The organism is Cellulomonas timonensis (assembly GCF_900046455.1).
Lineage (GTDB): Bacteria > Actinomycetota > Actinomycetes > Actinomycetales > Cellulomonadaceae > Cellulomonas_A > Cellulomonas_A timonensis.
In genome coordinates this window covers 907,319-1,097,545 of the sequence record NZ_FCOT01000012.1, presented here as the reverse complement: position 1 = coordinate 1,097,545, position 190,227 = coordinate 907,319, and the positions used below count along the sequence as shown (strand labels likewise).

174 protein-coding genes, 4 tRNA genes, 3 pseudogenes and 3 riboswitches (1 of these 184 running past the window's edge) are annotated in these 190,227 nt (G+C 72.4%); of the genes and pseudogenes, 106 read left to right on the top strand and 75 right to left on the bottom strand.

Features of this window, described 5'->3' with window-relative positions:
- The first annotated feature begins 119 nt into the window (after window positions 1-119).
- The 6 genes from serS (at window position 120) to BN3788_RS13525 (ending at window position 6,865) form a co-directional block, all read left to right on the top strand.
- Complete coding sequence (gene serS, locus BN3788_RS13550; RefSeq protein ID WP_066587284.1) at window positions 120-1,397, top strand: serine--tRNA ligase; 1,278 nt, start codon at window positions 120-122, stop codon at window positions 1,395-1,397.
- On the top strand, window positions 1,394-2,215 hold the full coding sequence (locus tag BN3788_RS13545) for an HAD family hydrolase (protein WP_066586896.1): 822 nt from the start codon (window positions 1,394-1,396) through the stop codon (window positions 2,213-2,215). The genes serS and BN3788_RS13545 overlap by 4 nt, the downstream gene beginning before the upstream one ends.
- A 248-nt stretch (window positions 2,216-2,463) precedes the next feature.
- Window positions 2,464-3,834: an ABC transporter substrate-binding protein gene (locus tag BN3788_RS13540; protein ID WP_066586893.1), complete on the top strand. Its 1,371-nt coding sequence runs from the start codon at window positions 2,464-2,466 to the stop codon at window positions 3,832-3,834.
- A 121-nt stretch (window positions 3,835-3,955) separates the two neighbouring features.
- Window positions 3,956-4,945 (top strand): carbohydrate ABC transporter permease, encoded by a 990-nt coding sequence (locus BN3788_RS13535; protein WP_066586891.1) that lies wholly within the window; start codon window positions 3,956-3,958, stop codon window positions 4,943-4,945.
- Window positions 4,942-5,886, top strand: coding sequence for a carbohydrate ABC transporter permease (locus BN3788_RS13530; protein ID WP_066586889.1), 945 nt, complete (start codon window positions 4,942-4,944; stop codon window positions 5,884-5,886). The genes BN3788_RS13535 and BN3788_RS13530 overlap by 4 nt, the downstream gene beginning before the upstream one ends.
- 52 nt (window positions 5,887-5,938) lie before the next feature.
- Window positions 5,939-6,865, top strand: coding sequence for an EamA family transporter (locus BN3788_RS13525; RefSeq protein WP_234346640.1), 927 nt, complete (start codon window positions 5,939-5,941; stop codon window positions 6,863-6,865).
- Window positions 6,866-6,868: 3 nt separating this feature from the next.
- Here the strand turns inward: BN3788_RS13525 and BN3788_RS13520 are convergent, their stop codons facing one another.
- Window positions 6,869-7,612, bottom strand: coding sequence for a proteasome activator (locus BN3788_RS13520; RefSeq protein ID WP_315969764.1), 744 nt, complete (start codon window positions 7,610-7,612; stop codon window positions 6,869-6,871).
- Window positions 7,613-7,688: 76 nt separating this feature from the next.
- Here BN3788_RS13520 and BN3788_RS13515 point away from each other — a divergent pair, with 76 nt between their 5' ends.
- Window positions 7,689-8,918 (top strand): AGE family epimerase/isomerase, encoded by a 1,230-nt coding sequence (locus BN3788_RS13515; RefSeq protein ID WP_066586887.1) that lies wholly within the window; start codon window positions 7,689-7,691, stop codon window positions 8,916-8,918.
- Here the strand turns inward: BN3788_RS13515 and BN3788_RS13510 are convergent.
- Window positions 8,872-9,903, bottom strand: coding sequence for an NAD(P)H-quinone oxidoreductase (locus BN3788_RS13510; protein ID WP_066586884.1), 1,032 nt, complete (start codon window positions 9,901-9,903; stop codon window positions 8,872-8,874). The two genes, BN3788_RS13515 and BN3788_RS13510, sit on opposite strands and share 47 nt — an antisense overlap.
- 182 nt (window positions 9,904-10,085) lie before the next feature.
- Between BN3788_RS13510 and BN3788_RS13505 the strand changes: the two genes are divergently transcribed.
- From BN3788_RS13505 to BN3788_RS13460, 10 genes are all read left to right on the top strand, one after another.
- Window positions 10,086-14,537 carry a sensor histidine kinase gene (locus BN3788_RS13505; protein WP_066586883.1) on the top strand — a complete coding sequence of 1,484 codons (4,452 nt, stop codon included), beginning with the start codon at window positions 10,086-10,088 and terminating at the stop codon, window positions 14,535-14,537.
- Window positions 14,538-14,583: 46 nt separating this feature from the next.
- A complete protein-coding gene (locus BN3788_RS13500; RefSeq protein ID WP_066586880.1) occupies window positions 14,584-15,033 on the top strand; it encodes a roadblock/LC7 domain-containing protein in 450 nt (149 codons plus the stop codon).
- A 7-nt stretch (window positions 15,034-15,040) separates the two neighbouring features.
- The gene (locus BN3788_RS13495; protein WP_066587278.1) at window positions 15,041-15,418 is read left to right on the top strand and encodes a DUF742 domain-containing protein; all 378 of its coding nucleotides are present in this window, start codon (window positions 15,041-15,043) and stop codon (window positions 15,416-15,418) included.
- The gene (locus BN3788_RS13490) at window positions 15,399-16,007 is read left to right on the top strand and encodes a GTP-binding protein (protein WP_066586878.1); all 609 of its coding nucleotides are present in this window, start codon (window positions 15,399-15,401) and stop codon (window positions 16,005-16,007) included. Before BN3788_RS13495 ends, BN3788_RS13490 begins: the two co-directional genes overlap by 20 nt.
- Window positions 16,008-16,102: 95 nt before the next feature.
- Window positions 16,103-16,579, top strand: coding sequence for a PIN domain-containing protein (locus tag BN3788_RS13485; protein WP_066586875.1), 477 nt, complete (start codon window positions 16,103-16,105; stop codon window positions 16,577-16,579).
- Window positions 16,580-16,602: 23 nt separating this feature from the next.
- A tRNA-Ser gene (locus tag BN3788_RS13480) sits at window positions 16,603-16,692 on the top strand.
- A gap of 39 nt (window positions 16,693-16,731) precedes the next feature.
- The gene (locus BN3788_RS13475; RefSeq protein ID WP_066586872.1) at window positions 16,732-17,325 is read left to right on the top strand and encodes a GNAT family N-acetyltransferase; all 594 of its coding nucleotides are present in this window, start codon (window positions 16,732-16,734) and stop codon (window positions 17,323-17,325) included.
- A gap of 48 nt (window positions 17,326-17,373) precedes the next feature.
- Window positions 17,374-18,654: a threonine/serine exporter family protein gene (locus BN3788_RS13470; RefSeq protein ID WP_082812926.1), complete on the top strand. Its 1,281-nt coding sequence runs from the start codon at window positions 17,374-17,376 to the stop codon at window positions 18,652-18,654.
- Between the two features lie 52 nt (window positions 18,655-18,706).
- Window positions 18,707-18,795, top strand: a tRNA-Ser gene (locus BN3788_RS13465).
- Window positions 18,796-19,002: 207 nt separating this feature from the next.
- A complete protein-coding gene (locus BN3788_RS13460) occupies window positions 19,003-19,368 on the top strand; it encodes a winged helix-turn-helix transcriptional regulator (RefSeq protein ID WP_066586866.1) in 366 nt (121 codons plus the stop codon).
- Window positions 19,369-19,434: 66 nt separating this feature from the next.
- On the opposite strand, the gene BN3788_RS13455 is transcribed toward BN3788_RS13460, so the two are convergent.
- On the bottom strand, window positions 19,435-20,079 hold the full coding sequence (locus tag BN3788_RS13455; RefSeq protein ID WP_066586863.1) for an NAD(P)-dependent oxidoreductase: 645 nt from the start codon (window positions 20,077-20,079) through the stop codon (window positions 19,435-19,437).
- Between the two features lie 194 nt (window positions 20,080-20,273).
- Between BN3788_RS13455 and BN3788_RS13450 the strand changes: the two genes are divergently transcribed.
- Window positions 20,274-22,430 (top strand): copper-translocating P-type ATPase, encoded by a 2,157-nt coding sequence (locus BN3788_RS13450; RefSeq protein ID WP_066586861.1) that lies wholly within the window; start codon window positions 20,274-20,276, stop codon window positions 22,428-22,430.
- Here the strand turns inward: BN3788_RS13450 and BN3788_RS13445 are convergent.
- From BN3788_RS13445 to BN3788_RS13430, 4 genes are read right to left on the bottom strand one after another with little or no spacing between them, the layout of a single operon-like run.
- The gene (locus tag BN3788_RS13445; RefSeq protein WP_066586860.1) at window positions 22,372-22,947 is read right to left on the bottom strand and encodes a DUF305 domain-containing protein; all 576 of its coding nucleotides are present in this window, start codon (window positions 22,945-22,947) and stop codon (window positions 22,372-22,374) included. The genes BN3788_RS13450 and BN3788_RS13445 overlap by 59 nt on opposite strands.
- A 57-nt stretch (window positions 22,948-23,004) precedes the next feature.
- Window positions 23,005-23,631 carry a peroxiredoxin family protein gene (locus tag BN3788_RS13440; RefSeq protein ID WP_066586859.1) on the bottom strand — a complete coding sequence of 209 codons (627 nt, stop codon included), beginning with the start codon at window positions 23,629-23,631 and terminating at the stop codon, window positions 23,005-23,007.
- Complete coding sequence (locus BN3788_RS13435; protein WP_066586858.1) at window positions 23,628-24,584, bottom strand: cytochrome c biogenesis CcdA family protein; 957 nt, start codon at window positions 24,582-24,584, stop codon at window positions 23,628-23,630. The genes BN3788_RS13440 and BN3788_RS13435 overlap by 4 nt, the downstream gene beginning before the upstream one ends.
- Window positions 24,584-24,862 (bottom strand): glutaredoxin, encoded by a 279-nt coding sequence (locus BN3788_RS13430; RefSeq protein ID WP_066586856.1) that lies wholly within the window; start codon window positions 24,860-24,862, stop codon window positions 24,584-24,586. The genes BN3788_RS13435 and BN3788_RS13430 overlap by 1 nt, the downstream gene beginning before the upstream one ends.
- A gap of 143 nt (window positions 24,863-25,005) precedes the next feature.
- Between BN3788_RS13430 and BN3788_RS13425 the strand changes: the two genes are divergently transcribed.
- Together BN3788_RS13425 and BN3788_RS13420 are read left to right on the top strand one after the other, a co-directional pair.
- On the top strand, window positions 25,006-25,752 hold the full coding sequence (locus BN3788_RS13425) for a response regulator (protein ID WP_066586854.1): 747 nt from the start codon (window positions 25,006-25,008) through the stop codon (window positions 25,750-25,752).
- 59 nt (window positions 25,753-25,811) lie between these two features.
- A pseudogene (locus tag BN3788_RS13420) lies at window positions 25,812-26,917 on the top strand (HAMP domain-containing sensor histidine kinase).
- 15 nt (window positions 26,918-26,932) lie between these two features.
- Here the strand turns inward: BN3788_RS13420 and BN3788_RS13415 are convergent.
- Window positions 26,933-27,202 (bottom strand): GlsB/YeaQ/YmgE family stress response membrane protein, encoded by a 270-nt coding sequence (locus BN3788_RS13415; RefSeq protein WP_066586851.1) that lies wholly within the window; start codon window positions 27,200-27,202, stop codon window positions 26,933-26,935.
- A gap of 182 nt (window positions 27,203-27,384) precedes the next feature.
- On the opposite strand from BN3788_RS13415, the gene BN3788_RS13410 reads away from it, so the two are divergent.
- Window positions 27,385-27,457: transfer RNA gene (locus BN3788_RS13410), tRNA-Arg, on the top strand.
- 340 nt (window positions 27,458-27,797) lie between these two features.
- Here the strand turns inward: BN3788_RS13410 and BN3788_RS13405 are convergent.
- Entirely contained in the window at window positions 27,798-29,144 is a 1,347-nt protein-coding gene (locus BN3788_RS13405) for an FAD-binding oxidoreductase (protein ID WP_066586849.1), read from the bottom strand.
- A 65-nt stretch (window positions 29,145-29,209) separates the two neighbouring features.
- Complete coding sequence (locus tag BN3788_RS13400; RefSeq protein ID WP_066586846.1) at window positions 29,210-30,466, bottom strand: ROK family protein; 1,257 nt, start codon at window positions 30,464-30,466, stop codon at window positions 29,210-29,212.
- A gap of 135 nt (window positions 30,467-30,601) precedes the next feature.
- Between BN3788_RS13400 and ggh the strand changes: the two genes are divergently transcribed.
- From ggh to BN3788_RS13280, 24 genes are all read left to right on the top strand, one after another.
- Window positions 30,602-31,939: a glucosylglycerate hydrolase gene (ggh, locus tag BN3788_RS13395; protein ID WP_066586844.1), complete on the top strand. Its 1,338-nt coding sequence runs from the start codon at window positions 30,602-30,604 to the stop codon at window positions 31,937-31,939.
- Window positions 31,936-34,155 carry a xanthine dehydrogenase family protein molybdopterin-binding subunit gene (locus BN3788_RS13390; protein ID WP_159066900.1) on the top strand — a complete coding sequence of 740 codons (2,220 nt, stop codon included), beginning with the start codon at window positions 31,936-31,938 and terminating at the stop codon, window positions 34,153-34,155. Before ggh ends, BN3788_RS13390 begins: the two co-directional genes overlap by 4 nt.
- Window positions 34,155-34,646: a (2Fe-2S)-binding protein gene (locus tag BN3788_RS13385; RefSeq protein WP_066586840.1), complete on the top strand. Its 492-nt coding sequence runs from the start codon at window positions 34,155-34,157 to the stop codon at window positions 34,644-34,646. The genes BN3788_RS13390 and BN3788_RS13385 overlap by 1 nt, the downstream gene beginning before the upstream one ends.
- Window positions 34,643-35,587: an FAD binding domain-containing protein gene (locus tag BN3788_RS13380; protein WP_066586838.1), complete on the top strand. Its 945-nt coding sequence runs from the start codon at window positions 34,643-34,645 to the stop codon at window positions 35,585-35,587. Before BN3788_RS13385 ends, BN3788_RS13380 begins: the two co-directional genes overlap by 4 nt.
- 112 nt (window positions 35,588-35,699) lie before the next feature.
- Window positions 35,700-36,644 (top strand): LLM class flavin-dependent oxidoreductase, encoded by a 945-nt coding sequence (locus tag BN3788_RS13375; protein ID WP_066586836.1) that lies wholly within the window; start codon window positions 35,700-35,702, stop codon window positions 36,642-36,644.
- The gene (locus BN3788_RS13370) at window positions 36,641-37,753 is read left to right on the top strand and encodes an NAD/NADP octopine/nopaline dehydrogenase family protein (RefSeq protein ID WP_066586833.1); all 1,113 of its coding nucleotides are present in this window, start codon (window positions 36,641-36,643) and stop codon (window positions 37,751-37,753) included. The genes BN3788_RS13375 and BN3788_RS13370 overlap by 4 nt, the downstream gene beginning before the upstream one ends.
- A 2-nt stretch (window positions 37,754-37,755) precedes the next feature.
- A complete protein-coding gene (locus BN3788_RS13365; protein ID WP_147525130.1) occupies window positions 37,756-39,090 on the top strand; it encodes an amidohydrolase family protein in 1,335 nt (444 codons plus the stop codon).
- Complete coding sequence (locus BN3788_RS13360) at window positions 39,087-40,397, top strand: ABC transporter substrate-binding protein (RefSeq protein ID WP_066586828.1); 1,311 nt, start codon at window positions 39,087-39,089, stop codon at window positions 40,395-40,397. The genes BN3788_RS13365 and BN3788_RS13360 overlap by 4 nt, the downstream gene beginning before the upstream one ends.
- A gap of 60 nt (window positions 40,398-40,457) precedes the next feature.
- Window positions 40,458-41,411, top strand: a complete 954-nt coding sequence (locus BN3788_RS13355; RefSeq protein WP_066586825.1) for a carbohydrate ABC transporter permease — start codon at window positions 40,458-40,460, stop codon at window positions 41,409-41,411.
- Window positions 41,408-42,235 carry a carbohydrate ABC transporter permease gene (locus BN3788_RS13350; protein WP_066586823.1) on the top strand — a complete coding sequence of 276 codons (828 nt, stop codon included), beginning with the start codon at window positions 41,408-41,410 and terminating at the stop codon, window positions 42,233-42,235. Before BN3788_RS13355 ends, BN3788_RS13350 begins: the two co-directional genes overlap by 4 nt.
- Entirely contained in the window at window positions 42,236-43,459 is a 1,224-nt protein-coding gene (locus BN3788_RS13345) for an amidohydrolase family protein (RefSeq protein ID WP_066586820.1), read from the top strand. It begins immediately after the preceding gene.
- On the top strand, window positions 43,456-44,655 hold the full coding sequence (locus BN3788_RS13340; RefSeq protein WP_066586808.1) for an MFS transporter: 1,200 nt from the start codon (window positions 43,456-43,458) through the stop codon (window positions 44,653-44,655). Before BN3788_RS13345 ends, BN3788_RS13340 begins: the two co-directional genes overlap by 4 nt.
- Window positions 44,656-44,663: 8 nt before the next feature.
- The gene (locus tag BN3788_RS19340; protein ID WP_066586807.1) at window positions 44,664-45,662 is read left to right on the top strand and encodes a glycerate kinase; all 999 of its coding nucleotides are present in this window, start codon (window positions 44,664-44,666) and stop codon (window positions 45,660-45,662) included.
- Complete coding sequence (locus BN3788_RS13330) at window positions 45,659-46,852, top strand: enolase C-terminal domain-like protein (protein ID WP_066586805.1); 1,194 nt, start codon at window positions 45,659-45,661, stop codon at window positions 46,850-46,852. The genes BN3788_RS19340 and BN3788_RS13330 overlap by 4 nt, the downstream gene beginning before the upstream one ends.
- Window positions 46,853-46,877: 25 nt before the next feature.
- Entirely contained in the window at window positions 46,878-47,846 is a 969-nt protein-coding gene (locus BN3788_RS13325) for a 2-hydroxyacid dehydrogenase (RefSeq protein ID WP_066586802.1), read from the top strand.
- Window positions 47,847-47,926: 80 nt separating this feature from the next.
- Window positions 47,927-48,937 (top strand): glucose-6-phosphate dehydrogenase (coenzyme-F420), encoded by a 1,011-nt coding sequence (gene fgd, locus BN3788_RS13320; RefSeq protein ID WP_066586799.1) that lies wholly within the window; start codon window positions 47,927-47,929, stop codon window positions 48,935-48,937.
- Complete coding sequence (locus BN3788_RS13315; protein WP_066586794.1) at window positions 48,934-49,554, top strand: nucleotidyltransferase family protein; 621 nt, start codon at window positions 48,934-48,936, stop codon at window positions 49,552-49,554. The genes fgd and BN3788_RS13315 overlap by 4 nt, the downstream gene beginning before the upstream one ends.
- Entirely contained in the window at window positions 49,539-50,690 is a 1,152-nt protein-coding gene (locus BN3788_RS13310; RefSeq protein ID WP_066586791.1) for an XdhC family protein, read from the top strand. The genes BN3788_RS13315 and BN3788_RS13310 overlap by 16 nt, the downstream gene beginning before the upstream one ends.
- 387 nt (window positions 50,691-51,077) lie before the next feature.
- Window positions 51,078-53,471, top strand: coding sequence for a glycoside hydrolase family 3 N-terminal domain-containing protein (locus BN3788_RS13305; RefSeq protein WP_066586788.1), 2,394 nt, complete (start codon window positions 51,078-51,080; stop codon window positions 53,469-53,471).
- A 102-nt stretch (window positions 53,472-53,573) separates the two neighbouring features.
- The gene (locus BN3788_RS13300) at window positions 53,574-53,981 is read left to right on the top strand and encodes a hypothetical protein (RefSeq protein ID WP_066586785.1); all 408 of its coding nucleotides are present in this window, start codon (window positions 53,574-53,576) and stop codon (window positions 53,979-53,981) included.
- 228 nt (window positions 53,982-54,209) lie between these two features.
- On the top strand, window positions 54,210-57,173 hold the full coding sequence (locus BN3788_RS13295) for a glycoside hydrolase family 3 C-terminal domain-containing protein (RefSeq protein ID WP_066586783.1): 2,964 nt from the start codon (window positions 54,210-54,212) through the stop codon (window positions 57,171-57,173).
- Window positions 57,174-57,361: 188 nt separating this feature from the next.
- Window positions 57,362-59,761: a glycoside hydrolase family 3 C-terminal domain-containing protein gene (locus BN3788_RS13290; protein WP_066586781.1), complete on the top strand. Its 2,400-nt coding sequence runs from the start codon at window positions 57,362-57,364 to the stop codon at window positions 59,759-59,761.
- A gap of 28 nt (window positions 59,762-59,789) precedes the next feature.
- Complete coding sequence (locus BN3788_RS13285; RefSeq protein WP_066586779.1) at window positions 59,790-60,410, top strand: hypothetical protein; 621 nt, start codon at window positions 59,790-59,792, stop codon at window positions 60,408-60,410.
- Entirely contained in the window at window positions 60,407-61,426 is a 1,020-nt protein-coding gene (locus BN3788_RS13280) for a glycosyltransferase family 2 protein (RefSeq protein WP_066586777.1), read from the top strand. The genes BN3788_RS13285 and BN3788_RS13280 overlap by 4 nt, the downstream gene beginning before the upstream one ends.
- 42 nt (window positions 61,427-61,468) lie before the next feature.
- Here BN3788_RS13280 and BN3788_RS13275 read toward each other — a convergent pair whose 3' ends face one another.
- Entirely contained in the window at window positions 61,469-62,194 is a 726-nt protein-coding gene (locus BN3788_RS13275; protein WP_066586774.1) for a LytR/AlgR family response regulator transcription factor, read from the bottom strand.
- A 329-nt stretch (window positions 62,195-62,523) separates the two neighbouring features.
- On the opposite strand from BN3788_RS13275, the gene BN3788_RS13270 reads away from it, so the two are divergent.
- From BN3788_RS13270 to BN3788_RS20250, 3 genes are all read left to right on the top strand, one after another.
- Complete coding sequence (locus BN3788_RS13270; protein WP_066586772.1) at window positions 62,524-64,299, top strand: ABC transporter ATP-binding protein/permease; 1,776 nt, start codon at window positions 62,524-62,526, stop codon at window positions 64,297-64,299.
- Window positions 64,296-66,032 carry a thiol reductant ABC exporter subunit CydC gene (gene cydC / locus BN3788_RS13265; protein WP_066586771.1) on the top strand — a complete coding sequence of 579 codons (1,737 nt, stop codon included), beginning with the start codon at window positions 64,296-64,298 and terminating at the stop codon, window positions 66,030-66,032. Before BN3788_RS13270 ends, cydC begins: the two co-directional genes overlap by 4 nt.
- A gap of 79 nt (window positions 66,033-66,111) precedes the next feature.
- On the top strand, window positions 66,112-66,513 hold the full coding sequence (locus BN3788_RS20250) for a DUF7144 family membrane protein (protein ID WP_082812925.1): 402 nt from the start codon (window positions 66,112-66,114) through the stop codon (window positions 66,511-66,513).
- Window positions 66,514-66,659: 146 nt separating this feature from the next.
- Here the strand turns inward: BN3788_RS20250 and BN3788_RS20245 are convergent.
- Window positions 66,660-67,445: pseudogene (locus BN3788_RS20245) on the bottom strand (alpha/beta fold hydrolase); the annotation flags it as partial.
- 115 nt (window positions 67,446-67,560) lie between these two features.
- Window positions 67,561-68,418 (bottom strand): LysR family substrate-binding domain-containing protein, encoded by an 858-nt coding sequence (locus tag BN3788_RS13255; protein ID WP_066586768.1) that lies wholly within the window; start codon window positions 68,416-68,418, stop codon window positions 67,561-67,563.
- 174 nt (window positions 68,419-68,592) lie between these two features.
- Here BN3788_RS13255 and BN3788_RS13250 point away from each other — a divergent pair, with 174 nt between their 5' ends.
- Window positions 68,593-68,970, top strand: coding sequence for a DUF5997 family protein (locus BN3788_RS13250; protein ID WP_199824792.1), 378 nt, complete (start codon window positions 68,593-68,595; stop codon window positions 68,968-68,970).
- Between the two features lie 33 nt (window positions 68,971-69,003).
- Here BN3788_RS13250 and trmB read toward each other — a convergent pair whose 3' ends face one another.
- The 7 genes from trmB to BN3788_RS13215 all read right to left on the bottom strand — a co-directional run bounded on the left by trmB (window position 69,004) and on the right by BN3788_RS13215 (window position 77,899).
- Complete coding sequence (gene trmB / locus BN3788_RS13245; RefSeq protein WP_066586764.1) at window positions 69,004-69,747, bottom strand: tRNA (guanosine(46)-N7)-methyltransferase TrmB; 744 nt, start codon at window positions 69,745-69,747, stop codon at window positions 69,004-69,006.
- A 46-nt stretch (window positions 69,748-69,793) separates the two neighbouring features.
- Window positions 69,794-70,597, bottom strand: a complete 804-nt coding sequence (locus BN3788_RS13240) for a VOC family protein (protein ID WP_066586762.1) — start codon at window positions 70,595-70,597, stop codon at window positions 69,794-69,796.
- A 196-nt stretch (window positions 70,598-70,793) separates the two neighbouring features.
- A complete protein-coding gene (locus BN3788_RS13235) occupies window positions 70,794-72,239 on the bottom strand; it encodes a UDP-glucose dehydrogenase family protein (protein ID WP_082812880.1) in 1,446 nt (481 codons plus the stop codon).
- 22 nt (window positions 72,240-72,261) lie between these two features.
- Window positions 72,262-73,950 (bottom strand): glycoside hydrolase family 26 protein, encoded by a 1,689-nt coding sequence (locus BN3788_RS13230; RefSeq protein ID WP_199824781.1) that lies wholly within the window; start codon window positions 73,948-73,950, stop codon window positions 72,262-72,264.
- A complete protein-coding gene (locus BN3788_RS13225; protein ID WP_066586760.1) occupies window positions 73,943-75,514 on the bottom strand; it encodes a glycosyltransferase family 2 protein in 1,572 nt (523 codons plus the stop codon). The genes BN3788_RS13230 and BN3788_RS13225 overlap by 8 nt, the downstream gene beginning before the upstream one ends.
- 462 nt (window positions 75,515-75,976) lie before the next feature.
- Window positions 75,977-77,005: an alpha/beta hydrolase gene (locus BN3788_RS13220; protein WP_082812879.1), complete on the bottom strand. Its 1,029-nt coding sequence runs from the start codon at window positions 77,003-77,005 to the stop codon at window positions 75,977-75,979.
- A 195-nt stretch (window positions 77,006-77,200) separates the two neighbouring features.
- The gene (locus BN3788_RS13215) at window positions 77,201-77,899 is read right to left on the bottom strand and encodes an LppM family (lipo)protein (RefSeq protein WP_066586756.1); all 699 of its coding nucleotides are present in this window, start codon (window positions 77,897-77,899) and stop codon (window positions 77,201-77,203) included.
- A gap of 158 nt (window positions 77,900-78,057) precedes the next feature.
- Here BN3788_RS13215 and clpB point away from each other — a divergent pair, with 158 nt between their 5' ends.
- The 4 genes from clpB to BN3788_RS13195 all read left to right on the top strand — a co-directional run bounded on the left by clpB (window position 78,058) and on the right by BN3788_RS13195 (window position 85,241).
- Entirely contained in the window at window positions 78,058-80,676 is a 2,619-nt protein-coding gene (gene clpB / locus BN3788_RS13210) for an ATP-dependent chaperone ClpB (RefSeq protein WP_066586752.1), read from the top strand.
- 67 nt (window positions 80,677-80,743) lie between these two features.
- Window positions 80,744-81,793, top strand: coding sequence for a Gfo/Idh/MocA family protein (locus BN3788_RS13205; protein ID WP_066586750.1), 1,050 nt, complete (start codon window positions 80,744-80,746; stop codon window positions 81,791-81,793).
- Between the two features lie 113 nt (window positions 81,794-81,906).
- Window positions 81,907-82,506, top strand: a complete 600-nt coding sequence (locus BN3788_RS13200) for a TetR/AcrR family transcriptional regulator (protein ID WP_066586747.1) — start codon at window positions 81,907-81,909, stop codon at window positions 82,504-82,506.
- A 221-nt stretch (window positions 82,507-82,727) separates the two neighbouring features.
- The gene (locus BN3788_RS13195; RefSeq protein WP_066586744.1) at window positions 82,728-85,241 is read left to right on the top strand and encodes a beta-glucosidase family protein; all 2,514 of its coding nucleotides are present in this window, start codon (window positions 82,728-82,730) and stop codon (window positions 85,239-85,241) included.
- A gap of 56 nt (window positions 85,242-85,297) precedes the next feature.
- On the opposite strand, the gene BN3788_RS13190 is transcribed toward BN3788_RS13195, so the two are convergent.
- From BN3788_RS13190 to BN3788_RS13180, 3 genes are all read right to left on the bottom strand, one after another.
- Window positions 85,298-85,879, bottom strand: a complete 582-nt coding sequence (locus BN3788_RS13190) for a DUF4190 domain-containing protein (protein ID WP_066586741.1) — start codon at window positions 85,877-85,879, stop codon at window positions 85,298-85,300.
- A gap of 83 nt (window positions 85,880-85,962) precedes the next feature.
- Window positions 85,963-87,114 carry a DUF4190 domain-containing protein gene (locus BN3788_RS18725; RefSeq protein WP_082812878.1) on the bottom strand — a complete coding sequence of 384 codons (1,152 nt, stop codon included), beginning with the start codon at window positions 87,112-87,114 and terminating at the stop codon, window positions 85,963-85,965.
- Window positions 87,115-87,199: 85 nt separating this feature from the next.
- Entirely contained in the window at window positions 87,200-87,997 is a 798-nt protein-coding gene (locus tag BN3788_RS13180; RefSeq protein ID WP_066586736.1) for an exodeoxyribonuclease III, read from the bottom strand.
- A gap of 117 nt (window positions 87,998-88,114) precedes the next feature.
- Here BN3788_RS13180 and BN3788_RS13175 point away from each other — a divergent pair, with 117 nt between their 5' ends.
- From BN3788_RS13175 to BN3788_RS13160, 4 genes are all read left to right on the top strand, one after another.
- The gene (locus BN3788_RS13175) at window positions 88,115-88,930 is read left to right on the top strand and encodes an SDR family NAD(P)-dependent oxidoreductase (RefSeq protein ID WP_066586731.1); all 816 of its coding nucleotides are present in this window, start codon (window positions 88,115-88,117) and stop codon (window positions 88,928-88,930) included.
- Window positions 88,931-88,967: 37 nt separating this feature from the next.
- Window positions 88,968-89,531: an orotate phosphoribosyltransferase gene (gene pyrE, locus BN3788_RS13170; protein ID WP_066587270.1), complete on the top strand. Its 564-nt coding sequence runs from the start codon at window positions 88,968-88,970 to the stop codon at window positions 89,529-89,531.
- A 3-nt stretch (window positions 89,532-89,534) separates the two neighbouring features.
- The gene (locus tag BN3788_RS13165) at window positions 89,535-90,293 is read left to right on the top strand and encodes a type III secretion system chaperone family protein (RefSeq protein ID WP_066586725.1); all 759 of its coding nucleotides are present in this window, start codon (window positions 89,535-89,537) and stop codon (window positions 90,291-90,293) included.
- An 87-nt stretch (window positions 90,294-90,380) separates the two neighbouring features.
- Window positions 90,381-90,956: a LemA family protein gene (locus BN3788_RS13160; protein ID WP_066586722.1), complete on the top strand. Its 576-nt coding sequence runs from the start codon at window positions 90,381-90,383 to the stop codon at window positions 90,954-90,956.
- A gap of 53 nt (window positions 90,957-91,009) precedes the next feature.
- Here BN3788_RS13160 and BN3788_RS13155 read toward each other — a convergent pair whose 3' ends face one another.
- Window positions 91,010-91,786: an HAD-IIA family hydrolase gene (locus tag BN3788_RS13155; RefSeq protein ID WP_066586720.1), complete on the bottom strand. Its 777-nt coding sequence runs from the start codon at window positions 91,784-91,786 to the stop codon at window positions 91,010-91,012.
- A gap of 23 nt (window positions 91,787-91,809) precedes the next feature.
- Complete coding sequence (locus BN3788_RS13150) at window positions 91,810-92,538, bottom strand: DedA family protein (protein ID WP_066587267.1); 729 nt, start codon at window positions 92,536-92,538, stop codon at window positions 91,810-91,812.
- A gap of 212 nt (window positions 92,539-92,750) precedes the next feature.
- Here BN3788_RS13150 and BN3788_RS13145 point away from each other — a divergent pair, with 212 nt between their 5' ends.
- From BN3788_RS13145 to fbaA, 3 genes are all read left to right on the top strand, one after another.
- Window positions 92,751-94,196, top strand: coding sequence for a pectate lyase family protein (locus tag BN3788_RS13145; protein ID WP_066586718.1), 1,446 nt, complete (start codon window positions 92,751-92,753; stop codon window positions 94,194-94,196).
- 55 nt (window positions 94,197-94,251) lie between these two features.
- Window positions 94,252-94,953 carry a TrmH family RNA methyltransferase gene (locus BN3788_RS13140; protein ID WP_066586717.1) on the top strand — a complete coding sequence of 234 codons (702 nt, stop codon included), beginning with the start codon at window positions 94,252-94,254 and terminating at the stop codon, window positions 94,951-94,953.
- 79 nt (window positions 94,954-95,032) lie between these two features.
- Entirely contained in the window at window positions 95,033-96,052 is a 1,020-nt protein-coding gene (fbaA, locus tag BN3788_RS13135) for a class II fructose-bisphosphate aldolase (protein ID WP_066586715.1), read from the top strand.
- A gap of 119 nt (window positions 96,053-96,171) precedes the next feature.
- Here fbaA and BN3788_RS13130 read toward each other — a convergent pair whose 3' ends face one another.
- Complete coding sequence (locus BN3788_RS13130; protein WP_066586708.1) at window positions 96,172-96,627, bottom strand: STAS domain-containing protein; 456 nt, start codon at window positions 96,625-96,627, stop codon at window positions 96,172-96,174.
- 197 nt (window positions 96,628-96,824) lie between these two features.
- Between BN3788_RS13130 and BN3788_RS13125 the strand changes: the two genes are divergently transcribed.
- Window positions 96,825-98,888 (top strand): SpoIIE family protein phosphatase, encoded by a 2,064-nt coding sequence (locus tag BN3788_RS13125; RefSeq protein WP_082812877.1) that lies wholly within the window; start codon window positions 96,825-96,827, stop codon window positions 98,886-98,888.
- A 45-nt stretch (window positions 98,889-98,933) separates the two neighbouring features.
- Here BN3788_RS13125 and BN3788_RS13120 read toward each other — a convergent pair whose 3' ends face one another.
- Complete coding sequence (locus tag BN3788_RS13120) at window positions 98,934-99,302, bottom strand: STAS domain-containing protein (protein ID WP_066586706.1); 369 nt, start codon at window positions 99,300-99,302, stop codon at window positions 98,934-98,936.
- Between the two features lie 125 nt (window positions 99,303-99,427).
- On the opposite strand from BN3788_RS13120, the gene BN3788_RS13115 reads away from it, so the two are divergent.
- The 3 genes from BN3788_RS13115 to BN3788_RS13105 all read left to right on the top strand — a co-directional run bounded on the left by BN3788_RS13115 (window position 99,428) and on the right by BN3788_RS13105 (window position 101,831).
- Window positions 99,428-99,850, top strand: coding sequence for a DUF3151 domain-containing protein (locus tag BN3788_RS13115; RefSeq protein ID WP_066586704.1), 423 nt, complete (start codon window positions 99,428-99,430; stop codon window positions 99,848-99,850).
- A gap of 189 nt (window positions 99,851-100,039) precedes the next feature.
- Complete coding sequence (locus tag BN3788_RS13110; RefSeq protein WP_066586703.1) at window positions 100,040-101,326, top strand: adenylosuccinate synthase; 1,287 nt, start codon at window positions 100,040-100,042, stop codon at window positions 101,324-101,326.
- A 1-nt stretch (window position 101,327) separates the two neighbouring features.
- On the top strand, window positions 101,328-101,831 hold the full coding sequence (locus BN3788_RS13105; protein ID WP_066586700.1) for a DUF6174 domain-containing protein: 504 nt from the start codon (window positions 101,328-101,330) through the stop codon (window positions 101,829-101,831).
- 15 nt (window positions 101,832-101,846) lie between these two features.
- Here the strand turns inward: BN3788_RS13105 and BN3788_RS13100 are convergent, their stop codons facing one another.
- Window positions 101,847-102,266: a hypothetical protein gene (locus BN3788_RS13100; protein ID WP_066586697.1), complete on the bottom strand. Its 420-nt coding sequence runs from the start codon at window positions 102,264-102,266 to the stop codon at window positions 101,847-101,849.
- 190 nt (window positions 102,267-102,456) lie between these two features.
- On the opposite strand from BN3788_RS13100, the gene BN3788_RS13095 reads away from it, so the two are divergent.
- Complete coding sequence (locus BN3788_RS13095) at window positions 102,457-103,269, top strand: hypothetical protein (protein ID WP_066586691.1); 813 nt, start codon at window positions 102,457-102,459, stop codon at window positions 103,267-103,269.
- A gap of 60 nt (window positions 103,270-103,329) precedes the next feature.
- On the opposite strand, the gene BN3788_RS13090 is transcribed toward BN3788_RS13095, so the two are convergent.
- Window positions 103,330-105,027 carry a bifunctional 3'-5' exonuclease/DNA polymerase gene (locus BN3788_RS13090; protein WP_066586690.1) on the bottom strand — a complete coding sequence of 566 codons (1,698 nt, stop codon included), beginning with the start codon at window positions 105,025-105,027 and terminating at the stop codon, window positions 103,330-103,332.
- A gap of 100 nt (window positions 105,028-105,127) precedes the next feature.
- Here BN3788_RS13090 and BN3788_RS18720 point away from each other — a divergent pair, with 100 nt between their 5' ends.
- Window positions 105,128-105,469 (top strand): nucleotidyltransferase family protein, encoded by a 342-nt coding sequence (locus BN3788_RS18720; RefSeq protein ID WP_159066899.1) that lies wholly within the window; start codon window positions 105,128-105,130, stop codon window positions 105,467-105,469.
- Window positions 105,470-105,518: 49 nt separating this feature from the next.
- Here the strand turns inward: BN3788_RS18720 and BN3788_RS13080 are convergent, their stop codons facing one another.
- The gene (locus BN3788_RS13080) at window positions 105,519-106,058 is read right to left on the bottom strand and encodes a DUF6036 family nucleotidyltransferase (protein ID WP_082812875.1); all 540 of its coding nucleotides are present in this window, start codon (window positions 106,056-106,058) and stop codon (window positions 105,519-105,521) included.
- Entirely contained in the window at window positions 106,055-106,564 is a 510-nt protein-coding gene (locus BN3788_RS13075) for a helix-turn-helix domain-containing protein (protein WP_066586686.1), read from the bottom strand. The genes BN3788_RS13080 and BN3788_RS13075 overlap by 4 nt, the downstream gene beginning before the upstream one ends.
- Before the next feature lie 691 nt (window positions 106,565-107,255).
- Here BN3788_RS13075 and BN3788_RS13065 point away from each other — a divergent pair.
- Window positions 107,256-107,534: a type II toxin-antitoxin system TacA family antitoxin gene (locus BN3788_RS13065; RefSeq protein WP_082812874.1), complete on the top strand. Its 279-nt coding sequence runs from the start codon at window positions 107,256-107,258 to the stop codon at window positions 107,532-107,534.
- The gene (locus tag BN3788_RS13060) at window positions 107,531-108,040 is read left to right on the top strand and encodes a GNAT family N-acetyltransferase (protein WP_066586663.1); all 510 of its coding nucleotides are present in this window, start codon (window positions 107,531-107,533) and stop codon (window positions 108,038-108,040) included. The genes BN3788_RS13065 and BN3788_RS13060 overlap by 4 nt, the downstream gene beginning before the upstream one ends.
- 6 nt (window positions 108,041-108,046) lie before the next feature.
- Here the strand turns inward: BN3788_RS13060 and BN3788_RS13055 are convergent, their stop codons facing one another.
- The 4 genes from BN3788_RS13055 to BN3788_RS13040 form a co-directional block, all read right to left on the bottom strand.
- Entirely contained in the window at window positions 108,047-109,888 is a 1,842-nt protein-coding gene (locus BN3788_RS13055; protein ID WP_066586660.1) for a tyrosinase family protein, read from the bottom strand.
- A 132-nt stretch (window positions 109,889-110,020) separates the two neighbouring features.
- On the bottom strand, window positions 110,021-111,064 hold the full coding sequence (locus tag BN3788_RS13050; protein WP_066586657.1) for a hypothetical protein: 1,044 nt from the start codon (window positions 111,062-111,064) through the stop codon (window positions 110,021-110,023).
- 509 nt (window positions 111,065-111,573) lie between these two features.
- Complete coding sequence (locus BN3788_RS13045) at window positions 111,574-111,990, bottom strand: nitroreductase family deazaflavin-dependent oxidoreductase (protein WP_066586653.1); 417 nt, start codon at window positions 111,988-111,990, stop codon at window positions 111,574-111,576.
- A 23-nt stretch (window positions 111,991-112,013) separates the two neighbouring features.
- Window positions 112,014-113,507 carry a helix-turn-helix transcriptional regulator gene (locus BN3788_RS13040; protein ID WP_082812872.1) on the bottom strand — a complete coding sequence of 498 codons (1,494 nt, stop codon included), beginning with the start codon at window positions 113,505-113,507 and terminating at the stop codon, window positions 112,014-112,016.
- Between the two features lie 130 nt (window positions 113,508-113,637).
- Here BN3788_RS13040 and BN3788_RS13035 point away from each other — a divergent pair, with 130 nt between their 5' ends.
- The 3 genes from BN3788_RS13035 (at window position 113,638) to purD (ending at window position 117,608) form a co-directional block, all read left to right on the top strand.
- Window positions 113,638-115,557, top strand: a complete 1,920-nt coding sequence (locus tag BN3788_RS13035; RefSeq protein ID WP_082812871.1) for a phosphoenolpyruvate carboxykinase (GTP) — start codon at window positions 113,638-113,640, stop codon at window positions 115,555-115,557.
- A gap of 36 nt (window positions 115,558-115,593) precedes the next feature.
- Window positions 115,594-116,244 carry a GNAT family N-acetyltransferase gene (locus tag BN3788_RS13030; RefSeq protein WP_066586651.1) on the top strand — a complete coding sequence of 217 codons (651 nt, stop codon included), beginning with the start codon at window positions 115,594-115,596 and terminating at the stop codon, window positions 116,242-116,244.
- Between the two features lie 65 nt (window positions 116,245-116,309).
- Window positions 116,310-117,608, top strand: coding sequence for a phosphoribosylamine--glycine ligase (gene purD, locus BN3788_RS13025; protein ID WP_066586649.1), 1,299 nt, complete (start codon window positions 116,310-116,312; stop codon window positions 117,606-117,608).
- 28 nt (window positions 117,609-117,636) lie between these two features.
- On the opposite strand, the gene BN3788_RS13020 is transcribed toward purD, so the two are convergent.
- Window positions 117,637-117,855, bottom strand: coding sequence for an SCO4848 family membrane protein (locus BN3788_RS13020; protein WP_066586647.1), 219 nt, complete (start codon window positions 117,853-117,855; stop codon window positions 117,637-117,639).
- Between the two features lie 69 nt (window positions 117,856-117,924).
- Here BN3788_RS13020 and BN3788_RS13015 point away from each other — a divergent pair, with 69 nt between their 5' ends.
- The 10 genes from BN3788_RS13015 (at window position 117,925) to BN3788_RS12970 (ending at window position 127,596) form a co-directional block, all read left to right on the top strand.
- Window positions 117,925-118,875 (top strand): phosphoribosylaminoimidazolesuccinocarboxamide synthase, encoded by a 951-nt coding sequence (locus BN3788_RS13015; RefSeq protein WP_066587253.1) that lies wholly within the window; start codon window positions 117,925-117,927, stop codon window positions 118,873-118,875.
- Between the two features lie 135 nt (window positions 118,876-119,010).
- Window positions 119,011-120,048: an iron-siderophore ABC transporter substrate-binding protein gene (locus BN3788_RS13010; protein ID WP_234346637.1), complete on the top strand. Its 1,038-nt coding sequence runs from the start codon at window positions 119,011-119,013 to the stop codon at window positions 120,046-120,048.
- 29 nt (window positions 120,049-120,077) lie between these two features.
- Complete coding sequence (locus BN3788_RS13005; RefSeq protein WP_066586642.1) at window positions 120,078-121,127, top strand: FecCD family ABC transporter permease; 1,050 nt, start codon at window positions 120,078-120,080, stop codon at window positions 121,125-121,127.
- A complete protein-coding gene (locus BN3788_RS13000) occupies window positions 121,124-122,194 on the top strand; it encodes a FecCD family ABC transporter permease (protein ID WP_066586640.1) in 1,071 nt (356 codons plus the stop codon). Before BN3788_RS13005 ends, BN3788_RS13000 begins: the two co-directional genes overlap by 4 nt.
- A complete protein-coding gene (locus BN3788_RS12995; RefSeq protein ID WP_390620088.1) occupies window positions 122,191-123,063 on the top strand; it encodes an ABC transporter ATP-binding protein in 873 nt (290 codons plus the stop codon). Before BN3788_RS13000 ends, BN3788_RS12995 begins: the two co-directional genes overlap by 4 nt.
- 73 nt (window positions 123,064-123,136) lie before the next feature.
- Window positions 123,137-123,667: a toxin-antitoxin system HicB family antitoxin gene (locus tag BN3788_RS12990; RefSeq protein WP_066586637.1), complete on the top strand. Its 531-nt coding sequence runs from the start codon at window positions 123,137-123,139 to the stop codon at window positions 123,665-123,667.
- A 58-nt stretch (window positions 123,668-123,725) separates the two neighbouring features.
- Entirely contained in the window at window positions 123,726-124,568 is an 843-nt protein-coding gene (locus BN3788_RS12985; RefSeq protein ID WP_066586633.1) for a DUF4097 family beta strand repeat-containing protein, read from the top strand.
- A 55-nt stretch (window positions 124,569-124,623) separates the two neighbouring features.
- Window positions 124,624-125,397: an ABC transporter ATP-binding protein gene (locus tag BN3788_RS12980; RefSeq protein ID WP_066586627.1), complete on the top strand. Its 774-nt coding sequence runs from the start codon at window positions 124,624-124,626 to the stop codon at window positions 125,395-125,397.
- Window positions 125,397-126,230, top strand: coding sequence for an ABC transporter permease (locus BN3788_RS12975; RefSeq protein WP_066586626.1), 834 nt, complete (start codon window positions 125,397-125,399; stop codon window positions 126,228-126,230). The genes BN3788_RS12980 and BN3788_RS12975 overlap by 1 nt, the downstream gene beginning before the upstream one ends.
- A gap of 127 nt (window positions 126,231-126,357) precedes the next feature.
- On the top strand, window positions 126,358-127,596 hold the full coding sequence (locus BN3788_RS12970) for an ATP-binding protein (RefSeq protein ID WP_066586623.1): 1,239 nt from the start codon (window positions 126,358-126,360) through the stop codon (window positions 127,594-127,596).
- Here the strand turns inward: BN3788_RS12970 and BN3788_RS12965 are convergent.
- Genes BN3788_RS12965 through BN3788_RS12935 form a run of 7 tightly spaced genes read right to left on the bottom strand, consistent with a single transcriptional unit; the run spans window position 127,593 to window position 136,189 of the window.
- Entirely contained in the window at window positions 127,593-129,299 is a 1,707-nt protein-coding gene (locus BN3788_RS12965; protein WP_082812869.1) for a dipeptide ABC transporter ATP-binding protein, read from the bottom strand. The genes BN3788_RS12970 and BN3788_RS12965 overlap by 4 nt on opposite strands.
- Window positions 129,296-129,859, bottom strand: a complete 564-nt coding sequence (locus tag BN3788_RS12960) for a GbsR/MarR family transcriptional regulator (RefSeq protein WP_108723838.1) — start codon at window positions 129,857-129,859, stop codon at window positions 129,296-129,298. The genes BN3788_RS12965 and BN3788_RS12960 overlap by 4 nt, the downstream gene beginning before the upstream one ends.
- Window positions 129,856-131,289: a serine hydrolase domain-containing protein gene (locus BN3788_RS12955; RefSeq protein WP_066586621.1), complete on the bottom strand. Its 1,434-nt coding sequence runs from the start codon at window positions 131,287-131,289 to the stop codon at window positions 129,856-129,858. Before BN3788_RS12955 ends, BN3788_RS12960 begins: the two co-directional genes overlap by 4 nt.
- A 47-nt stretch (window positions 131,290-131,336) precedes the next feature.
- Complete coding sequence (locus tag BN3788_RS12950; RefSeq protein ID WP_066586615.1) at window positions 131,337-132,254, bottom strand: ABC transporter permease; 918 nt, start codon at window positions 132,252-132,254, stop codon at window positions 131,337-131,339.
- Window positions 132,247-133,179, bottom strand: a complete 933-nt coding sequence (locus BN3788_RS12945) for an ABC transporter permease (RefSeq protein WP_066586613.1) — start codon at window positions 133,177-133,179, stop codon at window positions 132,247-132,249. Before BN3788_RS12945 ends, BN3788_RS12950 begins: the two co-directional genes overlap by 8 nt.
- Window positions 133,176-134,573 (bottom strand): M14 family zinc carboxypeptidase, encoded by a 1,398-nt coding sequence (locus BN3788_RS12940; protein WP_066586608.1) that lies wholly within the window; start codon window positions 134,571-134,573, stop codon window positions 133,176-133,178. Before BN3788_RS12940 ends, BN3788_RS12945 begins: the two co-directional genes overlap by 4 nt.
- A gap of 5 nt (window positions 134,574-134,578) precedes the next feature.
- The gene (locus BN3788_RS12935) at window positions 134,579-136,189 is read right to left on the bottom strand and encodes a peptide ABC transporter substrate-binding protein (RefSeq protein WP_066586603.1); all 1,611 of its coding nucleotides are present in this window, start codon (window positions 136,187-136,189) and stop codon (window positions 134,579-134,581) included.
- A 241-nt stretch (window positions 136,190-136,430) separates the two neighbouring features.
- Between BN3788_RS12935 and BN3788_RS12930 the strand changes: the two genes are divergently transcribed.
- The 5 genes from BN3788_RS12930 (at window position 136,431) to BN3788_RS12910 (ending at window position 141,547) form a co-directional block, all read left to right on the top strand.
- On the top strand, window positions 136,431-137,069 hold the full coding sequence (locus tag BN3788_RS12930) for an FMN-binding negative transcriptional regulator (RefSeq protein WP_066586600.1): 639 nt from the start codon (window positions 136,431-136,433) through the stop codon (window positions 137,067-137,069).
- Window positions 137,066-138,565, top strand: coding sequence for an amidohydrolase (locus BN3788_RS12925; protein WP_066586590.1), 1,500 nt, complete (start codon window positions 137,066-137,068; stop codon window positions 138,563-138,565). The genes BN3788_RS12930 and BN3788_RS12925 overlap by 4 nt, the downstream gene beginning before the upstream one ends.
- Before the next feature lie 84 nt (window positions 138,566-138,649).
- Complete coding sequence (locus tag BN3788_RS12920; protein WP_066586589.1) at window positions 138,650-139,870, top strand: amidohydrolase family protein; 1,221 nt, start codon at window positions 138,650-138,652, stop codon at window positions 139,868-139,870.
- 125 nt (window positions 139,871-139,995) lie between these two features.
- Window positions 139,996-141,072: an alcohol dehydrogenase catalytic domain-containing protein gene (locus BN3788_RS12915; RefSeq protein ID WP_066587244.1), complete on the top strand. Its 1,077-nt coding sequence runs from the start codon at window positions 139,996-139,998 to the stop codon at window positions 141,070-141,072.
- Between the two features lie 25 nt (window positions 141,073-141,097).
- Window positions 141,098-141,547, top strand: coding sequence for an NUDIX hydrolase (locus BN3788_RS12910; protein WP_234346636.1), 450 nt, complete (start codon window positions 141,098-141,100; stop codon window positions 141,545-141,547).
- 55 nt (window positions 141,548-141,602) lie between these two features.
- Here BN3788_RS12910 and BN3788_RS12905 read toward each other — a convergent pair whose 3' ends face one another.
- Window positions 141,603-142,151 carry a DUF6993 domain-containing protein gene (locus tag BN3788_RS12905; RefSeq protein WP_147525129.1) on the bottom strand — a complete coding sequence of 183 codons (549 nt, stop codon included), beginning with the start codon at window positions 142,149-142,151 and terminating at the stop codon, window positions 141,603-141,605.
- 186 nt (window positions 142,152-142,337) lie between these two features.
- Between BN3788_RS12905 and purS the strand changes: the two genes are divergently transcribed.
- Genes purS through BN3788_RS12890 form a run of 3 tightly spaced genes read left to right on the top strand, consistent with a single transcriptional unit; the run spans window position 142,338 to window position 144,369 of the window.
- The gene (purS, locus tag BN3788_RS12900) at window positions 142,338-142,625 is read left to right on the top strand and encodes a phosphoribosylformylglycinamidine synthase subunit PurS (protein WP_066586585.1); all 288 of its coding nucleotides are present in this window, start codon (window positions 142,338-142,340) and stop codon (window positions 142,623-142,625) included.
- Window positions 142,625-143,320, top strand: a complete 696-nt coding sequence (gene purQ / locus BN3788_RS12895; RefSeq protein ID WP_066586581.1) for a phosphoribosylformylglycinamidine synthase subunit PurQ — start codon at window positions 142,625-142,627, stop codon at window positions 143,318-143,320. Before purS ends, purQ begins: the two co-directional genes overlap by 1 nt.
- Window positions 143,320-144,369: a GNAT family N-acetyltransferase gene (locus BN3788_RS12890; RefSeq protein ID WP_082812867.1), complete on the top strand. Its 1,050-nt coding sequence runs from the start codon at window positions 143,320-143,322 to the stop codon at window positions 144,367-144,369. Before purQ ends, BN3788_RS12890 begins: the two co-directional genes overlap by 1 nt.
- 19 nt (window positions 144,370-144,388) lie before the next feature.
- On the opposite strand, the gene BN3788_RS12885 is transcribed toward BN3788_RS12890, so the two are convergent.
- Together BN3788_RS12885 and BN3788_RS12880 are read right to left on the bottom strand one after the other, a co-directional pair.
- Window positions 144,389-146,212, bottom strand: a complete 1,824-nt coding sequence (locus tag BN3788_RS12885; RefSeq protein ID WP_066586576.1) for a glycoside hydrolase family 2 protein — start codon at window positions 146,210-146,212, stop codon at window positions 144,389-144,391.
- Window positions 146,213-146,385: 173 nt separating this feature from the next.
- Entirely contained in the window at window positions 146,386-147,393 is a 1,008-nt protein-coding gene (locus tag BN3788_RS12880) for a LacI family DNA-binding transcriptional regulator (protein WP_066586573.1), read from the bottom strand.
- A gap of 170 nt (window positions 147,394-147,563) precedes the next feature.
- Here BN3788_RS12880 and BN3788_RS12875 point away from each other — a divergent pair, with 170 nt between their 5' ends.
- The 4 genes from BN3788_RS12875 to BN3788_RS12860 all read left to right on the top strand — a co-directional run bounded on the left by BN3788_RS12875 (window position 147,564) and on the right by BN3788_RS12860 (window position 151,996).
- On the top strand, window positions 147,564-148,835 hold the full coding sequence (locus tag BN3788_RS12875) for an ABC transporter substrate-binding protein (RefSeq protein WP_066586571.1): 1,272 nt from the start codon (window positions 147,564-147,566) through the stop codon (window positions 148,833-148,835).
- A gap of 76 nt (window positions 148,836-148,911) precedes the next feature.
- Window positions 148,912-149,835 carry a carbohydrate ABC transporter permease gene (locus BN3788_RS12870; protein ID WP_066586569.1) on the top strand — a complete coding sequence of 308 codons (924 nt, stop codon included), beginning with the start codon at window positions 148,912-148,914 and terminating at the stop codon, window positions 149,833-149,835.
- A gap of 110 nt (window positions 149,836-149,945) precedes the next feature.
- Window positions 149,946-150,740, top strand: coding sequence for a carbohydrate ABC transporter permease (locus BN3788_RS12865; protein WP_066587235.1), 795 nt, complete (start codon window positions 149,946-149,948; stop codon window positions 150,738-150,740).
- Window positions 150,741-150,748: 8 nt separating this feature from the next.
- A complete protein-coding gene (locus BN3788_RS12860) occupies window positions 150,749-151,996 on the top strand; it encodes a family 1 glycosylhydrolase (RefSeq protein ID WP_066586565.1) in 1,248 nt (415 codons plus the stop codon).
- 87 nt (window positions 151,997-152,083) lie between these two features.
- Here the strand turns inward: BN3788_RS12860 and BN3788_RS12855 are convergent, their stop codons facing one another.
- The gene (locus tag BN3788_RS12855) at window positions 152,084-153,163 is read right to left on the bottom strand and encodes an LLM class flavin-dependent oxidoreductase (protein WP_082812864.1); all 1,080 of its coding nucleotides are present in this window, start codon (window positions 153,161-153,163) and stop codon (window positions 152,084-152,086) included.
- A gap of 118 nt (window positions 153,164-153,281) precedes the next feature.
- Window positions 153,282-153,383, top strand: a riboswitch (SAM riboswitch).
- Window positions 153,384-153,689: 306 nt separating this feature from the next.
- Between BN3788_RS12855 and BN3788_RS12850 the strand changes: the two genes are divergently transcribed.
- From BN3788_RS12850 to BN3788_RS12840, 3 genes are read left to right on the top strand one after another with little or no spacing between them, the layout of a single operon-like run.
- A complete protein-coding gene (locus tag BN3788_RS12850; RefSeq protein ID WP_066586563.1) occupies window positions 153,690-154,871 on the top strand; it encodes an LLM class flavin-dependent oxidoreductase in 1,182 nt (393 codons plus the stop codon).
- A 32-nt stretch (window positions 154,872-154,903) separates the two neighbouring features.
- Complete coding sequence (locus BN3788_RS12845; RefSeq protein ID WP_082812863.1) at window positions 154,904-156,295, top strand: NtaA/DmoA family FMN-dependent monooxygenase; 1,392 nt, start codon at window positions 154,904-154,906, stop codon at window positions 156,293-156,295.
- A 46-nt stretch (window positions 156,296-156,341) separates the two neighbouring features.
- Window positions 156,342-157,160: a DUF1684 domain-containing protein gene (locus BN3788_RS12840; protein WP_066586561.1), complete on the top strand. Its 819-nt coding sequence runs from the start codon at window positions 156,342-156,344 to the stop codon at window positions 157,158-157,160.
- 54 nt (window positions 157,161-157,214) lie between these two features.
- Here BN3788_RS12840 and BN3788_RS12835 read toward each other — a convergent pair whose 3' ends face one another.
- Entirely contained in the window at window positions 157,215-157,670 is a 456-nt protein-coding gene (locus BN3788_RS12835; protein ID WP_066586558.1) for a hypothetical protein, read from the bottom strand.
- Window positions 157,670-158,164 carry a helix-turn-helix domain-containing protein gene (locus BN3788_RS12830; protein ID WP_222705425.1) on the bottom strand — a complete coding sequence of 165 codons (495 nt, stop codon included), beginning with the start codon at window positions 158,162-158,164 and terminating at the stop codon, window positions 157,670-157,672. Before BN3788_RS12830 ends, BN3788_RS12835 begins: the two co-directional genes overlap by 1 nt.
- 339 nt (window positions 158,165-158,503) lie before the next feature.
- On the opposite strand from BN3788_RS12830, the gene BN3788_RS12825 reads away from it, so the two are divergent.
- The 3 genes from BN3788_RS12825 to BN3788_RS12815 are packed head-to-tail and all read left to right on the top strand — an operon-like array spanning window position 158,504 to window position 160,387.
- Entirely contained in the window at window positions 158,504-158,884 is a 381-nt protein-coding gene (locus BN3788_RS12825) for a hypothetical protein (protein WP_066586554.1), read from the top strand.
- The gene (locus tag BN3788_RS12820) at window positions 158,881-159,963 is read left to right on the top strand and encodes a PEP/pyruvate-binding domain-containing protein (protein WP_108723837.1); all 1,083 of its coding nucleotides are present in this window, start codon (window positions 158,881-158,883) and stop codon (window positions 159,961-159,963) included. The genes BN3788_RS12825 and BN3788_RS12820 overlap by 4 nt, the downstream gene beginning before the upstream one ends.
- Window positions 159,956-160,387, top strand: coding sequence for a hypothetical protein (locus tag BN3788_RS12815; protein WP_082812862.1), 432 nt, complete (start codon window positions 159,956-159,958; stop codon window positions 160,385-160,387). The genes BN3788_RS12820 and BN3788_RS12815 overlap by 8 nt, the downstream gene beginning before the upstream one ends.
- Window positions 160,388-160,447: 60 nt before the next feature.
- On the opposite strand, the gene BN3788_RS12810 is transcribed toward BN3788_RS12815, so the two are convergent.
- Window positions 160,448-160,521, bottom strand: a tRNA-Met gene (locus tag BN3788_RS12810).
- 203 nt (window positions 160,522-160,724) lie between these two features.
- Between BN3788_RS12810 and BN3788_RS12805 the strand changes: the two genes are divergently transcribed.
- Entirely contained in the window at window positions 160,725-161,315 is a 591-nt protein-coding gene (locus BN3788_RS12805) for an LLM class flavin-dependent oxidoreductase (protein WP_066586552.1), read from the top strand.
- On the opposite strand, the gene BN3788_RS12800 is transcribed toward BN3788_RS12805, so the two are convergent.
- The 3 genes and pseudogenes from BN3788_RS12800 to BN3788_RS12790 all read right to left on the bottom strand — a co-directional run.
- Window positions 161,299-162,561, bottom strand: a complete 1,263-nt coding sequence (locus BN3788_RS12800; RefSeq protein WP_066587223.1) for an O-succinylhomoserine sulfhydrylase — start codon at window positions 162,559-162,561, stop codon at window positions 161,299-161,301. The two genes, BN3788_RS12805 and BN3788_RS12800, sit on opposite strands and share 17 nt — an antisense overlap.
- Window positions 162,558-162,986 (bottom strand): rhodanese-like domain-containing protein, encoded by a 429-nt coding sequence (locus BN3788_RS12795; protein WP_066586550.1) that lies wholly within the window; start codon window positions 162,984-162,986, stop codon window positions 162,558-162,560. Before BN3788_RS12795 ends, BN3788_RS12800 begins: the two co-directional genes overlap by 4 nt.
- A gap of 29 nt (window positions 162,987-163,015) precedes the next feature.
- Window positions 163,016-163,219: pseudogene (locus BN3788_RS12790) on the bottom strand (DUF1737 domain-containing protein); the annotation flags it as partial.
- 4 nt (window positions 163,220-163,223) lie between these two features.
- Window positions 163,224-163,327: riboswitch (SAM riboswitch) on the bottom strand.
- 119 nt (window positions 163,328-163,446) lie between these two features.
- Window positions 163,447-163,561: riboswitch (SAM riboswitch) on the top strand.
- 40 nt (window positions 163,562-163,601) lie between these two features.
- On the opposite strand from BN3788_RS12790, the gene BN3788_RS12785 reads away from it, so the two are divergent.
- A complete protein-coding gene (locus BN3788_RS12785) occupies window positions 163,602-165,011 on the top strand; it encodes an aminotransferase class V-fold PLP-dependent enzyme (RefSeq protein ID WP_082812860.1) in 1,410 nt (469 codons plus the stop codon).
- A 31-nt stretch (window positions 165,012-165,042) separates the two neighbouring features.
- Here the strand turns inward: BN3788_RS12785 and BN3788_RS12780 are convergent, their stop codons facing one another.
- From BN3788_RS12780 to BN3788_RS12765, 4 genes are all read right to left on the bottom strand, one after another.
- Window positions 165,043-165,735 (bottom strand): glycosyltransferase, encoded by a 693-nt coding sequence (locus BN3788_RS12780; RefSeq protein WP_066586545.1) that lies wholly within the window; start codon window positions 165,733-165,735, stop codon window positions 165,043-165,045.
- Window positions 165,732-167,090, bottom strand: a complete 1,359-nt coding sequence (locus tag BN3788_RS12775; protein WP_066586543.1) for a bifunctional PIG-L family deacetylase/class I SAM-dependent methyltransferase — start codon at window positions 167,088-167,090, stop codon at window positions 165,732-165,734. Before BN3788_RS12775 ends, BN3788_RS12780 begins: the two co-directional genes overlap by 4 nt.
- A complete protein-coding gene (locus BN3788_RS12770) occupies window positions 167,084-168,139 on the bottom strand; it encodes an acyl-CoA dehydrogenase family protein (RefSeq protein ID WP_066586541.1) in 1,056 nt (351 codons plus the stop codon). The genes BN3788_RS12775 and BN3788_RS12770 overlap by 7 nt, the downstream gene beginning before the upstream one ends.
- A 170-nt stretch (window positions 168,140-168,309) precedes the next feature.
- A complete protein-coding gene (locus tag BN3788_RS12765) occupies window positions 168,310-168,615 on the bottom strand; it encodes a hypothetical protein (RefSeq protein ID WP_066586537.1) in 306 nt (101 codons plus the stop codon).
- A gap of 115 nt (window positions 168,616-168,730) precedes the next feature.
- On the opposite strand from BN3788_RS12765, the gene BN3788_RS12760 reads away from it, so the two are divergent.
- Complete coding sequence (locus tag BN3788_RS12760; protein ID WP_066586535.1) at window positions 168,731-169,132, top strand: VOC family protein; 402 nt, start codon at window positions 168,731-168,733, stop codon at window positions 169,130-169,132.
- Between the two features lie 16 nt (window positions 169,133-169,148).
- On the opposite strand, the gene BN3788_RS12755 is transcribed toward BN3788_RS12760, so the two are convergent.
- From BN3788_RS12755 to BN3788_RS12745, 3 genes are read right to left on the bottom strand one after another with little or no spacing between them, the layout of a single operon-like run.
- The gene (locus BN3788_RS12755) at window positions 169,149-169,799 is read right to left on the bottom strand and encodes a pentapeptide repeat-containing protein (protein WP_082812859.1); all 651 of its coding nucleotides are present in this window, start codon (window positions 169,797-169,799) and stop codon (window positions 169,149-169,151) included.
- 25 nt (window positions 169,800-169,824) lie between these two features.
- On the bottom strand, window positions 169,825-170,598 hold the full coding sequence (locus tag BN3788_RS12750; RefSeq protein ID WP_066586533.1) for an LLM class F420-dependent oxidoreductase: 774 nt from the start codon (window positions 170,596-170,598) through the stop codon (window positions 169,825-169,827).
- 23 nt (window positions 170,599-170,621) lie between these two features.
- Window positions 170,622-171,413, bottom strand: a complete 792-nt coding sequence (locus tag BN3788_RS12745) for a DUF1206 domain-containing protein (protein ID WP_066586532.1) — start codon at window positions 171,411-171,413, stop codon at window positions 170,622-170,624.
- Between the two features lie 108 nt (window positions 171,414-171,521).
- Between BN3788_RS12745 and BN3788_RS12740 the strand changes: the two genes are divergently transcribed.
- Entirely contained in the window at window positions 171,522-171,887 is a 366-nt protein-coding gene (locus BN3788_RS12740; protein ID WP_066586530.1) for a cupin domain-containing protein, read from the top strand.
- A gap of 11 nt (window positions 171,888-171,898) precedes the next feature.
- On the opposite strand, the gene BN3788_RS12735 is transcribed toward BN3788_RS12740, so the two are convergent.
- From BN3788_RS12735 to BN3788_RS12720, 4 genes are all read right to left on the bottom strand, one after another.
- Complete coding sequence (locus BN3788_RS12735; RefSeq protein WP_066586527.1) at window positions 171,899-172,342, bottom strand: VOC family protein; 444 nt, start codon at window positions 172,340-172,342, stop codon at window positions 171,899-171,901.
- Between the two features lie 136 nt (window positions 172,343-172,478).
- Window positions 172,479-173,384, bottom strand: a complete 906-nt coding sequence (locus BN3788_RS12730) for a MaoC/PaaZ C-terminal domain-containing protein (RefSeq protein WP_082812858.1) — start codon at window positions 173,382-173,384, stop codon at window positions 172,479-172,481.
- Window positions 173,381-174,757, bottom strand: coding sequence for a 3-oxoacyl-ACP reductase (locus BN3788_RS12725; protein ID WP_066586524.1), 1,377 nt, complete (start codon window positions 174,755-174,757; stop codon window positions 173,381-173,383). Before BN3788_RS12725 ends, BN3788_RS12730 begins: the two co-directional genes overlap by 4 nt.
- The gene (locus tag BN3788_RS12720; protein WP_066586522.1) at window positions 174,754-176,112 is read right to left on the bottom strand and encodes an acetyl-CoA C-acetyltransferase; all 1,359 of its coding nucleotides are present in this window, start codon (window positions 176,110-176,112) and stop codon (window positions 174,754-174,756) included. The genes BN3788_RS12725 and BN3788_RS12720 overlap by 4 nt, the downstream gene beginning before the upstream one ends.
- A gap of 186 nt (window positions 176,113-176,298) precedes the next feature.
- Here BN3788_RS12720 and BN3788_RS12715 point away from each other — a divergent pair, with 186 nt between their 5' ends.
- The 3 genes from BN3788_RS12715 to BN3788_RS12705 all read left to right on the top strand — a co-directional run bounded on the left by BN3788_RS12715 (window position 176,299) and on the right by BN3788_RS12705 (window position 179,855).
- The gene (locus BN3788_RS12715) at window positions 176,299-177,234 is read left to right on the top strand and encodes a TetR/AcrR family transcriptional regulator (protein ID WP_315969763.1); all 936 of its coding nucleotides are present in this window, start codon (window positions 176,299-176,301) and stop codon (window positions 177,232-177,234) included.
- Window positions 177,231-179,378, top strand: a complete 2,148-nt coding sequence (locus tag BN3788_RS12710) for an acyl-CoA dehydrogenase family protein (protein ID WP_066586520.1) — start codon at window positions 177,231-177,233, stop codon at window positions 179,376-179,378. The genes BN3788_RS12715 and BN3788_RS12710 overlap by 4 nt, the downstream gene beginning before the upstream one ends.
- 123 nt (window positions 179,379-179,501) lie before the next feature.
- Window positions 179,502-179,855: a UBP-type zinc finger domain-containing protein gene (locus tag BN3788_RS12705; RefSeq protein WP_066586518.1), complete on the top strand. Its 354-nt coding sequence runs from the start codon at window positions 179,502-179,504 to the stop codon at window positions 179,853-179,855.
- Window positions 179,856-179,876: 21 nt separating this feature from the next.
- Here the strand turns inward: BN3788_RS12705 and BN3788_RS12700 are convergent, their stop codons facing one another.
- From BN3788_RS12700 to BN3788_RS12650, 11 genes are all read right to left on the bottom strand, one after another.
- Window positions 179,877-180,641 (bottom strand): phosphotransferase, encoded by a 765-nt coding sequence (locus BN3788_RS12700; RefSeq protein ID WP_199824779.1) that lies wholly within the window; start codon window positions 180,639-180,641, stop codon window positions 179,877-179,879.
- A gap of 51 nt (window positions 180,642-180,692) precedes the next feature.
- Window positions 180,693-181,445: an ABC transporter ATP-binding protein gene (locus BN3788_RS12695; protein WP_108723854.1), complete on the bottom strand. Its 753-nt coding sequence runs from the start codon at window positions 181,443-181,445 to the stop codon at window positions 180,693-180,695.
- 62 nt (window positions 181,446-181,507) lie between these two features.
- Window positions 181,508-182,308 carry an ATP-binding cassette domain-containing protein gene (locus BN3788_RS12690; RefSeq protein WP_066586517.1) on the bottom strand — a complete coding sequence of 267 codons (801 nt, stop codon included), beginning with the start codon at window positions 182,306-182,308 and terminating at the stop codon, window positions 181,508-181,510.
- Window positions 182,305-183,222, bottom strand: a complete 918-nt coding sequence (locus BN3788_RS12685; RefSeq protein WP_082812856.1) for an ABC transporter permease — start codon at window positions 183,220-183,222, stop codon at window positions 182,305-182,307. Before BN3788_RS12685 ends, BN3788_RS12690 begins: the two co-directional genes overlap by 4 nt.
- A complete protein-coding gene (locus BN3788_RS12680; protein WP_066586514.1) occupies window positions 183,219-184,190 on the bottom strand; it encodes an ABC transporter permease in 972 nt (323 codons plus the stop codon). Before BN3788_RS12680 ends, BN3788_RS12685 begins: the two co-directional genes overlap by 4 nt.
- A 7-nt stretch (window positions 184,191-184,197) precedes the next feature.
- Window positions 184,198-185,757, bottom strand: a complete 1,560-nt coding sequence (locus BN3788_RS12675; RefSeq protein WP_234346635.1) for an ABC transporter substrate-binding protein — start codon at window positions 185,755-185,757, stop codon at window positions 184,198-184,200.
- Window positions 185,758-186,132: 375 nt separating this feature from the next.
- Window positions 186,133-187,155, bottom strand: coding sequence for a DUF2804 domain-containing protein (locus BN3788_RS12670; protein WP_199824778.1), 1,023 nt, complete (start codon window positions 187,153-187,155; stop codon window positions 186,133-186,135).
- Between the two features lie 55 nt (window positions 187,156-187,210).
- Window positions 187,211-187,867 (bottom strand): LysE family translocator, encoded by a 657-nt coding sequence (locus BN3788_RS12665; protein ID WP_066586512.1) that lies wholly within the window; start codon window positions 187,865-187,867, stop codon window positions 187,211-187,213.
- A gap of 43 nt (window positions 187,868-187,910) precedes the next feature.
- Window positions 187,911-188,726, bottom strand: coding sequence for a DUF2599 domain-containing protein (locus BN3788_RS19535; protein ID WP_066586509.1), 816 nt, complete (start codon window positions 188,724-188,726; stop codon window positions 187,911-187,913).
- A 167-nt stretch (window positions 188,727-188,893) separates the two neighbouring features.
- Entirely contained in the window at window positions 188,894-189,577 is a 684-nt protein-coding gene (locus BN3788_RS12655) for an ABC transporter ATP-binding protein (protein ID WP_066586506.1), read from the bottom strand.
- On the bottom strand, window positions 189,574-190,227 hold the 3' portion of the coding sequence (locus tag BN3788_RS12650; protein WP_066586503.1) for an ABC transporter permease. 429 nt of this gene lie beyond the right edge of the window; only the last 654 of its 1,083 coding nucleotides appear in the window; its start codon lies off the right edge, out of view; it ends in the stop codon at window positions 189,574-189,576. Before BN3788_RS12650 ends, BN3788_RS12655 begins: the two co-directional genes overlap by 4 nt.

Genomic DNA, 190,227 nt, shown 5'->3' with positions numbered 1-190,227 from the left:
AACTTAGTGCCGCCCGCGTTCGCCCCGCCCGCCCGCAGAGAGCCGCCGCCGGCCGCCGGACCCGCCCACAGCGGTGGCTGGCTGAGCCGGGTGCTGGCAGGGTCGATAGGCTCGTGCTCGTGATCGACCTGCGACTCGTCCGTGAGGACCCCGACCTCGTCCGTGCCAGCCAGCGTGCCCGTGGGGACGACCCCGGACTCGTCGACCAGGTGCTCGACGCCGACGCGCGCCGCCGGTCCGCCCTCACGGACTTCGAGCGGCTGCGCGCCGAGCAGAAGGCCCTCGGCAAGCAGGTCGCGTCCGCGCAGGGCGAGGAGAAGGCGGCGCTGCTCTCACACGCGAAGCAGCTCGCCGAGAAGGTCAAGGCGCTGCAGGCCGACGCGGAGGCCGCCGACACGGCCGCTGGGGAGCTCGCGCGCAGCATCGGGAACATCATCGAGGACGGCGTCCCCGCCGGCGGTGAGGACGACTACGTCGTGCTGCGTCACGAGGGCACGCCCCGGGACTTCGCCGCCGAGGGCTTCACGCCGCGCGACCACCTCGAGCTCGGCGAGATGCTGGCCGCGATCGACACCGAGCGCGGCGCCAAGGTCTCCGGCGCCCGCTTCTACTACCTGACCGGCGTGGGCGCGCGCCTCGAGCTGGCGCTGCTGAACGCCGCCGTCGACCGCGCGCTGGCGCACGGCTTCACACCGGTGATCACGCCGACGCTGGTCAAGCCCGAGGTCATGGCGGGCACCGGGTTCCTCGGCGCCCACGCCGATGAGATCTACCACCTCGAGGCCGACGACCTGTACCTGGTGGGCACCAGCGAGGTCGCGCTGGCCGGGTACCACTCGGGGGAGATCCTCGACCTCGCGGACGGCCCCCTGCGGTACGCCGGATGGTCGGCCTGCTACCGCCGCGAGGCCGGGTCCTACGGCAAGGACACCCGCGGCATCATCCGCGTGCACCAGTTCCACAAGGTCGAGGCGTTCAGCTACACCACCGTCGAGGACGCCGCCGACGAGCACCGCCGCATCCTCGGCTGGGAAGAGGAGATGCTGGCCCTGGCCGGGCTGCCGTACCGGGTGATCGACACGGCCGCCGGGGACCTGGGCATGAGCGCGGCCCGCAAGTTCGACTGCGAGGCGTGGCTGCCCACCCAGGAGCGCTACCTCGAGCTCACGTCGACCTCCAACTGCACCACGTTCCAGGCGCGCCGCCTGGGCATCCGGGAGCGCACCGCCACGGGGGAGACGCGACCTGTCGCCACCCTCAACGGCACGCTCGCCACGACCCGCTGGATCGTCGCGATCCTGGAGAACCACCAGCTGCCCGACGGCTCGGTGCGCGTGCCCGAAGGGCTGCGCCCGTACCTCGGCGGCCTCGAGACCCTGGAGCCGGTGACACGATGACCCAGCCACGCGCCGCAGACGGCATGCTCGTCGCTCTCGACATCGACGGCACGCTGATGTCCTTCGACGGGACGATCTCCCCCGCGGTGCGTCAGGGGGTCGCGGCGCTGGTCGAGGCGGGCGCCCATGTCGTGCTCGCCACCGGGCGCTCGGTGGTGTCCACCGTCCCGGTCGCCCACGACCTGGGGATCGACACCGGGTGGGCGATCACGTCCAACGGCGCCGTGACGGTGCGCCTCGACCCGTCGCTCGAGGGCGGCTATGAGCTCACCGAGACCATCACCTTCGACCCGGAGCCCGCCCTGCGGGTGCTGTCCCTGGAGCTGCCCGACGCGCTGTACGCCGTCGAGGACCTGGGGCGCGGGTTCCTGGTGAGCGCGCCGTTCCCCGACGGGGAGCTGGGCGGCGACCACCAGGTCGTCTCGTTCGACGAGCTGTGCGCCGCGCCCTCCACCCGAGTGGTGATCCGCAGCCCGCAGAGCACACCGGAGGAGTTCCACGCGCTCGTCGAGCGGGTCGGCCTGCACGAGGTGTCCTACGCCGTCGGGTGGACGGCGTGGCTCGACCTGACCCCGGGCGGGGTGTCCAAGGGCAGCGCGCTCGAGGAGCTGCGCCGCGCGCTCGGCGTCGAGCCGTTCGCGACGGTGGCGATGGGCGACGGCTCGAACGACCTGGAGATGCTGCGCTGGGCCGCCCGGGGCGTCGCGATGGGCCATGCGCCCGAGTCGCTGCTGGCCGTGGCCGACGAGGTCACCGGGACCATCGACGACGACGGCGCGGCCGCCGTGCTGCGTGGGGTGCTGTCCGGCGTCCAGTGAGAGATGCCTCCTGACCTGCGCCGAAGCGTTGGGTCGCCCCGCGAGACGTGACGTGATCGTGACCGCGCGGGGGCGCCGTGACCTGTCTGTGACGCCTCTGTCCTGATGTGACTCAATCGTGACCGTGCAAGGTGCCTTCTGGGGTTGCGCCCTGGTTCAGGCAGGGCTTCCATCAACGGAGGGCAAATGCCCGCCGACCAGGACCTTTTGTCTTGGCGGGGAGCGGACCACGACGACGTGGAGGTCAGATGAACAGCATGGGCAGGCGTCGCAGCCAGATCACGGCAGCGAGCGCAGCAGGGCTCCTCATCCTCGTGGGGGCCTGCAGCACGGACACCGATGGGGGGTCCGACGGGGAGAACACCGCAGCGGCGATCGACTGCTCGCAGTTCGAGCAGTACGGGGACCTCGAGGGCAAGACGATCAGCGTGTACACGTCGATCGTCGACCCGGAGGCCGAGGAGCAGCGCGCGTCCTACGCGCCGTTCGAGGAGTGCACCGGCGCGGAGATCGAGTACGAGGGCTCGCGCGAGTTCGAGGCGCAGCTCCCCGTCCGCCTCACCGCCGGGAACCCCCCGGACATCGCGTACATCCCGCAGCCGGGCTTCCTGAAGTCGCTCGTGGAGGACTTCCCGGACGTCGTGGTCCCGGCCGGCGAGTCGGTCGTGTCCAACGCCAACGAGTTCTACACCCCGGAGTGGGTGGACTACGGCACGGTGGACGGCAAGCTCTACGCCACGCCGCTCGGCGCGAACGTGAAGTCCTTCGTCTGGTACTCCCCGTCCGCGTTCGCGGACGCTGGCTACGAGGTGCCGACCACGTGGGACGAGCTGATGGACCTCAGCCAGCAGATCGCCGACGACGGGGCCATCCCGTGGTGCGCCGGCATCGAGTCCGGTGAGGCGACCGGCTGGCCGGCCACCGACTGGGTCGAGGACGTGGTGCTCCGCACCGCCGGCCCCGAGGTCTACGACCAGTGGGTCAACCACGAGATCCCGTTCAACGACCCGCAGATCGTCGCGGCCCTCGGGACGGTGGGGGACATCCTCAAGAACGACACGTTCGTCAACGGCGGCCTGGGCGGCGTGACGTCCATCGCCACGGCGCCGTGGAACGAGTCGGCCAACGGCATCCCGGATGGCACGTGCTGGCTGCACCGCGCGGCCAACTTCTACCAGGCCAACTGGGACGAGAGCCTCGAGGTCGCCGAGGACGGCGACGTCTACGCCTTCTACCTTCCGGGCAAGACCGCCGACGACAAGCCGCTGCTCGGTGGCGGTGAGTTCGTGACCGCGTTCAGCGACCGCCCCGAGGTCGAGGCGTTCCACGCCTACCTCTCCAGCCCGGAGTGGGCCAACGCCAAGGCGTCGGTGACCGGCCAGGGATGGTTCAGCGCCAACAGCGGGCTTGACGCGTCGCTGCTCCAGTCGCCTATCGACCAGCTCTCCTACGAGCTGCTCACCGACCCGAGCTACACCTTCCGGTTCGACGGGTCGGACCAGATGCCGGGCGCCGTGGGCGCGGGGACGTTCTGGACCGAGATGACGGCCTGGGTGGCGAGCGACAAGTCCGACGAGGACGTGCTCGCCGCGATCGAGGCCTCATGGCCCAGTTCCTGACCGACTGACCGACTGACCGGATGGACGTGACGGGCGGCCCGCGAGGCGCCGCCCGTCACGTTCGTCCTTCCCACCGGGGTCGATGGCGCCCCCGGCTGAACGCGGTGGAAGGCGGGGAGCGATGGACTGGCTCATCGATGCGGGGTCCACGGGGCACAAGTTCGCCCTGATGTTCGTGGCGATCGCGCTGTTCGTGGTGGTGATGGGGGCGATCCTGCTGGCGGTGGACCGCCCGAAGCGGGTGCCCGGCTGGGTGGTCGCGGCGGCGTTCCTCGGCCCGACGGTGCTGGGGCTGGGCTTCGGCCTGGTGTACCCCGGCCTGCGGACCATCTGGGGATCACTGCTCGACAGCAAGGGCAATGCGTTCGTCGGGCTGGAGAACTACGTCAGGGTCTTCTCTGAGGACCAATTCCAGACGGTGCTCCGCAACACCCTGATGTGGGTGATCCTCGTCCCGGTGCTGGCCACCCTGATCGGCCTGGTCTACGCGGTGCTGGTGGACCGGACCCGGTTCGAGTACCTGGCGAAGACGTTGATCTTCCTGCCGATGGCGATCTCCATGGTGGGCGCCGGCATCATCTGGAAGTTCGTCTACGAGTTCCGGCCCGACCAGCCCGGCGTCAACCAGATCGGCATCCTCAACCAGCTCCTCGTGTGGCTCGGGCTGCCGCCGCAGCAGTTCCTGCTCGGCGAGCCCGCCAACACGCTCTTCCTCATCGCGGTGATGATCTGGATCCAGACCGGGTTCGCGATGACGGTGCTGTCCGCGGCCATCAAGGCGATCCCCGACGACATCGTCGAGGCCGCCCGGCTCGACGGGCTGCACGGCGCCAAGATGTTCCGCTTCATCACGGTGCCGAGCATCCGCCCGGCCCTGGTCGTGGTGGTCACCACCATCGCGATGGGCACGCTGAAGGTGTTCGACATCGTCCGGACCATGACGGGCGGGAACTTCGGCACGTCCGTCGTCGCGAACGAGTTCTACGTGCAGAGCTTCCGCATCCGCGACCTGGGACTCGGCGCCGCCCTCGCGGTGATCCTCTTCGTCCTGGTGATCCCGCTGGTCATCTACAACGTCCGTCAGCTGCGCATCGCGGAGGAGATCCGATGACTGCCGCGATTCCGTCCACCACCCTCGTCGACTCCGGCGCCAGCACCGCCAAGGCCCGCACAGGCCGGCTCGGCCGCATGGACCAGCGGGCCGGCATGGCCCGCGCCCGGCTCGCCCGGCCCTGGACGTCGCTGCTGGCCATCGTCCTGGCGGTGCTGTGGACCATCCCCACATTCGGGTTGCTGCTCACCTCGTTCCGGCCCCGTCAGGAGATCCGCACGTCGGGCTGGTGGACGTTCCTGCAGAACCCCGCCACCACCCTCGACAACTACACCGAGGTGCTGTTCGGCAGCGGCACCCAGTTCTCCACGTTCTTCGTGAACTCGGTGGTCATCACCATCCCCGCCGTGGTCATCCCCATCTCGCTGGCGCTGCTGGCGGCGTACGCGTTCGCGTGGATCGACTTCAAGGGCCGCAACATCCTGTTCGTCGCGGTCTTCGCGCTGCAGGTGGTGCCCATCCAGGTGACGCTGATCCCGCTGCTCACCCAGTACGTGCAGTGGGGGCTCGCGGGCTCGTTCTGGACGATCTGGCTCTCGCACTCGATCTTCGCGCTGCCGCTGGCGATCTTCCTGCTGCACAACTTCATGAAGGACATCCCGCCGTCGCTGGTCGAGGCCGCGCGCGTGGACGGCGCCGGGCACGTGACGATCTTCTTCCGGGTGCTGCTGCCGCTGCTCACCCCCGCCATCGCGTCCTTCGCCATCTTCCAGTTCCTGTGGGTGTGGAACGACCTGCTGGTGGCCCTCACGTTCGCGGGCGGGTCCCCCGACGTGGCGCCGCTGACGGTCCGGGTCGCGGAGCTGGCGGGCACCCGCGGGGCGCAATGGCACGTGCTGTCGGCCGGGGCGTTCATCGCGATGATCGTGCCGCTGATCGTGTTCCTGCTCCTCCAGCGGTTCTTCGTGCGGGGCCTGCTCGCGGGCTCCGTGAAGGGCTGACCTGTTGCTCGAGGCGGGCAGGGGGATCAGGGCCGTGTGACACCATCGCCGGGTGGTCCAGCGCCCCTCGCCCGTCTCCCGGGGAGTGGTGTCGGCTCAGGGCCTGGGCCGCGTCCCCGCACCAGCCCTCTTCGTCGTCTCGGGCCTGACCCAATACCTGGGCGCGGCCATCGCCGTCGGGCTTTTCACCGTGCTGCCCGCCCCGACCATCGCGTGGCTGCGGGTGGCGGTGGCCGCCGTGGTGCTCGGGCTGTGGCGGCGGCCATGGCGCACCCGATGGACGCGAGCCGAGTTGGGCGCCTCCGCGCTGTTCGGCGTGGTGCTCGCCCTCATGAACGTCACGTTCTACATCGCCATCAGCAGCCTCCCGCTGGGCACCGCCGTGGCGATCGAGTTCATCGGCCCGGTGGCGGTGGCCGCCGTCACCGGGCGTGGCTGGCGTGAGCGGGGCGCCATCGCGGTGGCGGCCGTCGGCGTGGTGCTGCTCGCCGGCGTCAGCCTCGACGGCGGGCCGGACGCCGTCCGGGGGCTCGTCGCGATCGGTGTGGCCGCCGCGTGCTGGGCGGGCTACATCCTGCTGGGCCGTCGGGTGTCGCAGCACGGCGGCGCCGGGGGAGGGGTGACGTCGCTCGCTGTGGCGATGGGGTTCGGCGCGCTGGTGCTGGCGCCGTTCTTCGCCGGTGACGCCGGGCCCGCCCTCACCGACCCGCGGCTCGCGTTGTTGATCGTGGCCATCGCGGTGCTGTCCTCGGTGGTGCCGTACGCGCTCGAGCAGATCGTGCTGCGCCGGGTCACCTCGGCCACGTTCGCGGTGCTGCTGGCGATGCTCCCCGCGACGGCCGCCGTGGTGGGCGCCGTGGTGCTGCGCCAGTGGCCGCACGGCCTCGAGTTGGTGGGCCTCGCATGCGTGAGCGTGGCGATCATGCTCAGCTCCGGCAGCCGCCGGGGCTCCCGCGCCGACGATGTGATCGTGGACTGAGCGTCAGAGGTACTGGCCCGGACGGGTCTCGGGCGACGGCTGCTGACCCTGCTCGGCGCCCTGGGCCTGCGCCTGGGCCATCGGGACGAGCCCGGGCGGCAGGGCCCTGCGCTGGGACTTCGTCGCGACCTGCTGCGCGACCAGGGCCGTCTGGATGCTCTGGAACAGGCCCTCCAGCCACCCCACGAGCTGTGCCTGCGCGATCCGCAGCTCCGCGTCGCTCGGCACCATGCCCTCCTCCCCGAGCGGGAGTGTGAGCCGGCGCAGCTCCGCGAGCAGGTCCCCGGAGAGCCCATCCTCGAGCTCGTGGACCGCGCGGTGGTGCACCTCCGTCAGCCGCACCCGGGCCGCCTCGTCCAGCGGGGCGGTGCGGACCTCCTCCAGGAGCTGCTTGATCATCGAGCCGATCCGGATCACCTTCGTGGGCTGGTCCACGAGCCCAGCGGTGGTGCGCTGCTCCTCGGCGCCGGCGGCCTCGCCCTCGCCCTCGGGGGGCGTGCCCGCCGCGACGGCCGGCACCACCATGGGGCGTCCGTCCGGCCCGACCACGACGACGCGGGCGTCACGGCCCGCGCGGGGCTGTGCGCCCTTCGCCGGGGCGGACGGCGCCTCGGGCGCGGGTGCGTGGTCCTCGCCGCTCGGGGGCGCCTCCTCGGTCGTCTGCGGCTCGTCCTTCGGCTTCCGACGGGACCGTCCTCGCGACGGACGCTGCTCCTCGGCGGGGTCGTCGTGCGTGGTCTTGGCCATCCTCGATTGTCACTCGCCCCCGCGGGGCCCGCATGTGCCCGACGTCGCCCCCGGCAGCGCCGCTAGGGTGACGGCCATGACGTGGCTGACCACTCCTGCCCATGCCCGTTGGCTCGAGCAGGAGACGGACCGCCTGCTCGCCTTCGGGGTCGCCTCGGCTGTCCAGTCGGGCGGATTCGCGCGGCTCGACGAGCGGGGCGCGGCGGTGGACGGGCCGGCGGAGCTGTGGATCACCTGCCGCATGACGCACGTGTACGCGCTCGGCGCCCTGCTGGGACGCCCGGGCTGCGCGCCCCTGGTCGATCACGGGCTGGCGGCGCTGCGCGGGATCTTCCATGACGACGAGCACGGCGGCTGGTTCGCCGAGGTCGGCGCGGACGGCCCCACCGACGACGAGAAGGCGGCCTACCCGCATGCGTTCGTGGTCCTCGCCACGGCGAGCGCCGTGGCCGCCGGCCGCCCGGGCGCCAGCGACCTGCTGGACGAGGCGCTTGCGGTCTCCACGCGGCACTTCTGGGACGACGAGGCCGGCATGGCCGTCGAGAGCTGGGACCGGACGTTCTCGACCCTGGACGACTACCGCGGCGTGAACGCGAACATGCACACCGTCGAGGCGTACCTCGCCGCCGCCGACGTCACTGGCGACCGGAGCTGGCTCGACCGGGCGGTGCGGATCATCGAGCGCGTGGTGCACGGGTTCGCGCGGGACAACGCATGGCGCATCCCCGAGCACTTCGACAGCGCGTGGGCGCCGGAGCTCGAGTACAACGCGGACACCCCGGCGCACCCGTTCCGGCCGTACGGCGCGACCATCGGGCACTGGCTCGAATGGGCGCGGCTGACGCTGCACGCGCGGGCCGCGCTGACCGTGCGCGGCGACGTCGCCCCCGCCTGGATGCTCGACGACGCGGTGGCGCTGTTCGACGCGTCCGTCGCCGAGGGCTGGGACGTGGACGGCGCGCCCGGCTTCGTCTACACGGTGGACTGGGAGGGGCGGCCCGTGGTGCGCGAGCGCATGCACTGGGTCGTCGCCGAGGGCATCGGCGCCGCTGCGACGCTCTTCGCCGCGACGGGCGACCCGCGCTTCGACGACTGGTACGCGACGTGGTGGGACTACGCCGAGCAGCACCTGCTGGACCGTGTGGGCGGCTCCTGGTGGCATGAGCTGGGAGCGGACAACGCGGTGTCCCGCACGGTGTGGGAGGGCAAGGCGGACCTGTACCACGCGGTGCAGGCCACGCTGATCCCGCGGCTGCCCCTCACCCCCGTGCTGGCCCCGGCGCTGGCGGAGGGGCTGCTGGACTGACCAGCAGCACCTTCCCGAACACCTCGCCCGAGTCGAGCAGCTCATGCGCGGCGGGCGCCTCGTCGAGCGGCAGGCGGGCGTGGACCACGGGGCGCAGCCGGCCGTCCGCCAGCATCGGCCACACGTGCTCCCGCACAGCCGCGACGATCGCCGCCTTCTCGTGTGCGGGACGTGCGCGCAGGGTCGTGCCGGCGACGCTCGCACGGCGGGTCATGAGCAGCCCGAGGTCCAGCTCGCCACGACGTCCGCGCTGCGTGCCGATCACGACGAGGCGTCCGCCGGTGGCGAGCATCTGGAGGTTCGAGCCCAGGGCGCCGGCGCCCAGCACGTCGAGCACCACGTCCACGCCGCGGCCGTCCGTCGCGTCGAGCACCGTCTGCACCACGTCGTCGGCGCGGTGGTCGATGGCGACGTCCGCGCCCAGCTCCGCGCAGCGGGCCGCCCGTTGGGCCCCTCCGGCGGTGGCGAGCACCCGCGCCCCCAGGGCCTTCGCGAGCTGCACCGCCACCGACCCGACCCCGCCCGAGCCGCCCTGCACCAGCACCGTGGACCCGGGGCGGACCCCGCCCACGTCGACGAGGTTGGACCAGGCGGTGCACACGGCCTCCGGGAGGCCAGCAGCGTCCACGAGGTCCGTGTGGGGCGGGGCAGGCAGCACCTGGCCTGCGGCGACGCAGGCGCGCGTGGCGTACCCACCGCCGTCCAGGAGTGCGACGACCTCGTCGCCCACCGCCCAGCCGCCGCTGTCGGGCCCTGGCACGTCCGAGCCGGTCGCCGCGATCCGCCCGGACACCTCCAGACCCGGCCAGGAGGGCGCTCCCGGCGGCGGCGGATAGTGCCCCGCACGCTGCAACAGGTCGGCCCGATTGACCCCTGAGGCGGCCACATCGATCAGAACCTCACCCGGCCCGGGGACCGGATCTGGCAGTTCTGAGACTTCGAGGACATAAGGTCCGCCTGGTGAACGGATGACGATGGCGTGCACAACTGTGAGGTTAGGTCCGAAAGGGGCGTACCGCTCAGGGTGAGGTCGTGGCAAACTCCTCGGCGGGCTAATGGTCCGGTGTCCAGGAGCCGATGAGAAGCGAACGGTGACCGCCAGGCTGGCGCCAGAGAGCCGGTCACCGCCGGTGCGACGCCCTTCACGGGTGAAGGAAAGAGGTCGACATGCTGCGCAGACTTGGCATCCGCGCCAAGGTCCTGGCGGTCCTCGCCGTGCCCATGATCGTGCTTCTCGCTGCCGGTGCGTACATCTCGTACGACGCGCTGCGGACCGCGCGCTCGGCCGGCGCCGCTGCGACAGTCGTCGAGGTCCTCGAGGCCTACGCCCCGCTCGGTGTGGCGTTGCAGCAGGAGCGAGCGCTGTCGGTGCAGCCCTCGCGAGACACCGCTGCGCTCGAGGAGGCGCGCGGGGTGACCAACGCCGCGCTGTCGGCCGTGAAGCCGCTGACCGCGAAGGTCGACTTCTCGCAGTTCCCCGCCGACGTCGTCGCCTCCTTCCAGGAGGCGCAGACCGCGCACAACATCAACGTCGTCGCGGTGCGCGACCTGGTCGACTCCGACGCGAACACCTCGACGGTGACCCGCGCCTACAACGCGATCATCCAGGGCCAGATCACCCTGGTCAGCCAGATCGCGGACGCGCTCGAGAACCGGCAGCTCGGCCGCTACGTCGCGTCGTACCACGCGCTGACAGTGACCGCCGAGGACCTGGTCAACGAGCTCGCCCTCGGCACCGGCATCATCGCGTCGCAGGGCTCGTCCCCCGCCTCGCTGCGGTCCTACCAGACGCAGACCGCCTCGACGGAGATCTCCCGTGACGCGGCGCGCATCAAGCTCGCGTCGCTGGGCCAGCGTGCCCTGCGCCTGCCTGTGGACGACCCCACGTCGTCGTTCACCCGCAAGCGCGCACTGATCGCCGAGGCGACGCCGGGCAGCAACCTGCCCACGATCGAAGACCTCAACTTCGACATCAACAAGCAGCTGACGACGATCTCCGACGTCAGCCAGAAGGTGCTCGGGTCGGCCAAGGTCGTCGCCGCGAACGCCTCGGCCGATGCCCGGAACACCGCGCTCGTCACGATCCTCGGCGCCGTCCTCGCCGCCATCGCCTCGTTCGCCTTCGCGATCGTCGTCTCGCGCGGCATCGTCAACCCGCTGCGACGCCTGACCGTCGCCGCGCAGGACGTCCGCGACCAGCTCCCGCGACTCGTCGAGCAGGTCACCGTCCCCGGTGAGGGCCCCGGGCTGGAGCTCGTGCAGATCCCGGTGGACTCCTCCGACGAGGTCGGCCAGCTCGCCGCGGCGTTCAACTCCGTGAACGCCACCACGCTGCAGGTCGCCCAGGAGCAGGCCGCCCTGCGTGGGTCCATCGCGGAGATGTTCGTCAACGTCGCCCGCCGCGACCAGGTGCTCCTCAACCGCCAGCTCTCGTTCATTGACTCGCTGGAGCGGGCCGAGGAAGACCCGAACACGCTGGCCAACCTGTTCCGCCTCGACCACCTCGCCACCCGAATGCGTCGAAACGCCGAGTCGCTGCTCGTGCTCGCCGGCATCGACTCGGGCCGTCGCGTGCGTGACTCGATGCCGCTCTCGGATGTCATCCGCACCGCCTCGTCCGAGATCGAGCAGTACGACCGCATCGAGCTCGACCTGCCCATCGACCCGCTGATGCACGGCTTCAACGCCCTGGGCGCGGCGCACCTCCTGGCCGAGCTGTTCGAGAACGCGACGATCTTCTCCGAGCCCGAGACCCCGGTCGAGGTCAAGACCGGCGTCATCGGCGAGTTCGTCGTCGTGCAGGTCCTCGACCACGGACTCGGCATGTCCGACCAGGAGCTCGAGGCCGCGAACATCAAGATTCGGTCCACCGCCGCGAGCGACGCACTGGGCGCCCAGCGCCTGGGACTCTTCGTGGTCGGCCGCATCGCGCACCGCCTCGGCGCCGAGGTCCGGCTCGCCAAGAGCCAGCGCGGCACCGGGACCGTCACCACGGTCCGCTTCCCGGTCACGCTGTTCGCCACGACCGAGAGCCCGACGTTCGGCTCGTCGCAGCAGGCCCCGCCCACCCTGACGGCGTCCTCGGACCCGGTGCAGGAGCGCCCCCGCCCCGTCCAGGAGGAGGCCCCGGTCGTGGAGGCCGTGGACCTCGCCGCCCTCACCGACGGCGCGACCTCCCTCGGCCTGCCGCGCCGCCGCCTGCGTGACGACGACTCGGGTGAGATCCCGCTGGGCAGCCCCCTGCCGGGCGGACTGCCCAAGCGGTCGGCGAAGACGTTCGACGAGGACAACATCGTCCTCCCGGCGCCCACCGAGGCACGGCTGTCGCCTGAGCTGTCCGCGGAGTCGACCGGGTGGAGCCCGGCCATCGCCGCGGCGCCATCGGCCGGCCTCCCCAGCCGCTCCCGTGCGACGACCCCCGCCTGGCAGGCTCCTGAGGAGGAGCCGGCCGTCGAGGAGAAGCCGACGCCGTCGGCGCCGTCCGAGCGCGCGGGCCTCTTCACCGGCTTCCGTGGGCGCACCGACATGCCCGCCGCCGGCATGCCGCGACTGTCCCCGCGTGCCGCCGCCGAGGCGCTCGCCTCGCCGACGACCCCCACGCCGGAGATCGAGCCCGCTGCTCCGCCCGCCCTGGTGCAGCGGCGCAGCACCGCCGACTTCGAGGTCCCCGGGCTGATGCCCGACCAGCCCGAGGGCGACGAGACGCAGATCTGGACGCCGTCCTGGGCGTCCGCGACGGATGCCCCGGCGAACGAGCCGGCCGCCGCGCAGCACGTCGAGGCTCCCCAGGTCGAGGCGCCCCGGTTCGAGGCGTTCGACGTGCCGCAGCTTGAGGAGCCGCAGTTCGACGCGCCGCAGGTCCACGTGCCGCAGTCCGACGCGCCGCAGGCCGACGAGCAGTGGTCGGCGCCGACCTGGGACGAGCCCGTGGCGACGCCGACATGGGACCAGGCCACGCCGACCTGGGACGAGGTCGCCCCGAGCCCCGCGCCGCAGAGCGTCGAGCCGATCGCCGAGGCCCCTCGGACGTCCTACCCCGACTTCACCGCCTACAGCGGCTACACGGGATGGGCCAACCCGATCGACGAGGCCCGCCCGGCCCCGCAGTTCACCTCGCCGTACGCCTCGTCCTACGAGCCCGTGTCGCTCGGCTCGGGACTCGACGAGTCGCGCGCGTGGAACGCCGGCGAGCAGGTCGACGAGCAGCCCGCCGCCGAGCCGGCGCCCGCGTGGGAGCCGACGCCCGCCTGGGAGCCGGTCGCCGACGCCGCGCCGCAGGCGCAGCAGACCTGGCAGGACGCGCCGCAGGCGCAGCAGCCATGGCAGGACGCGCCGCAGGCGCAGCCGTGGCAGGAGGACGCGCCCGCCGAGTCGCTGTGGAGCGCGCCCGAGCAGCCCGCTGAGCCGTCCTGGCAGCAGCAGGCGCCGCAGTGGGACGACGTCCCGGCGCCCGCCGCTGACGTGCCGTGGCAGCCGACCGTCATCGAGAACGGCGCACCCGCCTGGGATCGCCGTGGGACGCCGCAGCCTGAGCCGGTCGTCGAGGGCGCCTGGGAGCAGCCCGTCCCCGGCCTGGTCGAGGACGAGCCGGTCGTCTACCGCGAGCGCGACACCTACGCGCAGACGGAGATGTTCACCCCCGTCGAGGCCGAGCTCGTCGCCGAGGCGCACGCGGTCGAGCCCGTGGTCCAGCACGAGCCCACAGTTCCGACGTGGGCCCCGGCCATGCCGATGTCGTCCGGGCCCGCGCAGGCTTTCAGCGACCTGGTGCAGGGCGAGCATGACGAGCAGGACTCCAAGGGCCGTCGCCGCTGGAGCTTGTTCGGCCGCCGCAAGGCCGACGGCTCGCCGGAGTCGCAGCCCACGTCGTCGGTGCCGTCGTACCAGCCGGACCCCCCGGCCGCGCCTGTGCCCGCTCCAGCCCCGATCGCCCCCCGGCAGTCGGCGTGGTCCATGGACCAGAGCGCACAGCCTGCGCCCACGGATCCCGGTCTGATGCGCAGGACGTCCGTGCAGCCGCCCGCCCCCGAGCCGCAGGGCTGGGCCCCGCCGCCCACGCTCCCGGAGGAGCGGCCCGCAGCGGCGCAGCCCCCGCAGCAGGTGTCGTCGTTCTTCCGCCCGCAGGGTCCGGCCGCGACCGCCCCCGCGTCGTGGACGCCGCCCGAGTGGTCGGGCCGGGCGCCCGCAGCACCCGCCGCCGCTCCGACGGACGCGCCACGCTCGGCGCCCCCGTCAGCGGCGCCACGGATCGGCGCGCTGGACGACGAGGTCGCCGCGATGCTGGCGCTGCGGTCCGACATCCAGGAGCAGGCGCTCTCCGAGCTCAGCCAGCTCTCCGCCTACCGCCCCAGCGCGGTCAACGGCTCGACCGGCTCCCCGTCGCTCACGAAGCGGGTTCCGGTCGCGATTCCCGAGTCACCGCCCCTGGTGACCCAGGAGGCCACCGGGGCCACCGGCCGGGATGCCGAGGAGCTGCGCACGCGGCTGTCGAGCTTCCAGTCCGGGACGTCGAGGGGACGTCGAGCGGCGGAAGCGCCGATCGACTCACCGAACCGTCACGAATCCGATCCGCTGGTCGATCAGGATCAGCACAGCAACCCGCCGTCCCCGACATGGTGACGTTTCAGTACGCAGTCAACCCCGGCTGCCACCGCAAGGAGGAAGTGTGACAGCGCTCAGCACCGAGGCAGCCAACTTCGGCTGGCTCCTGGACAACTTCGTCCGGACCGTGCCCGGGACCCGGCATACGCTGGTCGTTTCCGCCGACGGTCTCCTCATGGCCATGTCGGAGCAGCTCGACCGCACCAGCGGCGACCAGCTCTCCGCAATCGTCTCCGGCATGTCGAGCCTGACCCGTGGAGCCTCGCGGCAGCTGCGCGCAGGGGAGGTCCGGCAGGCCATCGTCGAGATGGACAACCTGTTCCTCTTCCTGATGAGCGTCTCCAACGGGTCGGTCCTCGCGGTCGTCGCCGAGGCGAGCTGCGACGTCGGCCTCATCGGCTACGAGATGGCGATGCTCGTCTCGCGCACCGAGGCGACGCTGACCCCGCAGCTCATCAGCGAGATGCGCGGCCAGCTGCCGATCGATGGCGCCACTCGGGCGCCGGTGGCGTGATCTGACGATGAGCGACCACGTGGAGTACGAGGCCCGAACGGTCCGGCCTTATGCCGTGACCGGGGGCCGCGTGCGCTCGGCGCGATCCGACCTGCCCCTCGAGGCGCTGGTCGAGGTCATGCCGGGCGCCGTCTCGAGCCAAGGGCTGCCCCCCGAGAAGCGGGCGATCCTTCAGCACGCAGCGCACACCTACATCTCCGTCGCCGAGCTCTCGGCCCTGCTGCACCTGCCGCTCGGCGTGGTGCGGATCCTGGTGGCCGACCTGGCCGACGCGAAGTACATCCGTGTGCACACGTCCACGCCGGTGGAGGTCAACACCGGCCAGTCCCCTGCCCTTTCACTGAGCGTGCTGGAGAGTGTTCTCAATGGCATTTCCGCCCTCTGACGCCGCTGTGGCCACGACGGCCGCTCCGGGCAACGTCGCCCCCACAGTCGTCAAGATCGTCGTCGCGGGCGGCTTCGCCGTCGGCAAGACGACCTTCATCGGGTCCATCTCCGACATTGAGCCGCTGAACACCGAGGCGGCCATGACGGAGCACTCAGTCGGCGTCGACGACGCCGGCGGGGTCTCGGACCGCAAGACCACCACCACGGTGGCGATGGACTTCGGTCGCATCGCGCTGCCGGGGTCGTTGTGGCTCTACCTGTTCGGCACGCCGGGCCAGGACCGCTTCCTCTTCATGTGGGACGACCTGGTGCGCGGTGCGATCGGCGCGGTCGTCCTGGTGGACACCGACCGGCTCGACCAGTGCTTCCCGGCCGTCGACTACTTCGAGAGCCGCGGCATCCCGTTCGTCGTGGGGGTCAACTGCTTCGACGGCGTCGCCAAGCACCAGCTCGACGACGTCCGCGAGGCGCTCGCCATCCCGGCGCACGTCCCCGTCCTCTACACCGACGCCCGTTCGCGGGCGGCCACGAAGCACGCGCTCATCGCCCTCGTGCAGCTCGCGATGGAGCGGCTGCGCGGCGCCTGACGCTCCGCTCGACCTCCGGCCGGCCCACCCGCGTGGTGGCCGGCCGGAGGTGTGTCCTGCCCCTGACCTCCGGGTTCGCTGGCTAGGGTGACGCCGTGCGGGTCTACGTCGATGGATCGGCGCTCACCCGGTACCTCGATGACGTGCGCGGGTCGGCGCAGTTCCGCGCATGGGCGCAGCCGATCGAGCCGGATCTGCTCGTCAGCGTGGTCTCCCGCGCGGAGCTGCGGATCGCCACCTTGCACACGACCTCTGCGCAGCGGGTGCGCGCCCGCGACGACCTCGACCGCATCGAGGTGCTGCGCCTCAGCGACCAGGCCCTCGGCTGGGCCACGAACGTGACGGGCGTGCTCAGCCCGTTCGCGGCCGTCCACCTGGGCATGGCCATGACCCACCGCGACGTGGGCGCCGTCGCGACCTACCACGGACGGCTCGCCCGGCTCGCGGCGCTGCATGGGCTCCAGGTGGTCTCCCCGGGGCTGCCCGACGGCTGGTGGGAGCAGCACGCGCCGCCCACCCAGCCGAGGGTTCCCGTCCCGGCAGGCGGCCCTGAGCCGACCCGCCCCGGCTGACGTGCCAGAATGTCCGCGCACCAGGAGGGCTGGCTGAGCGGCCGAAAGCGACGGTCTTGAAAACCGTTAGTGCGGTGACCCCGTACTCAAGGGTTCGAATCCCTTGCCCTCCGCTCTTACCGGGACACCGTTGGCTCAGCCATGCTGGGCGCGTGCCCCGCACGACGACAGACGCCGTCCCGCATGGCCTGCTCAGCGGCCTGGAGCAGCCCGTCCTCGAGGTCGGGGCCTGCACGCTTCGACCGTGGCGCGCCTCCGACCAGGCCAGCGTGGTTACTGCGTTCGACGCCCCGGACATCCGGCGCTGGCACGCCCGCTCGATGACTGCCGAAGAGGCCGCCGCATGGATCGCGCACTGGCCCGATCGGTGGCGTGCCGAGACCAGCGCCGGCTGGGCGCTGGCCGTCAACGATGAGCCGGTCGGGCAGATCAGCCTCCGCCACCTGAATCACGCGGACGGCGTCTCCGACGTCTCCTACTGGGTCATGCCCTCCTCCCGGGGCAGAGGTGTCGCCACGGCGGCGTTGGGCGCGCTGGCGGTGTGGGCGTTCGATGTCCTCGGCCTCCATCGGATCTTCGTCGACCACTCGACGCGGAACCCGGCCTCATGTGCCGTGGCCACGCGCGCGGGTTTCCGGCTCGAGGGCACGAAGCGCGGGGACTGCCTCTTACTCTTATACACATCCGACGCTGCCGACGATCCCACGCTTGTCGGCGGCCGTTTCCTCCACAGCCGACTCTCATAGGTCGGACGTCCCTGCGGGGGGTGGTGGGGCGCCATCACAATGGTGCGCGTGCCATTGGAACCGAATGATGACGAGCTCGAGCTGATCCGACAGTCCGGAGCGGCGCTCCGGGTAGGCAGGCTCAGCCTCGCTTCCGGTACCGGCAGCTACCGGGTGAAGTCGTCGATGGCGCGGGTCGCCCGCGCGCTGGGCATCGAGCGGCATGAGGCGCATGTGACGCTCACCGAGATCACCACCACCTCGCACCGGGGCCGCAGCTTCCGCACGGAGGTCGCGGAGGTGCGGTCGATCGGCATCAACGCCGACCGGCTCTCGGCGCTCGAGACGATGGTGTCGAGCCTCGACGCGGCGCACCGGGAGACGGGCCAGACCGCGCGGGTGGACGACGTCAACCGGCGGCTCGACCAGATCGCCGCGCGGCCCCCGCTGTACCCGGCGCTGTTGAACGCGCTGTGGTCGTCGATCGCGTGTGCGGCGTTCGCGTTCCTCAACAACGGCGGCGTGATCGAGCTGTGCGGGGTGTTCCTCGGCGCTGGGCTGGGCCAGCTCGCGCGGCGCGCGATGCTGCACAAGGGGTACAACCAGTTCGGTGTGACGATGCTCGCCGCGACCGTGGCGTGCTTTGTGTACTTGGGCTTCGTCGTCACGTTGTCGACGCTGGGCCTGACCGACTCGCAGCACCAGGCGGGGTACGTCTCGGCGGTGTTGTTCCTCATCCCGGGGTTCGCGCTGGTCACAGGCGCCCTGGACCTGGCCAAGCTGGACTTCTCCGCGGGGGTCGCGCGGCTCGTCTACGCGTTGATGCTGCTGACGTCGGCGGCCCTCGCCGTGTGGGGGGTGTCGGCGGCGGTGGGCCTGACGCCGGATCTGACCACCCCGATCGATGTGGCGCCCTGGGTGCTGCTGGTGCTGCGGCTCGTCGCGAGCTTCTTCGGCGTGCTGGGCTTCGCACTCATGTTCAACAGCCCGTGGCGGATGGCGGTGGGCGCCGCCAGCGTGGGGATGGTCGCGAACGTGGTGCGCATCGAGCTGGTCGACGCGGGCTTCGTGGTGCAGGGCGCGGCGGCCGTGGCGGCGCTGCTCGTCGGGCTGTTGGCCGCCTGGGTGGCGCCGCGCCTGCGGGTCCCGCGGATCACCATCTCGGTGCCGGCCGTGGTGATCATGGTGCCCGGTGTCACCGCGTACCGGGCCGTCTTCCACCTGTCCAACGGCAACACCACCGAGGCTCTGGCGTATGGGGTGCAGGCGGCCTTGGTGGTGACCGCGATCTCCATCGGGCTCGCTGTGGCCCGCATGCTGACCGACAAGGCGTGGGCGTTCGAGCGCTGATCAGCAGCCACTTTGCTGCGCACCGACCTGGCCAGGTACCCTGTGCGAGCCTGGAGACGTCGCATAGCCAGGTCTAGTGCGCGACCCTGCTAAGGTCGTGAAGGGGCAACCCTTCCGTGGGTTCAAATCCCACCGTCTCCGCTGTGAGGGGCCGCAAAACCCCTGAGTACGACCGATGACCCCGTCCTGGGAATGACCCCAGGGCGGGGTTTCGCGGTTTCTGGGCTCGTTGGCGGTCGCAGGGCCTTCCTCTCGCTCTCGCCAACACTTACCGTGGGAGAGTTAGCCACGCATGGAGAGTAAGCAACCTCCGACAGCCTGAACCGTGGCGGCGCAGAGGAGACGACGATGGCCGACCCGCAGTGGGATCCCTACGACCGCAACTGCCCGACCCGGCGGGTGCTGGACCGCATCGGGGACCGCTGGACGGTGCTCGTGGTCGGCACGCTGGACGACGGGCCGATGCGCTTCGGGGAGATCACGCGCCGGATCGACGGCATCTCGCAGAAGATGCTCACCCAGACGCTGCGTGGGCTGGAGCGCGACGGGCTGGTCAAGCGGACGCTCTACCCGCAGGTCCCCCCGCGCGTCGAGTACGAGCTCACCGAGGCCGGGCGCACGCTGCGCGAGCCGCTCAAGGCGCTTGAGGACTGGGCGACCACGCACATCGGCGGCGTGCTCGAGGCCCGCGAGCAGTACGACCAGGCGGTCTGAGGAGGGCGCCCGATACACCTGCGGCCCGGCGCCGTGGAGGCGTCGGGCCGCAGCCGGGGGTGGATCTCAGTACGCGACGGTGAACCGCTGGCGGCTGTGGGCCGGGTTCTCGATCTCGTCGACGAAGGCCTGCGCGTAGTCCGCGCCGGAGATGTTCGAGTTGCCCTCGGAGTCCACCAGCAGGACGTCGCCGCCGATCCGGAACTCGCCGGTGTGCTCGCCGGCCGCCCACGGGCCGAAGTTCCCCGCCGGGCTGAGGAAGAACCAGTCCAGCGTCGCGTCTGCTGCACGGAGGTCGCTCAACACCTCAGCGAGCTCGGCGGCCTCGGACGTGAACGCGTCGGGGAATTCGTCGGTCGACGCCACGGTCGGGCCGCCCTCGGAGACTAGGAGCGAGCCGGCGCCGCCGACGACGCCGATCCGCGCGCCGGCGTCCTGCGCGGCGGTGGCGAGCGCGCGCACCACGCCCACGAGCTTGCCCTCGAGCTCGCCACGCGGCGACAGGGTCTCGACGACCACGTCGGTGTCCGCCACGGCCCGCTCCAGAACGGCGGTGTCGAACACATCGCCGGTCACGTAGGAGGCGCCGGGGACGGGCTCGACTGGCGCGTTCCGAGAGATCGAGGTGACCTGGTGGCCTCGCGAGACCGCCTCGCGCACGATGTGCGACCCGGCGTATCCGGTGCCGCCGATCACGGTGATGCGTGCCATGACAACTTCCTCTCGTCCTCGGCTCCGTTCGGAACCGCTACTTACCGTAAGAGAGTTACTGCGGACCGGGAAGTAGGCACTTTGCGGTAAGTAACTTCCGGTCTGGTGCCTCACGGCGACGGGCCGCGAGGGAACAGCCTGCGGCGCCGAGGGGTTGTGCATACCCTCGGGGGGTATCGAGAAGGGACGAGCACGTGAGCACCCCACATCAGCACCACGGCGACAGCGAGCAGCACCACCACCAACACGGCGCGACCGAGGCCCACGCCGGTCACGAGGACGCGGGCCATGCCGGTTACGCGGGCCATGCCGGTCACGCGGGCCACGGCGGTCACGGCGACCATGCGGCCGCGTTCCGCGACCGGTTCTGGTGGACCCTCGCGCTGGCGGTCCCCGTGGTGGTCTTCAGCGAGATGTTCGCCGACCTGCTCGGGTACATGCCCCCGGATTTCCCCGGCGCCGGCTGGGTCTCCCCGGTGCTGGGCACTGTCATCTTCTTCTACGGCGGCGCCCCGTTCCTGACCGGCGCCGTCGCCGAGGCGCGGTCCCGGCGCCCGGGGATGATGATGCTGGTGGCGCTGGCCATCACCGTCGCGTTCGTCGCGTCGTGGGCCACCACTCTGGGGTTCGCGTCGGGGCTGGACTTCTGGTGGGAGCTCGCGCTCCTGATCGTCATCATGCTGCTCGGGCACTGGCTCGAGATGCGCGCGCTGGGTGCGGCGTCGGGCGCGCTGGACGCCCTGGCCGAGCTGCTTCCTGACGTCGCCGAGAGGGTCGCCGACGACGGGGCCGTCGTCGAGGCGCCGCTCGACGAGCTGAGAACTGGCGACGTGGTGCTCGTGCGGGCCGGTAGCCGGGTCCCCACCGACGGCGTGGTGGTCGACGGCACCGCCCACCTCGACGAGGCGATGATCACCGGCGAGTCGAAGCCGGTGCGGCGCGGGCCTGGCGACGCGGTGGTCGGCGGCACGGTGGCCACCGACTCGACGCTGCGCGTGCGGGTCACGGCCGTGGGCGCCGACACGGCCCTGGCGGGCATCCAGCGGCTGGTGGCGGACGCCCAGGCATCCAGCTCACGCGCCCAGGCGTTGGCCGATCGGGCCGCGGCACTCCTGTTCTGGTTCGCGCTGGTCGCCGGGATGCTGACCTTCGCGGTGTGGGCGCTGCTGGGCAACGTGCCCGACGCCGTCGAGCGCACCGTGACAGTGCTGGTCATCGCGTGCCCGCATGCGCTCGGCTTGGCGATCCCGCTGGTCATCGCGATCTCCACCGAGCGCGCCGCACGCTCCGGGGTCTTGGTGAAGAACCGCCTCGCGCTCGAGCGGATGCGCACCGTGGACACCGTCCTGTTCGACAAGACCGGCACCCTGACGCAGGGGCGCCTGACGCTGCTCGGGCACGCCGCCGTGCGCGGCGTCTCCGACGACGAGCTCCTCGCGTTGGCCGCGGCGGTCGAGTCCGACTCCGAGCACCCGATCGCCCGGGCCGTCACGGCGGCCCACGACGGCCCGCTGCCGGCGGTGCGGGACTTTGCCACGCTGCCCGGGCGCGGCGTCGAGGCGAAGGTCGGCGGGCGGACGGTGCATGTGGGCGGCCCGGCGCTGCTCTCCGAGCTCGGCCTGAGCGAGCCGGCGGAACTCGCCGAGACCACGCGGGGCTGGCAACAGCAGGCCGCGAGCGTGCTGCATGTGGTGAGCGACGGCCGGGTCATCGGCGCGCTGGCCGTCGCCGACGAGATCCGCCCGGGGGCCCGGGCAGCGATCGACGCGCTACACGCCCGGGGGGTGCAGGTGGCGATGGTCACGGGCGACGCCCAGCATGTGGCGGACGCGGTCGCCGCGGAGCTGGGCATCGACGAGGTGTTCGCCCAGGTGCTGCCCGCCGACAAGCACGCCAAGGTCGCCGAGCTCCAAGCGCGCGGCCGCAAGGTCGCCTTCACGGGTGACGGCCTGAACGACGGGCCGGCCCTGGCACAGGCCGACGTGGGCATCGCCATCGGGGCGGGCACCGACGTCGCCATGGAGTCCGCGGGCGTGGTCCTGGCCTCGGATGACCCGCGCTCGGTGGTCTCGGTCATCGAGTTGTCGCGGGCGTCCTACCGCAAGATGCAGCAGAACCTGGCCTGGGCGGCCGGGTACAACGTCATCGCCGTGCCGCTCGCGGCGGGCGTGCTGGCCTGGGCCGGGTTCGTGCTGTCCCCGGCGGTCGGCGCGATCCTCATGTCCGCGTCCACGATCGTGGTGGCCGCCAACGCACAACTGCTGCGCCGCCTGGACCTGGACCCCGAGCGCGTCACAGCCCGCGCAGCAGGCCGCCCATCTCCGCGATCTCCGCAGCCTGCGCCTCGATGATCGAGCGGGCCAGGTCGAGCGCATCCGGGTGGGCGCCGTCGGCGAGCACGGCCTCGGCCATCTCGACGGCGCCCTCGTGGTGGGCCGTCATCAGCTCCAGGAATCGCCTGTCGAACTCGACGCCGCTCAGCGCGGCCACGTTCGCCATCGCCTCGGCCTGGTCCAGGCCGTCCATGTCCATCCCGCCGTGGTCCATACCGGAGTGGTCCATGCCGCCCAGGTCAGTCGAGCCGGGCGGATCCTCGTCCCACGCCTCCAACCAGCCCGTCATCAGCTCGATCTCCGGGCCCTGCGCCGCGGTGATCCGCTCGGCCAGGGCGCGGACCTCCTCGGTGCTGGCACGCTCGACGGCGAGGTCGGCCATCTCGACGGCGCCCTCGTGGTGGAGGACCATCATCTGCGCGAACTGGGTGTCGGCGTCGTTGTGCTCGGCGCCGCCGGAGCAGGCCGCCAGCGTGACGGCGAGGGTCAGGGCTCCGACGGTCAGGCTCAGGCGTCGTCGGGTGGTGGTGAGCACGGGGCTTCCTTTCCTGGAAGGGGCGCGGCTCGGAGCCGCGGTCGGTGCGGTGGGGGATCAGAGGCGCGCGTTGACCTCCTCGAGCAGGTCGGCGGGGGACAGCCACATCGACGGGTAGTTGCCGTGCCAGAGCTGGTTGCCATCGGCGTCGATGAGGATGAAGCCGTGGCCTGGCAGCCCTTCGTGCATGCCGACGCCGAGGGTTCCGTAGGCCTCGGAGATCGTGCCGTCGTCCAGCAGGAACGGCGCGTTCACGCCCAGGCGCTCGCGATCGGCGTTGATCTGCTGGGCGGTGTTCATGACGATTGGCAGCACCGTCAGTCCCGCCTCGGCGAATGCCGGGTCCTTCTCGATCTCGGCCATCTGCACCAGGCACGAGTCGCAGCCAGCGCCCTCGTTGAAGTACAAGATGACCGGCGAGCCGCGGTGGTCGGCCAGCGACACACTCGACCCGTCCGAGGCGGGCAGCGTGAAGTCCGGCGCCATCCGGGCCTCCGTGGAACTGGTGGGACGCGAGGTGAGCAGCCCCGCGGTGACCAGCGCCACCACGACCAGCAGGCCTGCCGCCCAGGCGGCCCCGCCCAGCCGGCGGCGACGGAGCGCGGCGCCGGTCTGGGCCTGCTGGACGTCGGCGAGGGCCTGTTGGCGTTCGCGCTCGCGGCGGGCGGCAGTTCCGGAGGTCATCGAGTCACTTCTTCCGTGGGAGCGGGCAGGGTGGTGTCGGGCGCGGCCGGAGCCGCCGGGGTCGAGTGGCAGGGCGCGTCCTCCGGGGCGCCGCGGCGCCGGTCGGCGAGGGTCGCCCAGACGAAGGCGGCCACCACGGCGAGCAGCGCCAGGCCCTGGACCGGCTCGGGCACGGGGGACAGCACGTCCTGCACGGCGGCGAAGATGTCGGTCAGGGTGCGGCTGGCGGCGTCCTGGAACGCGCTGCCGCCGGTCATGTCCGCACTGCCGGCCAGGGCGATGACGAACACGCCCATCACGGCGAACGCGACGGCCACCCCGATGTTCAGGGAGTTGGTGACCAGCGTCCGCCCGGCGACGCGCAGCCGCACCAACCTGGCCCGCAGGAATCGGCGCTCGCCCAGCCGGGCCTTGTCCCAGACCAGCGCCATCACGAACAGCGGGAACACCATCCCGAACACGTAGGCCAACCCCAGCGCGAGGCCGCCGATGGCAGAGCCGGACAGCACCGACAGCGTCATCACCCCCGCCAGGACCGGGGCGCAGCAACTCGACGCGACACCGGAGAAGACGCCCAGGGTGAAGAAGCTCGCGGTGTCGCCACGCGTGGTGTCCGGGGCGCGCAGGAACGACGGCAGCGACCACATCCGCCCCGACAAGGCCAGCAGGGCCAGCACGATCATCAGCAGCCCACCAGCCCAGTACAGGGGCTCGTGGTACTGCGCGATGGCCCCGGCCAGCAGGCTCATCCCCAGCGTGATGGGCACCAGCACCAGGGCCAGCCCGGCCGCGAACACGAACGTCAGCGGCAGGAGGCGCCACCGGGCGTTCTTGATGGCGCCCGCCAGGTAGGACGGCGCCAGGAACACGATGCAGCACGGGGCGAACAGCGCCACGCCACCGGCGAAGAACGCCGCCAGGATGCTGCCCGTGGTCAGCAGCTCGCTGCCCATCAGCCCGCCGCCATCGCGGCGGCCCGCCCGGCCAGCAGCGCGGCGAGCTTCTTGCGGGGCAGGCGCCCGGAGGACAGGAACACCCCGTCCACCAACGCCAGCGGGCTCATGGGCGGGCGGTGCAGGGCGACCAGGGCGCGGCCCTCCTCAGAGTCGAGCTGGACGGTGCGCACCTCCACGGGGAACCGCGCGGCCAGCTCGGCCAGCGCCTGCTCGGCGTCGAGGCACAGGTGGCACGCCGGGGACTGCACGAGCGTGACGACCGGTGGGTGCGGCATGGCGGCTCCTTCGGTGGGGCTGCGCCCTCAGTGGGGCGGTCGACCACCAGCCTGGAGCCCCGCCACGAAGGGCCCCTCGCCGTTCGATCAAGGTTCGATGAAGATCGCGCGGCGGCTCCCCGGGGGCGGCGGCTGCGCCCAAGATGGTGCGCGTGACCCCGACTGCGACCGCCTCCTCCCGCCGCGCCGTCGTCGTGGACGACGAGGAGCCCCTGGCCCGCCTGGTCGCCGGGTATCTGGAACGCGAGGGCTTCGAGACGCGCCTCTGCCATGACGGCGCCCAGGCCCTGGACGTGCTGCGCGAGGTGGACCCCGACGTCGTCGTCCTCGACCTGGGCCTGCCCGGAGTGGACGGCGTCGAGGTGTGCCGGCGGTTGCGGACGTTCTCCGACTGCTACGTCGTCATGCTCACCGCGCGCGCCGAGGAGGTCGACACGCTCATCGGGCTGTCCGTCGGGGCGGACGACTACGTGACCAAGCCCTTCAGCCCGCGCGAGCTGATGGCCCGCATCACCGCGATGATGCGCCGGCCCCGCAACGGCGCCGCCATACCCGCCACCTCCCATCGCGCTGAGTCGGTGTCGCGCGTGCTGCGCGCGGGCGACCTGCGCATCGACGTCGACGCCCGGGAGGTCCTGCGCGACGGCGAGCTCGTGGCGCTGACCCGCACCGAGTTCGACGTGCTGGCGACTCTGGCCGCCCGTCCCGGCCGCGTGTTCAGCCGCCAGGTGCTCATTGAGGCGGTGTGGGGACCCGGCTGGGTCGGCGACGAGCACCTCGTGGACGTGCATGTGCTGCATGTGCGGCAGAAGCTCGGCGACACCGCCGAGGCGCAGCGTTACGTGCGGACGGTGCGCGGCGTCGGCTACCGCATCGGCGCGGGCGCGTGACCAGGGCCCGGGCGGCGTGGGGCCTCGGCGCGCGGCTGCTCGGCGCGCTCGCGGTGGTGATGGCCGTCGGCGCCGCGACCGCTGCCCTGGTGGCATCCGCCGTCGGCCCCGGCCTGTTCCACGAGCACATGGTGAGCGCCGGCTTGGGCGATCACGACAGCGCCGTGCTGCATGCCGAGCGCGCGTTCCGGGATGCCAGCGCGGTGTCCCTCGGGCTGGCGATCGGCGCGGCGGCGGTGGCGTCGGCAGCGGTCAGCGTGGTGCTGACCCGCCGCATCGGCAGGTCGGTGTCCGCCGGCGCGTCCGCCGCCAACCGCGTGGGCTCCGGGGCTTACGACCCCCGGGTGCCGGCGCCCGGGCTGGGCGCGGAGTTCGACGACCTCGCGCACTCCTTCAACACGATGGCCGCGCGCCTGCAGGAGTCGGAACGGCTCCGCGCCCGGCTGCTGGCCGACGTCGCACATGAGGTCCGCACCCCCGTCGCGACCATCGCCGGGTACCTCGAGGCCGAGGAGGACGGCGTCCGCCCGATGGGCAAGGACACGATCGCCGTGCTCCGCGACCAGGCGGCCCGCCTGACCCGCCTCGCCGAGGACCTGGCCGCCGTCACGCACGCCGAGGCCGGCGACCTCGACCTCGACCTGCGGCCCGAGCCCGTCGCCCTGCTGCTCGAGATCGCTGCCGGGGCAGCCCGGGAACGGGCCGCCGACGCCGGTGTCGCTGTGCGCGTCGAGCAGCCCGCCGATGTGCCGCCCGTCCTGGTCGACCGCCACCGCATCGCCCAGGTGATCGACAACCTCGTGGCCAACGCCGTGCGCCACACCCGGCCCGGAGGCGCCGTCACCCTGGCCGCCCGAGCCGCCGGACCGGGGCTCGTGGACCTGACCGTCACCGACACGGGGGAGGGCATCGCCGCCGACACCTGCCCCACGTCTTCGAGCGGTTCTTCCGCGCCGACACCGCCCGTGACCGCACACGCGGCGGCGGATCGGGCGTCGGGCTGGCCATCAGCAAGGCCCTCGTCCAGGCGCATCGCGGGACGATCGCCGCCGCCAGTGCCGGGCGCGGCCAGGGCGCTGCCTTCACCGTGACGCTGCCCGCCGCGGCCCGCCCACATGACAGAACCCCCGCCGGAGGACCGACAGGGGTTCAGCCACGAGGGTGAGCCCTCCAGGGCAGGTCAGGCGCGAGCGCCCTTGTTGCCCGTGAGCGCCCCGTAGACCAGCAGCACCAGGATCGATCCGCCGATGGCCAACAGCCACGTGCGCAGCGAGAAGAAGTCCTGCAACGGGGCGTCCAGCAGGATGCTGCCCAGCCATCCGCCGAGCAGCGCGCCGATGACCCCGAGCGCCAGCGTCGCGATCCAGCCGCCCACCTGCTTCCCCGGGAGGATCAGTTTGGCGATGGCGCCGGCGAGCAGCCCCAGCAGCATGAAAGCGAAGAATCCCATGTCAACCTCCAGATGGCGCCTCTCCCGTTGACCGTCGCACGTCGGCGCAGTGGCTGCATCCGGAGCCGCGTGGCCGGGGCCAGCCAGCGCGGTGTGGCAGTCGTCACCAGGGCGGCGGGGGAACTCAGTTTGGGTCCAGGCCCGCGGGACGGTATTGTCATCGTCGGCCCGCCAAGGGCCACGCGCCCGTAGCTCAATGGATAGAGCATCTGACTACGGATCAGAAGGTTGGGGGTTCGAGTCCCTTCGGGCGCACAGTAGAGGAAGGCCCAGCACCGAGTCGGTGCTGGGCCTTCGTCGTTGCCGTTGCGTCTCGTGCTCGTGGGGGAGGGTGGACGATCGCCGAGGTCGACATCCGTCAGTGTGCTGGGCGATCTGGAGACCATGGGCCTTCTGTTCGAGTCCCTCGTGGTGCGCGGTCAAGCTTGGGTCAGCGTCCATCGACGTGTGGGCCGCGAGACTGCTGAAGCTCGCCGCCGACATCGACACCGACAAGGTCGGATCACCGGCCGTCTTGGCTGTCATCACCGCTCGGCCCCTGACCGCAGCAGGCCGCCCCCGAACGAGCAGGATCCGTGGGAGGGCGACGGTGGCGTCAGCTGGGATCGAGGGCCGACCAGAGCAGGCGCCCCGGATCGAGTTGCTCGCGCGCGGCGCGCACGCGGTCGAGCGCGTCAAGGGTGAGGCACTCCTCGACGCGCCCAGGGAGTGTGAGGTCCGCTTCCCCCACGTAGCGACGGGGGTGTGGGCCCTCACCCGTGACGGCGGCGCGCGCCCACGCGGCGTTCGACCTCGCGTCACCCTCGCCGCCCTTGCCACCTGGGCCGCCCGCATCCGTCGCCCCAGGCCGCCAGTGCGCGTAAGCGGAGACGCTCGTGGCGCCCTGGGGCCGATGGACCGCGTCGATGCCCGGGTCGGAGGCCGGCGCTGGTGTCACGAGGATGCTCGAGCGGTCCGACGGCGCGGCAGCGGCCGCCTGGACGACCTCCGGGAGCAGCTCGGCCCACGGCCGGTTGGTCCACACGTGATCGGACCAGAGCGCGTCGCCCTCGTGCCTGGGGAGCGTGGCGACCATCGACGCGAGGCCCAGGTGGGCGGCCGCATCCGCGCTCCCGGTGCCCGGCAGATCGGCCAAGGGCGCCAACAGGCGACTCGCGTGGGTCGGGCTGGCGCCGAAGGCCGTGGCGGCGACAGTGAGCACCGCGCCGTCCGCTGGTGCTCCTGCGCGAGTCGCGCGGCGGGCGAACACCGTCAACTCCAGCCCGTCGACTTGCGCGGCGCGCAGGGTGTCGAGAGCAGCCCCGAGCTGCGCCGCGTGCTCGCCACCGACGGTGAGGAGCCGCCGGGCGATCGCCGGGACGCCGCGAACGAGGCGCAGCTCGAGGCCCACCACGACGGCGGGGAACGCGGGGCCCGCGCCCCGGGCGACGGCCAGCAGGTCGGGTGTGGAGTCGGGCGTCAACCGTGAACGGCGCGCGTCGGCAGTGATGACGTCCACGGCGACGACGCGCTCGCATGCGGCGCCCCAGGAGCCGCCGTTCCAGCCGTGGCCGCCAGCCAGCAGGAATCCCCCGAGCCCGACCGTCGGGGAGTGCCCGATGGGGAACGACCAGCCCGAGGCGTCGAGCAGCGCGGCGGCCTGTGCGACAGTCGTGCCCGGGCCGACCCACGCGGTGCCACGGCTCGGGTCGACATCGATCCCGTTCAGGTCGCGCAGGTCGAGCGCGAGGCTCCCGTGCCGCAGGTGTGTCGCACTGAGGCTGTGGCCGCCGCTGCGGACAGCGAGCCGCAGGCCCTCGCGTCGTGCGGTGCGCACCGCCTCGACGACGCCGTGGATGTTCGCGGGCCGGGCTATTGCGGCCGGCTCGGCCGGGGGCTGGTGGGCGGATGCCGACAGTGCGCGTCGTGCCGCGTCGTAGCCGGCGCTCGCGCGGTCGACCACGAGTCCGGCGAGCCCTGTGTCGGGCCCGCCCCGGGGAGGGGGCGCGTCCCCTGGCCGGCCCTGTGTCACGTCGTGGCGCCACCCGTCGAGGCGTCGCCGCCGGCGATGGCCGCGTCGACTGCCGCCGGCGCGTAGACGAGGTCCACGACCTTGCGGGCGAGGCCGACCACGCCGCCGTCCGCGCCCAGTCGGGCCGACGTGACGGTGAGGTGCTGTGTGGTCCGGTCGGAGACGTGGTCGCGGATCACGGCGTCGACGGCACTCACGACGCGCGGGAGCCGGCCCAGTGTGCCGCCGAGCACGACGGTGTCGGGGTTGATGGTGGCGACGACGGTCGCGAGCACCCGCCCGAGGGCAGCGGAGGCCGTGTCGAGCTCGGCGCACACAGTGGCGTCGCCTGCCGAGACGCGCTCGGTGATGTCGCGCAGGTCCTGCACGCCTGTCTTCGCGAGGCGCCGGACCAGCGCATGGCCCGAGGCCCAGGCGGCGAGGCAGCCCCGGCGGCCGCACGTGCAGCGTGGCCCGTCGGCTGTGAGGCGGATGTGGCCGATGTCGCCGGCGGCGCCGGCCGACCCCTCGAGGACGTGGCCGCCGTCGACGATGCCGGCGCCGATCCCCGTCGCGTATTTGACGGCGAGCACCGTCTGACCGGATCCGGCGACGCTGGACTCGCCCAGGGCGAAGGCGCGCGCGTCGTTCTCGATGACCACCTCGGCGTGCCAGCGCTCGCGCACCGTGGCGGAGATGGGGAAGGACTGCCATCGGGGCATGGTGGTGGACCGGCCGAGCACGCCTGTGAGCGGGTCCACCGGCCCAGGGATGCCGAGCGCGACGCCGATGAGCTTCTCGTCGTCGTCGCCGGCGTCGACGAGCTCTTGGGCGATGTCGAACACCGTGTCGAGGTAGGGCCCCGCATCCGTGTCGATGTCCATCGCGACGTCGCGCATGCGCAGGATGTCGCCGCGCACCCCGGTCACGCAGAGCCGGGCGTGCGTCTGGCCGAGGTCGAGCACCAGGACGACGCGCCCACGATCGTCCCATCGCAGCAGCTCGGCGCGGCGGCCCGGCCCGGCGCCGTCTCCGTCGGGGCCCGCAGGCGCCGAGCCCGCCTGGTAGACGTATTCGTGGGCGAAGAGCGCGTCGAGCCGGTCGAAGAGCGTGGTGCGCGACATGCCGGTCGCCGCGAGGAGCTGCTGGCGCGTCCAGCCGGGCCGCGAGCGGATGAGGGCGACGAGCGAGCCGTGCGAGCTGGGCGAGGGCGGGGGCGCGGTGGCCGCATCCTGCAGCGGCGGCGCCAGGCCTGCTGTCGAGTCCTCGGCCATGGAGCCCCCTCCCACTCATGCCCGACTCTCGGACGAGCGGCATCTTGCCACTGTTGACGTCGCCGCACCAGTCCGTTACGTTCAGCGACTGAACGCAATTCCCCGACGCACGATGGCGTGCAGAGGTGTGAGGTCATGATCAGCAGAGCGGCCGACCGGCTGACCGACGCGGCTGCCGACGTGCTGCGCGGCAACGACCGCGGGGCGCGCACGGTGGCCGCGCCGGACCTGTACCCGCATCAGTGGAGCTGGGACGCCGCGTTCGTGGCCATGGGCTGGGCGCGGATCTCCGTCCCCCGGGCGCTGCGTGAGCTCGAAGGGCTCCTCGCGGGCCAGTGGTCGACGGGGATGATCCCGCACATCGTCTTCTCGGAGGAGGGCGGGTACTTCCCCGGGCCAGAGCGGTGGCGCACCGAGCGGGCCGCGGCGGCGCCGCACAACGTGCGAACCTCGGGAATCTGTCAACCTGGCGTACATAGTTTGGCTCTGGCGGTCATCGGCTCACAGGCCCGATCCCGAGGGGGCGCGGACGCAGAGCTCTTCGAGGCGTTCCTGCGCAAGACCTTCGACTCCTGGTTCGCGTGGCACATGTGGCTCGGCGACGTCCGGTCCACCAACCCCGCTGGCCTGGTGGAGATCCACCACGGCTGGGAGTCGGGCATGGACAACTCGCCCCGCTGGGACCAGGCGTACCGGCGCGTCAACGTCGGCATGCTCGAGCCGTACGTCCGCCAGGACCTGCGCCACGTGGCCGAGGCCGACCAGCGCCCGTCAGACGGCGACTACGACCGCTACGTCTGGCTGCTCGACCAGCTCGCGTCCGTCGCATACGACGACGACGCAGCACGCGACATCATCGACTTCCGCGTGGGCGACGTGTTCTTCACCGCCGTCCACGCGCTGTCGTGCGAGATGCTCGCCGACCTCGGAGCGGGCATCGGCCGCCACCAGCAGGCCCAGGTGCTGCGCAGCATGTCGCGCCGCGCCTCCGACGCGGTCGCGCGCACCGTCTCACCGACCACGGGCCTGGCACGGGACCTGGACCTGCGGACCGGCGCCTGGCTCGAGTCGGAGACCATCGGAGGCTTCGCGCCGCTGCTGTGCGGGGACCCCGCGGCGCTGGGCGACCTCACTGCCCTGCTGATGGGCGAGCGGTGGTGTGGGCACCCCGCGCTCCACCGCCCCCTGCCGCCGACCACGTCGCCCGCCAGCGCGGCCTTCGTCAGCCACAACTACTGGCGCGGCCCGCAGTGGCCAGTGCTCACCTGGCTGCTGTCCTGGTCGCTCGCGCACCGCGGGCGGCACGACGAGGCCGGGGCGCTGCGTGATGCTGGGCTGGCCCAGCTCGACGACCTGCGCTTCGCCGAGTACTACGACGCCGTCGACGGGCGCCCCCTCGGCTCGATGGCGCAGTCATGGACGGCCGCGGCCGCCCTCGCCTGGCAGGACCGACCGGGCGGGTGGTGGGCATGACCGACATCGCCAGCACGCCATGGGTCGGCCGCTCGCAACCAGCAGAGGAGGCGCCGGAGATCGTCACGGGCGCCCTGCAGTACGTCACCGACCTGCGCCTGCCGGGCACGCTGCACGGCGTCGTGGTGCGCAGCACCGTGCCACATGCCCGGCTCGACGGCGTCGACGTCGACGCGGCCCGTGAGCTGGAGGGCGTCGCCGCCGTGCTCGTGGCGGCCGACGTGCCGGTCAACGCGCTCGGCCCCCGTGACGTCGACGGCCCCGTCCTCGCCGACACCGTCGTCCGCCAGGTGGGCGAGGCCATCGCGCTGGTCGCCGCGAAGGACGCCGCCACGGCGCACCGGGCGGCCGCGCTCGTGCGGGTGGCCCTCACGCCGCTGCCGGTGGTCTCGGACATGGCCGCCGCGCTCGACGACGACGCCCCGAGGCTCCACGCCCACGGCAACCTCTCCGGGCGCATCGCATTCCGATCGGGGGATGTCGACGCCGCGCTCGCCGGCGCCCACCTCGTGGTCCACCACGAGGTGCGCACTCCCGGCCAAGAGCACGTGGCCATCGAGACTCCGGGCGGCACGGCCATCTGGGAGGACGGCCATGCGACCGTCTGGTGCGGCTCGCAGAACCCGGGCCTCCACCAGCGCAAGATCGCCCGGGCGCTCGGGGTCGAGCCCGACCACGTGCGCATGATCGGCGGCCCCGTGGGCGGCGCGTTCGGCGCCCGCAATGACGACCCGATGCCGGTGTACCTCGCGCTGCTCGCCCGCGCCACAGGCCGGCCCGTGCGCCTGCACACGACGCGTGAGGAGGTGATGACGGCCGGGGCCAAGCGGCACCCGTTCCGCACCGAGATCACCGTCGGCTTCGACGCGGACGGGCGCATCCTCGGCTCGCGGGTGCGTGCGCTCGCCGACACCGGGCCCGTCATCACGTCGGGGCCCAACGTCATGAAGACCTCGGCAGAGATGTCCACGGGGCCGTACGCCTTCGAAGCAGCCGAGTTCGACGGCACAGTGGTCTACACGAACAACGCGAACGCCGGAGCCTTCCGCGGCTACGGCGTCCCGCAGGTCGCCTTCGCCGTCGAGAACGCCATGACCCGGGCTGCCCAGCGCCTCGGCGTGGACCCCGTCGAGATCCGGCTCCGCAACGCCCTGCGCGGAGGCGACCGGCACAGCCTCTACGGGCATCTCACGACCGAGAGCCTGCGCGTCGACGAGGCCCTGCGGATCGCAGGTGCGCACCCGTTGTGGGCGGACCGCGACGAGTGGGCGGCGGGCGCCACCTGGCCCTGGCGGCGCGGCACCGGCGTCGCCGTCGCGATGAAGGGCGTCGGCATGGGCAGCGGCACCGGCGACACCGCCCGCGCACGCCTGCGGATCGACGGGACCGGTCATGTGACCATCTGGGCTGGCCCCAACCACACGGGACAGTCGATCCAGACCACCTACCGGCAGGTCGCGGCCGACACGCTCGGCATGTCCTATGACGACGTCAGCGTGATCGTCGGCGACACAGCCGTCGTGCCCGAGTCAGGGCCGACGGCGGCGTCGCGCTCGACCTACGCGGGGGGCGCGGCGGTGCACGCGGTCTGCCTCGCGCTGCGCGAGGACTGCGAGCGCCTGGGCCTGCACCTCGACACCGACGCCGCCGGCACGGGGGAGAAGCTCGAGGCGCTGGGCCGCGCGGAGCACGCCGCCGAGTTCCGCCTGCCCGACACCGAGCACATCGGGCTCGTCCCGCATGCGGACCTGGCCACGTTCGCGCCGCACCGCGTGTACGGGTCGTGCGCGCAGGTAGTGCGCGCCGAGGTCAACGTGCTCACCGGTGAGATCCGGGTCCCCGAGCTGCTGTGCGCACTCGACTGCGGCACGCCCATCAACCCCGGTGGCGTGCTGGGCCAGGCCGAGGGCGGCATCCTCCAAGGCCTCGGGCTCGCGCTCATGGAGGACCACGTGGTCACCGACGGCATCCCGCGCACCACGAGCCTGGAGAACTACCTCGCCCCGACGGTGGCGGACGCGCCGCGCATGCACACCGTCCTCGTGCCCGGCGCCGAGGCGACCGGCCCGTACGGCGCCAAGGGCATGTCCGAGGTCGTGGTCGTCCCGACGCCGCCCGCCCTCGCGGCGGCAGTGCTCGACGCGGTCGGGGTGCTGCCGGCCGAGCTGCCCGTCACCCCGGAGCGCCTGCTCGCACTGATGGAAGAGGTGGCGTGATGCGCGTCAACGGACAGAGCGTCGACCTCGCCGCCGCGGCTGACGCGCTCGGCGTCAAGGTCGACGAGGTGGCGGGGACGCGCCTGCTGGACGTGCTCCGCGACGGCCTGGGACTGACCGGGGCCAAGGAGGGCTGCGGCATGGGCGAGTGCGGCAGCTGCACCGTGCTCGTCGACGGTCGCGCGGTGTGCTCCTGCCTCGTCCTGCAGGGCCAAGTGACCGACGCCGACGTCGAGACCGTCGAGGGGCTTGCGGACCGCGGTGGCGCCGACCTGCAGGAGGCGTTCGTCCGGCGGCAGGCGGTGCAGTGCGGGTACTGCATCCCGGGGGTGCTCATGTCGTGCGCCGCGCTCCTCGAGCGAGTACCTGAGCCCACCGACGACGACATCCGCGGCGCGCTCGACGGCAACCTGTGCCGCTGCACGGGGTACAACCGGTTCCACGACGCCGTGCACGATGTCGCGCGCGGCCGCTGCGCAGGCGCCTCATGACCGGCCCCGCGCGTCTCGTCCGCCCGCGCCGGGTCGCCGAGGTCAGCGCGCTCCTGGGCGGCGCCCGGCCCGTGGCAGGGGGGACGGACCTGCTCGTGCAGCGTCGCGCCGGCGCGCCGCACCACTCTCTCGTCGACCTCACCGGGCTGGAGGACGCGCCGCCGCCGCTCCGGGTGACGGCCGGGCCCTCGCCGTCGCTGGTGCTGTCAGCGGTCGCGCCGATCGCCGTGGTGGTCGACGCGCTCGACGGCAGGTTCCCGGCACTGGCTGACGCGGCCGCCTTCTTCGCGTCGCAGCAGATCCGCAACCGGGCCACCATCGGGGGGAACCTGGCGACAGGCTCGCCAGCGGCCGACACCGTGCCGCCGCTCCTGGCCGCGGGCGCCGTCGTGACGATCCGTGGCGCCGACGGCGAGCGCGAGGCGCCGCTCGAGGACTTCCTCCTGGGACCCCGCGCGGTCGACCTGCGCCCGGCCGAGTGGATCCTGGCCGTCACCGTGCCGGCGCCGCCCGCGGCTGGCGGCTACCGCAAGGTCGGCGGCCGTCGGGCGCTCGCGATCTCCTTCCTGGACCTCGCGTGGCAGTGGCGAGCAGATGACGGCGTGCTGCGGGACGTCCGCCTCGCGATGGGCTCCGTCGCGCCGACGGTCGTCCGGCTGCGCGGCGCCGAGGCAGAGCTCGAGGGCCGCCGCGTCACACCCGACGTCGCTCACGCGGCGATCGCCGCCGTCCAGGCGGACATCCATCCGATCGACGACCTGCGCGCGAGCGCCGGGTACCGCAGGCGGTGCGCCGCCGGGCTCCTGCGCGAGGCGTTGGGATCCATCGACGCCCGCCACCCCCACCCCGCTGCCTCTCATACACATCTGGCGCTGCCCACGACTTCAACGTCATGCGAACACCCTACCTGTCCTGTATCCGCTGGTGATATAGTCGCATAGATTGATGCTCCAGTGTCTGTCGGTACTGTGTTGTTGTTGTGAAACGCCCGGGCACCCCCATAGAACACCCCGCGTAAGCTCGTCGGCAGCGTCAGATGTGTAAAAGAAACAGATGACCGACGCGGCGCCCTGGGCCCGCCGCATCGAGGACCTCGGCTTCGACGGGGTGTGGTTGGCCGACCACTACTTCCACCGCGACGTCTCCGGCGCCCTGGCCCTCATGATGGCGGCCACCGAGCGGGTGACGTTGGGGACGGCCGTGATGTCGCCGTTCCTGCGCCACCCGGCACTCCTGGCGAGCATGGCCGCGAGCCTGCGCGAGATCGGCGGCGGCAGGTTCGTGCTGGGGCTGGGCGCGGGCGGCTACGAGTTCGCGAGCGAGCTGGCCGTCGAGATGAAGCGGCCGCTGCGCCTCACCGGCGAGGCCGTGGAGATCATCCGCCAGCTCTCGCGCGGCGACTGCGACGTGTCAGGCGAGACGTTCAGCGCACGTGGGTCGCGGCTGCGCTGGGACGTCCAGGACGGGCCCCTCTACCTGGCCGCGCGCGGGCCCAAGATGCTCGAGCTCGCGGGCAGGGTGGCTGACGGCGTCATCACGCACGGCATCGCGCCGACCCACCTCGAGTACGTCCGCGACCACGTCGCGGCCGGGGCGGCGGGACGGGTCGAGGGTGGCCGCACCTCCCTCTGCCTCATGCTCGACCTCGAGATCGGCGAGGACCGCGAGGCGGCGTTGACGGCCCTGCGGCCGCGCTGCACCACCATGGCCGGCGGCGCGTACGCCGACGAGCTCATCGAGGTGTACGGCCTCGACGTCGACGAGGTCCGCGCGCTGCGGGCCACGGTGCGCACCGGGGACCGGGCCGCCGCGGCCGCGCAGGTCACCGACGCCATGGCCGAGGCCTTCGGAATCGCCGGCCCGGCCTCACTCGTCCGAGAAGGCGTCGACCGCCTGGCCGAGGCCGGCGTCGACGAGGTCATCCTCAGCGTCGGGGGGACAACCCCTGACGCCACCCTCACCCAGCTCACCCAGCTCGCGAAGGCGGTCCTCGCATGACCCAGCTCCCCTCGTCCGCGACAGTGCTCGGATCGGGCGCCGGCGCGCTCAGCTCCGCGCTCGAGATGTCGCTCCTCGGCATCGACGTCACAGTCGCCGACCTCGAGCGTTTCCGCGCCAGCATCGACGCGATCGCCGAGCGCGGTGTCGTGCGGCTTCGCTCGCCGTGGCACCACGTCACGCAGGCCCCCGCGAAGGCGTCGCTCGACCCGGCCGGCGCGGTGCGCGGCGCCGAGCTGGTCGTCGTGTCCGTGCCCGCCTTCGGCCACGACGTCTTCGCGGAGATCCTCGCCGCGAACCTCGAGGACGGGCAGCAGGTCGTCTTCGCGGGCGAGGGCGGCGGCGCCCTCGCGCTCGTGGCGGCGATGCGACGCCAGGGGCGCCGCGTGCGCGCGCACATCGCCGAGCTCAACTCGCTGCCCTACGGCGCGCGGGTGCGCGAGCCGGGCCTCGTGACCGCCTCGCGCAAGGTCGGCGGGACCGTTGTCGCCGGCCTGCCCGCCGGCAACCCCGCCGAGGCCACCGCCTGCGCGATCTGGCCCTCTGTCACCGCGGGCGAGAGCGTGTGGGAGACAGTGCTGCTCAACTTCAACGCGATCGACCACGTCCCGCCGATCCTCGGCAACCTGGGGGCGGTGCAGGGGCGTCCCGGCAAGTTCCTCCTGTGGGGCGAGGGCGCCAGCCCGGCGGTGTGCCGCTGGATCGCCGAGATCGACGCCGAGCTCATCGCGATCCGCCGGGAGCTGGGCTTCAGCAACCTCCGCGGCTACGAGGAGTACCTCGTCGAGCAGGGCTTCGCGCCGCGCCTGGGCGCGGACCTGCATGAGACGTTGCAGTCGAGCGCGTTCGGGGACTCGACCTTCGGCACGGGACCGCAGGCCCTCAGCAGCCGGTACATCACCGAAGACGTCCCTTACGCGCTGTGCCTGATGTCCTCGATCGGGCGCGAGGTGGGCGTCCCGACCCCCACGATCGACGCGATGATCCACCTCGCCTCGATCGCGACGGGAACCGACTTCCGCGCCGAGGGACGCACGCTCGAGGCGTTCGGCCTGGCGGGTGTGGGTCGTGACGGGCTTCTCGAGGCCACTCGGACCGGGTGGTGGTGACGATGGCCGGTCGCCTCACCGGCACCTCGGTGGGTGACGGCGCCGGCGCCGTCACCGCCGAGGTGGTGGACGGGCGCGTGCGCCTTGAGCCGGCGACCGGCACAGCGCCCGCGCGCACCCTCCTGCTGCCCGGGCTCGTCAACCTCCACGACCACCTGCGCTCGTTCATGCCCACCGGCCGGCGATCGGAGGGCATGCCGCTCGCGCAGGTCATCACGGCCGCCGCGGCGACGCAGGCGGTGGCAACCCCCGACGAGCACCGTGCGCTCACAGCCCTCGCGAGCGCACGGCAGCTGCGGGCCGGTGTGACCTCGGTGATCGACCACGTCTACCCCCTGCACCGGCCCGAGCTGCTCGACGCCGCCGTCGCGGGCCACCGCGACGTCGGCGTGCGCGCGAGCGTCGCCCTGGGCGTGATGACCCGCGGCGCCGCGCAGACCTGCACCACCGTCGAGCACATCGAGCGTCTGGCCGAGCGTGCGCTCGCCGAGCTGCTGCCCGCCGACCGGCTGTTCCTCGCCCCGGTCTCGCTGCGGCAGGCGGCCGCCGAGGACTACGCCGCGACAGTGGCCGCCGCGGACCGCCTGGGCTTGCGGCTCTACACGCACATCGCCGAGACGTCAGCCGAGGTCGAGCAGTGCGTCGCCGAGCACGGCGTCCGGCCGGTCGAGCTGCTGCACCGGCTTGGCTTCCTGCGGCCCGGCACAGTGCTCGTGCACTGCGTGCAGCTCAGCGACCACGAGATCGAGCTGCTCGCGGGCTCCGGCACGGCCGTCGCGTACTGCCCCACGAACCACCTCCGCCTCGCGAAGGGATTCGCTCGCGTCGCCGACATGCTCGAGGCCGGGGTGACCGTCGGCCTCGGCATCGACGGGACCGAGAGCCTGTTCCACGAGATGCGCCAGGCGGTCTACGCCCAGGGCCAGGCGCGGCAGGATCCCGCCGCCCTGGGCTCGACCGCGGCCTATGACATGGCGACCGTCCAGGGCGCTCGTGCCCTCGGGGTGGACGGCGTCACCGGCCGGCTCGACGGCTCCCCGGACCTCGTCCGGCTGGACGCCTCGCGGGTCGGCCTGCAACCCCTGGTGGACCCCGTGTGGTCAGTGGTCCACCGCGCCGGCCCAGGCGACGTGACAGACGTCGTCGTGGACGGCGAACTCGTGCTCCACGACGGCCGGCTCACCAGAACGGATGAGGACGAGCTCGTGGAGAGGGCTTACGTCGCCACACGCGACATGGCCCACCGCATCGGGACGGCCCATCCGGCCGACTGGGCGCCCGCCGACGGCGGGGCCCGCATCGACCGACGGTCGAAGACAAGAGAGGGAACGCAATGACGCGCAACACCCGCACCTCCATCTCCGCCGTGAACCTCAGCCGCCGCCAGCTCCTCGGCATCGGCGGCGGCATCGCCGCGGGCATCGGCCTCGCCGCCTGCGGCGCAGGGGGCACTGCCTCCGGCGGAGGCGCCAGCGGAGGCTCCGGCAAGCCGGGAACGCTTCGGATCTGGGCCAACTCTGCGGTCGCAGGCGAGGCTGACTCCGGGCTCAAGCGCGCCGCCAAGGCATTCGGCGAGGCGAAGGGGCTCACGGTCCAGGTCGAGGGCATCCCGACAGCCGACCTCGTGTCCAAGCTCACCACCGCGGTGAGCGGGGGCAGCGGCCCCGACATCGCGATCGTGGACTCCTCCGCGGTGCCGCAGCTCGCCAGCGCCAAGGTGCTGACCGACGTCTCGGACCTCACCGGGAGCGTCTCGGGCGACTTCCACGCCGGGGCCTTGGAGTACTCGACGTTTGGCGGCAAGCAGTTCGGCCTGCCGTACTACACGAACAACGTGGGCCTGTTCTACAACAAGGCGATGCTCGCGGACGCCGGCGTCGCCGTGCCGACGACATGGGACGACCTGCGCTCGGCGAGCATCGAGCTCACCGGCGGCGACCAGTACGGCTACATGATGGGCCCGGCCGGCTACGGGGCGTTCCTCTTCTGGCCGTGGCTGTGGCAGAACGGCGGCCAGATCGTCAGCGGCGACGCCACGAAGGCGGTGTTCGACGACGCCAAGGGCCTGGAGGCGTTCGAGGCCTACGCGAACCTCGCGCTCAAGGACGGCGTGGCCCCGCCCGACTTCCTCGCCGCGACCGGCGGATGGGACCCGTACGTGGCCCCGTTCGCGCAGGAGCGGGTGGCGATGATGGCGATTGGCCCGTGGGGGCAGAACGCGATCACGCAGAACAACCCCGACCTCGACTGGGGGGTCGCCCCCCTTCCCCAGGGCACGGAGAAGGCGACCATCCTCGGCGGCGCGACGATCAGTCTGGCCGGGAACGCCACCGCACCCGACGAGGCCTGGGAGTTCATGGAGTGGGTCACCGCCGGTGAGCAGATGGAGTACATCCAGGCCAGCGGCAACATCCCCGGGCGCAAGGACGTCATCGACTCGGCGTGGGCCACGGAAGACCCGGTTCGCCAGGTGTTCGTCGAGCAGATGGAGTTCGCCCGCGCCCGCCCCGCCCTGCCGATCTGGGGCGACATCGAGTGGGGCGTGTTCGCGAACGCCTGGGACTCCGTCATCCAAGGCCAGGCGTCGCCCGCCGACGCGCTGCATTCCGCCGCCCAGCAGGCCACCGAGAAGCTCTCCAGCTAGCCGTGCGTGTCCGGCCGCCGTCCAGGGCGGCCGGACACGCTGGCACGAGCCAGGAAGACCATGACCACCACCACCACCACACCCGTCGCCACGCGCCCCGTCGTCGACCCGTCGCGCCTCCGGGCGCGCCGGCTCCGCCGCCGCCGGCTCGAGCCGTTCCTCTACATCGCCCCCGCGTTCGTCGTGCTCGCGTTGATCATCGGGTATCCGGTGATCAACGCGGCGGCGACCAGCTTCACTGACGCGTCTCTCATGGCTCCGGGCCAGGAGCGCTTCGTGGGACTCGACAACTTCGTCGAGTTGTTCACCAGCGCCTCGTTCTGGACCGTGATGGCGCGCACCCTGGTCTGGGCCGGCGCGACCCTCTCCTTCCAGGTCGGTCTTGGCCTCGTCATCGCCACGACCCTCAACAAGCACCTGGTCGCCCGCGGGCTCATCCGGACCACGATGATCGTGCCGTGGGTCGTCCCCACCGTCCTGGTCGCGCTCATCTGGCGCTTCCTGCTGGACCCGGCGTCCGGCCCCGTGAACTCGATCCTGCGGGACACCGGGCTCATGGAGAACCCTCCGCTGTGGCTCGCGAACACCTCGACGGCGCTGCCAACACTCGTGCTCATCAGCGCCTGGAAGTGGACGCCGTTCACAGCAGTCATCCTGCTCGCCGGCATGCAGCAGATCCCGCCCGAGCAGTACGAGGCGGCGATGATCGACGGCGCGAACGCGTGGCAGCGGTTCCGGCACGTGACGGTGCCGGGTATCCGCACGTCGCTGGCCCTGGTGACGCTCACAGCGATCTCGGGCGCGATCAACAACTTCAACGGCATCTGGCTCTTCACGCGGGGTGGGCCCGTGGGCGCCACGGACATCTTGACGACTCTGGCCTACCGCACGGCGTTCCAGGAGTTCGACTTCGGAAAGGCCGCGGCGATCTCCATGATCATCTTCCTGATGATGATGGTCCTCGCCGTCCTGTACTTCTACGTGGTCGAGGGCCGAAAGGAGAAGAAGCGATGAGGGCCTCCCGTGAACGCGCGAGCGGCGGCGCCCACCTCGTCGCGCTGCTGTTCCTGCTCGGCACCGTCCTGCCGTTCGCGTACATGGTCGTGTCGTCATTCAAGACGACACCCGAGCTCAACGGCGCGGAGAAGCGCCTGCTGCCGAGCGGCCTGTACCTAGGGCATTACGCGAAGATCGCGGACACCGCGTTCTTCACCTATTTCATGAATTCCGTCCTGGTCGCGGTCGGCACCACGACGATCGCGCTCCTGTTGGCCATTCTGGCGGGTTACGGCTTCGCCCGGTTCACGTTCATCGGCAACCGGGGGATGCTGCTGATCGTCGTCGCGGCGCAGATGTTCCCCGCCGTGCTGCTGGCGATCCCGCTGTACAAGACAGTCAACGCGTTGGGGCTCCTCGACTCGCTCGTGGGCCTGACGATCGTCTACGTCTCGTTCGCGCTGCCGTTCTGCATCTGGCTCATGCGCAACTACTTCCTCGCCGTCCCTGTGGAGATCGAGGAGGCCGCGATGATCGACGGCTGCGGCCGGTTCCAGGCGTTGTGGCGGGTCGTCCTGCCGCCGGCGATGCCCGGGGTCATGGCAGCCGCAGTCTTCACGATCATCCAGGTGTGGGAGGAGTTCCTGTACGCCAACACCTTCATCGACACGGACTCGAAGCGGACGCTGTCGGTGGGCCTCAACACGTTGATCGGGGAGTTCACCACCGACTGGGGCCGACTGCTCGCGGCGGGCGTGCTCGTGATGATCCCGGTGCTGCTGGTCTTCTCGTACCTGCAGCGCTATGTCACCCAGATCGCCGGGGGCGGGGTGAAAGGCTGAGTGCTCCTCACCAACGCGCTCCTTCCCGACGGCCGCACGGTCGACGTCGAGGTCGCCGACGGGCTGGTCTGCGCTGTGCGCCCCGCGGGGTCGTCTGCCCCCTCCGGCCGCCTGTCGACGGACCTAGCCGGATACCTCCTGGTCGAGTCGCTCGTCGAGCCTCACGCGCACCTCGACAAGGTGTTCACCGCCGACCGGGCCGCGAACCCGCTCGGCACCCTCGCCGGGGCCATGTCGGGGTACGAGGCAGTCCTGCTCGCGTCCGACGCGGCTGACATCCGTCGCCGCGCCCGGCGCGCGCTGCTGATCCTCGTCGGGCACGGTGTCACCGCGGTCCGCACCCACCTGGGCTGCGGGCGCCTGCTGGGGCTGCGCGCCGTCGAGGCGTTCGCGCAGGTCCGTGAGGAGCTCGCGCCCTTCGTGGATGTGCAGGTCGTCGCGCACGTCGGCGGGCCGGCGCTGGACGTGCCGTGGTCCCGGCACGCGCGGATCCTGCGGGACGCGCTCGCGGCCGGCGCGGACGTCGTCGGGGGCAACCCGTTCAGCGAGGCGGCGCCCGACGAGGCGATGGACGCATGCCTGCAGGTCGCGGTCGACGCCGGGCGCCCGGTCGACCTGCATGTCGACGAGACCACCGACCCGTCAGTGCTGACGCTGCGCCGGCTCGCGGCGCTCGCGGCTCAGGCGGGGGTGCCCGTGACCGCGAGCCATGCCGTGTCGCTCGGCGCGGTGGCGCCCGCGCTGGCTGACGAGATCGCGGCCGAGGTGGCCGCCGCGGGCGTCTCGGTCGTGACCCTGCCCGCGACGAACCTGCACCTCCAAGGCCGGGGCGCGCACCCGGCGCCGCGCGGGCTGACGGCGATCGACGCGCTCGAGCGTGCCGGGGTGACGGTGGCCGCAGGAGGGGACAACGCACGCGACCCGTTCAACCCCGTCGGGCGGCTCGACCCGTTGGAGACGGCGTCGCTGCTGGTCACCGCCGGCCACCGCAGCGTCGACCAGGCGTGGCGCATGACGGTCCCCGCGTCCCGCGCGGTGATGGGACTGCCCGAGGCTGGCCCTGTGGTCGGGCGGCGCGCCGACCTGCTCGCTGTGCGCGCGCAGAGCCTCGGCGACGCCGTGGCCCTCGCCCCCGCCGATCGCCTGGTGCTGCGCGCGGGGCACGTCATCAGCCGCACGACGACGACGTCCTCGGGGCCGCTGCACGAGGCAGGCCTCGCATGACCGCGACGTCGACCGAGGCCCGTTCGCTGTGGCGCTCGAGCACCGTGCGCGCCCTGTTCGCGACGAACCTCCTGGGCTTCGTCAGCTTCTCCGCGACCCTCGGCGCCCTGCCGCTGCGGGCGGCCCAGCACGGCCATCCCGAGGCGGTCGTCGGGACCGTGACGGGCGTGATGCTCACTGTCACCGTCGCGACCCAGCTCGTCGCGGGATCGCTCATGCGGCGCTGGGGAGTGCGCACCCTCCTGCTCGTCGGCGCGGTGCTGATGGGCGCGCCGTCGCCGCTGTACCTCGTGGCCTCCGACCTGGGCTCCCTCTACGTGCTGTCGGCGTTCCGAGGCGTCGGGTTCGCCCTCCTGACGGTCGTCGGCGCCGTCGCCATCCCGCGGGCGGCGCCACGCCAGCGGCAGGGCGAGGCCATCGGGATCTACGGGCTGTCGGCCGCGATCCCGAACATGCTCGTGGTGTCCGCGGCCACGGCGCTCACCCTCGACGGGCGGTTCGCCGTCGTCGCCTGGCTCGCCGCCGCGCCGCTCCTGGCGCCGCTGGTCGCCCGGGGGCTGCCCGCCGACCGCGTCGGCGCCGGGCCCGGTCCCGGCACTGGCGGGCAGGGCTCACTGGTCCCGACCCTCCGGCGGCTGCTGCTGCCGACGGTGACGCTCTTCCTCGTCACCCTGTGCGGCGGCGGCCTGGTGACGGTGCTCCCGCTGCAGCGGCCGGATGGCGCCGTGGTCGCTGTGGCGCTGCTGGTCTACGGCGCCACGGGGACGATCGCCCGATGGCGTGTCGGGCACGTCACGGACCGCCATGGTCACCGGCTCGTCACGCCGCTGCTCCTGGCGACGGGGGCCGCTGGCCTGGCAGCTGTCGCGCTCGGCCTGGGCGGAGGCGGCGCCGGTGGCGCGACAGCGGCGCTCGTGGCGGGAGCCGGCCTGTTCGGTGTCGCGTTCGGCGCGCTCCAGAGCGTGACCCTCGACGTGAGCCTCGCGCGCGTGCCGACCGCCCATGCGCCCACCGCGAGCTCAGTCTGGAACGCCGCGTTCGACGGCGGCACCGCGGCCGGCGCCGCGCTCCGCGGCTACCTGGCGGGGACCGCTGTGGGCGGCCCCGCCGCGATGGGCGCCGGGGCCCTCGGGCTCGCGCTGGTCGGCGTGCTGGCCGTGGCGTCCCGAGACCGCGACACGGCGGTCGCGCGGTGAGGGGGCGCGTGCTGGCGGCGCCGGACAAGTTCCGCGGCTCGGCGAGCGCGGCCGATGGCGCCGCCGCGATCCTCGCGGGCGCCGGCGCCGCGGGATGGACGGGGGACGCGCTGCCGCTCGCCGACGGCGGGGAGGGCACGCTCGACGTGCTCGGCGGGCCGGATCGCGGCACCCGCGTGAGCGACCCGCTCGGCCGCCCGGTCGACGCCGCCTGGCTGCTGCGGGCCGACGGCGTCGCGGTGGTCGAGGCGGCGCGCGCCTCCGGGCTCGCGCTGGTCGGCGGGGCCGAGGGCAACGCGCCCCTCGAGGCCACGAGCCGCGGCACGGGCGAGCTCGTCGCGGCGGCGCTCGACGCAGGCGCCCGCGAGATCGTCGTGGCCCTCGGTGGCTCCGCGACGACAGACGGCGGGGCCGGGGCCGTCGAGGTCCTCGCGGGGCGTGGGCCGCTGGGGGGCCCTGGCGCGGCGGCCCAGGTGGTGGTCGCTTGCGACGTGACCACCAGGTTCCTCGACGCCGCGAGGGTCTTCGGGCCGCAGAAGGGCGCCGACCCCGCGCAGGTCGTCATGCTCACGCGCCGGCTCGAGACGCTTGCGGCGGGCTACCGCGCGCGTTTCGGCGTGGACGTCCGACGGCTGCCTGGCGCCGGCGCGGCAGGGGGCCTCGGGGGGGGGCCCGCAGCCCTCGGAGCGCGGCTCGTGCCGGGGGTCGACCTCGTCGCGCGGCACGCCGGGCTGGACGCTGCGCTCGCGGGCGCCGACCTCGTGGTGACCGGCGAGGGCTGCCTCGACGCCGGCTCGCGCCAGGGCAAGGTTGTCGGCGGGCTCGTGGAGCGCGCGCGCGGCCTGGGGGTTCCCGTGGTCGTGGTGGCGGGGACAGTGCTCCCAGGCCACGGTCTCGATGTGCCCGTCCTCGGCCTCGCCGACTTGTACGGCGAGGCGTCGTGGACGCGCACGGCGGACTGTGTGGCGGCTGCCGTCCAGCAGTTCCTGGAGAGGAGAGCGACGTGAAGATCACTGACGTGCGGTGCGTCGAGTACACGGGAGTCGTCGAGGCCCCGGGCGGGGTCTTCCTCGACCGGCTCCGGCGTCCCACCGACGTCTACCCGGAGTTCCGGGCGTCAGGCCCGCAGGCGTTCGTGGAGGTCGCGCCGGACCGGTTCGAGGTGAGCTCGATCCTCCTGCATGTGGACACCGACGAGGGGTGGACCGGCACGGTCACCCAGCTGTCGCCGGAGCAGGCGTTCACCATCCAGCGCGTGCTGCGGCCGCTGCTCCTGGGGCAGGATCCGATGGCCTCCGAGCGGATCTGGGACGTGCTGTACCGCTCGGCGATCCACGGCCGCAAGGGCACCGGCATGGTGGCGCTGTCGGCAGTGGACTGCGCGTTGTGGGACATTCGCGGCCAGGCGCTAGGCGTGCCGGCGCACGTGCTGCTCGGCGGCCCGACCCGCGAGCGGATCCCGGCGTACGTCTCGACGCTGGGCGAGTCGCTCGACCCGCTGGACGTGGCACGGCGCACGCGCGAGCTCGTGGCCGAGGGCTTCCGCGGCCTCAAGTGGTTCCCCCGGTGGGGGCCCGAGGACGGGGCTGCCGGTGTGGACGCGATCGTCGAGCTCGTCGGCACGGTGCGTGACGCGGCTGGCCACGGCGTCGAGATCATGCTCGACGCCTGGAGCTCGTGGGACGTGCCGTTCACCGTCGACGTCGCCCGCGCGACAGCGGGACTCGGGCTGCGCTGGATCGAGGAGCCGTTGCCGGCGGACCAGCTCGCCGGGTACCGGATGCTGCGCCGGCGCCTGCCCCCCGACGTGCAGGTCGTGGGCGGGGAGCACGAGTACACCCGGTGGGGTTTCGCCGAGCTGGTCGCAGCCGACGTCCTGGACCTGTACCAGCCGGACCCGCACTGGGCGGGCGGCATCTCCGAGACGATGAAGATCCTCGCCGTGGTGGGGGCGGCTGGTGGGCAGGCAGTGCCCCACGGCCAGTCGCTGCAGTGCAACGCGGCCGTCTCGTTCGCCGCGTCCCCTGCGCTGGTCCCCCAGATGGAGTATCTGTCGCGGCTCATGCCGCTCTACCAGCATGTGCTGGCCGCCCCCATCCTCCCGGTCGACGGCGCCGTGGACTGCCCGACGGCCCCAGGGCTCGGCATGGCCCTGGACCTCGACAAGGTGGTGCGCAGCCGCGCCCTGCCCGACTGACCTTCCCCTCCCTGAGAGGTGCCGCGTGCACATCGTCTGCCTGTCTGACTACCCCCGTGAGCTGCTCGACTCCTGGCTCGCCGATGCGGCAACGCCCTGCACGGTGGCACTGGCCCCGCGCGACGTGACGATCGCCGACCTCGCGGACGACCTCGCGCGTGCCGACATCGTCATCGGCGACGCCTCCCGGCGCTACCGCCTCGACGCCGCGACTTTGGCGGGCCTCGACCGTTGCCGGCTCGTCGTGCAGCCGTCCGTCGGACTCGACGGCGTGATCGACGTCGAGGCCGCCGCCGCGCTGGGCATCGAGGTGGTGAGCGCCCCCGGGTACAACGCCGAGGCCGTCGCCGACTGGACGGTGATGGCGATGCTCATCGCCCTGCGCGACGCGGTCGGGGCCGACCGTGGCCTGCGCACCGCCGGATGGTCCTCGCAGCCCCTTGGCCGCGAGCTCGGCGCGGTGACCGTGGGCATCGTCGGCTTTGGCGCCATCGGGCGCGCGGTCCGGCGCAGGCTCGCCGGATTCGGCAGCGCCGTGCTCTACCACGACGTGGTCCCGCACCCTGTCGACGAGCACGGGGCCCGCCAGGTCGACCTCGACACGCTGTTCGCGGAGAGCGACGTCGTGACGCTCCATGCGCCCCTGACGCCCGCGACCCACCACCTCGTCGACGCTGCGCGCCTGGCGCGGATGCGCCCCGGGGCAGTGCTGGTCAACGCCGCCCGCGGCGGGCTCGTCGACGAGGCCGCGCTCGTCGACGCGCTGCGCAGCGGACGGCTCGGCGCCGCGGCGCTCGACGTCTTCGAGTCCGAACCCGTGCCGCATGACCACGAGCTCCTCCGCCTGGCGGCGTTCGTCTCCCCGCATGTCGCCGCCGGCACCGAGCACGCGCGCCATCGGGTGCGGGCGCTGGTGGGCGACGCGGTGCGCGCCGCCTTGCGGGCAGGGCCATCCGCTGCGGGCTCCGACCGGGACCTCACGCGACGCCGCTGACGCCGCGCCGCCCCTCGACCCCACCATCGCCGCGCGGACCGCGGCACGGCCCGCTCCATGGGCCTGAAAGGAGACACCCCATGCTGAGATTCGGCTACAAGGCCTCTGTCGAGCAGTTCGGCCCCCGGGAGCTCGTCGAGCTCGCGGTGCTCGCGGAGCGCGCAGGGTTCGACTCGGTCTTCGTGTCGGACCACCTGCAGCCGTGGCGGCACACGGGCGGGCACGCGCCCGCCGCCCTGCCGCTCCTGGGCGCGCTCGTGGCGAGCACCGAGCGCGTCATCCTGGGCACGAGCGTGCTGACGCCGACCTTCAGGTACCACCCCGCCGTCGTCGCGCAGGCCTTCGCGACCCTGGGCTGCCTCGCCCCGGGGCGCGTGGTCCTCGGCATCGGCACGGGCGAGGCGATGAACGAGGCCCCCCTCGGCTTGCAGTGGCCAGACGGCAAGGAGCGGTTCGCGCGATTCAAGGAGGCGATCACGCTCATGCGCGCGCTCTGGTCGGGTGAGCGCGTGACCATCGAGGGCACGCACTACCAGGTGGACCGCGCGACGATCTATGACCGGCCCGAGGAGCAGGTGCCGATCTACGTGGCCGCCTCCGGGCCCGCCGCGACCCGGCTCGCGGGCCGGGTCGGGGACGGCTTCATCACGACGTCGGGCAAGGACCGGAGCCTGTACACCGAGACGCTGCTCCCGGCGCTCGCCGCCGGCGCCGAGCAGGCCGGCCGCGAGCTGGGCGACCTCGACCTCATGATCGAGATGAAGGTCTCCTTCGACACCGACCGGCAGCGCGCGCTCGAGGACACGCGCTTCTGGGGCGCCCTCGCACTGTCGAGCGAGGAGAAGACGGGGGTCGAGGACCCGATGGAGATGGAGCGGCTCGCCGACGCGCTGTCCACCGAGCGCACCGCCTCCAGGTTCATCGTCTCCGACGACCCGGACGAGCACGTCGAGCGCATCTGGCAGTACGTGGACATGGGTTTCACCCACCTCGTCTTCCACCATCCCGGGGCAGATCAGCGCAGGTTCCTGCACCTCTACGAGAAGCACGTCCTGCCTCGGCTGCGCGACCGCGCCGGCCGGTCGGGATGACTGCCCCGCACGTCGCCGGCCTGCTCCTCGCCGCCGGCTCGGGCAGCCGGTACGGACGGCCGAAGGCGCTCGTCGGGGGTTGGCTCGCCGACCGCGCGCACGCGCTGCTCGACGGCGGCTGCGCGCCGTGCGTCGTCGTGCTCGGCGCCGGCGCCGAGGAGGCTCGTCTGCTGGTCCCCGCAGGAGTCGACGTCGTGGTCGCGGACGACTGGCACGAGGGGATGGCGGCGTCGTTCCGCGCGGGGCTGCGGGCGCTGGAGCGCACCGCCGCGCGCGCGGTCGTCGTCACACTGGTGGACACGCCGGGCGTGGGCGCGGCCGCGGTCGGGCGCCTCGCGGCGCTCGCCCGGGACAGTGAGGGGTCGAGCCTCCTCGCGCAGGCGGCCTACGACGGCGTGCCTGGCCATCCCGTGCTGCTCGGCCGCGACCACTGGTCCGGCGCCGCGCACGCAGCCAAGGGTGATCGCGGCGCCCGGGCCTACCTCGCGGAGCATGCGCCGCAGCGGGTCGAATGCGGCGACGTGGGCCATTCTCGCGACGTGGATGTGGACGTGGACGCTGCTGGCCAGGGCCGGGTCGGCGCCGCAGGAGGGGGCGCCACATGCGAGGCGTTCTGACGGAGGCGATCGCCCGCCTGGACCGAGGCGAGGCAGTCGCCGTGGCGACGGTCGTGCAGACCTGGAGCTCGGCGCCACGCGAGGCGGGCGCCTCGATGCTCGTCGCCGCCGATGGCTCGGTGGTGGGCTCGGTGTCGGGCGGCTGCGTCGACGGCGATGTCTATGAGCTCGCGCGAGAGGTGCTCGTGACGGGGACCGCGGTGGTGCGCAGGTACGGCGTGGGCGACGACGACGCGCTCGCGGTCGGCCTCACCTGCGGGGGGACGATCGAGATCTTGGTGCGCCGTCTCGACCCCGGGACGGCGTCGCCCGCCAGCGCCGGCTCCCTCGCCCGAGACCTGTACGCGGACCAGGTGGCGCACCGCCCGGCGGGCCTGGCCACCATCGTCGAGCACCCCGACCCTGCTCGTGTGGGGCTGCAGATGCTGCTGCGGGGCGGGCAGCTCCCGGTGTCGGGATCGCTCGGGGCGGGGCGACTGGACGCCGCCGTGGCAGCCGACGCGGAGGGCCTCGTCGGCGCCGGGCGCACTGGCGTGCTCGCCTACGGTCCTGATGGCGAGCGGCAGGGGACGGGGTGCCGCGTCCTCGTCGAGGTGTTCGCCGCGCCACCCCGGATGATCGTCGCGGGGGTCACGGACTTCGCCTCCGCTGTGACGTCCATGGGCCGTTTCCTCGGCTACCGCGTGACGGTGTGCGACGCACGGCCCGTGTTCGCGACCGCGGAGCGATTCCCTGACGCGCACGAGGTCGTGGTCGCCTGGCCCCACCAGTATCTGGCGGCCGAGGCGGACGCGGGGCGCACCGACCGCAGGACCGCGTTGCTCGTGCTCACGCACGATCCCCGGTTCGACGTCCCGCTGCTCGAGGTGGCCCTGCGCTCGGACGCGCTGGGGTTCGTGGGGGCTATGGGCTCGCGGCGCACGCATGAGGACCGGAGCCGTCGGCTGCGCGCGGTGGGACTCACCGACGTCGAGCTTGAACGGCTCTCCTCACCTGTGGGCCTCGACCTAGGCGCGCGAACGCCCGAGGAGACGGCAGTCTCGATCGCCGCCGAGCTCGTCGCATATCGGTGGGGTGGCGCGGGCGCCCCGCTGACCGGGCTCCACGGGCCCATCCACCACAGCCAGCAGGCCTGAGCCTCTGCGCTCGAGGATAGATGCGGCCCGACGGGGGCCATCTCCTCGACGTGCCCGCCGCGGCTGAGCCGCAGTCCCTCGATGCCGGGCTGCGCCTGCCCGCATGGGCCCGATCATGCGGCAGGACGACTGTGCCGAGGCCCGTCTCCGTGATGGTTCCGTGATATTCGCTGCTGTTCGTCCACCGAAATCGACAGAACATGCGTCCCCGCCAGGCGGGTGCTACGGCCGTGCCTACGTTGACGTCGCGGCGCCCGGACCACGACGTCCGGGGCCGCGTTCGGTTCGCTTCAGTGCGCTGTGTCGCGCACGTCCGCGTGCTCCGCCCGAGGTCGGTGCGGCGCCCACGGCGCGCGGGCAGGGCCGCTAGACGACAAGGGAAGGTCGATGAAGACAACGACAACGGCGCGACGGCGCGGCGGATACGTCAAGGGTGCGGCGGCGGTTGCCGGTCTCGCCCTGTTCGCTCTCACAGCGTGCTCACCCAGCACCTCGGACGCGGACGGCGCAGCGGGTGACTCGTTCACCACGCGCGAGGTCACGGACGGCAAGACGGAGTTCGTGGTCGTCACGAACCCGGGCGACGGGCCGGTCCTCTCCTACGGCGCGGACAGCGGCATCGAGCTGCTCACCGAGGAGGTCGACGGCAAGAAGTTCGCGTTCAAGGACATGAACGCCAACGGCACGCTCGACACGTGGGAAGACTGGCGCAAGACCTCTCAGGACCGTGCGGCGGCCCTGAGCGAGGAGCTCACGATCGAGCAGATCGCCGGCCTCATGCTGTTCAGCTCGCATGAGCGCTCGCCTGCCGACGGGATCACTGACGCGCAGAAGACGTACCTGTCGGAGTCCAACCTCCGCAACGTGCTCAACGCGGGCCCGAACGACGTCGAGGCGAATGTCACCTGGTCCAACCAGATGCAGGCCTACGTCGAGTCGCTCGCGACCGCCGACATGCCGTACGTGCCGGTCAACTTCAGCTCCGACCCGCGCTCGACCGCGGGCTCCGGCGGCTACAACTCCGAGGGCGCGGACATCTCCCGCTGGCCCTCGAACCTGGGCCTGGCCTCGACCTTCGACGTCGAGAACGTGAGCAACTTCGCGACGATGTCCTCGGCCGAGTACCGCGCCCTGGGCATCACCACGGCACTCAGCCCGCAGATCGACCTGGCGACCGAGCCGCGCTGGCTGCGCGTCGACGGCACGTTCGGTGAGAACGTCGAGCTGACCGGCGAGATGGCCGCGGCGCTCGTCGACGGCCTGCAGAGCTCGCCGGGCACCGACGGCTGGGGCTCCGAGTCCGTCGCCGCCATGATCAAGCACTGGGCCGGCGACGGCCCGGGCGAGGGTGGGCGCGAGTCGCACACCAACGCCGGCAAGTTCGGCGTGTACCCGGGCGACAACTTCGACGCCCACGCCCAGGCCTTCCTCGGAACGCTCGACTCGGCGGCCGTCATGAGCGCCTACTCGATCGCCGTCGACGGCAACGGCGACCCGCTGTTCGACGAGCTCGTCGGCACGGCGTACGACTCGGGCCGCATGAACCTCCTGCGTGGGGACAACGGCTACGAGGGCGTCGTCGTCACGGACTGGAGCGTCACGAAGTCCGTGACCGACCCGGAGTCCAAGCGCGGCACCGCCTGGGGCGCCGGCGACCTCTCGGTGGACGAGCGCCACTACGCGATCCTCAAGACCGGCCACGACATGTTCGGTGGCAACAACGAGGTCGCTCCGGTCCTCGCGGCCCACGCGCTGTGGCAGGCCGACTTCGAGGCCGGCGTGAACGAGATCGACGCCGACACGCGCTTCCGTGAGACCGGCACTCGCATCCTGAACATGCTGTTCCAGCCGGGCCTGTACGAGAACGCCTACCTCGACCTCGACGAGTCGCGGAAGATCGTCGCCAGCGCCGACAAGGTCGACGCCGGCTACCAGGCGCAGCTCGACTCGGCTGTCATGGTCAAGAACGACGGCGAGACCATCTCCGCTGCCGACGCGGCGGCGTGGAAGGACAAGACCGTCTACATCCCGCGCTCGTACAACACGGGCTTCGCCGGCGCCTTCGGCCCGGCCGAGTACCTCGAGGCTCCTGGCCTGGACATCGAGACCGCCGAGCAGTACTTCGCGAAGGTCGTCACCGACGAGGCAGTCCTGGACGAGAACGAGCAGGTCGTCAGCTACACGGCGCCCGACCTGAGCGACGTCGACCTGGTGCTGGTCGGCATGAGCAGCCCGAACAACGGTGGCAACTTCACCAACGCCGGGCTCGACACCGAGACGGGCGAGTTCTACCCGCTGTCGCTGCAGTACCGCCCGTACACCGCGGACGGCGCGAACGTCCGGACGACCTCGATTGCCGGCGACATCCTCGCGGATGGCTCCAAGGAGAACCGGTCCTACTTCGGCAAGACCTCGCGGATCGCCAACGAGTCGGACCTCGACGCGTTCGAGCGTGCCGTGGCGGCCGTCGAGGCCTCCGGCAAGGACATCCCGGTCATCACGGTCCTGAAGGCCAACAACCCGACGGTCCCGACGGAGTTCGAGGCGAAGTCCGACGCGATCCTGGTCGGCTTCGGCATCAGCGACCAGGCGCTCATCGAGGTGGCGCTCGGCCTGTCCGAGCCCCAGGGGCGCCTGCCGATCGGCTTCCCCGCCTCCATGGACGCGGTTGAGGCGCAGCTCGAGGACGTCGGCGAGGACACCGAGGTGTACGTCGACTCGGCTGGCAACGCCTACGAATTCGGCTTCGGCCTGAACTACGCCGGTGTGATCGCGGACTAGTCCGCGCGAGCACAACCCGGGGTGGTCGGCGGCACATGCCGCCGGCCGCCCCGGAACCGGCCGCGGGGTGGGCCCGGGGCCAGAACTCATCAAGGAGTAGAAGTGAAGCGAAACAAGGTGCTGACCAGCGGCCTCGGCGTCCTGGTCGGCCTGACGGGCATTTTCGGGCTTGCAGCGTGCGGCAGCGACGACGGCGGCTCCGGCGCCTCCGCTGAGCAGGCGGCGGACGTCGACATCGCGGAGGACCTCGAGAACGCGCGGACGGCTGTCGCCGACGCGCTGGCCGAGGACGACTCCTGGGCCCAGATCATGCTCGCGAGCGACGTGAAGGCCCCGACCGTGAAGTACGGCCTGCTGGTGGTCCCCTACACGAAGTCGGACGCCGCCTCGCGGATCCAGGGCACGGTCAACATCTCGGACGGCAAGTACACGATCGACGGCGACTCGGCCGCCACCGACCAGACGTGGCAGATCGACCAGGACGGGAAGATCACCGAGGTCACCGAGTAATAGCTCGCACACCCCGCCCGTCTGATCTACCTGGGCCGAGTGCCCGCTCCGCCGAAGAGCGGGCGGGCACTCGCGCCCCGGCGGGACAGGATCCCCGCCCCCGCGGCGGGACAGGACGACCGCCCATGCGGGTCGGTCCTGCCGCAGTACCGACTGATCGTGCGCCGAGCCGGACTTCCCTGGTCCCGCCCCTGGCCTGATCGCGGTCAGCTCTCGAGGAGGAATGCAGTGAACGCCAGGGCGAAGAACGCCGATCGGGTGAAGAGCCCGATGTCGAACAAGAAGTTCCTGTGGATCTGGGCGCCCGTGCTCGCCGTGGTGACCGTGGTCACCGTCGTCGCGAACATGGCGCTGTCGATCGCGGGCGGGTGGGTCGCGTCCCAGTTCGGGTCGGGGACGTACACCTTCACGAACTCGGAGGAGTCCGCGGGTTGGGACACCGAGTACTACTCCGCTGACTTCGGCAGCATCGAGGAGGTCGACGAGGCCGCGAAGGCGCTCGTCGAGGAGATCTCCGGCGCCGGCATCGTCCTGGCGAAGAACGAGGGCGCGTCGCTGCCGCTGGCCTCGGGCGCGAGCGTGACCATGCTGGGCCGCGCGGCAGCGGACCCGGTCTTCGGCGGCTCGGGCTCCGGCTCGGTCGACACGAACTCCGCGGTGACCGCACGTGGCGGACTCGAGAACGCCGGCTTCCAGGTCAACGACCAGGTGTTCGCCGCGATCGAGGCCTTCGCGGCGGAGAACCCGCGCGGGTACATCGAGATGGACCGCCCCGACATCTCCACCTACGACATCGGCGAGATGCCTGTGGGCGACTACCAGGCGCAGCAGGCGTCCTTCGCGGACTACTCGGACGCGGCAGTGGTCTACATCGGGCGTCCCGGCGGCGAGGGCGGCGACCTCACCCAGGACATGACCGGTTGGGATGACAACGCCGTCGCGGGTCAGCACCAGCTGGAGCTGAACCAGGACGAGAAGGACCTGATCGCGCTGGCGAAGGCGAACTTCGAGAACGTCGTCGTCGTCGTCAACGCCTCCACGACCATCGAGATGGGCGCACTGCAGGACGACCCCGAGGTCGACGCGATCCTGCTGGCTGGCTCGCCGGGCGCCACGGGCCTCAACGCCCTGGGCCGCATCCTCTCGGGCGACGTGAACCCGTCGGGGCGCACCGCGGACCTGTGGGCCGCGGACTTCACCGCCGACCCGACGTTCGTGAACTTCGGCGAGTTCGTCTACCAGAACATCGAGGCGTCCTACCCGGTGTCCTCCATCGAGACCGCGACGTCGAACGCGACGGTGACGTCTGACGCGCCGTTCGTGAACTACGCCGAGGGCATCTACTTCGGCTACCGGTACTACGAGACCGCCGCGGCCGAGGGCTTCATCGACTACGACGAGGCCGTCGTCTACCCGTTCGGGTACGGCCTGAGCTTCACGGACTTCACCTGGGCGGTCACTGACACCCAGGCGGGCGACGTGGACGGCTCCGTGTCCGTGACCGTCGAGGTCACCAACACCGGCGATGTCGCGGGCAAGGACGTCGTCGAGCTGTACTACACCGCGCCCTACACCGCGGGCGGCATCGAGAAGGCCGAGGTCGTCCTGGGCGACTTCGCCAAGACCGGCGTGATCGAGCCCGGCGCGAGCGAGTCCGTCACGCTGGAGCTGGCCGTGGAGGACATGGCGTCCTACGACCACCTGGACGCCGCCGCGTACGTGCTCGAGGCCGGTGACTACGCGATCAGCGTGCGCACCGACTCGCACACCGTCGCCGAGGGCATCGAGCCGATCACCTACACGGTCGACTCCGACGTCGTGTACTCCGGGGAGAACCACCGCGCGAGCGACCTCGCCGAGGTCACCAACCAGTTCGACGACGTCTCGGCGCAGTTCAGCGCCGAGCCGGCCGACGGCAAGATCCTGTCGATGTCCCGCGCGGACTTCGCTGGGACGTTCCCGGTGGCCCCGACCGCGGACATGCTGGTCGCGGCGGACGCGGTCCAGGCGGGCTTCGAGGCCTGGGACTACGACGCGGTGGCCGCCGAGTTCGACGGCGAGATGCCGACCACCGGCGCGGGCAGTGAGCTGGCGCTGGTCGACATGCGCGGCCTGGCCAAGGACGACCCGAAGTGGGACGAGCTGCTCGACTCCCTCGAGGTCGACGAGATGACCTCGATGCTGCTCAACGGCGCCTACCAGACGGCCGCGATCGGCTCGATCGCCAAGCCGCAGACCACGGAGCCCGACGGCCCCGCCGGGTTCTCCTCGTTCATCAACTCCTCGATCAACGGCGTGGCCTACCCGTCGGAGTTCCTCATCGCGCAGACGTGGGACGTCGAGCTGGGCGCGGCGATGGGCGAGATGCTCGGCAACGAGGCGATGTTCAAGGAGATCAACGGCTGGTACGCCCCGGCGATCAACCTGCACCGCTCGCCGTTCGGCGGCCGGAACTTCGAGTACTACTCGGAAGACCCGTTCCTCTCGGGCGCGATGGCGACGTCGGTGGCCAACGGGGCGGCGACCAAGGGCGTGTACACCACGCTCAAGCACTTCGCGCTCAATGAGCAGGAGACCAACCGGGTCAACAACGGCATCGCCACCTGGGCGACCGAGCAGACGATCCGCGAGATCTACCTCAAGCCGTTCGAGATGGCCGTGAAGGACATCTCCATGGACGTGCAGTACGTGTCCGACGCGGACGGCACGATCTCGGAGACGACGATCGGCGCGGGCGGCATCATGAGCTCGTTCAACCGCATCGGCGCCACGTGGGCCGGCGGCTCCGAGGCGCTCATGACGAATGTGCTGCGCTCCGAGTGGGGCTTCGAGGGCTTCGCGATCTCGGACTTCAACCTGTACCCGTACATGAACCCGAACCAGGGCATCAGCGCGGGCACGGACCTGACGCTGACCTTCCAGCCGTCGAAGTCCTTCGGGGACACCGACTCGGCCAAGGCGGTCAGCGACATCCGCGAGGCGACGCACAACATCCTGTTCACCGTCGCGAACTCCAACGCGATGAACGGGCTCGCGCCGGGCGCCACGGTCGACTACACGCCGCCGACCTGGGTGTACATCCAGATCATCGCGACGATCGTCATCGGCCTGCTCGTCGTGGTCGGTGTGGTCCTCGTGACCCGCCGCGTCCTGCGGCACCGCAATGCCACGGCGGGAACGCCGAGCGGGTAGCCCCCCCGGCAGCAACCCCCGTCAGGCCGGTGGTGCCCCCCACCGCCGGCCTGACGAGGGCGACGCAGCCACCACCAGGAACAAGGAGCGCGCGTGCGGCTCCTCGGCGAGGACGCCACCGCGTCCGCCGATCGCGCGCGGCTCCCACCCCACGGCCGTCCGAGCCGCCACGCACGATCGAGGAAGCCATGATCGAGAACCTGACCCTGCTGGAGAAGGCCGCCCTGCTGACAGGCAAGTCGGTGTGGGAGACGTACGACCTGCCCCGGCACGGCGTGCGGTCGCTGTGGCTGGCCGACGGCCCGCATGGCGTGCGCAAGCAGGTCGGGTCCGCCGACCACCTCGGGCTGAACGCCTCCGAGCCCGCCACCTGCTTCCCCACCGCCGCTGCGGTCGCGAACAGCTGGGACGTCGAGCTCGCCGAGTCCGTCGGCATGGCGCTGGGCGCCGAGGCCGCCGCGCAGGACGTGGACGTGCTGCTCGGCCCGGGCCTCAACATCAAGCGGTCCCCGCTCGGGGGCCGGAGCTTCGAGTACTTCTCCGAGGACCCGCTGCTGGCCGGGAAGATGGCCGCCGGGTACGTCCGGGGCATCCAGTCGCAGGGCGTGGCCGCCTGCCCGAAGCACTTCGCGGCGAACTCCCAGGAGCTGCGCCGCATGGTCTCGGATTCCGTGGTGGACGAGCGGACGCTGCGGGAGGTCTACCTGACGGCGTTCGGGATCGTGGTCACCGAGGCCAAGCCCCGCACGATCATGTCCGCGTACAACCTGGTCAACGGCGTCTACGCCCATGAGGACCCGTTCCTCCTCACGCAGGTGCTGCGCGAGGAGTGGGGCTTCGACGGGGCCGTGGTCTCGGACTGGGGCGGGTCCAACGACATCGTGGCCGCCGTCGCGGCTGGCGGCACGCTCGAGATGCCCGCCGCCGGGCTGGACTCGGTGCGGCAGATCGTCGAGGCGGTCCGCTCCGGGCGCCTCGACGAGGCCGACCTGGACGCCCGTGCGGCGGAGGTGCTGCGGCTCGTCGCCGAGGCGCGCGAGCCGGGCACGGCCGACCCCGTCGACCTCGACACCCACCACGCGCTCGCGCGGTCGGTGGCGGCCCGCTCCGCGGTGCTGCTGAAGAATGACGACGCGATCCTGCCGCTGGCGGCCGGGACGCGGGTGGCGGTGATCGGGGACTTCGCCCGGACGCCGCGCTACCAGGGCTCCGGCTCGTCGGCTGTGAACCCGACCCGCCTGGACTCCGTCCTCGACGTGATCGGGGAGAGCGGGCTCGACGTCAGCGCCGTCGTCCAGGGCTTCCGGCGCGACGGCACCCCCGACCGGCCGCTGCACGACGCCGCAGTGCAGGCGGCCCGCAGCGCGGACGTCGTGCTGCTCTTCCTCGGGCTGGACGAGATCGCGGAGTCCGAGGGCCTGGACCGCTCGACCCTGTCGCTGCACCGCGTCCAGACCGAGCTGCTCACGGCCATCGCCGAGGCGAACCCCGCCACTGTGGTGGTGCTGGCCGGCGGTGGAGCGGTCGAGACGCCGTGGCTGGGCTCGGCGCGTGCCCTGGTGCACGGCTACCTCGCCGGGCAGGCCGGCGCGGGCGGTCTGCTCGACGTGCTGACCGGCGCCGTGAACCCCTCGGGCCGGCTGGCCGAGACGATGCCGCTGGCGCTGGCCGACACCCCGACGGCGGGCGGGTTCCCTGCCCTGGGCCGCAGCGCGGAGTACCGCGAGGGCCTGTACGTCGGGTACCGGTACTACACGTCCGCTGGTGTGCCGGTGGCGTTCCCGTTCGGCTTCGGCCTGTCGTACACGACGTTCGCGCACACCGGCCTGTCGGCGTCCGAGGGCTCCGCGACGGTCACCGTGACCAACACCGGCGCGGTCGCCGGCGCTGACGTGGTGCAGGTGTACGTGCGCCGGGTCTCGCCTGGCGTGCACCGCCCTGCGCGCACGCTCGCCGGGTTCGCCCGGGTCGAGCTCGAGCCTGGCGAGTCGGCGACGGTGAGCGTCCCGCTCGGCGACGCCGCGTTCCGGCACTGGGACACCGCCTCAGGCGCCTGGCAAGTGGAGCAGGGCTCCTGGGAGGTGCTCGCCGGCGCCCACGTCGACGACCTGCCGCTGGCGGTCCCGGTCGAGGTGGCCGGCACTGTGCCCGCACGGGCCGACGACGTGCCCGCCCGCTACCGCACGGGCGATGTCCGAGGCGTGCCGGACGCGGACTTCGCCGCGCTGCTGGGACGTCCCGTGCCGTCGGCCGAGTGGTCCGGGCCGCTGTCCGTGAACGACGCCCTGGACCGGATGGCGACGGCGCGCTCCCCGCTGGCGCGCCTGGCGTACCGGGTGCTGGCCTGGCGCCGGGACGTGGCCGACCGCAAGGGCGCGCCCGACCTGAACATCCTGTTCCTGCTGAACATGCCCCTGCGGGCCGTCGGGAAGATGACCGGCGGCATGGTCTCCGCGGAGATGGTCGACGGCCTGGTCCGCATCGTCAACGGGCACTTCCTCACCGGCTTCGGCGCCACCGCGCGCGCCTTCTTCCGCAACCGGCGAGCCAACCGCGCCACGCTGCGCGACCTGCGTCGCGACGCCTGATCCTGCACCACAGAAGAGAGACCTCACCATGCTCACCCGTCTGAAAGACGCCTGGGGCCGGTTCGCCACGGCGCGCCCCGGTGTCGCCCAGTTCGCTGTGTTCTTCCTGCTGAGCAACGGCATCACCGTGCTGCAGCTCGCGCTGATGCCGCTGATCAAGTGGGTCTTCGGCATGACCGCCCTGGTGGACACCGCGTTCCAGATCTGGCCCATCGGGTCCACCCCCGACGGGTCGCAGTACTTCATCTTCGATTACGCCGCGGGCGCCCTGCCGGCCGGTGGCGGCGGGCTGGCGTACTTCCTCGCCGTGCAGATCACCCTGCTGATCGCCCAGGTGATCAACTTCTTCGCGCAGCGGAACATCACCTTCAAGTCGAACTCGTCGATCACGAAGGCGGCCATCTGGTACACCATCGCGTACGTCGTGATCACCCTGATCGCCGCCGCCGCGCAGGGCCTGTACAAGACCCCGATCTACGACCTGTTCATCGACACCTGGGGCCTGGGCGGCACCGGTGAGACGCTCGCGGACTTCGTCACGATGATCATCAACTCCGCGATCTCGTTCTGGGTGTTCTTCCCGATCTTCAAGGTCATCTTCAAGCAGGTGCCCGCCGAGGCCACCCCTGAGCAGGCGCTTGCGCCATGAGCCCGGTGGTGTCCGTGGTGGTCCCCGCGTACAACGCGGAGGCCTATCTGGCGCGGGCCCTGGACTCCCTGGCCGGGTTCGGCCCGGACGTCGAGGTGCTCGTGGTCGACGACGGGTCGACGGATGGCACGGCCGCGCTCGCCCAGCAGTACGTCGACGCGCATCCGGGCGAGTTCCACCTGCTGCGCAAGGCGAACGGCGGGCACGGGTCGGCGATCAACACCGGCCTGGACCACGCCCGGGGCGAGTACCTCAAGGTCGTGGACGCGGACGACTGGGTTGACGCGGACGCGTTCGCGCGGGTGCTGGACACGTTGCGCGGGTTCGTGGCCGGTGAGCGACCGGTCGACTTGCTGGTGTCGAACTTCGTGTACGAGAAGGTCGGCAAGCGGACCAAGACCGCCGTGCGGTACGGCGGCGCGTTGCCACGCGGGCGGGAGCTCGCCTGGTCGCAGACGCGGCGGTTCGCCAAGCGGCAGTACCTGATGATGCACGCGCTGATCTACCGCACCGAGGTGCTGCGCGAGTCCGGGCTGCGGCTGCCCGAGCACACGTTCTACGTGGACTCCCTGTACGCCTTCGTGCCGTTGGCGCATGTGCGGACCCTGTACTACCTGGACGTGGACCTTTACCGGTACTTCATCGGGCGCGAGGACCAGTCCGTGCACGAGGCCGTGATGCTGCGGCGCATCGACCAGCAGCTCCGCGTCAACTGGATGATGCTCGAGCACCTGTCCAGCGCCACAGTGCACGACCGCCGCTTGCGCCGGTACCTGCTCCACTACGCGCAGATCACCACTGCGGTGTCGTCGGTCCTGCTGATCCGGGCCGGCACCCCGCAGGCCCTGGCCGAGAAGGACCGCCTGTGGGCGCGGCTGCGCGCGCAGGACCCCGCCGTGTACCGCGAGGTCCGCTGGTCCGCCCTCGGCCAGATCTGCCACCTGCCCGGCGCCGCCGGCCGCCGGGTGACAGTGCTGGCCTACCGCGTCGCCCAGCGCGCCATCGGCTTCAGCTGACGCCGCGGCCCGGCAGGCGCACTCGCGCCCGCCGGGCCGTTCTCAGCTCGCGCGCGCCCCGAAGTGGTTCGTGAGCGCCTCGACGAACGGCTTGCGGCGTGACCGGCTCACGGTGAGCTCGACGCCGTCCGACATGACGCAGCTGAACTGCCTGACCTCGGCGACGTGGCGGAGGTTGACGAGGTAGCAGCTATTGCTGCGGAAGAAGCCATGCTCTTCGCTGAGCTCGGCCTGCAGGGCCTTGAGCGTCCCCGAGAAGACGTAGCTCCGGTCGAGGCCGTGGACCTCGATCCGATGGCGGCTGCTGGCCGCGTGGACGATGTCGGTGACGCGCACGCGCGCCATGCCGCTGCTCGTCGGCAGGAGGATCACGGCGCCGGTGGTGGCCTCCCGTCGCCGGAGGAAGCGGGACATCTCGTGGGCGAGCGTGAAGTAGTCCACAGGCTTGACCAGGTAGCTCATGGCGTCGACCTCGTACCCGTGCGTGGCGTAGCCCGCGACGTGGGTGGCGAAGACGAGCGTGACGTCGTTGTCGAGCTCTCGGATGCGCCGCGCCGTCTCCAGGCCGTCCAGATGACGCATCTGCACGTCGAGGAACACGATGTCGAAGTCCGGCCGATACCTGTTCACGATGTCCTTCCCATCGGGGAAGGCGTGGATGCGGAGTCGCACGTCGTTCTCGGCTTCGAATCGGCGCAGCAGGGCGCCCAGGTGGTCCCGGTCGCCCGTGTCGTCCTCGACGATGCCGACCCGGATGATCTGCGTCATGGCTGATCGTGGCCGTCGGGGTGAGCAGCTTCTTCTGCTCGTGCGTGCATGGGGTGCTCCTCGAGTGCATCGCGGCAGTGCGACCTGTGCTCGCGAGCCAAGCAGCGCTCCTCGGCACAGGCAAATCCCCTGCCGCGCGTGGTACCGCGCAGTCCCCCCAATTGTCCGATGCCCGACAGGTTGTGCGTCAAGGACGACCGTTCGTGCGCGAGCAGTTTCACTGGCGGCCGCACCTCTTGCGCAGCCCGGTGTCCGCCACCCAGGCGCCGGGGCGCGCGGCCCAGGACCAACGTCCGAACCCTTAGGCGAGGCAACCCTAAGATTTGGGCATGGCCTCCCCGCTCACCCCCGCTCTGCCGCGCCGCGTCGTGCTGATCCCCGCCGCGCTCACGTGGGCCACCGCCGCGAGCACCACCGTGGCCTTCGTCGGCATCGGCGCCGTGCTGGACGCCGCACACTCGGGCGCGCGGCCCGGCGCGGGCGCGATGGCCACCGTCATCACCGGCCTGCTCGCCGCCGCGGTCTCCGCCTACCTCGGCTCGCACCTGAGCCTGGTCGGCGTGGGCGCGCGCGAGGGCGAGCGCCGTGACGTGCTGCTGCGCCAGCTCTTCCGGCTCGGCGTCACGTTCCGCACCCAGCAGCGGTCCGGGCGGTTCGTGTCGACGGCCACCGACGGCGTCGAGCGCGCCGCGTTCTACGAGTCGACGTTCATCGGCCCGATGATCGCGTCGCTCACCGTGCCGCTCATCGCGCTCGTGGTGCTCGGCGCCACAGTCGACTGGGTCGTCGCGGGGTGGCTCGCGCTCGCCGTGCCGGCCATCCCGGTGCTGGTGGGCGGCTTCCAGCGGGTGTTCCGCAAGGTGTCCGACGAGTACCGCGCCACGGGCCGGCGGTTCGCCGCGCAGTTCCTCGACGGCCTGCAGGGGCTGCCCACGTCGACGGCGTTCCACCGGGCCGAGGCCAAGGGCGCCGAGCTGGCCCATGCCGCCGAGCAGCTGCGCCTGCAGGTCATGCGCCTGCTGGCCGGCAACCAGCTCGTGCTGCTGATCGTCGACTCCGCGTTCTCGCTCGGCATGGTCACCGCCGCGGCGGGCCTCGCGATGGCGCGGCTGCGCGATGGCGCCATCACCCCCGGCCAGGCGGTGGCGGTGGTGCTCGTGTCCACGGTGCTGCTCGAGCCGCTCGACCGCATCGGGCAGTTCTTCTACGTGGGGATGGGCGGGCGCGCCGCGGTGCGGGAGATCGAGGGCGTGCTCTCGACGGTCCCGGACGTGGTGGACGCCGAGGGCGTCGAGGCCCCGGCCGTGAGCCTGCGCGCCCCCGCGAGGACGGCTGAGCGCGCCGCGTCCGACGATGGCGCCGCCACGTCCGCCCTGGCCCTCGAGCACGTGCGGTTCGCCTACCCGGGCGGCAACCCGGTGTTCGACGACGTCAGCCTGACCGTCCCCGTCGGCGGGCGCACCGCCCTCATCGGGCCGTCCGGATCGGGCAAGACAACCGTCACCGCGCTGCTCCAGGGCCACCTGCGTCCCACGTCCGGCACGGTGCGGGTGGCTGGCCACGACCTCGCCGGGACGCCGCTCGACTGGGCCCGCGCCCAGCTCTCGGTCGTCGCCCAGAGCACCTACCTGTTCACCGGCAGCCTCGCCGACAACCTGCGCCTGGCGGCTCCCGACGCCGACGACGACCGCCTGTGGCACGCCCTCGCCGAGGCGAACCTCGCCGACCACGTGCGCGGGCTCCCCGACGGCCTGGCCACCCGCGTCGGCGAGCGAGGGGTCAGCCTCTCGGGTGGGCAGGCGCAGCGCGTGGCCGTCGCCCGCGCGCTGCTCAAGGACGCCCCGGTGCTGGTGCTCGACGAGCCCACGTCCCAGGTGGACGCCGCGTCGGAGGCCGCCCTCGTGGAGGCGCTCGAGCGCGCCGGCCAGGGCCGCACCGTGCTTGTCGTCGCGCACCGGCTCACCACCGTGCAGGACGTGGACGAGGTGATCGTGCTGGTCGGCGGCAGGGTCGTCGAGCAGGGCCCGCCCGAGCGGCTGCGCGCGGCCGACTCGTACTACGCCCGCGCCGTCGACCTCACGAGCAACGCAGGAGCCACCCGATGAACGCCCCCGCATCCACGACGGCGCCGGCCACTCCGGCGAGCCAGCTCACCCGGAGGCAGATCTCCGCGCGGCTGGTCCGCTTCGGCCGGCCCGTGCTGGCGCCCCTCGGCCTGTCGCTGCTGTGCCGGCTCGCCGCGCAGACCCTCGGCATCGCGCTGCTCGCCCTCGGGGCGTGGGGCGTGGCCCGCATCGCCGACGACCCGACGGCGCCCATCGCGTCCGTCGTGTGGACGCTGATCGGGCTCTCGCTGCTCAAGGGCGTGCTGCGCTACCTCGAGCAGTTCGCGGGCCACTACGTCGCGTTCAAGGCGCTGACCATGCTGCGGGACGACTTCTACGCGCGGCTGGCCCCGCAGTCGCCCGCCGGCATCCTGTCCCGCCGCTCGGGCGACCTGCTGTCGCGGGCCACGAAGGACGTGGACAGGGTCGAGGTGTTCTTCGCGCACACCCTGGTGCCCGCCGTCGCGGCCGTCATCGTGCCCGTCGGGGTGCTCGCGTACCTGGCACTCGAGGTCGACCCGGTGCTCGCGCTCACCCTGGCGCCGTTCCTGGTGACCGTCGGCGCGCTGGTCCCCGGCTGGGGCCGCGAGTCGAGCGGCCGGGCCGCGATGGAGGTGCGACGGGCGCGCGGCGACGTCGCGCAGCTCGTCGCGGAGTCCATGCAGGGCGTGCGGGAGATCCTCGCGTTCGGCGCCGGGGAGCGCCGTCGCGCGCACATCGCCGCCGCCGGCGAGGAGGTCGCGGGCGGCCTGCGCGTGCTCGGCGCGTGGACGGCGCGGCGTCGCGGCGTGAACGCCGGGCTCGTCGTGGCCGGGCTGGTCGCCGTGACCCTCGTGGGGGCATTCCGGGTCGCCGACGGCGCCCTCGACTGGACGTCGCTCGTGGTGGCCTGCGCCATCGCGGCCGGGGCCTTCGCGCCGGTGCTCGCCGTCGAGGACGTCGCCCCCGACCTGGAGCAGGCGTTCACCAGCGCCCGCCGCATCTGGGAGGTCACCGACACCCCGCCGGCGACGACCTCGCCCACGCATCCGGTCCCGCTGCCCGACGGCCCGCTCGACGTCGTCTTCGAGGGTGTCGGCTTCACCTACCCGGGCGCCAAGGCAGCCGCACTCGACGGCGTCACGCTCAGCGTCCCCGCCGGATCCACCACCGCCGTCGTGGGCCCCTCGGGCTCGGGCAAGTCGACGCTCGTCCACCTGCTCACCCGCAGCTGGGACCCGTCGGCCGGGCGCGTGCTGCTGGGCGGCGTCGACGTGCGCGACCTGAGCCTGGCGGACCTGCGCCGCAGTGTCGCCGTCGTGGGGCAGAGCACCTACCTGTTCAACGACACCATCGCGGCGAACCTGCGCCTGGCCCGCCCCGACGCCACCGACGCCGAGTTGGCGGACGCCTGCCGGCGCGCGGCCCTGCACGACGCCGTCGCCGCGATGCCCGCCGGGTACGAGACGGTCGTGGGGGAGCATGGCGAGCGGCTGTCCGGCGGTCAGCGCCAGCGCGTGGCGATCGCGCGCGCCCTGCTGGCCGACGCGCCGGTGCTGGTGCTCGACGAGGCCACGAGCCAGCTCGACGTCGAGACCGAGGCCGAGATCCAGGCGGCGTTCGCCGAGGCGGCCGTCGGGCGCACCGTGCTGGTCATCGCGCACCGGCCCGGCGCCGTGCGCACTGCCGACCGCCTGGTGCGGCTGGACGCGGGCCGTGTGCGTGCCGTCGAGGAGGGCCTGCCCGTCGCCTGACGCGGGCCGTAGTCCCTGGCCCGGTTGTCGACCGGTCGGTCTGGGTTGACGATGAGGTCACCGGAGCAGGGGGGCTGCCATGGAACAGGGACGTGTCACGGCGTGGGTCGGATGGGTGTGGTTCGCGGCGGCCGTCTTGGTGACGGTCGGGCTGTTCGGGGTGATCTCCGGACTTGTGGCGGTGTTCAGCCCGGACACCGTGATCGCGTCGAATGGCGACGCCGTCGCCGTGATCGACGTCTCGACGTGGGGATGGGTCCACCTGGCGATCGGCGTGCTGATGGTGCTCGTCGGGCTGGCGCTCTTCGGCGGCGCCGCGTGGGCTCGGCTGATCGCGATCGTCTTGATCGTGTTCAACCTGCTGGCCCAGTTCGTCGCGCTGCCGGCCACGCCGTGGTGGTCGCTCGTCGCGATCATCCTGTCGATGGTGGTGCTGTGGGCGTTGATCGTGCACGGGGACGAGGCCGAGCGCGCGACGTGAGCGGCGCGTCGCCGGCGGTGAGCGTCGGCCTGCTCGCGCCCGCGACGCCCGGCCGTGGCGTGCACGGCCGGGCGCCGCGGGCAGGCGCCGCGCGTCATGACGTGGCGCCTGACCGCGGCCTTGACGACCTTTGTGACGGCGCCGGGGTCGGTGACGAGCGTCAGGTGACCTGCCTTGACGCGGGTGATCGTGGACCCGGCGCGGGTGGCCATCGACTCTTGCAGGGCCGGCAAGATGATCTGGTCCTCCGTGCCCAGCACGTACCAGCTGGGGAGCGTGGCCCAGGCGGGGACGCCCGAGGGCTCGGTCGCGGCGCTGAGCGTGATGGGCCGCTGGCCCGCCGCGAGCACTGCGGCGCGCTTGGCGGGGACCCCGGCGGCGAACACGTTCGTGTACACCGGGGTCTTGAGGTACAGGTCGACGTCGCCCTCCGGGGCGCCGGGGTAGACCACGGCGTCGAACAAGGCCTCGATGTCGAGCGGGCCGGCGGAGGTCAGCAGGCCCAGGAGCGTCTCGCCCTCGGCGGGCGCGAACGCGTTGACGTAGACGATGCCGACGACGTCCGGATCGGAGGTCGCGGCATTCGTGACGACGGCCCCGCCGTACGAGTGGGCGACGAGCAGCACCGGCCCGGTGGTGCGCTGCTGGAGGTACGCGCTGAGGTACGCGGAGTCCGCTGAGAGCCCGCGCAGCGGGTTGGGTGGCGCGACGACGGTGTAGCCGTCCCGCTGCAGCTGTGCGGTCACGGCATCCCACGACGAGGCGTCCGCCCAGGCCCCGTGCACCAGGACGATGGTGGGCTTCGCGGCGGGCGGGTGCGGACGCTGATGGGCGGAGGCGGCGGCTGTGGTCGCGAGCAGCGCGAGCGTGGCGAGGGCTGCGGCCACGAGGGTCAGGGAGCGTCGTCGGGAACGGACGGCAGGACGGGTCATCGGTGTCTCCTTCGCGGGGTGGTCCGGCGGGAGTGCCCGGTATGCGCCTTTCGCCCCGATCATCCCGTGGGGATCGCCCCGCGTCGAGGCTTCCCGCCGTGCGCCCGCGGAGCGCTCAGCGCCCGCGGCGCCCCTTGCCCCGCGCGGCGCCGCCCTTGCCCGCGCCCTTGCCCGACGCGCCGCCCCTGGCGGGCGCCCCGCCCTTGCCCGACGCCTTGCCCCTGGCGGGCGCGCCGCCCCTGGCGGGCGCCCCACCCCTGGCGGGGGTGCCGCCCTTGCCTGACGCGCCGCCCTTGCCCGACGTGTCGCGCTGGGACCCGCCATCGGTCGCCGGGGCGGCCGCCCCCGCGCCCCGCCCGCGCGAGCTGTTCACGGTGCGGCCCCGCACGATCCCCACGAGCTCCTCGACCAGGTCGGTGGTGCGGTCCTCGACCCAGGCGAGCGCCACCGACGAGGTCGGCGCCTCGGGGACCGGCCGGTACGTGACATCGCGCCGGTGGTGCAGCCGCGCGAGCGACTGCGGCGCCACGAGGACGCCCACCCCGGCGGCGACGAGCGCCACAGCGTCGGCGGTCGTCGCGGGGGCCTCGACGTCCAGGCGTGTGCCCGGCGCGTCACGCCAGCCGAGCGTGTCGTCGAGTGGCACCACGAGCAGCTCCTCCGCGAGGTCGGCGAGCGTGACCTCCTCGGCGGCGGTGAGCAGGTGGTCGCGCGGGACGATGACCACTGACGTCTCGGTGTACAGCGGGATGGCGCTCAGGCCGGCCCGGTCGATCGGCAGGCGCACCAGCGCGGCGTCGGCGCGGCCCTCGTGGAGCGCCCTGGCCTGGTCCTCGACCTCGGCGTGGACCAGCTCGAGCCGGACGTCCGGGAGCCGCTCCTTCCACACCCGCACCCACTTCGCGGGGGTGGCGCCGGGGACCACAAGCAGCCGGAACGTCCCCTCGGTCTCGCTCGAGCCGTGCTCGTCCACCCGCTGCCTCCGGTTCCGCGACCGGCAGTCGGTCGGCGTCGTGCCCGACGTCGTCCGACGCGCGCGCTCGGGCCAGGTTACCGGCGGGCTCTGGCGATGACGTCTGGCGATGACGCCGTGGGCCCCTGCGCTCGTTACCCTGGTGGCGTGAGCGCGCCCCGGAAGACCCAGACCATGAAGCCCTCGACTGCGGCGCAGAAGCTCGAGGTGTACCTGCCGGCGACGCCCGCCGAGTTCCAGGAGCACGACATCTCGCGCGAGGAGCTGCAGGAGCTGCAGCGCACGCCCCCGCAGTGGCTCGTCGACCTGCGCAAGAACGGCCCGCACCCGCGCGGCGTCGTGGCGGCCCGCTTGCGCGTGTCCATCAGCGCCCTCGGCCGGCACGGCCTGACCGATCCCCTCACCACTGAGGAGATCGACGAGATCATCCAGAACCCGCCGGAGTGGCTGTCGCGCGAGCGTGCCGTCCAGGCCGAGGTGAAGCGCGAGGAGCGGCGCCTCAAGGAGCGCGACGCCGCCCGTCGCGCCGGCGAGGACAGCCCGCAGGCCTGACGCCTCCAGCGCTGGGCGCGGCAGTTGCCGGGCTCAGCGCACGCGGCGGACCACCAGGTCGCGCACCTCGTGGCCGAGCCGCAGCCCCCGGCGCTCGAACTTCGTCACCGGGCGGTGCTCGGGACGGGGCGCGAAGCCGCCCGACGAGTTCTCCAGGCCCGGATCGGCGTCGAGGACCTCGAGCATCGACTCGGCGTACTCCACCCAGTCGGTGGCGCAGTGCAGGGTCCCGCCCAGCACGAGCCGCGAGCGCAGCAGCGCGACGTGATCGGACTGGATGATCCGGCGCTTGTGATGCCGGGCCTTGGGCCACGGGTCGGGGAAGAACACGTGCACGGCGTCGAGGCTCTGCTCCGGCAGGCGGCGCCGCACCAGGTCGAGCGCGTCGCCATGCGCGACCCGCACGTTACGCAGCCCACGGGTCTCCACGAGCCCGAGCAGGTGCGCGATCCCGGGCAGGTGGGCCTCGACGGCCAGGTAGTCGCGGTCGGGGTCGGCGGCGGCCATCTCGGCGGTGGTCTCGCCCATCCCGGAGCCGATCTCCAGCACCAGCGGCGCCGTCCGCCCGAACAGCGCCGGCACGTCGAGCAGGCCCTCGGGCGTGCTCGGCATCGGGCCCTGCTCGGAGTCGTGCACCGAGAAGCCCAGCAGCGGCCACAGCCTGGCCAGCGCGTCCTCGCGGCCGGGGCCGAGCTGGCTGCGGCGCGGGTGGAACGTGCGCACCGGCTCGTGGGCGGAGACGGAGCTGTGCCGGAACGCGGCAGACGGGAGGGTCACGGTCGCCCAGCCTACGGACCCGGCCTGGGCGCCCGGCGCGGCGTCGTCAGCGGGTGAGCGGGGGAGTGGGCTCCTCCTCGGTGGACATCAGCGCGAACGTCTCCCCGAACGGCCCCCGGATGACCGCCATCCGCCCGTAGGCGCTGTCGGCCGCCGGGCTGGCGACCTCGCCGCCGAGCCGCGTGGCCAGGTCGACCGAGGCGTCAGTGTCGGCCACCGCGAAGTAGGTGGTCCAGGACGTCGGGACGTCCTGCGCGGTGTCGGCGGGGATGCCGCCCATGCCGCCGGCGATGTGCCCGCTGATCTCCAGCGTGTTGTAGGTGAAGCCCGGCCCGCTCATGTCGCCGAACACGTAGTCGAAGAGCTGGCCGTAGAACTCGCGCGCGGCCGGGACGTCCCGGGTCATGATCTCGTTCCACACGACGGTGCCGGGCTCGTTCACCACGTCGGCGCCGGTGTGGCCGCCGGACTGCCACAGCCCGAAGACGGCGCCCGTCGGGTCGGCCAGGATCGCCATGACGCGCTCGACGCCGCGCTCGTCGAGGTGCGCCACCTCTTCGACGACCTGCCCACCGTGCGCCACGCACCTCTCGACTGCCGCGTCGATGTCATCGGTGGCCAGGTACGTCGTCCACTGTGCTGGCGCCGAACCCGGCGGGAGCGTGCTGAAGGCCGCCGCCCGCCGACCCCCGCGCAGGCACGTCGTGTAATACGCGGCGCCGCGCCCAGCCTCCTCGAAATCCCAGCCGAACAGCTTCCCGTAGAACCGCCGCGCCGCCTGCCGGTCGGGGACCCGCAGGTCCACCCACGCCGGGACGCCCTCGGGCCAGCGCGCCTCTCTGGTGCTCATCCCAGACCCCCCTGGTGAGACGGGCCCGTCAGACGCCGGGCCACCGTGCCATCACACACCGGCGCCGGGGACTCCACCACTGGTCCCGGCCTGCCGCTGCGGCGCGCCGGTCCCGGGCATGGGCAGACCCCGGGAGTCAGGTTCCCGGGGTCTGCCCTGCGGGGCGTCAGGGGATTCGCCCCGCCCGCAGGAGGTCTCAGGCGGCAGCGCGCCCCAGGCCTCGGAAGTCCCATCCGGCGTCACGCCACGTGCGCGCGTCGAGCTTGCCGCGCGCGTCGATGACCCGCGGGGAGATGGTGAGCTGGGCCAGGTGCGCGGCGTCGGCCACCAGGAACTGGTCCCACTCCGTCAGCACGAGCACCACGTCGGTGCCCTCCACGGCCTCGTCGATCGACGTGGCGTAGCTCAGCGTCGGGAAGCTCGCCCGCGCCGTGTCGCCCGCCTCGGGGTCGAACACGGTCACGTGGGCGCCGCGCAGGTGCAGGGCGGCCGCCACGTTCAGCGCCGGGGAGTCCCGCACATCGTCGGTGAGCGGCTTGAAGGCCGCGCCGAGCACGCCGATCCGCCGGTTCAGCACGGAGCCGCCGCAGGCGTCGATGGCCAGGTCCAGGACCCGCTCGCGCTGGCCCATGTTGATCTCGTCGACCTGCTGCAGCAGCGACGCGGCGCGGTGCGCGCCGAGCTCGGTGGACCGGTGCATGAGCGCGCGGATGTCCTTGGGCAGGCATCCGCCCCCGAAGCCGAGGCCCGCGTCGAGGAACTGGCGCCCGATGCGCACGTCGTGGCCCAGGGCGTCCGCGAGCACCGTCACGTCGGCCCCGGCGGCCTCGCACACCGCGGAGATCGCGTTGATGAACGAGATCTTCGTGGCGAGGAACGCGTTGGCGCTGACCTTGACGAGCTCTGCGGTGGGCAGGTCGGTGGTCACCACGGGCGTGCCCTCGGCGATCGGCGTCGCGTACACCTGGCGCAGCAGCGCCTCCGCGGGGGCCGACGCGCCGCCGATGACGATCCGGTCGGGGTGCAGCGTGTCGCCCACGGCCTTGCCCTCGCGCAGGAACTCCGGGTTCCACACCAGCTCGACGTGCACGCCGGCCGGGATGCGCGCCGCGATCATGCCGCGCAGGCGCTCGGCGGTGCCCACGGGCACTGTGGACTTGCCGACGATCAGCGCGTCCTTCGTCACGTTCTCGGCGATCCCGCGGGTGGCCGCCTCGACGAACCGCAGATCGGCCGCGTGGCTGGTCTTCTGCTGGGGCGTGCCCACGCAGACGAAGTGGACGTCGGCCCAGGCCGCCGCCTCCGCGAGGTCGGTGGTGAACCGCAGGCGGTCGGTCAGCAGGTGCTTCTCGAGCAGCTCGTCGAGCCCAGGCTCGAAGAACGGCACCTTGCCGGCGGCCAGCGCGTCGACCTTGTGCTTGTCGGTGTCGGCGCCGATCACCTCGAAGCCGAGCTCGGCCATCGCCACGGCGTGCGTGGCCCCCAGGTACCCGGTGCCGAAGACGGCGATGCGGATGTCCTTCGGGTCGCGGTCCGCCAGCGCCAGGCCGTCGGCCTGCTCCCAGGCGCTGGCCCGGTCGACGGCGTCGCCGTGCTCCTCGTCGGAGCCGTCCAGCAGGGTCAGGTCGTGGTGGTCACTCATGAGGGCTCCTCGGTGCGGGAAGTCACGGCGGCCGGGGGGGGGCAGGGGTGGTGGGGGACGGGGTGGGGCTGACCGTCGGCGTGGCGGCGGCGGTGGGGGTGGGAGTGGCGAACGGCGAGGGGGTGGGCTCTGCCACCGGGCCGACGCTGAGTGGCGCGACGTCGGGAGTGAGCGAGTCCTCGGGATCCGTGCCCTCGTCGGGCGCCGGGGCGCCCAGCGGCGTGCCGCCGAACCCGTTGGCCGGGTTGTTGAGCCCGGTGACGAACTCCGCCAGGGAGTTGCGGCGTGAGTCGACCCGCCAGTCGTTGGTGATGAGCTGGCCGTCGGAGTACGTCGAGACGGCCATGTTGAACCAGGCGAACCCGATGATGTCCGCGTTCTCCGGCCGGGCGAAGCCCTGGAAGAACGAGCGCACCCACGTGGGCTTCTGGCCGCCGATCTCCGACGCGCCGACCTCGGAGAGCAGGATCGGCCTGTCCGTCAGCGCCCGGACCTGGCGGAGCGTCCGGTCGTACGTGTACTGGAAGGTGTGGTTGTTGTCGACCTTGTACGGCGGGCGGTAGTAACCCGAGACGCCCACCCAGTCGACGTAGGCGTCGCCGGGGTAGAGGCTCGCGAGGTTCTGCTGGCTCTGCAGCGCGGCCGGCAGGTTGTTCACGATGTTCGGGGACCACACCCAGATGACGTGCTCGTTCGCGCCCTCGGCCTCGAAGATGTCGTGCACGTGGCGCCACATCGCGATGTAGTCGCCGGGGCGGTTGCTGTTGATCGAGTCGCCGGAGCCGGTCCGCTCGGACCACGGGTACCAGACGCCGTTCATCTCGTGGTCCAGGCGGATGGCCATCGGCAGCCCGAGGGCCGCGACGTCCCGGGCGTACTGGCGCAGGTAGTCGTCGTAGCGGCCCGGCACCCCGGCCTCGGGGTCCCCGATGATGATCGGCAGCGTGTGGTCGGGCTCGACGATGACGTCATTGCCCGACGTGCTGGGCCGTGACTCCCAGGTGAGCATCGGCAGCATCCCGCGCTCCCAGGACCGGACCACCGCGTCGGAGCGGAACGGCTTGTCCCAGCCGCTGAACCAGCCGACCAGGCTTGGGGTGCGGGCCACCTTGGCCGCCGCGTCGTCGAGCGTCGACCAGCTGAACGGCGCCTGCGCGGTGTACATCCCGAAGTAGCGCTGCGCGGGGTCGAGCAGCTCGCCCTTGGACGGCGCCGTCGGCTTGGTGTCGACGGGCGCCGCCGGGCCGGCGGGCTGAGTCGGGTTCGAGGGGTTCGCGGAGCCGGACGAGCCGGTGCGGGCCGTGGTGCGCCCGGTCGAGCTCGTGGACTTCTTCGTGGTGGTCGAGCCTGCGGCGGCCTCCTCGGCAGCCTGCGCGGCGGCACGCTCCTCCTCGCCCTTCACGCGGGCGGACTGCTCCTTGTCGAGCGCCTCGCGCAGCGATCCGGCCTGGGCGCGACTGCTCTGCAGCTCGTCGCGCATCGCGGCGTTCTCGCGGGCGAGTCGCAGCTCCTCCGCGGAGCGCGGCTCGGCGGCCTCGGCGACGCCGCGCAGCGACTCCACGGCGGGGGTGCTCCAGACGAGCCCGGTGACGAGGGCCAGCGAGCCCACGAGGGCGACGGTGGAGAGCGCGGCCCGGCGGGTCATGCGCCCGCCGCGCGGCGCCCACCAGGCGCGGCCCGAGGCGGGAGGGGGGAGGGGACGGTCAGACATAGAGCAGTGCCTCCAGGCTGAGCACGATCGCGGCGATCGCGTAGGGGATGGCGGCCTTCGGATTGCGCCGACGGCGGGCGCGGTCGGCGCCGGGGAGCACCTGCACCGGCGCCGCGGCCGGCGGGTGCTGGACGGTGGTGCGGGTGACCCGGCGCTCGCGGACGGCGACCCGGGTGGGGCTGTGCATGCCGTCGGCCCCGCTGAGCTCGAGCTGGGCGAGCTCGGCCATCAGGTCGTCGTCATGCGCCGGGCGCTGGTCGGGCACCAGCGGCTCCGGCCGATCGGGACGGGGGGCGTCGGGCGCAGGGGCGGGGTCCCCACCGGCGTAGGCGCCGGCACGGGTGCCCCAGCCGCTCGCGTGGGCCATCCGCAGGAACCCGAGCAGGCGCACCGGCATCAGGAAGAACGTGGAGACGATGATGAACATCGGCAGCCGGAAGAAGTCGGACGGCACCTCCTGCAGGTGCCGGATCTGCCGCACCGCCATCGACAGCACCGTGGACACGAGCATCAGCGCCACGACCCACAGCCAGCCGCTGCGGGCGCCATACGTCTCGAGGATCGCCTGGTAGAGGTTGACCCCGGTGCCGCTGATCGCGCGGTAGGCCCAGCCGAGCAGCGTGCCGATGAGCAGGAACGGCAGCAGGATGTCGGCGAGGAAGAAGACCGCCAGCACGGGGGCGTGGCCCAGCATCCAGGGCAGCATGCGCAGGGTGTTGTACTGGCTGCCGCGGGCCCAGCGGAGCTGCTGCTTGAACAGCTTCTTGATCTCCAGCGGGGCATCCGTGTAGACGAGGCTCGTGTGCTGGTAGACGGTGCGGTAGCCCTGCTTCAGCGTGAGGTTCGTCAGGGTGCGGTCGTCGGAGACCTCGAGGAAGACGCCCATGAACTTCTGGTTCATGAAGTCGTCCATGGCCCGGATGAGGATCTCCCGGCGGAACGCGATGGTGCGGCCGGGCAGGCAGCCGACCTGGCCCAGCACGGACTGCGCGGGCATGGAGTACAGCGACCGGGAGTTCTCGAGCCAGTCCGCCCAGCGGGTGATCCAGGACCGGGTCGGCTCCAGGATCCGCTGCCGGGTGGTGACGCCGCCGATGCTGGAGTCGGCGAACGGCTTGACGAGCTCGGGCAGCGTCCCCTCGGTCCAGATGGTGTCGGAGTCGAGCAGCACGGTGATCTCGTGCCGCGACATCTCGGTGCCGATCTTCACCGCGTTCCGCTTTCCGGGTATGGGTGTGTGCACCCATTGGACGAGCGGCGCGAACTCCTCACAAACAGCCACCAGGCCGGGGTTGGGCGCGCCATTGATGACGACGATCACCTCGTCGGGTGATTGCTCGGTCACGCGGCCCAGGACTTCTCGGAAGAGGTCGAGCGGCTCGTCCACGACGGGCACGATGACGCTGGTGCGCGCGAGGTGCTCGGCGGTGAAGGGCCGGTAGCGGCGCGAGAGCACCACCTTGAGGAGCCACAGCAGCCACACCAGGCCCGAGAAGACGGCGAAGAGGTAGAGCTCGCTGTTGTCGTCGAGCATGTGGCGGACCTGGAGCAGGAAGATGAACATCGCGCTGACCTCGAGTGACGTCGTCGTTCTGGCGGGGAGCGCGCTCGGCGTCGATGGCGAGGCGGGTGGACGGGGATCGTCGGACCAGGCGCACCGACGTGGTCGTCGGGCATGCTCGACTGGCGCTCGGGGTGGTCTCCCGGAGCGCCTGACCGGTGGGTGCGGCTGTGGCGATGCCTACCGGTTGGTCCGGTTCGGCGTGATCCACACACTGGCCGCTCAAGCCCGAAGAATGCAACCTCCGCTCATGGGGGAGGGGCGTTTCCGGGTCATTTCTGGGGGTCAATCTGGGCCGGATGTCCGCTATTGCAATATCTTGGCGCGCGACTCAGGCGCCGCACATGAGAACATTCTCATTGACGGACGAACGTCCAGGACAGGCGTCCTGAACGCATGTCCATGAATAGCACCAGAACAATTTGCGCCAATGCAATTGATGTGCTGGAGGGATTGCCCCAGGGCTCAGCGGGGCAGGCGGGCGTCCAGCCAGTCGAGCGCCTCGCGGAGGTACCGGGTGCGCGCCGGCTCCGCCGACAGCGCGAGGTCGTGGGTGCCGCCCGGCACCTCGACGAAGGCCACGTCGGGCCCCAGGCCGACCGATCGCGCCGCGATCTGGGCGACGTCCAGCACCGAGTCGGTCGACAGCAGCGCGTCATGCCACCGGTCGTCCGGGCCCGACGCGTCCGAGGCGAGCACCAGCACCGGGCAGGCGATCCCCAGCCCGCGCGCGACCCTCGCATGCCCCCGCCGCACCGTCCGCAGCCACCCCGCGCGCACCGGGAACCCCGCATGCGGCTTCCATGCGAGGTTGTAGTCCCACTCGCCCCCCGTGCCCACATGCAGCGCGGGGCCGTAGTGGCCGCCCAGCCTGCCCACCTTCAGCCGCGGCGCGAACTGGCCGACCACGTCGATCAGCGGCGTCGCCACGACGCGCTCGAGCCACGACCCCCGCAGGTCCAGCCAGGGGCTGTTCAGCACCACGGCGTCGACCACGCCTGCGTCGCGCCGGGCATCGGCCCAGAGTGCCGCGATCAGCCCGCCCGTGGAATGGCCCATCAGCACGATCTCGTCGTGGCTGGCGAGCAGCACCCGCGCCGCCGCGTCCAGCTCCTCGCAGTACATCGACAGGTCGGTCACGTAGTTCGGCTCCTGCCACGGGAGCAGCGAGCGGCCGTAGCCACGCAGGTCCAAGGCGTAGAAGTCGTCACCGTGCGCGGCGAACGCGTCCCCGACATGGCGCTGGAAGAAGTAGTCGACGAAGCCATGCACGTACAGCACCGCGCGCCGCGACGGCGGGGCGCCCGGGTCCGGGACGCGGTGCACCAGCGTCGCGACGGGCGTGCCGCCGGCCTCGGGCCGAAGCCGCAGCGTCTGCGCGGTCCAGCCGTCGCCGAGCACGTCCGGCACGGGCGAGGTCCCGTCAGCGGCGAGCGCGTCGTCGGGCACGGTGTGATCGGGCACGGCGTGATCGGGCGCGGCGCGGTCGGACATGGCGTGATCGTGCCACGGGGCCGACGCGCCGTCTTGCGGGGCGAGGTCGGACCCCTGCCAGGCGCTGGCATTGCGGTCCGCCCGGCCCGGGCTGAGGCTGGACAGTGAGTCCGCTGAGCTCGGGGGGTGGCGCCAGGTGGCGGCAGGGCAGCCGGATCGAGGGGTGTCGCGGGGGATGGCCCGGGCGAGCCGGTGTCAGTCCGCGACCGTGACGTCGCGCGCGCCAGGTCGGCGCGCGCGGGCCGCGACGATGGCGCCGAGCACCGCGAGGACCACGACCCCGCCGGCCAGCCAGATCCACTGCGGGGTGGACGCGGGCGCGGCGGCGCCCTCGATGGCCGAGCCCTGCGCGGACAGGGTCAGGCGGTCGCCGCGCACGGCGTGCCATGTGACGGTGCGCCCGTCGAGCTCGCCGTTGTGGTCGACGACGGCCCCCGGGAACGTGATGGACACCCGGACGTCCAGGTCGTCGAGGTCGGCGGCGTCGGCCTGGCCGGTGGACGCCCCGATCATCTCCTCGGAGACGTCGATCGCGCCCGAGACGACGAAGGAGTCGCCGTCGCGGGTGATCTCCACCGAGGAGCCATCGCTGCCGAACGTGTCCAGTGGCGCGTTCTCGACGGTGACGCGTTTGCCCGCGTACCCGTCCTCGGTGAACGACTCCACCGTCGCGCCCGGCAGGTCGCCTGACAGTGCGGGGAGCTGGAGCGACTCCACCAGGTCCTCGGCGGCGACGCCGGAGCGCTCGGCGAAGCCCTCCGAGACGGCGAAGGTCAGCGACCCGCTCTGCGTGTCGTCGGGGTGCAGCGTGGTCGCGAGGTCGACCCGCACGCACCCGGCCAGGCCGAGTGTCACGAGGGCCACGAGCGCGACGGCAGTGGTGCGTCGAGGCATGGGGGACACCCTGGCGCCCGGACGACTCGTGCGGAAGGGGTAAACCGGACCTCGCCCAGCCCTGCAGTGTTGAGCCGAGTAGGCTCAACTCCAGTTGAAAGACCCGCGGGGAAGCCCCGCAGGCCGACCGCACCAGCTCTTGTGGCACCGGAGGAACGATGGACGCGAAGTTCACCACCAAGGCGCAGGAGGCGCTGGGCGACGCCATCCAGCAGGCGTCCGCCGCAGGCAACCCGCAGCTCGAGCCCGCCCACGTGCTCAACGCGCTGCTCACCCAGGAGGGGGGTGTCGCGAACGCACTGCTCGACGCCGTGGGCGCGGACCGCACGGCACTCGGCCGCTCCGTGCGCGCCATCCTGGTCGGGCTGCCAGCCGCCACCGGCACTGCCGTGGCCCAGCCCACCGCGTCCCGCGCCACCGCCGCCGCCCTCGAGGCCGCGCAGGCGGAGGCGCGCTCCCTGGGCGACGAGTACGTCTCCACCGAGCATCTGCTGATCGGCATCGCCGCAGGCCAGAGTGGCATCGCAGACGCCCTCCGGTCCCAGGGGGCCTCACGGGAGGCGCTCGTCGCCACCCTGCCCACCGTGCGCGGCACCGGGCGGGTCACAAGCCCCAACCCGGAGGGCACGTTCAAGGCGCTGGAGCAGTACGGCAACGACCTGACGGAGGCCGCGCGCGACGGCAAGCTCGACCCGGTGATCGGCCGCGACTCCGAGATCCGCCGCGTGGTGCAGGTGCTGTCCCGGCGCACCAAGAACAACCCCGTGCTGATCGGGGAGCCCGGCGTCGGCAAGACGGCAGTGGTCGAGGGCCTCGCCCAGCGCATCGTCGCGGGGGACGTGCCCGAGTCGCTGCGCGGCAAGCGGCTCATCGCGCTGGACCTCGGGGCCATGGTCGCGGGCGCCAAGTACCGCGGCGAGTTCGAGGAGCGGCTCAAGGCTGTGCTGGAGGAGATCAAGAACTCCGACGGCGAGGTCATCACCTTCATCGACGAACTGCACACCGTCGTCGGCGCCGGGGCCTCCGAGGGCTCGATGGACGCCGGGAACATGCTCAAGCCGATGCTCGCGCGCGGCGAGCTGCGCATGGTCGGGGCCACGACGCTCGACGAGTACCGCGAGCACATCGAGAAGGACCCCGCGCTGGAGCGCCGCTTCCAGCAGGTCTTCGTCGGGGAGCCGAGCGTCGAGGACGCCATCGCGATCCTGCGCGGGCTCAAGGAGCGCTACGAGGCGCACCACAAGGTCACGATCTCCGACGCCGCGCTGGTGGCCGCCGCCACGCTCTCCGACCGGTACATCCCCGGGCGCCAGCTCCCCGACAAGGCCATCGACCTGGTCGACGAGGCGGCCAGCCGCCTGCGGATGGAGCTCGACTCCTCGCCCGTCGAGATCGACGTGCTCCGGCGCGCGGTGGACCGGCTCACCATGGAGGAGCTCGCCCTCGAGAACGCCGACGACGACGCGTCCCGCGAGCGACTGGAGAAGATCCGCGCGGACCTCGCCGACCGCCGCGAGGAGCTCGCCGGGCTCACCGCGCGGTGGGAGAAGGAGAAGGCCGGCCACAACATGGTCGGCGACCTCAAGGCGCGGCTCGACGAGCTGCGCGGCGCCGCCGAGCGGGCCGAGCGCGAGGGCGACCTCGCCGCGGCGGGCCGCATCCTCTACGGCGAGATCCCGGCCGTGCAGAAGGAGATCGAGGAGGCCGAGCGCCACGAGCAGGAGGTCGGCGAAGAGGACGCGGCTGGCCCCGCGCCCGCGCCGATGATCGCCGAGAAGGTGGGGCCGGACGAGGTCGCCGAGGTCGTCTCCGCGTGGACGGGCATCCCCGCCGGGCGGCTGCTCGAGGGCGAGAGCGCCAAGCTCATGCGGATGGAGGACGTGCTGGGCGGCCGGATCATCGGGCAGAAGCAGGCCGTCGCCGCCGTGTCCGACGCGGTGCGCCGTGCCCGTGCCGGCGTCTCCGACCCCGACCGGCCCACCGGCTCCTTCCTGTTCCTGGGCCCCACCGGCGTCGGCAAGACCGAGCTTGCCAAGGCGCTCGCGGACTTCCTGTTCGACGACGAGCGCGCGATGGTGCGCATCGACATGTCGGAGTACTCCGAGAAGCACTCGGTGGCCCGGCTCGTCGGGGCGCCCCCCGGCTACGTCGGCTACGAGGAGGGCGGCCAGCTCACCGAGGCGATCCGGCGCCGGCCCTACTCCGTGGTGCTGCTCGACGAGGTGGAGAAGGCCAACCCGGAGATCTTCGACATCCTGCTGCAGGTGCTCGACGACGGCCGGCTGACTGACGGCCAGGGCCGCACCGTCGACTTCCGCAACGTCATCCTCATCCTCACCTCGAACCTGGGCTCGCAGTTCCTCGCCGATCAGACCCTCGACGAGGCGGCCAAGGAGGAGGCCGTGATGACGGCGGTGCGCTCCGCGTTCAAGCCGGAGTTCCTCAACCGCCTCGACGACGTGGTGCTGTTCCACACGCTGAGCCTGGAGGACATCGGGCAGATCGTGGACCTGCAGGTCGCGAACCTCGCCAAGCGGCTGTCCGACCGGCGCCTGGTGCTCGACGTGACCCCCGCCGCGAAGGAGTGGCTGGCCATCGAGGGCTTCGACCCGGCCTACGGCGCCCGGCCGCTGCGCCGGCTCGTGCAGAAGGAGATCGGCGACCAGCTCGCGCGGCTGCTGCTGTCCGGGCAGGCCCACGACGGCGACACGATCCTCGTCGACCGCCCCTCGGCCGAGGACCGTGGGCTGACGCTCACCGCACGCGGCGCCGCCTGACCCGCGATCCGGCCCCGCCGGGCGCGCATCTGCCGCGCGCCCGGGGCCGGTCTGCCAGAGTTCCGCCATGACGACGACGACCGTCCTGCCCGCCCCCCGGCACGCCGACCCGCATGACGCGCCGCCGCTGCGCTGGGGGATCATCGCGCCCGGGTGGATCGCGGGGCAGCTCACCTCGGCGATGCACGCGCACACCGGCCAGCGGGTCGTCGCCGTCGGCTCCCGCTCGGCCGAGCGGGGCGCCGAGTTCGCGCGGCGGCACGGCGTGGACCGCGCCCACTCGGGGTACGAGCGCCTGGTCGAGGACCCGGACGTCGACGTCGTGTACGTCGCGAGCCCGCACAGCCACCACCGCGAGCAGGCGCTGGCGGCCATCGCCGCGGGCAAGCACGTGCTGGTGGAGAAGGCGTTCACCCGCAACGCCGCCGAGGCCCGCGAGGTGGTCGACGCCGCCCGCGCCGCCGGGGTGTTGTGCATGGAGGCGATGTGGAGCCGGTACCTGCCGCAGACGGATGTGGTGCGCCAGCTCCTGGACGATGGCGCGCTCGGCGACGTGCGCCTGGTGACCGGCGACTATGGCGTGCGCACCGACCCGCCGGCCGGTCACCGCCTGCTGGACCCGGCGCTCGCGGGCGGGGTGCTGCTGGACCTGGGCGTCTACCCGCTGTCCTTCGCGTCCTTCGTCGCCGCGCATGCGGGCTGGGGCGCCCCGGTGGCCGTGCACGCCGCGGGGGTGCTCGCGTCCACGGGGGTGGACGCCCAGGCGACGGTGCTGCTCGACCACGCGGGCGGCGGCCAGGCGCAGGTCTTCACGTCGATGCTCGCGGCGACGGGCCGCACGGCCACGGTGACGGGCTCACGCGGGCGGCTCGAGCTGGGCGAGGACTTCTTCGCGCCGTCGAGCGTGACCCTGCGCGTGGGCGACGATCGGGTGGTGTGGGACGAGGACCCGCTGCGCGGGCACGACGGCCTCTGCTACCAGACGGCGGCACTCGCCCGGTACGTCGGGGAGGGACGCACGGAGTCGCCATGGCTGCCGCTTGAGGAGACGGTGCGGGTGCTCGAGACCGCCGACGAGGTCCGTCGCCAGTTGGGCGTCGTCTTCCCCGGGGAGTGAACACGTTTTCATCCGGCCTCCGTCACTCGTATGAGTGACGGAGGGGCTCAAACACGCGCGAAAGGGGGCGTACTCTCGATCTGCCAACGGCCGGGGGGCAACGAGGGGGCGCAGTGACCAGCCAGATCGAGCGTGGCTATGCCAAGGGGCGGGCGCGGCGCCAGCAGATCCTCGACGAGGCGATGGCGCTCTTCGGGGACGTCGGCTACCGGGCGGCCTCGCTCCGCGAGATCGCAGCCCGCGCGGGCATCTCGCATCCGGGCCTCCTGCACCACTTCACCAGCAAGGAGTCGCTCCTGCTGGCGGTGCTGGAGCGACGTGACGAGACCGACTCCGCGCAGTTCGACCTCACCGCCTCGAGCGGCGCCGAGGTGCTGCGGCACATGCTCGACCTCGCCGACTACAACGCCACCCGGCCCGGCATCGTCGAGCTGTCCTGCGTGCTCGCGGCCGAGGCGACGTCACCCGACCACCCGGCGCATGAGTTCTTCACCGACCGCTACGAGCGGGCCGTGCGCCTGTGCATCGACGCGTTCGAGGAGGCTCGCGACGCCGGGCAGCTCAACTCCGACGTGGACCCCGAGCACGCCGCCCGCAGCTTCATCGCCCTGATGGACGGGCTACAGGTGCAGTGGCTGCTCGACCGGGAGGGCGTCGACATGGCCGGAACGCTGCGCCAGCACCTCTCGCGGCAGCTCAAGGGCGACTTCTAGCGACCCCGCGCTCGTCCCGCCCCCGCCTCGCCCCGCCCGGCCCGCACCCCGGCCGCCGCGCCCCAGGCAGAGCGGACGAAGCAAGAAGCAGCGCGGAAGGTCGTCGGCGGCGTCAGAGGGGTATAAGAGCCCGGCCCGCACCCCGGCCGCCGCGGCAGCGCCGTGATCGGCGAGCCGTGGTAGGCATGAAGCCGGACGTTCCCTGACGAGCGAGGTCGACGATGGCCACCACCCTGGACGACGCGGACCTCGACCGGCTCCTCGCGCGCCTCACCCTGGCCCAGAAGGTCCGCCTGCTCACCGGCGCCGACTTCTGGTCCCTGCACGCGGAGCCGGCGATCGGGTTGCGCGCTCTCGTGATGTCCGATGGGCCCGCCGGGGTGCGCGGCGCCGTCTGGGATGAGCGCGACCCGTCGCTCAACCTGCCCAGCGGCACCGCGCTGGCCGCCACCTGGGACCCGGGCCTCGCCTACCGGTACGGCGCCGCTATGGCCCACGAGGCCCGCCGCAAGGGCGTCGACGTGGTGCTCGGCCCCACCATCAACCTGCACCGCAGCCCGCTCGGCGGCCGCCACTTCGAGGCGTTCTCCGAGGACCCACTGCTCACCGCAGTGATCGCGGACGCCGTGGTGCGCGGATTGCAGGACAACGGCGTCGCCGCATGCCCCAAGCACTACGTGGCCAACGACTTCGAGACCGACCGGTTCACCGCCTCGGTGGACGTCTCCGCCAAGGCGCTGCACGAGGTGTACCTGCAGCCCTTCGAGCGGGTCGCCACCGGCGCCGGCGCGTGGTCGCTGATGAGCGCCTACAACGGGGTCGACGGCGTCACCATGAGCGAGAACGACCTGCTGCGCTCCCCGTTGAAGGCCGCGTGGGGGTTCGACGGCGTGGTCGTCTCCGACTGGATGGCCGTGCGCTCGCTCGACTCGGCGCGGGCGGCGCAGGACCTGGTGATGCCGGGCCCCGACGGGCCCTGGGGTGACGCGCTGGTCGCCGCGGTGGAGGCGGAGGAGATCCCCGTCGAGGTCGTCGACGACAAGGTGCGACGGCTGCTGCTGCTCGCCGCCCGCGTGGGCGCCGTCGAGCTCCCCCACGGCCCGCACCCGACAGCCGGCCCCGCGCTGGACGTGCGGCCCGAGGTGGACCCGGACGCCGTGCTGCTGGCCCGGGAGGTGGAGGTGCGCGGCGCGGTGCTGGTCCGCAACGACGGCGTGCTGCCCCTGCGGCCGCCCGACGCGCCCGGCCCGCGCCGGATCGCCGTGTTGGGGCAGGCCGCCGTCCTGCCCCGCACTCAGGGCGGCGGCTCCGCGACGGTCGTCCCGACCCGTGTCGTCACACCTGTGGACGGGCTGCGCGCCGCGCTCCCCGACGTGGAGGTCGCGCACGCCACCGGGGCGCTCGTGCACGAGGGGGTGCTCCCGTTCGACCTCGCCACCGTGCGCGACCCCGAGACCGGCGAGCCCGGCGTGCGCACCCGGTTCCTGGCCGCCGACGGCGCCGCGGTGCTCGACGAGGTGCGGCGCAGCAGCGCGCTGATGTGGCTTGGCGACGCCCCGGAGGCCGACGTCTTCGAGGTCGTCACCGACTTCACCCCCACGGGATCGGGGCCGATCGAGGTCGGGTTCGCCGTCGTGGGCGACACGACCCTGGAAGTCGACGGGGAGCAGGTGCTGGACGCTGCCCTCGCCTCCGAGTCGACGGACCTCGCCGCGGCGCTGATGTCCCCGCCCTCGGCGACGACGCGGGTGGACGTGGAGGCCAGCCGGACGTACCGGCTGCGCTGGCGGCACCCGCTAGCCGGGCTCGCGGTCACCCCCGAAGGCCCCGTGACGACAGGCGCCCTCGGCTTCACCGCCGGATGGCGCCCAGTGGTCGACTCCCCCGCGGACCTCATCGCCGAGGCCGCCGCCCTGGCCCGCGAGGCCGATGTCGCGGTGGTGGTGGTCGGCACCAACGAGGACGTCGAGTCCGAGGGCTTCGACCGCCGCGACCTGCGACTGCCCGGCGCCCAGGACGACCTGGTGCGCGCGGTGGCGGCCGCACAGCCCCGCACCGTGGTGGTGGTGAACTCCGGGTCGCCGGTGCTCATGCCGTGGCGCGACGAGGTCGGCGCGGTGCTGCTCACCTGGTTCGGGGGGCAGGAGTACGGCAACGCCGTCGCCGAGGTGCTCGCCGGCCATCAGGAGCCCGGCGGCCGGCTGCCGACCACGTGGCCCGCGGCCGAGCAGGACGTGCCGGTGCGGGATGTGACTCCGCGGGGCGGGGTGCTGCGCTACGCCGAGGGCATCCACATCGGCTACCGGGCGTGGCTGCGCTCCAGCGCCACACCCGCCTACCCGTTCGGTCACGGGCTCGGCTACACGAGTTGGTCCTATGACGCCGTCCACATCGTGGCCGGCCATGACGTGGCCGGCCATGACGTGGCCGGCCCTGACGTGGTGGCGCGCGTGACCGTGACGAACACGGGCCTGCGCCGCGGGCGGGAGGTGGTGCAGGCCTACCTCGAGCGGGACGAGTCAGCAGTCGAGCGGCCCGTGCGGTGGCTCGCGGGCTGGGCTGTCGTCACCGCGGACCCCGGGGAGCACGTCACCGCCGAGGTGCGGGTGGCCGCGCGGGCCTTCCAGCACTGGGATGTGCCGAGCGGATCATGGGCGGCCGAGCCGGGGGCGTTCACGCTGCGGGTGGGCCGCGACGTCACCGCCGACCGGCTGGCCACCACCGTCGTGCGCTGACCTGCGCTGACTCGGCGCCAGGGCTCGGGGCGCGGCGCCATCGTTCGTGCCAGCGTTCAGGGCAGGACGACGGTGCCGTCGAGGAATGAGCCGGTCAGGCCGCCACCGTCGACGGTGGCCAGGCACAGGCCGGTGCGGTCGCCACGCTTCCAGGACTGCTCGGTGGGCGCCCACGTCACCGCCGTCACCCCGGCGGCGATCTCGTCGGGCGTCAGCGTGCACGCCGCCGAGACGCGCCGATCGGCCGCCTGCTGCCCGGGCCACACCGCCGCCTGGTCGAACCGGTACTCGGTGACGACTTGCGCCGCATGCGGCTGAGCGCAGGGCGCCACCGTCACCTCGTCCACGTCGCCGCCCGAGGGCAGCGGGTCCACGCAGTGCCCGGTGACGAGCTGGGCCGCATGCGCCTCGCGCGGGGCGTCGACGTCGAGCGGCAGGGCGCGGGGGGCCGCCGCGGGGAGCTGCACGCCGATGACGACGGCGGCGATCGCGAGCGTCCCCGCCACCCCGAGCGCGATGCCGGCGATCGCGAGCTGCGTGCCACGGCTGCCGCGTGCCCGGGTGCGGCGCAGCCCGACGACGCCGAGGACGACGGCGACAGGGCCGGTCATCAGCGCCCCCGCGACGACCGAGGCCACCGACCAGCTGTCGAGCGGAGCACGCGGCGGCTGCCAGCCCGGCGCGTAGTACGGCTCGGGCTGCAGGGGCTCCTCGGCCGCGGTCAGCTCAGCATCCCGTCATCGACGGCGAGAGTCTGGCCCACCACCGAGCCGGTCACCGTCCCGTAGGCGATGGCCACGCAGTACCCGGTCGTGTCGCCCTCCGCCCAGTACGACGGATGCGGGTAGTACACGTCCATCGAGGCGAAGGCGTCGGTTGCCGGCGCCCCGAACGCGTCGAGCTCACCCCAGCAGTCCTCCCATGCCAGATCGATGGCGGGGTCCGCGCCCATGCCCCACGGGGCGGCCGTGAGCTCGAAGGAGTCGACCACCTCCGCGATGTGCGGCTCGGCGCAGTCGACCACGAGGGCGTCGCTCATGTCGTACAGCTCCGGCCACGCGGCGAGGCACTGCCCGGCCGCGAAGGGCCCGGCCAGCTCGTACACCGGGGTGTCCGTGCTGGTGGCGTCGTCCTCCCAGGACCACGAGTCCGAGCCGAGGCTCTCCTCGTCCCAGGTGGAGTCCCACTCCACGCTGCTGCCCGGAGACTGCGAGGCGGCGTAGACCATCAGCGCGACGAAGGCCCCCAGCAGCAAGGTCATGACGCCGCCGACCACGATGCCCCCGATCGCCAGCCCGCGGCCACGGGCGCCCGAGCGGCGGATCCTCACCAGGGCGGCGATGCCGAGCCCGACGCCGACCGGTCCGGTGATCCCGCCGGCGACCACGCCGACGCCGCTGGTGACGATCGACGCGATCGCCAGCCCATCCATGGGTGGCTGCGGCGGACCCCAGGCGCCCGGAGGTGGGTAGTAGCCACCGGGGCCCTGCGGCTGGCCGGGCATCGGAGGACCGCCGTAATACGGCGGCGTCGGCGCCCCGCCATAGGGCGACGCCATCCCTTGTGGGGCAGCGGCGCCGGAGGGGGAAGCCGCGCCGTAAGGAGACGCGGCGTCGTAGGGGGACGCGGCGCCGTACGGCGAGGGGGCGCTGTAGGCGGGCGCCGCCGGGTACGGCGCCGAGGCGGCGGGCGCTCCCGCCGGGGGGCCGTAGGGCGAGGGCTGCTCGGTGGGAGCCGGGGGCCCGTAGGGCGAGGGCTGCTCGCCCGCCGCCGCCGATGGCGCAGCGGGTGCGGCGGCTGCGGACGGCGCGGGAGCCGCGAACGGGTCGGGACGGTCCTGATCAGGGGCGGACCAGGTCGGCGGCGTGCTCATGGGCAGGAACGTATCGGAGCGGGAGAGCGCGGCGGGCGCGCTTCCACAGACGCGGACGTGATGTCCCCCGGGTGGCGGTGCGGGCTCAGTCCGCCAGGTCCAGGATCACCGGGACGTGGTCGGAGGGCGCCTTGCCCTTGCGCTCGTTCCGCTCGATCGTCGCGCCCGTGACCCGTGCGGCGAGGGCCGGCGAGGCGTAGGTGAAGTCGATGCGCATGCCCTCGTTGCGGGGGAACCGGAGCTGCTGGTAGTCCCAGTACGTGAAGGTGCGCGCGGGGATGTGCTCACGGGAGACCTCGGTGTACCCGGCGTCGGCGAACGCGGTGAAGGCCGCGCGCTCGGCGGGGGTGACGTGGGTGCGCCCGGCGAACTTCTCGATGTCCCACACGTCCTCGTCGAGCGGGGCGATGTTCCAGTCGCCCACCAGGGCGATCTGCGCGTCCGGGTTGCCCGTCCCGGGGCTGATCCACGACTCGGCCTGGTCCCGCAGGTGCTTGAGCCACTCGAGCTTGTACGCGTAGTGCGGGTCGTCGATCTCGCGGCCGTTGGGGATGTACAGGCTCCACACCTTCACCCCGCCGCAGGTGGCGCCGAGCGCCCGCGCCTCGGTGACCGGCTCCACGCCGAACCCGGGCTGTCCGGGGAACGTCGTCTCGACGTCCTCCAGGCCCACGCGCGAGATGATCGCGACGCCGTTCCACTGGCTGAAGCCGAGCGTGGCGACCTCGTAGCCCGCAGCCTCGAAGACCTCGCGGGGGAACTGCTCGTCCTTGCACTTCGTCTCCTGCAACGCCAGCACGTCGGTGCCGGTGCGCTCCAGGAAGGCCAAGGCCCGGTCGGTGCGGGCACGGATCGAGTTGATGTTCCAGGTGGCGAGGCGCATGACGGCCAGGCTAGCCGCCGTCGCCCACGGGGCCGCCCCCGCGATCGCCGGATGTGACGCAGATCCGCCGTGCGAGGTTCGGGGACAACATGCCCGGCGGCTCCGTAGGGTGGCGTCATGGGAACCGCACTCATCACCGGCGCGAGCGCCGGACTCGGGCTCGAGTTCGCCTGGCAGCTGGCGACGGCCAAGCATGACGTGGTGCTCGTCGCACGCGACACCGAGCGCCTCGAACGCCTCGCCTCGCAGCTGCGCGCGGCAGCGGGCATCCACGCCGAGGTCCTCACCGCCGACCTGACCGACCGGGCCGACTTGGAGCGGGTCGCCGCGCGACTGCGCGACGAGTCCCGCCCGGTGGGCCTGCTGGTGAACAACGCCGGCATCGGGCTGCACCAGCCGTTCGTCGGCGGGGACTTCGAGCGTGAGGAGAAGGCCTTCGACCTGATGGTGCGCTCGGTCATGGTGCTGTCCCACGCGGCAGCGGAGGCGATGGTCGAGCGGGGTCGTGGGGCGATCCTCAACGTGGCGTCGGTGGCGGCGCTGCTCGCGTCGGGCACCTACTCGGCGCATAAGGCCTGGGTGCGGACGTTCACCGAGGGGCTGGCCGTGGAGCTGCGGGGCACGGGGGTGACGGCCACGGTGCTATGCCCGGGCTTCGTGCACACCGAGTTCCACGACCGCGCGGGCATCGACAAGAACGTGCTGCCCGAGATCGCGTGGCTGAACGCGGATGACGTGGTCGCGGCCGCGCTCGCCGATGTGCGGCGCGGGGTGGTCATCTCGACGCCGAGCCTGCGCTACCGGCTGGCGGCGGGGGTGGCCCGCCTGCTGCCGCGCTCGGCCATCCGGGCGTTCGGGTCCTACCGGCGGGCGACGCCGGAGCGGGAGGCCTGGACGTCCGCGGGCTCCTCGCCGTCGGGCGACGATCGGTAGCCTGTGCACCGTGAACAACGCGCCTGACGCCTCGTCGATGTCCCTCACTCCCCGCGAGCAGCTCCTCGCCCTGATCACGGAGCTCGCGGTGGTCCGGGGGAAGGTCACGCTGTCCTCGGGGCGCGAGGCCGACTACTACGTGGACCTGCGGCGCGTCACGCTGCACCACCGCGCCGCGCCGCTGATCGGCCACCTGCTGCTGGACCGGCTCGAGGAGGTCGGGCTGGGCACCGCGGAGGTCGACGCGGTGGGCGGCCTGACGCTCGGCGCCGATCCCGTGGCCACCTCGCTGCTGCACGCCGCGGCCTCGCGCGGCCAGGACCTCGACGCCTTCGTGGTCCGCAAGGAGGCGAAGGCGCACGGCATGCAGCGCCGGATCGAGGGCCCGGACATCGCCGGGCGGCGCGTCGTCGTCCTGGAGGACACGTCCACCACGGGCGGCTCGCCGATCGCCGCCGTCGAGGCCGCGCGCGAGGCCGGCGCCGAGGTGATGGGCGTCGCGGTGGTCGTGGACCGCGCGACGGGCGCCGCCGAGAAGATCGAGGCGCTGGGCGTCCCCTACCACTACCTGTTCAGCCTGGCCGACCTCGGCCTGGCCTGACCCATGCGCCGCCGCCCGGGCATCGTGGCCGCGGTGCTCGGCGTGCTCGTGGCCGGCTCGATCGCGTGGAGCGCGCTGGCCGCGGACGGCACGCTGCTGGCCCCGGTGGTCATCGGGTGGCTGGTGGTCGGGGGCGTGGCGCTGGCGTGGTGGCTCGACGAGAAGCGGCATGAGCGACTGGCCCAGTGGGCCGCGGCGCGCGGCTGGGCGTACCAGCGCCAGGACCAGTCGCTCGTGTCGACGTGGAGTGGCGAGCCGTTCGGCGAGGGCCACAGCCGGCGGGCCACCGAGGTGCTGCGCGGCGCCGTGGACGGCCACGGGGTCGTGTCCTTCACCTACCGCTGGACCGTCGGCTCGGGCAAGGAGAAGACGACGCACACCCGGCACGTGGTGGCGCTGGGCCTGCCGACTGCGCTGCCGACCCTCGAGCTCACACCTGAGTGGCTCGGCACGCGGGTGCTCAGGGCCTTCGGCGGGCAGGACATCCAGTTCGAGTCCGAGGACTTCAACCGGGCCTGGCGCGTGCGGGCGCGGAACCTGAAGTTCGCGCACGACGTGGTGCACCCGCGCCTGATGGCCCGCCTGCTGCTGCCGGACGCCCAGGGGACGAGCCTTCGGGTCGAGGGGGCGACAGTGCTCACCTGGATGTCCGGCCGCACGGACCCCGCGCGGATTGACGCCGCACTCACGCTGCTGCGGGCGGTCTCCGGCGCAGTCCCGCAGCACGTCTGGGAGGACATGGGCCGCCCGACGCCCCGCTGACCTGCACATTGACCTGTGGGAATGGTCAAGGGCCGCGTTGCGGCCGACCGCTACCATCCTGTTCCACCCCGACTCTGGAGGTCCCCCATGGAGGTCGCACTCGTCGTCCTCGCCGTGCTGGTCGTGATCGTGCTCGTCTGGGCGATCGCCCAGTACAACGGCTTCATCCGGCTGCGGAACCTGGTGCAGGAGTCGTGGCGGCAGATCGACGTCGAGCTGCACCGTCGCCATGACCTGATCCCGAACCTCGTCGAGTCCGTGAAGGGCTATGCCGCGCATGAGCGGGGCGTGTTCGACGAGGTCGCCCAGGCGCGCTCGGCGGCGTCGGCCGCAGGCGCCACGCCGGGAGCCCAGGCCGCCCAGGAGAACGTCCTGACCCAGGCCCTGGGCCGGCTGTTCGCCGTCGCGGAGGCCTACCCGGTGCTGCGCGCCAGCGAGAACTTCCAGCAGCTCCAGCTCGAGCTGACCTCCACGGAGGACCGCATCGCGGCCGGGCGCCGGTTCTACAACGCGAACGTGCGGACGCTGAACACGAAGGTCGAGTCGTTCCCGTCGAACGTCATCGCGAACATGTTCCACTTCACGCGCGCCGAGTACTTCGAGACGGACGACCCGGCGGTCCGCGCCGTCCCGCAGGTCGGCTTCGGCGACACGCAGCGGTAGGCCTCACGGCATGACGAAGGGCGCCGACCGTCGTGGTCGGCGCCCTTCGTGCGTCAGACCAGGTCGACCAGGTTCGCGATCGAGTCGACGACGTGGCTGGGCCGGAACGGGAACTTCTCCACGTCGGCGGCGCTGGTGGAGCCGGTGAGCACCAGGAACGTCTGCAGCCCGGCCTCGATGCCGGCCACGACGTCGGTGTCCATCCGGTCCCCGATCATCGCGGTGGTCTCGGAGTGCGCGTCGATCCGGTTGAGCGCGGAACGGAACATCATGGGGTTGGGTTTTCCGACGAAGTAAGGCTGCCGTCCGGTGGCGGCGGTGATCATCGCGGCGACGGCGCCTGTGGCGGGCAGGTCGCCCTCGGGGCTCGGGCCGGTGACGTCCGGGTTGGTGGCGATGAACCGGGCGCCGCCCTTGATGAGGCGGATGGCGCGGGTGATGGCCTCGAACGAGTAGGTGCGGGTCTCGCCGAGCACCACGTAGTCCGGGTCGCTCTCGGTGAGCGTGTAGCCGATCTCGTACAGCGCGGTCGTCAGGCCGGCCTCGCCGATGGCGTAGGCGCTGCCGTCGGGCACCTGGTCGGCGAGGAACTGGGCGGTGGCGAGGGCCGAGGTCCAGATGGCGCCCTCGGGCACGTCGATGCCGGTGGCGGCGAGGCGGGCGCGCAGGTCGCGCGCGGTGTAGATCGAGTTGTTCGTGAGGATGAGGAACGGGCGGTCCGCATCGCGCAGCGCCCGGACGAACTCGGCGGCGCCGGGGAGGGCAGTGCCCTCGTGGACGAGCACGCCGTCCATGTCGGTGAGCCAGCTGTGGATCTGTCGTGTGGTCATGCCGGTCTCGTCTCTGCCGCGGGTCACTCGGTGGGGCCGAACGCGTCCCGGGCCGTGGCGTCGCGCTCCTGCGGCTCGTCATACCGGGGGTCGCGCTTCTTGCTCCGGGCGCGCAGCAGCTCGACGAAGACGGGGATCACCGAGATGCCGACGATGCCGACGAGGATCAGCTCGATGTTGTCCTTGATGAACGTGACGTTCCCGAGCAGGTAGCCGAGGACCGTGACGCCGACGCCCCAGATGAACGCCCCGATGACGTTGTAGGCGACGAAGTGCCGGTAGGTCATGTTGCCGACGCCCGCGGCGACGGGGGCGTAGGTGCGCACGAAGGGCACGAAGCGGGCCACGATGATGGTCCGGCCGCCGTACTTGTCGAAGTAGGCGTAGGTCTGGTCGATGTACTGCTGCTTGAAGAAGCGGGAGTCGGGCTTGTTGAAGATCTTGGGCCCGGCCTTGCGCCCGATGAGGAAGCCGACCTGATCGCCGGCGAACGCGGCGACGAACAGCAGCAGGCAGAGCGCCCACAGCGGCACGTTCATCTGGTCCTGCGCGACGAGCATGCCCGCCGTGAACAGCAGAGAGTCACCCGGCAGCAGCGGGAACAGCAGCCCTGTCTCGATGAACACCACGATGGCCACGCCGATCAGCGCATACGTGCCGAAGGACTCGATCAGGTGTTCCGCGTTGAGGAAGTCTGGCCCGAGTGCTGGGACGGATCCGAGTGCGGGCAGGGCTGCCGCGAGGGCGCTCATGGTGGACACCCGGCCAGCCTACGTGCCGTGTGGGAACGCAGGCTGAAGACGAGGTGAAGACCTCGCGTGCGGACAACCGCCGGAAAACGGATGGATTGCGCTTTCCCGACAAAGGCGCCACCGTGTCACCCGCAGGCCGCGCCACCGACGCCGCGGGCTGCTCCGGTGGAAGTCGCCAGTCGCGCGTCGGGCACACCGAACGGAGACCTGGCATGGCACGCACCCACGCACGCATGCTCGCCACCTGCACGGCGGCGGCGCTGCTCCTCGGCACGGTGGCCCTGCCACCCGCCATAGCCGGCCCCCGCCAGCCCACAGGGTCCGGGCACGGATCGGGCGGCCACGGCGGCCCCGGCAAGGGCGCCCGCGACCTCGGCCGCGAGGTCCTCCCCGACGACGACGGCTGGGCGGCGGCCAACGGCGGCACCACCGGTGGCGCCGTGGCGGACGACGCGCACGTCTTCACCGTCCGCACCTGGGATGAGCTCCGCGCCGCGCTCGGTGGGTCTGCGGCACGCGGTGACACGACCCCGCGGGTCATCTACGTCAAGGGCACGATCGACGCGTTCGCGGGGGCCGACGGCGCCCGCCTCACCTGCGACGACTTCGCCGGGCAGATCGGAGTGGGTGGCGACCCCGCGGCGCCGTTCAGCATGGACGCCTACATCGCGGCCTACGACCCGGCGGTCTGGGGTCGGACGGACCCCTCGGGCCCGCTCGAGGACGCGCGCGTGGCCGCCGCCGCCGTGCAGGCCAAGCAGACGCAGCAGCACGTGGGCTCCCACGTGACGATCGTCGGGCTCGGCAAGGACGCGCGCATCGTGGGCGCGAACATGCGCATCCGCGACTCCGCCAACGTGATCCTGCGGAACCTGACCTTCAGCGACGCGTATGACTGCTTCCCGCAGTGGGACCCGGGCGACACCGACGAGGGCAACTGGAACTCGGCCTACGACAACGTCTCGGTGTGGACCTCGACCAACGTGTGGGTGGCCAACTCCACGTTCGACGATGGCGACCACCCGGCGTCGAGCCTGCCGACGGTCTACGGGCGCCCCTATGAGGTGCATGACGGGCTGCTGGACATCACGCACAGCTCGAACTACGTGACCGTCGCCTACAACCGGTTCACCGGCCACGACAAGACGATGCTCATCGGCTCGTCGAACAACCGCCCGGCGGACGTGGGCACCCTCAAGGTGACGATCCACCACAACCTCTGGGAGGGCATCGGGCAGCGGGCCCCGCGGGTGCGCTACGGCCAGGTGCACGTCTACGACAACCTGTACGTGGTCACGGGCGACGACCTGTACCAGTACCAGTGGGGCCCGGGCACCCAGTCCCAGCTCTACCTCGAGGACAACGTGCTGCGGCTCGGACGCGGCGTGGAGCTGTCGTCAGTGCTGACCAACTGGGGCGCCACGCAGCTCACCGAGAAGGGCACGCTCGTCAACGGCCGACCGGCCAGCGCGCTCGACGCCTTCCTCGCCGCCGGCGGCGCCCCGTTCGCCGGGCCCGCCGGGTGGGAGCCGGTCCACGCCGCCGACAAGGACCCGGTGCGCAGTGTGGAGCGGATCGTCCAGAAGGAGGCGGGCGCCGGGCGCATCGTCTCGAAGGCGCCAGCCAGCCCGAAGCCGGGACACCCCGGGCGCGGCTGACCGCCTCGCGCGATCGCACGCCCACATCCTCGCCGGGCTCGGCGAGGATGTGGGCGTGAGCGACGACAGCGTGACCGCCGGCAGCGCCGACCGGGAGGCCGACCTGGGCGTCGGCGCGGGCCCCTGGCCCGGGGGCCGCGCCGCCTGGCCGCCGCTCGACGGCCCCGACGGCCGGCAGCGGTATGACCCCGAGCTGCTCGAGCAGGGCGACCGCCGCAACGTCGTGGACAGGTACCGCTACTGGACGGTCGAGGCGATCGCCGCCGACCTCGACACCCGGCGGCACCCGTTCCATGTGGCCATCGAGAACTGGGCGCATGACATGAACATCGGCTCGGTGGTGCGCACCGCCAACGCGTTCGCCGCCGCCGAGGTGCACATCGTCGGGCGGCGCCGCTGGAACCGCCGGGGCGCGATGGTCACCGACCGGTACCAGCACCTGCGCCACCATCCCGACGTCGCCGACCTGCTCGCCTGGGCGCGGACCGCCGGCACCGGCGGCGGGCCGCTGCCGGTGATCGGCGTCGACAACCTGCCCGGCTCCGTGCCGCTCGAGGGGTACCCGCTGCCCCGCGAGTGCGTGCTCCTGTTCGGGCAGGAGAGCGCCGGGCTGTCACCGGAGGCGCAGGCCGCAGCGGTGGACGTGCTGCACATCGCCCAGTTCGGATCGACGCGGTCCATCAACGCGGGCGCCGCGGCGGCCATCGCGATGCACGCGTGGATCTCGCAGCATGTGGCCCCACGGTCCGATGGGTAGGACGTCCTGATCGCGCCATGCCCAGGACGTGGAAGACTCAGGTGGAAAACCACTCCCACTAGCACCAGGAGAATCCTCGATGCCGATCGCAACCCCTGAGGTCTACAACGAGATGATCGACCGGGCGAAGGCTGGCAAGTTCGCCTACCCCGCGGTCAACGTCACCTCCTCGCAGGGCGTCACCGCTGCCCTGCAGGGCTTCGCCGAGGCGGAGAGCGACGGCATCATCCAGGTCTCCGTCGGTGGCGCCGAGTACGCGTCCGGCTCGACGGTCAAGGACCGCATCGCCGGCTCGCTCGCCCTCGCCGCCTACGCGGCCGAGGTCGCCAAGAACTACCCGATCACCGTCGCGCTCCACACGGACCACTGCACCAAGCAGAACCTCGACTCCTGGGTGCGGCCGCTGCTGGCCCTCGAGGCCGAGCAGGTCAAGGCCGGCAAGAACCCGACGTTCCAGTCGCACATGTTCGACGGCTCCAACATCCCGCTCGACGAGAACCTCGTCATCGCGGAGGAGCTCCTCGCCCTGTCGCAGGCCGCTCGCACGATCCTCGAGATCGAGGTGGGCGTCGTCGGTGGTGAGGAGGACGGCCACACGGCCGAGATCAACGACAAGCTGTACACGACGATCGAGGACGGCCTGGCAACGGTCGCCGCGCTCGGCTCCGGCGAGAAGGGCCGCTACCTGACGGCCCTGACCTTCGGCAACGTGCACGGCGTCTACAAGCCCGGCGCCGTCAAGCTGCGCCCGGCGATCCTCAAGGAGATCCAGGACGCGGTCGGCGCCTCGCTCGGCAAGGACAGCCCGTTCGACCTGGTCTTCCACGGCGGGTCGGGCTCCACCGAGGCCGAGATCGCCGAGGCCGTGGACAACGGCGTCATCAAGATGAACATCGACACCGACACGCAGTACGCGTTCACGCGTCCGGTCGCCGGCCACATGTTCGCGAACTACGACGGCGTCCTGAAGATCGACGGCGAGGTCGGCAACAAGAAGGCGTACGACCCGCGCGCCTGGGGCAAGCTGGCCGAGGCCGGCATGGCCCAGCGTCTGGTCGAGGCCGCGCAGCAGCTCCGCTCGGCCGGTCGCAAGCTCTGAGCTTGACCGTCTGATCGACTGATCGACGAAGGCCCGGCTCCGACGCTCATCGCGTCGGGGCCGGGCCTTCAGCCGTCTCAGGGCGCGGAGCCGGCACCCGGGGAGAGGGCGGCTGCGTCTCAGGGTGCGGCGGGGTCCGTCTCACCTGGCGCCCCTTCGGGCGCCGCGTCGAAGTCGTGGGGCTCATCGACGTCGACCACGTCGAGGAGCTCGCCAATGCGGGTCACCTCGAGGAGGAACCGCACCGTGGGCGGCACCCGCAGGAGGCGCACCCGGTGCTGGCTACGGATCGACAAGCGGGCGAGGAACGCCACACCCGACGAGTCCATGAACGTCACATGATGGGCGTCGACCTCGATCGGCAGACCGGCCTGCTCGGCATCGGTCGTCGCCTCCTGGAGGTCGGGCCCCAGATCGGCGTCGATCTCGCCCGAGAGGACGATGCGCGTCCGATCCGCGCCGAGGATGACATGGACGGTTCCCGGCTCGCCCGCGGGGGCGCCCGGGGTGATTCCTGCGGCCCCCCCGCTGCTCTGGGCGGGCTCGTCCGTCGTCGGGCTGTTACCGTCGCGCACGATGCTCCTTCCCCGGGCACGGGCGATCCCCGAGGCCCCGGTTCCTGCACGGGCTGCGTTCGGTCGCAGCACCTGTTCGGCACGCTAGACGATCGGAGGTGGTCGCGGTCAACTCCCTGGCCCCCGATCATCATGGCGAGTCTCTCGCAGAACTGCGCGACAGAGCACTGCGGGTCGCTGACATCCCCTGTTTCATCATGGAACTGGGCCTTTCCGGCCCTCGCATCGTGTGGGTCAACGACGCTTTCACACGATCCACGGGTTTCTCACTCGACGGTGTGGCGGGCCGAGCGCCCGACATCCTGTATGGCGAGTGGACCGACCAGGCGGAGATCTCACGACTGCACGATCTGGTGGAGGCCGGGGAGCGGGGCACCGCGACGGTGTGCGGGCGCCGTGCCGACGGCGCCCCGATCTGGACCCGGGCGTCCGTGGCCCCGGTGCCGAGCACGGATGGCGGGCCGGCCCGGCACAGCGTGGTCGTGCTGGTCGACGTCACCGAGCTGGTGGAGCGGGACGCCGCACAGGCCGCCCTGGTGGAGCAGGAGCGCACCGAGCGCACGAGCCTGGGCCTGGTGGCGCAGATCTCCGACCTGCTGATGGACCTCGACGACCCGCACACGCTGCGGGAGATCGCACGGCTCCTGGAGCGCGGGAACGTCGTGTCGTGGGCCGGCTTCTACCTGAACGACGGCGGGTTGAGCGCCGCCGACGGCATCGCCGTCACGGCCCCGCCGTCGGGCAGTGGCCGCCGCCACGGCAACGTCCCACCCGACGACGTCCCCGCCGCGTTCCGCGACCAGCCGGACCAGGTGCAGCAGCTCCTCGACGGCGCGCTCGACGTCCCCGTGACGCTGGACCTCACGGGCTGGCACGCGACCACGAGCGCCTCCGGATGGCTCGCGGAGCACGTCCGCCCGCTCGTCGCGCAGATCGCCCCCACGCTCACCGAGGTGCTGGTGCTGCCGGTGCCGGGGCGCCGCCGGGTGATGGGCGTGCTCGCCGTGATCCCGCGCGACGCCTCCCACGGCGTCAGTGCTGAGGCGCTCGACGAGTCGGCCCGCACCGTGCTGCAGCTCACCGTGCGACGCGTGGGCCTGGCCGTGGACAACGTGCGCCTGTACGAGCGCGAGCACCGGCTCGCCGAGACGCTGCAGCGCCCGATGCTCCCCGAGCAGGCCGAGATCGTCGGGCTGGACGTGTGGACGTATTACGCGCCCAACGCCGAGCACGCGCAGGTGGGCGGCGACTGGTACGACGTGCTGCAGATCTCCCCGGAGGTCGTCGGCGTGGTCATCGGCGACGTCGTGGGCCATGACGTCGAGGCCGCCGCCGCGATGGGGCAGCTGCGGTCCGTGGTGCGCTCCTACGCGTATGAGGTGACGTCGCCGGGCCCGGTGCTCGAGCGGGTCGACCAGCTCGTGGCCGGGATGCGCATCCCGCGCTCCGCCGCCCTGGTGCTCACCACGCTGACCCGGGCCGGCGAGGGCTGGCATGTGGAGTACTCCCGGGCCGGCCACCTGCCGGCGCTGCTGGCGCGGCGCGGCGAGGTGACCTCGCTGGGGGAGGCCTCAGGTCCCCTGATCGGCTTCGGCGGGCGTCCGCGCACCACCGCCAGCGCCGACCTGGCGCCCGGCGACGTGCTGATCTTCTACACCGACGGGCTCATCGAGCGGCGCGACCGCGCGCTGCGCGACGGCGTGGACGCGCTCGTCGAGATCGCGTCGGGCATCACCGCCATCGACGCCGCCGGCATCGGCGAGGAGCTCCTGTCCCGGCTGGCGGACAGCCCCGAGGATGACGTCGCGGTGGTCGTGGTGCGGGTCCCCGACCCTGAGGACGATGCCGCGTTCTCCGGCAGCCCGCGCAGCCGCAGGTGGCTGCTGCCTAGCGAGCCGGCGTCCATCGGGCGGGCACGGCACGCGGTGCTGCGCACCTGCCAGGCGTGGTCGCTGCCCGACGGGCCGAGCGCCGAGCTGGTCGTCTCCGAACTGGTCGCCAACGCGGTGCTGCACGGGTGGGGCCACATCGCGCTGCGCCTGTACGACACCGGCGAGGGCCTGCGGATCGAGGTCGAGGACTCCAACCCGACGCCGCCGGTGGCCACCGACGGGCACCCGGGACGCATCGGCGGATACGGGATGCAGATCGTCGACCGCCTGGCCGACTGGGGGTGGCGGCCGGCGCGCGACGGGAAGCTCGTGTGGGCGAAGGTGCGTGGCGAGATGCGACCGGCCGGCCACGATCGGTCGCACGGCTGACCTGCTGCTGCGGCCGGCACGGTGTGGGCGCGGGCCCGCGCGGTGTCAGGCGGGGGCGACCGTGCCGCTAGCGGGCCGGCGGAAGCCCGACGAGTGGCGGTCGTGGTTGCACTCGTCGTCGACCCGGAACAGGGCGAGCGCGCCGCACACCCCGATGACGAACAGGGCCCGGGCGTCCGCGCCCCGCAACACCGTGGCGCCACCGCGCCTGCGGCCCGAGTCGGCCAGCGAGATGAGGAACGCGGCGCCCGTCGAGTCCATGAACGTCACACCGCACATGTCGATGACGAGGAGCTGACGGCGCAGCCCGACGATGCGGGCGGCGATCTCGGGGAACTGGTCACGCTCCGCGAGGTCCAGGTCGCCTTCGATGACAACGGTGGTCGTCGTCGGCGACGTCGAGATCTCGATCATTGTCGTCCTCGGGGGAGAGGCGGAGGGGGCACGCGCGCTTCGACTGTAGCCATGGACGCTGGGACCCGCACCCCGTTGGGCTCGCGCCTGGCTCCGGGTCGTGGCATCGCTGCCAGACTGGCCCCATGAACCGGAACCTGCTCGGCCCTGAGCCCACCCTCCTGCCCGCCGATGGCGCCGACGCCGAGGCGCGTCTCCTGCTCTCCGGTGGGTCGGACGCGCGTGACGCCGCCCGGGCCGTGCCCGCGTCGTCGTTCGCCTGGGCGCTGCTCGCCGAGCAGGCGCTCTCCGAGACCGGCGACCCCGTCGCGGCGTACGCCTACGCGCGCACCGGCTACCACCGCGGGCTCGACGCGCTGCGGCGCGCGGGGTGGCGCGGCGTCGGCGAGATCCCCGCCGACCACGTGCCGAACCAGGGCTTCCTCCGGGCGCTGCTCGCGTTGACCGAGGCGGCGGACGCCATCGGCGAGGAGGACGAGGCCGAGCGGTGCACGCAGTTCCTGGCGGACTCCGGCACGTCGGTGGTCGAGGTCGCGGCGCTGCGCTGATCTGGCGCGTGGCGAGGTGTGTATCGCCCAACTGGCCGCGCAGGTCAATGACCAGCGCTTTACCTGTCCGGTATCCTCTCGGAGGTACTGGGTCACTGTCGCCCGTGCCCCGATCCCTTGGCCGCGAGCCTCGCTCGCACCGGACGTGCCGCGGATCGGACCGCTAGGCAGTGTGGAAAAGGTGATGCCATGCCGGCCGTCGTAGTTCTCGGAGCCCAGTGGGGCGACGAAGGCAAGGGCAAGGCGACCGATCAACTCGGCTCGCGCATCGACTACGTCGTGAAGTTCAACGGCGGCAACAACGCGGGCCACACCGTCGTCATCGACGGCGAGAAGTACGCGCTGCACCTGCTGCCCTCGGGGATCCTCTCCCCGGGCGTCGTGCCCGTGATCGGCAACGGCGTGGTCATCGACCTCGAGGTGCTGTTCCAGGAGATCGACGCCCTCGAGGCTCGCGGCGTGGACACCAGCCGCCTGCTGGTCAGCTCCGCCGCGCACGTCATCGCGCCGTACAACCGCACGCTCGACAAGGTCACCGAGCGGTTCCTCGGCAGCCGCAAGATCGGCACCACCGGTCGCGGTATCGGCCCCACGTACGCGGACAAGATCAACCGCGTGGGCATCCGCGTCCAGGACCTGTTCGACGAGAAGATCCTGCGGCAGAAGGTCGAGGGCGCCCTCGACCAGAAGAACCACCTGCTGGTGAAGGTCTACAACCGCCGGGCCATCACCGTCGACGAGACGGTCGAGGAGCTGCTCGGCTACGCCGAGCGCGTACGCCCGTACGTCGCCGACACCCCGCTGGTGCTGAACAAGGGCCTCGACGAGGGCAAGACTGTCGTGTTCGAGGCCGGCCAGGCCACGATGCTCGACATCGACCACGGCACCTACCCGTTCGTCACGTCGTCCTCCGCCACGGCGGGCGGCGCGTGCACCGGATCGGGCGTCGGACCCACCCGCATCGACCGCGTCGTCGGCGTCATCAAGGCGTACACGACGCGCGTCGGCGAGGGCCCGTTCCCCACCGAGCTGCTCGACGACATGGGCGAGCACCTGCGGCAGAAGGGCGGCGAGTTCGGCACCACGACGGGCCGCCCGCGCCGCACCGGCTGGTACGACGCCGTCGTCGCGCGGTACGCCGCCCGCGTCAACGGCCTCACCGACCTGGTGCTCACCAAGCTCGACACCCTGTCGGGCCTGGAGAAGATCCCTGTCGCTGTGGCCTACGACGTCGACGGGAAGCGCCACGACGAGATGCCGCTCGACCAGAGCGACTTCCACCACGCGAAGCCGGTCTACGAGGAGTTCGCCGGCTGGAGCGAGGACATCTCCGGCTGCCGGACGTTCGAGGACCTGCCCGTCAACGCGCAGCGGTACGTGCTCGCCCTGGAGGAGATCTCCGGGACGCGCATCTCCGCGATCGGCGTGGGCCCGGGTCGCGAGGCGACCATCCTGCGGCCCGACCTGCTGGGCTGACATGAGACGCCGACGAGCGCGCAGCCTGGCTGTCGCGCCCGTCGGCGCCCTCCTCGGTGCGGCGGCCCTCAGCGGCTGCACACCCTGGGGAGCGGCGGGCGAGCCGCCGCAGGGGCCGAACCCCAGCGAGGAGGACCTCGCGCAGGCCCGCGAACGGGGGGGGACCGCCGACATGGCCGACTACTCCTACGTGCTCGAGGGCACCTGCGGCGAGCAGCAGCTCGTGGGCCGCTGGGCTGTGCGCGTGACCGGCGGCGCCGTGGCCGAGGTCGCGTCCGAGATCCCCGACGGGTGGACGCCCACTGCCGAGCAGTACGAGGACATCCCCACCGTCCCCGACCTCTTCGACCGGCTCGAGGCCGCCGTCGCGGGCGACGGGAACGCACACGCCACCTTCAGCCCGCACTGGGGGCACCCGATGGCGCTCGTGCTCGACCCGATGCCCGCCGCCATCGACGACGAGACCTGCCTGACGGTCACCGCCGTCACACCGCGAGAACCGTGAACCCCGGGCGGCCGCTCAGGACGTGAACGTCCAGCCCGTGACCTCGGACAGCCGGCCGCGCCACGGGCCGAGCCACGTCTCCTGACCGCCCGGGCCCACCAGGCTCGCGTTCTCCAGATGGACGAACCCCGACGGGATGGCGCCGTGATCGGGCAGGCCCCGCTTGGCGTGCTCATCGGCCTGGATCGCAGCGCGCAGCCGGAACATGCCGAGCACCGCCTCGCCGAGCATCTCCTGGCCCGAGAAGCGGCTCATCTGCGTGGCCAGCCCCTCGAAGTGCCTGGCCACGCCCACCAGCCTGCCGCCGATGAGCCCCGCGGGAACTGTGAGGACGAGGCCCACCGTGACGCCCGTGGTGTCGGCCAGATGCACCAGGAACCCGAGCTCGGGGTCGACGTCCGACCCCTCGACCAGGCCCAGGCTCTCGTGCGTCATCGCCGTCGGTTCCTGCTCATGGGCTCACGGTAACCGTGCAGATGGGACGCACCGGACGATTCGGCCCGGGGTGGCCGTGCATCGCCCGTTCGGGCGTGTCTGATGCCCGCGCGGGTTCACCCGTCCGACGTCGGCGGCCGTTCGCGAGCGTCTGGGCGCGGAGTTAGCGTCGAAGGAAGGGGGCGAGGCCATGACTCCAGTTGTCGAGGGATTCGGACGCAACATCACCCGCCGCACCTACCCCGTCCGGGGCGTGCCGCTGATGCAGACCTTCTACCTGCGCTTCTCCCATGAGGACAGGCACATCGACGCCGTGGGCGTGGAGGTCGAGGTGCCGGACACCAACACGCTGACCATCGAGTACTTCGACGAGAGTCGCAACGACGAGTACTTCTACCGGGTCCAACACCAGGACCTCATCAACAGGCGGATCATCCTGGGGCAGATCGAGAGCGTGGCCAAGGCCAAGGAGACCCGCGAGCTGGACAAGCCGTCCGGTGACTACGTCTTCGTGCTCAGCGGCTTCGTCTTCTACTTCCGCGGCTCCGACCAGCACGTCGACCAGATCAAGCTGCTGGAGTCCGACGGGCGCCTGTCGGTGGCGTTCAACGACCAGGACGACAAGGAGACGTTCCTGTGGCGCGCGCAGTACGCCTGGGTGCCGCAGGACCTCATCCTGGGCGACCACCGGGCGACAGGCACCCGCGCGCGGGGCGGGGTGCGGAGGGCCATCCCGCCGGGCGTGCCTTTCATCCAGGGGTTCCACCTCAACTTCCGGCCGTACTTCACTCCCGGTTCGGACCACCACCTGCGGGAGATCGGCGTGCTCACCCGGTGGCCCACCGAGGACTTCATGGAGATCTACTACTCCGACCGCAACGGTGACGACGGCTTCGACTGGGAGGTCCGGCTCGCGTACCTGGCTGACCAGGGCTTCACAGCGCCGGAAGCCGCGGACCTCCAACTGCGGGAGTTCACCACTGCGGAGATCGAGGTCGAGTAGCCGGGGCTGCTTGTCGGGGCGCGGCGGCGATCGGCTCGACCGCGCGGTGAGGGGCTGTCATCACTTCGCCTGGTCGTAGCTGTCGACGACGGCGACTTGGAGGGCGAAGTCGACCGGGGAATCGCCGAAGAGGAGGCGGCCGGCCTCGACGGCGGCGTCGTGGATGGCGGTGGCGACCTCGTCGGCCACCGGCTCGGGGGAGTGGACCATCACCTCGTCGTGCAGGAAGAACACCAGATGCGGGCGGCCGTCGATCGCGCGGAGCCTGCGCCGCAAGGCCGCCATCCAGCACAGCGCCCACTCGGCGGCGGTGCCCTGCACCACGAAGTTGCGGGTGAACCGCCCCCAGGTCCGGGCCTGCTGCCGGGCGGCGCGGACGTCGGCGGGCCCCGCGCCCTCGGAGGACGCGGCGCGCAGCTCGGCCATGCGGGCCGCGTCGGGCACCGGCGAGGTGCGGCCCAGCCAGGTGGAGACCGGCTCGCCGCGCTCACCCGCGCGGGCGGCTGCCTCGACCAGTCCGACGGCGCGGGGGTACGCGCGCGTCAGACCCGGCATGAGCATCGCGCTGGCGCCCGTGGTGGCGCCGTAGATGGCGCCGAGCATCGCGTACTTGGCCTGCTCGCGGGTCTCGACGATGCCAGCGTCGACCACGCCCTGATACAGGTCCGCGTGCCGCCCGGCTGCCGCCATCGCGTCATCACCCGACATCGCGGCGAGCACCCGCGGCTCGAGTTGCGCGGCGTCGGCGACGACCAGCCGCCAGCCCGGATCGGCCCGCACCGCTCCACGGATGCTCGTCGGGAGTTGCAGCGCCCCGCCGCCGCTCGACGCCCACCGGCCCGTCACGACGCCAGCCGGCACGTAGTCGGGCCGGAACCGGCCGTCACGCACCCACTGCTCCATCCACGCCCAGCCGTTGGCGCTGAGCAGCCTTGCGAGCTTCTTGTACTCCAGCAGCGGTGCGGCCACCGGATGATCGAGCCCTTGGATGTCCCACTTGCGGGTTGACTCCACGTCGAGCCCCGCCGCCCGCATCCCGCGCAGCAGGTCCTGCTGCGAGTCGAGGTTCAGCGCGGGCTGGCTCAAAGCAGTGCGCACCTCGGCGGCCAGGGCCTCCAGGCGGCTCGGACGGCCGCCGCCGGCGGGACGCGATCCGAGTTCGCGGGTCAGCAGCTCGTGGTGGACGGCGACATCCCACGGCAGGCCGTCGTGGCGCATCTCGGCGGCGATCAGGGCGCCCGTCGACTCGGCGGCCAGCAGCAGGCGGAGGCGGCCCGGATCGTCCGCGCCAGCGACCGCCGCGAACTGGCGTTGGAGCTCGGCGAGCGGGTCGGAGTCGTCCGGAGCGTCCTCATCGGTGGCGGCGTGGGCGGCGGGCGTGGAGGCGAGCCTCGGGTCGTCGAACAGGCTCACCTCGACCGCCTTCGGCTCGCCGGGCGACGGCGCATCCCATCGGCCCGGCGCTGACTGCGCGAGCTCGGAGTCCCGCGTCAACACACTGCGGCGCAGGATCGTGTGGCATAACCGCAGGTCATGGCAGCGCTCGACCCGGGCCCCGGCGGCCAGCAGCGGCGGATACCAGCGGGCGGTGTCGTCCCACACCCAGCGGGGACGCTCGGCCTCACGGGCGGCGACCGCGGCGGGGAGGGCGGCCCGCGGCACATCTGCGCGGGCGAGTGGCTGGCCGTCGTCGGTGACGTCCTGCAGCACGACCACGTCCCGTAGGCGCGGATGGTCGAGCACGACGGTCAGGGGCACGGTCCATTGTCGGGGGCGGCACTGACATGCATGTCCCCGCGCTTGAGCGTCCTCACGAACGTGAGGCGACGCGCGCCATCAAGGCGCTAGCGTGCCGCGGGTGAACCGCTCCGGGGTGTCCCGCGTGCGTCCGTCAGAAGCCCTGGCGGCGCATCGCGCCGAGGTACTGGCGGCGATCGCCCATCACGGTGGGGCCGATGCCCAGGTCTTCGGGTCCGTTGCGCGGGGGAGTGACACGGTCGACTCTGACCTTGACCTCATCGTCACGTTTCCTCGGGGCTTCGACCTGGTTGATCTTCTCGACCTGACCGATCATCTTCAGCAGATCACCGGCGTGCGAGTGCACATCATCTCGGGGCGCATCGAAGGGCCCATCGTCGAGCGCGCCAGACGCGAAGCGGTGGCGCTGTACAGCCCAGCCCGGACTTGCCGAGATCCGTAGTGTGGCTCGCGGAGACGTTGGCGATGAGTCGTGACGAGGCGTGGAGCCGTCAGGCGGGTGACGATCTGACCCAGGCGACGAGTCGTCGTCGGTGTGCTGGTGGCAGCGTCGTCATCTCGAGTCGCTGGACCAGCGTCTCGGCCGAGAGCAGCCCGTGGGTCATCAGGGCGTGGACGAAATCCAAGTCCTTTGCCCGGAACGCCGCGAGCTTCGAGACGGCCAGATCGTGAGGTTCGAGGCAATGAGCCCGTGCGGGCTCCGACGAGTAGGACTGCCACACCACGATTCGTTCGCGCCATCCGTCCGGCAGCACGACGAGGCCGTCGATCTCGACACCCTGCGCGTAGTAGCCGTACATCTGATGGAAGGCGGAGTCCTCGCCGATCGCGCCGTCGACGGCGAGGGCCTTCTCCTCTGCGTCCGGCCCGAAGAAGGAGACGTCGGCCTCGATGGAGCCGACCGCCTCGTCGGGCAAGTCATCCTCGTCGTAGGAGCCAAGGATCGATTGGGAGCCGACGATCACGACTTCCCTGTCGTTCGCGATGGTGGATGCCGCACGCAAGAGGTGCGACAGATCGGAGCGCTTCATCGGGACGCCGCGAGAACGGCGGCTCGTTCGGACTCGTCCAGGACCCCTGCGAACGGCGAGTTCTGGCGTAGCTCGCGTCCGCGTGGGCTGGGCGAGGTCAGTGCGAGCAGCAGTTCGTCGAGTGGGCCATCGATGAGTCGTTGCCACTGGGCCAGCCACTGGGCGCTCTGTCCACGGACGTGCTGGGCCCGAAGCCGGTCGAGGTTCGCGCGGCCGAGGGACAACGCCGTCTCGGGCTCCTGGACGATCTTCCCGGCGATGGCGTACCCGAGTCGCAGCGAACGGCGCTGGTCGGCCGACATGCGGCGGGTGGAGAAGCGCGCGCGTTCCACGTCGGATCGGCGGATGCGTCGATGCGTGCCAGACGTCTCATAGGGCAGGTCGCCCCGCTCTGCCATGTTGACGACCTGCTGGCGCGAGACACCGAGCAGCGTCGCTGCCTCACCGGTGGTGAGCAGCTCGTCGCTGTCGCCCCGTACGGCTTCCTCATAGACCAGTGTGCGCATGCCTCAAGGGTAGGCCATCCACCAAAAACACAACAGGTCGCATCTCAGTTGGGTTGTTTGTGGTTAGGGCGTCAGCCAAAGCAGGCCTCCGTGATAGCTCGTGACGGTATAGGGATCAACAAGAGTCGGGTTGCCGACGTGTGTCGCTCCTGAGGGGTGGCGTTCGTCGTTCGGAGGAGCGAGCGGCCTGGCACACTCGCGGCGTGATCAGTGCTCCTGTTGGGTTCGTTGATATTGCAGCCCGAGCCAAATTGGAGCGCTGTCGGCGGCTTGGGGCGGCTCGTCGTGGATATGACGTTCGGGGTCGTCTTCCTGGCTCCGGTCCTCGCGCTCGCGGGCCTGGTGGAGGCGGTTGCCGTCTGGCTCGCATTCCGTTCTTCCCGCGGCTCGGCCAGGGCAGGTGTGGCCGCAGCGGGAGTCGGGGGCGCAGTGCTGTACATCGGCCTGTCCTCCCCTGGGCGGCGGGCGGTCGACCTGCTCGGGTACGGCGCGATCAGCCTGGTCGTCGGGGTCATTGCCGCGTGGTTGACCAGCCGTGACTTGTCGCGCCTCCCTGCGCTGGGTGGCTGGGTTCAGGGCATGCGAGACCTGCGCGAGCGGTCGGTCGCGGCCGGACCCTCTGACCAGGGGGACTCTGATCTGAGCGCCGATCTTCCTCGACGTGGGCGTACAACAGGCGTACGGTCGGGGTATGAGTGCTGCGACCAAGGATGAACGCCTCGCGTTGCGTCTGACCAGTGACCAGAAGGCGACCATCACCGCTGCCGCCGACGTGCTCGGTCGCTCCGTGACGGACTTCGCCATCCAGACAACCGTCGAGCGGGCCAACGAGGTGCTGGCAGATCAGCGGGTCTTTCATGTGCCGGCGGCGCGACGTGAGGAGTTCGAACGGCTGCTGGATGCGCCTGTCACCCCGAACCGTGGGCTGACTGAGCTGTTCGCCAAGCCATCGGTGTTCAAGACCCGGTGACCGGCTTCTTCGCTCCCGAGCCCCTCGCCGACCAACACAGGCTGGACGGCTTCACGTGCGGCGTGGAGTCGCTGGACGACTGGCTCGTCAAACGGGCGCGCTCCAACTCGGTGTCCGGTGCCTCGCGCGTGTTCGTGGTGTGCGACGACTCAGACACCGTCGTGGCGTACTACTCCCTGTCGACCGGATCGATCGTGCGGAAGACGCTCCCGCGCGTACGTCGGCATGGGTCGCCTGATCCCGTGCCCGTCCTGATGATCGGCCGCTTCGCCGTCGCCAGCGCGCACCAGGGCGCCGGTCTTGGGCGGTCGTTGCTCCAGGATGCGCTGATCCGCTGCGCGCGCCTCCTGGACGAGGTGGCGTTCATGTTCGTCCTCGTGCACCCGGTCGACGACGATGCCGACAGGTTCTGGCGGCGGTTCGGGTTCGGGCCGGCGCCCACGGAGGAGCCGATGCTCCTGCTGCCTATCGCCGACATCACAGCAGTTGCTGAGCGAGCACGCTGAGCGCGGTCAGTCGTCCTCCCAGAGGAACGTGAGGCGGCTGCCGGGGCGGATCCACTCCATGTCGGCGACGCGGAAGACGATGCGCCGGCCGGGGACGGCCTTGTGGAAGATGAACTGGCCGTCGCCGAGCTCGTCGACGCGGTGCTGGGTGGTGGCGCGGGAGAGGGCGCCCTCGGTGTCGAGCATCGTCCAGTCCGGCAGGCGGATGCCCTTCCACCAGGAGACGTCGGGGCCGAGTTGGAGGACGACCTCGATGTGGTCGGCGTCGGTGGCGTCGCCCTCGACGGTGAGGCGGACGACGTCGTGGGTGGAGAGCCGTTTGCCGGTCAGGAGGGTGGCCCAGGCGGCGGCCAGGCCGTCGCGCTCGAACGTGTACTCGTCGTAGGGCGGTGGACGGAGGACAGCCCGGTCGATAGGGCGCAGCGGCCGTGGCGTGCCGGGCTCACCCTGGGCGCCGGGGCCCCAGGGGCGGGGGGCGCGTTCCGACGAGCCGGGGCGCGGCAGGCCGTTCCAGGGAGACATGGTGGAGCGGATCTCGCGTCCGGCCGTGGCCCCCTGCCGGGCCAGGGCGGCGTCGTAGCGGGCGTCGTAATGCTCCTGCGTCTCGCCCGGGAAGGGCTCGGTGTCGGTGGCGACCTCCACCTTCCCGTCGAGGAGCTGTCCGTAGGCCCACGCCGGCTCCAGTCGCCAGGGCGGCTCGGCGCGGGCGTCGAATCCGGCAGGGCTGAGCTGCCAGCTGGCCCAGAGCCGGTCGACGTTCGAGTGCAGCAGGAAGACGAACGGGTCCTCGAATGAGGAGTGCGCGGCGTCGCTCGTCCTACCGCCGCCGATCGCCCCGCCGATGAACCGGTGGATCAGCCCGTGGTCGATGTACAGCCTGCGCCAGAACCGTTCGAACGCCACGCCGGGCCGGGGAGCCGGCGCCCCGACGCGGTCGAACAGGAAGGGGCGGAGCAGGTCCTCGTCGGTGTGGACGCGCATGGCCTCGTCGACGCCGGGCAGGATTTCAGATGACCCCGGGGGCCACAGCTCGTCGCGCTCGGCCATCGTCACCTCCCGGGGCCCGTGCCCAGACACGGGCAGTGCCCGCGTGATCCTCGGCGGTGGGAGGTCCGCCGGAAACGGCACGCTCCGGAAGTGACCGTCCTTGGTGACGTAGCGGTTGGGTGGGTCGGGACGGTAGAAGCCCCCCTCCAGGAACGGCGAACCGATCGTGCCGTTCGCGCCCATGAAGCCCTCGTCGAAGAGGTTGACGAGACCGCCCTGGCCGTCCGGCGCTCGCTCCGGGTGCGTGGTCCAGTCCCAGTAGTGCAGGGCGAGAGTCGGGTCGATCTGCTGCAGCTGCGCCTCGAACTCGTTGACCAGCGCACGGTGCCACGCGAGGAACGTGGCCTCGTCGTGGACATGGGTGGCCTGGTGGACCTCGTCCTGCTTGAACCAGATGGACACCGGGTCGGCCGGGCCGGTGGGCACCGGGTAGTGGCGGTGGTTCAACTCGAGAATCGCGTCGCGCAGCCGTCGCCGTTCCTCGGCGCCCACGGTGGCCGCATCCCGGCGGACCGGCTGTGGGGCCAACGGTGGCAGGTCCTCGCAGCGGGGCAGCGAGTCGAGGTTGTTCGCTGGATCCGCGTCTGGGTCGGTGCGCAGGTAGGCCCCGTCTGGGTCCCGCACAACACGGACGCTGGCGGCCCGAGGGCCGGCGTCGACCAGGTAGGTGTGGCGGCGCGCGTCGACGTCGTCGATCACCTGGCCGACGGAGACCACCGGCGCGCCCGGCTCGCCCAGGCACAGCGCGAGCGTGACGCCGTTGCGATCACGGACAGCTCCGCGGATGTGTCGGACGCCCATACCGCAGCCTCACCCTGCATGGCCCATGCGGCAAGAGTTAGCGCGCCTTCGCGGGCGTTCGAACACTCATACACGACCGTTTCGTCGTGCCAAACGCTACCGTTCTGCGCCTCGACGGCTTCCGGACGGCGTTCAGTCCAGCGGCCGGATGGCGGTGGCCTCCGCGGCAGCGGGGGTCTCGAAGGCCAGCCGGTACGTCTCCACGACAGCCTCCTGGGCTCCGCCCAAGTCATGCTCCAAGGCGTCGCGCACGATCCGCGCGTGGGCGTCGTCCAGTTCCGGGGGCTCCGACGGGTACGGCCGCACGCGCACGTCGAGCTCGAAGGCCCGGCGGATCACGGGGCCGAACCGGCAGACCGGCGCCGGGCACCACACGTCGAGGGTGCCCGTCCCGTCGTCCACGGTGATGCGGGCGCCGTCGCCCGAGCCCACCAGGCTGACCACGCGGGCCTGGATGGTGCCGGACGCCTCAGCGCCCGCGCCCGCCTCCAGCAGCAGCGTGCCGACGGTGGTGGTGGCGCCCTGCGGGTAGCGGTCGTGCGCGGTGACGCCGTCGGCGGCGAGCCAGTGGGCCGGCCACAGGCGCACGTCCTCGTCCAGCACCACCCGGTCGCCGAGGCCCGGCAGGGGCAGCGCCCGCGCGAGCAGGGCCTCCTGGTACTCCGGCCATCGGCCGTCGGGGTCGAACTCGTAGTGCACGCGGCCCAGGACGCGGTGCTCGCGCACCTCGCCGAGCTCGATCATCGCGGCCATCAGGTCCAGGTATGCGGCGAGGTCCGCCGCCACCACCGTGAACGCCGAGCCGGCGAACGCCCAGTCCAGACATGCGCCGCCGGGCTGGCCCGGTGCGTCGAGCTCGACGAACAGGAAGCTGTGGCTCTCGTAGCACACCGGGAACAGCAGCTGCGGTGTCATCCCCGGGAAGTCGTCGCGGTGCGACACCCACGTGCTGAGGGCGAGCTCGGGAGCGGTCAGGGCGGGATGCGGAGCGACGACGAGGGACGTCGGGTCGACGCGCCGCCACAGCGTCTCCAGCTGCTCGGGGAGTCGCAGCGGGTGGATCGTCGCGTTGGCCTGCGCGATCAGGGCGTCGACGTCGGCGCTGGGTGGGCGGAGCGGTGGGAGGCCTGCGGACGCGTACGCCGCGGTGAGCCGGTCGATCGCCGTGTCGATCATGCGCCTCTCCTTGGCACTCCCGGGGCCGGCAGGCACCCAGTGGGCGGGCCAGCGCGAACAGGATGTCGGGTGGGAGCGTGGTCAGGCAGGCGAAACCGGAGAGTTACCCCGGTTGGCCGCATGGTGGCGGCCATCCGCGCCCGGAATCACGAATCGCCTGACAGCGCGGAGGCGGTGCGGTACACAGGCCCGCAACCGGATCGCCAGCCGCTGTGCGCAGGAGAGGACCTATGGACGCTCACTTCGGCAGTGCGCGAGCCCCACTGCCGCGCTGGCGTCTTCAGGCGCGTCAGCGTGCGGCGGGCTGGGGTCCGGTCGCGGCATGGCTGCTGGGGCTGTGGGGCGTTGGCGAGCTCATCAGGTGGGGGAACCGCTGGTATCTCGCGGAACGGGTCTACGCCACGGTTCCTGCCGAGACTGTGGCGGATTGGCAGGGGAAGTACGACTTGCTGCACAAGGCGCATTCGACGCTGGTCTTCGCGCTCGTCTTGCTGCTGCTCGCAGGTGTGTCAGCCGCTCTGGCGGCCGCCGCGCGCCGGTCGCTCCCACGCGGCGGCCAGCTCGATGTAGTCGTCGACCCGCAGCGCCCGTAGCGCCACCCGGACCCACCAGGGCATCAGGCGGGCGCCCGTCGCGCCGTGCAGCAGGACGGGGTCGACGAGTGCTGTCGTCCGCCCGCCCTGCACCAGGCGCGCCCGCCCGGCGGCGAGGACGTTCCGCAGCCAGTCGACGTCGGGGCCGTAGGTGAGGGCGATGGCGACGCCGCGCGCGGTGCGGAACGCCATGACGGGTGTCGCCCGTGGGATGCCCGAGCGGCGGCCGACGTGGTGGATGACGGCGAGCGGCGGCATGCGCACCGCCAGCGGGCCGAGCACGCGGTTCGTGACTCGGCGGTTGACCGGGGTGATCCAGCGGGGGATCGGCACCCTCCGACGCTAGCGGGCCGGGGTCACCGGGTGTTCGAGTGCCGGTCCAGGAACGCGTACACCTCTGCGTCGTCCACCCCCGGGAACGTCCCTTGGGGCAGCGGCGCGAGCACTTGGGCGTGCATGCGGGCACTGGGCCACGACTGGTCGGCCCACCGGGTGGCGAGCTCCGGGTCGGGGCGGCGGCAGCACGAGGCGTCGGGGCAGCGCGATGTCGTCCGCAGCGTGGTGTCGCGGCCGCGGAACCACTTGGCGTGGGCGAACGGGACGCCAACGGTGATGGAGAACTCCCCGGAGTCGGCGGTGCCCGTCTGGGCGGTGCACCAGAACGTTCCCGCCGGGGTGTCGGTGTACTGGTGGTACTCGGTGGTGCGGTCGCGGCTGGTCAGCGCGGCGCGGGCGGCCCAGTGCTGGCACACATGTTGGCCCTCGATGGCGCCCGTCGGGTCGGTGGCGAAGCCGACGCCGTCGTTCTCGTAGCCGCGGGTCAGCGCCCCCGCGTCGTCGACGCGCAGGAAGTGCACGGGCAGGTCGAGGCCGCTGGTCGCGAGGTTGGTGAACCGGTGCGCGGCGGCCTCGTGGGTCACGCCGAACGCGTCGCGGAAGTCCTCGATGGCCAGGTCTTTCGATCGCTTCGCGGCGCCCAGGTGCTCCAGGGCGGCGCTGCGGGGCATGAGGCAGGCGGCCGCGAAGTAGGTGATCTCGAGCCGCTGCCGCAGGAAGTCCGCATACGACTCGGGCCGCACGTGGCCGAGCACCCGGTGCGCGATGGCCTGCAGTGCGAGGGACCGCAGCCCGTGGCCGCCGGGGATCGACGCGGGCGGCAGGTAGATGCGGCCCGACGCGAGGTCGGTGACGGTGCGGGTGGAGTGCGGCAGGTCGCTGACGTGCAGGATCTTGAAGCCGAGCTGCTCGGCCATCCGCGCCACGGCCCGGTGGGTCAGGGCGCCCACGGTGTACCCGGCGGCGCGGGCCATCCGCTCGCCGATGTCGTCGATGTCCGGCAGGCAGTTGTCGCGCTCGCGCATCCACAGGCGCAGCTCGGTGTTGGCGCGGCGGGCCTCCTCGGGGGTGGCGATGGACTCGTTCACGCGGCGCGCGAGCTCGTCGTGCAGGCCGACGAGGGCTTCGAGGGCCTCGGTGGGCACCGAGCGGCCGGGGCGGACGGCGGGCAGTCCGAGGCCGGTGTACAGCGATGTGCGCTGGGCCCTGTCGAGGGCGATCTCCAGTGCGGCGCGCCTGTTGGGCGGCTCGGCGGCGAGCAGGTCGGCCATGTCCACGTCGAGCGCGGCGGCGATCTCCTGGAGGAGCGACAACCGGGGCTCGCGGTGGCCGTTCTCGATCAGGGAGAGCTGGCTCGCGGCCGATCCGGTGGCCTGCGCGAGCTGGTCCAGGGTGAGTGACCGCGCGGTGCGGAAGTGGCGGATCCGTCGGCCCAGCGTGAGCAGGTCCCCGGTGCGCGGCTTGCCGGGGCTCGGGAGGTCGGAGCGTCGCGAGACAGGGGGTCGAGAGCTCATCTGTTGACACTAGCGAAAGAACCGCAGTTCTTGACGGTCTGTTGCGGTTGAAGATGGTTCAGACCTGGCGAAGTGTGGGAAAGGACGAGGCCAACGCCCCGCCCATCGCCCGCCAAGGAGGCCGATCTCCATGACCCTCACCGATCCCGTCCTCGCCAGCGCGACCCGCGTGCGGCTCAGCGCCGCGACGCCCGGCGCCACGCCAGCCTCGACGCTGCGGATCGACATCGGCGCGCCCACCCGGCACGCCGCCCTGCTCGCCTGGGTGGCGCGCATCGCAGCGCTGACCGAGCCCGACGCCGTCGTGTGGGTGGACGGCTCCGCCGAGCAGCAGCAGGAACTCATTGATGGCATGGTCGAGGGCGGCACGCTCCTCCCACTCAACCCCGCACTGCGCCCGAACAGCTACCTGGCGCGCTCCGACCCGCACGATGTCGCGCGCGTCGAGGACCGCACGTTCATCTGCTCGGTGGACCGCGCCGACGCCGGCCCCACCAACAACTGGCGTGAGCCGCGCGCCATGCGGGCCGAGTTGTCCGGGCTGTTCGCGGGCGCCATGCGCGGGCGCACCATGTACGTCGTCCCGTTCTCGATGGGTCCCATCGGCGGCCCCATCTCGCAGATCGGCGTCGAGCTCACCGACTCGCCGTACGTGGTGGCGAGCATGGCGGTGATGACGCGCGTGGGCTCGGCGGTGCTCGACGAGCTCGGGGAGGACGGGGACTTCGTGCCCGCCGTGCACTCCGTCGGCGCGCCCCTGGTCGACCGCGACGGTGAGCCGGTCGACGACGTGCCGTGGCCATGCAACGCGACCAAGTACATCGTGCAGTTCCCGGAGACCCGCGAGATCTGGTCCTACGGCTCCGGGTACGGCGGCAACGCGCTGCTCGGCAAGAAGTGCTTCGCGCTGCGGATCGCCTCCGTGATGGCCCGCGACGAGGGCTGGCTGGCCGAGCACATGCTGGTGCTGCGCGTCACCGACCCCGCCGACCGGGTGCTCCATGTGGCGGCGGCGTTCCCGTCGGCCTGCGGCAAGACGAACCTGGCGATGCTGCGCCCGACGATCCCCGGCTGGAAGGTCGAGACGATCGGCGACGACATCGCCTGGATGCGCCCCGGCGGCCCCGGAACCGATGGTCGCCTGCGCGCCATCAACCCTGAGGCCGGGTTCTTCGGCGTGGCGCCCGGCACCGGCCCGGCGACCAACCCCACGGCCATCGAGATGCTGCGCTCCGACGTCATCTTCACCAACGTGGCGCTCACCGACGACGGCGACGTGTGGTGGGAGGGCCTCACCGAGCAGCCGCCCGCGCACCTCATCGACTGGCGGGGCCAAGACTGGACGCCTGACGCCGGCATGCCCGCCGCGCACCCCAATTCGCGGTTCACCGTCGCGGCTGATCGGTGCCCCTCGATCGCGGACGACTGGGACTCGCCCGACGGCGTCGCCATCGACGCGATCCTCTTCGGCGGCCGGCGCGCCACCAACGTGCCGCTCGTGACACAGGCCCGCGACTGGACCCATGGCGTGTTCATGGGCGCGACGATCTCCTCGGAGAAGACCGCCGCCGCCGAGGGGACAGTCGGCGAGCTGCGCCGCGACCCCTTCGCCATGCTGCCGTTCTGCGGCTACACGATGAGCGACCACTGGGGGCACTGGCTCGACCTGGGCGCCCGGCTCGCCGCCGAGGGCGTGGAACTGCCCGCGATCTTCCAGGTCAACTGGTTCCGCAAGGGTGACGATGGGCGCTTCCTCTGGCCCGGATTCGGGGAGAACTCCCGGGTGCTCGCCTGGACGCTGGGCCGGATCACGGGGGACTCCCAGGCCGTCGAGTCGCCCGTCGGCCTCGTGCCAGCGGCCGGGGCGCTCGCGTTGGACGGCCTGGACCTGCCCGCGCAGGACGTCGCTGCGCTGTTCGACATCGACCCGGCGTCGTGGTTGGACGAGTGCGACCTGACCGAGGAGTTCTTCGCCCAGTTCGAGGACCGCCTGCCGCCGGCGATGACCGCCGAGCTCGACGCGCTGCGAGGGAGGCTCCGCGACGCCTGAGGGCCGACCACGCGCGGTCCCGCTACGGTCGAGCGCATGAGCCCCGCCGCACCGGACGCCGAGCCGGACGTCCCCGCCACCGCCCCCGACGGACGCGACCTGCTGGGCCCGGTGGTGGAGTTGCGCCTGCTGTCCGCCGAGGACGCGCCCGCGCTGTTCCGGGCGCTCGACGACGCACGGGTGTGGGCGTCCGGGTACAGCGGCGGCCCGGGCAACCGCCCGCCGAACGTCGGCGGCGCGGAGCGTTGGATCTCCCGCCTGTTGGCCGTCCCCGGCCTCACGCCGTACGCGGTGCGCACCACCGCGGAGTCTGAGCTCGGGCCCGCGGGCACCCTGGTGGGCGCCAGCGCGCTGGGCGACGTGGACCTGCCCAACCGGCGCCTGCACCTGGGCTGGACGGCGTACACCCCCGACGCGTGGGCCGGCCTGGTGAACCCGGCGTCGAAGCTGCTGCTGCTGCGGCACGCGTTCGAGGACTGCCACATGCACCGCGTGAAGCTGCAGACAGACGCGATCAACCTGCGCTCGCAGGCCGCCATCGCGCGTCTCGGGGCCGTCCGTGAGGGCGTGCTGCGCGAGCATGTGCGCCGCGCGGACGGCACCTGGCGCGACACCGTCGTGTTCTCGATCCTGGCGGAGGAGTGGCCCCGCGTGCGGGCCCGGCTGGAGTCGCGGATCGTGGACTGAGCGGGCTCGATCGCGCGGCGGACGCCCCCACGGGTGGGCGCCCGCGCCGGTTAGGCTCCAGGACCGTGAAGATCCTCGTCGTCGGCACCGGTGCTCGTGAGCACGCCCTCGTCCGCTCCCTGGCGGCAGACCCGCAGGTCACCGCCCTGCACGCCGCTCCGGGCAACCCCGGCATCGGCGCGCTCGCGCAGCTCCACCCGGTGGACGCGCTCGACGGTGAGGCCGTCGCCGCGCTCGCCGCCGAGCTGGGCGTCGACCTGGTGGTCGTGGGCCCCGAGGCGCCACTGGTCGCCGGGGTGGCGGATGCCGTCCGCTCCGCGGGGATCCCCGTCTTCGGCCCCAGCGCCGCGGGTGCGCGGCTCGAGGGCTCGAAGGCCTTCGCCAAGGAGGTCATGGCCGCCGCGGGTGTGCCCACCGCCGAGCCGCGCGTGGTCACCAGCGCCGACCAGATCGCCGACGCGCTCGACGCCTTCGGCGCTCCGTACGTGGTCAAGGACGACGGGCTGGCCGCCGGCAAGGGCGTCGTGGTGACGTCCGACCGTGACGAGGCCCTGGCCCACGCGCTCGCGTGCCTGGACAAGGCCGACGGCCGGGTTGTCATCGAGGACTACCTCGACGGGCCCGAGGTCTCCCTGTTCGTGCTCTCCGACGGCTCGACGGTGGTCCCGCTGGTGCCGGCGCAGGACTTCAAGCGCGCGCTCGATGGCGACCAGGGCCCCAACACCGGTGGCATGGGCGCGTACTCGCCGCTGCCGTGGGCTCCCGAGGGCCTGGTGGACGAGGTCGTGGCGCAGGTCGCGCAGCCGACCATCGACGAGATGCGGCGACGCGGCATGCCGTTCGTGGGCGTGCTGTACGTGGGCCTCGCGCTGACGTCGCGCGGCACCCGTGTGGTGGAGTTCAACGCCCGGTTCGGCGATCCGGAGACGCAGGTGGTGCTCGCCCGGCTCGCGACACCGCTGGCCGGCGTGCTGAGGGCCGCCGCCACCGGCGCCCTCGACACTCTGCCGCCGCTCGAGTGGCGCGACGACGCCGCCGTGACCGTCGTGGTCGCGTCGCACGGCTACCCGGGCTCTGTCCGCTCCGGCGACCCGATCACCGGCATCGAGGACGCGGAGGCGATCGACGGGGTGCACGTGCTGCACGCCGGGACCGCGCTGCGCCAGGCGCCCGCCGGGGACGACGACGCGGCACTGCGCGAGGCGCAGCTCGTCGCGGCGGGGGGCCGGGTGCTCACCGTCGTGGGCGTCGGCGCGGATCTGACCGCCGCTCGGGCCGCCGCCTATGCGGGCGTGGAGCGCATCGACCTGCCGGGGTCGCACCACCGCACGGACATCGCGCAGGCGGCCGCCGCGGGGGAGTGAGCCCCGCGAGCCGCTAGCGCGGGGCTGCTCAGAACAGCGTCAGCACGCCCAGCAGGGTGATCGCGAGGCCGAACGCGAGCGAGACCACGATGAGCACCGCGTGCACCGTGCGGAACCGCGTGGGCCGGCCCTGCTCGTCGCGTGAGCGCGGGTCCTTGTCGATGCGCTGCCAGAACCGGGGCCAGATGACGATGTTCCAGATCCCGGCGAGGACGAGCACGAGGGACCAGGCGAGGGGCAGTTCCATGTGCAGGAGTATCGCCTGCCCGGCGGACGCCCGGCCCACGGCGCCCATCGGGCGCGGCAGACTAGCGCCGTGACCCACGCGCCCGACGCCGCCTCTGCTCAGCCGTTCGACCTGCCCGGGTGGACGCACACCTACTCCGGGAAGGTGCGCGACCTGTTCACGCCCGATGCCTCGGATGCCGGGCGCGCGCTCGTGGCCGAGCACGGCGACGTGGTGCTGGTCGTCGCGAGCGACCGGGTCAGCGCCTACGACCATGTGCTGAGCCCCGGCATCCCCGACAAGGGCGTGGTCCTCACCCAGCTCAGCCTGTGGTGGTTCGACCAGCTCGCCGACCTGGTGCCGAACCACGTGGTGTCGACCGAGGTGCCCGCGGCCGTGGCCGGGCGCGCGATGATCTGCCGCCGGCTGGAGATGTTCCCGGTCGAGTGCGTGGCGCGCGGCTACCTCACCGGCTCGGGGCTCGCGGAGTACCGGGTGGACGGCCACGTCACGGGCATCGCCCTGCCGGAGGGCCTGGTGGACGGCTCGCGGCTGCCCGAGCCGATCTTCACCCCGGCCACCAAGGCCGAGTTGGGCGAGCACGACGAGAACGTGCCGTTCGAGGCGGTGGCGGAGCAGATCGGCGCCGAGGCGGCGTCGACGCTGCGCGACCTGACGCTGGCCGTGTACGCGCGGGCCGAGCAGGTCGCGCGGGGGCGCGGGGTGATCCTGGCGGACACGAAGCTCGAGTTCGGCACCGACCCGGTGACGGGCGCCGTGACCCTGGGCGACGAGGTGCTGACCCCGGACTCGTCGCGGTTCTGGGACGCCGAGGCCTGGCAGCCGGGCCAGTCGCAGCCCAGTTTCGACAAGCAGTTCGTGCGCGACTGGCTGACGTCGGACGCGTCGGGCTGGGACCGGGCCGCCGACACGCCGCCTCCGGCGCTGCCGTCTGACGTGGTGGAACGCACGCGGGCGCGCTATTTGGAGGCCTTCGAGCGGCTGACCGGCCGCGCGCTGGCGACATTCGTCGCGGTGTGACCTAGCGCACGACCTAAGTCCTAGAGCAGACTGCGGCATGAGGTTAGCCTTACCTCATCGATGCCGGGGGCGTCTGCTCTGCCCAGCGAGGTGGCGAGCTCCGCCCCGGCCCCCTGGAACGGATGGAGCCCACCCGTGCACGCACGCACGCACCTGCGCAGGAGCATGGCGGTTGTCGCCGGCGCCGCAGTCCTCGCCCTCGGCCTGACCGCTTGCGCAAGCGACGACGCGACCGACCCGGCGGCTGACGCCGACGCCACCGCGAGCCAGAGCGTCACGATCACCTCCGCCTACGGCGACGCCGTCATCGAGGGCGCCCCCGAGCGGGTCGTGGCCCTCGGCTGGGGCGGGGCTGATGTTGTGCTCTCGCTCGGCGTGGTGCCCGTGGGCATCGAGGCCGACGCCTGGGGCGGCGACGCGGAGGGCTACGAGCCCTGGTTCCGCGAGGCCGTGGAGGAGCAGGGCGCCGAGCTGCCCGCCACCATCGACATGTACCCCGAGCTGGACGTTGAGAAGATCGTCTCCCTCGACCCCGACGTCGTCATCGCCCCACAGTCGGGCCTGACGCAGGACGCCTTCGACCAGCTCTCCGAGTTCGTGCCCGTCGTCGCCCACCCCGGCGACGCGTGGGGCACCTCCGTCGAGGACCAGGTGAAGATCACCGCCAAGGCGCTCGGCAAGGAGGACAAGGTCCAGGGCATCCTCGACGGGATGGCCGAGGCCACCGCGACCGCCGCCGCTGAGAACCCCGAGTTCGAGGGCGTCTCGTTCGCGTACGTCTACGGCGGCACGCAGGCGGGCTCGCTCGACGTGTACCTGCCCGGCGACACCCGCGTGGAGCTGCTGACGCAGCTCGGCCTCGAGCTGGCGCCCTCCGCTGCCGGCCTGACGTCGCCCACCGGCGCGTTCACCGCGAGCCTCGGCCTGGAGAACGCCGACCAGCTCAACGACGCGGACGTCGTGTTCACCTGGTTCAACGACGAGACCGAGCAGGCCACCACCGAGGCGCAGCCGCTGTGGCAGCAGATCGCGGCCGTGCAGCGCGGCTCCTACGTGACGATGCTCGACCGCCAGCTCGGCATGGCCACCTCGGTCGCCTCGCCGCTGAGCATCCCGTGGGCCCTGGACCGGTACGTGCCGCTGATCTCTGAGGCCGTCACCCACCTGCCCTGACCGCACCTTCTCGACTGAGGTCGCCCCGCATGACCGTCGTCGACAGCACGACAGCGCGAGCCCCGCACGTCACCGACGTGCGGGGCTCCCGCGCGCGCTCGTGGCGGCTCGGCGTCGGCCTTGTGGCGGCGGTGGCCCTGCTGGTGCTCGTCGCCGGGCTGAGCATCGCGGTGGGCTCCAAGTCCGTCCCGCTGGGCGACGTGTGGCAGGCGCTGCGCTTCCCCGACGACTCCTACGCCTCGGCAGTCGTGGACTCGCGTATCCCGCGCACGCTGCTCGGCCTGCTCGTCGGGGCCGCGCTCGCCGTGGCGGGCGCCGTCATCCAGGGCATCACCCGCAACCCGCTGGGCGATCCCGGGCTGCTCGGCGTCAACGCGGGCGCCGCGGCGTCAGTGGTCGTCGTCACCGCGATCGCGGGCACGGGCGCCGGTGGGACGGTGTGGGCGGCGATCCCAGGCGCCGTGCTGGCAGCCATCGCGGTGTACGCCATCGGCGCGAGCGGGCGCGGGCCCACCGCGGTGCGGCTCATCCTCGCGGGCGCGGCCATCACCGCGGTGCTGGTGGCCCTCGTCGAGGCGATCTCGCTGGCCAACCCTGAGGTCTTCGACTCCTACCGGCACTGGGTGGTCGGCTCCCTCGCGGGCCGGCCGCTCTCGGCGGTGGACGAGGTGCTGCCCGTCATCCTCGTGGCCCTCGTGATCGCGCTGCTGCTGTCCCGGGCGCTGAACGCGCTCGCGCTCGGCGACGAGGCCGCCACCTCGCTGGGTCTGCGCGCGGGCCGCACCCGGCTGGTCGGCGGCGCCGTCGCGACAGTCCTCACCGCCGCCTCAGTGGCGGCCGTCGGGCCCATCGCCTTCGTCGGACTGGCCGTGCCGCACGTCGTCCGGGGCTTCACCGGCTCCGACCACCGCTGGCTGCTGCCGTTCTGCGTGGTGCTGGGGCCCGTGCTGATGCTGGGCGCCGACATCCTGGGCCGGGTGGCCGCCCGCCCCGGCGAGCTGATGGTGGGCGCCGTGACCGCGTTCCTCGGCGCCCCGTTCCTCATCGCGGCCGTGCGCCGAAGGGGGGCCGCGCTGTGAGCGCCCCCACGCTGACCCGGCCGGACGGCGCCGAGGCGCGCGTCCCGGTGCTGTCCCTCGGGCCGCTGGGCGCGCTGCACTGGAAGGGCCGGGCGGTGCTCGTCTGCGTCGCCATGCTCGCGCTGGCGGTGGTCGCGGCGCTGCTCACGCTGACGATCGGCGAGCTCGGCATCCCGTTGCGCGAGCTGCCGGACGTGCTCACGGGGAATGGCACGCGGGCGCAGGAGTGGGTGCTGCGCACCAACCGGCTGCCGCGCCTGCTCGTGGGCGCCCTGGCCGGGGCGGCGTTCGGGGTGGCCGGCTCGATCTTCCAGAGCGTCACCCGCAACCCGCTCGGCAGCCCCGACGTGATCGGGCTCGGAGCCGGGGCGGCCGCGGGCGCTGCTGCCGCGTCGCTGGTGTGGCCGGGCTTCGTGCCCGCGAGCGTGGGGGCGTTGGCCGGCGCCGGCATCGCGATCGGCGCGGTGTACGTCGGCTCGGGGCGCGGTTTCGCGGCTCCGTACCGGATGGTCGTCACGGGCATCGCCATCGGCGCCATGGCTCTGGCGTTCGTGCAGCTCGCGTTGGCGCGGGCCACCCGCGAGGACGCGTTCGCGATGGCCGCGTGGCTCAACGGCTCGCTGGCCTCGCGCCGGTGGAGCGACGTCACGCTCATCGCCCTGGCGCTGCTCGTGCTGATCCCCACCGCGCTGCTGCTGACCCGGCGGCTGCAGCTCGTGGAGATGGGCGACGACGCCGCCATCGGCCTAGGCGTCGACCCCACCCGGACCCGCAACCTCGCCGTGGGGGTCGCCGTGCTGCTGACTTCGGCGGCCGTCACCGTCAGTGGTCCCGTGGCGTTCGTGGCGCTGACCGCGCCGCAGATCGCCCGCCGCCTGACCCGGTCCTCCGGGCCGGGCATGGTCGCCGCGGCCTGCACCGGCGCCACCGTGCTGGTGGTCGCCGACCTGTTGGCCCAGCGCCTGCCGTTCGGCGTGCAGTACCCCGTCGGGGTGGTGACCGCCGCGCTTGGCGGCGTCTACCTGGCGATCCTGTTGATCCGCGAGTGGAGAAGGGGTGCGGTGTGACCTCCGTGACCAGCTCGACCTCAGTCCCGACGCACACCGCGGGCGGCGCCCACCCGGCCGCCGCGTTCGCCGAGCCGCCCCTGCGCGCCGATGGGCTGACCCTCGCGTACGACAAGACCGTCGTGGTCGAGGACCTGTCGGTGTCGGTGCCGCGCGAGTCGTTCACCGTGATCATCGGCCCCAACGGCTGCGGCAAGTCCACACTGCTGCGCGCCCTGGCCCGCACGCTCGTCCCCCGCTCCGGCCGGGTGCTGCTCGACGGCGCCCCCATCTCCGGGCTGCGCACCAAGCAGGTGGCCAAGCGCATCGCGCTGCTGCCGCAGAGCCCGCTCGCCCCCGAGGCCATCACCGTGGGCGACCTCGTGGCCCGTGGCCGCTACCCGCACCAGGGCCTGCTGCGGCAGTGGTCTGCCACCGACGAGGTCGCCGTCCGGGACGCCCTGGAGGCCACCGAGGTCACCAACCTGCGTGAGCGGCTGGTCAGCGAGCTGTCCGGCGGGCAGCGCCAGCGGGTGTGGCTCGCGATGGCCCTGGCCCAGCAGACCGACCTGCTGCTGCTCGACGAGCCCACCACGTTCCTCGACATCGCCCACCAGCTCGAGGTCATGGACCTGTGCGCGCACCTGCACGAGCAGGGCCGCACCCTCGTGGCGGTGCTGCACGACATCAACCAGGCGGCCCGCTACGCCACGCACCTCATCGCGATGAAGGACGGCGCGGTGGTCGCGCAGGGCGACCCGCAGGAGGTCATCACCGCCGAGCGCATGGCCGACGTCTTCGGGCTCGCGTGCCGCGTGGTGCCCGACCCGGAGACGGGCACGCCGATGGTGGTGCCGGCCCGGCGCGGCGGGCACATCCGCCACGCCTGACAGGCGTCCCGTCCGCCTCGGTGGGCGCCGCTTAGGCACTGTGGTGACGTCATAGTGGTGTCATGATGACGTCATGGACCTCACGCACTACGTCGACGACCTCCAGCGCCGACTCGTCACAGCGGCCGATGCCGCAGGCGACGATGCCCGGCAGCTCGCCCAGCGACTGACCGCGCCTCTCGACGCCGCCGTGCGCCTCGTCCTGCTCGACGCGCTCTCGGCAGCGGCCGGCGAGATCTCCGCCGAGCTGGCGCCTGGCTCGGTCGACGTGCGCTTGCGCGGCGGCGACCCCGAGTTCGTCGTCGCAGCGCCCCCGGCCGCCCCCGAGCCCGCCGCGTCGGCGGCGTCCGCGCTGCCCCCGGTCGCGCTGCCCCTGCCGGACGCCGACGCCGACGCGGGCGTCACCAGCCGCACCACCCTGCGCCTGCCCGACCACCTCAAGGCGCAGGTCGAGATCGCCGCCGCCCGCGAGGGCCTGTCGGTCAACACCTGGCTCGTGCGGGCGGTCGCCGCCGCGCTCGAACAGCCCGCAGCCCGCCCCATCCCCCCGCCCGGCCCGCGGCGGCGCGGCGGCGCGACCCGCCTCACCGGCTGGGTGCGCTGAGCGCCCGCCCGCCACGACACCGCGACGACACCGCGACGACACCACTCTGGAGCCAAGAATGCCGACCTTCCCCGCACCCCAACCCGTCCCGGTCATCGTGGACGTGCCCTTCGGCGCCCTGCACGTCGTCGCCGGGGAGCGTGAGGACATCGTCGTCACGGTCCTGCCCGCCGACCCGGCCAAGTCCGGCTCCGTCCGCGCCGCCGAGGAGACCCGCGTCGAGCGCGAGGGCGACGCCGTGACCATCACCTACTCGTCCGCGTGGAAGCAGTACGTCCGCCCGTTCGCGTCGGGCTCCGCCCTGGTCACCATTGAGCTCCCCGCCGGATCGGACCTGAGCGGCAAGGCCGGCACGCTGTTCGCGGAGGGCAGGCTCGGCGACGTCAGCCTCACCCTCAACGGCGGCGAGGCCCGGATCGAGGAGGCCGCGCGCCTCGACGTCAAGGTCTCGGCCGGGGACGTCGTCGTCGGTCGCGTCACCGGCCCGGTGGGCATCAAGGCGAGCGCCGGCTCCGTGCGCATCACCGAGCTCGCCGGCGACGGCACGATCAAGGCCAGCAACGGCGCCACCGCCATCGGCGACGTCACGGGCTCCCTGGAGGTGGTGGGAGCGAATGCCGAGATCGCCGTGGGCCGCGTGCGCGGCGCCCTCACCGCCAAGTCCGCCCACGCTGGCATCCGCGTCGCCAACGTCGAGTCCGGGACTGTCACGCTCGCCACGGGCTACGGCGCCATCGAGATCGGCGTGCCGGAGGGCACCGCGGCCTGGCTGGACGTCACCTCGGAGCATGGCGCCGTCCGCAACCAGCTCACGCCCACCAACGGCCCCACCGACGGCGAGGCCACCGCCGAGATCCATGCCAGCACCGCCTACGGGGACATCATCGTCCGCCGCCCCTGACGGACGACCCAGAGCCGCACCCCAAGCGCCCGAGCACTGCGAGAAGGAGACCACCATGACCAGCGACCTCGCCATCGACGTGCGCGGCCTGCGCAAATCCTTCGGTGACCAGACGGTGCTCGACGGCGTGGACCTCGCCGTCCGGGCCGGCTCCATCACCGCGCTGCTCGGCCCCAACGGCGCCGGCAAGACCACCATCGTGGGCCTGCTGTCCACACTGCTCAAGATCGACGCCGGCACGGCCCGGGTCGCCGGGCACGATGTCGTCGCGCAGCCCGAGGCGGTGCGCGCCGCCATCGGCGTCACCGGCCAGACATCGGCCGTCGACGACCTGCTCACCGGGCTGGAGAACCTGCGCCTCATGGCCTCGCTGCACCACCTGGGCCGCCGGCCAGGGCGTGAGCGCGCCGATGCGCTGCTGGCGCAGTTCGGCCTCACCGACGCCGCCCGCAAGCCGGTGTCGACCTGGTCGGGCGGCATGCGGCGCAAGCTCGACTTGGCGATGACGCTCGTCGGCAACCCCGCCGTCGTCTTCCTCGACGAGCCCACCACGGGCCTGGACCCGCGCAGTCGCCGCACCTTGTGGGACGAGGTGCGCGCCCTCGCGGCGGCCGGCACGACGATCCTGCTCACCACGCAGTACCTCGAGGAGGCCGACCGGCTCGCGGATCGCGTCGCGGTGCTCGACGGCGGGCGCATCGCCGCCGGGGGCCCCCCCGCCGAGCTCAAGTCCGCGCATGACGCGGGCTCGCTCGACGACGTGTTCCTGCGCCTCACCGAGCCCAGCGCTGAACTGCCCGCCGAGACCGCCCCGAAGGAGATGGCCTGATGACCACCGTCACGATCGCATCCGCTCCTCCGGTCGCCGGCGCCCGGCCGCTGGCCGACACCCTTGCCATGCTGCGCCGCAACCTGCTGCGCGCCGTGCGCTACCCGGGGCTGACGAGCTTCACCATCGCCATCCCCGTGATCTTGCTGCTGCTGTTCGTCTTCGTGTTCGGCGGGGCATTCGGCGCCGGGGTGGCGCCCGGTGTCACCCCCGGCGCGGACGGGCGGGCCGCGTACCTGGACTACATCACCCCGGCCATCCTGCTGTTCGCCGTGGTCGGCGCCGCGCAGAGCGTGGCGATCTCCGCGTCGATGGACGCCACCAGCGGCATCATGGCCCGCTTCAAGACGATGGCCATCTCGCCCGGCTCGGTGCTGGGCGGCCCGGTGCTGGGCACGGTGGTCCAGGCGCTCATCGCCGTCGTCGTGGTGCTGGGCCTGGCGATGGCGCTCGGCTACCGGCCGGACGCCGGGCTGGCGGGCTGGCTGGCGCTGGCCGGGCTGGTCGCGCTGGTGGCCTTCGCCTTCAGCTGGCTCTGCGTGGCGATGGGGCTCTCGGCCAAGTCCGTGGAGACCGCGTCGAACACCCCGATGATCCTCACGGCGCTGCCGTTCCTGGGCAGCGGGTTCGTGCCGGTGGAGACGATGCCGGCGGGGGTGCGCTGGTTCGCCGAGTACCAGCCGCTCACCCCGATCATCGAGACGACGCGCGCGCTGCTCACCGGCGCCGCCCTGGACGTCTCGACGACGCTGCTGACGTTGGGCTGGTGCGCGGTCATCACCGGCCTCGGCTACGCCTGGGCCCGGTCGCTGTACCGCCGCGAGCGTCGGTGAGGCGCCGAGGAGTGGTCTTGGCGGCTGCGCGGAAAGCGCGGGCACCACGGTGCGAGGTGGGCCTTGCAGGCTTTGATCGACTTTATTGCTTCTAGATAAAGCAGGCTAAGGTGGCTAAAGTGTCACCGTGGACAGCATCCGGAACCCCTACACGCCCAACGCTGGTGCCTCGCCCGAGATCGTGGTGGGGAGGGACGAGCACAAGCGCGTCTTCGAGGTGCTGATCAAGCGGCTCGAGAGCGGGCGCACCGAGCAGTCGATGATCATGACGGGTCTGCGAGGTGTCGGGAAGACCGTGCTCCTCAACGAGTTCGGGGAGATCGCCCGAGCGGCTCATTGGGAAGTGCTTGAGATTGAAGCGACGAAGCACAACGACGTCAGCTTTCGGCAGACGATCGCGTCCCTGCTCAAAGGTGCGCTGCTTCGACTCTCCCCGCGCGCGCGGTGGTCTGACCGCGGCCGACGGGCCGCAGAAGTGATCGCGTCGTTCGCGGCCTCGGTGGATCAGCAGGGCACGTGGTCATTGTCATGGGATATCGCACCAGCCGAGGGCCTCGCTGATCACGGAGACCTCGGCATGGATCTGACGGATGTGCTTGTCGCGGTCGGTGAGGCTGCCAAGGAGAAGGGGCGTGGCGTCGCCCTGCTCATCGATGAGGTGCAGTTTCTCTCAACTGTGCAACTCGAGGCCCTGATCCAGGCGGTGCACAAGACGGTACAGAAGAAGTTGCCTGTCACGTTCGTCGGCGCTGGCCTTCCCCAAATCGCGGAACTGGCAGGTGACGCGAAGTCGTACGCCGAGCGACTCTTCAAGTTCCCCAAGATCGACTCGCTCAACGACGCGGACGCGGACAAGGCCCTGATCGAGCCAGCGTTGACGGAAGGAGTCGCGTACGAGCAAGGGGCACTCGACCTGGCCAAGTCCATCACCAGGGGGTATCCCTACTTCATCCAGGAGTTGGGATACCAGGTCTGGGAGATCGCCGAGGGCCCGGGCATCACGCGAACCGACGTGGAGCTTGCCAGGGAGTTATACGAGACCAAGCTCGACAGCTCATTCTTTCGCGTGCGCCTGGATAGGGCCACACCACTACAAACCGCCTACATGCGGGCGATGGCTGAACTTGGCCCCGAAGCGCAGAAGGCATCGGAAGTGGCCCGCATCATGAATCGAGAGTCGACACAACTGGGGCCCACGCGTGCAGAGTTGATTGACATGGGCCTTCTCTACACGCCAGAACATGGCTATGCGGCGTTCACAGTGCCGGATTTCGACAAGTTCATGTTGCGCGCTGTGCCACGGCTGGTTGTCCCCGAGGTGAAGAAGAGGCGCAAGAAGCAGAGTCAGCCGGACGGCGCGGCCTAGCCGACGCGGGCCAGTCGCCGCTCGCGCCGCGCTGCCTGCTCGGCCGGGTCGGGCACCGGCGCCGCGTCGAGCAGGGTGCGGGTGTAGTCATGGGCCGGGTCGAGCAGCACCTGGCTGCGTCCCCCGAGCTCGACGATGCGGCCGCGGTGCATCACGGCGACCCGGTCGGCGAGCTCGTCGACCACCGCCAGGTCGTGGCTGACGAAGAGGCACGCGAAGCGCAGCCGCTGCTGGATCTCCCGGAACAGTTCCAGCACGGTGGCCTGCACCGACACATCGAGGGCCGAGGTGGGCTCGTCGGCGATGAGCAGCTCGGGATCCAGGGCGATGGCACGGGCGATGGCGACGCGCTGCCGCTGGCCGCCGGAGAGCTCGTGGGCGTAGCGGGTGGCCCAGGCGGCCGGCAGCTCCACGCTGTCCAGCAGGGACGCGACGCGCTGGGTGAGCGCCTCGCCGCGCAGCCCGGCGTGCACGCGCAGCGGCTCGCCGATGGACTCTCCGATCGTGTACCGGGGGTTCATCGACGAGGCGGGGTTCTGGAACACGACGCCGATGCGCCTGCGGGCCTTGCGCTCGGCTGCGCGGCTGCCGGCGCCGAGCCGCACGCCCACCACGTCGACAGTGCCGGAGGTCAGCGGCGCCAGGCCCAACGCGCAGCGGCCGAGCGTGGACTTGCCCGATCCGGACTCGCCCACCAGGCCGAGCATCTCGCCGGGCTGGATGTGCAGGGTGACGCCGTCCACGGCCCGCACGGGGCGGCCCCGCTGGCTGCGGTACTCGACGACCAGGTCCTCGACGGACAGCACGGGGCGGTCGCGGGCGTCCGCGGCGGACTCGCGCTCCGGGGCGCCGATGCGCGGCACCGCGGCGAGCAGCGTCTGGGTGTACGCGGCCTGCGGCGCCGAGAAGAGCGCTTGCACGGGGGCGGACTCCACGGCCTCGCCGTCGCGCATCACCACGACCCGGTCGGCGAGGTCCGCGACGACTCCCATGTCGTGGGTGATGAGCACGATCGCGGCGGAGGTGCGGGCCCGCAGGCGGCGCAGCACGTCGAGCACCTCCTGCTGGACTGTCACGTCCAGCGCGGTGGTGGGCTCGTCGGCGACCAGCACCTCCGGGTCGCAGGCCAGGGCCATCGCGATCATCACGCGCTGGCACTGCCCGCCGGAGAGCTGGTGCGGGTAGAACTTCAGGCGCTCCGCCGGATCGGGCAGCTCGACCATGCGCAGCAGCTCGATGGCGCGCTCGCGGCGCTCGGCACGGCTCAGGTGCGGCAGGTGGCGGCGCAGCATCTCGCGGAGCTGGAAGCCGATGGTGAAGACCGGGTCCAGGGCGCCGACGGGGTCCTGGAAGATCATCGCGATGCGCCGCCCCCGCACGCCGGACAGCGCGCCCGGGGCCATCGCCAGCAGGTCCTCGTCGCCGAGCAGCGCGCTGCCGGTGACCGTCGCGTTGCGGGGCAGCAAGCCCAGCAGCGCCATCGAGCTGACGGACTTGCCGGAGCCGGACTCGCCGACGATGGCCAGCACCTCGCCCGGCATCAGGTCGTAGCTCAGGCCCCGCACGGCGTGCACGTCGGGGGAGCGGCCGCCGTCCACCCGGAACGTGACGTCGAGGTCCCGCACGGACAGCACGGGCGCCGGCGCGGGCGCGGCGTCGGCGGACGTGGTGAGGACGGGCGCGGCGGGGGTCGTCTCGGTCACGGCTCTCCTCGGGTGGGCGGGAGCGCGGCGTCGGCGGCGCTGTCCTCGTCGTCGGGAAGCGCGTCGCGGTACGCCTCCCAGTCGGCGAGCATCTTGCGGTGGTAGCCCGCCAGCCACGTCATGTAGTTACGGGCGTTGGTGAGCCGGCGGCGGGGCGGGTGGTCCTCGTCGGAGTCCAGCGTCGCGAAGCCGGTGGTGATCGCGTCGGAGAGTCGCACCAGGTAGGCGCGCTCCCCGGCGAGGAAGCCGCCCCAGATGTCGTCCTCGACGCGGAAGTAGTGGCTGCGGTCGCCGGGGATCATGTGCCGCTTGATGAAGCCCGCGTCACCCAGCCGCCGGGTGGACGTGGACACCGCGCCGGCGCTCGCGCGCAGCAGTGAGCCGATCTGCGCGCTCGACAGGTAGGGCTCGTCGATGATCATCAGCAGCCCGATGACCCGGCCCTCCATGCGGGTGCTGTGCATCCCCTCCCAGGCGAGCCCGAACTCCTCGACGAAACGTTGTGACGTCTCGTCGAGGGTGGGCTGCCGGGCGCTCGCGGGGGGTGTCGTCTCTGTCACACGCTCACCTTAGAAGTGGCGACATGCAGCATGGAGGCCCGCCGCCGCAGGAACTCCTCGACCGGCCAGCTCGTCATCCCGCCGAAGCGCACCGACGCGATGGAGCCATCGGCCGCGCGCTCCAGGCGCACCAACTCGCCGGAGCCGCCGAAGCCGGTCTGCGGGTGGATGCGCAGCGTGTCGGGGCCGACGACGTCGAGCTCCTCGAAGGCGCCCAGCGGATCGGGCAGCGAGGGGCGCAGCGCGACGACGCGCCCGCCGAGCACCGTGAGGTCGAGCAGGCCCCACAGGTTCGCGAAGCGGCCCGTGTACGACTCCAGCGGGGGCAGGCCGTCGGGGTGGGCGGCCGGGGTGTGGCCGGGTCGCGGGGTGAGGGCAGCGTCGATGAGCTTGACCAGGGCGGTGGCGATCTGGTCGGCCGGGCCGTCCACCGCATTGGTCAGGACGCTCACCACGAGCTTGTCCTTCGGGTCGATGTACGTGCGCGTGATGTGCCCCGGGTAGCCGCCCGAGTGCCCGATCATCGGCCGGTCGCCGACCTTGCGGACCTCCATGCCGACCCCGTACCGGCCGACCTCCTCGCCGTACGCGGACACCACCGACTCGAGCCGCTGCATGAGCCGCTTCGAGTCGTCGCTGAGCAGGCGGGTGTCGCCGAACCAGTGCGCGGCGCCGTACTCGGTGAGCTCGGCGGCCGTGGAGTAGAAGCCCGTGGCGGCGGCCATCACGCGGGTGTCCACATGCTCGATGACGTCGCGCTCGTTCGTGCCGAACAGCAGCGCAGTGTGCCCGGCGGCGTACTCGTCGGCCCGGGCCGGGTCGTACTCGGCGCCCGTGCGGGTCAGGCAGAGCGGCTCGACGATGTGCGTGCGCGTGTACTCGTCGAAGGTCTGCCCGCTGACCGCCTCGATCGCGAGGCCCAGCAGCGAGTACCCGACGTTCGAGTAGTGGAAGTGCTCGTTGCGGGCGTAGATCGTGCCGTCGGCCACGATGTCCGCGATGAGGGTCGCGCGGTCCGGGAACGGGTACTCGAGCTGCCAGAAGTCGGCGTGCACGCCGTCGCGGATCACACCCGACTGGTGGCCCAGCAGCTCCCGGATGGTCGCGGCGGCGATGGGGGAGCCGGCCTCCGCGAGCTCGGGGACGTACTGGCCGATGGGGTCGTCGAGCCGGAGCTTGCCCGCCTCCACCAGCTGCATCACCGAGGTGCCCGCGAACGTCTTGGAGTGCGACGCGATGCGGAACAGGTGGTCGGTGCGCAGCGGGGTCCCCGTGACGGCGTCCGCGACACCGACGGCGAGGTCGAGCACGAGCTCGTCGCCCGAGCGGATCGCGACCTGCACGCCGGGCACCCGCTGGTGCAGGGCCTGCGCCTCGACGAACTGGGCGAGGTACCCGGCGGCGGCGCGGATCGTCTCGGTCTGGGTCATGGGAAGCACGCTCCGGGGGGTTCGGGGTGGGGGCCGACCGGCTGTGGTCAGCGGCCCTTGGGGTCGAGGGTGTCGCGCAGGATGTCGCCGAGGGTGATCATCGCCAGCACCGTCACCGTGAGGAAGATGCTGGGGAAGATCAACATGTGCGGGGCCGTCTGGAAGTAGGCCTGCGCGCTGGACAGTTGCAGCCCCCACGAGATCGACGGGGCGCGCAGCCCCAGGCCGAGGAACGTCAGGGTCGACTCCGAGACGATCACCGCCCCGACGCTGATGGTGGCGACGGCCAGCACCGGGCCGATCGAGTTGGGCAGCACGTACCGGGTGATGATGCGGGCGTCCGACAGGCCCATCGCGCGCGCGGCGTCCACGTAGTCGGCCGAGCGCACCGAGCGCACCGAGCTGCGCACCAGGCGGGCCATCGTCGGCCAGGAGAACAGCGCCAGCACCAGCGCCACCGTGACGGTGGACCGCGAGCCGACGCTGGTCAGCACGACGACGGCGCCCAGCAGGAACGGGAACCCGAGGAACACGTCGGTCAGCCGGGAGATGAGCCGGTCCGCCCAGCCGCCGCGGTAGCCGGCGAGGGTGCCGAGCACCAGGGAGACGGCCAGCGCGACGCCGGTGCACAGCAGCCCCACGCTCAGGGAGTTCCGCGTGCCGAAGATGACGTTCGCGTACACGTCACAGCCCTGCAGGTCGGTGCCGAACACGTGCTCGCCGCCCGGGCGCAGGGCGCTGTCGGTCAGCTGGCACGCGCGCGGGTCGGGCTGGCCGAACCAGCCGGCGAAGAACGACGGGAACAGCGCGATGAGGCCCAGCACGCCCAGCACCGACGAGCAGATCCAGAACAGCGGCCGACGGCGCAGCGTGCGCCACACCGAGCGGTGCGCGCCGTGCTCGACGGGCTCGGCGGGCTCAGCAGTGGGGGCCGCCGTCTCGGTGGCGGCGACGAGCTCACTCATGGCGGATCCTCGGGTCGAGCACCGTGTGCAGCAGGTCGACGATCATGTTCGTCACCAGGAACACGATGATGAGCGCGGTGGACACCCCCACGACGGTGGGGCCCTCATGCGCGCGGATGGCCTGGAACAGCATCTGCCCGACGCCGGGCAGGTTGAACACGCCCTCGATGACGACGGTGCCGCCCAGCAGGTAGCCGAGGTCGATCGCCAGGTAGGTGAGCACCGGGATCGCGGAGTTGCGCATCACGTGCACGCCCACCACCTGGCGGCGCGGCAGGCCCTTGGCCCACAGGGTGCGCACGTAGTCGGAGTGCATCGCGTCCACCACGGAGCCGCGCATCAGCCGGGCCACGGAGGCCAGCCCGAAGATCGCCACGCAGAAGGCGGGCAGCAGGTACGCGGTGGGCCAGCCAGTGGACGTGCCCGCGACCGGGAACCAGCCGAGCTTCACGCCGAACACGAGCTGCGCGGACACGGCCACCACGAACACCGGGATCGACGAGGCGAGGATGGTGCCCGCAAGTACCAGGTTGTCGCCGATCCGGCCGCGGCGCAGGCCGGCGAACAGGCCGAGCGCGATGCCCAGCACCACCTCGATGCCCCAGGCCGTGAGCGCGAGCGTGGCCGTCACGGGCCATCGGGCCGCCATCTTCTCCCCGACGGACTGCCCGGTGAAGTTGGTGCCCAGGTCGCCCTGCAGCAGCCCGCCCATGTAGTGCAGGTACTGCTGCCACACCGGCAGGTCCAGGTGGTACCTCTCCCGCAGCGCCGCCACGACGTTCGCCGGCAGCGGGCGGTCGCCGCCCAGGGCCGCGATCGGGTCACCGGGGAGGGTGAACACCATCGCGTAGATGATGAACGTGACCCCCACGAACACCAGCGCCAGCTCGGCGAACCGGCGCGTGAGGTGCCGCGCGGCAGTCATCCGGCGTCCTCCTCGCGAGCCGCCAGGCAGCGGGCCAAGGCCAGCGCGGCGCCGAGCTGCACGCCGACCAGCCGGTTCACGTCCAGCACTTCGAGCCCGTCGATGGCGTCCGCCTCGGCAGTCCAGGCGTCGTACACCGCCGCCATCCGCTCCCGCAGCCGCCGCACGCGCGCTGTCGCGGTGCCGGCCACCACCTCGGCGTCGAGCGCGCGCAGCAGCATGCCGCCGTAGCGCAGCCGGAAGCAGCGCACCAGGTCGTCGTTGCTGAACACCTCGGCGACGGTGGCGGGCCTGTCGCACTCGGGCCGGTCGGCGCGCATCCGCTCATGGCCGCCGATCACCGACATCATCGGCACGAACGCCTCGCTGGCCCGCAGGAACGGGCTGCGGATCGTGAGGTCCTGGGCGGCCTCGTCGAGGATGCCCCCGAGCACGGCGCCCATCTCCTCCAGGCCCGCGGCCTTGGCCAGCACCACGTCCCGGTAGGCCGTGTCAGTGGGGGTGTCGTCGTCGGCGGCCGGATGCGACCAGTAGGGCAGCTCCGCCACCAGCGAGACGGTGCCGTGCCTCGACGCGTACGCGCTGGACGACTCCCCGCCCACCGACCCCGTGGGGTCGACGCCGAGCTCCTCGAGGTAGTCGTACTCCGCCGCGGTGGACAGCATGCCGAACACGGCGGGCGCGATGGCCTGCAGCGCGGGGGACTCCGGCTCGCCGGTGTCCAGCGGCAGGCCCAGCCCGGCCGGGATGGCGTGCAGGGCCTCGACGGCGCCGGGCACGTCCTCGCTGAGGTAGTAGTAGACGCCGCCCAGCTCCGCGTTGTGCAGCGACACCATCATCTGCGGCTTGACCTCGTCGATCACCCGCATGAGCGCCTGCGTCTCGGGGAGCACCTGGTCGAACCAGGCGTCCTTGTGCGCGAACGGGAAGGTCCACTCGACCTGCTCATTCGGCGCCGGGCGGTAGAACTGGCGCGCGTACACGGTGCGCCGCGCCGGGTCGCCGTACCAGCCCTCGTTGAGCCGTGTGCCGTCGGGGTCGATGCACGGGATCAGGTGCCAGGTGGCGTCGAAGGACTCGCGCAGCGCGTCGTCGTCGCACAGCAGCGTCGCTAGGTGCTGGAGCATCCGGAAGCCGATGGGCTCGTTCGGGTGCACGCCGGCGAACAGCAGGTGCTGTCGGCGCCCGTGGCCGATGCTGACCATCGGGATCGGCTCGCCGAGCCGCGAGGTGCCGATGCGCCGCGACGAGGCGATGCCCGGATGCGCCGCGACAAGGTCGTCGAAGGACTCCAGGAGCGCGTCGACGGTGGGGAAGTCGTGCATGGGGGGGACCTGGTGGGTCCGCTCGAGGATGTCCTCGAGCGAACCCACCGCGGTGGTGCTGGTGCTCATGGTGCTCAGGCGCCCTCTGCCAGGATCGTCTGCGAGTAGTCCGGGTTGCCCGCGGCGGAGGTGTTGAGCTTCGCGACGCGCTCCGAGGTGACGAACGAGTACGACTCGAAGAACAGCGGCGGCGCGGGGAACTCCTCCAGAATCCGCTCCTGGACCACGGCGTAGGCCGACGCGGCCTCGGCGCCGTCGACCTGCGCGTCGGCGGCGGCGATCAGGTCGGCGACCTCGGGGTCGTACCAGGGGATGCAGTTCGCGCAGCCGCCACCCTCGACGAAGAAGACGCGCAGCGTGTTCTGCTGGCTCGGGTACAGGGCGCCCCAGCGGGAGAAGAAGGGGCCGGTGGCCAGGCCGTTGAGGCGCGTCTCGTAGAACTCGGCCCAGTCGGTGCTGGGCGTGGCCACGGCGTCGACGCCCAGGTTCTGGCGGAGCTGGTTGGCGATGGCCGTGTACAGCTCGTCGAGGCCGATGCCGCCCGGGTAGTAGACGTTCATCGAGCCGGTGAAGCCGCCGGCCTCGGTGAGCAGGGCCTTGGCCTTCTCGGGCTGGTACTCGCACAGCTCGCCGCAGATGCCCACCGGGGTGCCGGGCTCGATCGCCGGGGTGAAGGCCGTGGCGGGGGTGTAGAGCCCGCCGTAGACGACCTTGTTGATCGTCTCGCGGTCCAGCGCCATGGAGATCGCCTGGCGGACGCGGATGTCCTGGTAGCGGGGGTCCTGGAGCGGCAGGCCCAGGAAGGAGATGCCGGGCGCCTCGAAGGAGTAGACGCGCTCGGCGCCGAAGTCGGTTGCGGACTGCGCCATCTTGTTCGGCGGGAGGCCCGCGACGTCGATGTTCCCGGCGAGCACGTCGGTGTACGCCGTGGCGGTGTCCGCGTAGGGCACGAAGGTGATCTGGGAGACGGTGGGGGCCTCACCCTGGTAGTCGGCGTAGGCCTCCAGGATCAGCGGCTCGTTCTCCACGAAGTCGTTCGTGAGGGCGAACTTGCCGTTGCCGACGGGGTGCCGGTTGTACGCCTCGAAGTCGTCGAGGGCGCTCGTGGGCATCGGGTACATGGCCGTCTGGCCCTGCGACACCTGCATCGGGAACTGGCTGTCGGGGCCCAGCAGGGTGACGGTGAAGGTGGTCTCGTCGACGACCTTGAGGCCGGACATCTCGGTGGCCGGCTCGCCCTCCGTGACGTTGAGGTCGGCGTAGCCCACGACGTTGGCGAGCTGGCCGGAGTTCTCGAACGCGTTCGGGCCATAGGCCACGGCGTTCCAGGAGTCCACGTAGGCCTGCGCGGTGACGGGCGTGCCGTCGTGGAAGGTCCAGCCCTCGCGCAGCGTGATCGTCCAGGTGATGGCGTCCTCGGTCTCGATGGACTCGGCCTGGACGTAGGTGAGCGTGCTGTCGGCGTCGACGAAGGTCAGCGGCGCCCAGACGGCCATGTTGAAGTCGTAGGCCTCGATATTGCGACCGGGGATGAGCTGGGTGGCCGGGCTGATCGCGACGCTGATCGCGGCGCCGTCGGCGCCGGTCGAGGTGGGGTCGGCATCGCTGCCGCCGGTGCTGCAGGCGGCGAGGGCGAGCGATGCCGCGAGGGCGCCGGCCGCGAGCCGCAGGCTCATGAGTCTCATGGGTCCTCCGTGGGGGGAGCGGACAGGTCCGCCGCGATAGGTCGCTTCCCACGGGGGTGAGTGGGTTCATGCCGGTCGGGGGAGGGTGTTCCCCGGGTCGCTGCCGTTCAGCCGTGCTGCGGTCAGGCAACCGTGACAGCCGGTTACTCGTCAATAGAGAACATAGCGAAACTTCAATATGAAATGAACTCTTAACGCTGCGGTGACGTGACCGGCAGCCCCGACCTGCTTCGATGGGCCCGTGATCCACACCGCTGACTACGCCTTCGAGGACGAGGCCCGCCTGCGCGAGCTCATCCGGCAGCACGGCTGGGCGCTCCTCGTGAGCACCGCCGACGACGGGATGGTCGCCTCCCACGTCCCGGTGCTCCTCGACGAGGACGAGCCCGGCGACAGCCTGGTGATTGTCAGCCACGTCGGCCGCCCCGATGAGCTGTTGCACCAGATGGGCTCCGGCCGCGAGGTGCTGCTCGTCGTCGAAGGCCCCTATGGCTACGTGTCGCCCAGCTGGTACCAGCACGGCCCCGCAGTCCCCACCTGGGACTACATCAGCGCGCACCTCTACGGGCAGCTCGAACTGCTCGACGCCGACGAGACCTACCGAGTGCTGTCCCAGACTGTGGACCAGTACGAGAAGCCCTTGCCCGATCCCGTGCTGCTGCCCGACGTCGCCGAGTACGCCCACCGCACCGCGCGCGGCGCCGCCGGCTTCCGGATCCGCGTGACCCGCTGGCAGGGGAAGGCCAAGCTCAGCCAGGACAAGCCGCGCGCCGTCGTCGAGCGCGTCGTCGCCGCCCTCGAGGACGACCCCCACTACGCCAACCCCGTGCTCGCCGCCGCCGTGCGCGAGGAGCTGGGCCGCCGGGGTGAGGGCGCATGAGCGCCACCGCAGAGGCGGGCGCGCTGCTGCTCGCCGGGGCGCGGCTCATCGGCCGGGACGAGCCCGTGGACGTGCTGCTGCGCGACGGGCGGATCGCCGCGCTCGGCCCGGCGGGCTCGCTGCCCGGCTCCCCGGCGGAGCGCGTGGACCTCGACGGGCGCACCCTCATGCCCGGCCTGTGGGACGCGCACACCCACCTCACCCAGTGGGCGCTGGCCCGCGAGCGCCTCGACGTCTCCGCCGCCACCTCCGCCGCGCACGCCGTGCGCCTGGTCGCCGAGCGCCTTGCCGACCGTCCGCCCCGCCCCGGCGCGGCCCTGATCGGCTACGGGTTCCGCGACGGCCTGTGGCCCGACGCGCCGACGTCCGCACTGCTCGACGCGGTGGCCGGGTCGATGCCCGTCATCCTCGTCTCCGGGGACCTGCACTGCGCCTGGCTGTCCACCGCGGGCCTGGCCTACCTGGGGGTGGGCGAGCACCCGACCGGGTTGCTCCGCGAGGACGAGTGGCTGCCCGTGATGGGCGAGGTCGACCGGGTGGCGGACGACGTCGCCGACGCGCTGGTCGCCGAGGCCCTGCGTGACGCCGCCGCGCTCGGCGTGGTCGGCGTGGTCGACCTGGAGATCGCCGACAACGTGGACGCCTGGCGCCGCCGGGCCGCTGTGGCCGCCCCCGCCACCCGGGTCCGCGCCGGCGTCTGGGAGGCGTACCTCGACCACGTGCTGCGCGAGGGCCTGCGCACCGGCGACCCGCTCACCCCCGACGGGCTCGTGACGCAGGGGCCGTTCAAGGTCGTGACCGACGGCTCCCTCAACACCCGCACCGCCTACTGCCACGACCCCTACCCGGGCGCCTCGGGCGAGCACCCCCACGGCATCCTCGCGGTGCCGCCGGAGCGGCTCGTCCCGCTGCTCGAGCAGGTCGCCCGCCACGGCCTGCGCGTCGCCGTCCATGCCATCGGCGACGCCGCCAACACCCTCGCGCTGGACGCGTTCGCCGCCACCGGCGCGCGCGGCGCCATCGAGCACGCGCAACTGCTCAGCGCCGCCGACGTGCGGCGCTTCGCCGAGCTCGACATCGTGGCCAGCGTGCAGCCCGAGCACGCGATGGACGACCGGGACGTCGCCGACCGGCACTGGGCCGGCCGCACCGACCGGGCGTTCGCGTTCGGCGCCCTGCACCGGGCCGGGGTGCGACTGGCCCTCGGGTCGGACGCGCCCGTGGCGCCGCTGGACCCGTGGACCGCCATCGACGCCGCCGTGCGCCGGTCCCGCGACGAGCGCGAGCCGTGGCACCCCGAGCAGGCCATCGACCTCGACGCGGCACTCGCCTCGTCGGTGGACGAGCAGCCCCTGGGGTTGGCTGTGGGCGCCCCGGCGGACCTCGCCGTGCTGGACGAGGACCCGCATCACCGGCTCGCCCGGGCCGGAACGGTGCGCGGGCTGCCCGTCGCCGCCACCCTCGTCGCGGGGCGGTGGGCGCACCACGCGCTCTGACCCGGAGCCGTGCCAGAGTGGGCGTTGCGGCCCACGGACCGCCCCACCCCGGCACGGGGTCGTCGCTCGAGGACGAGGAGCACGATGGACGAGCTGCTGCTGACCAGGGCCCGCATCGCCGGCACGTCCCCCGACGGCGCCCGGGTGACCCGGCCGCACGGCGAGCCCCTGGACCTGCACGTGCGCGACGGCAAGGTCGCCGCGATCGGCCCCGGCCTGGACGCGACAGTGCGGCCCGAGGTCGAGCGGGTCGACCTGGAGGGCCGCGTGGTGCTGCCGGGCCTGTGGGACGCGCACGTCCACCTCGCCGAATGGGCTCTGACCCTGCGCGAGCACGCCGACCCCGCCGACGCCGCCGTCAGCCTCGGCCCGGAGGCGCTCGACGCCCTGATCGCCGAGGCGGCCCAGACAGCCGCCGCGCGCGGCGTCGTGGGCGTGGTCGATTTCGACATCGCCGACAACCTCACCGCCTGGCGCCGGCGCATCGACGCCGGCCACCGCCGCCTGCGCGTCGAGGTCGCCGTATGGCCCGGCCACCTGGACCGCGTCGTCGCCGAGGAGCTGCATAGCGGCGACGTGCTGGTCGGCACGGACGGCCTGCTCACCATGGGCTCGCTCAAGATCGTCGCCGACGGCACCCTCAAGTCCCGCACCGCCTACTGCTTCGACCCGTACCCCGGCCTCGACGGCGACAACGCCCGGGGTGTGCTGTCCGTCGCGCCGGGGGAGCTGTGGCTGCTCATGGCCCACGCGCACCGCAAAGGCCTGCGGTGCGCGATCCACGCCATCGGCGACGCGGCGACCGCGGTGGCCCTCGACGCGTTCGAGGCGAGCGGCGCCCGCGGCAGCATCGAGCACGCGCAACTCGTCGACCCGGACGACATCCGCCGCTTCGTCGACCTCGGCATCGTCGCCTCCGTGCAGCCCGAGCACGCCATGGACGACAGGGACATGGCCGACGAGGCCTGGGCTGGCCGCACCGACCGGGCCTTCGCCTTCGCGTCCCTCGCCGCCGCCGGGGTGCGCCTGGCCCTGGGCTCCGACGCGCCCATCGCGCCGCTGGACCCGTGGGCGGCGATCGCCGCCGCCGTCACGCGTGCCCGCGACGGCCGCGAGCCGTGGCATCCCGAGCAGCGCCTGGACCTGGAGACCGCCCTCGGCGCGTCGGTGCGCTCGCGGGTGGAGCCCGGCCACGTCGCCGACCTGGCTGTGCTCGACATCGACCCGTGGGTGGCCGCGGACCTGCGCGACATGACGGTGGCGGCCACCCTGCTGGGCGGGCGCTGGACCTGGCAGGCGTGGTGATCCAGGACCCGGGCGCTGTGCCTGCCGATCTGCCCGTGCCCGCCGATCTGCCCGCGCCCGCCGCCGTGCCCGCACGCGCTGGCCTGCCTGTGCCCGACGTGCCGGATGTCGCAGCGGGCGAGCCGATGCGCGCCGTGGTCGTCACCGCGCACGGGGCTCCCGCCGAGGTGCGCGACGTGCCACGCCCCGCCTGCCCGCCACACGGTGTCGTGGTGCGCGTCGCCGCCACCGGCGTGTGCCGCAGCGATTGGCACGCCTGGCAGGGCCACGACCCCGACGTCACGCTGCCGTTCATCCCCGGCCACGAGTTGGCCGGGACCGTCGTCGAGGCAGGGCCGGAGGTGGACGAGTGGACCCCCGGCGACGTGGTGACAGTGCCGTTCGTGTGCGCCTGCGGCGAGTGCGACGCCTGCCTGGCCGGCGAGCACCAGGTGTGCGAGCGGCAGACCCAACCGGGCTTCACGCAGGACGGATCCTTCGCGCAGTACGTCGCGCTGGACCACGCTGACGTCAACCTGGTGCGGCTGCCGCCCGGCCTGTCACCCGTCACGGCGGCGGCGCTCGGCTGCCGGTTCGCCACCGCCTACCGCGCGATCACCGTGCATGGGCGGGTCCGGCGCGGGCAGTGGGTGGCCGTGCACGGCTGCGGCGGCGTGGGTCTGTCCGCCGTGCTCATCGCCGTGGCGGCGGGCGCCCGGGTGGTGGCCGTGGACGTGTCGCCCGAGGCCCGCGCGGCGGCGGCCCAATTGGGCGCGGAAGTGACGATCGGGCCCGACGACGACACTGCTGAGGGCCCCGAAGGGCTGGACGCCGACGCCCGGGCCGATGCGGTCGCCAAGGCCGTGCGGACCGTCACCGGCGGCGGCGCCCACGTGTCCCTCGACGCCCTCGGCTCCGCGCAGACGGCGCGCGCCTCGGTCATGGGCCTGCGGCGGCGCGGACGGCACGTGCAGGTGGGGCTGCTGCTCGACGGCCCCACGCCGCTGCCCATGGGCCGCGTCGTCGCGTGGGAGCTCGAGCTCTACGGCAGCCACGGCATGGCCGCCCACGAGTACGCGGCGATGCTGGCCCGGGTCGTCGCCGGCGAGCTCGACCTGGACCGCCTGGTGGGCGCCGTGATCGGGCTCGACGAGGCGCCGGCCGCCCTCGCGGCGATGAGCGGCCCGCCTGCGCATGCGGGCATCACCGTCGCGGTGCCCTGAGGCAGCCGAGGTAGCGTCGTCCGACGTGACCGAGACGCGCAACCTGAACGACCCGAGCCTGCTGGACCACCCGACCCTCATCGTCGCCGCCGTCTGCTTCCAGGCCGCCGACGGCCGCACCCTCCCCGCCCGCAAGCGCGGCCCCTCGCATTTCATGCTGCCCGGCGGCAAGCTCGAGCCCGGCGAGGCGCCCGATCGGGCCGCCCGCCGCGAGATCCACGAGGAGATCGGCATCCGCCTCGAGCCTGCGGACCTCACACTGCTGGGCACGTGGCGCACCGATGCCGCCAACGAGCCCGACACCGACCTGGTCGGCACCGTCTACGTCGCCCCGCTGCGCGGCGAGCCGGCCGCCGCCGCCGAGATCGCCGAGCTCCGCTGGGTGCGGATCGTCGACGGCGCGGCTGTCGACGGCAGCCCGCTGGCGCCGCTGCTGCGCGAGCGCGTGGTCCCCGCCCTGGCCGAGCGCGACTGAGCCCCGCGCCGATTCGCCGGCGCGGGGGCCGGTTCAGAGCTGGCTCGATGTCGGCTCAGTGCCCAGGAGCCGTGACGCAGCCGCCGTCGGCGATCTGGCCGGCGGTGTCCACCTCGGCGCCGCCCTCCGTGGCCGATCCCACGAGGCAGCCGCCGGGCACGGAGATGATCACGTTGACGACGGTGAGGTCGTCGATGTTGCTCTCATGCGCGGTGATCTGCCGCTCGTCGAACCCTGCGTCCTCGAGTGAGCGGGTCACCGTGACGGTGCTGAGATCGGCGGCGGGCACATCCGCGAGCGCCTCCTGGGCGGCCTTCCGGCGTGGCTCGAGGTCGTCCTGCTCGGCGTCGGTGAGGTCCCGGCGCTGCCGGTAGGCGTCGTTCTGCCGCATCGAGAACTCGCCGTCGTAGAGGGCGCAGTCCGTCGGCATCGGCTGGTCCTCGACCACCGGGCACGCGGCGGTGAACGTGGGCGTGGGCGCCGCGGAGTCGGGTCGGGCGCTGCTCGGGGCCCACAGGCCGGCGCAGCCCGCCAGCGCGAGCGGGATGACGAGAGCGGCTGGCATGGCACGGGCGCGCGGGTCGGACCACGGCATGCGCCTCATCTCCCTGATGATGCGCGGTCGCACGGACGGGGGCACGCGCTCACGCCGGACCGAGACGCAGTCGTGACCAGACCGATGCGGCGGACCGGGCCGCTGCTGCCCGAGCCCCGGACACTGGGCCGACCTCGTGGGATGACTCGGTACCCTGGGACCGCCCCCTCCGCCGCGAAAACAGGAGCCACCACCGTGGGACGAGTCGTCGTCGATGTGATGCCGAAGCCCGAGATCCTCGACCCGCAGGGCAAGGCCGTCGCCGGCGCGCTGCCGCGCCTGGGATTCGGCCAGTTCACCTCTGTCCGCCAGGGCAAGCGGTTCGAGCTCGAGGTCGACGGGCCGGTGACCCCGGAGGTCCTGGCCGCCGCTGCGGAGGCCGCCGCCACCGTGCTGTCGAACCCGGTCATCGAGGACGTCGTGCGCGTCGCGGACAGCGAGGCCGACGCCGCCGGGACCATCGCCAGCGAGGGCCTCGCCTGATGGCGCGCATCGGGGTCGTCACGTTCCCCGGGACGCTCGACGACCGGGACGCCGCGCGTGCGGTCCGGCTCGCGGGCGCCGAGCCCGTCGCGCTGTGGCATGCCGAGCGTGACCTGCAGGGCGTCGACGCGGTGGTGCTGCCCGGCGGCTTCTCCTACGGCGACTACCTGCGTGCGGGCGCCATCAGCCGGTTCGCGCCGGTGATGGACTCGATCGTGGACGGCGCGAACCGCGGCCTGCCCGTGCTGGGCATCTGCAACGGCTTCCAGATCCTCACCGAGGCGCACCTGCTGCCCGGGTCGATGATCAAGAACGACCACCTGCACTTCATCTGCCGCGAGCAGACGCTCAGCGTGGAGAACGCCGACACGGCGTGGACGCGCGAGTACACGGCGGGGGAGCGCATCACCATCCCGCTGAAGAACCAGGACGGCCAGTACGTCGCCGACGAGTCGACGCTCGACGAGCTCGAGGGCGAGGGCCGCGTGGTGTTCCGCTACGACGGCTGGAACCCGAACGGCTCGCGTCGCGGCATCGCGGGCATCTCCAACGCGGCGGGCAACGTGGTGGGCCTCATGCCGCACCCCGAGCACGCCGTCGAGGCGGGGTTCGGCCCGGATGGCGCGAACGGCCCCCGCTCGGGCACGGACGGGCTGCGGTTCTTCACGTCGGTGCTGCACTCGCTCGTCGGCTGATGGCGACGGACGACCGCACCGACAGCCCTTCCGCCGCCACGCTGGCTGAGCCGGGCGCCGCGTCGCTCGGCCCCGCCACGGTGGAGCTCGTGTCGTGGGACCACCCGGCCGCGACCGCGCTGCGCACCGCCCAGCAGGCCGAGCTGCGCGACCGCTACGGGGACGATGACGCCGGCCACGCGATGACGGGCGACGGCATCACCGCGATGGTCCTCGTGCGCGTTGACGGCCAGCCCGTCGCGTGCGGCGCGATCCGCGACGTCTCGGTCGAGCACGGCAGGGGCGTCGGCGAGGTCAAGCGGATGTTCGTGCCGCCCGAGCACCGCGGCCGGGGCTATTCGAGTCTCGTCCTGGAGGAGCTCGAGCGGCTGGCCCGTGAGCAGGGCTGGCGCCGCCTGATCCTGGAGACCGGGGTGCTGCAGCCCGAGGCGATCGGCCTGTACCTGCGCGCCGGGTACGTGTCGATGGAGAACTTCGGCGAGTACGCCGGCGTGCTCGACTCCCGGTGCTTCATGAAGAACCTGCGCGCCCCCGCCCGGGAGAGGTCGGAGCGGCCGCCGGGCACGGTGTCCGTGGAGCGTGTCGCCTGGGATGACGCGGTGGCGCGCGACCTGCGCAAGGACATGTGGGCCGACAGCCTGCGGCGCTACCCCGAGATCTTCGACGCGATCGAGCTCGAGGGCGGGGTCGACCTCGACGACCAGCGCCAGGGCGTCGGCATCCTCGCGACGATCGTCGCGCGCCTCGAGGGCAGGCCTGTCGGATGCGCCACGCTGCGCGCCGCCCGGGAGGGCTACCCGGCAGGGTCGGGCGAGGTGAAGAAGGTGTTCGTCGACGAGTCCACGCGCGGCGCCGGGGTGGCCCGCGCGCTGCTCGCCGCGCTCGAGGACGACGCCCGACGCCACGGGCTGACGAGCCTGGTGCTGCAGACCGGCACCCGGCAGCCCGAGGCCGTCGGCTTGTACACCTCGCTCGGCTACCGGCCGATCCCGCCCTTCGGCGCCTACGGCGACGACCTCTACTCGCTGTACTTCGGCAAGGCCTGGTGATTCCAGGCCTTGCCGCGGGTCAATGCGTGCCGATGACCATGGCGCGCACCACGTCGATGGGCAGCTTCGGCCGGCGGGTGTCGTCGCAGATCCCGTTGGTCTCCTGCCGCGTGTCGGTGAGCTGGGTGTAGCAGAAGCCTTGCAGCACAGGCGAACGGTGCACTGCCTCGAGGAGCCCACCCACAGCTGCCTCGAAGCCGGGAGCGTCCTGAGCGGTGGAGTAGCCCCAAGCGTCGTCGAGCTGGGCAGTGTCGAAGGAGACGCCGCCGAACTCCGAGAGCAGGATGGGCATCTCACCGACCGCCGGCGGGTGCGGGCCCAGCCACATGCGGCGCCCAGCGGGACCGATCCCGCGCATCCACCCCTCGACGGTCTCGGGTGAGCCGTATCGGGCGGCGATCACCACAGGGTCGGCCTCGTAGTCGTGCACAGTGCACAGGTCGGAGTCGGTGTGCTCCCAGCCGTCATTGGAGATCACCGGACGGGTGGGGTCGAGCGCACGCGTGAGGCTTGTCAGCGCGCGGGAGTACTGCTGTTGCGCAGTGTCGTGGGCGACGTGCTGGATGCCCCAGGACTCGTTGAACGGGACCCAGGCGAGCACCGAAGGATGCGAGATGTCACGGCGCACGATGTCGAGCCACTCGCGCGTGAGGTGCTGCACGGCCACGTCGCTGAACTGCAGCGCGGCGGCTGTCTCGGCCCACACCGCGACGCCCAGCGTGTCGCACCAGTACAGGAAGCGGGGGTCTTCGACCTTCTGGTGCACGCGCACCGTGTTGAATCCCAGTTCCTTGATCAGCGCAACCTCGGCGCGCAACGCGTCGGGGCTCGGGGCGGCGAGGTGCGACTCGGGCCAGTAGCCCTGGGCGAGGACCGCGCGCGTGTAGAACGGGCGGTCGTTGAGCAGGAGTTGCCCGCGGTCGACCTGCACTGAGCGCATCCCGACGTAGGACAGCACCTGGTCGATCTCGTCGCCGGCCTCGTCGAGCAATGCGACGCGGGCGTCGAGCAGCACGGGGGCGTCGGGCGACCACAGCAGCGTCTCGTATGCCTGCCCGTTGCGCTGGCGTGGCAGTGACAGCGTGACCTCTGCGAGGTCGTTGTGCACGTCGACCTCCGCTGTGGCCAGGGTCTTGCCGGCGTGCTCGATCTGGACGCGGCATGTCCGCGCGGTGGTGGGACGCGCCCCGAGGCGCACTGCGACCTCGATGCGCGCGCCGGGCACGTCGCTGCGCCAGGTGAGGTGCTCGACATGATCGCGCGGGACGGTCTCGATCCACACGCTCTGCCAGATGCCCGTGGTGCGGTGATACCAGATCACGTGCGGCTCCGGCAGCCAGTCCTGCTTGCCGCGCGGCTGCTCGACGTTCTCGGGATCGTCCTCGGCGCGCACCACGATGACGTGTTCAGTCGCGTGGGGGTCGAGCGCATCGGTCACGTCCACGACGACTGGGGTCTGGCCCCCGACGTGGGTCGTCACGTGCTGGCCATCGACCCACACGTCTGCGAGGTGGTCGACGGCGCCCAGGTGCAGCACGTGGCGGTCGTCGGGCCTGCGGCGGGCCGGCAGCTCGGCGGAGGGCAGGGTGCGGCGGTACCAGGCTGTGGCCCGGGGGGTGGTGTCGCCGATCCCGGATGCGGGCGATTCGGGGGGGAACGGCACGACGATCGTGCGCGCGAAGGGGCGCGGATCCTGCTCCCAGTGCTCAACGTGGCCTCGCCGGTCGTCATCGAAGGTGAACTCCCACGGGCCGTCGAGCGAGAGCCAGGACTCGCGGTAGATCTGGGGACGGGGGTATGCACCCCGGTCGGCAGGGTGGGCGAGTGGGCTCAGGCGTGTCACCGGACAGGTCCTCCGTGTCGAGCTGCGGGTCAAGTCGGTCACGATATTGCAACGTTGCAACATTTGCTAGTCGTGCAACGTTGCAAGTCGAATGTGGAGGGGAGGGGGCGCGCCTTCCGGGCGTGCGGAAGCCGTCAGGGGCGGACATTCCCGCCCTGATCCGGGAGGAGGCGTCAAGCCCCTGTGGACTCGCGCGCGACGAGCTCGAACGGGATCTCGACCTCGATGCCGGGCGAATCGTCCCCCTGCATGCGGGCGACCATCCGTTCGACGGCACTGCGCGCGATCGCGTCCTTGTCGGGGCGGATCGTGCTCAGGCTGGGCGTGGTGAAGCGCGTCTCCTCGACGTCGTCGAAGCCGATCAGGGCGATGTCCTGGGGGACGCGCACGCCCCGTTCGGCACAGGCGCGCAGTGCGCCGACGGCGAGCATGTCGCTGAAGCAGAACACCGCGTCCGGCGTGATCGCGCCGTCGAGCAGCGCCATCATCTGCTGATAGCCGACGGTGCGGTCGTATCGCGGGGCGGTTCGCAGGAGTGCGGGGTGCGCGGGCAAGCCCGCCTCGGCGAGGGCCGTCATCATGCCCTCGGCGCGCAGGCGCGCCGACTGCCCCGACGGCGAGTCCTGCGAGCCGATCCCGGCGATCGTGCGCCGTCCGAGCGAGATCAGGTGCTGTGTGGCCGCTCGCGCGGCGGCGACGTTATCGATGTGCACGTGGTCGTGGCGGGTGCTCAGGGTGCGCTCGCCGAGCAGCACGACGGGGCGCCGCTCGGGCGACGCCTCGAGGTCGGCGAGGTTGAGGGCCAGGGGGTTGAGGATCAGGCCGTCGAACATGGCGCCTCGTGGGCCGGCCGCCAGCAGGTCGCGTTCGCGCTCCGGGTCGCCGTCCGTCTGGTCGACCACCACCGTGAAGCCCTGCTCCGTGGCGTGCGCCACGATCGCCCGGGTGAGCTCGGCGAAGTAGGGCTGGTCCAGAGCGGGGACCACCAGGCCCACAAGCCCGGTGCGGCCGGTGCGGAGCGAGCGTGCCGCTGCGTTGGGGCGGTAACCGACGGCGTCGAGCACCAGCTGGACCCGCTCTCGCGTCTCGGGGGCGACGTGGTGGAAGCCGTTGACGACGTTCGACACGGTCCGGACCGACACCCCCGACATCTGGGCGACTTGGCGCAGCGTTACCGCCATGTGTCCGCTCTCCTTCCCATCCACTGAGTGTGGCGACCTTGCATCGTTGCAAACGCTCGTGCACACTGACGGCGCGGGCGTGGGCCCGACAGTACATTCCCAACAGTCGCAAGGAGGCAACTGTGTTCTCAAGAGGTGCAAGGTGGCGCGTCGGCGCCCCCGCTGTCGCTGTGGGTGTAGTCCTGGCGCTGGGCGCGTGCGCCGGTCAGGGGACGTCGGGCTCGTCCGAGGGGGACGGGGCCACAGCCGGTGGCACCACGACGCTCACGTTCTGGCACGGCATGACGGGGCCTGACGGTCCCGCGGTGCAGCAGGTCATCGACGCGTTCAACGCGTCTCAGGACGAGATCAAGGTTGAGGCCGAGCCCATGCCGTGGGACGTGCTCTACCAGAAGGTCCTCACGTCCGTCTCTACTCCGAATGGCCCGGACATCATCGCGATGAGCTCGTCCAACGTGCCGCAGTACGCCGGCAAGGGCGCCCTCGCCACGACGGACGACTTCTACGCGAGCAGCACGTACATGGACACCTCGCCGATCGCGGACACCGCGATCGGCGCATCCGTGTTCCAGGGCGCCAACTACGGCGTCCCGTTCAACATCTCGACGATGATGCTCTATTGGAACAAGGACCTCTTCGCCGCTGCGGGCCTGGACCCGGAGGTCCCCCCCGCCACGTGGGACGAGTTCGAGGCGATGGCCGAGAAGCTCACGATCGACGAGAACGGTGACGGCAAGCCCGAGCAGTACGCGATCGCGATGGCGGACTCGGCCACCATCCCCACGTACCAGCCTCTGCTGTGGAACAACGGCGGCGGTGTCGTGAACGCCGAGGGCACGACGTCGATCGTCGATAGCCCGGAGTCCATCGAGGCGCTCGAGTACTGGGTTTCCCTCTTGCGTGACAAGAAGGTCTCGCCGATCGGGCTGGCCGGCGCCGATGCCGACAAGCTCTTCCAGACGGAGAAGGCCGCGATGGAGATCGTGGGCCCGTGGATGACGACCGGCTTCGAAGAGGCAGGCATCGACTTCGGACTCGCGCGTCCCTTCGCAGGGCCGACCGGCCAGGACACCCTGGCCGACGTCGTCTCTCTGACGCTCAACGCGAACGTGACGGACGCCGAGAAGGACGCCGCGTACACGTTCTTCGCGTACTGGAACTCGGTCGAGGGCCAGACCACGTGGGCGAACGGCAGCGGCTTCCCCGCGTTGCGCACTGACATCCCGGCAGCCGACCTGACCAACAAGTACTCGTCGATCTTCGGCTCGGCCGAGCTGCTGGACAACTCGCAGGTCTATCTCGCCGGTGTCCCCAACGCGGGGACCATCACCGACTCGATCTTCTACCCGGCTCTCCAGCGCGTGCTGAACGGCGACGGCACTGTCCCCGAAGTCTTCGGACAGGCGTCGAAGGACATCCAGGCCGCGATCGACAAGGGCTGACGTCACGCCCGGGCGGCGGCGAACTCGACTGCCGCCCGGGGCGCCCTCCCACTCTGGGCACGAACAGGAGAACCCCATGAGCTACGTCCCTGCGCCGACCCTGCGCAGGCTTGACCATCGACGATCTGTCAGTGCCAGGCGTTCGCGCACCGCCTGGTTCTTCCTGGCGCCGAGCCTGATCACCTTGGCGCTATTCATGGTGTGGCCCATGGTCCAGTCCCTGTACTTCTCGTTCACGGATTACAACCGGATCCAGGCGGCTCGCTGGGTCGGGCTCGACAACTACGCCGAACTGCTCGGCGACTCGAACGTGTGGAACGCCCTGGGCAACACGGCGCTCTACACGGCGGTGGTCACACCTGTGACTGTCGCCCTGGCGCTCGCCGCGGCGCTCTACCTCAACAACGCGATGGCGTTCCGTGGATTCACCCGCACGGCGCTCTTTCTGCCGTTCGTGGTCTCGCTCGGGATCATCGGCATCGCTTTCTCATTCTTGATGGACCCCAACATCGGGCTCGTCTCGCATTGGCTCTCCAAGATCGGCATAGTCTCCGAGCAGGGGTTCCTGAGCGACCCGAAGCTCGCAATGGGCACCGTCATGGTGGTTGGAGTCTGGAAGAACGTCGGGTTCTACATGGTCATGTACCTAGCGGGCCTCCAGTCCATTCCCGAGGAGCTTCACGAGGCGTCGCGCCTCGACGGCGCCAACACGTTCCAGCGCTTCCGCAATGTGACGTGGCCTCTGCTGTCCAACCAGACGATGCTCATCTGCATCCTGGCCGCCACTGCCTCGCTCCAGGCGTTCGACCAGATCTTCGTGATGACGCACGGCGGGCCCTACTTCAAGACCGAGACCCTGGTGATGCTCATCTATCGCTCTGGCTTTAGCGAGCTGCGCCTCGGATACGGCGCCGCAATCTCCTGGGTCCTGATGCTGCTGGTCTTCGCGCTGTCCATGATCCAGGTCGGTTACTTCCGCAAGAAGGCGGTGACGTACTGATGTCCGTCCGTACCGAGATCGTCGAGACGGGGACGACCAGGTCGCCGCAGCTCGTTCCGTCGACCCCACAGGCCCTCCGCGCGCGCCGCCTCGAGCGAGTCTGGCGTTGGTTGCTCGGCATCGGCGGGGCCTTCGTCGGCCTGCTGGTGATCTTCCCCATGGTGTGGATGCTGATCGCGGCCTTCACGCCGGAGAGCGAGATCGTGGCCTTCCCGCCGACGGTCTTCCCCAGCTCGCTCACAATCGACCACTTCGTCGACATCTGGGACGCGATCCCGTTCGCCAAGCTCTACGGCAACACGATCGTCTTCGCCGGGACCGTGACGGTCGTCTCGCTGTTGCTCGACACGATGGCCGGTTACGCCCTCGCGCGCTTCGAGTTCCGTGGCCGCAACGTCGTGTTCGTGCTGATCCTGGCGTTCCTGATGGTTCCCTTCCAGGTCACGCTGATCCCGTTGTACGACGTCCTCGGCGCCATGGGGCTGGCAAGCACTCTGCCCGGCATGATCATCCCCAGAATGACCAACGCATTCGGCATCTTCTTCATGCGCCAGTACTTCTTGTCGCTGCCCAGGGACCTCGAGGAGGCAGCCCGAATCGATGGCGCCTCGGAGATGCGGATTTTCGCCCGGATCATGGCGCCGCTGGCCAAGCCCGCGATGCTCACACTCGGACTATTCCACTTCCAGTACAACTGGAACGACTTGCTCTGGCCGCTTGTCATGTCGAGCGGGCTTGAGAGCGCCACGCTGCCCGCGGGCCTGGCCATGTTCATGGGACAGCACGTGGTCGAGTACGGCCTGCTGATGGCTGGTTCGGTGCTCGCCCTGCTGCCCGTCGTCGTCTTCTTCCTCCTGATCCAACGCAGCTTCGTCGCAGGCATCGCGACGACCGGCATGAAGTGAGGCACCACATGCAGACCACCGACGCGTCCACCACCGGGCGCTGGTTCGAAGACGGCGCCCTGCACCTGGGCGTCGGCATCGAGGACACCTTCATCCCCCAGGAGCGGGTGGGACAGCGCAAGCTGGACGAGTACGAGCTGACGCAGCACTACCACCTCTGGCGCGAGGACCTCGACCTCGCGGCCGCCTCGGGCGCCACCCTCATCCGATGGGGCATCCCCTGGTACCTCGTCGAGAAGGACGAAGGGGTCTACGACTTCGGCTGGGTCGACCAGGTCGCCGCGCGGATGCAGGAGTTGGGGCTGCGCTGCGTCGTGGACCTCATGCATTACGGCACGCCGCTGTGGCTGGAGAACGGCTTCCTCAACCCCGATTACCCCACGAAGGTCGCGGCGTACGCCCGTGCGGTCGCCGAGCGGTACCGGGGGGTCTTCACCGACTACACCCCGCTCAACGAGCCCCTCGTCAACGCGATCTGGTGCGGGCGTGACCGTCGCTGGCCCCCGTACCTCGAGGGGCACTCGGGCTTTGTGCGGGTGCTGCTGCCGCTGGCGAAGGGCATCGTGCTCGCGCACCGCGCCATCCTCGAGGTGGACCCGGACGCGACGATCGTCCACGTCGACGCGGGGTTCCTGTGGGCGGGAGAGCACTTCCCCGGGCTGTCCCACGCGGAGCTCGACGAGTGGCGCTTCCTGGCGATGGACCTGATCACGGGGCGGGTCGGCGCCGTCCATCCCCTGCGGGAGTACCTGCTGAGCAACTCCGCCACAACGGAGGACCTCGCGTGGTTCCAGAGCGACCCGGTCCTTCCGCACGTGCTCGGCGTCAACTACTACCCGGCGTTCACGACGATGCGCTTCGATCCCGCCACAGACCAGGAGATCCCGGTGGAGGCGGGGGCAGCAGGCCTCGTCGATCTCGTCGGCGCGTACGCGAAGCGCTATGGACTGCCGGTCGCTGTGACGGAGACGGCGCGGGCCACCCCGGATGACGACGAGAAGGTCCTCTGGGTTGAAGAGCTGTTCCGGGCAGTCGCCGAGCTGAGGGCTGCCGGGGTTCCGCTCGTCGCCGCGTTCTGGTTCCCGATGCTGGACCTCGTGGACTGGTCGTACCGGGATGGTGTCGGGCCCGCGGACGACTACATGATGCGGTTCGGACTCGTCGACCTCGTGCGCGGACCCGACAACGTGCTCGAGCGTCGTCCGAACCCCGCCTATGCGGTGTTCCAAGACCAGGTGCGGGCCGCCCTCGCCTAGACGTCCCACGCGTGGGGCGTCACAGCCCTGGCGGACGGCCTCCGGCGAGCAGAGCACCTGCTGCGCGCGGAGGCCGTCCTCGCCGCCTCACCCCCGAGCCTCGTCCGATCGCTCTGGCGTGGGGGCGGTGGAATCGGCGGCGAGGGCCCCGCGGACCAGCGGCGCGACGACGGTGCCGTACAACTCGATCGCGCGCATCGTGTGCTCATGCGGCAGGGCGCCCTGGGAGACCTTGAGGTCGAACCGGTCGAGCCCGAGGGTCTGCGCTGAGCGGACGATCTTCGCGGCGACGGTGGTGGGGGAGCCGGCGTAGAGGGCGCCGTCGGGGCCGGCGGCGGCCTCGAACGCCTCTCGGGTGGGCGGCGGCCAGCCGCGCTCGCGTCCGATGCGGCCCACGTAGACGCGGTAGTGCGGCCAGAGCTGCTCGAGGGCCTCGTCGTCGGTGTCGGCGATGTGCCCCGGCGAGTGCTGGCCCATCAGGCCGGGCCCGGTGCCGAGCTGCGCGAGGGCCCGGTGGTACAGCTCCACGAAGGGCCGGAACCGGACGGGCTCGCCGCCGATGATCGCCAGCATGAGCGGCAGCCCGTGGCGGGCCGCGCGGATCACGGACTCGGGGCTGCCGCCCACGCCCACCCAGGTGCGCAGCCGCCGCCCGTGCTCGATGGGCGGGTAGACGTGCTGGTCGGTGAGCGCCGAGCGGGTGTTCCCGGACCAGGTGACGGGGCCGCCGTCCAGCAGGCGCGTGAACAGGTCGAGCTTCTCCTCGAACAGCTCCTCGTACTGCGACAGGTCCAGCCCGAACAGGGGGAACGACTCCGTGAAGGAGCCTCGGCCCACCGTCACCTCGGCGCGTCCGCGGGACACCGCGTCGAGGGTGGAGAAGCGCTCGAAGACCCGCACCGGGTCGTCGGAGGACAGCACGGTGACCGCCGAGCCGAGCAGGATGCGCTCGGTGCGCCCGGCGATGGCGGCGAGCACCACCTCGGGCGCGGAGATCGCGAAGTCGTCGCGGTGGTGCTCGCCCACGCCGATGGCGTCCAGCCCGGACTGCTCCGCGAGCACGCCCTGCTCCACGACGTTGCGCAGCACCTGCGCCTGGCTGAGCAGTGTGCCGTCGGGCCCCTGCGTGACGTCCCCGAACGTGTCGATGCCGAGCTCGATGGCCATTGCCGCCTCCTGGTGGTTGTGCAGGGGGAACGGCCCGGGACCGCCGCCTGTTCCTGCGGGTGTCTCGTATCCCGGATGCGCCCTTCCCTGGAGGTATGTCCCGTCCGTACCGTGTGCGTGCCCATCCAGAGCGACTGAGAGACCTGGCTCGCCGACGTCGCAGCAACCCCCGTCCGCATCCCGCGGTAGGCGAGGGTGCTCCCGCCAGGACCGATGGAGGTCCACCGTGCGCAACCCGAGCAGCGTTCACCGCTGTCGTTGTTGTCCAGCCTGACGCCAGGCCGTCCGCCGCGCGCGGGCACATGACTCTCCGCTGACCCCGCCGTCAGCCCACCGCGCGTCACGCGCGCACCTGCGACCGGCCCGTTCCGGGGGCACGTCGCCCACAGCCCTCCGTCCGCCGTGGCCCGTTCGGACCGCGTCGACCGGCTTGGCGGGGCCCGTGTCCAGGGCGTCGCCCGATGCACGATCCCGCACCCTCCATCCGCGCCTGCTCCGTCGGCGCACCCGTCAGCAAGGGGTACCCATGTCCGAGTCACGTCCGTTCCACCTCGCCGTCGAGCTCGGCGGCGCCGGCCGCCATCCCGCCGCCTGGCGGCTGCCCGACGCCGACGCCGCGGGCCTCCTGACCGCGGCCCACTGGGCTGAGCTGGTCCGCAGGTCGGAGCGCGCCGGCGCCGCGTTCGTGGTCCTCGCGGACTCGGTGGCGCCGCCTAGCGCGGCTGCGGACACCGTGCAGGCCCGGCTGGACGCGACGGGTGTCGCGGCGCTGCTCGGCCCGCTGACCTCGCGCATCGGCATCGTGCCCGTGGTGCCGGTGACCTATGCGGAGCCGTTCCACGTGGCCAAGGCGGTGGCCACCGTCGACCTGGTGAGCCAGGGCCGCGCGGGGTGGCAGGTGGACGTCGCGGCGCCTGCGGGCACGGGCGCCGGGGACGTGCAGGCTGCGCAGTTCCACGGCCGGTCGGCTGTCGGCTCCGCGGCCCAGTGGCGCGAGGCGGCCGACGTCATCGAGGTGGTCCGCCGGTTGTGGGATTCGTGGGAGGACGACGCGATCGTGCTCGACGCGGCGACGGACAGGTACATCGACCGTGACCGCGTCCACGACGTGGCGTTCACCGGCACGACCTTCTCGGTGGCCGGCGCCTCGATCACGCCGCGCTCGCCGCAGGGGCAGCCGCTCGTCGTGGTGCGCGGTGACGTGCCCTACGCGCTGGGCGTCGCCGTGGCCGGCGCCGACGTGATCCGCATCGCGGCCCGGGACGTCAAGGAGGCCAGCGCCCTGGCCGCGAGGGTGCGCGCGGCCGTCGCGGGCTCGGGCCGGCCCGCCCGCTCGGTCAAGGTGCTGCTCGACGTCGAGACGCTGCTCGGACGTGACGAGGCCGCCGCGCGCGAGCGGCTCGCCGAGCTCGACCGCCTGGCCGGGCGGCCGTATGAGCCCAGTGGCGTGCACGTGGTCGCGGGGGCGGAGCGGGCCGCTGACGCGCTCGCGGATGTCGTGGACCTCACCGGCGTCGACGGGCTCGTGCTGCAGCCGCTCGCCCACGCGGGCGACCTCGCGGTGCTCGCGGAGGAGGTGTCGCCCCGGCTGCGCGAGCAGGGCCGGCTCGCCGACCTGCCCGCGAAGGCCGGCCCGGAGGCGCCGCGCACGTTGCGTGACGCGTTCGGCCTGGACCGGCCCCTGAGCCGCTACACCCTGGCCCGCTGAGCACCGCCCACCCTCGACCCGAAGGACTTCCGATGCCCAAGCAGATCCACCTCGCCGCGCACTTCCCCGGCGTCAACCACCACACCGTGTGGACGGACCCGTCCCACCGCCCCGAGACCCAGACCGCGTTCGCGTCCTTCGAGCACCTGGCCCGGACGGCCGAGCGCGGCAAACTCGACTTCCTGTTCCTCGCCGAGGGTCTGCGGCTGCGCGAGCAGCGCGGGCAGCTCGTGGACCACGACGTGGTGGGCCGCCCCGACACGTACACGGTGCTCGCGGCGCTGGCCGGCGTCACCACGCACCTGGGCCTCGCGGGGACCATCAACGCCACGTTCAACGAGCCGTATGAGCTGGCCCGCCAGTTCGCGACCCTCGACCACCTGTCCGCGGGCCGTGCGGCGTGGAACGTGGTGACGTCGTCGGACGCGTTCCATGGCGCGAACTTCCGACGCGGCGGCTACCTCGACCACGCCGACCGCTACGAGCGGGCGCGCGAGGTCGTCGAGGCGGCGCGCGCGCTGTGGGACGCCTGGGCGCCCGACGCGATCGCCGCCGATGCCGCCGCAGGCGTCTACGCGCGTGACCGGTCGATCGGCCTGGTCCGGACCGGCGGCCGCCTCGTGGACATCGAGGCGCGCCCCACGCTGCCGCGCAGCCCGCAGGGCCACCCGGTGATCCTCCAGGCCGGGGACTCCGACGCGGGCCGCGAGCTCGCCGCCCAGGTCGCGGACGCGGTGTTCTCCCGCCACGGCAGCCTTGAGGACGGCCAGGCGTTCTACGCCGACGTGAAGGGCCGCCTGGCGCGTTACGGCCGCAGCCCGGAGGACCTCAAGATCCTGCCCGGCGCCTCGTTCGTGCTCGGCGACACCCCCGCCGAGGCCGAGGAGCGGCTCCGGGAGATCCAGCACCAGCAGGTGCGCCCGGCGGTGGCCCGCGCGTTCGTCGAGCAGCTGTGGAACCGCGACCTGTCCGAGTACGACGTCGACGGCCCGCTGCCGGAGATTGACCCGCTCGTCGAGGCGCCGTCGATCACCCAGGGTCGGGCGTCCTTCTTCAAGGACCCCCTGGCCATCGCCGCGACGTGGCGCGCGCTCTCCGAGGAGAAGGGCCTGAGCATCCGCGAGCTGGTCATCGAGGTCGTCGGGCGGCAGTCCTTCGTCGGCACCCCGCAGCACGTCGCGGACGAGATCGACAGGTACGTGCAGTCCGACGCGTCCGACGGCTTCATCCTCGTCCCGCACCTGACGCCGCACGGCCTCGACGAGTTCGTGGACCGCGTGGTGCCGCTGCTGCAAGAGCGCGGCTCATTCCGCACCGAGTACACGGGGACCACGCTCCGCGAGCACCTGGGCCTGCCCGCCGCCGACCGCTTCGGCAGCACCCTCGACGACGTGGACGCGCCCGACGAGGCGCTGACCGCCTGACCGCTATCCCAGCCACCGCCCGAGCATCACAACAGAGAGGCCCGACATGACCACCACCGACATCTCCACCGACCTCGACCGCGCGGCCTTCGCCGCCGAGTGGGAGGCCTGGCACGCCGCCCGCGAGGAGTACTTCCGCGCCCCGCACGGCTGGGTCGCCATCACCGCCCTGCACTGGCTCACCTCCGACAGCGCCACCCTGGATGGTGTTCCCGGCCGCTGGTCCAGCGTCGACGGCACGGTCCGCATCGAGGCCGCCGCGTCGGACGGCGTCACGCTGCCCGACGGGTCGACGGTGGACGGCGCCGCCGAGCTGACCCCCGTCGAGGGCGCCCCCGGGCTCGCTGTCCGGGCCGGTGACCTGCTGCTCGAGGTCGCCCGCCGCACCGGCCACGACATCGTCCGCGTGCACGACCCGAAGGCCACGCAGCTCGCCGAGTTCGCCGGCATCCCCACGTTCGCCCCCGACCCGGCATGGGCGGTCCAGGCCCGACTCGACCGCTACGACGCGGCCCAGACCGTCACCACCGGCGCCGTGGTGGACGGCCTGGAGCACCACCACACGGCGATCGGCACTGTGACGTTCACGCTGGGCGGCGTCGACCAGTCGCTGATCGTCTTCGACGGCAACCACGGCGCTAGCGTCCTGTTCCGCGACGCGACCAGCGGCGTCACCACCTACCCGGGCGCCCGCACCCTGGCTCTCGGCCCCGTCGCCGAGGACGGCACGCTGACCCTCGACTTCAACCGGGCGGCCAACCTGCCGTGCGGGCTCACACAGTTCGCCACGTGCCCGGTGGCGCCTGCGCAGAACACCCTGACGGTGGCCGTCGAGGCGGGGGAGAAGTGGGTCGCCGGCCGTTGACGTCAGCTAGGGCTCAGCGCCCAGGAATCAGGTCGGCGGATGGTGAACAGGTCGCTAGAACAACCCCAGTTGGTTGAGCAAACCCTCTGCAGCTCTGAGGATCGCGTCAGCATTGTGGACGGCCTCACTCGCCTCATCGGTGGTGGCGTCATCACCCGGACGTTCGGGGTACTCCAACTCGTTGCGCCGTCGGCGCAGTGCCCCGAACTGACGGAAGCCCGGGCCGAACTGGGCTCTGACGGCTCGTTCGACGGCGTAGTGACCGCCTCTGGTTGTCGGGCGGAGTCCCTGGTGGGCGAGGAGTGCCGTCAGTGCCTGCCGGGATGCGTCATAGGCGAGGACGAACGCCGAGTCCGGGTCGGTTGTGATGGCTGAGCGGGCGGTCTGCAGCGTGACGCCCGCCTTCTCCATCAGCCGCTCACCATTGGCTGCGGCGCCGATGAGGCTCTGCAATTCTCCGGACGAGATGAGCGCCTCGATCTCCGACTCGCCGCGCTTCCAGCGGGCCATCAGGCGCTCGCCGGTTCAGTGTGGGCGAGTACGACGGTGAACGCCGATGCCCTGATCTGAGCGACCAGCGCGTCGGCAGGATCCAGCCACTGCTTCGCGGAGCGGACGACCGGGTTGACCTCGATGCCAAGTCGAGCGTGTGCGCTGTCGGCCGCATCGTAGAGATCTGCCCGGTCGACGTCGCCGACGACGAGCACGTCGACGTCATGCGGAGGTGGGCCTTGCTGCCCGGCGTAGCGCGCCGCCCACGACCCGAAGATCATGACCTGCTCGGCTCCAGGGATGTCGAACTCCTCCGCGATCACGGCCTTGGGGCCGAATGTGATCTCCAACAGCTGAGTCAGGGCCGGGGCGGCCGGGTGAGAAGTGTTTGCCCGGAGCAGCCGGTTGCGGCCGAGCGTGCGGCTGGTGAGGAGGCCAGCCTTGTCGAGGCGGACCACCTCGCGATGCAGGGTGGACAGCGGAACTCCGAGGCGCGTGGCGAGGTCGCTCACGCCGAACTCCTGCTCAGGGTGCAGCAAGAGCCACATCAGCAGCTCCGCTTGGTGCTGCGACCTGAACACCGGTAGCAGAGCTGGACCGTCACTACGCATAACCGAAAGATATATCCCATCTATGGGAAGTGGCAACGGTCACCCACTCGCTCAATTACTCACAGGCGAGCATGGCATAGAGGGTGTCCCCGATCTGCTGCGTCGACTCGGGAGCTGGCGTTCGTCCTGACCTTCTGCGTTCAGCGCGGCCGTGGCCGCGGCCTGCAGCTGTGGCGGGCTGATCCATTGAGAATCAACGAAATGTTGACAACAGTGTGTTGATGATCTGAGGATTGGCGCGTGCCCACCGACGATCACACCCAGGCCGCATCGGCCGAGCAGAGCCGCGCCGTCCTCCACGCGTCCGGGGCCAAGGACCTGCCGCCGCGCCCGTGGCAGCACCCGGGACAACCGCTCGCCGACCTCGAGCTCGTCAGGCACGCCGCGTGGCTGGCCCGGAGCCCGGAGGTGGAGGCCGAAGTGCTGTCGGCGGGCCTGCGCCTGCTCGAGTCAGCGCGGGCGGAACTGGATCAGATCGAGGCTGGCCTGCTGTTCGCCGCCCGAGCCCGTGGCATGACCTGGCCCGAGCTCTCCGAAGCGCTCGGCCTCCGGTCGCCGCAGGCCGCTCAGCAACGGTTCGGCCGCATCACCGACCGCGTCGTCGGTGGCCGAGCCACGTGAACGGCATCGTCTCCCTGGCGGAGGCCGACGAGCGGTGCGGCCGCAAGGCCGCCACCCTCGGGCGGCTCATGCGAGAGGGCTTCGCGGTCCCTCGGGGATTCGTGATCGCGAACCCCGGGGACTGCCGCTGGCCACGAGGTCTGGGGCAGGCGCTAGCGGGGCTGAGGCCGGGCCCGTACGCCGTCCGCTCGTCCGGTCTCGGCGAGGACGGCATCTCGGCCTCGTTCGCCGGCCAGCTCCACACGACGCTCAACGTCCCGGTGGCGGGCGTCGCCGATGCGATCCTGCGGTCTGCCGCCTCCGGGGCCAGCGCCGCGGCCAGGTCGTACGCATCGCGGCTCGGGCAGTCGGTCACCGAGATAGCGCCGGTGCTGGTCCAGCAGATGGTCCAGCCCGACGTGGCGGGTGTGCTGTTCACACGCCACCCGGTGACCGGCGCCGACCAGGTGGTGATCGAGGCGGTGGACGGCCTCGGCGATCGGCTCGTGAGCGGCGAGGTGGCGCCCGAGCGCTGGATCGTCGGGGAGCACGGCATCGTCGAGGCGCCCCGCTCAGGCGCGCTGCTCACGGAGCAACAGGTGGCAGAGCTGGTCAGGCTCGGACGACAGATTGAGGCCAGCCTCAGCGCGCCCCAAGGCATCGAGTGGGCTGTCGAGGGAGCGCGGGTCTGGGTGCTCCAGTCGCGTCCGATCACCTCCAAGCGCGGCTCCCGCGCGGATGACGATCGGCCGGCCGCTGACCCGATTCTCTTCGGGACCGCCGCCAGCCCAGGTCGGGCGACAGGCCGGGTGTCGGTCGTGCGCGGACTCGACGACTTCGCCGAGTTCCGCGAGGGCGACGTGCTGGTCTGCCGCGCGACCTCACCCGCCTGGACTCCCGTCCTGGCACGCGCCGCAGCCGTCGTCACGGAGACCGGCGGGCTGCTCTCCCACGCCGCCATCGTGGCCCGAGAGTTCGGCGTCCCGGCCGTGGTGTCGGCCGACGACGCCACCACCCTGCTGGCTGGACACGCCACGGTCCTCGTCGACGGGAACCGCGGAACCGTCGCCCCGTCCTCTGAGAGGCCGACCCGTGACTGACCGCCCGGATTCGCTCCTCCGGGTCCTCCACACCGTCCGCACCCTCGGCTACGCCGACGTGCCCCGCATCGCCGCCCGCCCTGCCGTCGAGGCCTGCTACCGCGACTTCCTGCCCCTCAACGACGTCGTCGCACGGGCCTGCTCTGACTGGCAGCTCGCGGAGCTCGGCATCGGCGGCAAGCAGACGTCACTTGAGGATACGGTCGCGGAACTGCGTCGGGCCGCCGACGCCTGGGAACCCCTCGAGCATCGCCTGGCCGGCGACGTCGAGCGGTTCGCCGGGTACTTAGGCAGATTCACCGGCGCCCTCGCGCACGCCGTGCACGATCCGCGCTGGATCACGGGGACGGACCGCGACTCCGCGCATCGCGTCTGGTTCGAACTGCACGAGGACCTCATCGCGACCCTCGGCCTGTCCCGCTGACGCACATCGTGTGGGAACGCCGAAGGCCCCAGGGATTCCCTGGGGCCTTCGACTTCTGAGTAGCGGGGGCAGGATTTGAACCTGCGACCTCTGGGTTATGAGCCCAGCGAGCTACCGAGCTGCTCCACCCCGCGTCGGTGAGATCAATCTACGTCATGTTCCGGGCGCCCCGGTCCACGGAGGCGCCTGGCGGATGGCGGCGTGACATCTGTCGGGTTGTGGGTAGGATCGCCGCGTGTCCCTGCGGAAGTGTTGTCGCTGAGCTGACGACCTCGCGCGCCTGAGCGGCCCCGGCCCCGGCAGCGCACCCGCATGACGCCCCCTTGAGGATCAGCTCGTGACGACGCTCACGCTCTCCCGCCCCCTGCACGACTCGGCCGCGACCTCCCGTGTCGCGTCCGGCGTCGCGGCGCCCGCCCCTACGTCGCTCACCAGCCTGGGCCAGTCCCCGTTCGCGGTGGTCGGCGCGTTGCCCGCGGGCCCCGATGGCCGGCCGCCGGTCGTCTTCCGCGGCGACACCGGCTCCGACGCGACGCTCCTGCTCGCCGCCGCGCGGGCCGATGTGGTGCGCGTGGGCTTCTCCGTCGATGCCCCCGACCGGACCGCGATGACCGCGCTGGTCGCGGAGGTCGAGGAGGAGGTCGCGGCGGTGGGCCGCCGCCGCGCCGACGTGACGGTGCTGCTGGACGTGGAGGTCGTGGTCGTCGCCGACGAGGCCGCCGCCCAGCGCAAGTCCCAGCAGCTCGCCTGCCTCGACGCGATGGCGGGCGTGGCCTGGCCGGTCGCCGCCACCCGTGTGGTGGCGACGGCCGATCAGGCTCCCGTGGTCGCGGCCCGCTTGGCGCAGGAGGTCGGCGCGGACGGCGCCTACGTCATCCCGCTGGCGGGTTCCGCCGATCTGCTGGCGGCCGTCAGCAGAGCTGGCTGAGGGCCTGCGACAGGTCGTCGATGAGGTCCAGCGGGTCCTCGAGCCCGACGGACAGCCGCACCGTGGACTCCGCGATGCCGACCTTGGCGCGGCCGGCGGGGCCGAGCTTGCGGTGCGTGGTCGTCGCGGGGTGTGTGACCAGGGACTTCGCGTCGCCGAGGTTGTTGGAGATGTCCACGATCCGCAGCGCGTCGAGCACCCCGAAGGTGAGCTTCTTGGCGACGTCGGGTGTGGCGCCCTCCGGGACGGCGAGGTCCAGGGTGACGACAGTGCCGCCGCCCGTCTGCTGCTGGAGCGCGAGCTCGTGCTGTGGGTGGGACGGCAGGAACGGGTAGCGCACCTGCGCGATGCCGGGCTGTTGCTCGAGCCAGGTCGCGAGTTGGAGGGCTGAGGCGGCCTGGTGGCGCACCCGCAGCGACATCGTCTCCAGGCCCTTGAGCAGCACCCACGCGTTGAACGGGCTGAGTGACGGCCCGGTGTTGCGGATGAGCGTCTGCACGGGGCCGTGGATGTACTCCTCGGAGCCGAGGATCGCGCCGCCGAGCACGCGGCCCTGCCCGTCGATGTGCTTGGTCGCGGAGTACACGACCACGTCGGCGCCCAGGTCGAGGGGCCGCGAGAACACCGGGGTGGCGAACACGTTGTCCACCACGACCGTCGCCCCGGCGGCGTGTGCCAGCCGCGAGACGGCGGCGATGTCGACGAGGTCCTGCATGGGGTTGGACGGCGTCTCGAAGAACACCACGTCGGCGGGGGTGGACAGCGCGTCCTCCCACTGGGACAGCACGTGGCCGTCCACGTAGTCGGTGCGCACGCCCCAGCGCGCGAACAGGTCGTCGAAGATCGTCACGGTGTTGCCGAACAGGGCGCGTGCGGCGACGATCCGCGAGCCCGAGCTGACGAGCGCGGCCAGCGACGTGAACACGGCGGACATCCCTGACGCGGTGGCGTACGCCGCCTCGGCGCCGTCGATCAGGCGCAGGCGCTCCTCGAACGTGGAGACGGTGGGGTTGCCGTATCGGGAGTACAGGAACCGGTCGGACTCCCCGGCGAAGGCCGCCTCGGCGTCGGCGGCGCGCTCGTAGACGTAGCCCTGCGTGAGGTACAGCGCCTCAGACGTCTCGTTGAACTGGGAGCGCACGAGCCCGCCGCGCACGGCGAGGGTGTCGGGCCGCAGGGTGTCACGGGCGACGGAGCGGTCGTCCCAGTCGGCGGGCCCAGGGACGCGGCCGTCGGCGGCGCTCACGGCTGCCGCCACGGCAGGCCGGCGGCGCGCCAGCCCTCGAAGCCACGGTGCCCGTGCTCGTCGACGCCGCCCTCGAAGCCCTCGGTGATGTTGAACGCCGGGCCGAACCCGGCCTCGGTCGCGGCGGCTGCGGCGTTGCGCGAGCGCGCGCCCGAGCGGCAGAGGAACACCACGGGGCGGCCGTCGCCGGGCTGGAGCCCCGTGCGGGCCAGATCGGCGACGAAGTCCGCGTTGATCTGCCCGGACGGGTAGCGGGACCACTCGATGAACGCGACGCCCTGGCCGAGCGTGCTCACGTCGGGCACGCCCACGAAGCGCCATTCGGCGTCGGTGCGGACGTCGACCAGCACCGCGTGCTCGTCGGCGGCCAGCAGGTCCCAGGCCTCGCGGGGGGTCAGGTCCCCGGCGTACTGGTCGGCGCTCACACGAGCCTCGTCTCGGGCTGCTGCGGCTGCGGGAGCACGACGGCCTGCGCGACGATGACGCGCTCGCCGTCGAAGGTGGCGGCGGGGGAGCCGTGCAGCACGTACCCCTCGGCCAGCGCCGCGCTGACCCGCTCGCAGAATGTGCGGTCGTCGGGGCCGCTCAGCAGCCGGTAGCGGAGCCGCTCGGGCGCGCCGTCCTCGGGCGCGCTCGGGGCGGGAACAGGTGTCGTCATGTCGCCTCCATCGGTCCTGGCGGTAGCACCCTCGACCGGCACCGGGGAGGTGCGCGCGGGTTGCTGCGGCGTCATCGAGCCAGATCTCTCGGCCGCTCTGGATGGTCCTGCGAGAGTACGCCGCACCGGCGGAAGATTCCACGCACCGGACATCAGGCTCACCATGCGAGACGTGGCGGCTTCCTGATGGCCGCCGTCAGCCCCACCGTGCTTATCTTTGAACTCAAGGTCATGAGTGCCAGCGCACAGCCCCGGCTTGCTGGCCGGCAACCCTCCTCCGCGGTGGGGTGCCCCGGGTGACGACCAGGTCGTGCGCACGTCCGCGCACGGCAAGCGCGGGGGCTGGCTCGATTGCTCCCCCCACAGCTGTTGGAGGAGTGCCATGAAGTCCCTGACCACCGAGTCCGCCTCGTGTGTCGACGAGGCCGCCGCGTCGGAGCGCCTCCCGCTGCTCCCCGTCGTCGGAGCCTCGACCCAGGTCCCGCTCGTGGACGGCACCTCGCGCACCTACGCCAACCTGGACTACGCCGCGAGCGCCCCCGCACTGGAGACCGTCGCGGCGCGCGTCACCGAGGTGCTGCCGCTGTACGCCTCCGTGCACCGCGGCGCCGGGTACCTCTCCCAGGTGTCGACGGCCCTGTACGAGGCGTCACGGCAGGCCGTGGGCCGGTTCGTCGGGGCCCGCGAGGACGACGTCACGATCATCACGCGCAACACCACCGACTCGCTCAACCTGCTCGCGGGGGTCGTCCCCGCAGCCGCCGACGGCGCGCCCGGCCGGGTGCTCGTGCTCGACTCGGAGCACCACGCCAACCTGCTGCCGTGGGCGCATGGCGCAGGGCGTGAGGCGACGGTGGTGGGCATCGCCGCGACAGTCGCCGGCACGCTCGACGTGCTCGCCACGGAGCTCGCGGCCCGTCCGTACGCGCTGGTGGCGGTCACCGGCGCGTCGAACGTCACCGGTGAGGCGCTGCCGCTGGAGGACGTGGTGCGGATCGCGCACGCCGCCGGGGCCCGGGTGGCCGTGGACGGCGCCCAGCTCATCCCGCACCGCCGGTTCTCCCTCGCGGACAGCGGGGTCGACTACGTCGCGTTCTCCGGCCACAAGGCGTACGCGCCGTTCGGCGCCGGGGTCCTCGTCGGGCGGCGCGACTGGCTCGACGGTGGCACTCCGTACCTCGCAGGGGGAGGCGCGGTGCGCGACGTCCGGGCAGATCGCACGCTGTGGCAGCCGGCGCCCGCCCGGCATGAGGCAGGCTCGCCGAACGTCATCGGCGCCGTCGCCCTCGCCGAGGCGTGCGAGGCGCTCGCCGCCCTGCCCGACGGCGCGCTCGCGGCCCATGAGGAGGTGCTGCGCGCCCGGCTCGTCGAGGGCCTCGAAGCGCTCGACGGCGTGGAGGTGGTGCGCATCTGGCCCGACTCCCACGACCCCGTCGGCGTGGTGACCTTCACCGTCGCCGGGCACGACCCCGGCCTGGTCGCGGCGTACCTGGCGGCGGAGTACGGCATCGGCGTCCGGGACGGGCGGTTCTGCGCGCACCCGCTGCTCTCGCGGCTCGGCGCGTCATCGGGCGCCATCCGTGCGTCGGTGGGCGTCGGGACGCCGGGGGAGGCGGTGGACCGGCTCATCGCCGGGCTGGCGGCTTACCTCGCGGCCGGGCCCCGCGCCCGGTACGAGGTGGTCGACGGTTGCTGGACGGTGGTTGATGACACCCGCCCGCTGCTGGCCGTGCACGGCCTCGACTCCCTCACCGCCACCGCCGCACAGGCCTGCGGGCCAGCGATCGACTGACGCGCGCCGGCCCGACCCTGCGCGGCTCCGCTCAGCGCGGGAAGGCCGCCAGCAGGTACCCCGCGTAGCCGCCCGGGGTCCGGCCCACGGTCCGCCCGGAGGTCACCACATCCGTCTCCTCGGAGGCGCGCACCACGACGCGCGGGTCGGCGCGCATCCGCTCAACGAGGTCCACGTCCTCATGCTCGACGAGCGGGGCGAAACCACCGGACCGCAGGTACGCGTCCGCCCGGACGCCCAGGTTGGCGCCGTGCACGTGGCCGTTCGGCCGTCCGGGGACCCGGGTGGCCCGCCACGCGGTGAGCTGCCGCTCGGACAGGTCGCGCGGGTCGGGCTGGACGGTGCCGAGGACGAGGTCGGCGCCGTCGTCGGCCAGCGCGCGCTGCGCTCGCAGCCAGTGGGCGGGGACGACGGTGTCGGCGTCCGTGCAGGCGATCCACACCGTGGCCGGGTCGTCGTCGTGGAGGGCCAGTCCGGCGCGGACCCCCGCGGCGCGCGCCGCCCCGACGGCCCGCTCCGTCACCTCGAGGACCAGTGCGTCGGAGGCCAGGGCCGCCTGCGCGGAGCCGTCGTGGCAGTCGTCGAGCACCACGACCACGTCGACGGGCAGGTCCACCGCGGCGCACGCCACGGTGAGCGAGGCGAGGCATTCGGGCAGCAGCTCCTCCTCGTCGTGCACCGGCACCACGACCAGGAGCCGGCTCAGTGGCGGCCGCGACCTCATGGCGCCAACCCCTCGCGTTGGGCGACCGAGGCGCCGTCCGCGCTCCACACGTCCAGCGCCATGTCCGCGTCGCGGTAGGCCGACACGCGCGTGAGCCCGAGCGCGCGATCGAGCACGCGGTGCACATCGTCGCCGGTCTGCGAGTACTCGGGCACCGGGTGCCGCCAGTGGCATGCGAGCACCGTGCCGCCCGGGGCCAGGGCCTTCTGTGCCTGGCCCGCGAGCTCGACCAGCTCAGCGCGCGTCAGGTAGTAGCCCACTTCGGAGAGCACGACGAGGTCGTACGGGCCGCCCGGGACGCCGGTGCGGATGTCGTGCGGCACGACGATGACGTGCGGCGCGTGCGCCAGGCGGGCCGTCGCGGTCTCCACGGCGGACTCGGCGAGGTCGGTGGCGAGCAGGTGGTCGCTGCGCTGGGCCAGCTCGGCGGTGAGCATGCCGATCGAGCAGCCGACCTCGAGCACCGAGCCGAACCGGGGCGTTGGGAGCGCCGCCAGGGTCAGGGCGCGCTTGCGCTCCTCATACCAGCGGGTCTCGAGCCGCCACGGGTCGCCGCGTCGGCTGTAGGCGGCCTCGAAGTGCTCCGCGCCGACTCCGGCAGGCGGCGGTTCCGCCGAGACGAACAGCTCGACGTCGCGGTCGAACTGCCGCAGGAACTCGGGGTGCAGCGGCGAGGCGTCCTCGGGCGCGGGGGACAACGGCTGGGTCTGGGTCACGTGCCGGGCGAGGGCGCGCCGCTTGGCCGTCACGTCCGCATCGTCGAGCAGCAGCGCGCGGAACTGGTCCCAGGGGACGTCCGGGTGGTCGGGGGCAGCCCAGTGCCAGAGCCAGATCGGGTACTCGAGGAGCCGGGCGCCCAGTTCGGCGGCGATCTCCGCGCAGATCTCGCCGGTGACCCGGTGGTCACGGTGGCCGTCGCCGCGCCAGGGGCCGACGACGGCGGTGACCGGCTCCGCGCCGATCGCGTCCCGCAGGGCTCGGGTGATCGCCGCACGATCCTCCCGCACCGACCCGTCGGGGAACCCCAGTAGCCGCACCGTCGAGCCGGGCGACAGCAATGCGACGGCGTCGGCGACCTCCTCGACGCGCCGCGCGGCCAGGTCGGAGGGCGTGAGCGTGGGCGAGCCGGGGTGCGAGCCGGCGCCGTCGGTCACGACGACGACCTCTGCGGGGCGGCCCGCCGCCGCGAGCCTGCTCAGGAGGCCGCCGGCGCCGAGGGTCTCGTCGTCGGGGTGCGCTGCCACCACGACAGTGCGGCCGGTCGGCAGCGCGAGACCCGGGAGGGTGTCGAACCGGCCAGCGGCGTCCCACACCGCCGCCGGCGTGCCAGCCGCTCGGCCGTCGAACGTCACCACGGAGCGGGCGCCTTCGCCAGCAGGGCGCCGAGCGACGCGTCGTCCCGCTCAGCATGCTGCTGCCGGATGTAGACCTCGAGGTCCGCGACGCGCTTGGCGTGCTCCGGCTCCTGGGTCAGCGGGCCCGGGCCTAGTGCGTGGGCGGCGATGCGGAGGGTGTCCTCGCAGGTCCGGGCCACTGTGGCACGCACCCGCTTGGCCAGGACGCGCCCGGCGGTCCGCGCCTCCTCGTCCTCGGGGTCCAGGCCGCGACGGGTCGCGGCACCGGAGGCGTCCACGCGTGCCGCGGCGTCGGCCAGGCAGATCCTGGCCGCCTCCAGGCGCTCGTCGAGGGCGCCCATGTGCATGGCCAGCAGCCGGTCGTCCGAACGGGCCGCCACCTGCTGATGCACGCGCCGCGCGATGCCGACCGCCCCGCCGAACCAGCACGCCGCGACGCCGATGGCGCCCCACCAGAAGCCGGGCCGCTCCAGGTACCAGTCGCCGTCGGCGACCAGCGTGGCGCGGGCGCGCTGGAACTCGACGGGCGTGCTGGGGATCTCGACGAGGCCGCGAGCCGACCACTCCTGGCCTACGGGCCGCGCCTCGGGGGCGCGCAGGTCGACGGCGAACAGCCCACGCCGCCCGTCATCGGCCCGGGCCGTCACTAGGGCCGCGTCCAGCTCGGCGGCGAGTGAGCACCACGGCTTGACGCCGTCGAGCACCCAGCCATCGTCATCCTCCGAGGCGGCCAGCGCCGGCCCAGGCCCCTCGGCCGCGTACGCGCCCCAGGTCGCTGCGGGCCCCAGGCGCGACGGCAGCCCGGTCGCGCCCGCCTGGTCGAGGATCGCCCGCGCGTCCAGATGCGGCTCGACGGCCCGCGCGACCGCGAGGTCATGCGCCGCGAGCGAGGCCAGGTGCTCCCACAGGACGACGGTCGCCCCGGCGCCTGGCCGCAGGCTGTCGGGCCACGCCACTGCGGCACGGAGGGCTTCCGGCGCCGACCCCGGCATCGTGCCGAGCACGGAGGGCGTTCGCGGTCCGATGCGGACCGGTCGGGAATCGGGCATGCGTCACCTCGCCTGGTCATGCGACGAGCACCCGGACGGGCCTCGGCGCAGATCATCACCCAGGCCGCGGGTGGCTGCCACCCGGGCTGGAGATGAAACACCTGGTCAGGGTGCTGATGACGCAGCTCACATCACCAGGGGCGCCGTTGTTCGACGCGCGGACGATGCCCTCAGAACAACCCGCCCTTGAGCGCGAGCGAGGCGATGAGCCCGATGACGCCCAGCACGAGGCCCCCGGCCGCCTGCTTGCGCCCCACCGGCGCGTACCCGAACTGCGTCATCTGCCCGGCTCGCTGCAGGCCGAGCCCGGAGACGACGAGCGCGGCGATCGAGACCAGCAGCACGGGGTTCACCAGGACGCTCACAGCGCCGAGGATCAACCCTGCGCGGGCCCGCGGATTGCGGAGCACCGGCGGCGCGTACAGCGGTGACACAGGGAGTCCGGGCTGGTCCGGCGTGGTGGACGACTGCGTCATCAGACTGCTCCCTGCATAGGTGCGGAGCGCCGAGCGTAACCCGCCGGAACTAGGCGCCTGACCTGGTCGCCTGTCCCTCTATCGTCACGCCCGCAGGACGGCTAGTGTCCCGAGAATGACGGACAAAACGGACACCGACGTCGTGGTCCAGGTCGCTCAGCGGGTCGTCAACCTCAGGCGGGCCGTGCACTTCTACCAGCGACTCCTCGGCCAGCCCGCCGACGTGGTCTTCGACCCGTCCGGGCTCGCCCTGTTCGTGCTCGACCGGCTCCGCACCCGGCTGCTCCTCGACTGCGAGGCGGCGAGCTCCCTCGTCTACCTGCGCGTCGACGACGTGTGCCGCAGGGTCGAGGAGCTCCGCGCCGACGGGATCGTCGTCGAGGGGGAGCCGTCAGTCGTCTGCCAGAACGCTGACCCCGTGCTCGGGAAGGAACGCCGCCACGAGTGGCGGGCGTTCGTGCGGGACACCGAGGGCAACACGGTCGGCCTGGTCAGCGCTGCGGCGGCGGGGGCCTGACGGTGCCTCCCGCCCGCTACGCGACGACGATGCGGAGCTGGGCGGCCATCGCCGGCGCCAGCTCCACGAGCTGCTCCTGGCTGATCGTCGCCCCGGCCAGCCCTTCGAGCCCCTGCAACCCCGAGAGGTCCGCCCCGCGCAGGTCCACCTGTGCCAGCGTCGCGCGGGTGAGATCCAGCCGCCCGATGCGGCAACCCTCGAAGGCCATGCGCGTGACCTTCGCCCCGCCCAGGTCGAGCTCGCCGATGACGCACCCGTCGAAGCGCACGTCCGTCAGGGCCGCGTCCCGCAGGTTCAAGTAGTCGATCTTGCCGCCGCGCAACAGCACCCGCGTGAACGTCGAGGCGTACGCGGTCACCGCGCCGAGCCGGCAGTCGCGCAGCTCGACATCACGCCAGATCGACGTCGCCGCGTCGAGGCTGCCCGCATGCACGTCGGTGAGCGTGCTGTCCGCCACCTGCCCGTGGCCCAGATTCACGCCGTCCATGCGGCATCCGGTCAACCCGCAGTCCATGAAGCGCGCATGCCGCAGGTCCTGGCCGGTGAGGTCAAGCCCGTCGAACGCGAGCGCCTCGTAATCGCCCTCCTCCTCAAGCTGGCCATCGAAGGGGGTCAGCGCGGGCAGTGAGATGCGGGGCGCGGCGAGGGTCTGGGGACGGCGACTCATCCCCGAAGCCTGCCATCTGGCGGGCTCAGGAGTGGGCGTCGCGCCAGGCCACCCACTGCTTGACGAGCGACATGTCGTAGTCGGGCCCGTCGGCGTCGAGCGTGACCAGCGTGACCCCGGCCTCGACCAGATCGTCGGCCACCTCGGACGGGGGCGTTCTGGCGGCGAACGAGCGCTCGATCTGGCTCGCGTCGCGGCCGACGTCCACGCCGTGCTGGTCGAGGATCGCGCTCTTGCGCCGCAGCGTCTCGAGGTCCCCGAAGCTGTGCCACACGTCGGCGTGCTCGGCGACGACTCGCAGTGTCTTCCGCTCCCCGCCACCGCCGATCAGGATCGGGATCTGCCGAGTCGGCTGCGGGTGGGAGGCCGCCCACCGGGCCTTGATCCGGGGCAGGGCGGCGCCCAGGTCGGCGATGCGGGAGCCCGCCGTGCCGAACTCGTAGCCGAACTCGTCGTAGTCACGTTCGAACCACCCGGCGCCGATGCCCAGGATCAGCCGCCCACCGGAAATGTGGTCGACGGTCCGCGCCATGTCGGCCAGCAGGTCCGGGTTGCGGTACGAGTTGCAGGTCACCAGCGCGCCGATCTGCACACGGCTGGTCTGCTCGGCCCAGGCGCCGAGCATCGTCCAGCATTCGAAGTGCTTGCCGTCGGGATCGCCGTTCAGCGGGAAGAAGTGGTCCCAGTTGAAGACGATGTCGACGCCGGTGTCCTCGGCGCGCCGGACCGCGTCGCGGATCTGCGCGTAGTCGGCATGCTGGGGCTTGAGCTGGACGCCGATGCGCACCGGGTTCGTCATGAGGTGATCCTGGCGCCGCCGGGTCACATCCGCGCGTAGCGGGACCGGACGAATGAGTAGGCGCCGTAGCAGGCCAGGCCGATGCCGACGGCGATGAGGGCGGCCACCCCGGCGGGCTGGTCCCGCAGATCGTGCAGCGCGCCGTCGAGGCCCTGTGCCTGCGCCGGGTCGGACGTGATGCCGGCGACGACGAAGGCGAAGCCGATCAGGGCCAGCGCGACGCCCTTGGCGACGTAGCCGAGCATGCCTGCCTTCTTCACGGCGTTGCCGGCCTGGCCTCCGGGGACGCCCCTCAGGTCCTCGAGGAACTTCTGGCGGATGCCCTTGATGACGTGGTAGCCGGCGACGGCCAGGACGCCGAGGCCGACTGCCACGACGAGCGCGCGTCCGCCCGGGGCCTGCATCAGCCCAGCGGTCGCATCCTCCGTCTGGCCCTCGCTCGAGCTGCCAGAGCCCATCGCGAACGCCGCCGCGCTCACCGCGAGCGCCAGGTACACGACGGCCTTGCCCGCCGCCTTCGCACGGTCGGCGGCCTCACCTCGTCCGCGCAGCGCCTCGGCGGCCTGCCACGCGGCGAGGGCGAGCAGCGCGATGGCGCCGACCCACAGTGCGATGCCCCCGAAGGGCGTCTCAGCGATCTGGCGCAGCGCTCCGGACTGGTCGGCGCTCTCGCCGCCGCCACCGAGCGCCACCTGGACGGCGATGATCCCGATGAGCACGTGCAGCACTCCGCTCACCGCGTACCCGCAGCGTGCGGCCAGCTCCCACGGCCGCTGCCGGGCAGTGGTCGCCGCCGCTGACGTCATGGCGCTCATCAGACCTCCTCCTCGCGGGCGGACCGTCCGCGCTCGCGGGGCCGATCGTGGCACCGTCAGGCCGCGTCGGCGACCGGAAGGTGGTGATCTGCGGCGTACGCTCCGGCTGTGAGCGAGGACGTGCGCAACGTGCAGGCAGCCTTGGACGCGGTCGCCGAGCACTGGCAGCCGCACCGGCTGACCAGCGTGAACGACTACGACGTGAAGGTCGTCAAGCTGCTGGGCGAGTTCGTCTGGCACACCCATCCGGACACCGACGAGCTGTTCATGGTGATCAGCGGCACGCTCACCATCCAGCTCCGCGACCGGGACGTGGTGCTCGGCCCCCATGACGTGTTCGTGGTGCCGAAGGGCGTCGAGCACTGCCCCCGGGCGGACGCCGAGGTGCACGCCCTGCTGTTCGAGCCGCAGGGGACCGTCAACACCGGCGACGCGGGCGGCGACAGGACCGCGGCGGTCCGCGAACTGGGCTGAGCCCGCTCGCGCTACTCGACCGGGACCATCCGCACCGTCCCGTCGGCGTCGGCCGTGAGGCCCGGGTTGTGGGCGATCTCCCAGCGCACCCCGCAGGGGTCCTCGACGTAGCCGCTGTAGCCGCCCCACTCGGCGCGCCGCGGGGCCTTGAGCAGTGTGGCCCCCGCGGCGACGGCCTGGGCGATGACGGCGTCGACCTCGGCCTCGGATCCGACGTTGTGCGCCAGCGCGATGCCGTGGGCGGTGGGCGCCGCGTCCGGGGGCAGGCCCATGTCCTGCGCGAGCAACCCGGCGTCGAAGAAGCTGAGCAGCAGGCCGGGCGCCACCTGGACGAACAGCACGCGCTGCTCGGGCAGGTCGAGGGTGGGCGTCCAGCCCAGGCCGTCGATGTAGAAGCGGCGGGCGGCGGCGACCTCGGGCACGCCCACGGTCAGGAGGGTCAGTCGCTGGTCCATCGAGCGAGCGTGCCACTCACCGCCCACACGGCGGCAGCCCCCGCCTGGCCGGACGGGGGCTGCTGGTCTACAGGGCTCAGAGCGGGACGACGGCGCCGGTGAGGTGCGGCCTGCCGGAGCGGCGGTTCCAGCCCGCCTAGGCGAACCCGCCGTTGCCGTCGGGCGCGACGCGGACGTCCACAGTGCCGGGCAGCAGCACCGGCTTGGCGAACTCGACGGTCCAGGTGAACGCGTCGCCCCGCCCGGCGCCCACGTCGGCCAGTGCGCGCGAGGCGGTGTACATGCCATGCGCGATGGCCCGGGGGAAGCCGAGCGCCTTGGCGCTGAGCTTCGACAGGTGGATGGGGTTCTGGTCGCCGGAGACGGCGGCGTATCGGCGGCCGGTGTCGGCGTCGAGGCGCCAGCGGCCGGTGGGGAGCGGCGGGGCGAACAGCTCCCGCCGCCCGTCGTCGGACGACGCCGACGCAGACGCCGCTGCGGACCTCGCGCCCGAGCCGGACGCGCCCAGCCGCACGCCCTTCGCCAGGTACGTCGACACCCCACGCCAGGCGAGCTCGCCGCCCAGCACGTCGTCGTCGGCCCCGGCGATCCGGACCTCAGTCACCAGCTCGAGCTGCGTGCCCGAGCGGTGCTCCGCGAGGCCCTGCGCCCAGGCGCGGATGTCGAGGCGGTCGCCCAGCAGGATCGGGCGGTACTGGTCGACCCGGTTGGCCAGGTGCACCATGCCCAGCAGCGGCAGCGGGAAGTCGGGTCGCACCATGACGGCCGTGGCCACCGGGAACGCGAGCACATGCGTGAACCCGGCGGGCAGCACGTCGGACGCGCTCTCGCCGAGCAGGTGCTGGTAGGCGGTCAGGTGCTCGGGGTCGGCCTGCACCCCGGCGACGACGTAGGCGACGTCCGGCAGGGCGCCGGGCGCACGGCCCAGCCGCCGTTCCAGGTTGAGCCGTGCGGACGCGGCGACTCCCCGCCCGTACAGCCTGCCGAGCGCCGGGACGCCGGGCAGCACCACCTCCGCCGGCACGCTGACGGGCGCGGTCACTGGCCCACCAGGTTCTGCCCGCACACCCGCAGCGTCTGGCCCACGACCCCGCCGGCCTGCGGCGACGCGAGGAAGGCGACGGTCTCGGCGACGTCCTCCGGCAGCCCGCCCTGCTGCAGCGAGTTGAGCCGCCGGGCGACCTGCCGGGTGACGGCCGGGATGCGCGCGGTCATCTCCGTCTCGATGAAGCCAGGGGCGACGGCGTTCGCTGTGCCGCCGAAGGCCGTGAGCAGAGGGGCGGTGGCCCGCACCATGCCGATGACGCCGCCCTTGGACGCCGCGTAGTTCGTCTGCCCGCGGTTGCCCGCGATACCGGATGTCGAGGCGAGCGCGACGATGCGCGGAGCGTCGGTGAAGTCGCCGGACTCGAGCAGCGCCTCGTTGATCCGCAGCGGCGCGGCGACGTTGACGGCGAGCACCGGGTCCCACTTCTCCGGGGTCATGTTCGCGAGCAGCTTGTCGCGGGTGATCCCGGCGTTGTGCACCACGATGTCGAGCCGCCCATGCCGGGTGGTCGCGTGGTCGAGGATCTTCTGCCCGGCGTCGTCGGCGGTCACGTCGAGCTGCAGCGCGGTGCCGCGCACGGAGTTGGCCACGGCCACGAGCTGCTCCCCGGCTGCGGGGACGTCCACGGCCACCACCGTGGCGCCGTCGCGGGCCAGGGTCGTGGCGATCGCGGCGCCAATGCCCCGGGCAGCGCCCGTGACGACGGCGACGCGGCCGGCTAGCGGGCGGTCCCAGTCGGCGGGCAGGGCGCCGGCGTCGGAGTCGATGTGCAGCAGTTGGCCGTCGACGAAGGCGGAGCGGGCGGACAGGAAGAACCGCAGGGCGCCCAGGGCGCTCGGCGCGGTGACGGGCACGCCATCGGCCACGACCACGCCGTTGGCGGTGGCGCCGCCGCGCAGCTCCTTGGCGAGCGACCGCAGCACCCCGTCGACGCCCTGCCGGGCGGCGGACAGCGCGGGGCCGATGTCGGCGGTGGCGGGACGCGAGATCGTGACGATCCGCGCGCCCGGAGCCAGGCCCTTGAGGGCGCTGGCCGCCGCGAGCATCGGCTCGGAGAGCTGGTCGGGGTGGGTGATCTCGGTGAGCACCAGCACGATCGCGGCATGCCGCTCACCCGCCGCGGCGGTGCGGCGCACGTCGAGGTCCCAGCCGCTCTTCAGCCCGGTGTCGCCGAGCGACGTGCCGGAGAGCAGGTGCGCCACAGCATCGGCGTCCGGGCCTGTGCCGAGCACCAGCACCGGCCCGGCGACCAGTGGCTGCCCGGGGCGGAACCGCCGGAGCTGGGCGGGGCGCGGCAGGCCGAGCTGCTTCGCGATCTTCTGGGTGACCCCGGAGTTGACCAGGTTCAGGTAGGTGTCGGTGCTCACGCCGCCTCCAGGATCGCTGTCAGTCCGAGGCCACCTGCGGCGCAGATGGAGATGAGGGCGCGCACCGGGGCGTCGGCGCCCTGCTCGGCCTTGCGCCGCGCGAGCTCCTTGGAGATCGTCGCGACGATGCGCCCGCCAGTGGCCGCGAACGGGTGGCCGGCGGCGAGGGATGAGCCGTGCACGTTGAGCCGGGACCGCTCGACCTTGCCGAACGCGCTGTCGAGGCCGAGCCGGGTGCGGCTGAACTCCTCGTCCTCCCAGGCGGCGAGCGTAGTGAGCACTGTGGCGGCGAACGCCTCGTGGATCTCGACGTAGTCGAAGTCGTCGAGGGTCAGCCCGTTGCGGGCGAGCAGCCGCGGCACCGCGAACACGGGCGCCATGAGCAGCCCGTCCACGCCGTGCACGAAGTCCACGGCGCCGGTCTCGGCGTCGACGATCGAGGCCAGCGGCGTCAGGTCGTGCGCGGCGGCCCACTCGTCGGAGCCGAGCAGCACCGTCGAGGCGCCGTCGGACAGGGGCGTGGAGTTGCCCGCCGTCATGGTCGCCTCGACGTCCAGGCCCAGCCCGAACGTCGGGCGCAGCTTCGCGAGCTTCTCGAGCGTGGTGTCGGGGCGCAGGTTCGCGTCGCGGGTGAGCCCGCGGAACGGGGTGACCAGGTCGTCGAAGAACCCGGCGTCGTAGGCGGCGGCCAGGTTGATGTGGCTGGCGTACGCGATCTCGTCCTGCGCCTCGCGGGTGATGCCCCACTCGGCGGTGGTGATGGCCTGGTGCTCGCCCATCGACAGGCCGGTGCGGGGCTCGTTGGTGCGGGGCGCGGCGGGCGCGAGGTCCTTGGGGCGGATCGACGCGGCCGCGGCGAGCTTCTGGGGGAGGGTCTTGGCGCGGGAGAGGTCGAGGAGCGCGCGGCGCAGGCGGGCGCTCACCGCGATCGGCGCGTCGGAGGTGGTGTCGACGCCGCCGCCGATGGCCGACTCGAGCTGGCCGAGCCGGATCTTGTTGCTCAGGCTGACGATCGTCTCGAGGCCCGTCGCGCAAGCCTGCTGCATGTCGTAGGCGGGCGTCTCATCGCTGAGCGCGGAGCCGAGCACCGCCTCGCGGGTGAGGTTGAAGTCGCGGCTGTGCTTGAGCACGGCGCCGGCGGCGACCGAGCCGATGCGCTCGCCCTGGAGGCCGTACCGGGCGACGAGCCCGTCGAGTGCGGCGGTCAGCATGTCCTGGTTGCTGGCGTGCGCGTAGGGGCCGCCGGCGCGCGCGAAGGGGATCCGGTTGCCACCGAGGACGAGGGCGCGCCGGGGGCCCTCCGGGGTGCTGGTCTGCTGCCCGCCTGCTGAGGCGGGGGTGCGTGTGCTGGCCATGGGCGTTCCTCTCGCGTCGTCGCTGAGTTCGAGATGCCGTGCCTGGGATGCCGTGCCGAGATGCCGTCGAGCCTTGCCGGGACGTGTGAGGTTCAGCGTGCCCTGGTCTGGGACCTGCGGCCTAGGGAGTGAACCCCAAGCGGTGATATGTGTCCGAAACCCACAGTACCTGATACCTTCGGTTTCGTGAGTCAGATCACACCTGCCCCGTCGACGGCGACGGGCGCCACACCGGCTCTGCTGCGGCAGGCGACAGGCGCCGCCGCCCCTTCCACGCGCCCCGGAGACCGGCCCACGCCGGCGATCCTCGGCCCCGACACCTCGCCCGACACGTCGCCTGACGGTCGTTCGCCCCGCGGGGCGGACCCCCGCGAGCCCCGCCGCGCCGAGTTCGTCCGCGTGGCCCGCAAGACCGTCCACCACCATGGCCCCGACGTCTCGATGGAGGAGATCGCGGCCGCCGCGGGCACCTCCAAGTCGATCGTCTACAGGTACTTCGCGGACAAGACCGGCCTGCAGATCGCCGTCGCCGAAGCCGTCGTGCTGCAGATCCAGGGCGCCCTCGAAGGCGTGCTGCGCGTGGCGCCCACCCCCCGCGAGGGGCTGCGCGCGATGGTCGCCGTCTACCTGGAGATGATCGAGTCCTCCCCGCACGTGTACGCGTTCGTCACCCGCGACGGCTCGGTGGAGTCCGGCGGCCCGCTCGGCCACTTCCTCGACTCGGTGACCCACCTCGTCGCGGCGCCGTCCCTGCGCGGGCTCCCCGACGAGCCCGGCCCCGCCGTGCGGCCCGACGACGCAGTCGCGGCCACCGCCGAGACCGACGCCGAGGCCACCCAGCGGGCGCTCGTCGAGGCCTGGGCCGCCGGCGCCGTCGGATTCGTGCGCGGCGCCGGCGAGCGCTGGCTCGCGCAACGCGGCCAGCCCGGCAACCCCGACCGCGAGGCCGTCACCGCACAGATCTCCGCCTGGCTCTGGGCCGGCCCCGTCGGGCTCGTCGCCCGCGACAGCGCGGGCTTGACGGCGGCATCATGCGAGCAGGGTGCGCGTACAACAACGACAAGCCGCGTAGCTTGGTCGGCGGCTTCGAATGGGTATAAGCGCGAGGAGGAGTCCCGATGACCGCCAGCTCCGCCCGTCCGGCCCGCGCGATCCCGTCCGACGACCCCACGGTCGACGTCGAGGGGCTCGCCGCCGTCCTGCTCGGCCCGTATGCCGAGCTCCGCCGTCAAGCCCGCGCTGTCGCGGGCGACGAGCGCTTCCAGCGCATCGAGGGCCTGAGCCTCGACGAGCACCGCGCCCGCGTGCTCGACCAGTTGCGCACCCTGGCCCGTGAGGCCGACGTGCTCCGCGCGTTCCCCACCGCGCTGGGCGGCCGTGACGACCACGGCGGCAGCATCTCCCGCTTCGAGGAGCTGGTGGTGGCCGACCCGTCGCTGCAGATCAAGGCCGGGGTGCAGTGGGGCCTGTTCGCCTCCGCGATCATGCACCTGGGCACTGCCGACCACCACCAGCGGCTGCTCGCCGCGGCGATGAGCGTCGACGTCCCGGGGGCGTTCGCCATGACGGAGACCGGCCACGGCTCGGACGTCGCGAGCATCGGCACCACCGCGACCTACGACCCGGCGACTGAGGAGTTCGTGCTCCACACCCCGTTCCGTGCGGCGTGGAAGGACTACCTGGGCAATGCGGCGCTGCACGGCACGGCCGCCGTCGTCTTCGCCCAGCTCATCACCGCCGCCCCGGGCGCGCCGGCCGTCAACCACGGCGTGCACGCGTTGTACGTACCGCTGCGCGACCCGGAGACCGGCGAGTTCCTGCCCGGCATCGGCGGCGAGGATGACGGGCTCAAGGGCGGGCTCAACGGCATCGACAACGGCCGGCTGCACTTCGACAACGTGCGCGTCCCGCGGGCCAACCTGCTCAACCGGTACGGCGACGTGGCTGCGGACGGCACGTACTCCTCGCCGATCGCCAGCCCCGGCCGCCGGTTCTTCACGATGCTCGGCACCCTGGTGCAGGGCCGCGTCTCCCTCGACGGCGCAGCCGTGAACGCGGCGAAGGTCGCGCTCGCCATCGCGGTGAGGTACGGCAACGAGCGCCGCCAGTTCACCGGAGCCTCGGACACCGAGGAGACGGTCCTCCTCGACTACGGCGAGCATCAGCGCCGCCTGCTCCCGCTGCTCGCCGACACGTACGCGGCGTCGTTCGCGCATGAGGTGCTGCTCGAGAAGTTCGACGCCGTCTTCTCCGGCCGCCAGGACAACGACGAGGCGCGCCAGGACCTGGAGACGCTCGCGGCCTCGCTCAAGCCGGCCTCCACCTGGCTGGCGCTGACCACGCTCCAGACGGCGCGGGAGGCTTGCGGCGGCGCGGGGTTCCTCACCGAGAACCGGCTCACGTCGCTGCGCGCCGACCTGGACGTGTACGTCACCTTCGAGGGTGACAACACGGTGCTGCTGCAGCTCGTGGCGAAGCGGCTGCTGGCCGACTACGGCCGCGAGTTCGCCAAGTTCGACGCGGGCGGCGTGGCCAGGTTCGTCGCCGGGCAGGCCGCGTCGGCGGCGCTGCACCGCACCCCGTTGCTGCGGGCCGTGCAGACCATCACCGATGTGGGCGACGCGCGCCGCTCCGCGGGCCAGCTGCGCGACGCCGACACCCAGCACGCGCTGCTCGCCGACCGGGTCGACACGATGGTCGCCGACGTCGCCCAGGCGCTGCGCCCCGCCACCAAGGCGCCCCGCGAGCAGGCCGCCGAGCTGTTCAACCAGCACCAGCACGAGTTGATCGAGATGGCCCGCGCCCACGTGGACCTGATCCTGTGGGAGTCCTTCACCGCCGGGATCGAGCAGGTGGAGGACCCGGGGACCAAGCGGGTGCTGGTCTGGCTCCGCGACCTGTTCGGCCTCTCGGTCATCGAGCGGAACCTCGCCTGGTACCTGATCCACGGGCGCCTGTCGGCAGGCCGCGCGCGCACCGTCACCTCCTACATCGACCGGCTGCTGCGGCGGCTGCGCCCGCATGCGCAGGAACTCGTCGACGCGTTCGGGTATGGGCCCGAGCACGTGCGCGCGCCCATCGCCTCCGGCGCCGAGCGGGAGCGCCAGGACGAGGCACGGGCGTACTACCGGGCCCAGCGGGCCTCCGCCGACGCGCCACTGCCGGAGAAGCAGTCGCCCGCGGCGAAGATCGCCAAGACGCCGCCGGTGACGGAGCACGCGAACCCGATCGGCGACGCCATCCCGGCGGAGGCGACGCCCGCCTGACGGCGCCAGCCCTGGCAACGGCCCCGCGCGAGACCATGCGCGGGGCCGTTGCCGCGCCCTGCCCGGCGGCTGCGCCTAGCCTCGAAGGAGACGCCAGTGCTGTCACCCGCAGGAGGCTGAGACATGAGCGAGCCAGCGATCCCCGGCATCGACACCACCGTCCCGCCGAGCGGGCCTGGCTGCGTCGAGTGCTTGCAGTCCGGCGGCTGGTGGTTCCACCTGCGGCGTTGCGCGGAGTGCGGCCATGTGGGCTGCTGCGACTCGTCGCCGGCCCAGCACGCCACCGGGCACCACCATGACACCGGCCACCCGATCGTCCAGTCGTATGAGCCGGGCGAGGAGTGGTTCTGGGACTACCCGCGTGAGGGCTTCTTCGAGGGGCCGCCGCTGGCCGCGCCGACGCACCACCCGTCGGGCCAGCCCGTCCCCGGCCCTGCGGGGAACGTGCCGCCGAACTGGATCGAGCTGCTGCACTGACGGCGAGCTCGACGCCTGGCCTCAGCCCACGCCCAGGGCGCGGCGCAGCACCTCGCCGTGAGCCTCGATCCACTCGGCGTCAGCACGCCAGTAGCCGCCGTGGCCCTCATCCCAGAGCCGTGACCACGGCTGGGCGCCCGTGCGATGGCCGCCCTCCAGCAGGTCGAACATGCTCCACGCGCGGGGCGCCAGCAGGTCCGCCAACCGGGTGCGCCCGGCCTCGTCGAGTCGGTAGCCGTCGGCGAGGGCACGCAACGCGTCACCCGACGCCGACGGCCCGGGGCCGCCCGGTGACAGCGGGATGAACCCGTGGGCCGCATAGGCCAGGTCCCAGCCGCGCGTGCCGGGACCACAGCCATCCCAGTCGATCAGCACGAGCCGATCGTCGGCCAGCACCAGGTTCCATGGCGCCAGGTCGTGGTGGATCACCAGGTCGGTGCCGTCGGGGGCGATCGCGGTGTGCCACTGCGCGTCGCTGGGCGGCGTCCAGCCGTCGAGCGCGTCGTGCAGGTCCCGGGCCACGCGTCCCACCTCGCGTAGGTCCGGCGGCGTGACGCCCGGGCTCGTCGGGTGCGCCATCGGGCCGGGGATGAAGTCGACGACGTGGCGGCCCTGGTCGTCGAGGCCGTGGGAGCGGGGCGCGTGCGGGAAGCCGACGTCGGCCAGCCGGGTCAGCACGGCGTGCACGGCGGGCGTCCAGGGGCCCGCCGTGCGGCGCACTGTGTCGCCGGCGCGCACCACGCCGGCTGTCGTGTTGCCGCCGGTCAGCGGCGTCTCATGGTCCACCCGGGCAGTCTTGGCGTGGGCGCCCGCCGGGTCAACGGGAAACGCGGGCGGTCAGGGAAGGCGCGGCACGGCTGTGAGCAGCCGCTGGGTGTACGGGTCCTGGGGGCGGGTGAGCACCTGCTCGGTGGTCCCGGCCTCGACGACGCGGCCGTCGTGCAGCACGACGGTGTCCTCACAGAGCTGGCCGACCACGGCGATGTCGTGGCTGACCAGCACGAGCGTCAGGCCCAGCTCCGCGCGCAGGCGGCGCAGCAGGTCCATCACCTGCTCCCGCACGGACACGTCCAGGGCGCTGACCGGCTCATCGCCCACCAGCACCGACGGCGACGGCGCCAGCGCGCGGGCGATGGCGATGCGCTGCCGCTGCCCGCCGGAGAACTGCGCCGGGTACCGGGTCGCCGCGTCGGGCTCCAGGCCCACCCAGCCGAGCACCTCGGCGACGCGCGCGCGGCGGTCGCCGGGGATACGCAGCGAGCGCAGCGGCTCGGCGATGACGTCCCCGATGGTCATCCGGGGGTCCAGCGAGGAGCGCGGGTCCTGGAAGACGATCTGCACGTCGCGCCGGAACCGGCGCACGGCGGCCCGGTTGCGGTGGGCGAGCGGCTCGCCGCGGTAGCGGACCTCCCCGGTGGTCGGCCGGTCCAGGGCGAGGAGCAGGCGCAGCAGCGTGGACTTGCCGGCGCCGGACTCCCCGACGATGCCGACGCTGCGCCCGGCGTGGACGGCCAGGTCCACGCCGGCCAGCGCGGTGGTGGCGCGCGGCCCGGAGCCGTACGAGCGCCCGACGCCCGCGAGCTCGAGCAGCGGGGCGCCCGTCGGAGCCGCCAGCGCAGGCCCGGGCGCGGTGTCGAGGCCAGATGCGGTGCTCACATCGCCTCCTGTGTGAACGGCAGCCGGGTCACGGCACGGGCCGCGTCGATGAGCTGGCGGGTGTACGGGTGGGCGGGGGCGGCCAACGCGTCGGCCACGGTGGTGGACTCGACGACCCGGCCCTCGCGCATCACCACCAGGTCCCGCGCGACCCGCGCGACCACCGGCAGGTCGTGGGAGACGAAGACGAGGGTGACGCCGGTGCGGTCCACGAGCTCGTCGAGCAGGTCGAGCACCTCTGCCTGGACCGTCACATCGAGGGCCGTCGTCGGCTCGTCGGCTAGGAGGACGCGCGGCTCGCACGCGAGCGCCATCGCCAGCGCGACGCGCTGCCGCTGCCCGCCGGAGAGCTGCCACGGGTACGAGCCGAGGATCCGCTCGTAGTCGTCGAGGCGCACCATGCGGCACAGCGCCGCCGCCTGCTCGCGGGCCTGCGCTCGGGACAGCCCGCGGTGCAGGCGCAGCGGCCCGGCGATCTGGCGGCCCACGGTCATCAGCGGGTCCAGGGCCGTGAGCGGCTCCTGGAACACCATCGCGATCTGCGCGCCGCGGATGCGGTCGAGCCTGCGGCTGGGCAGCGTGAGCAGGTCGACGCCGTCCAGCAGCACCTGGCCCGTCGTCGTCATCCCGTCGGGCAGCAGGCCCAGCACGGCCAGCGCGGTCATCGACTTGCCCGATCCGGACTCGCCGATCACGCCCAGCCGCCCGCCAGCCTCGACGGACCAGCTCACGGAGTCGAGCAGGGTGCGCCCGCCGGAGGTGCGGACTGTCAGGTCGCGGACTTCGAGGAGGCTCATCGGTCACCCCTCAGGTTCGGGTCGTTGCGTTCGCGGAGGCCGTCGCCCAGCAGGTTGAGGCCCAGCACCGTGGCCACCACGGCCAGGCCCGGCAGGATCGCGCCCCACGGCTGCACCAGCATCGTGGCCTGTGCCTCGCGCAGCAGCCGCCCCCAGGAGGCCTGCGGCGGCGGGGCGCCGAGCCCCAGGTAGGACAACGACGCCTCGGCGAGGATCGCGGAGCCGGCCAGCAGCATGACCTGCACCAGCAGCGTGGGGCTGATGTTCGGCAGCACGTGCCGCCGGATGGTGCCCCACCAGCCGGTGCCCGACGCCTTCGCGGCCGTCACGTAGTCCTCACGCAGCACCCGCGCGGTGTTGACCCGGGTGACCCGCGCGATGACGGCCGAGCCGGCGATGCCGATGGCCGCGATCGCGGAGGTGAGCGAGGCGCCGCGCACGGTGACGATCAGCATGGCGAGCAGCAGCGTCGGGAAGGCGATGAGCAGGTCCACCACGTTCACCAGGGCCACGTCGAGCCAGCGGGTGGTCGCGGCGGCGAGGATGCCGAGGGTCAGGCCGAGCACGGTGGCGACGAGCACCGAGGCCACGGCGACGACCATCGCGGCCTGCGCGCCGCCCATGAGCTGGCTGAGCAGGTCCCGGCCCAACCGGTCGGTGCCCGCCCAGTGCTCCGCGGACGGGCCCGCGAGACGGGGGCCGCTGCCGGTGGCGTCGAGGGCGTACGGGGTCCAGAACGTCGCGACCACGCCGACCAGTGCGACGAGTCCGACGAGGACGGCGCCCACGATCAGCGACGGGCTGCGGCGGCGCGCGGCGCGACCGGCGGCGAGGGCCGGAGCGGGGGCGTCGGGCCGGGGGCCGGACAGGTCGTCGGGGGTCAGCGCCGCCCCGGCGGTCAGGTCGGTGCTCATCGGGCCGCTCCCCTCGTGGCTGCGGCGCCGCGCAGCCGCGGGTCGATGGCCTGCTGCGTCAGGTCGATGAGGAAGTTCACGAGCAGCACGACGGCCGTGATGATCAGCACGAGCGCCTGCACCACGGGCAGGTCGCGCGCCTGCACCGAGTCGAGCAGCAGCGCGCCGAGGCCGGGCAGTGCGAAGACGTTCTCGACCACGACGGCGCCCAGCAGCGAGGTCGCCAGCTCGATGCCGAGGATCGCGACCACCGGCACGGCGCCGTTGCGCAGCCCATGCCGGGCGAGCGCGCGGGTGCGGCTGTACCCGAGCGAACGGGCCGTGCGCAGGTAGTCCTGGTCGAGCACGTCCAGCGTCGCCGAGCGCACGTAGCGGACCATCACCGACGACATGGCGATGGCGACGGTGACGACGGGGAGCGTCAGCGAGCGGATCGCCGCCGCCGGGTCGGACCACCCCTGCCGGGGGAAGCCGCCCGGGGGCAGCACCCCCGCCTTGAGGGCGAACACCCACACGAGCATCACGCCCACCCAGAACACCGGCACCGCGACGCCGAGCTGGGCCATCGCGGAGACGGCCACGCCCACGACGCCACGGCGCCGCACCGCCGCGATGATGCCCAGCGGCACGGAGATGAGCACGGACAGCACGAACGCCGCCAGGCTCAACGGCAGCGTGACGGGGAGCCGTGCCGCGATGAGGTCGGCCACCGGCATCCGGGACACGAAGGACGTGCCCAGATCGCCGGAGGCCAGGCCCGTCACCCACTGCCAGAGCTGTGCGCCGACCGGCTGGTCGGTGCCGAGCTCGCTGCGGAGCTGCGCGAGCTGGTCGCTCGTGGTCCCGACGCCCAGCGACGTGCCGGCGGCGTCGCCCGGCAGCAGCCGCAGCACGGCGAAGACGACGACGCCCGCGATCGCGAGCGAGACCAGCAGCGCCAGCGCGCGCTGCAGCAGGTGACGGGCCATCAGCAGCTCAGCCCTCCCGGACGATGTCGGCGACGTAGAAGGACTCCGTCACCTGGTCGATCGGGAAGCCGCTGATGTCGGAGCGGGCCACGCGGATCTGCGGGTCGAGGTACAGCCACGCGGACGGCGCCTCGAGGCCGATGGTCTCGTTGACCTTGCGCAGCAGCGCGACCTGCTCGTCGGTCGTCGCGGCCTGGTCGGCGTCGGCGACCCACTGCTGGACGTCGGCGTTGTTGTAGCCCCAGTAGAAGTCGGGGTTGGCGTACCAGACCAGGTCACGCGGGTTCACGTGGCCCATCAGGGTGGTCTCGTAGTCCTTGTCCGTGTAGATCTTCTGGTACCAGGTCGCGTCGTCGATCGGGTTGAGGTTCAGCGTGACGCCCACGGCCGCGAGGTCCGCCTTGATGAGCTGCACGATCGTCTCGTTGTTGTCCCCGGCGACGTAGTCGAGGGAGAACGCCAAGTCGGTGACGCCGGCCTCGGCGAGCAGGGCCTTGGCCGCGGCCGGGTCGTACGCGTGCACGTCGGCCTGGTCGACGAACCAGTCGTCGGTGGGCGGCACCATCGAGCCGATGACCGTGCCGTAGGAGTCCCACACGGCCGAGCGGATCTTGTCGCGGTCCAGCGCCTTGTACAGCGCCTGGCGCACCCGCACGTCGGAGAACGGCGCGATGCGGTTGTTGAACGTCCAGATCTGCTTGGTCGTCGACGTGCCCTCCGTGATCGTGAAGTCCGGGTTGCCCTCGAACTGCACGAGCTGGTCGGGGGAGTCCTCCGCGATGACCAGGTCCAGGTCGCCGGTGAGCAGCGCGTTGTTCAGCGCCGTCGTGTCCTTGAAGAAGCGGAACGTGACGCCGATGTTCTTAGCCGGCTCGCCCCAGTAGTCGTCGAAACGCTCGATGGTCAGGTGGTCGCCCTGCGTCCACTCGGCGAACCGGTACGGGCCGGTGCCGTTGTCGCTGCTCAGCTCCGTGTCGCCATCCTTCACGATGGTGACGGACGCCAGGTAGAACGGCAGCGCCTGGCTGCGGCGGGCCAGTGTGAGCACCACAGTGGCGTCGTCGGGCGTGGCGATGTCCTGGATCACCGACAGGTCGGCCTTGCGCGCGCTCTTCGACTCCGGCGCGATGGCCTGCGAGATGCTCCACGCGACATCGGCGGAGGTGAACGGCGTGCCGTCGTGGAACACGACATCGGTCTGCAGGTGGAACGTGACCGTCAGGCCGTCCTCGGAGGCGTCCCAGCTCTCGGCCAGCGTCGGTATCACGGCGCCGTCGACGTCCACCGAGGTCAGGCCCTCGAAGACGTTGCGCGTCATGGTCTGCGAGACGCCGGAGGAGCCGCCGACATTGCGGACCAGCCCGGTGGGCTCGTTCGTCGAGCCGATGACGATCTCGGCCTCGGAGGCGCCGGGCGTGGAGCCGCCGGCGTCAGTGGAGCCGGAGCCACCACCGCACGCCGCCAGCGCCAGGGAGGCGGCGAGGGCGAGCGCGGCGGCGGGGAACAGTCGGGATCGCCTCGCTGTGTCTAGCTCTGTCGCGTGCTGCGCATGATATTTTTCTCTCACATGACGCCGGCGCCCCCGGGTCTACCCGCGTAAGGTCGGCCGCCGCCGCCGAAGTGGTATAGAGACAGGGCTCCGCCCTGGGGATGCCAGGAACGGGAGAGGGGGTGCGACGGGCGCGCGCCGCATCATCGGAGGAGGGCGCGCGGGGACGTCAGGGATGCCGACGGATCGGCGGGTGAGGCGAGGGCCTCGGGGGAGTGCCGGGGGGTCGCTTCAGCGACCCGCGCTCAGCAAGCGGTCAGCGACAACACCGTGCGCTCGACGCAGAGAAGCTGCGGAGGCACGTGGTGGTGAGGGTCTGAGAGCGCATGATGCCGTGAGGTTACCAGGTGGTCGGCGAGGGTCGGACCGACAACCTCGTGGCGGACAGGCGCCTCACCAGCGGTTCCGCGCCTCCTCGGCCCAGCCCTCGATCCCGTCGACGCGCACCCGCTCGCCCGTGTCCGTGCTCATCCACCCGGCCCACGTGCCGAAGCACTGATGGGTCTCACCTGCCACGACGCCCAGGTTCATCCGCGAGGCGCGCTCGTGGAATGGCGTGAACTCCAGGTCCACGCGCTCGCGTCCGGCATCGTGCACCTGCCACGGCGCGAGCCAGTCGGCGCGGTCGTACTCCCACACGAGCTCGTCGCTGTTCTTGTGCAGCCGCCCATTGAGCAGCAGCGCGTTCTCCGTGGAGCCCGTGCCGTCGGTCCACCGGCCGCCCACCTGCACCCCCACCACGGCGCCGTCGACCCTGCCGCTGCCCGCGCCCCAGTTCCAGCGCATCGAGTACGGCCACCGGCCGCGCCCATGGTCGAGCACCGCCCACGAGGCGCCGTCGGGCACGTCATGGGCCACCCCGTCCACCACGAGCGTCCCCGTCACCGGCCGGGCGACGTCCTTCACGGTGTACTGGAACTGGCGGTCGCTCCACGGCACCACGACGCCCAGGCTCTCGTGGCCCTCCTCCGGCATCGAGAGCAGGTCCACCACGACCCGATCGGTGCGGGCGCGCAGCAGCGTGCGGCTGTCACCCTCCGTGAGCGTGATCTCCAACCCGCGCGCGGTCGCACTCGCGGGGCCAAGTCCCAGGCTTGCTGGCAGCACCGCGCCGCGCGCGAACGGGACCACAGCGACGTGGTCGATCTCCTCGCCCGTCGCGCGATCGAGCACCCACACCTGGTGCTGCGCCGCGTAGTCCAGGCTCGCCACCGTCACCCCGATGACATGCGTCGGGGTCATCACCCCCCAGTACTCCCACCGCTTGGCCCGGCCCCAGCCGCGCAACTCCGTGCGGTGCAGCGGGCGGCGGCTCCACCCCACTGCCGCAGGGTTCAGCCGGCCCGAGGGCAAGCACAGATTTACGGCCTCAGTGATCTCGCGCTCATGCGCGGTCACCTCAGGGTCGGTGGGCACAGCACTCCTTCGCCGGTGTTGCCCACGACCGTAGCCGTCACCACCCCGGGTCAGATCATGCGGCGACACGTCGGGCGGTGAGGGTCACCGCCGCGAGCGCCGCGTAGACGCCCGCCGAGACCCGGTCCAGCACCCGCATCCGCAGCCGGGGCAGGAACCGCCGCACTGCTCCGCCCGCGAGCGCCCACATCGAGTCGAGCACCCACGCCAACGCGATGAACAGCAGGCCCAGGGTGAGGAGCTGGAGGGACACCGGCCCGGCCGCGGGCACGACGAACTGCGGGAGGAACGCCAGGTAGAACACAGCAGTCTTCGGGTTGAGCGCGCCGACCAGCAGGCCCGCGCGGAACGCCCCGGCCGACGTGGCCGATCTCGCCCCGCCCTTGGCGCCCTCCGGATCCCGGGTGTCGGCGAGGGTGCCCGGCGTCCTGGCCCGCCACGAGCGCACCGCCAACCACACGAGCCACGCCGCGCCCACCACCTTCACGGCCGTGAACATGCTCGCGCTGGCCACCACCACAGCGGACAGCCCCGCCACGGCGGCCAGCACATGCACCAGGTACCCGAGCTCGATCCCGGCGGTGGCCGCGAGGCCCGAGGCGCGACCGTGCCGCAGCGTCGTCGCGAGGATGAAGCCCACGGACGGGCCGGGCACGAGGATCAGCGAGACGCTCGCCAGCGCGAACAGCACGAGCCGGTCGGTGGGCACCATGCTCCGAGCGTGCCACGCCGGGCCTGCCGCGCGCGGGCAGTTTTCAGGTGGGGTTGCAGCGGGCCGCGAGCGTCGCGAAGGAGCCGACGTCGGGCCGCCACGGCTCGAGGTTCCAGGACTCCTTGTCCGGGGCCCCGAGCGCGTGGCAGAGCAGCTGATCGCGCATCCCGTTCGTGTCGGCCTCGGGCTCCTGCGCGATGACCGCCGCCCACACGCCCTCTTGCGCGGCCAGGCCCCCGGCGCGCGCCCACGCGGTGGGCCGCACCGCGAGCGACCGGCCGCCCTCCCGCTCACCCCAGTCGGCGGGGCTGTCGAGCATGCGGGCGCCGAGCCAGAGCGTCGCGGAGCCCGCCGCCAACGTCGCGTCGCCGGTCAGCGAGGAGACGGTGAGGTCGAGCACGTCCTCGGCGACGGCGGAGAACTTCGCCGTCACAGCGCCCTCCGAGGCTCGGGCGGTCGGCGCCGCGAGGCCGCCGGCGAACGACCCGTCCGCCGCGCGCAGCACCACCGAGCCGTCCACCTGAACCTCGAACACGCTGCCCGAGGGCGCCGCGAGCGTCACGACCAGCGCAGGCGCCGCCGAGCCGTCCGGCACGTCGAGGGTGAGCCGCGCCGACCCGTCGTCGAGGGCCTCGGCGTCGGGGGTCGCTCCCGGGGTCATCACGGTGAGCGTCACTCCCTCTGCGGTGAGGGGGACGCCCTGGGCGCGGATCTCGTCGGCGGTGGGCCGTGCGGCGTCGGGCGTTGCCGTTGCTGTGGGAGCGGAGGTGTCCGCGCTGGTCGGGGGAGTCGTCGTCGGGAGCCCGGTGCAGCCCGCGAGCACTGCGGCTCCGAGCACCGCGGCGCCGAGCGCTGCCACGGCGGCACTCCGCGCGCTGCGCCCACCGGCCTGCGCGCCATGCGCGGGCCAGCCCCGCCTCGCTCGCCCTCGGGCAGCCGCCTGTCTCCGCACGGTGGCACGGTAACCCGCGACGTCCCCGGGAGCGCCCTTCGCGTGAGCGCTCCCGGGGACGTCGAACAGCAGACTCAGGCCGCTGCCGCGGGCAGCCGCACTCGCCCGTCGAGCATCTCGACCACCTGGTCCACTTCGCCCAGGTGCGCGCGGTCGTGCGTGACGAGCACCGTCGCGACGCCCTGCCGGTGGGTCAGCGTCACCACCAGGTCGATGATCGCGGCGCCGCGCTCGTGGTCGAGCGCGCTGGTGGGCTCGTCGACGAGCAGCACCGCCGGGTCGCCCATGAGGGCCCGGGCGATGTTGACGCGCTGGCGCTGCCCGCCGGAGAGCTGGTGCGGGCGGCGGTCGGCGAGGTCGGCCATGCCGACGGAGTCGAGCAGCTCGAGCGCGCGGGTCCGGGCGGCCCGGGGGGAGTGCCCGGCGAGGTGCGCCATGACCTGGAGCTGCTCGGCGGCGGTGAGCGACGGCAGCAGGTTCGGCTGCTGGAACACGATGCCGATGCGGTCGCGGCGCAACGTGGTGAGCGCGTCACGGTCGAGGCCGGCGGTGTCCGTGCCGGCGACGACGACGCGCCCGGAGTCGGGGCTGATAAGGGTCGCGGCGACGGCCAGCAGGCTCGACTTGCCCGAGCCGGACGGGCCCACCACGGCGGTGAGCGTGCCCGCGGGCACGTCCAGGCTCACGTGGTCGAGGGCCGTCAGGCGCGACGTGCCGTCGGGGTAGGTGAGGGTGACATCGGTCAGGGTGAGGCTCATCGTGCGCTCCCGAGTGCGGTCAGCGGGTCGACGGACGTGATCCGTCGGATGGACAGCCCAGCCCCGGCGGCGCCCAGCGCGATCATGACGAGCGCGGGCACGAGGACCGTGCTGAGGTCGAGGACGAACGGCGCGGAGCCGCGGATGGCGAGCCCGACACCGGCCGCGATGGCCGAGCCGATGGCGGTGCCCAGCACCAGCAGCACCACTGCCTGCCCGAGCGCGTCGCGCAGCAGGTACCGGGTCGAGGCGCCCAGGGCCTTCAGCACGGCGACGTCGCCGCTGCGCTGGATGGTCCACACCGTGAAGAAGGCACCGATGACCAGCGCGGAGATCGCGAACAGGAACCCCCGCATGAGCTGCAGCGAGCCGTTCTCCGAGGTGTAGGAGCCGATCGCGGACAGCGCGTCGCCGGTGGTGACGGTGCTGGTGCCGAGCCGTGCGTCGGCGGCGGCCAGATCGGCGTCGGAGCCGGTGGTCAAGGCGACGACGGTGGCCGTCGGGGCGCCACCGTCGGCGGCGGCCCCACCTTGCTGGGCGTCGGCCAGGCTCGCCCACACCACGGGGGTGTGGCTGTACCAGTCGTCACCGGCCACGGCCGCGACCTCGACCTGGCGACCGGCGAGAGTGAGCGTGTCCCCGGGGGCCAG

Excerpts from the sequence above, each read along its gene's own strand:
- BN3788_RS13545 (WP_066586896.1), top strand. The coding sequence starts at position 1,394 with ATGACCCAGCCACGCGCCGCAGACGGCATGCTCGTCGCTCTCGACATC.
- BN3788_RS13540 (WP_066586893.1), top strand. The coding sequence starts at position 2,464 with ATGAACAGCATGGGCAGGCGTCGCAGCCAGATCACGGCAGCGAGCGCA.
- BN3788_RS13535 (WP_066586891.1), top strand. The coding sequence starts at position 3,956 with ATGGACTGGCTCATCGATGCGGGGTCCACGGGGCACAAGTTCGCCCTG.
- BN3788_RS13530 (WP_066586889.1), top strand. The coding sequence starts at position 4,942 with ATGACTGCCGCGATTCCGTCCACCACCCTCGTCGACTCCGGCGCCAGC.
- BN3788_RS13520 (WP_315969764.1), bottom strand. The coding sequence starts at position 7,612 with ATGGCCAAGACCACGCACGACGACCCCGCCGAGGAGCAGCGTCCGTCG.
- BN3788_RS13515 (WP_066586887.1), top strand. The coding sequence starts at position 7,689 with ATGACGTGGCTGACCACTCCTGCCCATGCCCGTTGGCTCGAGCAGGAG.
- BN3788_RS13505 (WP_066586883.1), top strand. The coding sequence starts at position 10,086 with ATGCTGCGCAGACTTGGCATCCGCGCCAAGGTCCTGGCGGTCCTCGCC.
- BN3788_RS13495 (WP_066587278.1), top strand. The coding sequence starts at position 15,041 with ATGAGCGACCACGTGGAGTACGAGGCCCGAACGGTCCGGCCTTATGCC.
- BN3788_RS13490 (WP_066586878.1), top strand. The coding sequence starts at position 15,399 with ATGGCATTTCCGCCCTCTGACGCCGCTGTGGCCACGACGGCCGCTCCG.
- BN3788_RS13460 (WP_066586866.1), top strand. The coding sequence starts at position 19,003 with ATGGCCGACCCGCAGTGGGATCCCTACGACCGCAACTGCCCGACCCGG.
- BN3788_RS13455 (WP_066586863.1), bottom strand. The coding sequence starts at position 20,079 with ATGGCACGCATCACCGTGATCGGCGGCACCGGATACGCCGGGTCGCAC.
- BN3788_RS13440 (WP_066586859.1), bottom strand. The coding sequence starts at position 23,631 with ATGACCTCCGGAACTGCCGCCCGCCGCGAGCGCGAACGCCAACAGGCC.
- BN3788_RS13435 (WP_066586858.1), bottom strand. The coding sequence starts at position 24,584 with ATGGGCAGCGAGCTGCTGACCACGGGCAGCATCCTGGCGGCGTTCTTC.
- BN3788_RS13430 (WP_066586856.1), bottom strand. The coding sequence starts at position 24,862 with ATGCCGCACCCACCGGTCGTCACGCTCGTGCAGTCCCCGGCGTGCCAC.
- BN3788_RS13425 (WP_066586854.1), top strand. The coding sequence starts at position 25,006 with ATGGTGCGCGTGACCCCGACTGCGACCGCCTCCTCCCGCCGCGCCGTC.
- BN3788_RS13415 (WP_066586851.1), bottom strand. The coding sequence starts at position 27,202 with ATGGGATTCTTCGCTTTCATGCTGCTGGGGCTGCTCGCCGGCGCCATC.
- BN3788_RS13400 (WP_066586846.1), bottom strand. The coding sequence starts at position 30,466 with ATGGCCGAGGACTCGACAGCAGGCCTGGCGCCGCCGCTGCAGGATGCG.
- ggh (WP_066586844.1), top strand. The coding sequence starts at position 30,602 with ATGATCAGCAGAGCGGCCGACCGGCTGACCGACGCGGCTGCCGACGTG.
- BN3788_RS13390 (WP_159066900.1), top strand. The coding sequence starts at position 31,936 with ATGACCGACATCGCCAGCACGCCATGGGTCGGCCGCTCGCAACCAGCA.
- BN3788_RS13385 (WP_066586840.1), top strand. The coding sequence starts at position 34,155 with ATGCGCGTCAACGGACAGAGCGTCGACCTCGCCGCCGCGGCTGACGCG.
- BN3788_RS13380 (WP_066586838.1), top strand. The coding sequence starts at position 34,643 with ATGACCGGCCCCGCGCGTCTCGTCCGCCCGCGCCGGGTCGCCGAGGTC.
- BN3788_RS13375 (WP_066586836.1), top strand. The coding sequence starts at position 35,700 with ATGACCGACGCGGCGCCCTGGGCCCGCCGCATCGAGGACCTCGGCTTC.
- BN3788_RS13370 (WP_066586833.1), top strand. The coding sequence starts at position 36,641 with ATGACCCAGCTCCCCTCGTCCGCGACAGTGCTCGGATCGGGCGCCGGC.
- BN3788_RS13365 (WP_147525130.1), top strand. The coding sequence starts at position 37,756 with ATGGCCGGTCGCCTCACCGGCACCTCGGTGGGTGACGGCGCCGGCGCC.
- BN3788_RS13360 (WP_066586828.1), top strand. The coding sequence starts at position 39,087 with ATGACGCGCAACACCCGCACCTCCATCTCCGCCGTGAACCTCAGCCGC.
- BN3788_RS13355 (WP_066586825.1), top strand. The coding sequence starts at position 40,458 with ATGACCACCACCACCACCACACCCGTCGCCACGCGCCCCGTCGTCGAC.
- BN3788_RS13350 (WP_066586823.1), top strand. The coding sequence starts at position 41,408 with ATGAGGGCCTCCCGTGAACGCGCGAGCGGCGGCGCCCACCTCGTCGCG.
- BN3788_RS13340 (WP_066586808.1), top strand. The coding sequence starts at position 43,456 with ATGACCGCGACGTCGACCGAGGCCCGTTCGCTGTGGCGCTCGAGCACC.
- fgd (WP_066586799.1), top strand. The coding sequence starts at position 47,927 with ATGCTGAGATTCGGCTACAAGGCCTCTGTCGAGCAGTTCGGCCCCCGG.
- BN3788_RS13315 (WP_066586794.1), top strand. The coding sequence starts at position 48,934 with ATGACTGCCCCGCACGTCGCCGGCCTGCTCCTCGCCGCCGGCTCGGGC.
- BN3788_RS13310 (WP_066586791.1), top strand. The coding sequence starts at position 49,539 with ATGCGAGGCGTTCTGACGGAGGCGATCGCCCGCCTGGACCGAGGCGAG.
- BN3788_RS13305 (WP_066586788.1), top strand. The coding sequence starts at position 51,078 with ATGAAGACAACGACAACGGCGCGACGGCGCGGCGGATACGTCAAGGGT.
- BN3788_RS13290 (WP_066586781.1), top strand. The coding sequence starts at position 57,362 with ATGATCGAGAACCTGACCCTGCTGGAGAAGGCCGCCCTGCTGACAGGC.
- BN3788_RS13285 (WP_066586779.1), top strand. The coding sequence starts at position 59,790 with ATGCTCACCCGTCTGAAAGACGCCTGGGGCCGGTTCGCCACGGCGCGC.
- BN3788_RS13280 (WP_066586777.1), top strand. The coding sequence starts at position 60,407 with ATGAGCCCGGTGGTGTCCGTGGTGGTCCCCGCGTACAACGCGGAGGCC.
- BN3788_RS13275 (WP_066586774.1), bottom strand. The coding sequence starts at position 62,194 with ATGACGCAGATCATCCGGGTCGGCATCGTCGAGGACGACACGGGCGAC.
- BN3788_RS13270 (WP_066586772.1), top strand. The coding sequence starts at position 62,524 with ATGGCCTCCCCGCTCACCCCCGCTCTGCCGCGCCGCGTCGTGCTGATC.
- cydC (WP_066586771.1), top strand. The coding sequence starts at position 64,296 with ATGAACGCCCCCGCATCCACGACGGCGCCGGCCACTCCGGCGAGCCAG.
- BN3788_RS20250 (WP_082812925.1), top strand. The coding sequence starts at position 66,112 with ATGGAACAGGGACGTGTCACGGCGTGGGTCGGATGGGTGTGGTTCGCG.
- BN3788_RS13250 (WP_199824792.1), top strand. The coding sequence starts at position 68,593 with ATGAAGCCCTCGACTGCGGCGCAGAAGCTCGAGGTGTACCTGCCGGCG.
- BN3788_RS13240 (WP_066586762.1), bottom strand. The coding sequence starts at position 70,597 with ATGAGCACCAGAGAGGCGCGCTGGCCCGAGGGCGTCCCGGCGTGGGTG.
- BN3788_RS13235 (WP_082812880.1), bottom strand. The coding sequence starts at position 72,239 with ATGAGTGACCACCACGACCTGACCCTGCTGGACGGCTCCGACGAGGAG.
- BN3788_RS13230 (WP_199824781.1), bottom strand. The coding sequence starts at position 73,950 with ATGTCTGACCGTCCCCTCCCCCCTCCCGCCTCGGGCCGCGCCTGGTGG.
- BN3788_RS13225 (WP_066586760.1), bottom strand. The coding sequence starts at position 75,514 with ATGTTCATCTTCCTGCTCCAGGTCCGCCACATGCTCGACGACAACAGC.
- BN3788_RS13220 (WP_082812879.1), bottom strand. The coding sequence starts at position 77,005 with ATGTCCGACCGCGCCGCGCCCGATCACGCCGTGCCCGATCACACCGTG.
- BN3788_RS13215 (WP_066586756.1), bottom strand. The coding sequence starts at position 77,899 with ATGCCTCGACGCACCACTGCCGTCGCGCTCGTGGCCCTCGTGACACTC.
- clpB (WP_066586752.1), top strand. The coding sequence starts at position 78,058 with ATGGACGCGAAGTTCACCACCAAGGCGCAGGAGGCGCTGGGCGACGCC.
- BN3788_RS13205 (WP_066586750.1), top strand. The coding sequence starts at position 80,744 with ATGACGACGACGACCGTCCTGCCCGCCCCCCGGCACGCCGACCCGCAT.
- BN3788_RS13195 (WP_066586744.1), top strand. The coding sequence starts at position 82,728 with ATGGCCACCACCCTGGACGACGCGGACCTCGACCGGCTCCTCGCGCGC.
- BN3788_RS18725 (WP_082812878.1), bottom strand. The coding sequence starts at position 87,114 with ATGAGCACGCCGCCGACCTGGTCCGCCCCTGATCAGGACCGTCCCGAC.
- BN3788_RS13180 (WP_066586736.1), bottom strand. The coding sequence starts at position 87,997 with ATGCGCCTCGCCACCTGGAACATCAACTCGATCCGTGCCCGCACCGAC.
- BN3788_RS13175 (WP_066586731.1), top strand. The coding sequence starts at position 88,115 with ATGGGAACCGCACTCATCACCGGCGCGAGCGCCGGACTCGGGCTCGAG.
- pyrE (WP_066587270.1), top strand. The coding sequence starts at position 88,968 with ATGTCCCTCACTCCCCGCGAGCAGCTCCTCGCCCTGATCACGGAGCTC.
- BN3788_RS13165 (WP_066586725.1), top strand. The coding sequence starts at position 89,535 with ATGCGCCGCCGCCCGGGCATCGTGGCCGCGGTGCTCGGCGTGCTCGTG.
- BN3788_RS13160 (WP_066586722.1), top strand. The coding sequence starts at position 90,381 with ATGGAGGTCGCACTCGTCGTCCTCGCCGTGCTGGTCGTGATCGTGCTC.
- BN3788_RS13155 (WP_066586720.1), bottom strand. The coding sequence starts at position 91,786 with ATGACCACACGACAGATCCACAGCTGGCTCACCGACATGGACGGCGTG.
- BN3788_RS13150 (WP_066587267.1), bottom strand. The coding sequence starts at position 92,538 with ATGAGCGCCCTCGCGGCAGCCCTGCCCGCACTCGGATCCGTCCCAGCA.
- BN3788_RS13145 (WP_066586718.1), top strand. The coding sequence starts at position 92,751 with ATGGCACGCACCCACGCACGCATGCTCGCCACCTGCACGGCGGCGGCG.
- fbaA (WP_066586715.1), top strand. The coding sequence starts at position 95,033 with ATGCCGATCGCAACCCCTGAGGTCTACAACGAGATGATCGACCGGGCG.
- BN3788_RS13125 (WP_082812877.1), top strand. The coding sequence starts at position 96,825 with ATGGAACTGGGCCTTTCCGGCCCTCGCATCGTGTGGGTCAACGACGCT.
- BN3788_RS13120 (WP_066586706.1), bottom strand. The coding sequence starts at position 99,302 with ATGATCGAGATCTCGACGTCGCCGACGACGACCACCGTTGTCATCGAA.
- BN3788_RS13115 (WP_066586704.1), top strand. The coding sequence starts at position 99,428 with ATGAACCGGAACCTGCTCGGCCCTGAGCCCACCCTCCTGCCCGCCGAT.
- BN3788_RS13110 (WP_066586703.1), top strand. The coding sequence starts at position 100,040 with ATGCCGGCCGTCGTAGTTCTCGGAGCCCAGTGGGGCGACGAAGGCAAG.
- BN3788_RS13105 (WP_066586700.1), top strand. The coding sequence starts at position 101,328 with ATGAGACGCCGACGAGCGCGCAGCCTGGCTGTCGCGCCCGTCGGCGCC.
- BN3788_RS13100 (WP_066586697.1), bottom strand. The coding sequence starts at position 102,266 with ATGACGCACGAGAGCCTGGGCCTGGTCGAGGGGTCGGACGTCGACCCC.
- BN3788_RS13095 (WP_066586691.1), top strand. The coding sequence starts at position 102,457 with ATGACTCCAGTTGTCGAGGGATTCGGACGCAACATCACCCGCCGCACC.
- BN3788_RS13080 (WP_082812875.1), bottom strand. The coding sequence starts at position 106,058 with ATGAAGCGCTCCGATCTGTCGCACCTCTTGCGTGCGGCATCCACCATC.
- BN3788_RS13075 (WP_066586686.1), bottom strand. The coding sequence starts at position 106,564 with ATGCGCACACTGGTCTATGAGGAAGCCGTACGGGGCGACAGCGACGAG.
- BN3788_RS13065 (WP_082812874.1), top strand. The coding sequence starts at position 107,256 with ATGAGTGCTGCGACCAAGGATGAACGCCTCGCGTTGCGTCTGACCAGT.
- BN3788_RS13055 (WP_066586660.1), bottom strand. The coding sequence starts at position 109,888 with ATGGGCGTCCGACACATCCGCGGAGCTGTCCGTGATCGCAACGGCGTC.
- BN3788_RS13050 (WP_066586657.1), bottom strand. The coding sequence starts at position 111,064 with ATGATCGACACGGCGATCGACCGGCTCACCGCGGCGTACGCGTCCGCA.
- BN3788_RS13040 (WP_082812872.1), bottom strand. The coding sequence starts at position 113,507 with ATGAGCTCTCGACCCCCTGTCTCGCGACGCTCCGACCTCCCGAGCCCC.
- BN3788_RS13035 (WP_082812871.1), top strand. The coding sequence starts at position 113,638 with ATGACCCTCACCGATCCCGTCCTCGCCAGCGCGACCCGCGTGCGGCTC.
- BN3788_RS13030 (WP_066586651.1), top strand. The coding sequence starts at position 115,594 with ATGAGCCCCGCCGCACCGGACGCCGAGCCGGACGTCCCCGCCACCGCC.
- BN3788_RS13020 (WP_066586647.1), bottom strand. The coding sequence starts at position 117,855 with ATGGAACTGCCCCTCGCCTGGTCCCTCGTGCTCGTCCTCGCCGGGATC.
- BN3788_RS13005 (WP_066586642.1), top strand. The coding sequence starts at position 120,078 with ATGACCGTCGTCGACAGCACGACAGCGCGAGCCCCGCACGTCACCGAC.
- BN3788_RS12990 (WP_066586637.1), top strand. The coding sequence starts at position 123,137 with ATGGACCTCACGCACTACGTCGACGACCTCCAGCGCCGACTCGTCACA.
- BN3788_RS12985 (WP_066586633.1), top strand. The coding sequence starts at position 123,726 with ATGCCGACCTTCCCCGCACCCCAACCCGTCCCGGTCATCGTGGACGTG.
- BN3788_RS12980 (WP_066586627.1), top strand. The coding sequence starts at position 124,624 with ATGACCAGCGACCTCGCCATCGACGTGCGCGGCCTGCGCAAATCCTTC.
- BN3788_RS12975 (WP_066586626.1), top strand. The coding sequence starts at position 125,397 with ATGACCACCGTCACGATCGCATCCGCTCCTCCGGTCGCCGGCGCCCGG.
- BN3788_RS12955 (WP_066586621.1), bottom strand. The coding sequence starts at position 131,289 with ATGACCCAGACCGAGACGATCCGCGCCGCCGCCGGGTACCTCGCCCAG.
- BN3788_RS12950 (WP_066586615.1), bottom strand. The coding sequence starts at position 132,254 with ATGAGTGAGCTCGTCGCCGCCACCGAGACGGCGGCCCCCACTGCTGAG.
- BN3788_RS12945 (WP_066586613.1), bottom strand. The coding sequence starts at position 133,179 with ATGACTGCCGCGCGGCACCTCACGCGCCGGTTCGCCGAGCTGGCGCTG.
- BN3788_RS12940 (WP_066586608.1), bottom strand. The coding sequence starts at position 134,573 with ATGAGCACCAGCACCACCGCGGTGGGTTCGCTCGAGGACATCCTCGAG.
- BN3788_RS12935 (WP_066586603.1), bottom strand. The coding sequence starts at position 136,189 with ATGAGACTCATGAGCCTGCGGCTCGCGGCCGGCGCCCTCGCGGCATCG.
- BN3788_RS12925 (WP_066586590.1), top strand. The coding sequence starts at position 137,066 with ATGAGCGCCACCGCAGAGGCGGGCGCGCTGCTGCTCGCCGGGGCGCGG.
- BN3788_RS12920 (WP_066586589.1), top strand. The coding sequence starts at position 138,650 with ATGGACGAGCTGCTGCTGACCAGGGCCCGCATCGCCGGCACGTCCCCC.
- BN3788_RS12915 (WP_066587244.1), top strand. The coding sequence starts at position 139,996 with ATGCGCGCCGTGGTCGTCACCGCGCACGGGGCTCCCGCCGAGGTGCGC.
- BN3788_RS12905 (WP_147525129.1), bottom strand. The coding sequence starts at position 142,151 with ATGAGGCGCATGCCGTGGTCCGACCCGCGCGCCCGTGCCATGCCAGCC.
- purQ (WP_066586581.1), top strand. The coding sequence starts at position 142,625 with ATGGCGCGCATCGGGGTCGTCACGTTCCCCGGGACGCTCGACGACCGG.
- BN3788_RS12890 (WP_082812867.1), top strand. The coding sequence starts at position 143,320 with ATGGCGACGGACGACCGCACCGACAGCCCTTCCGCCGCCACGCTGGCT.
- BN3788_RS12880 (WP_066586573.1), bottom strand. The coding sequence starts at position 147,393 with ATGGCGGTAACGCTGCGCCAAGTCGCCCAGATGTCGGGGGTGTCGGTC.
- BN3788_RS12870 (WP_066586569.1), top strand. The coding sequence starts at position 148,912 with ATGAGCTACGTCCCTGCGCCGACCCTGCGCAGGCTTGACCATCGACGA.
- BN3788_RS12860 (WP_066586565.1), top strand. The coding sequence starts at position 150,749 with ATGCAGACCACCGACGCGTCCACCACCGGGCGCTGGTTCGAAGACGGC.
- BN3788_RS12855 (WP_082812864.1), bottom strand. The coding sequence starts at position 153,163 with ATGGCCATCGAGCTCGGCATCGACACGTTCGGGGACGTCACGCAGGGG.
- BN3788_RS12850 (WP_066586563.1), top strand. The coding sequence starts at position 153,690 with ATGTCCGAGTCACGTCCGTTCCACCTCGCCGTCGAGCTCGGCGGCGCC.
- BN3788_RS12845 (WP_082812863.1), top strand. The coding sequence starts at position 154,904 with ATGCCCAAGCAGATCCACCTCGCCGCGCACTTCCCCGGCGTCAACCAC.
- BN3788_RS12840 (WP_066586561.1), top strand. The coding sequence starts at position 156,342 with ATGACCACCACCGACATCTCCACCGACCTCGACCGCGCGGCCTTCGCC.
- BN3788_RS12835 (WP_066586558.1), bottom strand. The coding sequence starts at position 157,670 with ATGGCCCGCTGGAAGCGCGGCGAGTCGGAGATCGAGGCGCTCATCTCG.
- BN3788_RS12785 (WP_082812860.1), top strand. The coding sequence starts at position 163,602 with ATGAAGTCCCTGACCACCGAGTCCGCCTCGTGTGTCGACGAGGCCGCC.
- BN3788_RS12780 (WP_066586545.1), bottom strand. The coding sequence starts at position 165,735 with ATGAGGTCGCGGCCGCCACTGAGCCGGCTCCTGGTCGTGGTGCCGGTG.
- BN3788_RS12770 (WP_066586541.1), bottom strand. The coding sequence starts at position 168,139 with ATGCCCGATTCCCGACCGGTCCGCATCGGACCGCGAACGCCCTCCGTG.
- BN3788_RS12765 (WP_066586537.1), bottom strand. The coding sequence starts at position 168,615 with ATGACGCAGTCGTCCACCACGCCGGACCAGCCCGGACTCCCTGTGTCA.
- BN3788_RS12760 (WP_066586535.1), top strand. The coding sequence starts at position 168,731 with ATGACGGACAAAACGGACACCGACGTCGTGGTCCAGGTCGCTCAGCGG.
- BN3788_RS12755 (WP_082812859.1), bottom strand. The coding sequence starts at position 169,799 with ATGAGTCGCCGTCCCCAGACCCTCGCCGCGCCCCGCATCTCACTGCCC.
- BN3788_RS12750 (WP_066586533.1), bottom strand. The coding sequence starts at position 170,598 with ATGACGAACCCGGTGCGCATCGGCGTCCAGCTCAAGCCCCAGCATGCC.
- BN3788_RS12745 (WP_066586532.1), bottom strand. The coding sequence starts at position 171,413 with ATGAGCGCCATGACGTCAGCGGCGGCGACCACTGCCCGGCAGCGGCCG.
- BN3788_RS12735 (WP_066586527.1), bottom strand. The coding sequence starts at position 172,342 with ATGGACCAGCGACTGACCCTCCTGACCGTGGGCGTGCCCGAGGTCGCC.
- BN3788_RS12720 (WP_066586522.1), bottom strand. The coding sequence starts at position 176,112 with ATGGCCAGCACACGCACCCCCGCCTCAGCAGGCGGGCAGCAGACCAGC.
- BN3788_RS12710 (WP_066586520.1), top strand. The coding sequence starts at position 177,231 with ATGACCGCCAGCTCCGCCCGTCCGGCCCGCGCGATCCCGTCCGACGAC.
- BN3788_RS12705 (WP_066586518.1), top strand. The coding sequence starts at position 179,502 with ATGAGCGAGCCAGCGATCCCCGGCATCGACACCACCGTCCCGCCGAGC.
- BN3788_RS12690 (WP_066586517.1), bottom strand. The coding sequence starts at position 182,308 with ATGAGCCTCCTCGAAGTCCGCGACCTGACAGTCCGCACCTCCGGCGGG.
- BN3788_RS12685 (WP_082812856.1), bottom strand. The coding sequence starts at position 183,222 with ATGAGCACCGACCTGACCGCCGGGGCGGCGCTGACCCCCGACGACCTG.
- BN3788_RS12680 (WP_066586514.1), bottom strand. The coding sequence starts at position 184,190 with ATGGCCCGTCACCTGCTGCAGCGCGCGCTGGCGCTGCTGGTCTCGCTC.
- BN3788_RS12665 (WP_066586512.1), bottom strand. The coding sequence starts at position 187,867 with ATGGTGCCCACCGACCGGCTCGTGCTGTTCGCGCTGGCGAGCGTCTCG.
- BN3788_RS12655 (WP_066586506.1), bottom strand. The coding sequence starts at position 189,577 with ATGAGCCTCACCCTGACCGATGTCACCCTCACCTACCCCGACGGCACG.